At 68.1% G+C, this 228963-nt stretch carries 195 protein-coding genes (2 of these 195 only partly in view); 77 read left to right on the top strand and 118 right to left on the bottom strand.

The window, feature by feature from the left end; all coding sequences use genetic code 11:
- The 6 genes from METFAM1_RS0118920 to METFAM1_RS20290 form a co-directional block, all read right to left on the bottom strand.
- On the bottom strand, window positions 1–1553 hold the 5' portion of the coding sequence (locus METFAM1_RS0118920) for a formate dehydrogenase subunit alpha (RefSeq protein WP_024300851.1). 1354 nt of this gene lie to the left of the window's left edge; 1553 of the gene's 2907 nt are visible here — the first part of the coding sequence; it begins with the start codon at window positions 1551–1553; its stop codon lies beyond the left edge, outside the window.
- 20 nt (window positions 1554–1573) lie between these two features.
- Window positions 1574–1774 (bottom strand): hypothetical protein, encoded by a 201-nt coding sequence (locus METFAM1_RS0118915; protein ID WP_019917118.1) that lies wholly within the window; start codon window positions 1772–1774, stop codon window positions 1574–1576.
- Between the two features lie 63 nt (window positions 1775–1837).
- Window positions 1838–2494 (bottom strand): TorD/DmsD family molecular chaperone, encoded by a 657-nt coding sequence (locus tag METFAM1_RS0118910; protein ID WP_019917117.1) that lies wholly within the window; start codon window positions 2492–2494, stop codon window positions 1838–1840.
- Window positions 2491–4596, bottom strand: coding sequence for a 4Fe-4S binding protein (locus METFAM1_RS0118905; protein WP_019917116.1), 2106 nt, complete (start codon window positions 4594–4596; stop codon window positions 2491–2493). The genes METFAM1_RS0118910 and METFAM1_RS0118905 overlap by 4 nt, the downstream gene beginning before the upstream one ends.
- A 65-nt stretch (window positions 4597–4661) precedes the next feature.
- Window positions 4662–5273, bottom strand: coding sequence for a DUF3306 domain-containing protein (locus tag METFAM1_RS0118900; protein ID WP_020647607.1), 612 nt, complete (start codon window positions 5271–5273; stop codon window positions 4662–4664).
- Complete coding sequence (locus tag METFAM1_RS20290; protein WP_232419823.1) at window positions 5257–5841, bottom strand: DUF3305 domain-containing protein; 585 nt, start codon at window positions 5839–5841, stop codon at window positions 5257–5259. Before METFAM1_RS20290 ends, METFAM1_RS0118900 begins: the two co-directional genes overlap by 17 nt.
- A 12-nt stretch (window positions 5842–5853) precedes the next feature.
- Here METFAM1_RS20290 and moaA point away from each other — a divergent pair, with 12 nt between their 5' ends.
- Genes moaA through METFAM1_RS0118870 form a run of 5 tightly spaced genes read left to right on the top strand, consistent with a single transcriptional unit; the run spans window position 5854 to window position 10498 of the window.
- Window positions 5854–6942, top strand: a complete 1089-nt coding sequence (gene moaA / locus METFAM1_RS0118890) for a GTP 3',8-cyclase MoaA (protein WP_019917099.1) — start codon at window positions 5854–5856, stop codon at window positions 6940–6942.
- Between the two features lies 1 nt (window position 6943).
- Window positions 6944–7762 (top strand): formate dehydrogenase accessory sulfurtransferase FdhD, encoded by an 819-nt coding sequence (locus METFAM1_RS0118885; RefSeq protein WP_019917098.1) that lies wholly within the window; start codon window positions 6944–6946, stop codon window positions 7760–7762.
- On the top strand, window positions 7759–8352 hold the full coding sequence (gene mobA, locus METFAM1_RS0118880) for a molybdenum cofactor guanylyltransferase MobA (protein ID WP_019917097.1): 594 nt from the start codon (window positions 7759–7761) through the stop codon (window positions 8350–8352). The genes METFAM1_RS0118885 and mobA overlap by 4 nt, the downstream gene beginning before the upstream one ends.
- A complete protein-coding gene (moeA, locus tag METFAM1_RS0118875; protein WP_019917096.1) occupies window positions 8349–9584 on the top strand; it encodes a molybdopterin molybdotransferase MoeA in 1236 nt (411 codons plus the stop codon). The genes mobA and moeA overlap by 4 nt, the downstream gene beginning before the upstream one ends.
- A gap of 2 nt (window positions 9585–9586) precedes the next feature.
- Entirely contained in the window at window positions 9587–10498 is a 912-nt protein-coding gene (locus METFAM1_RS0118870) for a substrate-binding domain-containing protein (protein WP_019917095.1), read from the top strand.
- A gap of 42 nt (window positions 10499–10540) precedes the next feature.
- Here the strand turns inward: METFAM1_RS0118870 and METFAM1_RS0118865 are convergent, their stop codons facing one another.
- From METFAM1_RS0118865 to METFAM1_RS0118815, 11 genes are all read right to left on the bottom strand, one after another.
- Window positions 10541–21130, bottom strand: coding sequence for a filamentous hemagglutinin family protein (locus METFAM1_RS0118865; RefSeq protein WP_024300848.1), 10590 nt, complete (start codon window positions 21128–21130; stop codon window positions 10541–10543).
- A 147-nt stretch (window positions 21131–21277) separates the two neighbouring features.
- The gene (locus METFAM1_RS0118860; protein ID WP_019917094.1) at window positions 21278–22897 is read right to left on the bottom strand and encodes a ShlB/FhaC/HecB family hemolysin secretion/activation protein; all 1620 of its coding nucleotides are present in this window, start codon (window positions 22895–22897) and stop codon (window positions 21278–21280) included.
- A 129-nt stretch (window positions 22898–23026) separates the two neighbouring features.
- Complete coding sequence (locus METFAM1_RS0118855) at window positions 23027–24580, bottom strand: hypothetical protein (RefSeq protein WP_019917093.1); 1554 nt, start codon at window positions 24578–24580, stop codon at window positions 23027–23029.
- Between the two features lie 90 nt (window positions 24581–24670).
- The gene (locus tag METFAM1_RS0118850) at window positions 24671–25504 is read right to left on the bottom strand and encodes an FxDxF family PEP-CTERM protein (RefSeq protein WP_019917092.1); all 834 of its coding nucleotides are present in this window, start codon (window positions 25502–25504) and stop codon (window positions 24671–24673) included.
- A gap of 366 nt (window positions 25505–25870) precedes the next feature.
- Window positions 25871–26521: a hypothetical protein gene (locus METFAM1_RS0118845; RefSeq protein ID WP_019917091.1), complete on the bottom strand. Its 651-nt coding sequence runs from the start codon at window positions 26519–26521 to the stop codon at window positions 25871–25873.
- 8 nt (window positions 26522–26529) lie between these two features.
- The gene (locus METFAM1_RS0118840; protein WP_019917090.1) at window positions 26530–28182 is read right to left on the bottom strand and encodes a putative porin; all 1653 of its coding nucleotides are present in this window, start codon (window positions 28180–28182) and stop codon (window positions 26530–26532) included.
- A 34-nt stretch (window positions 28183–28216) separates the two neighbouring features.
- Window positions 28217–28921 carry a TonB family protein gene (locus METFAM1_RS0118835; RefSeq protein ID WP_019917088.1) on the bottom strand — a complete coding sequence of 235 codons (705 nt, stop codon included), beginning with the start codon at window positions 28919–28921 and terminating at the stop codon, window positions 28217–28219.
- A complete protein-coding gene (locus tag METFAM1_RS0118830) occupies window positions 28921–29325 on the bottom strand; it encodes an ExbD/TolR family protein (RefSeq protein WP_019917087.1) in 405 nt (134 codons plus the stop codon). The genes METFAM1_RS0118835 and METFAM1_RS0118830 overlap by 1 nt, the downstream gene beginning before the upstream one ends.
- A gap of 10 nt (window positions 29326–29335) precedes the next feature.
- The gene (locus METFAM1_RS0118825) at window positions 29336–29746 is read right to left on the bottom strand and encodes an ExbD/TolR family protein (protein WP_019917086.1); all 411 of its coding nucleotides are present in this window, start codon (window positions 29744–29746) and stop codon (window positions 29336–29338) included.
- Between the two features lie 14 nt (window positions 29747–29760).
- On the bottom strand, window positions 29761–31437 hold the full coding sequence (locus tag METFAM1_RS0118820) for a DUF2341 domain-containing protein (RefSeq protein ID WP_019917085.1): 1677 nt from the start codon (window positions 31435–31437) through the stop codon (window positions 29761–29763).
- Window positions 31438–31836: 399 nt separating this feature from the next.
- Complete coding sequence (locus tag METFAM1_RS0118815; protein ID WP_024300846.1) at window positions 31837–32607, bottom strand: pseudouridine synthase; 771 nt, start codon at window positions 32605–32607, stop codon at window positions 31837–31839.
- A gap of 260 nt (window positions 32608–32867) precedes the next feature.
- Here METFAM1_RS0118815 and METFAM1_RS0118810 point away from each other — a divergent pair, with 260 nt between their 5' ends.
- Window positions 32868–34199: a sensor histidine kinase gene (locus METFAM1_RS0118810; RefSeq protein ID WP_019917083.1), complete on the top strand. Its 1332-nt coding sequence runs from the start codon at window positions 32868–32870 to the stop codon at window positions 34197–34199.
- A gap of 54 nt (window positions 34200–34253) precedes the next feature.
- The gene (locus METFAM1_RS0118805; protein WP_019917082.1) at window positions 34254–34526 is read left to right on the top strand and encodes a hypothetical protein; all 273 of its coding nucleotides are present in this window, start codon (window positions 34254–34256) and stop codon (window positions 34524–34526) included.
- A gap of 5 nt (window positions 34527–34531) precedes the next feature.
- Here METFAM1_RS0118805 and METFAM1_RS0118800 read toward each other — a convergent pair whose 3' ends face one another.
- Genes METFAM1_RS0118800 through METFAM1_RS0118790 form a run of 3 tightly spaced genes read right to left on the bottom strand, consistent with a single transcriptional unit; the run spans window position 34532 to window position 38381 of the window.
- Window positions 34532–35089: a DUF1415 domain-containing protein gene (locus METFAM1_RS0118800; protein ID WP_019917081.1), complete on the bottom strand. Its 558-nt coding sequence runs from the start codon at window positions 35087–35089 to the stop codon at window positions 34532–34534.
- Window positions 35086–36000 (bottom strand): alpha/beta fold hydrolase, encoded by a 915-nt coding sequence (locus tag METFAM1_RS0118795; RefSeq protein WP_019917080.1) that lies wholly within the window; start codon window positions 35998–36000, stop codon window positions 35086–35088. Before METFAM1_RS0118795 ends, METFAM1_RS0118800 begins: the two co-directional genes overlap by 4 nt.
- A 29-nt stretch (window positions 36001–36029) precedes the next feature.
- Window positions 36030–38381 carry a DNA internalization-related competence protein ComEC/Rec2 gene (locus tag METFAM1_RS0118790; protein WP_019917077.1) on the bottom strand — a complete coding sequence of 784 codons (2352 nt, stop codon included), beginning with the start codon at window positions 38379–38381 and terminating at the stop codon, window positions 36030–36032.
- Between the two features lie 171 nt (window positions 38382–38552).
- On the opposite strand from METFAM1_RS0118790, the gene METFAM1_RS0118785 reads away from it, so the two are divergent.
- Together METFAM1_RS0118785 and METFAM1_RS0118780 are read left to right on the top strand one after the other, a co-directional pair.
- Window positions 38553–39122 (top strand): DUF2062 domain-containing protein, encoded by a 570-nt coding sequence (locus METFAM1_RS0118785; protein WP_019917074.1) that lies wholly within the window; start codon window positions 38553–38555, stop codon window positions 39120–39122.
- Window positions 39116–39370: a hypothetical protein gene (locus METFAM1_RS0118780; RefSeq protein ID WP_019917073.1), complete on the top strand. Its 255-nt coding sequence runs from the start codon at window positions 39116–39118 to the stop codon at window positions 39368–39370. Before METFAM1_RS0118785 ends, METFAM1_RS0118780 begins: the two co-directional genes overlap by 7 nt.
- A gap of 223 nt (window positions 39371–39593) precedes the next feature.
- Here METFAM1_RS0118780 and lolD read toward each other — a convergent pair whose 3' ends face one another.
- Both lolD and METFAM1_RS0118770 read right to left on the bottom strand, forming a co-directional pair.
- Complete coding sequence (gene lolD, locus METFAM1_RS0118775; protein ID WP_019917072.1) at window positions 39594–40280, bottom strand: lipoprotein-releasing ABC transporter ATP-binding protein LolD; 687 nt, start codon at window positions 40278–40280, stop codon at window positions 39594–39596.
- Window positions 40273–41517 (bottom strand): lipoprotein-releasing ABC transporter permease subunit, encoded by a 1245-nt coding sequence (locus METFAM1_RS0118770; RefSeq protein ID WP_019917071.1) that lies wholly within the window; start codon window positions 41515–41517, stop codon window positions 40273–40275. The genes lolD and METFAM1_RS0118770 overlap by 8 nt, the downstream gene beginning before the upstream one ends.
- 132 nt (window positions 41518–41649) lie before the next feature.
- On the opposite strand from METFAM1_RS0118770, the gene METFAM1_RS0118765 reads away from it, so the two are divergent.
- From METFAM1_RS0118765 to METFAM1_RS0118730, 8 genes are all read left to right on the top strand, one after another.
- Window positions 41650–42642: a hypothetical protein gene (locus METFAM1_RS0118765; RefSeq protein WP_019917070.1), complete on the top strand. Its 993-nt coding sequence runs from the start codon at window positions 41650–41652 to the stop codon at window positions 42640–42642.
- 14 nt (window positions 42643–42656) lie between these two features.
- Window positions 42657–44348, top strand: coding sequence for a single-stranded-DNA-specific exonuclease RecJ (gene recJ, locus METFAM1_RS0118760; protein WP_019917069.1), 1692 nt, complete (start codon window positions 42657–42659; stop codon window positions 44346–44348).
- Window positions 44349–44437: 89 nt separating this feature from the next.
- Window positions 44438–45781, top strand: a complete 1344-nt coding sequence (locus METFAM1_RS0118755) for a M48 family metalloprotease (RefSeq protein WP_019917068.1) — start codon at window positions 44438–44440, stop codon at window positions 45779–45781.
- A 245-nt stretch (window positions 45782–46026) separates the two neighbouring features.
- Window positions 46027–47154, top strand: coding sequence for a TRAP transporter substrate-binding protein (locus METFAM1_RS0118750; protein WP_019917066.1), 1128 nt, complete (start codon window positions 46027–46029; stop codon window positions 47152–47154).
- Between the two features lie 100 nt (window positions 47155–47254).
- Window positions 47255–47854: a TRAP transporter small permease subunit gene (locus METFAM1_RS0118745; RefSeq protein ID WP_019917064.1), complete on the top strand. Its 600-nt coding sequence runs from the start codon at window positions 47255–47257 to the stop codon at window positions 47852–47854.
- Window positions 47851–49821: a TRAP transporter large permease gene (locus METFAM1_RS0118740; protein ID WP_019917063.1), complete on the top strand. Its 1971-nt coding sequence runs from the start codon at window positions 47851–47853 to the stop codon at window positions 49819–49821. The genes METFAM1_RS0118745 and METFAM1_RS0118740 overlap by 4 nt, the downstream gene beginning before the upstream one ends.
- Before the next feature lie 84 nt (window positions 49822–49905).
- On the top strand, window positions 49906–51207 hold the full coding sequence (locus METFAM1_RS0118735) for an MFS transporter (protein WP_019917062.1): 1302 nt from the start codon (window positions 49906–49908) through the stop codon (window positions 51205–51207).
- Complete coding sequence (locus tag METFAM1_RS0118730) at window positions 51204–52157, top strand: AEC family transporter (RefSeq protein ID WP_019917061.1); 954 nt, start codon at window positions 51204–51206, stop codon at window positions 52155–52157. The genes METFAM1_RS0118735 and METFAM1_RS0118730 overlap by 4 nt, the downstream gene beginning before the upstream one ends.
- A 17-nt stretch (window positions 52158–52174) precedes the next feature.
- Here METFAM1_RS0118730 and METFAM1_RS0118725 read toward each other — a convergent pair whose 3' ends face one another.
- The 5 genes from METFAM1_RS0118725 to METFAM1_RS21095 form a co-directional block, all read right to left on the bottom strand.
- Window positions 52175–54154, bottom strand: a complete 1980-nt coding sequence (locus METFAM1_RS0118725; protein WP_024300845.1) for an AsmA family protein — start codon at window positions 54152–54154, stop codon at window positions 52175–52177.
- Window positions 54155–54189: 35 nt separating this feature from the next.
- On the bottom strand, window positions 54190–54516 hold the full coding sequence (locus METFAM1_RS0118720) for a BON domain-containing protein (RefSeq protein WP_019917059.1): 327 nt from the start codon (window positions 54514–54516) through the stop codon (window positions 54190–54192).
- Window positions 54517–54705: 189 nt separating this feature from the next.
- On the bottom strand, window positions 54706–55335 hold the full coding sequence (locus tag METFAM1_RS21105) for a phospholipase D-like domain-containing protein (protein WP_019917058.1): 630 nt from the start codon (window positions 55333–55335) through the stop codon (window positions 54706–54708).
- Between the two features lie 63 nt (window positions 55336–55398).
- Window positions 55399–56118, bottom strand: a complete 720-nt coding sequence (locus METFAM1_RS21100) for a phospholipase D-like domain-containing protein (protein WP_019917057.1) — start codon at window positions 56116–56118, stop codon at window positions 55399–55401.
- Window positions 56119–56126: 8 nt separating this feature from the next.
- Entirely contained in the window at window positions 56127–56279 is a 153-nt protein-coding gene (locus tag METFAM1_RS21095; protein ID WP_019917056.1) for a hypothetical protein, read from the bottom strand.
- Between the two features lie 192 nt (window positions 56280–56471).
- Between METFAM1_RS21095 and METFAM1_RS0118705 the strand changes: the two genes are divergently transcribed.
- Window positions 56472–57926 (top strand): NAD-dependent succinate-semialdehyde dehydrogenase, encoded by a 1455-nt coding sequence (locus METFAM1_RS0118705; protein ID WP_019917055.1) that lies wholly within the window; start codon window positions 56472–56474, stop codon window positions 57924–57926.
- 7 nt (window positions 57927–57933) lie between these two features.
- On the opposite strand, the gene METFAM1_RS20705 is transcribed toward METFAM1_RS0118705, so the two are convergent.
- The 13 genes from METFAM1_RS20705 to METFAM1_RS0118640 all read right to left on the bottom strand — a co-directional run bounded on the left by METFAM1_RS20705 (window position 57934) and on the right by METFAM1_RS0118640 (window position 71184).
- Window positions 57934–58122, bottom strand: a complete 189-nt coding sequence (locus tag METFAM1_RS20705) for a heavy-metal-associated domain-containing protein (RefSeq protein WP_027490961.1) — start codon at window positions 58120–58122, stop codon at window positions 57934–57936.
- A gap of 19 nt (window positions 58123–58141) precedes the next feature.
- Window positions 58142–58843 (bottom strand): queuosine precursor transporter, encoded by a 702-nt coding sequence (locus tag METFAM1_RS0118695; protein ID WP_019917053.1) that lies wholly within the window; start codon window positions 58841–58843, stop codon window positions 58142–58144.
- A 74-nt stretch (window positions 58844–58917) separates the two neighbouring features.
- Window positions 58918–59265 carry a GvpU-like protein gene (locus METFAM1_RS0118690; RefSeq protein ID WP_019917051.1) on the bottom strand — a complete coding sequence of 116 codons (348 nt, stop codon included), beginning with the start codon at window positions 59263–59265 and terminating at the stop codon, window positions 58918–58920.
- A 90-nt stretch (window positions 59266–59355) separates the two neighbouring features.
- Window positions 59356–59880, bottom strand: a complete 525-nt coding sequence (locus METFAM1_RS0118685) for a hypothetical protein (protein ID WP_019917050.1) — start codon at window positions 59878–59880, stop codon at window positions 59356–59358.
- Window positions 59881–60017: 137 nt separating this feature from the next.
- Window positions 60018–60251 (bottom strand): NAD(P)(+) transhydrogenase (Re/Si-specific) subunit beta, encoded by a 234-nt coding sequence (locus METFAM1_RS0118680; protein WP_019917049.1) that lies wholly within the window; start codon window positions 60249–60251, stop codon window positions 60018–60020.
- 52 nt (window positions 60252–60303) lie between these two features.
- Window positions 60304–61722, bottom strand: coding sequence for a Re/Si-specific NAD(P)(+) transhydrogenase subunit beta (gene pntB / locus METFAM1_RS0118675; RefSeq protein ID WP_019917048.1), 1419 nt, complete (start codon window positions 61720–61722; stop codon window positions 60304–60306).
- A gap of 66 nt (window positions 61723–61788) precedes the next feature.
- Complete coding sequence (locus METFAM1_RS0118670) at window positions 61789–63423, bottom strand: Re/Si-specific NAD(P)(+) transhydrogenase subunit alpha (protein WP_019917047.1); 1635 nt, start codon at window positions 63421–63423, stop codon at window positions 61789–61791.
- A gap of 469 nt (window positions 63424–63892) precedes the next feature.
- Window positions 63893–64708: a PP2C family protein-serine/threonine phosphatase gene (locus METFAM1_RS0118665; protein WP_019917046.1), complete on the bottom strand. Its 816-nt coding sequence runs from the start codon at window positions 64706–64708 to the stop codon at window positions 63893–63895.
- A gap of 102 nt (window positions 64709–64810) precedes the next feature.
- A complete protein-coding gene (locus METFAM1_RS0118660; protein ID WP_019917045.1) occupies window positions 64811–65665 on the bottom strand; it encodes an HDOD domain-containing protein in 855 nt (284 codons plus the stop codon).
- Window positions 65666–65804: 139 nt separating this feature from the next.
- A complete protein-coding gene (gene glcF, locus METFAM1_RS0118655; RefSeq protein ID WP_019917044.1) occupies window positions 65805–67037 on the bottom strand; it encodes a glycolate oxidase subunit GlcF in 1233 nt (410 codons plus the stop codon).
- A 10-nt stretch (window positions 67038–67047) separates the two neighbouring features.
- On the bottom strand, window positions 67048–68124 hold the full coding sequence (glcE, locus tag METFAM1_RS0118650) for a glycolate oxidase subunit GlcE (RefSeq protein ID WP_019917043.1): 1077 nt from the start codon (window positions 68122–68124) through the stop codon (window positions 67048–67050).
- A gap of 2 nt (window positions 68125–68126) precedes the next feature.
- A complete protein-coding gene (locus METFAM1_RS0118645) occupies window positions 68127–69635 on the bottom strand; it encodes an FAD-linked oxidase C-terminal domain-containing protein (RefSeq protein WP_019917042.1) in 1509 nt (502 codons plus the stop codon).
- 259 nt (window positions 69636–69894) lie between these two features.
- Window positions 69895–71184 (bottom strand): glycerate kinase type-2 family protein, encoded by a 1290-nt coding sequence (locus tag METFAM1_RS0118640; protein WP_019917040.1) that lies wholly within the window; start codon window positions 71182–71184, stop codon window positions 69895–69897.
- A 210-nt stretch (window positions 71185–71394) separates the two neighbouring features.
- On the opposite strand from METFAM1_RS0118640, the gene METFAM1_RS0118635 reads away from it, so the two are divergent.
- On the top strand, window positions 71395–71961 hold the full coding sequence (locus METFAM1_RS0118635) for a cob(I)yrinic acid a,c-diamide adenosyltransferase (RefSeq protein ID WP_019917039.1): 567 nt from the start codon (window positions 71395–71397) through the stop codon (window positions 71959–71961).
- Between the two features lie 39 nt (window positions 71962–72000).
- A complete protein-coding gene (murI, locus tag METFAM1_RS0118630) occupies window positions 72001–72804 on the top strand; it encodes a glutamate racemase (protein ID WP_019917038.1) in 804 nt (267 codons plus the stop codon).
- On the opposite strand, the gene METFAM1_RS0118625 is transcribed toward murI, so the two are convergent.
- The 8 genes from METFAM1_RS0118625 to METFAM1_RS0118590 all read right to left on the bottom strand — a co-directional run bounded on the left by METFAM1_RS0118625 (window position 72805) and on the right by METFAM1_RS0118590 (window position 83973).
- A complete protein-coding gene (locus METFAM1_RS0118625; protein ID WP_019917037.1) occupies window positions 72805–73671 on the bottom strand; it encodes a decaprenyl-phosphate phosphoribosyltransferase in 867 nt (288 codons plus the stop codon). It lies immediately after the preceding gene.
- Between the two features lie 7 nt (window positions 73672–73678).
- Window positions 73679–75184: an ArnT family glycosyltransferase gene (locus METFAM1_RS0118620; RefSeq protein ID WP_019917036.1), complete on the bottom strand. Its 1506-nt coding sequence runs from the start codon at window positions 75182–75184 to the stop codon at window positions 73679–73681.
- A gap of 3 nt (window positions 75185–75187) precedes the next feature.
- The gene (gene aroG / locus METFAM1_RS0118615; protein ID WP_019917035.1) at window positions 75188–76258 is read right to left on the bottom strand and encodes a 3-deoxy-7-phosphoheptulonate synthase AroG; all 1071 of its coding nucleotides are present in this window, start codon (window positions 76256–76258) and stop codon (window positions 75188–75190) included.
- Window positions 76259–76370: 112 nt separating this feature from the next.
- Window positions 76371–76892: a DUF2062 domain-containing protein gene (locus tag METFAM1_RS0118610; RefSeq protein WP_019917034.1), complete on the bottom strand. Its 522-nt coding sequence runs from the start codon at window positions 76890–76892 to the stop codon at window positions 76371–76373.
- 17 nt (window positions 76893–76909) lie between these two features.
- The gene (tldD, locus tag METFAM1_RS0118605; protein WP_019917033.1) at window positions 76910–78394 is read right to left on the bottom strand and encodes a metalloprotease TldD; all 1485 of its coding nucleotides are present in this window, start codon (window positions 78392–78394) and stop codon (window positions 76910–76912) included.
- A gap of 18 nt (window positions 78395–78412) precedes the next feature.
- On the bottom strand, window positions 78413–79195 hold the full coding sequence (locus tag METFAM1_RS0118600) for a GNAT family N-acetyltransferase (RefSeq protein WP_019917032.1): 783 nt from the start codon (window positions 79193–79195) through the stop codon (window positions 78413–78415).
- 11 nt (window positions 79196–79206) lie between these two features.
- The gene (locus METFAM1_RS0118595; protein ID WP_019917031.1) at window positions 79207–80025 is read right to left on the bottom strand and encodes a carbon-nitrogen hydrolase family protein; all 819 of its coding nucleotides are present in this window, start codon (window positions 80023–80025) and stop codon (window positions 79207–79209) included.
- Window positions 80026–80052: 27 nt separating this feature from the next.
- A complete protein-coding gene (locus METFAM1_RS0118590) occupies window positions 80053–83973 on the bottom strand; it encodes a YhdP family protein (RefSeq protein ID WP_019917030.1) in 3921 nt (1306 codons plus the stop codon).
- Between the two features lie 159 nt (window positions 83974–84132).
- On the opposite strand from METFAM1_RS0118590, the gene glnE reads away from it, so the two are divergent.
- From glnE to trhO, 4 genes are all read left to right on the top strand, one after another.
- Entirely contained in the window at window positions 84133–86874 is a 2742-nt protein-coding gene (gene glnE, locus METFAM1_RS0118585; RefSeq protein WP_019917029.1) for a bifunctional [glutamate--ammonia ligase]-adenylyl-L-tyrosine phosphorylase/[glutamate--ammonia-ligase] adenylyltransferase, read from the top strand.
- A gap of 26 nt (window positions 86875–86900) precedes the next feature.
- The gene (locus tag METFAM1_RS0118580) at window positions 86901–87278 is read left to right on the top strand and encodes a hypothetical protein (RefSeq protein WP_019917028.1); all 378 of its coding nucleotides are present in this window, start codon (window positions 86901–86903) and stop codon (window positions 87276–87278) included.
- Window positions 87279–87407: 129 nt separating this feature from the next.
- Window positions 87408–88382, top strand: a complete 975-nt coding sequence (locus METFAM1_RS0118575) for a sulfite exporter TauE/SafE family protein (RefSeq protein ID WP_019917027.1) — start codon at window positions 87408–87410, stop codon at window positions 88380–88382.
- A 61-nt stretch (window positions 88383–88443) separates the two neighbouring features.
- Window positions 88444–89160: an oxygen-dependent tRNA uridine(34) hydroxylase TrhO gene (gene trhO, locus METFAM1_RS0118570; RefSeq protein ID WP_019917025.1), complete on the top strand. Its 717-nt coding sequence runs from the start codon at window positions 88444–88446 to the stop codon at window positions 89158–89160.
- A gap of 69 nt (window positions 89161–89229) precedes the next feature.
- Here trhO and METFAM1_RS0118565 read toward each other — a convergent pair whose 3' ends face one another.
- Both METFAM1_RS0118565 and METFAM1_RS0118560 read right to left on the bottom strand, forming a co-directional pair.
- A complete protein-coding gene (locus METFAM1_RS0118565) occupies window positions 89230–90147 on the bottom strand; it encodes a DUF808 domain-containing protein (protein WP_019917024.1) in 918 nt (305 codons plus the stop codon).
- Window positions 90148–90239: 92 nt separating this feature from the next.
- On the bottom strand, window positions 90240–90512 hold the full coding sequence (locus METFAM1_RS0118560) for a hypothetical protein (RefSeq protein ID WP_019917023.1): 273 nt from the start codon (window positions 90510–90512) through the stop codon (window positions 90240–90242).
- A gap of 82 nt (window positions 90513–90594) precedes the next feature.
- Between METFAM1_RS0118560 and METFAM1_RS0118555 the strand changes: the two genes are divergently transcribed.
- Window positions 90595–91263: a biliverdin-producing heme oxygenase gene (locus METFAM1_RS0118555; RefSeq protein ID WP_019917022.1), complete on the top strand. Its 669-nt coding sequence runs from the start codon at window positions 90595–90597 to the stop codon at window positions 91261–91263.
- Here the strand turns inward: METFAM1_RS0118555 and METFAM1_RS0118550 are convergent.
- The 8 genes from METFAM1_RS0118550 to METFAM1_RS0118515 form a co-directional block, all read right to left on the bottom strand.
- Window positions 91247–93406: a GAF domain-containing protein gene (locus METFAM1_RS0118550; protein WP_019917021.1), complete on the bottom strand. Its 2160-nt coding sequence runs from the start codon at window positions 93404–93406 to the stop codon at window positions 91247–91249. The genes METFAM1_RS0118555 and METFAM1_RS0118550 overlap by 17 nt on opposite strands.
- Window positions 93407–93419: 13 nt before the next feature.
- Window positions 93420–94607 (bottom strand): transcriptional regulator PpsR, encoded by a 1188-nt coding sequence (gene ppsR / locus METFAM1_RS0118545; RefSeq protein WP_232419821.1) that lies wholly within the window; start codon window positions 94605–94607, stop codon window positions 93420–93422.
- A gap of 258 nt (window positions 94608–94865) precedes the next feature.
- A complete protein-coding gene (locus tag METFAM1_RS0118540; protein WP_019917018.1) occupies window positions 94866–95357 on the bottom strand; it encodes a TspO/MBR family protein in 492 nt (163 codons plus the stop codon).
- Window positions 95354–96523: a geranylgeranyl diphosphate reductase gene (locus METFAM1_RS0118535; protein WP_019917016.1), complete on the bottom strand. Its 1170-nt coding sequence runs from the start codon at window positions 96521–96523 to the stop codon at window positions 95354–95356. The genes METFAM1_RS0118540 and METFAM1_RS0118535 overlap by 4 nt, the downstream gene beginning before the upstream one ends.
- Before the next feature lie 2 nt (window positions 96524–96525).
- Window positions 96526–97890, bottom strand: a complete 1365-nt coding sequence (locus METFAM1_RS0118530) for a BCD family MFS transporter (RefSeq protein WP_019917014.1) — start codon at window positions 97888–97890, stop codon at window positions 96526–96528.
- 1 nt (window position 97891) lies between these two features.
- The gene (gene chlG / locus METFAM1_RS0118525; RefSeq protein ID WP_081627170.1) at window positions 97892–98773 is read right to left on the bottom strand and encodes a chlorophyll synthase ChlG; all 882 of its coding nucleotides are present in this window, start codon (window positions 98771–98773) and stop codon (window positions 97892–97894) included.
- Window positions 98774–98979: 206 nt separating this feature from the next.
- Window positions 98980–100392: a transcriptional regulator PpsR gene (gene ppsR, locus METFAM1_RS0118520; RefSeq protein WP_036271763.1), complete on the bottom strand. Its 1413-nt coding sequence runs from the start codon at window positions 100390–100392 to the stop codon at window positions 98980–98982.
- A gap of 105 nt (window positions 100393–100497) precedes the next feature.
- Complete coding sequence (locus METFAM1_RS0118515; RefSeq protein ID WP_232419819.1) at window positions 100498–101325, bottom strand: cobalamin B12-binding domain-containing protein; 828 nt, start codon at window positions 101323–101325, stop codon at window positions 100498–100500.
- Between the two features lie 471 nt (window positions 101326–101796).
- Here METFAM1_RS0118515 and bchF point away from each other — a divergent pair, with 471 nt between their 5' ends.
- The 12 genes from bchF to puhE are packed head-to-tail and all read left to right on the top strand — an operon-like array spanning window position 101797 to window position 115911.
- Window positions 101797–102318, top strand: a complete 522-nt coding sequence (gene bchF, locus METFAM1_RS0118510) for a 2-vinyl bacteriochlorophyllide hydratase (RefSeq protein ID WP_019917011.1) — start codon at window positions 101797–101799, stop codon at window positions 102316–102318.
- The gene (locus METFAM1_RS0118505) at window positions 102315–103595 is read left to right on the top strand and encodes a ferredoxin:protochlorophyllide reductase (ATP-dependent) subunit N (protein ID WP_019917010.1); all 1281 of its coding nucleotides are present in this window, start codon (window positions 102315–102317) and stop codon (window positions 103593–103595) included. The genes bchF and METFAM1_RS0118505 overlap by 4 nt, the downstream gene beginning before the upstream one ends.
- Before the next feature lie 11 nt (window positions 103596–103606).
- Window positions 103607–105196: a ferredoxin:protochlorophyllide reductase (ATP-dependent) subunit B gene (gene bchB / locus METFAM1_RS0118500; protein ID WP_019917009.1), complete on the top strand. Its 1590-nt coding sequence runs from the start codon at window positions 103607–103609 to the stop codon at window positions 105194–105196.
- Window positions 105171–108947: a magnesium chelatase subunit H gene (locus METFAM1_RS0118495; RefSeq protein ID WP_024300840.1), complete on the top strand. Its 3777-nt coding sequence runs from the start codon at window positions 105171–105173 to the stop codon at window positions 108945–108947. Before bchB ends, METFAM1_RS0118495 begins: the two co-directional genes overlap by 26 nt.
- Before the next feature lie 31 nt (window positions 108948–108978).
- Window positions 108979–109905: a ferredoxin:protochlorophyllide reductase (ATP-dependent) iron-sulfur ATP-binding protein gene (gene bchL / locus METFAM1_RS0118490; RefSeq protein ID WP_019917006.1), complete on the top strand. Its 927-nt coding sequence runs from the start codon at window positions 108979–108981 to the stop codon at window positions 109903–109905.
- 2 nt (window positions 109906–109907) lie between these two features.
- Window positions 109908–110603: a magnesium protoporphyrin IX methyltransferase gene (gene bchM / locus METFAM1_RS0118485; RefSeq protein WP_019917004.1), complete on the top strand. Its 696-nt coding sequence runs from the start codon at window positions 109908–109910 to the stop codon at window positions 110601–110603.
- Window positions 110600–112054 carry a BCD family MFS transporter gene (locus METFAM1_RS0118480; RefSeq protein WP_019917002.1) on the top strand — a complete coding sequence of 485 codons (1455 nt, stop codon included), beginning with the start codon at window positions 110600–110602 and terminating at the stop codon, window positions 112052–112054. The genes bchM and METFAM1_RS0118480 overlap by 4 nt, the downstream gene beginning before the upstream one ends.
- Window positions 112055–112079: 25 nt before the next feature.
- Window positions 112080–112850, top strand: coding sequence for a photosynthetic reaction center subunit H (gene puhA, locus METFAM1_RS0118475; RefSeq protein WP_024300838.1), 771 nt, complete (start codon window positions 112080–112082; stop codon window positions 112848–112850).
- Window positions 112847–113557, top strand: a complete 711-nt coding sequence (puhB, locus tag METFAM1_RS0118470) for a photosynthetic complex putative assembly protein PuhB (RefSeq protein ID WP_019916998.1) — start codon at window positions 112847–112849, stop codon at window positions 113555–113557. The genes puhA and puhB overlap by 4 nt, the downstream gene beginning before the upstream one ends.
- A 10-nt stretch (window positions 113558–113567) precedes the next feature.
- Entirely contained in the window at window positions 113568–114038 is a 471-nt protein-coding gene (gene puhC, locus METFAM1_RS0118465; protein ID WP_024300837.1) for a photosynthetic complex assembly protein PuhC, read from the top strand.
- Window positions 114035–115111 carry a magnesium-protoporphyrin IX monomethyl ester (oxidative) cyclase gene (gene acsF / locus METFAM1_RS0118460; RefSeq protein ID WP_019916996.1) on the top strand — a complete coding sequence of 359 codons (1077 nt, stop codon included), beginning with the start codon at window positions 114035–114037 and terminating at the stop codon, window positions 115109–115111. The genes puhC and acsF overlap by 4 nt, the downstream gene beginning before the upstream one ends.
- Window positions 115112–115116: 5 nt before the next feature.
- Complete coding sequence (gene puhE, locus METFAM1_RS0118455) at window positions 115117–115911, top strand: putative photosynthetic complex assembly protein PuhE (RefSeq protein ID WP_019916995.1); 795 nt, start codon at window positions 115117–115119, stop codon at window positions 115909–115911.
- Between the two features lie 421 nt (window positions 115912–116332).
- Here the strand turns inward: puhE and METFAM1_RS0118450 are convergent, their stop codons facing one another.
- The 12 genes from METFAM1_RS0118450 to METFAM1_RS0118395 all read right to left on the bottom strand — a co-directional run bounded on the left by METFAM1_RS0118450 (window position 116333) and on the right by METFAM1_RS0118395 (window position 127784).
- On the bottom strand, window positions 116333–116782 hold the full coding sequence (locus METFAM1_RS0118450) for a CBS domain-containing protein (protein WP_019916993.1): 450 nt from the start codon (window positions 116780–116782) through the stop codon (window positions 116333–116335).
- A 199-nt stretch (window positions 116783–116981) separates the two neighbouring features.
- Entirely contained in the window at window positions 116982–118067 is a 1086-nt protein-coding gene (pufC, locus tag METFAM1_RS0118445; RefSeq protein WP_019916991.1) for a photosynthetic reaction center cytochrome PufC, read from the bottom strand.
- Complete coding sequence (pufM, locus tag METFAM1_RS0118440) at window positions 118064–119041, bottom strand: photosynthetic reaction center subunit M (protein ID WP_024300836.1); 978 nt, start codon at window positions 119039–119041, stop codon at window positions 118064–118066. The genes pufC and pufM overlap by 4 nt, the downstream gene beginning before the upstream one ends.
- Before the next feature lie 23 nt (window positions 119042–119064).
- Complete coding sequence (pufL, locus tag METFAM1_RS0118435; RefSeq protein ID WP_019916987.1) at window positions 119065–119889, bottom strand: photosynthetic reaction center subunit L; 825 nt, start codon at window positions 119887–119889, stop codon at window positions 119065–119067.
- 106 nt (window positions 119890–119995) lie between these two features.
- On the bottom strand, window positions 119996–120196 hold the full coding sequence (pufA, locus tag METFAM1_RS0118430) for a light-harvesting antenna LH1, alpha subunit (protein WP_019916985.1): 201 nt from the start codon (window positions 120194–120196) through the stop codon (window positions 119996–119998).
- Window positions 120197–120206: 10 nt separating this feature from the next.
- Window positions 120207–120440: a light-harvesting antenna LH1, beta subunit gene (gene pufB, locus METFAM1_RS0118425; protein ID WP_024300835.1), complete on the bottom strand. Its 234-nt coding sequence runs from the start codon at window positions 120438–120440 to the stop codon at window positions 120207–120209.
- Between the two features lie 138 nt (window positions 120441–120578).
- Window positions 120579–122018, bottom strand: a complete 1440-nt coding sequence (gene bchZ / locus METFAM1_RS0118420) for a chlorophyllide a reductase subunit Z (protein WP_019916980.1) — start codon at window positions 122016–122018, stop codon at window positions 120579–120581.
- A gap of 70 nt (window positions 122019–122088) precedes the next feature.
- The gene (gene bchY / locus METFAM1_RS0118415; RefSeq protein ID WP_019916979.1) at window positions 122089–123636 is read right to left on the bottom strand and encodes a chlorophyllide a reductase subunit Y; all 1548 of its coding nucleotides are present in this window, start codon (window positions 123634–123636) and stop codon (window positions 122089–122091) included.
- 10 nt (window positions 123637–123646) lie between these two features.
- On the bottom strand, window positions 123647–124666 hold the full coding sequence (locus METFAM1_RS0118410) for a chlorophyllide a reductase iron protein subunit X (RefSeq protein WP_019916977.1): 1020 nt from the start codon (window positions 124664–124666) through the stop codon (window positions 123647–123649).
- On the bottom strand, window positions 124663–125598 hold the full coding sequence (bchC, locus tag METFAM1_RS0118405) for a chlorophyll synthesis pathway protein BchC (RefSeq protein ID WP_019916975.1): 936 nt from the start codon (window positions 125596–125598) through the stop codon (window positions 124663–124665). Before bchC ends, METFAM1_RS0118410 begins: the two co-directional genes overlap by 4 nt.
- Before the next feature lie 85 nt (window positions 125599–125683).
- Window positions 125684–126880 carry a methyltransferase gene (locus METFAM1_RS0118400; RefSeq protein WP_019916974.1) on the bottom strand — a complete coding sequence of 399 codons (1197 nt, stop codon included), beginning with the start codon at window positions 126878–126880 and terminating at the stop codon, window positions 125684–125686.
- A gap of 10 nt (window positions 126881–126890) precedes the next feature.
- The gene (locus METFAM1_RS0118395; RefSeq protein WP_019916972.1) at window positions 126891–127784 is read right to left on the bottom strand and encodes a polyprenyl synthetase family protein; all 894 of its coding nucleotides are present in this window, start codon (window positions 127782–127784) and stop codon (window positions 126891–126893) included.
- A 142-nt stretch (window positions 127785–127926) separates the two neighbouring features.
- Between METFAM1_RS0118395 and crtD the strand changes: the two genes are divergently transcribed.
- Entirely contained in the window at window positions 127927–129417 is a 1491-nt protein-coding gene (gene crtD, locus METFAM1_RS0118390; protein ID WP_019916971.1) for a 1-hydroxycarotenoid 3,4-desaturase CrtD, read from the top strand.
- The gene (locus METFAM1_RS0118385; RefSeq protein ID WP_019916969.1) at window positions 129414–130361 is read left to right on the top strand and encodes a carotenoid 1,2-hydratase; all 948 of its coding nucleotides are present in this window, start codon (window positions 129414–129416) and stop codon (window positions 130359–130361) included. The genes crtD and METFAM1_RS0118385 overlap by 4 nt, the downstream gene beginning before the upstream one ends.
- Window positions 130362–130371: 10 nt before the next feature.
- On the opposite strand, the gene METFAM1_RS21090 is transcribed toward METFAM1_RS0118385, so the two are convergent.
- Window positions 130372–130512 carry a hypothetical protein gene (locus METFAM1_RS21090; protein ID WP_019916967.1) on the bottom strand — a complete coding sequence of 47 codons (141 nt, stop codon included), beginning with the start codon at window positions 130510–130512 and terminating at the stop codon, window positions 130372–130374.
- Between the two features lie 51 nt (window positions 130513–130563).
- Here METFAM1_RS21090 and bchO point away from each other — a divergent pair, with 51 nt between their 5' ends.
- Window positions 130564–131436, top strand: coding sequence for an alpha/beta fold hydrolase BchO (gene bchO, locus METFAM1_RS0118375; RefSeq protein WP_019916965.1), 873 nt, complete (start codon window positions 130564–130566; stop codon window positions 131434–131436).
- Window positions 131437–131446: 10 nt separating this feature from the next.
- On the opposite strand, the gene METFAM1_RS0118370 is transcribed toward bchO, so the two are convergent.
- The 6 genes from METFAM1_RS0118370 to METFAM1_RS0118345 form a co-directional block, all read right to left on the bottom strand.
- Complete coding sequence (locus METFAM1_RS0118370) at window positions 131447–132496, bottom strand: phytoene/squalene synthase family protein (RefSeq protein ID WP_019916963.1); 1050 nt, start codon at window positions 132494–132496, stop codon at window positions 131447–131449.
- Window positions 132489–134009 (bottom strand): phytoene desaturase, encoded by a 1521-nt coding sequence (locus METFAM1_RS0118365; protein WP_232419815.1) that lies wholly within the window; start codon window positions 134007–134009, stop codon window positions 132489–132491. The genes METFAM1_RS0118370 and METFAM1_RS0118365 overlap by 8 nt, the downstream gene beginning before the upstream one ends.
- 28 nt (window positions 134010–134037) lie before the next feature.
- Window positions 134038–135888, bottom strand: a complete 1851-nt coding sequence (locus METFAM1_RS0118360) for a magnesium chelatase subunit D (protein WP_027490955.1) — start codon at window positions 135886–135888, stop codon at window positions 134038–134040.
- Entirely contained in the window at window positions 135885–136904 is a 1020-nt protein-coding gene (bchI, locus tag METFAM1_RS0118355) for a magnesium chelatase ATPase subunit I (protein ID WP_019916960.1), read from the bottom strand. The genes METFAM1_RS0118360 and bchI overlap by 4 nt, the downstream gene beginning before the upstream one ends.
- A 118-nt stretch (window positions 136905–137022) precedes the next feature.
- Entirely contained in the window at window positions 137023–137658 is a 636-nt protein-coding gene (locus METFAM1_RS0118350) for a trimeric intracellular cation channel family protein (RefSeq protein ID WP_019916959.1), read from the bottom strand.
- A gap of 28 nt (window positions 137659–137686) precedes the next feature.
- On the bottom strand, window positions 137687–138178 hold the full coding sequence (locus METFAM1_RS0118345; protein WP_019916958.1) for a hypothetical protein: 492 nt from the start codon (window positions 138176–138178) through the stop codon (window positions 137687–137689).
- A 231-nt stretch (window positions 138179–138409) separates the two neighbouring features.
- On the opposite strand from METFAM1_RS0118345, the gene METFAM1_RS0118340 reads away from it, so the two are divergent.
- Window positions 138410–139546, top strand: a complete 1137-nt coding sequence (locus METFAM1_RS0118340; protein ID WP_019916957.1) for a M48 family metallopeptidase — start codon at window positions 138410–138412, stop codon at window positions 139544–139546.
- Between the two features lie 16 nt (window positions 139547–139562).
- On the opposite strand, the gene METFAM1_RS0118335 is transcribed toward METFAM1_RS0118340, so the two are convergent.
- Entirely contained in the window at window positions 139563–139985 is a 423-nt protein-coding gene (locus METFAM1_RS0118335) for a CBS domain-containing protein (RefSeq protein WP_019916956.1), read from the bottom strand.
- A 190-nt stretch (window positions 139986–140175) separates the two neighbouring features.
- Between METFAM1_RS0118335 and METFAM1_RS0118330 the strand changes: the two genes are divergently transcribed.
- The gene (locus tag METFAM1_RS0118330) at window positions 140176–141078 is read left to right on the top strand and encodes a DMT family transporter (RefSeq protein WP_019916955.1); all 903 of its coding nucleotides are present in this window, start codon (window positions 140176–140178) and stop codon (window positions 141076–141078) included.
- 55 nt (window positions 141079–141133) lie between these two features.
- On the opposite strand, the gene ssb is transcribed toward METFAM1_RS0118330, so the two are convergent.
- The 3 genes from ssb to METFAM1_RS0118315 form a co-directional block, all read right to left on the bottom strand.
- Window positions 141134–141667: a single-stranded DNA-binding protein gene (gene ssb, locus METFAM1_RS0118325; protein WP_019916954.1), complete on the bottom strand. Its 534-nt coding sequence runs from the start codon at window positions 141665–141667 to the stop codon at window positions 141134–141136.
- Between the two features lie 88 nt (window positions 141668–141755).
- A complete protein-coding gene (locus tag METFAM1_RS0118320; RefSeq protein ID WP_019916953.1) occupies window positions 141756–143102 on the bottom strand; it encodes an MFS transporter in 1347 nt (448 codons plus the stop codon).
- Between the two features lie 102 nt (window positions 143103–143204).
- The gene (locus tag METFAM1_RS0118315; RefSeq protein WP_024300833.1) at window positions 143205–144434 is read right to left on the bottom strand and encodes a M48 family metalloprotease; all 1230 of its coding nucleotides are present in this window, start codon (window positions 144432–144434) and stop codon (window positions 143205–143207) included.
- 154 nt (window positions 144435–144588) lie between these two features.
- On the opposite strand from METFAM1_RS0118315, the gene uvrA reads away from it, so the two are divergent.
- Both uvrA and METFAM1_RS0118305 read left to right on the top strand, forming a co-directional pair.
- Window positions 144589–147429: an excinuclease ABC subunit UvrA gene (gene uvrA, locus METFAM1_RS0118310; protein ID WP_019916951.1), complete on the top strand. Its 2841-nt coding sequence runs from the start codon at window positions 144589–144591 to the stop codon at window positions 147427–147429.
- Window positions 147430–147754: 325 nt separating this feature from the next.
- A complete protein-coding gene (locus tag METFAM1_RS0118305; RefSeq protein ID WP_232419813.1) occupies window positions 147755–148219 on the top strand; it encodes an REP-associated tyrosine transposase in 465 nt (154 codons plus the stop codon).
- Window positions 148220–148536: 317 nt separating this feature from the next.
- On the opposite strand, the gene METFAM1_RS0118300 is transcribed toward METFAM1_RS0118305, so the two are convergent.
- On the bottom strand, window positions 148537–149184 hold the full coding sequence (locus tag METFAM1_RS0118300; RefSeq protein ID WP_019916949.1) for a response regulator: 648 nt from the start codon (window positions 149182–149184) through the stop codon (window positions 148537–148539).
- A complete protein-coding gene (locus METFAM1_RS0118295) occupies window positions 149181–150677 on the bottom strand; it encodes a sensor histidine kinase (RefSeq protein WP_019916948.1) in 1497 nt (498 codons plus the stop codon). The genes METFAM1_RS0118300 and METFAM1_RS0118295 overlap by 4 nt, the downstream gene beginning before the upstream one ends.
- 174 nt (window positions 150678–150851) lie before the next feature.
- Between METFAM1_RS0118295 and METFAM1_RS20425 the strand changes: the two genes are divergently transcribed.
- Window positions 150852–151049, top strand: a complete 198-nt coding sequence (locus METFAM1_RS20425) for a DUF2970 domain-containing protein (RefSeq protein ID WP_024300831.1) — start codon at window positions 150852–150854, stop codon at window positions 151047–151049.
- 15 nt (window positions 151050–151064) lie between these two features.
- On the opposite strand, the gene METFAM1_RS0118285 is transcribed toward METFAM1_RS20425, so the two are convergent.
- A complete protein-coding gene (locus METFAM1_RS0118285; RefSeq protein ID WP_019916946.1) occupies window positions 151065–151880 on the bottom strand; it encodes an IclR family transcriptional regulator in 816 nt (271 codons plus the stop codon).
- Between the two features lie 178 nt (window positions 151881–152058).
- Here METFAM1_RS0118285 and METFAM1_RS0118280 point away from each other — a divergent pair, with 178 nt between their 5' ends.
- The 9 genes from METFAM1_RS0118280 (at window position 152059) to METFAM1_RS0118240 (ending at window position 160366) form a co-directional block, all read left to right on the top strand.
- Window positions 152059–152724 carry a pyridoxamine 5'-phosphate oxidase family protein gene (locus tag METFAM1_RS0118280; RefSeq protein ID WP_019916945.1) on the top strand — a complete coding sequence of 222 codons (666 nt, stop codon included), beginning with the start codon at window positions 152059–152061 and terminating at the stop codon, window positions 152722–152724.
- Window positions 152725–152825: 101 nt separating this feature from the next.
- A complete protein-coding gene (locus tag METFAM1_RS0118275; protein WP_019916944.1) occupies window positions 152826–153371 on the top strand; it encodes a DUF1097 domain-containing protein in 546 nt (181 codons plus the stop codon).
- Between the two features lie 115 nt (window positions 153372–153486).
- Entirely contained in the window at window positions 153487–154509 is a 1023-nt protein-coding gene (locus METFAM1_RS0118270; protein WP_019916943.1) for an AAA family ATPase, read from the top strand.
- A complete protein-coding gene (locus METFAM1_RS0118265; RefSeq protein WP_019916941.1) occupies window positions 154506–155369 on the top strand; it encodes a DUF58 domain-containing protein in 864 nt (287 codons plus the stop codon). The genes METFAM1_RS0118270 and METFAM1_RS0118265 overlap by 4 nt, the downstream gene beginning before the upstream one ends.
- Window positions 155366–156400, top strand: a complete 1035-nt coding sequence (locus METFAM1_RS0118260; protein WP_019916940.1) for a hypothetical protein — start codon at window positions 155366–155368, stop codon at window positions 156398–156400. The genes METFAM1_RS0118265 and METFAM1_RS0118260 overlap by 4 nt, the downstream gene beginning before the upstream one ends.
- Window positions 156397–157479 (top strand): vWA domain-containing protein, encoded by a 1083-nt coding sequence (locus METFAM1_RS0118255; RefSeq protein WP_019916939.1) that lies wholly within the window; start codon window positions 156397–156399, stop codon window positions 157477–157479. Before METFAM1_RS0118260 ends, METFAM1_RS0118255 begins: the two co-directional genes overlap by 4 nt.
- Complete coding sequence (locus METFAM1_RS0118250; protein ID WP_019916938.1) at window positions 157476–158012, top strand: hypothetical protein; 537 nt, start codon at window positions 157476–157478, stop codon at window positions 158010–158012. Before METFAM1_RS0118255 ends, METFAM1_RS0118250 begins: the two co-directional genes overlap by 4 nt.
- Before the next feature lie 10 nt (window positions 158013–158022).
- Window positions 158023–158943, top strand: a complete 921-nt coding sequence (locus tag METFAM1_RS0118245; RefSeq protein ID WP_019916937.1) for a vWA domain-containing protein — start codon at window positions 158023–158025, stop codon at window positions 158941–158943.
- A 229-nt stretch (window positions 158944–159172) separates the two neighbouring features.
- Window positions 159173–160366, top strand: a complete 1194-nt coding sequence (locus METFAM1_RS0118240) for an OpgC family protein (RefSeq protein ID WP_019916936.1) — start codon at window positions 159173–159175, stop codon at window positions 160364–160366.
- Window positions 160367–160884: 518 nt separating this feature from the next.
- Here METFAM1_RS0118240 and METFAM1_RS0118235 read toward each other — a convergent pair.
- Window positions 160885–161664 carry an SDR family NAD(P)-dependent oxidoreductase gene (locus METFAM1_RS0118235; RefSeq protein ID WP_019916934.1) on the bottom strand — a complete coding sequence of 260 codons (780 nt, stop codon included), beginning with the start codon at window positions 161662–161664 and terminating at the stop codon, window positions 160885–160887.
- Between the two features lie 33 nt (window positions 161665–161697).
- Window positions 161698–162030: a YnfA family protein gene (locus METFAM1_RS0118230; protein WP_019916933.1), complete on the bottom strand. Its 333-nt coding sequence runs from the start codon at window positions 162028–162030 to the stop codon at window positions 161698–161700.
- Between the two features lie 134 nt (window positions 162031–162164).
- Between METFAM1_RS0118230 and METFAM1_RS0118225 the strand changes: the two genes are divergently transcribed.
- Window positions 162165–163364 (top strand): MFS transporter, encoded by a 1200-nt coding sequence (locus METFAM1_RS0118225; protein WP_019916931.1) that lies wholly within the window; start codon window positions 162165–162167, stop codon window positions 163362–163364.
- A 69-nt stretch (window positions 163365–163433) separates the two neighbouring features.
- Window positions 163434–163889 (top strand): hypothetical protein, encoded by a 456-nt coding sequence (locus METFAM1_RS0118220; protein ID WP_019916929.1) that lies wholly within the window; start codon window positions 163434–163436, stop codon window positions 163887–163889.
- A 20-nt stretch (window positions 163890–163909) separates the two neighbouring features.
- Here the strand turns inward: METFAM1_RS0118220 and METFAM1_RS0118215 are convergent, their stop codons facing one another.
- The 13 genes from METFAM1_RS0118215 to msrA all read right to left on the bottom strand — a co-directional run bounded on the left by METFAM1_RS0118215 (window position 163910) and on the right by msrA (window position 178460).
- Window positions 163910–164356 (bottom strand): SRPBCC family protein, encoded by a 447-nt coding sequence (locus METFAM1_RS0118215; protein ID WP_019916927.1) that lies wholly within the window; start codon window positions 164354–164356, stop codon window positions 163910–163912.
- 80 nt (window positions 164357–164436) lie between these two features.
- Window positions 164437–165009 (bottom strand): dihydrofolate reductase family protein, encoded by a 573-nt coding sequence (locus METFAM1_RS0118210; protein WP_019916925.1) that lies wholly within the window; start codon window positions 165007–165009, stop codon window positions 164437–164439.
- A gap of 157 nt (window positions 165010–165166) precedes the next feature.
- Window positions 165167–165553: a VOC family protein gene (locus tag METFAM1_RS0118205; protein WP_019916924.1), complete on the bottom strand. Its 387-nt coding sequence runs from the start codon at window positions 165551–165553 to the stop codon at window positions 165167–165169.
- A gap of 134 nt (window positions 165554–165687) precedes the next feature.
- Complete coding sequence (locus METFAM1_RS0118200) at window positions 165688–166515, bottom strand: DUF817 domain-containing protein (RefSeq protein ID WP_024300830.1); 828 nt, start codon at window positions 166513–166515, stop codon at window positions 165688–165690.
- A gap of 110 nt (window positions 166516–166625) precedes the next feature.
- On the bottom strand, window positions 166626–166994 hold the full coding sequence (locus tag METFAM1_RS20975; RefSeq protein WP_019916922.1) for a hypothetical protein: 369 nt from the start codon (window positions 166992–166994) through the stop codon (window positions 166626–166628).
- Window positions 166995–167108: 114 nt separating this feature from the next.
- A complete protein-coding gene (locus METFAM1_RS21435; protein ID WP_368492602.1) occupies window positions 167109–167447 on the bottom strand; it encodes a zinc-ribbon domain-containing protein in 339 nt (112 codons plus the stop codon).
- Window positions 167448–167652: 205 nt separating this feature from the next.
- Window positions 167653–168048: a hypothetical protein gene (locus tag METFAM1_RS20970; protein ID WP_157256644.1), complete on the bottom strand. Its 396-nt coding sequence runs from the start codon at window positions 168046–168048 to the stop codon at window positions 167653–167655.
- Window positions 168049–168325: 277 nt separating this feature from the next.
- Window positions 168326–172285 carry a translocation/assembly module TamB domain-containing protein gene (locus METFAM1_RS0118190; protein ID WP_019916921.1) on the bottom strand — a complete coding sequence of 1320 codons (3960 nt, stop codon included), beginning with the start codon at window positions 172283–172285 and terminating at the stop codon, window positions 168326–168328.
- Between the two features lie 59 nt (window positions 172286–172344).
- Window positions 172345–173643, bottom strand: a complete 1299-nt coding sequence (locus METFAM1_RS0118185; RefSeq protein ID WP_019916920.1) for an HlyD family type I secretion periplasmic adaptor subunit — start codon at window positions 173641–173643, stop codon at window positions 172345–172347.
- Window positions 173627–175342 (bottom strand): type I secretion system permease/ATPase, encoded by a 1716-nt coding sequence (locus METFAM1_RS0118180; protein ID WP_019916919.1) that lies wholly within the window; start codon window positions 175340–175342, stop codon window positions 173627–173629. The genes METFAM1_RS0118185 and METFAM1_RS0118180 overlap by 17 nt, the downstream gene beginning before the upstream one ends.
- A gap of 76 nt (window positions 175343–175418) precedes the next feature.
- Window positions 175419–177191, bottom strand: coding sequence for an autotransporter assembly complex protein TamA (locus tag METFAM1_RS0118175; protein WP_019916918.1), 1773 nt, complete (start codon window positions 177189–177191; stop codon window positions 175419–175421).
- Entirely contained in the window at window positions 177192–177866 is a 675-nt protein-coding gene (locus tag METFAM1_RS0118170) for an FKBP-type peptidyl-prolyl cis-trans isomerase (protein ID WP_019916917.1), read from the bottom strand.
- A 39-nt stretch (window positions 177867–177905) separates the two neighbouring features.
- On the bottom strand, window positions 177906–178460 hold the full coding sequence (gene msrA, locus METFAM1_RS0118165; RefSeq protein ID WP_024300828.1) for a peptide-methionine (S)-S-oxide reductase MsrA: 555 nt from the start codon (window positions 178458–178460) through the stop codon (window positions 177906–177908).
- 164 nt (window positions 178461–178624) lie between these two features.
- Between msrA and METFAM1_RS0118160 the strand changes: the two genes are divergently transcribed.
- From METFAM1_RS0118160 to METFAM1_RS0118110, 11 genes are all read left to right on the top strand, one after another.
- Window positions 178625–179644 carry an AAA family ATPase gene (locus METFAM1_RS0118160; RefSeq protein ID WP_019916915.1) on the top strand — a complete coding sequence of 340 codons (1020 nt, stop codon included), beginning with the start codon at window positions 178625–178627 and terminating at the stop codon, window positions 179642–179644.
- Window positions 179645–179658: 14 nt separating this feature from the next.
- Window positions 179659–180510: a DUF58 domain-containing protein gene (locus tag METFAM1_RS0118155; protein WP_019916914.1), complete on the top strand. Its 852-nt coding sequence runs from the start codon at window positions 179659–179661 to the stop codon at window positions 180508–180510.
- Window position 180511: 1 nt separating this feature from the next.
- The gene (locus METFAM1_RS0118150) at window positions 180512–181579 is read left to right on the top strand and encodes a hypothetical protein (protein ID WP_019916912.1); all 1068 of its coding nucleotides are present in this window, start codon (window positions 180512–180514) and stop codon (window positions 181577–181579) included.
- Window positions 181576–182604, top strand: a complete 1029-nt coding sequence (locus tag METFAM1_RS0118145; protein ID WP_019916911.1) for a vWA domain-containing protein — start codon at window positions 181576–181578, stop codon at window positions 182602–182604. Before METFAM1_RS0118150 ends, METFAM1_RS0118145 begins: the two co-directional genes overlap by 4 nt.
- Window positions 182601–183140, top strand: a complete 540-nt coding sequence (locus METFAM1_RS0118140) for a hypothetical protein (protein WP_019916910.1) — start codon at window positions 182601–182603, stop codon at window positions 183138–183140. The genes METFAM1_RS0118145 and METFAM1_RS0118140 overlap by 4 nt, the downstream gene beginning before the upstream one ends.
- Window positions 183137–184114 (top strand): VWA domain-containing protein, encoded by a 978-nt coding sequence (locus tag METFAM1_RS0118135; RefSeq protein ID WP_019916909.1) that lies wholly within the window; start codon window positions 183137–183139, stop codon window positions 184112–184114. Before METFAM1_RS0118140 ends, METFAM1_RS0118135 begins: the two co-directional genes overlap by 4 nt.
- Window positions 184115–184437: 323 nt before the next feature.
- Window positions 184438–186240, top strand: a complete 1803-nt coding sequence (locus METFAM1_RS0118130) for a methanol/ethanol family PQQ-dependent dehydrogenase (RefSeq protein ID WP_019916908.1) — start codon at window positions 184438–184440, stop codon at window positions 186238–186240.
- Between the two features lie 450 nt (window positions 186241–186690).
- A complete protein-coding gene (locus tag METFAM1_RS0118125; protein ID WP_024300827.1) occupies window positions 186691–188493 on the top strand; it encodes a methanol/ethanol family PQQ-dependent dehydrogenase in 1803 nt (600 codons plus the stop codon).
- 297 nt (window positions 188494–188790) lie between these two features.
- Entirely contained in the window at window positions 188791–189660 is an 870-nt protein-coding gene (locus METFAM1_RS0118120) for a quinoprotein dehydrogenase-associated putative ABC transporter substrate-binding protein (RefSeq protein ID WP_019916906.1), read from the top strand.
- 16 nt (window positions 189661–189676) lie between these two features.
- Window positions 189677–190708, top strand: coding sequence for a S1 family peptidase (locus METFAM1_RS0118115; RefSeq protein WP_019916905.1), 1032 nt, complete (start codon window positions 189677–189679; stop codon window positions 190706–190708).
- Between the two features lie 47 nt (window positions 190709–190755).
- Entirely contained in the window at window positions 190756–191418 is a 663-nt protein-coding gene (locus METFAM1_RS0118110) for a hypothetical protein (RefSeq protein ID WP_019916904.1), read from the top strand.
- Between the two features lie 16 nt (window positions 191419–191434).
- Here the strand turns inward: METFAM1_RS0118110 and METFAM1_RS0118105 are convergent, their stop codons facing one another.
- The 4 genes from METFAM1_RS0118105 to METFAM1_RS0118090 are packed head-to-tail and all read right to left on the bottom strand — an operon-like array spanning window position 191435 to window position 198905.
- Window positions 191435–193528: a putative bifunctional diguanylate cyclase/phosphodiesterase gene (locus tag METFAM1_RS0118105; RefSeq protein ID WP_027490953.1), complete on the bottom strand. Its 2094-nt coding sequence runs from the start codon at window positions 193526–193528 to the stop codon at window positions 191435–191437.
- Window positions 193509–196298, bottom strand: a complete 2790-nt coding sequence (locus METFAM1_RS0118100; protein ID WP_019916902.1) for a response regulator — start codon at window positions 196296–196298, stop codon at window positions 193509–193511. The genes METFAM1_RS0118105 and METFAM1_RS0118100 overlap by 20 nt, the downstream gene beginning before the upstream one ends.
- Window positions 196295–196846, bottom strand: coding sequence for a YfiR family protein (locus METFAM1_RS0118095; protein ID WP_232419811.1), 552 nt, complete (start codon window positions 196844–196846; stop codon window positions 196295–196297). The genes METFAM1_RS0118100 and METFAM1_RS0118095 overlap by 4 nt, the downstream gene beginning before the upstream one ends.
- A gap of 13 nt (window positions 196847–196859) precedes the next feature.
- Window positions 196860–198905, bottom strand: a complete 2046-nt coding sequence (locus METFAM1_RS0118090; RefSeq protein ID WP_232419809.1) for a TonB-dependent receptor plug domain-containing protein — start codon at window positions 198903–198905, stop codon at window positions 196860–196862.
- Window positions 198906–199077: 172 nt separating this feature from the next.
- Between METFAM1_RS0118090 and METFAM1_RS0118085 the strand changes: the two genes are divergently transcribed.
- From METFAM1_RS0118085 to METFAM1_RS0118065, 5 genes are all read left to right on the top strand, one after another.
- Window positions 199078–201132: a M3 family metallopeptidase gene (locus tag METFAM1_RS0118085; RefSeq protein WP_024300826.1), complete on the top strand. Its 2055-nt coding sequence runs from the start codon at window positions 199078–199080 to the stop codon at window positions 201130–201132.
- Window positions 201133–201142: 10 nt separating this feature from the next.
- Window positions 201143–201721: a DUF4124 domain-containing protein gene (locus METFAM1_RS0118080; protein WP_024300825.1), complete on the top strand. Its 579-nt coding sequence runs from the start codon at window positions 201143–201145 to the stop codon at window positions 201719–201721.
- Between the two features lie 103 nt (window positions 201722–201824).
- Entirely contained in the window at window positions 201825–202583 is a 759-nt protein-coding gene (gene xth, locus METFAM1_RS0118075; protein ID WP_019916896.1) for an exodeoxyribonuclease III, read from the top strand.
- Window positions 202580–203242 (top strand): Crp/Fnr family transcriptional regulator, encoded by a 663-nt coding sequence (locus tag METFAM1_RS0118070; protein WP_019916894.1) that lies wholly within the window; start codon window positions 202580–202582, stop codon window positions 203240–203242. The genes xth and METFAM1_RS0118070 overlap by 4 nt, the downstream gene beginning before the upstream one ends.
- Before the next feature lie 13 nt (window positions 203243–203255).
- Window positions 203256–204023, top strand: coding sequence for an amidohydrolase family protein (locus METFAM1_RS0118065; RefSeq protein ID WP_019916893.1), 768 nt, complete (start codon window positions 203256–203258; stop codon window positions 204021–204023).
- A gap of 59 nt (window positions 204024–204082) precedes the next feature.
- Here the strand turns inward: METFAM1_RS0118065 and METFAM1_RS0118060 are convergent, their stop codons facing one another.
- The 4 genes from METFAM1_RS0118060 to METFAM1_RS0118045 are packed head-to-tail and all read right to left on the bottom strand — an operon-like array spanning window position 204083 to window position 211861.
- Window positions 204083–204373, bottom strand: coding sequence for a hypothetical protein (locus tag METFAM1_RS0118060; protein ID WP_019916892.1), 291 nt, complete (start codon window positions 204371–204373; stop codon window positions 204083–204085).
- A gap of 7 nt (window positions 204374–204380) precedes the next feature.
- On the bottom strand, window positions 204381–209474 hold the full coding sequence (locus tag METFAM1_RS0118055) for a filamentous hemagglutinin N-terminal domain-containing protein (protein WP_019916891.1): 5094 nt from the start codon (window positions 209472–209474) through the stop codon (window positions 204381–204383).
- A 14-nt stretch (window positions 209475–209488) separates the two neighbouring features.
- Entirely contained in the window at window positions 209489–210217 is a 729-nt protein-coding gene (locus METFAM1_RS0118050) for a peptidylprolyl isomerase (RefSeq protein WP_019916890.1), read from the bottom strand.
- A 21-nt stretch (window positions 210218–210238) separates the two neighbouring features.
- On the bottom strand, window positions 210239–211861 hold the full coding sequence (locus tag METFAM1_RS0118045) for a ShlB/FhaC/HecB family hemolysin secretion/activation protein (protein WP_019916889.1): 1623 nt from the start codon (window positions 211859–211861) through the stop codon (window positions 210239–210241).
- A gap of 179 nt (window positions 211862–212040) precedes the next feature.
- Between METFAM1_RS0118045 and METFAM1_RS0118040 the strand changes: the two genes are divergently transcribed.
- The gene (locus tag METFAM1_RS0118040; protein WP_019916887.1) at window positions 212041–212238 is read left to right on the top strand and encodes a YgaP family membrane protein; all 198 of its coding nucleotides are present in this window, start codon (window positions 212041–212043) and stop codon (window positions 212236–212238) included.
- A gap of 5 nt (window positions 212239–212243) precedes the next feature.
- On the opposite strand, the gene rsmA is transcribed toward METFAM1_RS0118040, so the two are convergent.
- The 4 genes from rsmA to METFAM1_RS0118020 are packed head-to-tail and all read right to left on the bottom strand — an operon-like array spanning window position 212244 to window position 218255.
- Complete coding sequence (gene rsmA / locus METFAM1_RS0118035; protein WP_019916885.1) at window positions 212244–213020, bottom strand: 16S rRNA (adenine(1518)-N(6)/adenine(1519)-N(6))-dimethyltransferase RsmA; 777 nt, start codon at window positions 213018–213020, stop codon at window positions 212244–212246.
- The gene (gene pdxA / locus METFAM1_RS0118030; RefSeq protein WP_019916884.1) at window positions 213020–214015 is read right to left on the bottom strand and encodes a 4-hydroxythreonine-4-phosphate dehydrogenase PdxA; all 996 of its coding nucleotides are present in this window, start codon (window positions 214013–214015) and stop codon (window positions 213020–213022) included. The genes rsmA and pdxA overlap by 1 nt, the downstream gene beginning before the upstream one ends.
- Window positions 214016–214022: 7 nt before the next feature.
- A complete protein-coding gene (locus METFAM1_RS0118025) occupies window positions 214023–215357 on the bottom strand; it encodes a peptidylprolyl isomerase (protein WP_019916883.1) in 1335 nt (444 codons plus the stop codon).
- Window positions 215358–215369: 12 nt separating this feature from the next.
- Window positions 215370–218255, bottom strand: a complete 2886-nt coding sequence (locus METFAM1_RS0118020; protein ID WP_232419807.1) for an LPS-assembly protein LptD — start codon at window positions 218253–218255, stop codon at window positions 215370–215372.
- Window positions 218256–218453: 198 nt separating this feature from the next.
- Here METFAM1_RS0118020 and METFAM1_RS0118015 point away from each other — a divergent pair, with 198 nt between their 5' ends.
- Window positions 218454–219458: an aminoglycoside phosphotransferase family protein gene (locus METFAM1_RS0118015; protein WP_024300824.1), complete on the top strand. Its 1005-nt coding sequence runs from the start codon at window positions 218454–218456 to the stop codon at window positions 219456–219458.
- On the top strand, window positions 219458–220147 hold the full coding sequence (gene murU / locus METFAM1_RS0118010) for an N-acetylmuramate alpha-1-phosphate uridylyltransferase MurU (RefSeq protein WP_019916880.1): 690 nt from the start codon (window positions 219458–219460) through the stop codon (window positions 220145–220147). The genes METFAM1_RS0118015 and murU overlap by 1 nt, the downstream gene beginning before the upstream one ends.
- Before the next feature lie 6 nt (window positions 220148–220153).
- Here murU and METFAM1_RS0118005 read toward each other — a convergent pair whose 3' ends face one another.
- The 7 genes from METFAM1_RS0118005 to METFAM1_RS0117975 form a co-directional block, all read right to left on the bottom strand.
- Window positions 220154–221632, bottom strand: coding sequence for a sensor histidine kinase (locus tag METFAM1_RS0118005; RefSeq protein WP_019916879.1), 1479 nt, complete (start codon window positions 221630–221632; stop codon window positions 220154–220156).
- Entirely contained in the window at window positions 221632–222312 is a 681-nt protein-coding gene (locus METFAM1_RS0118000; RefSeq protein WP_019916878.1) for a response regulator, read from the bottom strand. The genes METFAM1_RS0118005 and METFAM1_RS0118000 overlap by 1 nt, the downstream gene beginning before the upstream one ends.
- Window positions 222313–222381: 69 nt before the next feature.
- Window positions 222382–223026: a tetratricopeptide repeat protein gene (locus METFAM1_RS0117995; RefSeq protein WP_024300822.1), complete on the bottom strand. Its 645-nt coding sequence runs from the start codon at window positions 223024–223026 to the stop codon at window positions 222382–222384.
- Window positions 223023–223835 (bottom strand): SDR family oxidoreductase, encoded by an 813-nt coding sequence (locus tag METFAM1_RS0117990; RefSeq protein WP_024300821.1) that lies wholly within the window; start codon window positions 223833–223835, stop codon window positions 223023–223025. The genes METFAM1_RS0117995 and METFAM1_RS0117990 overlap by 4 nt, the downstream gene beginning before the upstream one ends.
- Window positions 223832–224500: an iron-containing redox enzyme family protein gene (locus METFAM1_RS0117985; RefSeq protein WP_019916873.1), complete on the bottom strand. Its 669-nt coding sequence runs from the start codon at window positions 224498–224500 to the stop codon at window positions 223832–223834. Before METFAM1_RS0117985 ends, METFAM1_RS0117990 begins: the two co-directional genes overlap by 4 nt.
- Window positions 224487–225956: an AMP-binding protein gene (locus METFAM1_RS0117980; RefSeq protein WP_019916871.1), complete on the bottom strand. Its 1470-nt coding sequence runs from the start codon at window positions 225954–225956 to the stop codon at window positions 224487–224489. Before METFAM1_RS0117980 ends, METFAM1_RS0117985 begins: the two co-directional genes overlap by 14 nt.
- Window positions 225953–226633, bottom strand: coding sequence for a thermostable hemolysin (locus METFAM1_RS0117975; protein WP_019916870.1), 681 nt, complete (start codon window positions 226631–226633; stop codon window positions 225953–225955). The genes METFAM1_RS0117980 and METFAM1_RS0117975 overlap by 4 nt, the downstream gene beginning before the upstream one ends.
- 138 nt (window positions 226634–226771) lie before the next feature.
- Here METFAM1_RS0117975 and pepP point away from each other — a divergent pair, with 138 nt between their 5' ends.
- A complete protein-coding gene (gene pepP / locus METFAM1_RS0117970; RefSeq protein ID WP_019916869.1) occupies window positions 226772–228085 on the top strand; it encodes a Xaa-Pro aminopeptidase in 1314 nt (437 codons plus the stop codon).
- Window positions 228082–228963, top strand: the 5' portion of a protein-coding gene (locus METFAM1_RS0117965) for an FAD-dependent monooxygenase (protein WP_019916868.1). 294 nt of this gene lie beyond the right edge of the window; 882 of the gene's 1176 nt are visible here — the first part of the coding sequence; the start codon lies at window positions 228082–228084; its stop codon lies off the right edge, out of view. The genes pepP and METFAM1_RS0117965 overlap by 4 nt, the downstream gene beginning before the upstream one ends.

Genomic DNA, 228963 nt, shown 5'->3' with positions numbered 1-228963 from the left:
ATCGCGGCGGTGGCCGACGGATAGGGATCGATCACCACCAGCGTGTCGAGCGCCTTCATCGCCTCCAGCATGTCCTTGCCGCGCGTCTGCGAGTTCGGCGCGTGGCCCCAGAACACGACTGCGCGCAGGTTCGGGTCCTGGTCGATCAGTTCGTTCTTCTCGGTCACGCCGTCGATCCAGCGCGACACCGTGATGCCCGACTTCTCCATCAGCGCCTGCGACGCGAAGCGACCTTTCAGCCACTCGTAATCGACGCCCCACACATTCGCCCAGTGCTTCCACGAACCGGTCGCGATGCCGTAATAGCCGGGCAGCGAATCCGGATTCGGGCCGACGTCGGTCGCGCCCTGCACGTTGTCATGGCCGCGGAAGATGTTGGTGCCGCCGCCCGCCACGCCGACATTGCCGAGGGCGAGTTGCAGATTGCACATCATGCGCACGATGGCGTTGCCGGTCGTGTGCTGGGTCTGACCCATGCACCACACCACGGTGGACGGCTTGTTCTTGGCCATCGTTTCGGCGATCAGCTTTACCTGATCATCCGGCACGCCGCTGACTTCCTCCACCTTGTCGGCGGTCCACTTCACCGCCTCGTCGCGGATCTTGTCCATGCCGAACACGCGATCCTCGATGTACTGCTTGTCCTCCCATCCATTCTCGAAGATGTGGCGGAGCACGCCGTACAGGATGGCAATGTCAGAGCCGGAGCGGATGCGCACGAAGTGGTCGGCCTTGGCCGCGGTACGCGTGAAGCGCGGATCGGCGACGATGATCTTCGCCCCGTTCTCCTTCGCGTGCAGGATGTGCAGCAGCGACACCGGATGCGCCTCGGCGGCGTTCGATCCCATGAAGAAGATCGCTTTCGAGTTCTGCATGTCGTTGTAGGAGTTGGTCATCGCACCATACCCCCACGTGTTGGCCACGCCGGCCACCGTGGTCGAGTGGCAGATGCGCGCCTGGTGGTCGCAGTTGTTGGTGCCCCACATCGACACGAACTTGCGCATCATGTAGGCCTGCTCGTTGTTGTGCTTCGACGAGCCTATCCAGTACACGCTGTCCGGGCCGCTTTCCTCGCGCAGCTTCAGCAGGCGCGCCGACAGTTCGTTCAGCGCGTCGTCCCAGGACATGCGCACCCACTTGCCGTCGACCAGCTTCATCGGGTAGCGCAGCCGGTGCTCACCGTGGCCGTGCTCGCGGATCGACGCGCCCTTGGCGCAGTGCGCGCCCATATTGATCGGGCTGTCGAACACCGGCTCCTGGCCGACCCAGACGCCGTTGACGACTTCGGCGTCGATGGCACAGCCGACCGAACAGTGGGTACAGATCGTGCGCTTCACTTCCACCTTGCCGCCGGCTGCCGACGGGTTGGCGGCCTGCGCACGCTCGACCATCGAGAAAGGCAGTGCCGATGCGAAGGCGCCTGCGCCGGCGGTCATGCCGGAACGCTTGAGGAAGGTTCGGCGGTCCATCGTGCGCGGCGAAGCCGCCGATGCCGGGCGCGCCAGACGCGATTGCGCGCGGGCGCCGCTCGCCGTTTTACGGGTCAGTGTCATGTTGGCTCTCCTCCTCGGGGTCAGACGCGCGCGCTGCGGTAGTAGGCCGCGATGTGCTCGGTCATGCGGTATCCGCTCCTGTCCGTCTGCGCGGTGGTGGCGGTCGCGCCGGCATCACTGCCGGTCGACCGCACGGCCACCACGGCCGCCGCGGCGCTCATGCCGCCGACGCCCGCGGTCAGCAGGAACTGACGGCGTTTCAGGTTGGCTTTTTCGGTCATTGCTCTGTCCTCCTCGTGATGACTGCCCGGTTCCGGGTGTTGGCTCTTCAGTTGTAGGTCACTTCATGGATCTATGGTCAGCGCCGCCGCCTCGACGTCGAGAAAGCTGCGCGCGTACTGCGAAACACGGCGGTAGAAATTGGCCCCCGCTGCGGCATCGAGCGCGTCGCACAGCGCGCCGTACCAGGGCTGGATGTGGGTGGCGAAGAAGCGGTCCTGCGCGCGTGCGCGCTCGGCAGCGCTGCGCGTGGCGTCGGTCAGCAGCAGACGCATCACGTCGCACACCGCGGCAATGTGGTCCTCGGGCAGCGACTCCCCCTGCGTGCGCGCCAGGCCCAGCGCCGCCAGGTCGTCGCGCAGCTTCACCAGCGGTTTCTCGTTGACGAAGCCGGCAAGGTAGAAAGAGCCGAACACGACGATTTCCGGCCGGCCGACGCCGCCGAACAGCGCGTCGAACTCGTCCAGCGCGGCAGCCGGGTCCATCGCCGCCGACGCCGCACACAGTCCGTTCCAGGCCTGCGCCATCAGCACCGCCTCGGCCGACGGCGCGTCGTCGTCGATCTGCCAGTCGCCGGAGGCGGCGAGCATGCCGAGCAGAGCGGCATCGGGTGCGGCGTGCAGCAGCCGCGACAGCAGCGCGTAGTGATTGGCGCGTGCCGTGTCCTCGTCGCTGACCGGGTCGCGCACGAAAGCGAGCGTTTGCGGAGTGGGTGCGTTCATGTGTCGAACACCGTGGTTTCGCCGCCATTCGCCTTCATCATGTCGATGACGCGACAGTCGGCGCACATCTGCAATCGGCGCAACGCGTCGCCACCAGCAAACATCGAGTGCGCCGACAGCTTGCCGGTCATCGCATCGATCATCTGCCTGGTGCCGAAGGGCGTACCGCAGCTGATGCAGTGGAAAGGTTCGGTCTCGTTCAGCACGCGCTCGCGTCGCACCGCATCGCCGATCAGCAGACGCGGTTCGAGCGACAGTGCGTTCTCCGGGCAGGTGTTCACGCACAGGCCGCATTGCACGCAGTTGCGTTCGAGGAAACGCAGTGCCGGCCGCTCGCCGCCATCCATCAGCGCAGAGGCCGGACAGGCGCCGACGCAGCTCATGCATAGGGTGCAGGCCGCCTTGTCGATGTTCACCGCGCCGAAGGGCGCGCCGGCTGGCAGCGCGATGGACTCGACCTTCTGCGCCGCGTGGCGGGCCAGGTGATCGATGCAGAACTCGAGCGCGCCGCGCTTCTCGACCGGCAGCGCGAAGCTGGCCGGCGGACAGGACCAGGCCGGCGCCTCCGCCGCGCCGAGGGCGTGGATCAGCGTCGCCGCGTCATCGGCCACCACGGCCGCCAGCGCAGCGGACGGGTAGCCGAGCGCGGACAGGAGGGTGCGACCGAGCGCGATCTGCCCCGCCGTCGCCTCGCGGTAGGCATCCGGCTGGTCGTCGTGCGACAGAATGACGCATTGTGCAGCGCCGTAGCACAGCGTCGCGAGCATCAGTTCCAGCCCGACCGCGGCGACGTCATGCACGGCCACCGGCAGCAGGTCAGCGGGCAGTCCGCGACGGCGGCCGGCCAGCGCCAGCATGTCCTCACCCTGCGTTTCGTTGTGGAACACGACGCGCGGTGCGCGGCCGCCAGCGGCGCGCCAGGCCTGCAGCGCCGTCTTGATACGCAGCGCAACATCGGACGCCGATGGGTAGGCGTAGCGCATCGCCCCGGTGGGACAAACTGTCGCACAGGCGCCGCAACCCATGCACAGGTGCGGCTCGACGAACACGCCGTCGCCGTTGGCGCGGATGGCCGAGGTCGAACAGGCGTCGATGCAGCGGTTACAGCCCTGCTTGCTGTTGCGGCTGTGCGCGCAGACCGACTGCTTGTAATTGAAGAACTTCGGCTTTTCGAATTCGCCCACCATGCCGGCAAGCTTCTGCAGCGCCAGCGACTGTTCGAGCGGATCGCGGCCCGGTGCGGCGTAGCCCTGCGGCGGATGCGGAATGCGGATCAGCGCCGGTTCGGACAGATCGAGCACCAGATCGTAGCGCTCGCTGCGCACGGTACCGACGGCGGCGAAATCGATGGCGCCGATGTCGGCACAGGCTTTGACGCAGGCGCGATGGCCAGTACAACGGGCGGCATCGACCTGATAGTCGTAGCCGATGGCGCCCTCCGGACAGGCGTCGATGCAGGCATTGCAGCGCACGCAGGCGTCGAGGTCGATCGCGTTGGCGCGCGCCCAGCTCACGTCGAATGCGCCGAGCCAGCCGCTCACCGTCACGTCGCGGCCGGTCATGACCGGCCAGTCGCGGCGTACCGGCAGCTCGCTGCCGTCGTGGCCGGTGATCAGTACACTGAGTGCAAGGCGGTCGCCGTATTGCCGCTGCGCCTCCTGCGCCCAGCCGAGCGCTGCGCCGGCCGGCCCGATGATGAGCAGCTGACCGGACGACGCGTAGCTGACGGCCGGCACCGGCGCGGGCTCGGCCATGCGCGCCATCGCCAGTTGTGCGGCGACTGACGGCGTCGAGTCGCTGCCGCGCGGGCTGCGTCCGCCGATGTCGCGCAGATTGATGAAGGTGAGACCCGCCGTCGCGCCGGCCTCGTCGGCCACCTCGCGCAGCAGCGCAGCTTCCTGCGTGCAGCCGACGATGGCGTCGGCCGCCCCGCCGAGTGCGGTGGCGAAGGCGGCGGCATCGCGGCCGCACAGCTGCCGGGCGGGCTCAAGGACCGGTAGATCGGTGGCGTCCAGCGCCAGCGCGTCACCCAGTCTTCTGATGTCGATCTCCACCGTGCCATTGCAGCTGCACAGCTGGATCGCCTTGTGGGCGTTGTTCATGTAGTCAGGCTCCTCCAGCAAGGCTTTTGCAGCCTTCGTGCCAGATCACCTGAGAACAGAACGGACTATTCCGACCTGGAATTACTTTCGGCGTTGTCGGACGACACGGGCAACTCGCTCGGCAAGCGCTCGATTTCGTCCGGCTCCGTCGCGACGCCCTCGTTTTCGTCCGCCGGACTGTCAAGCGCAGGCGCGGCCGCCTGTTCCGGGGAGGCCTCGGTCAGCTCCGGCACGGCGGGCGGCGCCTCGTCCGGCACCGAAGTGAGCCAGTTGTCAGGCAGCGTCGGGTTCAACGTTTCCTTCGCGTGCGCGAGCTGCGACACCATGGACGCCGGCAGCGCCTCGTACAGGTTGAAGTCTTCGATATAGACATCCAGCCCGTCCATCGTGTTGAAGTGAGGCGTGTGGAACAGCTTCTTCAGCGCCGCGCGCTTCAGGCCCTCGTCCACCTTCTGGCCGAGGAAGGCGCGGTAATCGGAATCGAAGCCCAGCGATTCGAGCGGCGGCGGTTCGTCCGGCGCAACGGTGTCAGGCTCTGCCTGTGCGGCATCCGGCACCTGCTGCGCCACCGGGGCAACCGGCGCCTCGACCGGCGGCGTCTCGGCCGCTGCCGCCTCGCGTTTCAGCCGCGACCAGCGGCCGAGGAAACCCTTGACCGGATCATCGTTCACGTTCATCTCCATTGGCGCCTGCGCGCACGCCGCCGTAGTGCGTGTTGCCGTCGCCTGTCTTCGCGAAGCGCTTCGGCTTGCGCGGCTCAGGGGGCTTCTGGAAACGGCGTGCGAAGTGCTCGACCCAGTCGCGCATGTCGGCCGGCATGGTCAGACCATCGACCTTCTCGCCCGAATCCATCCAGCGCGCGGCCTCGCCGTAGCTGGCACTGATCTGCATCGGTCGCACCGGCGGATCGGCCTCGTCGTCCGGTCGCCACATGACGAAGATGCGCGGCTCGGCGGCGGTCACGTTGAGCAGGTAGTTGTCGGCCTCGTCGGTGTAGAGCGTCAGCTCCAGCGGTGGGAACAGCCACTGGGTCGCTTCATCGGTCTGCGCAAAAACCCTTGGCGCATCAGGGCTTTCCGGACCTTCGGGCAAAAGCGCTCGCGCTTCCCAGGCATGGTCTGTCCACTTGTTGTGCAGTACCCTGCGCTCCATAATCACGGCCAACCTGAGGGTGACGGGGCTGGTTTCCACGAAATCTTCCTCTGCCTTTCTGTCAAACGGAGCCGGAGCAAGGAAACGGCTCACGCCGCACCGCCCATGAGCGAAAAGATCATACATCTGCTGGACATCCGCACCGCCGGACGCGCAACGGCACGGGTGCCGGAGACGCCGATCCCGGCGACCGGCACGCTGCTCGACACGCGTGGCCGCGCCGTGCGCGACCTGCGCATCTCGGTCACCGACCGCTGCAACTTCCGCTGCATCTACTGCATGCCGAAAGAGGTGTTCGACAAGGACTACCCCTATCTGGCGCGCAGCGATCTGTTGAGCTTCGAAGAGATCGAGCGCATCGCACGTCTGTTTGTCGCGCACGGCGTCAACAAGTTGCGCATCACCGGCGGCGAGCCGCTGCTGCGCAAGGACGTCGAGAAGCTGATCGAGCGACTGGCGAAGCTGCCGGTCGAACTGACGCTGACCACCAATGGCGCGCTGCTGAAACAGAAGGCACGCGCGCTGCGCGACGCCGGCCTCACCCGCGTCACCGTCAGCCTGGATGCGATCGACGACGCCACCTTCCGCATGATGAACGACGTCGACTTTCCGGTCGCGCGCGTGCTCGAAGGCATAGAGGCCGCGCATGCCGTCGGGCTGGCGCCGGTCAAGGTGAACATGGTGGTCAAGCGCGGCACCAACGACCACGCCATCGTACCGATGGCACGCCACTTCAAGGGCAGCAGCCACATCGTGCGCTTCATCGAGTTCATGGACGTGGGCTCGAGCAACGGCTGGAAGATGGACGAAGTGCTGCCCAGTGCCGACGTCATCGCGCGCATCCATGCCGAAATGCCGCTGGAGCCGGTAGATCCGAACTACCCGGGCGAAGTCGCGCAGCGCTGGCGCTACACCGACGGCAGCGGCGAAGTGGGCGTCATCTCGTCGGTGACCCAGGCTTTCTGCTCCTCCTGCACGCGCGCCCGGCTGTCGACCGAGGGCAAGATATTCACCTGTCTTTTCGCGACCGAAGGGCACGACCTGCGCGCGTTGCTGCGCGAAGGCCGCAGCGACGAAGAAATGCTGTCGGCCATCGGCGCCATCTGGCAGCAGCGCGGCGACCGTTACTCCGAAATCCGCACCGCGGAGACCGCCGCCGCAAGAAAAATCGAGATGTCCTACATCGGTGGATAGTGTGCACAGACCCGAACTGACCGACGCCGCACGACCCGCCACGATAGAGATTCCCGCCATCAACGAACGTGGCGAAACGGTGCCGACCGCGATTGCCGGCGAGCACCCGCTGACCGTCTATCTCGACAAGCGCGAACTGGTGACGCTGATGACGCTGGGCGGCGCGCCGGAAGCGCTGGTGATCGGCTATCTGCGCAACCAGCGTCTGCTGTCGGCGATCGACGACATCCTGTCGGTGCAGGTGGACTGGGACGTGAACGCCGCCGCGGTCACCACGCGCGCCGGCGTAGCCGACCTCGACGCGCGCATGGCGACCAAGACCGTCACCACCGGCTGCGGCCAGGGCACGGTGTTCGGCGACCTGATGGACGACATCGAACGCATCCGCCTGCCTGAAGATGCGCGCCTGACCGAAACGACGCTGTACGCGATGCTCGACGTGGTGCGCAAGCACGAAACCATCTACAAGCAGGCGGGCGCCGTACATGGCTGCGCGCTGTTCCGCGGCGACGAGTTGCTGTACTTCGTCGAGGACGTCGGCCGCCACAACGCGGTGGACGCCATCGCCGGCCACATGTGGCTGGATGGCGTCGAGGGCGGCGACAAGATTTTCTACACCACCGGCCGCCTCACCTCGGAAATGGTGATCAAGGCCGCACAGATGGGCATCCCCTTCCTGGTGTCGCGCTCGGGGCTCACGCAGATGGGTTACGACATCGCGCAACAGGTGGGCATCACGATGATCGGTCGCTCGCAGGGCAAGCACTACCTGCTGCTGACCGGCATGCAGCGCTTCGTGCGCGATGGAGAAGGTGCATGAGCGAGGCGATCACCGGACTGGTGCTGGCCGGCGGCCTCGGCCGCCGCATGGGCGGCGTGGACAAGGGCCTGCAGGACTTCCGCGACGAACCCATGGTGGCGCACGTGATCCGCCGCCTGGCGCCGCAGGTCGATGCACTCATCATCAACGCCAACCAGAACATCGAACGCTACGCCGCCTTCGGTCACCCGGTCGTGGCGGACGCGATCGGCGGCTTCGCCGGTCCGCTGGCCGGGCTGCACGCGGGCCTGAGCGCCTGCACGACGCCGCTGCTGGTGACCAGCCCCTGCGATTCGCCCTTCCTGCCACTCGACCTCGTCGCGCGACTGCGCGCGGCGCTGGAGCGCGAAGGCGCGGACCTCGCGGTGGCCATCACCGGCGACCAGCCGCATCCGGTATTCAGCCTGGTGCGCGCGCACGTGCTGCCCGGTCTGACACAATTCCTCGAAAGCGGTGGTCGCAAGGTCGACCTCTGGTACTCGGCGCTCAAGGTGGTCGAGGTGCCCTTCGACGACGACGCCGACGCCTTCGCCAACATCAACACGCTCAATGAACTGGCCACGCTCGCTGCGCGGCCCGACGCCTCATGACTGATCGCTTCACTCCGGTCGCGGACGCCCGCGCCCACATCCTCGCCGCCTGCGCGCGAGTCACCGGCACCCAGCGCGTGCCGGTGCGCGACGCGCTCGGCCGCGTGCTCGCCACCGACGTGATTTCGCCGGTCAGCGTGCCGCCGCACGACAATTCGGCGATGGACGGCTACGCCGTGCGCCACGCCGACCTGTCGACCGATGCCGAGACGCGGCTGACCGTGGTCGGCACCGCCTACGCCGGCCACGCCTGGGACGGTGAGGTCGGCCCGGGGCAGGCGGTGCGCATCATGACCGGTGCCGTCATGCCGCGCGGCGCTGACACCGTCGCCATTCAGGAGACGGCGAAGGTGGATGGCGACACCGTCACCATCCCGCCCGGCCAGAAGGCCGGTCAGAACCGTCGCCGCGCCGGCGAAGACCTGAAGGCAGGAGAAGCCGCGCTGCGCGCCGGCCGCCTGCTGCGTCCGTCCGACATCGGTCTCGCCGCCTCGCTCGGCGTGCCGGAACTGACGGTGGTGCGCCGCGTGCGCGTCGGCGTGCTATCGACCGGCGACGAGGTGATGTCCATCGGCGAGGCGCCGCGCGAAGGCGGCATCTACGACAGCAACCGCTACACGCTGACCGCCATGCTGACGCGGCTGGGCTGCGAGGTGGTGGATCTCGGCGTCGCGCGCGACACGCGCGAAGCGCTTTCGGCCGCGCTCGAATCGGCGGTCGGCGAGGTGGACGCCATCATCACCAGCGGCGGCGTGTCGGTGGGCGAAGCGGACTTCGTTCGCGAAATCCTCGCCAGTCTGGGCGAAGTCACCTTCTGGAAGATCGCGATGAAGCCGGGCCGGCCGATGGCCTTCGGCCGGCTCACCAAGGGTGGGCGCGACACCTTGCTGTTCGGCCTGCCGGGCAATCCGGTCGCGACGATGATCACCTTCTACTTCTTCGCACGCGAGGCGCTGCTGACGCTGATGGGTGCGTCGCCGGTGCCGGCGCCGATCCGCTTCGACGCGATCAGCGGCAGCGCAATGAAGAAACAGCCGGGCCGCACCGAGTACCAGCGCGGCGTCCTCGAACTGCGCGACGGCCGCTGGCATGCCACGGTCACCGGCGCCCAGGGTTCGGGCATCCTGCGCTCGATGTGCGACGCCAACTGCATCATCGTGCTCGACGACCACGTCGGCAACGTCGCGGTCGGCGACCCGGTGGGTGTCATCCCGTTCGAAGGCCTGATCTGAACGTGAGCGCCGACGGCGACGACACGACGCCCTCGCCCTACCTGACGGCGCGCGAAGCGGCTGCCTACCTGCACCTGAACGAGAAGACGCTGTACGCGATGATCCAGGACAGCGGCATTCCGGCCACCAAGGTGACCGGCAAGTGGCTGTTCCCGCGCAAGCTGCTCGACGACTGGCTGCTCGAATCGACGCACGGCGGCGTGCTGGCCGATCGCCTGCTGATCGCCGGCAGCGACGACCCCTGGCTGGCACACAGCATCGCCCGGCTGGCGCAGCGCGCCGACGACGGCACGCTGATCGCCTACAGCCCCTGCGGCACGCGCAAAGGCCTGGCGCTGCTGGCCCAGCGGCGCGCCAATGCCTGCCCCATCCACTGGGGCGAGGCGCACCACGCGACGCGCCGGCACGCGCTGCTGCTGCGCGAATACACCGGCAGCTCGAACTGGGTGATGGTGCAGCTGGCACTGCGCGAACAGGGCGTCATGCTGTCGCGCACGCTCCCCGCCGTCGGCGGCCTGCGCGAACTGTTCGAGCGCCGCCCGCGGCTCATTCAGCGCGGCGAAGGCGCCGGCTCGCAGCATTTCTTCGCCCAGGCCTGCGCCGCCGCCGGCATCACCGCGCCGGAGGCGATACAGGTCGCCGCCACCGAACGCGAAGCCGCCTTCATGGTCGCCAGCGGCGCCGGCGACTGCGCGCCGGGCACCCGCGCCGCGGCCGGCGAGTTCAACCTTCACTTCCTGCCGCTGGGCAGCGAAGCGCTCGACCTCGTGATGCCGCGCACCCTCTACTTCCGCGCCCTGCTGCAACAGTTGCTGGCCGAACTGGCCAGCGACGACAGCCGCGACCTCGCGGCGCGATTGGGCGGCTACGACCTGGCGCCGCTGGGGCGGCTGCGCGAGGGCGAAGCCGGATAGCATCACCCGCCGTACTGCTCGCCCTTCGGTCGTCGGTCCCGCTCAGAGTCGATCGCCGCCGCGACGGCATTCATCGTCGTCCTCCGGGCATCCTGCCGCGGTCGTTGTGTCGCCCAGCCCCACCAGTTCCACGGTAAGTATGGAGTTGCGCTCGCGCTCGCCCTGTTCGCCGGCTGCGGTCGCCGTCTGCCCGGCATCCACGGCCTTGTTCGCCTCGGTCGGCGGCGGCGCGCTCGGCGCTGCCGGTGCGGCCGCAACGACCGTCGCCGATCCGCCGACCGAACCACCGGCGCGAATGTTGTCGCCGACCACGCGTGCCGCACCGATGCGCACGTCGCCCGACGAGCGGATGCCCGCGTCTGCCGCGATGACGGCGCCGGCTGGTGCGAACAGCCGGATGTCGGCATCCGGCACGTCGTCCGAACGCTTGAGCGTGCCGATGCCCGACCCCGATACCGACGCGCTCAGATCCAGCACCACCTGATCGCCACGGATCACCACCTGCGGCGGCGGCGTGGCGGATGCGGTGTTCGACCCCTTGCCGGCATCGATGTCGCCCCGTGACGCCCAGATCTGGATGTCGCCGCCGCCCAGCGTGAACACGCGCGACGGACCGAGCTGGAAGTCCTCGCCGGCGAGGGCATTGATCTCTCCGGTACCGATGGCGAACAGGCCTTGGCGTGACGGCGACTGCGAACTGGCGCCCGCGCCCGCCACGCCGACGGTGATCGAACCACCCGGTGCATAGAGCGTCACGTCCCCACCCTGTTCCGACTTCACCTGGCTGTAGAACACATTGATGTCGCCCTCGCCCGGAGTGCCGAAGGCCCCGTCGATCAGCGCGTAGCCCGCGGCATAGCCGTCTTCGCCCGACCCGAGCAGATCGCCCAGCTGGCCGGCATAGCGCAGGCCGGCGTTCAAAGCCCGTTCGATCTGCGGGCGATGCGCGGCAAAGAAGCCGTCACGAGTGGCCGTCGGCAGAAGATCGAAGTCCGCCCGCAACGCCGCATCGCTGCGGCCGTCCGAGCCCGGCCGGGTCCGCATCCAGGTCACGATGGCCTGGTCCATGTCGTCCAGCACGGCACGCAGTCGCGCGCGCTCTTCGGCGCGCAGCGTGCGGATGGCGCTGTTGGCATCCTGCGCCAGCACGGCGTCGAGATCCTGGCTGCCCGCCAGTTCCAGTATCGATGCATCGAACACATTGCCGGCACGGCCATCCGCCACCGCATCGAGCAACGCGATCAGCGCTGCGCCGTCCAGCGTCGTCCCACCCGCCGCCACCGAGATCGATGCGCCGCGCTCGGCCAGTGCCGGATTGTCGTAATTGCCGCGGCTGACGATGCCTATCGAATTCGCCAGATCGATGCTGCCGCCGGCCAGCACCTCCACCTTGCCCTGACCGCCCACCTGTATGCCTTCGCGCACGCCATTGATCGGCTGGCCGCTGCTGTCGACGATGGCATCGAAAGTGATGTCGCCGCCGGCGCGCAGGCGCGTCACGTCGTCGCTGCCGAAATGCTGGCTGCGCAGCGACAGGTTGCGGATGTCGCCGCCCGCCTCGGCGAGCACCGGTTGCGGCGAATACAGCGCAAGCTTCAGGTCGGCCGCATTGAAGGGCACGACGATATCGCCGCTTTCTGCCACCAGCCTGACCGGAACGACCTCGCGCGCGGTGTTCAGTGCTTCATCATGGGCTGCTCGGCCGCTCACCAGCGAAAAGTTCACCAGCGCAGCGTAGTCCACGTCGTTGTCGTTGGGTGCGGGTTCCAGCGCCGAAGGCACGCGCGCCGGGTCGCTGTCGGCGATCTTGATCTGCACGCCGCTGCCGCCATCGACCTGACGCAGGTTCAGATTGCCGGCCGCGGCGAGCAGCACGTCATTGCGGGTGGACGGTGCCAGCACGGTGTTGCCACCCAGATTCACGTCACCACCCATGGCAACAAGGCTGAGTGAGGCCGGCAGCACCGCCGTTCCCAACAGTATGTTCTGTGTGCCCCACGGCCGCACGGTGTTGTCCAGCGTGACCGAGCCGCCGAAGCTGGTCACGGCCACCGCATTGTCGGCGCCATAGCTCACGAAATAGGTTTCGCGGTTGGACGTACGCGCGGCCGCCAGTTGCTGCACCAGCGTCGCCGAGGTGATGGTTTCGAGGTCGACGTTACCCGTCGCCTGCAGGCTTGCCGACGCATCGCCAAGCGCAAGCACGGAGCCGGCGCCGTCACCGCGTGCGCTGTCGAAAGCGCCTCCAGCCACCGCCGTGAGCTGCCCGCGGTCGACATACAGGTTGGCGCTGCCGATATTGCCGCCCGCCGCCATGACGATGTCGCCGCCGCCCTGAACCTTCACGTTGTTCAGGTCGGGGCGCGTGCCGGCTTCACCGAACACCCGCCCGTTGCTGGCAGTCGCCACGGTCAGGTTGTCGATGTCGCCACCGGCGCGGATGTTCACGTTGCCGCCACCGAAGGTGGCGATGCCACTGCCGAACTGGTCGATACGGGCATACCAGGTCGGATTGCGCAGCGCGGATGCACTGCCGCCGGACAGCGTGCCGTCGTTCTCGATGCGGCCCTGCCGGAACAGCCAGCCGCCGAGCGTCTGGTTGTTCTGCACGGCCGACAGATTGCGCTGCGCGACCACGGTGACGTCGCCGCCATCGTGCGCGTACTCGGCACGTCGGTTGCCGGAACCGTTGATGTTCAGCTGCGTTGACGTGTCGAACGCGCTCCCACGATTGTCCTGCAGACCCGCGGTATAGATGGCGGAGTTCGCACCGGACAGCACGAGATCGCGACCCGCCGTCACTTCAATTTCGCCGACACCGGTGCGGATCTGGCTGGACGCGCCCAGCACGAGATCGCCGCTGCCGGCCGCCTCGAGCGCCGCCAGCGATTGCACCGACAGCGCACGCGCGCCGCCGAGATCGGCGCCGGAAGCCATCTGTATCGACCACGCGTTGTCACGCTCGCCCAGTCCGAAGTAGCTGGTGTTGGCCAGATCGCTCGAATTGAGCGCACCGAGCAGATTGCTCACCGATCCTGAGCGCGCGCGCCCGAAACCATCGCTGATCGCGCCGGTAATGTTGAGCGTACCGGCCGCCCGCACGGTGAGCGTGCCGGCTTCGGTACCGCCCGCGTACGTGAATGCGGACAGATCGGTTGCCGCCATGGTGAGATCACCGGCGCCGCGTACCTCGACGTGCGGCCGTACGTGCCAGTTGCCGCTGCCATCGCCCGGCAGCCCCAGCGCGGCACGCATCGCGGCAACGTTGGCGTCGCTCATGAAGGCGGCCGCCGACGTATTCGCCGTCGCAAGATTCACCGTTGCCCCGGCCGCGAACTCATGCACCGCCGTGCCTTCAATGAAGGCATCGCGCGCGCCGCTGACGGCCTGCGCCACATTGCCTTCGATGGCGACCGACGCGTTACCGACACGCGCCGCGCGCACCGTGACCAGACCATCGCGCGCAACGCTGCCTTCGGCTGCGCCGACGTCGATGCGCGCGCCGTCGGCGATGCGCACGCTGCCCGCCGTCCCCGACGCATCGCGCACCGCTGCAGTCACCACCACGCTGCCGCCTTCGCCCTGCGTGCCCTCAGCCACTGTCACCGCGGTGCGGGCGCGCGCGTCCAGCACGGCATTTGACGTGAGCACCACGTCACCGGCGCCGCTCGCGTCGCTGGCCGTGTAACCGGCGGCGCGCTGGGCGCTCAGTTCTATCTTGCCGCCGCGCGTGCTACCCGAGGCGTCCAGCGTGCCACCGACGACCAGACTGCCGGCGTCGGCGGACAGCACGATTTCCGCTGCCTTGAGGTCGGCGTCCAGACGCGTGTCGCCTTCGCGCACACGTGCTTCCCAGCGTCGCGTGAAATCGCCGCTCGCCGTCACCATCGCATCGAGTGAAGCGAGTGCGCCGACATCGAGTTGCAGTGCACCGCCCTGTTCGGACGACGAAGACTTCGCTTTCAGCGCGCCTACCGCCACCTGCACCTGCCCCTCGGGCGCCGCCAGTGTGACCGAACCGGCCTGCGCATCCTTCGCCGCCGACACGTCGATACGCGCGCCCTGCGCGACGACGATGTCGCCGTGGGCCGACGACAGGGTGACCGCCCCGCCCGGAGTTTCCACCGTCTTGCCGAGATAGTCCTTCGCGCGACCGACCGCCTCGATGCGCCCGTGCGTACCGACGGTTACCGATCCACCGGCCGCATCCGCGCCGGTCGCCGCCAGCGTGACCGTGCCCGAGGGCAGGTCGATCAGCGTATCGAGCGTGACCGACTGGGCCCGTGCGACGAAGCGCCCGCCGACGGCCGAGCTGCCGGCCGACGCGGCGGCGGGTGTGCCGGTCATGGCCAGCACGCCGCCGGCCGTCAGTTCCACGTTGGCGCCGGCCGCTGCCGAAATGCGCGGCGTGCTGACGCTGAGGTCGCGATCGACCTGCACGCGCCCCGCTCCGCCCAGCACCAGGCCTTCGGACGCCACCACGTTCACCGCATTGTGTCCGGCAATGGCGAAATCGCCGCCGCCGTCGATGCGCACCGTGTCGGCCGTCAGGGTGAGCTGTCCGCCCTGACCGGCAGCCGTCAGCGTGCCGCCACCCGGGGCCGAATTGGCCAGCTGGATTTCGCCGGCAACGATGTGCTGCGCACCGCCTGCGTTGTCGTGACCGGTAATGCCCGCAGTATCGATGCGCAGCAGCGACAGGTCGGCACTGCCCAGCGTGACCTCGCCATACAGGTCGAGACTGCCGTAGGACTTGAGGGTCAGGCGATCCGGGTTGCCCAGTTCGGCCAGCGACGCCATGTCGAACACCAGACCGCCGGTGCCGGCCGGCACCTCACCTACGCTGATGCGCGAGCCGGTCAGCGCCAACGCACCGCCGCTTTCGGGCAGGCGGATATCGGCGCCCCGGTTGTCCGTGTTGAGCGTACTGTCGAGCACCACGGCACGTCCGTCGATGCGTGCGCCGCTTTCCAGCGTGAGCGTACCGCGCGTACCCGCCGGGGCGTCGCGCAGCAGCGCCGATGCATCGCCCGATGCCGACACGCGCAGCGCAGCACCATCCGCGTCGGCGCCGCTGCCGGCCACCTGCAGCAGTTCCGGTGTCGACGTCCCGCTCGCCGCGATCTGGCTGCCGGATTCCAGCGTTACGGCATCGCGCGCCACCAGCACGACGTCGGGCGCGCTGAGCGCCGGCCCGTTCGCGTTGTCCAGGCGTACGGTCTCCGCACCATAGATCGGCAGACCGCTGTCGCTGGCGTCCCCGGTCTGCACCAGGGTGGCGCCCGTACCGTCGGCCACGCCGCTGCGCGTACCGCCCAGCAGCACGCTTTCCGCATTCAGCGCGTTCAGCGCGGCGACCGATACGCCCACCTCGCCGGCACGCGCTTCGGCCCCCTCGCCCAACAGCGCCAGCGCGCGCGCGGTCAGATCGAGCTGCGCTCCGCGGGCGCCTGCCACGCGCGTGGTATCGAGCGCGCCCGCCAGTTCGAGCGACTTGCCGACCTGTATCGACAGGCGGCCTGCGTCGCCCGTGCTGCGTCCGTCGTCGAATACGTCGCCGCTGGTCGACAGCAGGTACTCGGCGCGTTGCTGCACCTGTTCCTGCGTCAGTACCGTCGCCACCAGGCTCTTGCCACCGCTGACCACGCCGTCCGCCGTCACACGCGCGTCGCGCACCGACACGCGTGAGGTGCCATCGTTCAGCGTGACCGCGCGCCCCGCCGCCACCGACTGATCGTCGCGCGACACGCGCACCAGATAGGCGCCCGGCAGCAGCGCGTAGCGCGCCGGCAGCAGCGTGTAGGTGCCGGCCTTCAGTCCGTTGGCATCGGCCAGCAGCGTGATCGCCTGCCCCGCCTGCAGGCCGTTCGGATCATCGGCGGCCATCGCGGTGTCGTACGGCGCCCAGGCCGTGCCCAGCGCGGGCACGATGGCGTAGGCATCCTTGGCCGCTTCACCCCCGAGGATGTCGGTGTTGCCACCGCTGCCCGGAATCCACTCCCAGCCCTGGATGTCACCACCGCCCGACAGGTCGATGCGCGCCTTGTCCTTGCCGTCCTCGGCGTCGGCGATGATCACGTTCGCGCCATTCACCACCACCGCCTTCTGCGGTGTGCCGTCGATGTTCAGGAACTCGCCGGTGCCGGTCTGATAGATCCACTCGGCACCACTGAGCGTGGTCTGGCCAAAAGGCAGCAGAAGGCCGTCGGCGGACACCGAGGTGACACTGCCAGCCGCCAGTTCGACGCGGCCGTCCGCCGCTTCGCTGCGCGTCGCCGACGAAATGATGCCGCTGCTGCGCGTGATCGTCTGGGACACGATGTTCACGGTACCGAGCGGCGCCACCACGCGACCGTCCTGCACCACGTTCGGTGCCGCCAGCGTCAGCTCGCCGAGCGCCGAATACACCGGGCCGGCCGCGGCGCCCGAGTGCTTTACGGTGAGCGTGCCGGTGGCATTGTTCTGCACTTCGAAGGCGTACTTCGATCCGCTGGTCGGATAGACCTGCGCCGCGGTCAACGTCAGATCGCCGCTGGTGGCCAGCGTCGATCCTTCGTTGAAGTAGGCGGCCGCAGCGCTGGCGCGCAGATCGCCGCGCGCCTGCAGGTTCACCGCCGCGAAGCGGTCGGCCGCGAGATTGCCGCGCACATTGATCAGATCCGCGGACAGCGTCAGCACGCCGTCACCCGCCGCCACGGACGTCGCCTGCGCGTGGTTCTTCTGTGCGCTGCCGACATTCATCCAGTCGAGTACCGACGCCGACAGGTGCACGTCGGCGCCATTGCGACCGACCAGATTGGCGGCGTCGAGAACCAGATTGCCCGCCACGGCAGCGTCGATGTCTTCGGCGAAGGCGATCGAACCATGGCGGTTCAGATCGGTGGCGCGCACGGTCAGGTCCACGATGCCGCTACCGTCGAGGCGATCGAGCGCGAAACGCCCGCCACCGGCCAGCGCCGCTGCATCCGGCGCGAGGCCCGGCGTCAGGGACGCCGCTCCGCTGGCATCGTCCTGCGACAGTACGAGCGTACGCGGATTGCTGACCCCGGGCAGCGTCGCCTGGTCCTGCCAGCCGTTGGCCCCCTGCACCAGTTCCACCGTCAGCGCACCGCCGACCGCCGTGCTGCCACCGGCTTTTGCCGACAGCACCGGATCGACGTAAAGGCCTTCGCGCGCATTGAGCACGATGTCGCCGCCGCCACTGTCCACCCGCACGGTACTGCGGCCGTTGCCCACCGGTTGCGAGAGCAGCGCGCTGCTGCCATCGGCCTTGAGCTGCGCGCCCTCCTGGACGACCAGGAAGCCGCGCCGTGCCGCCAGCGTGATGTCGCCACCGTCGAACACCGTGCCATCGACGTAAGGCAGATCCGGTGCGCGCAGGAAGGTGCCAGATACGTCGAGCACCGCGGTCGGTGCCAGGAACACGGTCGCGCCGTGATAGATGTCGCCGAACTCGGTCGAGTCCTTGTTGGTGCCTGCGCCCACCTCCTCCTGGTCCAGCGTGATCGTGCCGCCCGGTGCGCGCAGCGTGCCCGCGACCGTGATCGCCCGGTTGCCGGTCAGCGTGACGGCGCCGCCTGCGTCCGTTTCGACGGTGGCTCCCTTGAACACCTCGACCCGGCCGTCGAAGTTGGACAGCGCGGCGAACTTCAGGGTCGTGGCCTGTTCGCGACGTTCGCGCCCGACCGCAACGGTGGCACCGACGCCATCGAGCGTAGCCTGCCCAGCCGCCGGCAGACCCAGCAACTGGCGCATGCGCACTTCCGGGCGCAACAGCATGGGCGCACCATCGCTGCGACCGATGCTTACGCCGCTGCCACCCTCGATGGAGAAATCTGCGAAGCCGTAATCGGTGAACAGGTCCTGACCGAGCAGCAGCGTGCCGTCATCGGTCACGCCCGTATCGCGGCCGTCGATGACGACCTTCGAACTGCGCAGCGTCAGCGAGCCGGCCCCGCCGGCCTCGCGCCCGCGTGTCACGCCCCAGGCGCTCAGACTGCCGTCCAGCGTGAGCGTGCCGTAATAGGCGCCGATCGCACCGGGCACGCCAGAGCCGCTGTTGATGGCGGCGCCGGCGAGCAGCGAAATGCTTCCGGCGTCGCCCAGCTTCACGCCGCCGTCCGCAGTGCGCCAGGCGCCGGCCGACGCATCGATGGAGGCGCCCTCCGCCAGCACCACATTGCCCGCGGTTTCGGCGCGCACGCTGCCGGCGTCCATCGCCACCCAGTTGCCGACGGCGCCGCGCGCATCCTTCACCCAGCGTCCGGCGACCGAAACGCGGGCGTTGTTGCCGAAGCGTATCGCGCGGTCGGCTGCGCTCAGGTTCGGATCGCTGGCCGAGGCGTCGAATACCACGTCGCCACCATAGGCCGTGATGGTGCCGTCGATGTCGAAGGAGGTCGCACGGATGGACAGCAGACTGCCGTCGGACCAGTTGCCATCGGCGTCGACCCGCGCAGTCGGCGTGACGGTCAGCTTGACATCCTCGGGCAGCACCACCGCGCCGGCACCATCGACGGTGAAGCTACCGATGCCGTTGTCGAACAGATCGCTGCGGATGAGCAGTTCGTCCGGTACGGCGCCCGCCGCGCTCACGCTGCGCGTCGGCGCGCCATTCACGAAGGTGAGCGACTGGCGGTCGGTCGCCTGTGTGAGCGTGAGCGAGAAGCGCCCGGCCTGCGGTGCGGCCAGCGTTTCCTTCACGCCGGGGCCGACCCAGCGGGTCTGCAAGGTGCGCTGCGTGACACCGACCGTGCGACCGGCGTCGATGCGGCCGTCGAGTGCGGCGGCGTTCGCCGTGATGGTGATCGACCCGGCATCGCGTCCCTCCACCACCTGACCCACGGTGCGCGTGCGATCAGTGGTGCCGGTGTAGACGCGGTCCGCCAGCGCGTCCTCGACCGCCACGGAACGTCCGTCCGCCGACGTGAGCACGCTGTAGCCGACTTCGCCGGCGCGATAGGTGACCGTGCCGCCCGACAGGTCGATATGGCTGTCGGCGTGGGTGAGCACCGAGCCGGCGGAGCTGATCACCAGTTCACCGCCAGCGGCACTCTTTTCCGAAACGGTGCGTTCGATGCTGCCCAGATAGCCCGACACGTCGGCCAGCTGCGTGCCCTTGCGCGTATCGACCCAGATTTCCTCACCGAACAACGCGCGGCCAAACGCTTCATCCTGCAGCAGCGGCGAACCGGCGGTTTCGGTGCCGCGCAGTTCCACGCGCACGATTTCGCGGTCGGCGTCGGCAAAGGCGTCCACGCCGGACAGGTCGATGTTCGCGTGACGGCCGATGTAGGTGCGGGCGGCCGCGCCGCCGCCGATGACACCGCTGGCACCGTAGCCGCTGGTGATCCGCAGCACGCCTCCCGGCGCGGTGATCGAGGCGCCGGATGCGGCATTCGCACCGTCCTCGATGATGATTTCACGACCGTACAGGTTCACCTCGGAACGACGGAACAGCACGTCGTCGCGCAAGGTCTGTTTCTCCGTGTCGGTATCCGGTGCGATGTCGATCTTCGAACCGGCGGCCAGCTCGATGCGGCCGGTGTTGCTGCCGACCATCACGGTTTCGCCTTCGCCCAGTTCGTCGGCGTCCGGGAACATGTCGTCCGCACCGAGTGCGGTCACCCCGTCGCGCGCCTTCAGGAACACCGTGCCGTTCAGCGTGACCGAGGTGGTCGCTTTCGCCGCGCCGCCGTGGCGGATGTTCAAGGCCACCAGCGTGATGTTGCCGCGTTCGGTCAGCAACTCGCTGGCCGCTTCGGTGGTCACCTTGCCGCCGTTGTCCACCTCGACCAGGAAGCCGCGCAGGCGGCTGTCCAGCGGATCGGCGACATACACCTTCTGGCCGGCGGCCAGCACGATCTGGCCTTCTTCGGCTTCGATATGCGCCTTGCCAAGTGCAGCCTTCTGTTCAGCAGTAATGTCCGGGTCCAGCGTAACTTCGGTGCCGACGTTCACGTTGGGGCCGGCCAGCAGTACGCGTCCATTCTTCGCGGCGATGATGCGCGCACCACGCGCCACGGTGACGTCACCGGTCGCCCGTCCGGCATAGTCGCCGTCGGAAAAGGCGGAGAAGGCCGCTTCGGTCGCACCGAGCGAGTTCAGCGCGCTCTCGATCAGCTTGTCATTGAGCTTGAGCGAGGACGCCACCAGACCGCCGACATCGACGCGCGCGGATTCGCCGAACAGGATGCCGGCCTGGTTGAACAGGAACACCTGACCCTTGGCCGTCAGGTTGCCGTTGATGTCGCTGCGCGGACCACCCGGCATGACCACATTCACGGCGCGCATCGAACTGCTCGCCTGGTCGAAATGGACGGTGTAGCCCTTGCCGATGTCGAAGCTGTTCCACTGCAGCAGCACCGGCGACGACGACGACTGCGTGATGGTCATCGTGTTGCCCTGGGTCGCCATCGCGGCCACGCCCTGGGCGATAAACTGTTCCGCCGCTACCGGCAGATTGCGCTGCGCGTGTACCGCCGGCGCGAGACCCAGCGCGATCGACGCTGCAAGCACCGTGCGGGTGAGCGCGGAGCGCCCCTGCTTGCCGCGCGCGCGCATGCATTCGGCCACCGGCACCCAGAGGCCGGTGTCGCAGTTGAACTTCAGACGGTAAAGATCACGGTTCATGTCTTGCTCCTTGCTCGCCGGACAGGTGTCATGCCTTCATGGTCGGCGGCTTGTGTGTAGTGCGTATGTCGGTGACCCGCACTGCCGGGGCATACCGTGACGCAGTCGATCGCCGGCATGCCCTCGTGGCCCGATCAGGCCGGTCGATCAGAATTCGTAGCCCAGCCGGACCAGTAGCCTGCTGTCGCCCTTTTCGGTGCGGCCGGCCGCACCATCGCGCAAGGCCAGCGCCCAGTCGGCATCCAGCCTGAATCCACGTGGCGCCTGCATGCGGATGCCCAGTCCGGTCGCTTCCAGCGCAGCGCGGCCGTCCTGGCCGACGAAGGGCTGGCGGATGCGCAGCCCCGCCCAGTCGTAGAACATCAACCCGCGCATGGCGTAGCCGTCGAAGGGCTGCCATTGCGGCGTCAGCAGTTCGGCGCGCACACGTTCGCCCTCGTCGCCCAAACGCTCCGATTCGAGGTAACCGCGCACCGAATCGAAGCCACCGGCAGAGAACTGCTCACTGTTGATGAGCAGGTCGTTGCTGCGCTGGATGTCGGCCCGTGCGCCCAGCCCCCAGCCGGCGCCGAGTGGCAACGCCGCCTCGAGCTCGAAACGCGCGACGAAGAAATCCGCCGTGGCGCCCGGACGACGGCAGTCGAACTGGTCGACACGGATGCCGTTGCAGTCGATGGTCCGCTCGTTCATGCCCGCCGCACCGGCGTTCACCGTGCCGCTGAAGCGCAGCCGCGCGCCGGACGCATAAGGCACGGTCAGACCGTACTGGGCACTCATGAGCCAGTACTTCACCGGCTGGCTCAAGGTCAGCGTGGTGCCGGCGATGCCCACCGTGTCCTGTTCGTTGTCCTTCCAGTCCAGCCCGAGGCTCAAGGTGTGGTTGATGTCGAAGGTGCGCGTCGGCAAAGGTCGTATCCAGCGCAGGCCGATCACGTCGCCGCGGCCGAGCGAGGTGGTGTCGAACAGGGTCGGGATATTGCTATTCGACCGCGCGAAGAAACCGGCGACAAAGCTGTTCTCCAGCGGCACGGCGTAGTTCAGGCCCCACACCTCGATCTGGTCGCGCTCGGTGGGCACGACGAAGTAGGACAGGCCGATCGAATGCCGGCGCTGCCAGAGGTTGTCGTAGCGGATGGACGCCTCGAGACGCCCGGTGTCGGTGTCGGCGCTGCGCTTGTTGCTCAGTTCGATCGATCCATGCAGCGGAAAGCTGTCTTCGAGCTGCAGTTCGACCACCACCGATCCCGGCGTGCGCCCGGCCTGCAGCAGCGGTGTCACACGCAGGTCGGCGTTGCGGCCGACACGACCGAGGTCCGCCTGCACCTCGGAGAAATTCGGTACCTCACCCTCGGCCAGCGCCGGCGTCTGCTCGCGGACGCGACTGGGCAGCGTGTACTCGGCGCCGGTCACGCGCAGCCGTTCGACCCGGCCCTCGGTCACCTGCAGCGTCACCACCCCGGTGGTCACCGCCTGTTCGGGAATGCCTACCGCCACCGTCAGGTAGCCGGCGTCCTGATAGGCCTTTTCGAGCGCCTGCGCCGCCTTGTTCACGTCGTCGGCGTTGCGTCGCTCGCCCAGATAGGGATAGACCGCACGCTCGATCGCTTCGTCCGGCAATACCGAGTTGCCCTCGACCACGTACTCGAAGATGTCGAAGCGGGCGGACGCCGGTTCCTGCGAGCCGGTCGCCGGTTGCGCGCGGGCTGCGCCACACAGCGCAAGCATCAGGCACAGGAATGAGATGTGGCGGAAGAGGAGGTGCGACATGCCTGCCTTGAAGGAGTTCGTTTCGCTACTGCAATCATGCAAACGGCCCGCCGGATGGCGGGCCGTCTGTTCATCCGCGCGCCGGAACGCGCTCAAACCGTTTCCGGGCGCGGCTTTCCTGCGTACTGCTTAGTTACCGACGTACTTCAGCGGCGAGCAGGTGTTGGCGGTGCGGGTGAACTTCGACACGTACAGGTCGGCGAAGCGGACGCCGCTGCCGTTGACGTCGCTGCCCGAGCCGTTGGTCAGGCCTGCCCAGAACTGCGGCAGCGACGCGAACGCTTCCGGCGTGCTGACCTGGGTGCCGGTGTTCTCGAAGTTGCCGGTGAATTGCGGCGAGCCGGCACGCTTGGCGAACTCGGTGGCGAAGGCGGACTGCACGCCAGCGATGGCCGGCACGTTGTCGCCCTGCTCGTTGCTCACGGCCACGTTGCGGTTCTGCATCGACAGTTCGACCACGAAGTCGTACTTGCCGGCGATCAGGTTGGCCTTGGACGGAGCGATGCCGGTGGCGCCTGCCGACGACGACAGCGTCTTGGTGGCGGCGTCGTACAGGTACTCGCCCGCGCCATCCAGATGACGGAAGCTGAAGTCACCGGTCGCGGTCGAGCTGGTGTAGGAATCCAGCGACAGCACGCCGATGGCCTTGACCGGGCCCGATTCCGAGAAGGTCACCTTGAAGGTGTTGTTCTTCTGCTCTTCCGGATCCCACGACGTGAAGGTGTAGTCGGTGCCGTTGTCCGCAGCCTGCAGGCACGAACGCACGTTACCCGACGACGAGTTCTCGATCACGGTGTAGCCAGCGGCCGGGTTGATGATGTACGGATCGGCGGCGGTGCCCGAACCGGATTCCTTCCAGCCGTAGCTGTCGGTCATGCGGGCCGGCTCGGTCGAACCCGTAGCGGAGCACGGGAAGTTGTTGAAGAACCAGTTGTACGAGGTCTGGGTGCCCGAACCTTCGACACGGCGGCACACGACGACGTCGCCGGACAGCGACGGATCGACCTGGTCCCAGGTCTGGATCTGGTTCGACAGCATGGCACCGTAGGTCGAGCGCGACAGATAGGTCGACGCCGGCACGGTCTTGGTGGCAACCAGGCCCATCATCAGCTGGTTGATCGGGGTAGCGCTCAGGCGTGCGGTCTCGGCCGAGCTCAGCGCAGCGGTGTCGTTCTCGGTGTTGTACGGCTCCTGGAACAAGGCCGGCTCGACGTCCGACACGCCCAGATCCGGCACCAGACCGGCGTTGGTGGTCAGTTCGTGACCCACTTCACCCGGATCGGTACCGACGATGGCGCAGCTGAAGGGGCTGGCCTTGGTGCCGGCGCCCGAGGTGCAGTTGTTCACGTCGATGGTCTTGACGCGCTGGGCACGGGCGACCGGGCCCACGCCGAAGGCCGAACCGCCGGCAGAACGCTTGATGAACAGCACCTTGGTGCCGTTGGCGATACCCGGAATGCCGTTGGCCGAACCGGCGAAGGCCTTGTAGTTGCTGGCGGTGTAGTGGGTGACGCCGGTCATCATGCCTTCGGCGATGTCAGCCAGGAAGTTGTCCGGTGCCGAGGCACCCGACAAGTAGACCACGTTGTGGGCGACACCACCGATGTTAACGGTGCCGGCAGCCTGGGCAGCGAAGCCGGCCGACATGGCGGCAACGGCGAAAGCGAGATGCTTCAGTTTCATTCTTTCTCTCCAGATGAGGTCGGGACGGGCAAAGCCCGCCCGGCGCAGGCGCGCTCAGGTGGCGCGCCCTGCGGAAACAGTCAGGATGGATCAGCCGCGAGCGCGGCGGGCGGCGAAACCGAGCAGACCCAGACCGGCCAGCAGCATGGCGTAGGTCGAGGGCTCGGGCACGGCGGTGATCTGCAGGTGGTACATGCCGTCCTGGCCCATGTAGACCTTGGCAAGCACGTCCATGCCGTTGGCGTCCTGCATCTGGCCCATCAACGAGGCAGCCGAGCTGGAGCTCGAGCTCGACGTACCGCCGAACACGAACATGTTCAGCGACGCATCCAGGCTGCCGAAGCTGTCATAGCCTTGGCCGCCAAAGTTGCGGCCATTGAAACCGGCGTAGGCACTCGAGTCGGCTTCAACCGTCAGGGCATAGCCGTCGTCTGCACCCTCGATCTTGCCGTTCACGGCACCGAAGTACTCGTTAAGCTTGGCAGCCGACGCATTGAGGGCTGCGTTGGTGTAAGGAGTGGCCGCCGGAACCGCATTGACGGTCTGTACCAGGCGACGCAGACCGGAGGTATCGATCGACGTGATGTTCCACACCACGTTGGCCGGCACGGCGCCAGACAGGAAGTCGGTGAAGGACGGGAGCGCGTAATCGAAGATGACGCCGCCAGCGGCGTTCTGCGTTACGGTGAAGCCGACCGCCGAGGTCGTGTTGGTGCTGCCGATAAGGCTGTTCATGCGTACATCGCTGCCGAACAGCGAATTGAAGCCGGCATCGTCCAGCTCGTAGGTGTAGCCCACGCCGGAATCACGGTCGAAGGCGGAGAACACGAACTCGCCGTTCGCGGTGCTGCCGCCGATATCGGCGCTGGCCACGGCCGACATGCCGAGCGCGGCGATCGCGAGCATCAGTTTGGTCTTGAACATATAAATCTCCTGGGTAGTTTCGTGGGTGGATTCCGGCGACAAGCCCGACCTCCCTGCTCCACGAGGAAGCGGGGTCATGGTGATGAGCGCGCGTTACACGCTTCGCGTCGGGCGGCAATCGATGCGTAAGCCGAACGGACTATGGGGTGTAAGAAATTCCGTCCGTTGACCTGGGGCGAAGGTAGTCAGACAAGGTGACATTCGTGTTTCAGGCGTGGCCGTCGAAACATGATCCGTTTGGCTCATCTCGACTGATCCCTGCCCGAAAACCCTTTGCAGAAGCCCGTTGCGACGTAGTCCGCACACAAGGGGAAAAGCATCAATCGGGGTGGCGGACGACGCACGCCTGCAGGTTGCAGCGACCTGTCATCGCCTTTCCGCGTCCGACACCCGGTGTTCGTCCATGCGGTCCCGCCAGGCTTCGGCGAGGTTCTCCAGCTTGACCCGGCCGATCTGCGCGAAGGGTTCGCCCTGACCCACGCGTTCACCCAGCGTGCGTGCGTTCCAGCGGTCCAGCACTTCGACGCCGGTGCGGTAGAGCTCGGCGTTGTCCTGCGTGCACTGGTCGAGGCGGCTGCCGAGCTGGCCGGCGCGGGCCTGTGTCTGTTCGAGTTCGCGCGCCGTCGTCGCGAGCGTGTTGCGTGTGTCGCCCAGATCGCGCTCGCGCTCGGCCAGGCGGCTGGCCGTCTGTTCGTGGCGGGCGGTCAGTGCGCTGTGCGCGGCGCGCAGTTCTTCCAGCTCCCGCTGCGTCTGGTCGAGCTGCTTCTGCATGCTGCCGGCGCGGCGCCGCGCCGACTGCGCCTCTTCGCCCAGCTTTTCCAGCTCGGCGCCCTGGGTCTGCTTCAGCGACTGCAGTTCCGCTGCAGCCGCCTGGCGCTGCTGCTGTTCGGCCGACAGCGCCTGCTGCAGTTGCTGCGCCTGCGCACGCAGCCGGCGCAGCTGTTCCTGTTCACGCGAGGCGTTCTGCGCCAGCGCCGGGCCGGCTGCGAACAGCAGCGCACATGCGATCAGCGACATCCTCATCGTCAGAACCTCACGTTCATGTCGACCATGACGGTGTCGACCTCGTAGCGCTGGCCGGCGACGACCGCGGGGTCGTAGGTCATGCCCTGGATGTTGCGCGCCGAGTACCAGCGCAGGCCGACCGCGGTGTCGCGGTAGAGGCCGTAGCTGCCGCCGAGCACAAAGCCCTTCAGGTTGGTGCCGCCGAGACCGAAGTCGGAGTCGGTGAAGCCGTCAATCAGCGCATCCGACCCGATGTACTTGTACGAGGCGAACACCTGCCAGTCGTCGGCCAGACGCACCGACGGCATGCCCACCATCAGGCGCAGGTGGTACGCGGTGTCCTTGCCGTCGGTGAGGTTCAGACCGGTGCGGCGCAGGATGTCGCCGCGGTCGAAGCCGGTGTTCTTGACGTACTCGGCGGACAGCAGCACATGGACCGGATCGAAGTGGGCAAGGTCGGCCGTTGCGGTCAGCACCCAGGGTTCGAACTTCGATGCCAGACCGTAGATGGGTGCTTCGGTGCTGTCGATCGGGCTGTTGGTCAGCACCAGCGTGTTGCCCTTTGCGCGCAGCGCCGACGAGTAGGCGTAGCGGCCGTATCCCTGGAGCGGTCCATCGACTGCGTCATAGGCCGTGTCGGTCTGCGCCTCGACGCGGCCGTAACGGTATTTCGCGAGACCGACGCGCAGGCGCGTGTTGCTGCTCAGGTCGTACTCGGCACCGATCTGGCCGCCGGCCAGCCACTGCTTGTCAGCACCCGGCGGGTTGTCCGCGCGCAGCGGGAACCAGCCGGCGGTGACGAATGGCCGCAGTGACTGCGTCGGTGTCACGTTACGCAGACTGACGGCCACGCCGTCGAAATTGAGGTCTTCGTCCCACACCAGATCGGTCGAGAACCAGGGGTTGGGAATGCGACCACCACTGACCGACGCCCACTCCACCGGATCGAACTTGATGTAGGCGCGATCGACCAGGAAGCTGTACTTGTTGAAATTGTTGCCCAGCGTCTGATTGGTCGATACGCGGTCGGTCACGTTGCCGGTGGTGAAGCGCAGTCCGGCGCTTACGCTGTCGTTGATCTTGGCCAGCACACCGAGACGTGCACGCAAGCGCATGCGATTGACGCTGTCGGCGACGTTGCCGGTGGGAAAGCCGTTGCCGTCGAGATCGGTCGCGCCCGGAAAGCGCGTGGCGAGCGGAAAGTCATCGTTGGTGGCGGCCGGATTGCCGATCGCATTCGGTGCATAACCGGCGATCGGCGTATTGCCGTCGGACAAGCGGTCATTCTGGTAACGCACCCGCAGATCGCCTTCGATCTTGATCCGCTCAGTCCACTCCGGAATCGCATTCGGCGCCGCCCAGCCTTCGGTGCGTGCCTGGGCCAGCACTTCCTGCTTCAGCTGCTCGCGTATTTCCGCCTTGACCGACTCCGGCACGTACTGCACGCGCACGGTGCTGTCTTTCTTCGCCTTCGCCGCAGTTTTCGCCGCCTTGGCTTCGGCGGCCTTGATCAGTTCGTCGGCTTTCTCGCGGGTGAGCACGCCGGTATCGACCAGGGCGTCGATCAGGTTCATCGTGGTCTGGCGCAGGGTGTCGATCGATGCGCCTTCGTTCGCCTGCGCGGGCAGTGCGAACAGCGCGGCAAGCGCGAGCGTGGGCAGGGCTTTCTTCATCACTTCGGTTCCGGAGTGTCGTGTATCGGGTGCGTCAACCGGTCATCCGGTTGGTGATGCGCAGGCGTATCGGCTGCGGCATGTCAGAGGGGGGCGCGTCGCGGAAGGCGCGCATCTGGGCCAGCGCGGCAGACAGGGCGGCGTCGGCCTTGTCGTCGCCGGTGCTGTCCACCAGTTCGGCGCGCCGCACGCTGCCGTCGCGGCCCAGCCAGATGGCGACGGTGACGCGGTAGTCGAGCAGCTTCACTTCGCGGTTGCGCGCCAGCTCTTCCTGGATGTGACGCTGCAGCGCGTTGGTGAAGAAGGCGTACTGCATGCGGTTGGGCTTGGCCGGGCCGCCGCCTATCGTGGTGCCGACGTCGCCGCCCTTGTACTCGTTGGTGACGCTGCCGGCGGCAAACGGACTCGGACCGTCGCCGGCCGCGCCTTCCATCTTCAGCTGCTCGGCCTGCTGTGGCGGTGCCTCGACCGGCTTGGGCTGCTCGACCTTCACCTCCTTCATGTCCTTCGGCGGCTCGGGTCGCTTCTCTTCCTTCGGCGGCGGAGGAGGCGGCGGCGGCGTGTCCGGAATGATGGAAATCTTCGTCACCTGGCGCGTCGGCGCCGACGGCTTCGAGAACAGGTCCTTCAGCCACATGCCGGCCGCCACCAGCAAGGCGACGCCCAGCACCAGCGCGACGAAGCGCAGCGCGCGCGCGCCGCGCGACAGCTCGACGGAATCTTCGGCCAGCGCGCTCATCAGGTGCCGATCCGCGAGGTGATGAGGCCGACGTTCGCTATGCCCATGCGGTTCACCAGATCGACCACCTGGATGACACCGTTGTAGGGCGCACGCGCTTCGCCACGGATCATCACGCTGAATTTCGGGTCGCGTGCGCGCGCCGCATTGAGCTGACCTTCGAGCTGGTCCAGCGTGACGCCGACGCCATTGACCATCAGCGCCCCGCTTTCCATCACCTGCACGATCTTCACTTCGTGCTGTTCGGTGCTCGGCTTGTTCGACGGCTTGGGCAGCGTCATCGTCAGGCCCTGCACGCCGGCGGTCGTCATCAGGATGAACACGACCAGCAGCACGTAGGCCAGATCCAGCATCGGCGTGACGTTGATCGAGTCGTAGGGCTTCGCCTCTGTATTGATTTGCATGAGCGCGACCTCAGCCCGCGACCTTCTTGGTCACCAGCCCGACTTCGGTGATGTCCAGCCGCTTGCAGATTTCCAGCACCGCCGACACCTTCTCGTAGTGCGCGGCAGCGTCGCCCTTGAGCACCACCGGCAGTGCCGGGTTGGCGCTCTTGTACTGGCCGAGCCGCGCTTCGAGCGTGGCCATGTCGACCGGGTAGGCATCGAGGAACACGTCGCCGGCGGCGGTGATGGTGATGGCCTTGGTCTGCGGCTTGGCGAGCGACGACACGGTCTGCGTCTGCGGCGCCTCGACCTTGATGCCCTGCACCGAAGCGGTGGTCATGATGATGAACACCACGAGCAGCACATAGGCCAGGTCCAGCATCGGCGTGACGTTGATTTCGTCGTAGGGCTGGTTGTCGTCCTTGACGTCGGCGGACATGGGCGGGCCTGTGCCTATCGGCCGTGAACTTCGGCGACGCGGGTGATGAACTCGTCGACGAAGATCTGCATGTCGGCGCTGATGTTCTTGATGCGCGACGCGAGGTAGTTGTAGCCGAACAGCGCCGGAATGGCGACGGCGAGGCCGGCCACCGTGGCCAGCAGCGCGGCGGCAATGCCCGGCGCGATGGCGTTCACGTTCACGTCACCCGCAGCGGCGATCGCCGCGAAGGTGATCATGACGCCGACCACCGTGCCGAGCAGGCCGAGGAAAGGACCGCCGGAGATGGCGATGGTCAGCAGCACCATCTGCGAATTGAGCTTGTGCGACTCGCGCACCAGGTCGGCGTCGATCGACGCCTTGATCGCGTCCATCGACGCACCGGTCAGGCCGGCCGCCTCGCCCTGGGCGTCGAAACGCTTGCGGATTTCGCGCAGGCCGGCGCCGTACAGGCGGAACAGCGACGAGCTCTTGTGCGTGGCGCCCTGATCGAGCTTCAGAAAGTCCGTGCTGGCGCCGCGGAAGCGCTGCAGGAAGGCGCGGTTGTCGCCGTCGATGCGGCCGACCAGCATGGCCTTGGCGATCATCACCCAGCAACTGATGACGAACATGACGGCGAGGATGACGATGACCACCCAGGCGTCGACCGTTAGGTTGTCAATCAGGATGCCGAAGTAGTTGTGGCCGCCCTCTTCGCCCTCGGCCGCGTCTTCGCGCACCGTCACGAAGGTGGCGTCGGCGCCCTGCCCGGCGGCGGCCAGCTTGATCCAGTCGGCGCTGCGCGCCGTGTTTGCCAGTTGCAGTTCGTCGAGCTCGCCGCTGTATGCGTCGCCGATCACCACCTCGGCCTGTTCGGCCGGCAGCGCGGCGTCGGCCGAAGCGACCGGTTGTCCGTCGACATAGAGCGTCGCCTTGCCACCGCCGACCGTCGCCGCGACGTGCTGCCAGGCGCCCGGCTTCAGTGCGCCGCCGGCCACGCGGGTGGCGCCCACGTTCAGCACATAGGCGCTGTCCTCGATCTTCACCGTCAGCGTGCCCTGCGCGTACAGCGTGGCCTGCTGCGCGGCGACCGGCTTGATCCAGGCCGACATCGTCCATGCGCCGCCGGCGCTGGTCGCCAGTTGCGGCGCGGCCGGCACGCGCAGCGCGCTGCCGTTGAAGATAGCCGCGTCGCCCAGCAGCGCAGCCTTCTGCAGTGTGACGTTGCCAGTCGCGGTCAGCGCGCTGGCCGAGGCGTCGGCCAGAGGTGCCGCTTCGGCGAACTGCCAGGCACCGACGGTCGAGCCGTCCCAGGTCGCCTTGCTGTCCTGAGCACCACCGACCGCGACATTGCCGAAGTAGGCATACAGTGTCGTGCTCTGGCCCGGCGCGATCAGCGGCACCTGTACCCACACGACCGCCAGCTCGTTCAGGCTGTCGTAGCGCTCGACGTGGTGCTTCAGCACCGTCTTGTCATCGCCGGCGACGAAACGCAGGTCGGAGCCGTCTTCCTTCGCTGCGGTGAAATCGAAATTGCCGCTGTGCAGGCGCACTGCGACAGGCACCGACGACTGCGGCGCAGTGATCGCCACGCCGGTGGCGGAGGTGTCGAGCGTGATGGTGCGGCGGGCAGTCCACGCCTCGTCCCACCAGGCGTTGGCAAAAGAAGGGGCGAGCGCCAGCAGGGCGCCGAGGGCAATGATGTTTTTCATGGCAGGCAGGGAAAATTTCAGGCCGGATTCTCGCGGCCCAAGGTGTCCTTGCCATGACATGAAATATGGGGATGGATAGTCCGAACGGACTATCGCGGCTTGTGCATCGATACTGGAGGCCGCACCGAACCGATCAGCCCCCCCTGTAGGAGCGGTCCTCTGACCGCGACACGGCGGCTGCAGTCCCCAGGCTCCGATACAGGCTCATGTCGGGGTCAGAAGACCCCTCCCACAGAATCACGGCTTCGGTGGCGGATCGTGCGCGCACCTACTGTAGGAGCGGTCTTCTGACCGCGACGCAGCGGTTGCGGGTCCGCCAGCTTCGATCCAGGCTGCAGTCGGGGTCAGAAGACCCCTCCCACAGAGCGCGCAAGCGTATGCGGGTGGGTGCAGTGCAGCCTACTGACTGCCACGCAGCGGATGCACAGCCTCAGGCCGCAGCACCGCCGCATCCCACCCGAATACCTCTGCCAGCCGCTCGAAAGCCGTGCCCGGCCCGCAGCGCAGTTCGATGTCAGCGCCGCTGATCGGGTGGCGGATATGCATATGTATACAGGCGAGCAGCAGCCGCGACTGGCCGCACAGCGTGGCGACGTAGCGGTTGTGCGCACCCTTGCCGTAGCTGGCGTCGCCGATGACCGGATGGGCAATGTGCTTGAGGTGACGGCGGATCTGGTGCGTGCGGCCGGTCAGCGGCATCGCCTCGACCAGCGCGTAGCGGCTGCTCGGGTAGCGGTCTATCGCCACCGGCATTTCGGCCACGGCCAGACGCCGGTAGCGGGTGACGGCAGGCTGCGCAGCCACCGGTTCGGCACCCTCGCGCGCGCCGCGCGGGTCGATCGCGTCGTCGATGCGGCGCAACGGGTGATCGATCTCGCCCGCCTCCGGCGGGTGACCGCGCACCACGGCGAGATAGCGCTTGGCCGGCAGGTGCTGCGCGAACTGCTGTGCCAGCGCGTGCGCCGAGGTGGCGTCGAGCGCGAACACCAGCACGCCCGAAGTGCCGCGGTCCAGCCGGTGTACCGGCCACACGCGCTGGCCGATCTGGTCGCGCAGCTGCTGCACCGCGAATTCGGTTTCGTGGCGATCGAGCGCCGTCCGATGCACCAGCAGGCCGGACGGCTTGTCGATGGCGATCATGGCCTCGTCGCGGTACAGGATGTCGAGCATGTGGACGTCCGCTTCCATGAGAGCCGCGGATCATGCACCACCCGTCCGAGGAATGGCACGGGGAATCGGTGTAAACCAAAGTGATATGCCAAAGATATGCCCGGCATGAACCTTGTCCATGATCAACATGAACATGCGCGTGCCGCGGCACCATGCGGCCGTCCGGTCCCCGCTGGCCTGCCCAGGCTGGCTGCGCTGCCGCAGCGTGCGGCGCGTATGCCACTGACCGGCCACACCACCCATCCGAGGTCGCCCAGACAATGCACTTCACGCCCGCCCCTGCCCTGCCCGACGAGGCAGAACGACTCGCCGCGCTGGCCGAGTACGCCATCCTCGACACCGACGCCGATCCGCTCTACGACGACTTCGTGCTGCTGGCCACCCGGCTGTGCGGGACACCGATGGCCTATATCAGCCTGATCGACCACGACCGCCAGTGGTTCAAGGCACGTACCGGCGGCGGGCCGGACGAGACGCCGCGCAGCGTTGCGCTGTGCAGCCACGCGATCGCGCAGCGCGAAGTGTTCGTGGTCGAAGACACGCACGCCGACGTGCGCTTCGCCGGCAATCCGCTGGTGACCGGCGCGCCGCACATCCGCTTCTACGCCGGCGCGCCGCTGGTGACGCCGGAAGGTCATGCGGTCGGCGCGCTGTGCGTGGCCGATCACGTGGCACGCCAGCTCAGCGCAGGACAGGTCGAATCGCTGGCCGCACTGGCGCGTCACGTCATTTCGCAACTCGAACTGCGCCGCGCCACGCTGCGCCAGGCGCGCACCCGGCGCGCACTCGAAACGTCGGAGCGCCGCCTGCGCGACATGAACGAACACCTCGAAGAGCGCGTCGCCGCGCGCACGCTGGAACTGCGCCAGCTCAACGACGATCTGGCCGCCTTCGGCTACTCGTGCGCGCACGATCTGCGCACGCCGCTGCGCGCCATCGACGGCTTCTCGCGCATCCTGCTGGAAGAGGCGGCGGCCAGCCTGAATGACGAACAACGGCTGTATCTGGACCGCATCGTCGCCAACACGGTGCGCATGGGCGAGCTGATCGACGCCATCCTCGATTTCTCGCGCATCGGCAGCAAGTCGCCGCAGGTACAGCGCATCAATCCGGCCGCGCTGGTGCGCGAGGTGGTCGCATCGCACCCCGGCTACCGCGACGACAAGCGCGTCAGCGTAGACATTGGCGCGCTGCCCGACACGCTGGCCGACCCGGTGCTGTTCCGGCAGGTGTGGCAGAACCTGATCGACAACGCGCTGAAGTTCTCGCGCGCGCAACCGCTCAGCGAAGTGACGGTGGAAGGCTGGATGGAAGCGGGCCGCGCCTGCTACGCGGTCAGCGACAACGGCCCCGGCTTCGACCCGTCGCAAGCGCACCGGCTGTTCCGCGTGTTCGAACGCCTGCATCCGGCGTCCGAACATCCGGGCGTGGGTGCGGGTCTGGCCATCGTGTCGCGCATCGTGTCGCGCCACGGCGGGCGCATCCGCGCCGAGTCACCGCCGGGCGGCGGTGCGCGTTTCATCGTCGAAATGCCCCTTGCACGCGCCAGCGTGGCCACCCGGGTGGCGGAGCCGGAAACGGTCGCGGCCTGACATGGATGCACTGACGGTGCTAGATTGAGGACACCATCCAGCGGGAGGTGAGTCATGACTGATGCACACGCATGTGAATACGTCGTCGACCTGACGAATCATTCCAACCGCCTGCGGCTCGAATCCGCCGTGCCCGGGCGTCCGATGAAGGTGGTGGTGCGCGACCCGGCGCACCCGGACGGGCCGGCGATCCACGGCACCGGCCTGCTCAGCGCCGACGGTCGCAGCTTCGCCATCGACATCCCGACGCCGTCGGGGCTGCACCATCAGGCCTGTGACTGGGCGAAGCTGAGCGCCGAACTGAACACCTATTCCGAGTTCGATTGAGCGCGTCAGCGCTGGCGTCGCCCGTCCGGCAGACCGAGCGCGCGCCAGCCCTCGATGCCCAGCTTCTGCAGCGTTTCGATATTGCGCTCGTAGATGCTTTCCGCCTCCGGGAAAGCATCTACCGCACGCGTGACGCTGGCCTCGCGCAGCAGATGTATAGTCGGGAAGGGTGCGCGGTTGGTGTAGTTGCCGATGTCGTCCGGCTCGGTTTCGGCGAACTGCCACTGCGGGTGGAAGGCGGCGACCTGGATCACGCCTTCGTGGCCCTGCTCGCTGACGGCTTCGTCAACGATGTCGAGGAAGTCGTTGAAATCGAGAAAGTCCTCAAGCAGCGAGGCGTGCATGATCAGCGTGGTATCGACCTGCTGCGGATCGGCCGCGGCAAGAAAGCTGATCTCGCGATCAATGTCTTCGAGCAGACCGTCGAGGTGCTTCGCCTCGCTGACCACGTAACGCACCTGCTCCTTCACATACACCGCCTTGGCGAACGGGCACAGATTGAGCCCGATGACCGCCTTCTCTATCCAGTGGCGGGTGGCGGCGATGATGTCGTCCTTGTTCATGAAACCGTGTCTTCAGTGAGGAATTGTTCGACCGGTGCGGTCTGCGCGATGTCCATGAACATCGGCGCGTGACCGACACCGGGTATTTCGAGCGTGCGCGCCCTCGGGCCGCGCGCGCTCATCTGCGTCAGCGTGTCGTGCGTCAGCAGGTCGGATTCTGCACCGCGCACGCACAGCGTCGGGCAGCGTATCGCGTCGTACAGGTTCCACAGCTCGATGTCGCCGAGGAACTGCATGGCGGCGAGCGGCTTGCCGATGTCCGGGTCGTAACCCATTTCGAAACCGCCCTCAGCCGTCGGCCGCGTCACGTGCACGGTCAGGTGGCGCCACTGCGCGTCGGTCAGCGGGCCGAAAGGCGCGCTGACCACGCGGATATAGCGCTCGGCCTCGTCCAGCGATGCGAACTTCGGCGCCTTGCCGACGTACTCGGCGATACGGCGCAGGCTGACTGCGGTCACCACCGGACCGACGTCGTTCAGCACCATGCGCGTGATCGGCGTCTGCGGCAGCGCGGCCAGCGCCATGCCGATCAGCCCGCCCATCGAGGTGCCGAACCAGTGCACGTGCTCGACGCCGAGGCGGGCAATCAGCGTGACCATGTCGCCGACGTACTGCGGCACACCGTAACCGGCCGCATCCGGCAGCCAGTCGCTGCGACCGCGCCCGACCACGTCCGGGCAGACGACGCGGTAATGCTGGGACAGTCGCTGCGCGAGAAAATCAAAATCGCGGCCGACCCGGGTCAGGCCGTGCACGCACACCAGCACGCGCGGATTGTCCGGATCGCCCCACTCGGCGTAGGCCATCCGGTGCAGTCCTTTCGGATTGGCGCACTGCACGTGCAGCAGCCGCGGCTGTTCGCTCACCCGCGCCCGCCCGAACCACCCCGCCACCTTGTCGATCACGCCCATGTCGCCCCCTAGCCCCTAGCCCCTAGCCCCTAGAACTCATTGTGCCAGTAGCGCGCGTCCTGCTCCCGGCTGCGTTCGATCGCAACACCCTGCGCAGTGAAGCGGTAGCGCACCGCGCCATCGCGATCGCTGCGCCGCTGCGTCGCACCGGCGGCCGCGTAACGCGCCGCGACGGCCGGATGCGGGTGATTGAAGCGGTTGCGGTAGCCGACCGCATGCACCACCTCGCGCGCCGCGACCGTATCGACAAAGGCCTGAGTGGACGAGGTGCGGCTGCCGTGGTGCGGGCTGACCAGCAGGTATGCAGCAAGCGGCGCGCCTGCCGCCAGCAGCGCGCTTTCGCCGTCGGCCAGCAGGTCGCCGGTGATCAGCGCGACGCCGTGCGCCGACTGCACCCGCAGTACGCAGGACAGCGCGTTGCTCGAACGCGCACCGCGCGCCACCGCGCCGGGCGGCGGGTACATCAGTTCGAAGCGCACGCCGTCGACGGACCACCTTTGCCCGGCGGTGCAGTCCTCGGTGTCGGGCCGCAGCAGCCGCAACCCGTCGTGCGCCGGTACCGACGACAGCACACGGTCAACCGGCATGCCGTCGAGCAGCGAAGCGGCGCCGCCCGAATGGTCGCTGTCGGCGTGGCTGACCAGCAGCAGGTCGAGCCGGCGCACGCCGCCGGCGCGCAGATAGGGCAGCAGCAGGCGTTCGCCGGCATCGGCTTCCGCGCCATAGCGCGGGCCGGTGTCGAACACCAGATCGTGCGCCGCCGTCTGCACGTGCACCGCCAGCCCCTGCCCGACGTCGAGCACGGTGACCGTCATGTCGCCGGGCGCAGGTCGCGGCGGCGTGAAGAGCAGCAAGGGCAGCATCAGCGGCAGAGCGAGAACGCGCCCGCTCCACCCGGCGGGCGCCAGCGCACAGCCAGCGCCGACGACACCGGCCAGCACCGCCCACGGCGGCGGCGCAGCGCCGTGCCACAGCGCCCAGTCCGGCGTCGTCAGCGTTGCCGCAATGCTCATCAGCACCGACGTCAGCGCATGCGCACAGATGAGCAGCAGGTCGACGGGCAGCAGCACCGCCAGCAGGGCGAGCGGCGTGATCAGCCCGCTGACCAGCGGTATCGCGAACAGATTGACCAGCGGTGCCAGCAGCGACATGCGGCCGAACAGCGCAAGCGTCAGCGGCGCCAGCCCGATGGTGATCGCCGCCTGCGCGCGCAACCAGCGACGCAGCGGATGACGCGCGCCCAGTTCGCTCGTGGCCGCATAGAACAGCACCGCCACTGCACCGAAGGACAGCCAGAAACCAGCGTCGATCACCGCCAGCGGATGCAGCGGCAGCACGACAGCGACCGCCAGCGCCAGCGCGTGCGATGGCGACGAGAAGCGCCCGGCGAGCAGCGCAAGTCCGGCCACGGCGAGCATGATCAGCGTGCGCTGGGCCGGGATGCCGAAGCCGGCCAGCGCGCAGTAGGCAGCGGCGGCCAGCAGCCCGGCCAGTACCCCCGCCCGCTGTGCTGGACAGCGCAGCGCCAGTATCGGAACGCGACGCCAGACGGCCGCACACAGCCAGCCGGCCAGCGCCGCCACCATGGTCACGTGCAGGCCGGAAATCGACACCAGATGGGTCAGGCCGGCTCGCTCGAACAGGTCCCACTGTGCTGGCGAAATGGCGCGCTGGTCGCCGATCGCCAGCGCGATCAGTACGCCCGCCCACGGATGGGTGACGGACACACCGTCGACGACGCCGAGCACGCGTTCGAAGCGCGCGCGTACCGCCTGCCGCGCGCGCTGCACCGCGTTGCCGACGCCGGCCGCCTCGGCTTCCAGCATCTTCGGCGCCGCATCGCCAGAAGTGCGCACATGACCGGTGGCGCCGATGCCGCGTGCGAACAGCCAGCCTTCGTAATCGAAGCCGTGCGGATTCATATTGCCGTGCGGCCGTTTCAGTCGCACGCGCAGCTGCCAGCGACTGCCGGCCGGCAGCGCGGGGCGCGCCCACGACGCCTGCTCGCCGCGCGCGTCGTACCAGTTCAGCACGATGCGCGGCGGCACGCCGGGCGGCGCCCGCTCGACCTCGAAATCGAAGCGCAGGCCGCGCTCGGTGCGCATGGGCAGGCCGGCGACAACGCCGACGATGTCGATGTCACGTCCTTCGAGCGCGCCGTCCAGACGCCGGTCGAGCTGTGTCAGCCCCCAGCCGGCCGCCCAGCAGAACGACGCCAGCAGCACGCCGAAACAGGACAGCCCACGCCAGTGACGGCCGGCGAGCATGCACACCAGCGCCAGCACCGCCAGCGCGCCGATCTGCGGCCAATCAGGCAGCCGTGCGAGCCGCGACGCCAGGAAGGCGCCGACTACCAGTGACGATGCGAGGCGGATGGACATTCATCGATTATCGCCTATCAACCCATATGGCATATACGAATGACACTCTCTGCCGCGCACGGCCGGAACCTCCGCTCGCGGCGCCGATCCAGAGCAGGCAGGATGCGACGTCGGCCACGCCCCGTCGGCTCGTCTTGACGCTACGCTGTGCGCGACGACCCGCCCCCACCCATGAAAAAGATCATCCGCAGTTACCTGCCCGACACCGAAAGCCTGCGCCGCAACCGCTGGCTGGCGCCTTTTGCCGATACGCTGGGCCACCCGCGCCTGTGGCGGCTGAACCGACACAGCTGCGCCGGCGGCGTCGCGGTCGGCCTGTTCGCCGGACTGATCCCCGGTCCGCTGCAGATCCTGAGCGCCGCCCTGCTGTCGGTGCTGTTGCGGGTGAACCTGCCGCTGGCGATGGTGGTCACCTTCTACAGCAACCCGCTCACCATCGTGCCGCTGTACGCGGTCGCCTGGGCCTACGGCCGGCTGGTGATGCCGCTGCTCGGTCTGCAGATGCCGGAGGGCGCGCAGTTTCACGCGCCGGTCATTCCGGACGACGCCGGTTTCAGCGGATGGATGCACGCGCTGGCCGACTGGTTCTTCGCGCTCGGCGAGCCGCTGCTGATCGGACTGCCGCTGCTGGCGCTGACGCTGGCCGGACTCGGCTATGTCGCCGTGCTCGGCAGCTGGCGCTGGCACCTGGTGCGCAACTGGCGCCGCCGGGCCGAAAGACGGAAGACATCCGGATGCTGACGCCAGAGCAGTTCGCGCTCTACCAGCGCTTCGGCGGTGACCTCGACGCCCGCACGCGGATGGCACCGGACACGCGCGCGCTGCTGCCGGACGCGGAGTGGGCGCTGATCGACGAACTGCGCGTGCAGATCGCCGTGCTCAGGTCGGGTCGCGCGTCGGAAGCGTTCGCGATGACGGTGCGGCTGCGGCTGGACGAGATCGCCGACGCCGATCTGCGCGCGGCCTTGTGGGGCAGCGCGCAGCCGTAGCGCCGCGCACCTTCGCCCGCCGTGTCGCGGTCAGAAGACCGCTCCCACAGGGGTGATGCGCCTAGTCCACGACCCGAGCCTGCGCAGGGTTTTGTGGGAGGGGTCTTCTGACCCCGACAGCCGCCTTTATCGAAGCCCGCGGAGGCGGAGGCCGTGTCGCGGCCAAGGCCGCTGCCACAGAAGGCGCGTCTGCGGCCTTCCCGCAAGGCCGCCGCAGAACCGCTCAGAACCGGCCGTCCACCAGCCGCACCGTGCGGTCGGTGCGCGCCGCCAGCCGCTCGTCGTGGGTGACGATGACGAAGCTGGTGCCGCGCGTGCGGCTCAGCGTCAGCATCAGGTCGAACACGCCATCGGCCGTCCTGCTGTCGAGATTGCCGGTCGGTTCGTCGGCCAGCACGCAGGCCGGCTGCGTCACCAGCGCGCGCGCGATGGCGACGCGCTGGCGCTCGCCGCCCGACAGTTCACCCGGCTGGTGCTCGACCCGATGCGCCAGCCCGACTTCGGCCAGCATGGCCGCCGCGGCTTCGCGCGCCTGGGCGCGCGTCTGCCGGCGGATCATCAGCGGCATCGCCACGTTGTCCAGCGCCGAAAACTCGGCCAGCAGGTGGTGGAACTGGTAGACGAAACCCAGCGCGCGGTTGCGCAAACTGCCGCGCGCCGCCTCGCCGAGCGAGGAATAGTCCTGACCGAGCAGCGTCACGCTGCCCGCGGTCGGCACGTCGAGCCCGCCCAGCAGATGCAGCAGCGTGCTCTTGCCGGAGCCGCTGGCGCCGACGATGGCCACGCGCTCGCCGCGCATCACGTCCAGATCGACGCCGGACAGCACCGGCACCTCGACCTTGCCCTGGTGGAAAACCTTGGTCAGCCCACGGCAGCTCATCACGATGTCACTGAGCACGATGTCACTCATAGCGCAGCGCCTCCGCCGGTTGCACGCGCGACGCGCGCCAGCTCGGGTACAGCGTGGCGACCAGGGTCAGCACGCCGCCGATCAGCGTCACCGTCACCACGTCGCTCATCAGGATTTCCGACGGCAGTTCGGGAATGAAATACACCTCGGACGACCACAGCGACACGCCGACGATCTTCTCGATGGCCGGCACCACGACGTCGAGATTGGCCGCCAGCAGCACGCCGCCGGCGACGCCGAGCAGCAGGCCGAAGCCGCCGATGATGGCGCCCTGCACGACGAATACCGCCATCATGCTGGCCGGGCTGGCGCCCAGCGTGCGCAGGATGGCGATGTCGGCCTGCTTGTCGGTCACCACCATGATGAGCATGGACACGATGTTGAAGGCCGCCACCGCGACGATGAGCGACAGGATGATGAACATCATGTTCTTCTCGATCGCGATGGCGCGGAAGAAGTTGGCGTGCTGGCGGGTCCAGTCGCCGACCAGCAGCTCCTGACCGGACAGCTGGGCGTGCAGTTCGCGCGCCACGCGCGGCGCGTCGAACAGGTCGCCCAGCTTGAGCCGCACGCCGGACACGCGGTCTTCCATCCGGTACAGCGTCTGCGCGTCCTGCATGTGGATCAGCGCGAGGCTGGCGTCGTACTCGAAATGGCCCGCCTCGAACACGCCGACCACGGTGAACTGCTTGAGCCGCGGCAGCACGGCGGCCGGCGTCACCAGCCCCTGCGGCGCGATCAGCGTCACCTTGTCGCCCAACTGCACCTGCAGCGCGCGCGCCAGTTCGATGCCCAGCACCACGCCATAGCCGCCGGGCTGCAGATCGGTGAGCTTGCCGGCGCGCATGTGCTGGCTGAAGTCGGCCACGCCGTCCTCGGCCGCCGGCAGCACGCCGCGCACCATGGCACCGCGCACTGTCTGGTCGAAGGACAGCATGGCCTGTTCGCTGACATAGGGCGCGGCTGCCTTGACCTCGGGATTCTTCAACACGGCGTCGGCCACCTGCTGCCAGTCGGCCAGCTCATTGTCGTAGCCGGTCACCTGGATGTGCGAGGCGACGCCGAGGATGCGGGTGCGCAACTCCTTCTGGAAGCCGTTCATCACCGACAGCACGGTGATCAGCGCTGCCACCCCGAGCGCCAGCCCGAAGGTGGAGATCAGGGAAATGAAGGAAATGAAGCCGTTGCGCCGTTTCGCCCGCACATAGCGCAGGCCGAGCAGGATTTCGTAGTTCATGGGGTCGGCATGGTACCGGATGGCGGCCGCGCGCCCGCCAGGGATGATGCGGCAGCGCCGTGTCGGATTGCGCCGACCGGGCACCGGCCAGTCCCCCGCGCGGCGTGCCGCAAGCCGGGTAAACTCCCGGCCATGTCCCTGCATCTCGTCCTCCCCGGCCTGCTCTGGCCGTCGACTTCACCGCTGCCGCCCCCCCGCACCCCGGCGCTGTCGCTGCTGCTGGGCCGAGGTCGCCGGACCTCACGGGCCGCGCGGGCGCCCGAACACCTGCTGGCCGAGCTGTTCGGCCTCGACGAGCGGGCGCCGCTCGGCGCGCTGCGCTGGGCCGGCACCGGCGAGCCGGCCGACACCCGCTGCTGGCTGGCGGCCGACGCTACCCATCTGCGCTTCGCGCGCGACGCACTGATGCTGACCGACCGCCCGGACGTCGCCCCGGACGCGCAGGAGGCCGCCGCGCTGGCCGCGTCGTGGAACGCCCACTTCGCCAATGTCGGCTGGCTGCACCTGCCGGCCGGCGGCCACGGCCACCTGTCGCTGCTGGAGCCGCTGGACGTCGACACGGTGCCGCCGGGCGCCGCGCTCGGGCGCAAGATCGACGCCTCGATGCCAGCCGGCCGCGACGGCGCGAAGCTGCGCCAGTGGATGAACGAGACACAGATGCTGTTCCACGCCCACCCGGTCAACGTCGCACGCGAAGAAGCGGGCCGGCCGGCCATCAACAGTCTGTGGTTCTGGGGCGCCGGCAGCCTGCCGGTACGGGCCGACATTCCCTGCATGCAGCTGTGGGCGGACGACGCGCTGGCGCACGGCCTGGCGCACGCCGCCGGCGTGCGCGCCGCGCCGCTGCCGGACAAGACCGGCGTCGCGCTGCAGGAAGGCAATCTCGTGCTGCTGCAGCACGCGCTTGCACCGGCCCTTTACCTGGACGCCGCAGCGTGGACTGAGGCGGTCGAAGCACTCGACCGCGACTGGATCGCGCCGGCGCTCGACGCGCTGCGCCGCGGCGACGTGCAGTCGGTCACCGTGCGCCTCAGCGGCGACGAAGCCGCCGTCGCCGTAACCACCGAACGCCGCGACCTGTGGAAATTCTGGCGCCGCCCGCTCCCCCTGACCCCTAGCCCCTAGCCCCTAGAAAACCAGTGACCCTCATCCTCAACCGCCCCATCCCGGCGCGCAGTTCTGCGCTGCTCGAACAGCAGGGCATCCATCCGCTGCTGGCCCGGCTCTACGCCGCGCGCGGCGTGCAGGACCGCAGCCAGATCGACTATTCGCTGAAGGCGCTGCTGCCGCCGGACGCGCTGACCGGCACCGCCGAAGCGGCGCAGATGCTGGCCGACGCGATCGAGGCCGACGCGCGCCTGCTCATCGTCGCCGACTACGACTGCGACGGCGCCACCGCCTGCGCCCTCGGCATCCGCGCGCTGCGGGCGATGGGCGCCAACGTGAGCTATCTGGTGCCTAACCGCTTCGAGTACGGCTACGGGCTGACGCCGGAAATCGTCGATCTCGCCGCGCACGCGGAGCCGGACATCATCATCACGGTGGACAACGGCATCGCCAGCGTCGAGGGCGTGGCGCGTGCCAACGAACTGGGCGTATCGGTGCTGGTGACTGACCATCACCTGCCGGGCGACGAACTGCCGCTGGCCGACGTCATCGTCAACCCGAACCAGCCGGGCTGCGCCTTCCCGAGCAAGGCCATTGCCGGCTGCGGCGTCATGTTCTACGTCATGCTGGCGCTGCGCGCCGAACTGCGCCGGCGCGGCGCCTTCGCCGGCCGCGAGGAGCCCAACCTCGGCAATCTGCTCGACCTGGTCGCGCTCGGCACGGTGGCCGACGTGGTGAAGCTGGACCACAACAACCGCGTGCTGGTGACCCAGGGCATGCAGCGCATCCGCGGCGGCAAGCTCACGCCGGGCCTGCGCGCACTGTTCGCCGCCGCCGGCCGCGAGCCGGAGCGCGCCACCTCCTTCGATCTCGGCTTCGCCATCGGCCCGCGCCTGAATGCGGCCGGCCGGCTGTCCGACATGTCGCTCGGCATCGAATGCCTGATCACCGACGACTTCGCGCGCGCGCTGTCGCTGGCGCAGCAGCTGGACGCGATGAACCGAGAGCGGCGCGAGATCGAACAGGGCATGCAGGAAGAGGCGGAAGCGCAGCTGGCCGGCATCGACATCGGCGAATCGAAATCGCTGGCGCTGTTCCACCCGGACTGGCACCAGGGCGTGATCGGCATCGTCGCCTCGCGCGTCAAGGAGCGCGCGCACCGGCCGACCATCGCCTTCGCGCGCGGCAACGAGGGCGAAATCAAGGGCTCCGGCCGCTCGATACCCGGCCTGCACCTGCGCGACGCGCTCGATCTGGTGTCCAAGCGCGAACCGGGCCTGCTCATCCGCTTCGGCGGCCACGCGATGGCGGCCGGCCTGACCGTGCACGAGCACGATTTCGAGCGCTTCCGTGACGCCTTCGAACAGGCAGTCGCCGACATGGTGGAACCTTCGGCGCTCACCCGCACCATAGAGACCGACGGCGCGCTCGAAGCGTCGCTGATGAACCTGCACGCGGCGACACTGATGGAAGCCGAAACCTGGGGCCAGGGCTTCCCGCCGCCGGTATTCAGCGACCATTTCGAAGTGCGCAACCAGCGCCTGCTGAAGGACAAGCACCTGAAGCTGTCGCTGGCGAAGGACGGTAACGTGTTCGACGCAATATGGTTCAACCGCGCCGAACCGCTGCCGGCGCGGGTGACCGCAGCCTACCGGCTGGACATCAACGAGTACCAGGGCGTGCGCCGGGTGCAGCTGATGGTGGAACACGCCGAACCGGCCTGATCAGGACAAAGCGCCGGCGCGACCTTGCCCTGTCAGCGGCGGCGATCTTCCGGCGTTATCGCTGAAGACCTCAACGAAGGACGACGACCATGTCTCACGACCGCTTTTTCCGCCGCGAAATGAGCCGCCGCGACTTCCTGTGGCTGTCCGGCATCGCCGGCGCCGCAGTGACGCTGCCGCAGCTTTCCGGCTGTGCCACCGACCCGATCACCGGCCAGCAGGTGCTGGTCGGCCTGTCCGAGCAGGACGAGATCGGCATCGACCGCAAGCACTCGCCGCAGCAGTTCTCGTCCGACTACGGCGCAGTTCAGGACGCCGAACTGAACCGCTACGTGAACGACATCGAACTGTCACTGGCCAAGAACACGCATCGGCCCGATGTGCCCTACAGCGCGCGCGTCGTGAACGCCAATTACATCAACGCCTACACCTTCCCCGGCGGCAGCATGGCGTGCACGCGCGGCATCATGCTGGACATGGACAGTGAGGACGAGCTGGCGGCCCTGCTCGGCCACGAGACCGGACACGTGAACGCGCGCCACAGCGCCAAGCAGGCCGGGCGCACGATGATGGCCCAGGTCGGCGCGACGGCGGTCAATGTCGCGGTGGCGATGTCTGACTACCGCGGCGCAGCACCGCTCGCCAACATCGCCACCCAGGTCGGTGCCAGCGCGCTGCTGGCCGGCTATTCGCGCGCCGACGAACGACAGGCCGACGCACTGGGGATGGAGTACATGACGCGCGCCGGCTACAACCCGGACGGCATGGTGAACCTGATGGACATGCTGCGCAGCCAGCACAAGGAAAAGCCCAGCCTGCTGCAGACCATGTTCTCGTCGCACCCGATGTCGGACGAGCGCTACGCCACCGCCGAGCGGGAAGCGCTGGACACCTACGGCAGCCTGCGCAACAAGAAGCTGTCGCGCGAGCGCTATATGGACCACACGGCAGGCCTGCGCAAGCTCGCCCCGGCGATCAAGTCGCAGCAGGAAGGCGAGTCGCTGATGGCGAAGAAGTCACTGGACGACGCCGAAACGCGCTTCGCGCAGTCGCTCAAGGTCGCGCCGGACGACTACTGCGGCAATGTGCTGATGGGCAAGTGCCTGCTGGCGCAGAAGCAATACGCCGACGCCGACCGCCACTTCGCGCGCGCCGCCGAGGTGTATCCGGGCGAGGGTCAGGCCATGTACCAGCGCGGCGTGTCCAAGCTGGCGCTGGGCCGGGCGCCGGAAGCGCTGGCCGCCTTCAACGCCTACGACCGCGTGCTGCCGGGCAACCCGACCACGCTGTTCCTGAAGGGCGTGGCCTACGAAACGATGCAGGACAAGCGCGCCGCCAGCCAGCACTACGCGGCCTACATCCGCAGCGGCAGCAAGGACGCGCAGGCCCAGTTCGCCTTCCAGCGGCTGCAGGCCTGGGGCGTCGTCAAGTAGTCCGACGCAGGCAGCGACGAGGATCTGCATACATTTGTGTCGGACACCGGATGCGCGCGGCCATGCGGTCGCACGCCGCCGCGCCGCAGCGCGGGAAACGGTCATTCCGGCGTCACGCTGCAGTGCGCCTTGTGACGGATTCCCGGCAGGGTTAGCATCGCGCGGCATCGTTTTTTGTCCGTTGCGGGCAACCCCCTGTAGCGGACAGTACGAAGCACCCACCACCACGAGGAGGAGCATCAACCATGTCTGAACAGAACAAGACGCAGTCGGGCCGTCGTAACTTCCTGGCCAAGGCTGCAGGCACCGCCGCCGGTACCGCCGCCATCGCCTTCCCCAGCATTTCCGTCGCCCAGTCCCCGGTCACCCTGCGTTTCCAGTCGACCTGGCCGGCGAAGGACATCTTCCACGAATTCGCACAGGACTACGCCAAGCTGGTCAATGACATGTCCGGCGGCCGCCTCAAGATCGACGTGCTGCCCGCCGGCTCGGTGGTGAAGGCCTTCGATCTGCTGGACGCGGTCAACAAGGGCACGCTGGACGGCGGCCATGGCGTGATCGCCTACTGGTACGGCAAGAATTCGGCGCTCGCGCTGTGGGGCTCCGGTCCGGCCTTCGGCATGGACGCCAACATGCTGCTGGCCTGGCACGAGTTCGGCGGCGGCAAGGCGCTGCTGGACGAGATCTACAAGAGCCTGAACATGGACGTCGTGTCCTACATGTACGGCCCGATGCCGACCCAGCCGCTGGGCTGGTTCAAGAAGCCGGTCACCAAGGCCGAGGACATGAAGGGCCTGAAGTTCCGCACCGTCGGCCTGTCGATCGACGTATTCACCGACATGGGTGTGTCGGTCAATGCGCTGCCGGGCGGTGAAATCGTGCCGGCGATGGACCGCGGCCTTCTCGACGCTGCCGAGTTCAACAACGCCGCCTCCGACCAGGTGCTCGGCTTCCCCGACGTGTCCAAGGTGTGCATGCTGCAGAGCTTCCACCAGGCCTCGGAACAGTTCGAAATCCTGTTCAACAAGAAGCGTCTGGAGTCGCTGCCGGCCGACCTGCGCGCCATCATCGCCAACGCGGTGCCGGCCGCTTCGGCCGAAATGTCGTGGAAGGCGATCGACCGCTACTCCACCGCCTACCAGGAAATGCAGGAAAAGCAGGGCGTCAAGTTCTACAAGACGCCGGACCCCATCCTGAAGGCGCAGCTCGCCGCCTGGGACAAGGTGACCGAGAAGAAGGCGGCCGAGAACCCGATGTTCAAGAAGGTGCTGGAATCGCAGCGCGCCTTCGCCCGTCGCACCGCGAAGTGGCAGAACGACACGACGGTGAATTTCAAAATGGCCTACGACCACTTCTTCTCGAAGAAGGGCTGAGGCCGCACCGCTGCAAACGAGCCGGCGTCTCCAAAAGGGGCGCCGGCTTTTTTGACTCCAAAAGAAAAGGACGGGCACCCACAGGTGTCCGCTTGATGCCATGCAGAAACTTCTCCTGCGCGTAGACCAGTTCAACACGCTGGTCGGTCACGCCTTCGCGTGGACCATAGTCGGGCTCACGCTGCTCATCACCTGGGAGGTGTTTTCGCGCTACGTGCTGAATTCGCCTCACGCCTGGGTGTTCGACGCCACCTACATGCTCTACGGCACGCTGTTCATGATGGCCGGTGCCTACACGCTCGCCACTGGCGGCCACGTGCGCGGCGACGTGCTGTACGGCTTCTTCCGGCCGCGCACGCAGGCCACGCTGGACCTCATTCTCTATTTCTTGTTCTTCATCCCCGGCGTGCTCGCGCTGTGCTGGGCGGGCTGGGACTTCTTCAGCGAGTCGATGGCGATCAACGAACATTCGTCGGTCACCTCCGATGGCCCGCCGATCTATCCGTTCAAGGCCATCATCCCGCTGGCCGGTGCGGTGCTGATGCTGCAGGGCGTGGTCGAAATCCTGCGCTGCATCGTCTGCATCCAGCAGGGCGAATGGCCGTCGCGCACGCACGACGTCGAGGAGGTCGATGTCGAGAAACTGCGCCACATGGTGCATGCCGATCTGCCTGAAGGCAGCGAAGGAGCGTCCAAATGAGAAAGGAACTCCGTTTCGGCTTCGGCCTGATGGCGATCATCATCGCCGCCACGGCCATCCTGATGCCGGCGCCGTCCGAATGGACCGGCGGCCACCTCGGCCTGCTGATGCTGGCGCTGGTGGTGGTGGCCATCATGCTCGGCTTCCCGACCGCCTTCACGCTGATGGGCATGGGGGTGCTGTTCTCCTGGCTGGCCTACCGGATGCAGAACCCGGACATCGCCACCCAGCAGACGCTGGACCTGATGGTGCAGCGCGCCTTCTCGGTCATGACCAACGACGTGCTGATCTCGATCCCGCTGTTCGTGTTCATGGGCTATCTGGTCGAACGCGCCAATCTGATCGAGAAGCTGTTCAAGAGTCTGCACCTGGCGATGGCCCGGCTGCCCGGTTCGCTGGCGGTCGCCACGCTGGTGACCTGCGCCATCTTCGCCACCGCCACCGGCATCGTCGGTGCGGTGGTGACGCTGATGGGTCTGCTGGCGCTGCCCGCCATGCTGCGCGCCGGCTATGACGTGCGCCTGTCGGCCGGCGTGATCACCGCCGGCGGCTGCCTGGGCATCCTGATCCCGCCTTCGGTCATGCTCATCGTCTATGGCGCGACCGCCGGCGTGTCGGTGGTGAAGCTGTATGCAGGCGCCTTCTTCCCGGGCCTGATGCTGGCCGCCCTCTATATGCTGTACGTGATCCTGGTGGCCAAGCTGCGCCCGGACATGGCGCCGCCGTTGCCGGACGCGGAGCGTCACGTCGAACTGCCGCCGTCGACGGCAGGGGTGGCGAAGCAGTATGGCCAGCGTGCACTGCCGGCGCTGCTGGCTGCGCTCAAGGGCCCGCGCAACGCCGGCGTGGCCACCGGCACGATCATGCGCCAACTGCTCGTGACGCTGCTGCCGCTGATCGCGGTCGCGGTGGCGCTGGTGTCCATACACGGCAACCTCACGAAGGCCGACGCGGTGGCCGACGCGCTGCCCGACAGCCTGCAGTCCTTCGACAGCGACTACTCGGGCGGCGATCTGGCCGAACCGCCGGCCGACGACGGCGGACTGCAGGAACCGCCTGCAGCCGACGGCCTCGCGGAACCGCCGACGACCGGCGGAGATCTGGCGGAACCGCCGGGTGTCGAGCCGACCGTCGCCGAGCCCGCTGCGCCGTCGCTGGCTGAGCCGGCGGCCGCCGAGGCCAAGGCCGCGCCGGCAGAGGTGGCCGAGGCGAAGTCTGCGCCACGCAGCTTCTGGATCGCGGTTGCGGTGTGTGCGGTGCTGATGTTCGCCTACTACGCGATGCTGAGCTTCGAGCGGCTGGAAATCTTCAAGATGCTGCTGTCGTCCTTCTTCCCGCTGGCCATCCTGATCCTGGCGGTGCTCGGCACCATCGTGTTCGGCCTGGCGACGCCGACCGAGGCCGCGGCGATCGGCGCCTTCGGTGGCGCACTGCTGGCGGCGGCCTACGGCCAGCTCAACTTCGGCGTGGTGAAGGAATCGGTGTTCCTGACCGCCAAGACCTCGGCCATGGTGTGCTGGCTGTTCGTCGGCAGCGCGATCTTCTCGGCCGCGTTCGCGCTGCTGGGCGGACAGGAGCTGGTAGAGAAGTTCGTGCTGGCGCTGGACCTGACGCCGATCCAGTTCATGATCCTGGCCCAGTTCATCATCTTCGTGCTGGGCTGGCCGCTGGAATGGACCGAAATCATCGTCATCTTCATGCCGATCTTCATCCCGCTGCTGGCGCACTTCAACATCGATCCGCTGTTCTTCGGCCTGCTGGTAGCGATCAACCTGCAGACGGCCTTCCTGTCACCGCCGGTGGCGATGTCGGCCTTCTACCTGAAGGGCGTGGCGCCGCCGCACGTGACGCTGAACCAGATCTTTGCCGGGATGCTGCCCTTCATGGGCATACAGGTGATTGCACTGATCCTGCTCTACCTGTTCCCGGGCATCGGCCTCTGGCTGCCCAACTATCTGTACAACTGATCGCAACGGTACAGATCAGGGTGTTCTGACGACGACGGCGCTGCGGCGCCGTCGTTTTTTTGGCCGCAACGTAGAATCGGACCGATGCTTTCCGCCGAACACACCCGCCTGCTGATCCGCCTGCGCTGGACAGCCTTCTTCCTGCTCGCCGGCGCCTATGTGCTGGTGTTCTTCCACCGAACGGCACCTGCCGCCATCGCCAGCGAACTGGCGCGCGACTTCAACGTCGGCCCGGCCTCGCTCGGCGCGCTGGCATCCAGCTATTTCTGGATCTACATGGTGATGCAGATCCCGACCGGGGTGCTCGCCGACACGCTCGGCCCGCGGCGCATCGTTGCGCTCGGCGGCGTCATCGCCGGCATCGGCTCGATCACCTTCGCACTGGCCGACACGCTGTGGGTCGCAGTGATCGGCCGCACGCTGGTCGGCCTCGGCGTGTCCTTCCCCTTCATCGCCCTGCTCAAGATCAACGCCGCCTGGTTTCCCGAGAGCCGCTTCGCCACGCTGAATGGCGTCACCATGTTCATCGGCAATCTGGGCGCCGCGAGCGCGGCGCTGCCGCTGGCCTGGGTGGTGACCCTGGTGTCGTGGCGCACGGTGTTCGTGGCGCTGGGCCTGCTGTCCATGCTGCTCGCACTGGTCACCTGGCTGCGCGTACGCGACCGGCCGGAGGACGCCGGGCTGCCCACCATGCGCGAGCTGGACGGCAAGCCGGCGCATGCGCCGCTGCCGGTCGGTGACTGGCGGGCCGGGCTGCGCCAGGTCGCACGCAACCGCGCCAGCTGGCCGGGGCTGTTCGTCAACGCCGGCATCGCCGGCAGCCTGTTCTCCTTCGCCGGCCTGTGGGGCGTGCCCTATCTGATGGCGGCGCACGGCATGGAACGCGCGGTCGCCGCGCAGCACACCACGCTGCTGCTGGTCGTGTTCGCCTGCAGCTGCCTGTTGATCGGCCGGCTGTCCGACCACCTGCGCCGACGCAAGCCGGTCATGCTGAGCTATGCCGCGCTCTATGTCGCCGGCTGGCTGCCCTTCGCGCTGGCCGACGGCGCGCTGCCGCCGCTGGCGACCTATGCCGCGTGCGCGCTGATCGGCGCCTCGGCTGCCGCCTTCTCGCTGACCTGGGCCTGTGCCAAGGAAGTGAATCCACCGGCGCTGTCCGGCATGGCGACCAGCCTGGTCAATGTCGGCTGCTTTCTGGGCGCCGCCTTGCTGCAGCCGCTGGTCGGCTGGGTGATCGAACTGTATTCGCCGTCCATCGCCGAAGCGACGCACGAGGCGGTGACCATGGGCATACGCGTGCTCGCGCTGGCTGCGCTGGGCGGCTTCGTCGCTGCCTGCTTCGTCCGCGAAACCGGCGGCCGCAACCTGACGGAATCGCACGGATGAACGCGCTGATCGGCCTGATGGTGCAGGTGATGCTGCCGCTGTCGCTGCTGGTGGCGGCCGGCGGCTGGTGGGCGGCGCGCATGGGCGAAGGACGCGATGCCGACGTGCTGCGCGCGCAGCTGAACCGGCTGGTGCTCTACGTTTTCTACCCGGCCATCCTGTTCGCCGTGGCGGCCAGCACGCCAATCAGCCTCGACCTGTTGACCGTGCCCTTCCTGGTCGGCCTCGGCACGCTGGCCAACGGCGCCCTGCTCTACCTGCTGCTGTGGAAGACGCGGCTGGGTGCGGGCCTGCACGACACCACGCGGGCCGCCATCATGCTGGGCGGCATGTTCGGCAACACCTTCAACGTCGGTGCGCCGGTACTCGAGTTCTTCTTCGGCAACGGCGCGATGCGCTACGCCATCTTCAACGACATGTTCATGACCATGCCCTTCGTGTGGACGCTGGGCGTGTGGATCGCCACCCGCCTCGGTTCGCACGCCGAAGGCGAGCGGCCGGACGTGTTGCGCACCGTGCTGATGATGCCGCCGATCTGGGCTTTCGTGCTCGGCCTCGGCGCCCAGTACACCGGGCTGGCCTACCCGCCGCTGGTGCAGGCGGCACGCTTCATCGGCCAGGCCGCGATTCCGGTCATCATCTTCGTGCTCGGCATGACCATTCCGTGGCGCCGCCTGGTGCCGCGCACCGAAATCCTGGTCGCCTCCGGCGTCAAGCTGCTGGTCGCGCCGCTGCTGATCTGGGGGCTGGTGCTGCTGGTGTCGGACACCCCGAACGAGGCGCAGCGTGCCTCGCTGGTCGAGTGTGCCACGCCCACCTTCATGACCTCGCTGCTGCTGGCCGAGCGCTTCAAGATCGACGCCGCCGCGTCGGCGCTGCTGATCGGCTGGAGCACGCTGCTGTTCTGGCTGTCGCTGCCCTTGCTGATGGGGCTGGGCCTGTTCGGTTGACACTCGCCGTCGGCGTTTTACCGTCGGGACGGCGTGCTGCAGCGGGTCAGGGCAGACTTTGCGTCGTCGTCGCCTGGATCGATCAGCGGCAGCAGCGCGGCCAGCGGGTTCACCAGTGCCAGCGCCGCCGCCGGCAGCAGACGGGCCAGCAGAGGGCCTTTTTCGAGCGACACCTCAGGCTGGGCGAAACGGCCGGTGATCCGCACCGGCGTGCGCAGGCTGAGCGGCGAGACGTCCTTCGGCGCAGCGCGCGCCACCAGGTCCAGTCTTTCGTCGACCAGCGACAGCGAACCGTCGACGCCGAGCGTCGAATCGGCCGTGTCGACGCGCGCGCTCGCGACCGTCACACGACCCTTGCGCGCCTGCAGATCAGCGACACCACAGGTCACCGGCAGCGCGGCGTCGCCGCTCAGCATGACGCCCAGCGCCTGGGCGACGTCGATGCCGGCCGCTTCGACCGCCAGGTGCGACACGCGGCCCTGCGTCCACACCAGCGCCGCATGACCGTCGGACGACGCCAGCAATTCGGCGGTTGACCGCCCCTGACCGCGCAGCTCGATACGTCCGCCGACGCGTCCGGCGACGTACGGTGGCGCGTCTGCGGTGCGCGGCTGACGTATCCACTCCTCCAGCCGCAGCCCGCCGCCGCGCAACTGCACGTCCCACTGCGCAATGTCGGCACGTCCGTCGAGACCGATGCGACCGGTGAGCCAGCCGTGCGCCAGTCGTGCTTCGATGTCGCGGATGTCGAGCACGCCATCGGCAAGACGCAGGCTGCCGCGCAACGGTGCGATCGCCTGCAGCGCGTCGCTGCCCGATTCGAAGCGCTCGATGTCGATGCGTACGTCGGCGTTCATGGCGCGCAAGGACGGCAGATCGAAGCGGCGGTCCGGCAACACGCGTCCGTTGCGTCGCGCGGGGGCTTGCTCGCCCGCCGGTACGCCCACCGCCGGGCCGAGATCGGCCAGCCAGAGTACGCTGCCATTCAGTGTGCCGCCCAACCAGGGCACCCGGTCGCGCCCCGTTTCATAGCGGAACTGGCCGGCCAGCCGGCTGCGGCCGATCCTTGCGGTGTCGATCGCCGTCTGCCAGGCATCGGGCTTGCGCTGCAGTCTGCCCTGCAGCGAGAACGCGGGGGTCGATGGCAAGGTCATTGCGAGGGCGTCGCCCAGCGCCGCGAGCGAAGGGCCGCTCACCGAGTAGCGCCCGTCCAGTCCGCGCTGCGTCAGCAGATCCTGCACACGACCGTCGAATGACAGTGCGGCACGACCAAGCTTCAGCGCCAGCGTGACCGGCACTGCCGGCACGTCGTCTTCGCCGGACAACCAGGGCAGCGTGGATCCGGTGCTCAGGGTCGCCGTCAGCAGCGACTGGCGATAGCGGCCGTCGACGCTCGCCCGGATGCCACGGTCGTCCCGCGCATCTCCGGCCCGCTCGCTGCCGTCGCGCATCGAGAAGTTCGCCGTCACGGCCAGCGCGAGCGGCGCGTCGTCGACCACGAGTCGCCCCCGCGCCACCTCGACACGTGCGGGCTGCACCCAATCCAGCAGTGGTCGGGCCGGTTCATTGTCCGTTCGCTCGAACTGCCAGCTGGCGCGGCCGTCATCGCCGCGGACGAGGTGAAGGTCCAGACCTTCGGCAACCAGGCTTTCGATGCGCAGCGGCGCACCGCGCAACATGCGGAACACGTCCGTGTAACGCAGCTTCAGACGGGCTTCGCGGGCATCCATCAGCGCCGGCTGCGGCGCCCATTCCGGACCGCCGATGCGCAGACGGTCGACGCGAAGGTCGATGCCACCGAGAAGTCGAAGCGCGAAGGTGTCGCGTCCGCCAAGGTCCACCGGACGCGCGGTTGCAGCCGTCAGCCAGCGCTCGGCCGGCTCCGCCAGAAAAAACCAGCCACGCCATTCGCTCCATGCGAACAGCGTGGCCAGCAGACAGCAGGCGGCGAGGATGAGGCGGCAGGCCAGGCCTGCCGCGGTGGAACGCGCACTCATCTGCCTCTCCGGCTCGCCGCGTTCCCGCTCAAGCATCAGCCGTGCTTGGCGCGAATCTGGATCGCGTTCTTGACCGATTTGGCGCCCTTGACGCCGCGCGCGATGCGCTCGGCCTCGGCCTTCTCGGTAGCGTCCTTGGCGAAGCCGGACAGCATGACCTCGCCATTCAGCGTTTCGACGCTGATGGCCGACGCGTCGACGGCCTTGGATTCAACGAACTTGGCCTTCACCGACGCGGTGACGGTCGCGTCGTCGATGTACTCGCCGACCGAGGACTGGTCGCGCGTGACGGCGCAGCCCGGCAGCACGGTCAGGGCAGCCAGGGCGGAGAAGGCGGTGGCGAGCATGAGATTGGAACGCATGATGGGGACTCCCTTGTGATGAACGCTGGTCGCCGGCTGCGACCGCTGCGCAATGAACGGAATCGATCCTGGCGGTGCCCGGTGCGGACAGGCACGCATGCATCCGTCAAGTCGATGACTGCAGTCTAGGGGGGACGCATCGGCCGGCCCGTCGGACAAGCGCCGTCCGCCGTGTAGGACAGCGCCGGCCTACCACCAGCGTTCGAACAACCGCGCCGCCCGCTCCTGCAGACGCGGCCACAGCGGTCGTCTGCGCCAGGTCTGCGCGTCGATGGTCTGCGACGCGGCGACGTCGCGCTCGAACATGCGCGTCATCGCGTCGCCGAAGTCCTCGCCGAACACCACCGCATTGACCTCGTTGTTGGCGACGAAACTGCGCCAGTCCATATTGCTGGAGCCGACCGTCGACAGCACGCCGTCGATGACCGCCGTCTTCGAGTGCAGCACCGCGTCCTGCAGTTCGTGGATGCGCACGCCGGCGTCGAGCAGTTCCTGGTAGTAGCTGCGGCCGGCATGCAGCACCGGCGAGAAATCGCTGACCGACGGCAGCACCAGCTGCACATCGACGCCGCGTCGTGCCGCGTCGGCCAGCGCATCGACCATGTCCTGTCCGGGTGAGAAGTAGGCCATGGTCAGATGCACGCTGCGGCTTGCGGCGTCGATCGCGGTCAGCAGCATGGTGTAGATGCGGTTCTGCCCGTCGTCCGGCGACGACGGCACGATGCGCACGGCGTGCGGGCCGGCGGCCTTTGCTGCCACCGGCGCGATGGGCGAATGCAGCGCCGGCTCGCAGTGCTGGCTGCGCCAGGTGTCGCGCACCAGATCGTCGAGCGCCGCGGCGGCCGGGCCGCGCAGTTCGATCTGCGTGTCGCGCCAGCCGTTCTATTCCGGAGTGCGCGCCTGTCGGCCGAAGGAACCGGAAGCGTAGACGGCGCTGATGTTGATGCCGCCGGTGTAGGCCACGTCCCGATCGACCACCAGAATCTTGCGATGATCGCGGTGGGTGATGTCCTGGTAACGGCGCTTGCGCAGCGGCGACAGCGGATTGAATTCGCACACGGCGACGCCCGCCGCGCGCAGCACTTCGAAATAGTCGCCACGGGTACCGATGGAGCCGACCGCATCATGGATCAGCGCGACCGACACGCCCTCGGCACGTTTGCGCACCAGCAGCGCGGCGAGATCCTGCGCAATCTTCGCGTCGTCGATGATGTAGCTTTCGAGCAGGATGGAAGTGCGCGCACGCGCGATCGCGCTGAACATCGCATCGAAGGTGGCCGGCCCGTCGATCAGCAGACGGGCGGCATTGCCTGCGTACAGGTCCACGTCACCGAATTCCGCCATCGCGGCGAGCTGGCGCTTCAGCGGCGACGCACCACCCTCGCGCCCGATGCGCTCGATCAGCCGCGCGCGCTGATCGTGGTCAAGGCGTCCGCGCGGTCCGGTCACGTCCATCTTCGCAACCACCTGGTGCGCTGCCGGAGCCGGGCCTTCTGCCTTCGTCTGCAGCGTGCGCTCAGACGGCAGCGACGCCACGCATCCGGCCGCGCAGATCGCCAGCGCCGCAAGCAGCGGCCGGCCGCGACGCTTCGACGCGCACATGACCGTGGTCAGCGCTGCAGCGGGCAGGCAGCTGCAGGCAGCTGCAAGGACGGGATGAGGAAGGGCAGCGCGCATTCGCAGCCCCACAGCGCCTGCACGTCGTCGTTGTCGGCAGGGGGGCGGAGCATCGGCTGTTCGAGTTCTGTCGTCATGCTGTTCATCGGCGATCTCCTCTGGAAGCGATTCGACGGTGGCCGCGTTGCCGCGTCGTGCAGCCACTGTACGGAGCACGGACGCCGCATCGTGTCGGCGGAGACCGGGCCGCGTGTAGGAATTCATCCCAGCGTGCGTGCGCGACCGTCGTTCGCTGGGACAATCAAGGTACTTCCCTGCGCAACGCCCGACCCGATGCCATGCTGCTGAACGATTCATCGCTGCTGCACACCCACTGCCTGATCGCTGGCCTCTGGACGCACGCCGACGACGAAGGCGTGATCGAAGTACGCAATCCGGCCAGCGGTGCGCTGCTGGCGACCGTGCCGCGCTGCGGTGTCGCGGAAACACGGCGCGCCATCGACGCCGCCCACGGCGCACAGCCCGCCTGGCGCGCGCTCGGCGCACACGAGCGCGCGCACCGGCTGCGTGCGTGGTTCGCGCTGATCAACCAGCACGCCGACGATCTGGCACGGCTGATCACCGCCGAAGGTGGCAAGCCGCTGAGCGAGGCGCGCGGCGAGGTGCGCTACGGCGCCTCCTTCGTCGAATGGTTCGCCGAGGAGGCGAAACGCACTTACGGTGAAACCATCCCGTCGCCGGATCCCGGCCAGCGTCTGCTGGTGATCAAACAGCCGGTCGGCGTCTGCGCAGCGATCACGCCGTGGAACTTCCCGCTCGCGATGATCACGCGCAAGGCGGCGCCGGCGCTGGCTGCCGGGTGCACCGTCGTGCTCAAGCCGGCCGAGGCGACACCGCTGACTGCGCTGGCGCTGGCCGATCTGGCCCAGCGCGCCGGCGTTCCGCCCGGCGTGCTTAATGTCGTCACCGGCGAGCCGGCCGACATCGGCGGCGAGCTGTGCGCGCATCCGTGGGTGCGCAAGCTGTCCTTCACCGGATCGACCGCGGTCGGGCGTCTGTTGATGACGCAGTGCGCGCCGACGCTGAAAAGACTGTCGCTCGAACTGGGCGGCAATGCGCCCTTCATCGTGTTCGACGACGCCGACCTGGAACTCGCGGTCGACGCGGCCATCGCCGCCAAGTACCGCAACAGCGGCCAGACCTGCGTCTGCGTGAACCGCTTCATCGTGCAGTCGGGCATACACGACGCGTTCGCCGCGCAACTGGCCGCGCGGACAGCGCAGCTCAAGGTCGGCGACGGCATCGAGGACGGCGTACAGCAGGGCCCGCTGATCAGCGCCGCGGCGGTCGTGCGAGTCGAGGAGCAGGTGGCCGACGCCATCGCGCGCGGTGCCACCGCACTGTGCGGCGGGCGCCGTCATGCGCTCGGCGGCAACTTCTTCGAACCGACGGTACTGGTCGGTGCCCGGCCGGACATGTCGCTGGCGCGCGAGGAAACCTTCGGGCCGCTCGCGCCGGTGTTCCGTTTCGACCGCGAGGACGAAGCGATCGCACTCGCCAACGACACGGAAGCCGGTCTCGCCGGCTACTTCTTCACGCGCGACATCGACCGGGCGTGGCGCGTCGCCGAAGCACTGGAGTGCGGCATGGTGGGCATCAACACCGGCCGGCTGTCGAACGAGGCGGCGCCGTTCGGCGGCATCAAGCAGTCAGGCTTCGGTCGCGAAGGTTCTCGCTACGGCATCGAGGAGTATCTCGACATCAAGTACCTGTGCTTCGGCGGCGGCCGTTGAGCGCGGATCAGACCGCGTCGTAACCGGCTGCCTCGACCGTCTCCAGCAGCCGCTCCCGCGCGAGCGCCGCGTCGTGCTCGATCTCGGCGTCGCCGTGTTCGAAATGCACGGTCACACGGTGGACGCCCGGCAGCGCAGCAAGAGCGCCTTCGAGGCCCGCCACGCATTTCCGGCAACTCATGCCGACGATGCGGATGCGTGTGCGCGAGCTTGCCTCAGGCGCGCAGCGAGAAGGGGTTGAAGTCGGTGTCGCGGTCATAGTAGTCCTCGTTCTCGGCCCGCTTCAGCCAGGCGACGATGCGATAGGTGAGCGGCGTGAACGCGACTTCGACCCCGACCTTGGCGACGAACTGGGCAAGCATGACGGCCGGCAGCTGTTCGTCCGGAATGATGCCGGTTCCCCAGAAGGCGAGCGGGTAGAACAGCAGCGAATCGACGCCTTCGCCGAAGATCGTCGAGCCGATGGTGCGCATCCACAGCCAGCGCCCGGCCATCCACAGCTTCATTTTCGCCAGCACGAAGGAATTGACGAATTCGCCGCAGCAGAAGGCGACCAGCGACGCGATGGATACGCGCCACGCTGAACCGAAGGCGACTTCGTAAGCCTGCTGGTTGTGCCAGAACGGCGCTGGCGGCAGCGCCACCACCACGGCGGCCATCGCCGAAGCGAAGGCCAGCGCGGCGAAACCGGTCCAGATCACGCGACGCGAACGCGCGTAACCATAGACCTCGGTCAGGATGTCGCCGAACACATAGCTGATCGGAAAGAACAGCACGCCGGCGCCGAAGGTGAGCGTGCCGAGCAGCGGCGCGTCGAACTGCGCGATCTTGGCTGGGCCGATCAGGTTGGAACAGACCAGCACGGTCACGAAGGCGACCATGACCCAGTCGTAGTAGCGGTACTGACGTGCAGCCATGTGCGCGGCCCGATGAATGCAGACCGCGATTGTGCATTGCCACAAGCGGTCCGTCAGCCTGGACCGCGCAGGACTCAGACGCTTTCGAGGAAGCCCAGGTGGAAAGCCGACACGCGGTCCAGACCGATGCGGCAGACGACCGATTCGTTGGCCGGCACCGGGTCCTGTCCCGGCGTGAAGTACATCGCGTCACGCAGATGGATGAAGGCACGCGCACCGTCGTCCGCCGGCGTGCCCGCCGCCAGCGCGTCCTTGATGCCCTGTTCGATCGAGGTGGTCAGGATGTGGTGCTGCATGTACTGCGCCCGGCTGATGACGAAACCGGAAATCAGGAAGCCATCGACCACCAGCGTGACCGCCGTTTCCATCTTGGTTTCGGATTCAGCGAACTTGACGATGAGTTCGAGTATCGGGTCTTGCATGGCGCCTCCTTGATGAGGGGGTTGTGATCTGCTTCTGCTGCATCCCAAGAGTACTCCGCAGCAGCACGCAGAACCATCAGCCCGGAAAGCTCAGGCTGACTGGCTCTCGTCGGCGTCGGCTTCAGGCGGTGGCGGCAGGATGAAGGCGGCTAAGCGACGGGCCTGCGTCACCATGATCACACCGACAGCCAGCTGTGCCAGTGCCGCGATTCCACTTGCGTGTGCATCGGCGGTCAGGTTGCTCAACTGATAGCCATTCCTCACAAAGTGCGCTGCGCTGATTGCATAGGTCAGGGCGGGCTCGAGCGCCTTGAGCCCGATTACCGCCAGTCCGACCGTCACGCAGGCAACGACGATCACCTGTTGCCCGTTCAGCGTGAGCCGATTGTCGTGCAGGGTACGCGGCACGAGGCGATGCGCAAGCGCCATTGGGAACAACCACATGAACACGGCAATGACCGAAAAGAGCGCGGCGGACATCAGGTACAGCTCGTTCATGTCGGCATTGCTGCTGTCGCGCAAGGCATACGCGATGCCGAACATCTGGATCACCCAGACGCCCAGCCAGACGGCGAAGAGTCTGACCGCGAGACCGACGATCTGTTGTGGGGTCATCGAAAAGGACCGGGGCGGAAGAATAGCGCTGATTGTCATATGACGGACGCGCACCCACAAGCAGTTTTCCGGCAGCCAGGATGAAAAAAACGCGTACCGCTCTCGCGGACACGCGGTTTTTCCGGAGCGACGACGGGTCAGCTGAGGGCCTTGATATGGTCGATCATTTCCGCCACCCCGCCCTGTGCCGAGCCGTAGCAGAGGCAGCAGTTGTCCTCGAAGAACAGCGCGTTCTCGATGCCGGAACAACCGGCGCCCTTGCCGCGCTTGATCACGATGACGTACTGCGCCTTGTCGGCATTGAGAATCGGCATGCCGTAGATCGGGCTGGTCTTGTCGGTGCGGGCGACCGGGTTCACCACGTCGTTCACCGATCACCAGCGCCACGTCGGGCCAGGCCTTCCGGCCCGACACTGTGTCCGATCAACCCTTGAGCGCCACCAGGATCTCGTCGAGCATCTTCTTGGCGTCGCCGAACAGCATGCGGTTGTTGTCCTTGTAGAACAGCGGGTTGTCCACGCCCGCGTAGCCGCTGGCCATGGAGCGCTTCATGACGATGCTGGTGCGGGCCTTCCAGACTTCGAGCACCGGCATGCCGGCGATCGGGCTGGTCGGGTCGTCCTGCGCGGCCGGGTTGACGATGTCGTTGGCGCCGATGACCATGGCCACGTCGGTGTCCGGAAAGTCCTCGTTGAGTTCGTCCATTTCGAAGACGATGTCGTAGGGCACCTTGGCTTCGGCCAGCAGCACGTTCATGTGGCCTGGCATGCGGCCGGCCACGGGGTGAATGCCGAAGCGCACGTTCACGCCCTTCTCGCGCAGGGTGCGGGTGATCTCGAACACCGTGTGCTGGGCCTGGGCGACGGCCATGCCGTAGCCGGGAACGATGATCACGTTCTTGGCCTCGCGCAGCATCTCGGCGGTCTCGGTGGCGCTGACGGGCGTCACCTCGCCCTGGGGCTCGGCGGCCGCGCCGTCGGCCTTGGCGGCCGGCGCGCCTGCGCCACTGCCGAAGCCACCGGCGATCACGCTGATGAAGTTGCGGTTCATCGCGTTGCACATGATGTAGGACAGGATGGCGCCCGATGAACCGACCAGCGCACCGGTGACGATCAGCAGGTCGTTGCTGAGCATGAAGCCGGTGGCGGCTGCCGCCCAGCCGGAGTAGCTGTTGAGCATGGACACGACCACCGGCATGTCGGCTCCCCCGATGGCCATCACCATGTGGATGCCGAACAGCAGCGCCAGCACCGTCATGATGATCAGCGGGGTCATGCCGTCGGCGACGCTTTCGGCACGGATGAACTCGCGGCCGTACCAGATCACCACAAGCAGCGCGATCAGGTTGAGCCAGTGGCGCGCCGGCAGCAGCAGGGGCTTGCCGCCGATCTTTCCGTTGAGCTTGCCGAAGGCAATCAGCGAACCTGAGAAGGTGACCGCACCGATGAGGATGCCCAAGTAGATTTCGACTTCGTGGATGGCTTTCTCGGCACCTTCGAGTTGAAGCGACGTGTCGACATAGCTGGCGAAGCCGACCAGGCAAGCGGCCAGACCGACCAGGCTGTGCATCAGCGCGACCAGCTCGGGCATCTGGGTCATCTTGACCGCTTTCGCGGCGTAAAGGCCGACGCTGCCGCCCACCACCAGCGCGCCGACGATCCAGGGAATGCCGGCGGGTGAAACGCGCGGCCCGAAGACCGTGGCGAGCACGGCCAGCGCCATGCCGACCATGCCGTACAGATTGCCGCGGCGCGACGATTCCGGGTTGGACAGGCCGCCCAGACTGAGGATGAACAGGATGGCGGCTCCGAGGTAGGCCACCGTGGCAAGGCTTTGGGACATGGGTGTCTCGTCTCTTTCTTGTCTTGATCGGTCGGGGACGGAGCCGAAGGTCCGTCCCCAGGGTCCTTACTTCTGGAACATCGCCAGCATGCGGCGCGTCACGGCAAAGCCGCCGAACATGTTGATCGCGGTCAGCACGATGCCGGCGAAGGCGAGCCAGAGGATGAGCTGGTCTGGTCGACCGTTCGCACCGGCATCAGGTGGCGCGATCTGGATCAGCGCACCTATGACGATGATGCTGGAAATGGCGTTGGTCACGCTCATCAGCGGCGTGTGCAGCGCGGGCGTGACGTTCCAGACCACCATGTAGCCGATGAAGCAGGCCAGCACAAACACCGTGAAGTGGCCCAGGAACGCGGCCGGCGCGAACGAACCGATGGCCCAGAACGCCAGAGCCCCCAAGGCGAAGATGATGGCCAGCGTCTTGGCGGGCATCGGGCCGCCGGGACCGTGCCCATGACCGCTCTTCTTCTCAACCGCTGCGGCGGCCGGCTTGGGCGCAGGCTTCGGAGCGGCGGCGATGGGCGGGGCCGGCCAGGTGATCTCGCCGTCCTTGATCACGGTCAGGCCACGGATGGCATCGTCGTCCATGTTGACGTTGATGACGCCGTCCTTGGTCTTGCACAGCTCTTCGGTCAGGCGGAACAGGTTGGTGCCATAAAGCGTGGACGACTGGCGTGCCATGCGTGAGGCCAGGTCGGTGAAGCCGACGATGGTCACGCCATGCTTGACCACGGCCTTGCCCGGTTCGGTGAGTTCGCAGTTGCCGCCCTGTTCGGCCGCCATGTCGACGATCACGCTGCCGGGCTTCATGCTGCGCACCATCTCGGCCGTGATCAGACGGGGTGCAGGCTTGCCCGGAATCAGCGCGGTGGTGATGATGATGTCCACCTCGCGTGCCTGCTGCGCGTACATCTCGCGCTGCGCGGCCTGGAAGCCTTCGCTCATGACCTTGGCGTAGCCGCCGCCGCCCGAGCCCTCTTCCTCGTAGTCGACCTTGACGAACTCGCCACCCAGCGAGACGACCTGGTCGGCCACCTCGGCGCGGGTGTCGTTGGCGCGCACGATGGCGCCCAGGCTGGCCGCCGCACCAATGGCGGCCAGGCCGGCCACACCGGCACCGGCAATGAACACCTTGGCCGGCGGCACCTTGCCCGCGGCGGTGATCTGGCCATTGAAGAAGCGCCCGAAGGCGTTGGCCGCCTCGACCACCGCGCGGTAGCCGCTGACGCCGGCCATGGAGGTCAGCGCGTCCATCTTCTGCGCGCGGCTGAGGGTGCGCGGCAGCGCGTCGATGGCCAGCACGGTGACCTTTTTCGCCGCCAGCTGCTGCATCAACTCCGGGTTCTGCGCCGGCCAGACGAAGCCGATCAGGGTCTGCCCTTCGTGCATCAGCGCCACCTCGTCGGCGGTCGGCGGACGCACCTTGAACACGATGTCGGCGCTGCTCCACAGCTCGGTCGCAGAGCCGGCGATGCTGGCGCCCGCTTCGCGGTAGGCGGCATCGGACAGGTCGGCCAGATCACCCGCGCCGGTCTCCACGACCACGCCAAAACCCAGCTTTGTCAGTTTGGCCACCACGTCTGGCACGGTGGCCACGCGCTTTTCACCCGGGAAGATCTCTCGGGGGACGCCGATGCGCTGCGGCGTGGGGGCTGCCGCGCTGGCCGCGGCGTTGTCGTTCGATGCGCCAGTAGTCATGGGTAGGTCCTCGCTCGATTTGTTGGAATTCGGTCAGTTGCTGCGCGATGGCGCATCAGGGGGCAGAAGCAGTGGCGGAACCGTCAACCTGCCCCGAACACTGCAGACGCTGTCCGTCGCGGCCTTGTGCAGTTGACGCCCCCAGCGCACGCTGGCGGCGGACACGCCCGTCGGCAGCGGCTCTGTCCGCACATGACCGGTCCGGCGACAGGCGCATGACTGCCCGCTCGGAGCACCTGCCGGTGCGCCTTCTCCCGCCTTCCGGATCGCGCAGTCTAGCGTGTCGGGCTTCACGGCGCAGCACTTTGTGCCAAAAAAGATGCACGTTGCGCCGCAACACGCCATAGCCGCTCAGTGTTCTTGACAAAGGGCGAGCGCATGTGCTGCACCGCAACACGCGTGGGTGCGCATGCAATGGCGGTCAACGGGAGATGAAGGCAAGGCGCACGCGGCGGAACGCCGCGGCGGGTCAGGCGGGAAGTTTGCCGAGCTTGCGCCGGGCAGCGTCGAGGCGTTCTTTTTCGGCTTTCTGGCGGGCTTCGACGTCCACCAGCTTGATGATGATCAGCGACACGTTGTCGCCGGTCGGGCGGCCACGTTCGCGTGCGCGCTTGATGAACACCTCGGCCGCCTCGCGCGCCGAGTATACCGACAGCACGCCGCCCATTTCCTCGTCGGAGAAGTAGGCCCACAGCCCGTCGGAGCAGATGACAAAGGTGTCACCATCGGACAGCGTGTCGGTGCCGCCGAAGTCGATCAACGGCTCCTTCTGCGCACCGAGGCAATGCAGCAGCAGGTTGCGCTGCGGGTGCGTCTTGGCGCCCTCTTCGTCGAGGCGGCCCTGACGCATCAGTTCGCCGACCAGCGAATGATCCTTGCTGCAGCTGACCAGCTTGTCGTCACGGAAATGATAGATGCGCGAATCGCCGCAATGCGCCCAGTCGGCACGGCCACCGTTCATCAGCAGCACGCAGGCAGTGGAATGCGGATCCTGTTCGGACGTGAAGCGGGTGAGCTTGATGACGACGTGCGATTCCTCGACCACGCTGCGCAGCAGCTCGTGCGGCGATTCGATCGCCGGGGCAAAGCTCTCGAAGTTCTCGCGCGCCTTGTGCACGACCTGCTCGGCCGCCATCGCGCCGCCGCTGTGGCCGCCCATGCCGTCGGCGAGCACGGCCATCAGCATGCCCTTGTGACGGGAATGCGGAAAAACCGCTGCGCGATCCTGCTGTTCCTTGCGATCGCCGATGTGCTGCGCGACGCAGCTGTCTAGTTTGAGCGCCATGAAGCTTCCCGGATGCCTGTAGCCGATTCTAGCTTCTCAACAGCACACGCTCGTGTAACGGGCTGTTCATGTCTGCAAGCACAGGTGCAATTTCACGATTCTTCACATCGAGAAGCTCACGTGGTGTTCGTTGATCTCGTCGATGTACTCGTCGAGCGCGCTCGCGTGTATGCCCAGTTCCTGCAGCACTTCGCCCGAACGCATGCTCCAGATCGGATCCGGCAGGCCCTTGTTGCGCAGATAGATGTGCGTCGCCAGCGCGACGATGCCTATCGTGCTGCGCAGGCCGTAGGTGTCGTCCTCCGGCATTTCGTGGTGATAGCGGATGGCCTGCACGATCAGCTCAGGCAGCCCCCAGTTGCGGGCGACCCAGTAGCCGACCGTCGCGTGATCGAGACGGAAGCGGACGTTCTCCAGCCCGGTGTCGACCCAGTAGGACTCCTCGTCCAGGTTCAGCGTCGTCCAGTAGTCGGCGAAGCGCTGCGTCAGCAGCGGCACGCCGCAGTCGTGGAACATGGCGGCCAGATAGGCCTGATCGGGAAACACATTGCACACGGCGACGCGTTCGCCGGCGATCTGCGAGGCCAGGCTGGCAATCGTTTCGCAGCGTTGCCAGAAGCGCTCCATCTGCGGCCCCGGACCGCCTGCCGCCTGCCGGATCGAAATGCCGCGCACGAGATTGATGGTCTGGTCGAGGCCGACCACCATCAGCACCTGTTCCGCATTGGCGGGCGCCCGTCCGCGCCGGTAGGCGGGCGAGCGGCACACCTTGAACAGCGCGGCCAGCACACCCGGGTCGCGCGAAATGCTCTCGGCCAGGAAGGCAACCTCGAAATCCGGGTTGCGCATCAGGTTTTCGATGTCCTGCAGCAGTCGGGGCTTGGGTGGAAGGAGGACGGCGGATGACTCGAGGACTGCGTCGATCACCTCGGGCGCGTGTACGGCAGCTTGCTGCATGATGGGCTCACTCGGAACTGTATTGCGGGCTGCGAGCTTTAACGGCAGCCATCGACAGGACTTGAGCGGCGGAACGCACCCGGATCCGCAGGCCGCGGATCCGGGTCGGGCGCGGCCCGCGATTCAATGCCAACGGACCCTAGGTGAGCGCCTGGTCGAGCCACTCTATCCAGTGGCGCACCGGCGTCGCGGTGCCGGTCTGCAAGTGGGCGATGCAGCCAACGTTGGCACTGGCGATGCCGGCCGGCTGTTCGGTCTGCAGCGCGCGCAGCTTGTTGTCGCGCAAGGTCGTCGCCAGCGCCGGCTGCAGCAGCGAATAGCTGCCGGCCGAGCCACAGCAGAGATGGCTGTCACTGACCGGCTTCAGGTCGTAGCCGGCAGCGCGCAACAACGCCTCGGCGTGACCGCGCACCTGCTGGCCGTGCTGCAGCGAACAGGGCGGGTGGTAGGCGAGCGGCCGGCGCACGGCAGCGCCGGCGGCGAACAACCCTTCGATCTGTACGCGCTCGGCCGCCAGGATTTCCGACAGATCGCGGGTCATCGCCGCCACCTTCGCCGCGCGCTCCGCGTACTGCGGATCGTCGGCCAGCAGATGGCCGTACTCGCGCACTGTGCTGCCGCAGCCGGAAGCCGTCATCACGATGGCCTCGACGTCGCCGCGCTCGATCGCCGGCCACCAGGCGTCGATCAGCGCACGCATATCCTGGCGGCCGCCGTCCTGGTCGTTCAGGTGGAAACGCAGCGCGCCACAGCAGCCGGCGCGCGCGATCTCGACCAGCGAAATGCCGAGCAGGTCGAGCACGCGCGCCGCCGCGGCATTCACATCCGGCATCAGCGTCGGCTGCACGCAGCCGGCCAGCACCAGCATGCGGCGCTGATGGCGCACCGGCGGCCAGGCGCCGGCGCTGCGCGCGTCGGCCACCTTGGCCGCCAGCGACGCCGGCAGCAGCGGCTTGGCGAGCCGACCGAGCGCCAGTGCGGTGTTGAACACCGCCGGACGCGACAGCCCCTCGCGCAACAGCCAGCGCTTCGCGCGCTGCGCCAGCGGGCGCTTCGCCCGTCGCTCCGCCACCGCGCGACCGATATCGACCAGTTCGCTGTAGCGCACGCCGGACGGACAGGTCGATTCACAGTTGCGGCAGGTGAGGCAGCGGTCGAGGTGAGGCAGCACGGTGTCGGCCGGCACCTCGCCTTCGAGCATCTGCTTCATCAGGTAGATGCGGCCGCGCGGGCCGTCGAGTTCGTCGCCCAGCAGCTGGTAGGTGGGACAGGTGGCGTTGCAGAAACCACAGTGCACACACTTGCGCAACAGGGTGTCGGCAGCGTCGCCTTCGGGGGTGTTGCGGATGAAATCGGCCAGTCCGGTCTGCATCAGTCGGCGCTCACAGTTCAGCGTACAGGCGTCCGGGGCTGAACACGCCGGACGGGTCGAAAGCCTGCTTCAGGCGGCGGTGCACCGCCATCACCTCAGGCGCCAGCGGCTCGAACACGCCACGCGCCCGATCGACGGCACGGCCGCCGCGGAACAGCGTTGCGTGACCGCCGACCGCTTTCACCGCGTGACGCAGCGTGTCGGCATCGAGCTCGCTACGCAGCCAGAGCTGCATGCCGCTCCACTCGATCAGGCGGGCGCCGTCGAGCGGCAGCACCGGCGTCAGCGGCGGCAGCGACAGGCGCCACAGAGGCGTATCGCCGGCGAAGAAGTCGTGCGTCTGTTCGCGCATCGACTGCCACAGCGCAGCCGCCTCCGCCGCATCGATCAGATCGCCGCCGACGTTGCGTACGGCCGCGTCGAGCGCGGTCTGCGCGCCGGACAGTCGAACCGCCAGCCGACCGTCCAGCCAGGCCGTCGCCGACACCGGAAGCGGCTGGGCGCCCCACTCGCGCATGCGGGTCAGCGCCTGCGCCTCGTCGAGCGCGAGCATGCGCGTCTGTTCCGCCTGCGGGCGCGGCAGCACCTTCAGCGTCACCTCCAGCAGAAGGCCCAGGGTGCCGAAGCTGCCGGCGATCAGGCGCGATACGTCGAAGCCGGCGACGTTCTTCATCACCTGGCCACCGAAGCGCAGCACCCGGCCCTGGCCGTCCATCAAGGTCACTCCGAGCACGAAGTCGCGCAGGCTGCCGGCACTGATGCGGCGCGGCCCGGACAGTCCGCTGGCGACGGCGCCGCCCAACGTGGCGTGGGCACCGAAGTGCGGCGCCTCGAACGCCAGCATCTGGCTATGCTCGGCCAGCAGGCTTTCGATGGCCGACAGACGGGTACCGGCGTGTGCCGTGATGTAGAGCTCGGACGGTTCGTAGGCGATCACACCCTGGGCGCCGCGCATGTCCAGCGGCACGCCGGCGAGAGACTGGGCGAGAAAGTCCTTGGAGCCACTGCCGTGCGGGCGCAGCGCGCGACCGTGCGCGGCCGCCTCCAGCACCTGCTCGCGCAGCACTGCATGAAAAGTGTGGGTCATGGTCAGAAACGCGGCAGTTCGGGATGCGGCAGTTCGCCGTGATGCACGTGCATGCGGCCCATTTCGGCACAGCGGTGCAGCGTCGGCACCGCCTTGCCCGGATTCATCAGGCCGGCCGGGTCGAAGGCCGCCTTCACGCGATGGAACATGTCGAGTTCGTCGGCGGCGAACTGGCTGCACATCTGGTTGATCTTCTCCAGCCCCACGCCGTGTTCGCCGGTGATGGTGCCGCCCAGCGCCACCGACAGTTCCAGGATTTCGACGCCGAAAGCTTCGGCGCGGTGCACCGAATCCGGGTCGTTCGAATCGAACAGGATGAGCGGATGCAGGTTGCCGTCGCCGGCGTGGAACACGTTGAGCAGGCCCAGGCCGTACTTCTTCGCCATGACCTCCATCGCCTCCAGCATTTCGGCCAGCCGCTTGCGCGGGATGGTGCCGTCCATGCAGTAGTAGTCGGGCGCGATGCGCCCCGCCGCCGGGAAGGCCGCCTTGCGGCCGGCCCAGAAGCGCAGGCGCTCGGCCTCGTCGCTGGAGATGCGGATTTCGGTTGCACCCGCGGTGTCGAGCAGCGCACGTACGCGGGCGATCTCGTCCTGCACCTCCTCTTCGGTGCCGTCCGATTCGCACAGCAGGATGGCCGCCGCGTCGAGCGGGTAGCCGGCGTGCACGAACTGCTCGACCGCTGCCGCCGTGGCCTGGTCCATCATTTCGAGGCCGGCCGGGATGATGCCGGCGGCGATGATGTCGGCCACCGCCTGACCGGCGCGGCGAATGTCGTCGAAAGCAGCCAGCACGCAGCGCGCCACGCGCGGCTTGGGCACCAGCTTCACCGTCACTTCGGTCACCACGCCGAGCAGGCCTTCGGAGCCGATGGTCACGGCCAGCAGGTCGTAGCCCGGGCTGTCCGGCGCGGCGCTGCCGATTTCCATCACCTCGCCCGCCATCGTCACCATGCGCACGCGCAGCACGTTGTGCACGGTCAGTCCGTACTTCAGGCAGTGCACGCCGCCCGAGTTCTCGGCCACGTTGCCGCCGATGCTGCAGGCGATCTGCGACGACGGGTCGGGCGCGTAGTAGAGACCGTAAGGCGCCGCCGCCTCCGACACCGCAAGATTGCGCACGCCCGGCTGCACGACCGCCTGCTGGGCGAGGCGGTCGACCGACACGATGCGGTTCAGGCGCGCGGTCGACAGCACCACGCCCAGCTTGTGCGGCGTCGCCCCGCCTGACAGGCCGGTGCCGGCGCCGCGCGGCACCACCGGCACGCCAAGGCGGTGACAGGTGCGCAGCACCGCGACCACCTGCGCTTCGGTGGTCGGCAGCGCGACCGCCAGCGGCATCTCCCGCATCAGCATCAGGCCGTCGCACTCGTAGGCGCGCAAACGGCCGAGGTCGGAGATCAGGCAGTCGTCCGGCAGCACACGCGCCAGTTCGGCGATCAGGGCCGGGCGGTCGGTACTTCCGGGGGGCGGAACAGCAGTGGCTTCGTGGGCCTGTGGCAGAGCGCTCATGGCGGCTTCCGGTGGGGCAGAGACAGGCGGCAGATGATACCCGCAGTGCCCCGGCGGCGCCTCCTGCAGCGCGGGATCGCTGTCCGTGGAAGTCACCTCTGCTTGTGATGCAGCGTCGGAAACCCCGCCGGCTCCGGATACAGGCTGCTTTCGGGGTCAGAAGACCCCTCCCACAAGACCCCGGCTCGCGACTGCGCTTTCGGAGGCGGCAAAAGAAACGGCGCCCGCAGGCGCCGTTTCCGGGGAGAGCCGAGGTCGTTCAGACCTTCTTTTCGACGTAGATGGCGCGGAAGTCGTTAACGTTGGTCAGCGTCGGGCCGGTCACGATGAGGTCGTCGATGCCGAGGAAGAAACCGTAGGCGTCGTGCAGGTCCAGCATCGCGCGGGCGTCGATGCCGGCGGCGCGGGCGCGGGCCAGCGTGTCGTCGGTGACGATGGCACCGGCGTTGTCCTCGCTGCCGTCGATGCCGTCGGTGTCGCCCGACACCGCGTGGATGCCCTTCATGCCGTCCAGCGCGATGGCCAGCGACAGCAGGAATTCGGAGTTGCGGCCGCCGCGCGGCTTCTGACCCGGTTTGATCTGGCCCAGCGTGACCGTGGTTTCACCGCCCGACAGCAGCACGCAGGGCGGCTGCACCGGCGTACCGTTGATCGCGCAGGCCTTGGCGATGCCGGCCAGCACCTTGCCGGCGTCGCTCGATTCGCCTTCGATCATGTCGCCCAGCACCAGCGGCGTCACGCCGTGCGCGCGCGCCACTTCGGCCGCCGCCAGCAGCGAAGCCTGGGCGGTCGAGATCACGCGGGTTTCGCAGCGCGCCAGTCGCTGATCGTCGGCCTTCGGCGTTTCCGATTCCGGCTTCGCCAGCCAGGCCATCACGGCCGCCGGCACTTCGATGTTGTAGCGGCGGATGATGGCCAGCGCGTCCTCGCGCGTGGTGGTGTCCGGCACCGTCGGGCCGGAGGCGACCACCGCCGGGTCGTCGCCCGGCACGTCGGAAATGACCAGCGTGAACACGCGCGCCGGATAGGCGGCCTGCGCCAGCCGGCCGCCCTTCATCGACGACAGGTGCTTGCGCACGCAATTCATTTCCTGGATCGCCGCGCCGCTGGCCAGCAGCGCGCGGTTGACTGCCTGCTTGTCTTCCAGCGTCAGGCCTTCGGCCGGCGCCGACAGCAGCGCCGAGCCGCCACCGGAAATCAGGGCGATCACCAGATCGTCCTCGCTCAGGCCCTGCACCTTGTCGAGAATGCGCTTCGCCGCCTGCTGACCGGCCGCATCGGGCACCGGGTGCGACGCCTCGACCACCTCGATGCGCTGGCACGGCGCGCCGTGGCCGTAGCGGGTTACCACCAGGCCGGACAGATCGCCCGACCAGTTCTTCTCGACCGCCAGTGCCATCGACGCCGCGGCCTTGCCGGCGCCGACGACGATGGTGCGGCCCTTGGGCGGCGGCGGCAGGTTGGCCGGCACGCAGAGGTCGGGGTTGGCAGCGTCGAACGCCGCCTGGAACAGCTTGTTCAGGAAATCTTTCGGTTCGGGGGTACTCACGGCAACTCCGTCTGGTCTGTTCGTTTGCGGGGGATGTGTGGTCTGCGTGTATGTGCATGAACCGCGCAGCGCTGCCGGGTGATGGCCGCCCGCATATCCGGCTGTCGCGGGGTGGGCGCCAGCATGGGATGATGTGCAATTCTAGCGTGCGCCGGCCTTATATTTACGCGCACTTATAATCAATACCTCTTATCCAAGTCATCACACGCCATGGGTCATCGACTATCCAAGATTGCCACCCGCACCGGCGACGGCGGCGAAACCGGCCTCGGCGACGGCACCCGGGTTTCCAAATCCAGTGCGCGGATACACGCGCTGGGCGACGTTGACGAACTGAACAGCGCGATCGGCGTGCTGCTGTGCGAGGACATGCCGGCTGATCTGTCGGCGCTGCTGACCGAAATCCAGCACGATCTGTTCGACCTCGGCGGCGAGCTGGCCATCCCCGGCTACCACCTGATCAAGACCGAACAGGTGGCCCGCCTCGATGCCGAACTGGAACGCCTGAACGCCGAGCTGACGCCGCTGAAGGAATTCATCCTGCCCGGCGGCACCCGCGCCGCGGCGCACGCTCACCTCGCGCGCACCATCTGCCGTCGCGCCGAACGCGCGGTGATCGCCGCGGCCGCCGAAGGCAAGGTGTCGGAGGCGAGCCGGCAGTATCTGAACCGTCTGTCCGACCTGCTGTTCGTGCTCGGCCGCACTTACAACCGGCTGGTCGGCTGCGGCGACGTGCTGTGGCAGCGCGGCCGCGCCCACGACGGCGGAACGGACTGAAGGGATGGCCGCGGACACGTCCGCGGCCGAGCACTGCCCGTGACCCGCACACCCGACGCGCCGATAGGCGTATTCGACTCCGGCCTCGGCGGACTGTCGGTGCTGCGCCACGCGCGCGCGGCGCTGCCGGCCGAGGATTTCCTGTACGTCGCCGATTCCGGCTTCGCCCCCTATGGCGAGCGCAGCGCCGACTGGATACGCGCACGCAGCGCCGAACTGGGCGAATTCCTGATCGCGCGCGGCGCCAAGGCGCTGCTGATCGCCTGCAATACGGCCACCGCGGCGGCCGCGCAGGCGCTGCGCGAGCGCTGGCCCGCGCTCCCCATCATCGGCATGGAACCGGCGGTCAAACCGGCGGTGGCGGCGACGAAGACCGGCACGGTCGGCGTGCTGGCCACCACCGGCACACTGGCCAGCAGTCGCTTCGCAGCACTGCTCGACACCTTCGGCCGCGACATCCACGTGGTCACCCGCCCGGGCAGCGGTCTGGTCGAGGCGGTCGAACGCGGCGATTTCGACAGCCCCGACACGCGGGCGCTGGTGGCCTCGCACGTCGAACCGCTGATCGCCGAGGGGGCCGACGTGATCGTGCTCGGCTGCACCCATTACCCCTTCCTGCGCCCGCTGATCGAACAGGCGGCCGGCCCCTCGGTACGCGTGATCGACACCGGAGATGCGGTCGCCCGCCAGCTCGCGCGCGCGCTCGGCCGAGCCGGTCTGCTGCGCAGCGGCCACCACGGCGGCGAACGTTTCTGGAGCAGCGCGCCGCCGGCGCAACGCAGCACGGCGCTGCAGCGGCTGTGGGGGCAGGACGCGACGGTCGAGCCGCTGACCGGCGGTTGATCAGCGCAGGATGAGGACGGTGACGATCACCCAGCCCGCCATGGCGACGATCAGGTGAGGGTCGCGGAACAGGTCGTGCGACGGGTCGCCGCCCGCGCCCTGGCGATGCAGCAGATAGAGATAGCGGAACAGCCCGTACAGCACGAAGGGCAGCGTGTAGATCAGGTCGCCGGTGCCGTGGATGCGCACCGTGTCCTCATCCACCGTGTACAGCGCGTAGGCCACCACGGCGCAGGCGCCGGTGATGGTGGTGAACTGGTCGAGCAGCGCCGCCGAGTACTGGTCCAGCACGGTGCGGTGGGCGCCGCCGCCCTCCTCCATCAGCATCATTTCGGCCCGCCGCTTGGCGAAACCGAGGAAAAGCGTCAGCAGCAGGCCGCACATCAGCAGCCAGTTCGACGGCGGGATGCCGAGGCCGGTGGTGCCGGCCAGCAGGCGCAGCATGAAACCGGCGCTGATCAGGAAGACGTCGAGCACAACCACGCGCTTGAGGCCGTAGCTGTAGCCGAGGTTGATCAGGCCGTAGATGCACAGCAGCCACACCAGCATTTCGCCAACCTGCCAGGCCAGCGCGAGCGAACTGGCTGATAGCGCGCCCATCAGCAGCACCGCCACCGACGGCGACAGCGCGCCGGACGCCAGCGGGCGCAGCCGCTTGACCGGGTGCAGCCTGTCCTGCGCGACATCGCGGAAGTCGTTCAGCGCATAGACGGCGCTCGACATCAGGCAGAAGGCGGCGAAAGCCAGCAGCGCCGACTGCACCATGGCGGCCTGGTGCCAGGCGTGGCCGAACAGCAGGCCGAAGAACACGAAGCCGTTCTTCACCCACTGCTTCGGACGCATCAGCTGCAGGGCGGCGACGATCATCGCGGTCTCAGTTGAAGTAGCGTTCCTCGAAATAGCAGCCGCAGTCCGGCAGCCACTTCGGTATTGCGTACCAGAGACGGCGTGCCGGCTCCAGCACACCTGCATGGTAGGCCGCGTAGTCGAAACCGTGGCCGCGGATGCGCCAGAAAGTGGCACCGCGCACCTGCAGCGTGTCCTCGCTCACTTCGCGGAAATACGGCGTGTAGTCGGCGAGGTCCGGCTTTTCCTTGCTCAGGATCAGGATGTCGCGACCGGCCAGCGCGCGGAAGTCGGTCAGCACGTCATCGTGCCGCGCGTGGCTGGACGCCGGGCCGAACACCGGCCAGTAGCGGCCGTGGTTGTAGCCCATCGTGACCGAGGGCGAATAGCCGTCGGTCATCAGCACGTAGCGGTCGACGTCGTCGCCCAGCGCGGCGATCACCTCGTCCGCCTTCACCGTCTGCACGACGCCGGCGTACTTGCGCGGCCCCAGTCGCTGCGCCCAGCTGTCAACCGGCTGCGTCGCCACCGCGATCACGCCGGCCACGTGCAGCAGTGCGAGCACCGCGGTGATATTGCGGGTACGACGCAGCACGCCGTCGGGCACCGCACGCGCATACATCAGGAAGGCCAGCGGCACGAAAGAGAACACCCAGTGCAGGCCTATGGTCTTGACCAGCGACAGCAGACCGAACACCGCCAGCGGCACGACCACCAGCGCCGGCAGCGCGGCCTGGCGCATCCACGCGCCGGGCGCACGCAGCAGTCGCCACGCCACCATCGGCGTCAGCAGCCACAGCATCATGCCGGCGTACATCAGTGGCGTCTGCCACGACAGCCCGGCACCGCCGTGACGGTTGAACACGTTGAACATCACGTTGGCCCAGCAGTGCTGGCTGTTCCACCAGGCGTTGTACAGGCCGGCCGGCAGCGCGCACAGCACGAGCAGCGCCAGGCCCTTCCACTTCCACGCCGCCGGGCGCCACAGCGCCCACACGATGTAGGCGAGGCCGAGCAGCACGGCGAAGTACTTGGACAGGAAGGCGCCCCCGAGCAGCAGGCCGGCCAGCGCGAAAGCCGGCATCGACCGCGTACGCTGCGCGTGCAGGAACAGCAGCGCCGACGCCACGCTGAAATACACCAGCGGGATGTCGGTCGTGATCAGCACGTCGAGCACGCTGGCCGGCGCCAACAGCGCCAGCGTGGCCGCGCCCCAGCGTGTGGCGGCGGCATCGTCGCGCAGAAAGGCAAGCAGCATGAAGGACAGCAACGCCGGCTGCAGGATGGCCGGCAGACGCAGCCACCACTCGGCTTCCGACACCGATATCAGCGCCGCCAGCCACCAGCCCACCATGGGCGGATGGTCGTAGAAGCCGCCGGCCGGGATCTTGCCCCACCAGTAGAAGTAGGCTTCGTCGCCGGTGAAGGGCAGCACGGCGCCCAGCCAGCCGCGGAAAACCAGCGTCAGCAGCAGGCTGATGAAATAGAAACGGCGCCAGCTGGAAGCCGGCGCCGCAGAGAACAGCGCATTCACCGATCAGTCGCGGTCGGCCAGCGCACGGCGACGTGCACGCACTGCTTCGGCGAGGACGTCGAGCAGTTCGACGCTCTTGTCCCAGCCCAGGCAGGCGTCGGTGATGCTCATGCCGTACTCCGGTTCCTTGCCGGCGACCAGATCCTGACGGCCTTCCTTCAGGTGCGATTCGACCATGACGCCGAAGATGCGGTCCTCGCCGCAGGCCATCTGCGCCGCGACGTCGCGCGCGACATCCATCTGCAGCGCGCACTGCTTGCGGCTGTTGGCGTGCGAGAAGTCGATCATCACCTTCGCCGGCACGCCGGCGGCGGCCAGTTCGCGGCACACCTTCTCGACCGCGTCGGCGTCGTAGTTCGGCTCCTTGCCACCACGGAGGATGACGTGGCAGTCCTCGTTGCCGGCGGTCGACACGATGGCCGAGTGGCCGGCCTTGGTGACCGACAGGAACACGTGCGGCGACTGTGCCGACTTGATCGCGTCAGAGGCGATGCGCACATTGCCGTCGGTGCCGTTCTTGAAGCCGACCGGGCAGGACAGGCCGGACGCCAGTTCGCGGTGCACCTGACTTTCCGTCGTGCGCGCGCCGATGGCGCCCCAGGCCACGAGGTCGGCCGTGTACTGCGGCGTGATGGTGTCGAGGAACTCGGTGCCGGCCGGCAGGCCCTGCTCGTTCACTTCCAGCAGGATGCGGCGCGCCAGGCGGAGGCCGTCGTTGATCTTGAAGCTGTTGTCCAGATAGGGATCGTTGATCAGCCCCTTCCAGCCCACCGTGGTGCGCGGCTTCTCGAAATAGACGCGCATGACGATTTCGAGGTCGGCCGAAAGACGCTCGCGCTGCGCTTTCAGCAGCTTCGCGTATTCCATGCCGGCCTTGTAGTCGTGGATCGAGCAGGGACCGATCACCACCAGCAGGCGGTCGTCGGCGCCGCGCAGGATGCGATGGATGGCCTGGCGCGCGGCAAACGTCGTTTCGGACGCCACATCGCTGGCCGGCAGTTCGCGCAGCACGTGCGCGGGCGGCAGAAGTTCGCGGATTTCCTTGATGCGGACGTCGTCGGTGATCTTGTGCATGGGAGCGTTCATGGCTACGTTGTTCGGTACCGCGCCGGCAGGTGTGCCGTTGCAAAGCGGTGGATTCTAACCCGGCGCGGGGTTTCCTTCGTTCAAGCGGATCCTGGCCTGCTCAGTTGCGGCGCTCGCGCCACAACAGGTGGACCGCAAAATAGCCGATCACAGAGGCGCTGCAGGCCATGATGAACAGCCCGGTCACCAGCGGCAGGCCGGCGGCACTGAGCCAGATCCAGAAACCTTCGAACCAGCCGGTCGCCAGTTCGCCGATCTTTTCCGCACTCTGTTCGATCTGCGTCGATTCGCTGACCGATGCCGGCTTGGCCAGCACGAAGCTGCCCAGTTCGTAGGCCGCCCAGTAGATTGGCGGGAAGGTGACGGGGTTGGTGATCAGCGTGCAGCCGGCGCTGATCGCGACGTGCGCACGCAGGAAGAGTGCGGTGGCGATCGCGAACAGGAACTGGGCGAACGGGATCATCAGCCCGAAGAACAGGCCGATCGACACCGCTTTCGCGACGCTGTGGCGATTGGCGTGCCACAGGCTGTCGTCGCGCAGGTGATGGGCGAACGGTGCGACGACGCGCGAGGCGAGGATCTGCTCGCGCGTCGGGAACCAGCGTCTCAACCAGTTGGGCATGCTGCTGCGACTGACCGTCAGGCCGTGCCTCCGACGGTGAGGCCGTCGATGCGCAGCGTCGGCTGGCCGACGCCGACCGGCACGCTCTGCCCTTCCTTGCCGCAGGTGCCGACGCCGCTGTCCAGCGCCATGTCGTTGCCTATCATCGACACGCGGGTCAGCGCGTCCGGACCGTTGCCGATCAGCGTCGCCCCCTTGACCGGGTAGGTCACGCGGCCGTTCTCGATCATGTACACCTCGGCGCCCGAGAACACGAACTTGCCGCTGGTGATGTCGACCTGGCCGCCGCCGAAATTGACCGCGTACAGGCCCTTCTTGACCGAGCGGATGATTTCTTCCGGCTCGCGGTCGCCGTTCAGCATGTAGGTATTGGTCATGCGTGGCATCGGCAGGTGGGCGAAGCTTTCGCGGCGGCCGTTGCCGGTCGGCGCCACGCCCATCAGGCGGGCATTCAGGCTGTCCTGCATGTAGCCGACCAGGATGCCGTCCTCGATCAGCGTGGTGCAGCGGGTCGGGTTGCCTTCGTCGTCCACGGTCAGCGAGCCGCGGCGGTTCGGCAGCGTGCCGTCGTCGACCACGGTGACGCCGCGCGACGCGACCTGCTGGCCGATGCGGCCAGCAAAGGCGGAACTGCCCTTGCGGTTGAAGTCGCCTTCCAGCCCGTGACCGATCGCCTCGTGCAACAGGATGCCGGGCCAGCCCGGGCCGAGCACCACGCTCATCGTGCCGGCCGGCGCCGGGCGTGCATCGAGGTTGACGCGCGCCTGATGCACCGCCTTTGCCGCGTAGTCGCGCAGCACCGCATCAGTGAAATAGCCGTAGTCGAAGCGGCCACCACCGCCGCTGGAGCCCTGCTCGCGGCGGTCGCCGTCCTGCATGATGACGGTGACCGACACCCGCACCAGCGGGCGCACGTCGGCCGCCATGTGGCCGTCGCTGCGCATCACCATCACCACCTCGTGCGTGCCGGCGATGTGCGCCATCACCTGGGTGACGCGACTGTCCTCGGCGCGGGCGTAGCTTTCGAGCCGTTCGAGCAGTTTCACCTTGTCGGTGTCGCTGAGCGAGGCGTGCGGGTTGCGCGACGAATACAGCGGCACCGGCGACGCCGAGGTGACCGTGCGCGCAGTCAGGCTCTGCCCCTGCGAGGCGATCGCGCGTGTCGCACGGGCCGCCGCTTCGAGCGCCGGCAGGCTGATTTCGTCGGAATAGGCGAAGGCGGTCTTCTCGCCCTGGATCGCGCGTACGCCGACACCCTGTTCGATGTTGAAGCTGCCGGACTTGACGATGCCCTCTTCCAGGCTCCAGGCCTCGCTGCACTGGTGCTGGAAGTAGAGATCGGCGTAGTCGATGCGGTGGCCGCCGAGCAGACCGAACACGCGGTCGAGTTCGCCGCGGTCGAGATCGAAGGGGGCGAGCAGCGTGGCACGCGCGGTGCCCATCAGGTCGGCGCCGGTGAGCGCAATCGGTTCGCGGGTCGTGACGGTGGAGCCGGTGGTCATGAATGCATCAGTCCTGGTTCAGTTGCGCGCCGGACGCCCGAGACGTTCGGCGATGGCGTCCTCTTCCTGGCGCGGGAAGAAGTACTTGTACATCGATTTCTCTTCCTTCAGATCGCGCCAGCGGCCACCCAGTTCATCGACGCGGCTGCGATACAGCTCGCGCGTCAGCCGCAGCAGGATGGCCGGCGCGCCGACGCGCTTGCACATGCGCTCCTCGGCGGCCGGAACGAAGTCGAGATATTTCTCGTAGAAGGCGCGGTGGCGCGGGTTCACCTCGATCAGCACGTCGTCGCAGTCCTGGATGCGGAAGGCGTAGATGCACATCAGGTGGAACAGCGTGCCCATCAGCCGCTTCGAGCGCACCGACTGCTCGACCGCGAACTTGCCGAACTCGCACACCTTGCGACCTTCGTCGCGCAGCCCGTGCATCACGTCCGGATAGGTTTCGTCGGCCGACAGGCCGGTGTCGGAGTCGAGGTTGACGGTGATGGTGCCGTAGATGTGGCCGTCGAACTCGGCGACAAGGGTGATGCGGTTGGGCGCCTCGTCGATCTGCTTTTTCGTGTGATAGCCGCGCCACGAGTACATCTTCTCGATCAGCAGGCTGGTGCCCTCGCGTTTCTCGTTGTCGCTGCTCAGCAGGCGCACGCGGAACTTGTCCTTCTGCTGCGCCATTTCGCGCGTACCCGGAATGTCCTCCTGCTCGATGCACATCGAGCGCAGGCGTTCGACGTCCATGACCGTCACTTCCGCCAGTGTGTGCGGAAATTTCGACGGATTCCGAGTGGTCTGGTCATTCATGCGGGGAGACCTCAACAAGCGATGCGCCGGTGGCCCAAAGCAGGAAGATTCTGCCTTATTTCAACAAGATAGTCCGAATCAAGATCACCTACGACCACGCCCGGACCACGCGCCAGGCGATTGATCACATTTCCCCACGGATCGATCAGCATCGAGTCACCCCAGGTACGTCGTCCGGACGGGTGCACGCCGCCCTGCGCCGCCGCCAGCACGTAGCACTGGTTCTCCACCGCGCGGGCGCGCAGCAGCAGTTCCCAGTGCGCCCGACCGGTGGTCTCGGTGAAGGCGGCACCGAGCACCAGCAGCTTAATGTCGCCCAGCGCGCGGAAATACTCCGGAAAGCGCAGGTCGTAGCAGATCGACAGCCCGACCCGGCCGAAAGGGGTCTCGATCGATACCGGCTGATGGCCGGCCTCGATCGTCCGCGCCTCGTCGTAATTCTCGGCGCCGCGGGTGAAGGCAAACAGGTGGACCTTGTCGTAACGGGCCACCTGGCTGCCGTCCGGGCCGTAAGCGAGGCAGGTGTTGCGGACCTTGTTCGCGGCATCCGCCACCAGCGGCACCGAACCACCGATCAGCCAGATGCCGTGCCGGCGCGCGCAGTCGGCAAGGAAGCGCTGGATCGGACCATTCCCCTCTTCCTCGCGGATGCCGATCTTGTCGGCCTCGTCGCCGGAAATCAGCGGAAAGTACTCAGGCAGCGCCACCAGCTGCGCACCCTGGCGCGCCGCCTCGGCAATCCAGTGCCCGGCTTCCTGCAGGTTGTCCGCCACCACCGGGCCGGACACCATCTGCACGGCAGCAACGCGGGTCTTGGTCGTAGTGTTCATGACGCACCTTTCAATCGGATGACAAGCTCATTCAGCGGCCGGCGCCGTCGACAGCTTGGCCACCAGCGGATCCTCCCACGAGCCGGTAACGGCGTAGCGGAACGAGAATATCTGGCCGAGCGGATCCTTCAGCACCTTCTGCGCCAGATAGGTCGCCACGCCGACCGCCGGATTGGCGATCAGCGCGCCGACCGACACGCTGTCGCTCAGCGCCGGCTGTACGTTCACCGTCAGGTTCTGGGTTTCGGCGGCGATGTTGGCACTGCCGCTGATCTGCACGCGCGCCGCCGGGCCGGCCAGTTCGAGATTGTCGGTGTTCATGATGCCACGCTCGACCGCCACCGTTCCTTCGATGCGGTCGAAAGCGAAGCCTTCGCTGAACACGTCGCGGAAATCGAGCGTGATGCGGCGCGGCAGCGACTGCAGACTGAGGATGCCGAGCAGCCGTCCGGCGCCCGGATTGATCTTGCTGAACTGGCCGTTGTTCGCCTTCAGCTCGAACGATCCTGACAGCGACGGGTAGTCGATCGACAGCGGGCTGCCCTGCCAGCGCAGCATGCCCTTCATGCCGGCGGTACCGCGGCGCAGCGCGCCGGCGTGGCCGAGGCGTTCGAGCAGCTTGCCGGCGTCCTCGGTGTCGATGGCGAAATCGAAACGCGTCTCGCGCGTGCCGCGCAGGCCGGCCAGCGCGCGGCCCCAGGCGCCGCTGGCGACGAAACTGCCCTCTGGCATGGTCAGTGCGAGGCGGTTGATCAGCCAGGCGCGGCGCTCATTACTGGCCTGCAGTTCGAGCCGGCCGAGGTTGCGGCCGTCGAGCACGAAGCGTTCGGCCTCGATGTCCAGCGCCGGCAGTTCGTCCAGTTCCTCGTCCGGCTCGACGCTGCTGACCTGGGCGCCCGCCTCGTCCGCCGTGTCGATGCGCAACTGGTCGAAACGCGCCTTGACCTGACCCTTGCCCTGCGCGTTCCAGCTCACGCGACCGCGCGCCTGAGCGCTGGCAAGATCGATGTCCCACACCTCGCCGCGGCGCGTTGCGTCGATCTTCACCGCCTCCAGCCAATGCCCGGACAGGCGCAGATTCTTCGCGTCGAGCTTCACCTTCGACACCGGCAGGGGCTCGCCTGCGGCACCGCCCGCTGACGTCGGCGAGGCAAAGGCGCGGCGCAGCGCGTCGAGATCGACCGTTTCGGTGCTCAGCGCCAGCGCCAGCCCCTGATCGGGCAGAGCCGGCATCTGCGGCAGGCCGACCGCGCCGCGCTCCAGCACCCAGCCACCCGGGGTCGAACGGCGGACGATGTCGGCGCTGCCCAGTCGGCCGGCGTCGATGTGCAGCAGTTCGCGCTCGGCGCCGAGCGCCGGCAGGCCGCGCCGTGCCGCTTCGCGCGCGTCGAGGGCGCCGATGCGCTCGACCTTGAGCGCCAGCGCTTCGCCGACCGACTTGCCGAAGGGCGCCGGCAGCGTCGAGGCCACCTGCGACAGGTCGGCGTCGAGCGTCATGTCGGTGCCACTGCGGCGCACCCCCAGCCGCGCCTGCCAGCCGGCGACGCCGGACAGCGCCGTCATCCACGGCTGGCCGAACTGGGCACGCAGCGCGTCCATCGAGGCGCGGCCGCGCACGTCTACATTGACCGTGCCGCCGCCACCGGTACCGACATCCAGCGTCATCGGAAAGCCGAGCACGCTGGCCTGGGCACCACGTATCGACAGCGAACTGTCAGTGAAGGCGACCTTGCCCGAGGCGTCGGTCAGCGGCGGCAGCGTGCTGTCGAGCACGAGCTTGTTGGCGGTGAAGCTGTACTCGCCCTCGACCTTGGTGTCCTTCGAGTGGCGCAACGGGATGGTGAGCGCGATCGCCAGCTTGCCGTTGCCTTCGGCGCGCATGTCCGAGGTGAAGCCGTCGATGCGTTCGGCCACCGGGCTGGCGTCGATATAGCGCAGGAAATCGGCGGTCGCTCCGCTGGTCGAGCCTTTCACCAGCAGCAGTTCCTCGGCCGCGTCGAGATCGGGAATCTCGGCCGTGGTCGGACCGAGCTTCGTGTTCATGATGCGACCGTCACGCGAAGTGATGAGCATGCGCGGCCCCTCGAACAGCACGTCGGCGCGCAGGCCGGTCAGCGGCGGCCAGCTCGGGCCGAAATCGACGGTCACGTCCTCGGCCTTCACCTTGACCTGGAAAATGCCGGGCTGGCCGCGGTCGAAAGGGAAGTCGTCGAGCCGGCCGCGCAGCTTCAGCGTCGCCTCCGGCGCGCGCCCCGCGGTCAGCGCCGTACGCAGCCAGTCGCGCGTGTCCGGTCCGATCTCAAGCGGCAGGTAGCGCCACACCGCCCGTGCGTCGCCGTCGAGCAGTTTGGCTTCGATATCGATCTCGCCGGCCGTGCTGCCCGCCGTGCGGTAACGCCCGCGCGCCTGACCCTGCACATCGTCGTTGCGGAAGGCGAGCGACTCGATCACCACCTCGGTTTCGCCGTCGCTGCGCGCCCAGCCGGCGCGTGCCTTGAACTGCGAGAACGGGATTTCCGGCTGCGGGAACACCGCCGGCAGGTCGAGCACCAGATCCGGCGCATCGATCTGCACGCTGCCGCGTACATCGCTGCCTTCGATGCGGCCGCTCAGCCCGCTGACGCCGGGCAGTGCGCCGTCGGCGCGCAGACCGACTCGGTCCAGCCGCGCACTGACGCGGAAGGCGGTCGGCGCCGACAGCGGACCGGTCCAGCCGCCGTCGAGTTCATGCACGACGCCCTGGGCCGCGTGGCGCTGCAGTCGGTCGCGCACCGGGTCGGGCAGCGGCAGATAGGCGGACAGTCGGGTCAGCGCGTCAAGATCGAGCGCACTGGCCGACAGCTCGCCACGCTCCACCTCGTTGCCGGCCGCCGCCTGCCAGCGCAGATCGATGCTGGTCGGCTGCACGCGCAGCCCGCCGCGGGTCGCCAGCTGCAACTGACGGGCCGAGGCGACGACGCGCTCCTGGCTCAGTTGTTCGGCGCTGACGCGGCCGGACAGGCTGACCAGGTCGAGCAGCGGCAGTTCGGGCGCCAGGCGCAGCCGCACGTCCGCCAGCGCCAGTTCGCCGGTCACCTCGGCCAGCCGGGCGCCGTCGAAACGCGTCCAGGCACGCGCCGCACCGCGCCCCTGCGACAGTTCGAGCGGGTAATCGACCCAGGTCTGCCAGACCGCCATGTCGGCGCCTTCGAGCGACACGAACAGTTCGCCCGACGCGCTGCGCCAGTCGTCGCGGTCCGGCAAGGTCACGTCACCGCGGATGTCCAGCCGCTGCGCCAGCTCGCTCGGCGGCCGCGCCGACAGGCCGAAGCGATGGTCGCGGCCGGAATTGTCGAGGCGGAAATCGACCTGGGTCAGCTGCAGCGGTGGCGCGGTTTCGCGCAAGGCGTCGTCCCACTCCAGCCGCGCACCGCGGATATTGATCTGGCCCTGCGACAGCAGCCAGCGCATGAAGCCGCCCCGCTCGCCGTCCTGCCTTATTTCCAGACCGGCGACGAAGAAGCGGCCGTCGGCCTCGCGGCGTATCCAGAGGTCGGGGCCGTTGATGTCGAGCCGGTGCAGATGCAGTTCGCCGCGCACCAGCGACGAAAAGCCGAGGGCGGCTTCGACCTGTTCCAGCCGCAGCGCCGGCTGGCCGGATTCGTCGAGCAGGGTCAGACCGCGCAGCGACAGCTGCGGGTGCAGGCCGCTCCAGTCGGCGCTCAGGCTGTCGATGCGCACCTGGCGCTGCAGCGCATCACCGAGCGCCTGTTCGATGCGCGCGCGATGCTGATCCACCTCGGGCAACACCCAGTGGCGCGCGACCAGCACGACGCAGGCGACGACGACGTAGGCGATCAGCGCCGCGTCGAACAGCCGCCCGGCGATGCGGCGCCACAAGGGGCGGGCCGCAGCCGCGCGGACGGTGGCGACCGCGGCGGCGAGTTCAGCGTGGGCGGAGTCGGACAAGATTTGCGGGCAGTCAAACCGGCGATGACTGCATTTATGGAACGATGCGGGAGTTTACCCGCAACGCAGGCGCTGTCGCGCTTTGTAAGGCCATGCTTACATGCCGGCCCGCACCACGGTTTTTTGCATAATCGCCATCTTCATACGAGAAAGCCTGACATGGACGCCCCCGCCGCCATCGCCCACGCCCGCCGCCACAGCCGCTACCTCGCCCGCCTGCTCGACGCGCGGCCAGCGCTGGAAGACGCGCTGGGCAGCACGCTGCAGGCCCAGATCAGCGCCGCCCTGCTCGGCGAATGGCTCACGCAGACGCCGTTCGCGCACGGCGACGAGGCGGCATTGAAGGCGGCGCTGCGCCGGCTGCGCGCCCGCACCATGGCCCACCTGATCGTGCGCGATCTGGCCGGCCTGGCCGATCTGGACGAAGTGACCGAGGGCATGACGCTGCTGGCCGAGCAGACGGTGCGGGTGGCGGTCGATCAGGCGCGCGCCGCGCTGGTCGAGCGTTTCGGCGAGCCGCGCGGCGAGACCGACAACGCGGTCCAGCCCTTCATCTGCATCGGCATGGGTAAGCTGGGCGGGCGCGAGCTGAACGTCAGTTCCGACGTCGACTTCATCTTCGTCTACCCGGAATCGGGCGAAACCGACGGTGAAACGCCGACCGGAGCGGGCAAGCGCATCGACAACTTCGACTTCTTCACCCGCCTCGGCCGCAAAGTGATCGAACTGCTGGCCGACGTGACCGCCGACGGCTTCGTGTTCCGCGTCGACATGCGGCTGCGCCCGAACGGCGACTCCGGCCCGCTGGCCTGCAGCTTCGACATGCTGGAGAACTACTTCGTCACCCAGGGCCGCGAGTGGGAGCGCTACGCCTGGATCAAGGCGCGCGCGCTGACCGGTGGCGTCAATGACGAGCTGGAATCGCTGCGCAAGCCCTTCGTCTTCCGCAAATACCTCGATTTCGGTGCCATCAACGCGATGCGCGACCTGCACGCGCAGATCCGCCGCGAGGTGGCGCGCCGCGACATGGCGGACAACATCAAGCTCGGCCCGGGCGGTATCCGCGAGATCGAATTCATCGCCCAGGTGTTCCAGCTGATACGCGGCGGCCGCGAGAGTGCGCTGCAGATCCGGCCGACGCAGAAGGTGCTCGACCGACTGGCGATGCGCGGCGTGCTGGGCGAGGACGCGGTCGAACAGCTGCAGTCGGCCTACGTCTTCCTGCGCCGGCTCGAACACCGCCTGCAGTACGTCGAAGACGCGCAGACGCACAAACTGCCGGCCAGCGCCGAAGACCAGGCGCTGGTCGCCTCGGCCATGGGCTTTGGCGATTACGCCGCGCTGCTGGACGAACTGGACCACCACCGCGGCCACGTAAGCCGCCATTTCGACGCCGTATTCGGCGCGCAGGAAAGCTCGACCCCGACGCCGCGTGCCGTCTGGCAGGACATCGGTCAGGACAGCGCCCCGTGCGACGACTGCCACAGCGCACTCGACGGCATGGGCTTCGACGACACCGAACAGCTGGCGCGCCGCCTGTCCGCCTTCAAGTCGGGCAGCCGCTACCGCCAGTTGCCCGACAGCTCGCGCACCCGCGTCGACGCGCTGGTACCCAAGCTGCTCGAAGCCTGCCGCGATACGCCGCAACCCACGGCCACCGCGCTGCGCGGCCTCGACCTGCTGGAAACCATCAGCCGGCGCGCTGCCTATCTGGCGCTGCTGGCAGAATTCCCGCAGGCGCTGAGCCAGGTGGCGCGACTGATCGGCGCATCGAGCTGGGCGGCGAACTACCTGGTGCGCCACCCGATCCTGCTCGACGAACTACTGGACGCCCGCCTGCTCACCGCCGAGCCCGACTGGCCGGCCTTCGAACAGGCGCTGCGTCAGCAACTGGACGAGCTGGGCGACGATACCGAGCGGCAGATGGACACCATGCGCGATGCCCACCATGCGCAGGTGTTCCGGCTGCTGGCACGCGACCTGGCCGGCGAGCTGTCGGTCGAACGCCTGTCCGACCACCTGTCGGCGCTCGCCGACGCCATGCTGCGCATCACGCTGGACATGTGCTGGCGCAAGCTCACCCGTCGCCATTGCGACACGCCGCGCTTCGCGGTCATCGCCTACGGCAAGCTGGGCGGCAAGGAGCTGGGCTACGCCTCCGACCTCGACGTCATCTTCCTGTTCGACGACCCGCACGAGTCGGCGCCGGAAACCTATGCGCGACTGGCGCAGCGCATGCTCACCTGGCTGTCCAGCCATACCAGCGCCGGCATCCTGTTCGAAACCGACACCCGGCTGCGGCCCAATGGCGAATCCGGCCTGCTGGTCAGTTCGATCGAGGCCTTCCGCGACTACCAGCAGAAGTCGGCCTGGGTATGGGAACACCAGGCGCTGACGCGCGCCCGTTTCTGCGCCGGCGATGCCGCCGTCGGCGAGCAGTTCGAGGCGATCCGCCGCGAACTGCTGACCCAGCCGCGCGACGTCGCCGCGCTGCGCCGCGAGGTGCTGGACATGCGGCAGAAGATGATGGACAGCTACGCCAACAAGTCCGAACTGTTCGACATCAAGCACGACGCCGGCGGTCTGATCGATCTCGAATTCGCCGTGCAGTACATGGTGCTGGCCCATTCGGGCGCGCATCCGGAACTGACCGGCAACCTCGGCAACATCGCGCTGCTGCGAATCGCCTCGGAAGTCGGCCTGCTGCCGGCGCTCGACGCGGTCGCCGCCGGCAATGCCTACCGCCGGCTGCGCCACCTGCAGCACGGCCTGCGGCTGAACGATGCGCCGAAAGCCCGGGTGCCGAAGGACGAGGTGGTGGCCGAGCGCACTGCCATCCGTGCCATATGGTCGCGCCTGTTCGACGACGCGTCGAACTCCGACGCAGTCGAACGACTCTGACACACAGACCTGTCATGGAGCTTCGCATGCACACGCTTACCCTGCGCCGCAGCCTGCTGCTCGCCGGCCTCGCCCTGACGCTCGGCGGCTGCGTCACCTCGCCGCCGCTACCACCGGCGCCGACCACCGACGAAATCGTGCAGATGTCGAAGGACGGCATCCCGCCGGCGGAAATCATCCAGCGCCTGGAGGAAAGCCGCGCCCTCTACCCGCTCAAGGCTTCGCAACTGGCCAAGCTGCGCGAGGAAGGCGTGTCGGACGAAGTGATCGACTACATGCAGCAGACGCTGATCGAAACCGAACGCATGCGCGAAGCGATGCGCGAACGCGACCGCATGTGGATGTACGGCTACCCCTACTACCCGGCCTACCCCTGGGGCTACTGGCGACGGCCTTACCGGTAGTACGGCGCCGACCCGGGCGACACCTGCCGACAAATACCACCCAGTGATATACATAGAACTAAATATCACTTTTTTGGATAAGCATTGCTGACTAGACTGCGCGCTCCCTGAGATATCGAGCGACGCGCAGTGAAGATCCGCCACATCGACACCCGGCCCACCGAGGTCGGACAAGCCCACGAAGCACTCGGCCTGCCGCCGGTCGAGCAGGTGATCGACCGCGCGCAGGCGCACCCGCTCGCCACCGTCGCCAGCTGGTTCATGGGCTTCACGCTGTTCGGCCTGGCCGCCATCCTGCTCGCGCGCGGCCTGCCACTGGGCGACCCGTCGGCGGCGCTGGACATCGTGATCGGCGTCGTCACCTCGGACGAATTCCTGAAGGCCGCCGCCGTCGGCTTCATCGCGCAGAGCATAGACGGCGCGCTCGGCATGGCTTACGGCATTTCCGCCACCACCTTCCTGCTCGGTACCGGCGCCTCGCCCGCGGTGGCGAGCGCCAGCGTGCATATCGCCGAAATCTTCACCACCGGCCTGTCCGGCCTGTCACATCTGCGACTGGGCAACGTCGACCGCAAGCTGATGCTCAAGCTGCTGATACCGGGCGTGATCGGCGGCGTGCTCGGTGCGCTGGTGGTGACGAAGTTCGACGGCGCCGCGCTGAAACCGTGGATTTCCGGCTACCTGCTGGTGATGGGCACCTACGTGCTGGCCAAGGCCTGGCGCCATCGGCGCAAGCCGGCGCAGGAGCCGAAGCACGTCGCCAAGCTGGCGCTGTTTGGCGGCTTCGTCGACGCCGCCGGCGGCGGCGGCTGGGGGCCGGTGGTCACCACCAGCCTGGTCGGCGCCGGTCAGGACCCGCGTCGCACCATCGGCTCGGTCAATTTCGCTGAATTCTTCATCGCCATCGCCAGCGCCGGCGCCTTCGTCCTCTTCATCGACGCGGCGCCCTGGGCAACCGTCGCCGGTCTGGTCGCCGGCGGCATGTTCGCCGCGCCGCTGGCCGCCTTCCTGTGCCGCGCGCTGCCGGCGCGTGCGCTGCTGGTGCTGGTGGGCACGCTGATCAGCGGCCTCAGTGCCTACAACCTGATGAAAGCACTAGGCTGAGCACCGCCGGAGGCGCGTGAGGCGACAGGTATACTTGGCGACTGATCTCCGGATACCGAGCATGACCCGTTACGCCAACACCGCCGCCTACCGCTTCGTGAAGCTCGCCGATCGCGAGGCACTGCGGCCGCACATCCAGGAACTGGCGCAGTCACGCAGCCTGCTCGGCACCGTGCTGCTCGCCAGCGAAGGCATCAACATCTTCCTCGCCGGCCGCGAAGCCGATCTGCGCAGCTTCTTCGACGCACTGGCCGAGGACCCGCGTTTTGCCGCCATGGACGTGAAGTGGAGCCTGTCGGACACGCTGCCCTTCAAGCGGCTGCGGGTGCGGCTGAAGAAGGAAATCGTCACCGTCGGTCAGCCGGATTTCGACCTCGACGAGACGCCGGCGCCCTATCTGCCGGCGGCCGAACTGAAGCGCTGGTACGACGAAGGACGCAAGTTCGTCATCATCGACACGCGCAACCGCTGGGAGATCGAGCAGGGCAGTTTCGACAACGCGCTCGATCCGGGCGTGGACAGCTTCGGCCAGTTTCCGGCCGCGCTCGAACAGTACGCCGACCTGAAGGACACGCCCATCGTCACCTTCTGCACCGGTGGCATCCGCTGCGAAAAGGCGGCGCCCATCATGAAAAAGGCCGGTTTCAGCCAAGTGTGGCAGCTGGAAGGCGGCATCCTGCGCTATTTCGAGGAAGTGGGCGGCGCTCACTGGCACGGCAACTGCGTCGTGTTCGACGACCGCGGCGCGCTGAAGCCGGACCTCAGTCCGGCCGGCTGATTCCGCGTCGCTGCCTTACAACTGCCGGCCCGCGGTCAGCGCAGCGTGCCTGCCGCAGGCCGCGCCGGATCAGGCCGCCGCGCTACCGCGCAGCTTCTTGACGCCCAGCACCACCGCCAGCGTGATCGCGCCGGCCACGATGCCGGTCAGCGCATCCGCCAGAAAGGGCAGCAGCACGCCGGCCACGCCGCCGACCGCTTCGACCTGATGGGCGATGGCGTGGTGCAGCGCCGGAACGCCGTGCGTCAGGATGCCGCCGCCGACCAGGAACATGGCGGCGGTGCCGGCCACCGACAGTGCCTTCATCAACCACGGCGCCAGCGCGAGGATGCCGCGACCCAGCGCACGCGCTGCGCCCGAGGTGGTGCGGCTCAGGTAGAGACCGGCGTCGTCCAGCTTGACGATGCCCGCCACCAGTCCGTACACGCCGACCGTCATGATGGCGGCGATGCCCGCCAGCACCGCGACCTGGGTGCCGAAAGGCGCGTCAGCGACGGTACCCAGCGTGATGGCGATGATTTCGGCGGACAGGATGAAATCGGTGCGGATGGCGCCCTTCACCTTTTCCTTCTCCAGCGCCACCAGGTCGACCTGTTCGTCGGCCAGTGCCTTCATGTGCTCGGCGTGGTGCGCCGCGTCTTCGTCGGCGCTGTGCAGGAATTTGTGCGCCAGCTTTTCCACGCCTTCGTAACAGAGGAAGAGCCCGCCTATCATCAGCAGCGGCGTCACCGCCGCCGGCAGGAAGGCGCTGATGGCCAGCGCCGCCGGCACCAGGATGAGCTTGTTGCGCACCGACCCCATCGCCACCGCCCACACCACCGGCAGTTCGCGGTCGGCCTTGACGCCGGCCACCTGCTGCGCGTTCAGTGCCAGATCATCGCCGAGTACGCCGGCGGTCTTCTTGGCGGCGACCTTGGTCAGGACGGACACGTCGTCGAGTACGCTGGCGATGTCGTCTATCAGTGCGAGAAGGCTGGCTCCGGCCATGGCGAAATCCTGTGTGTGTTGTCGGGGTCGATCCGTACGGCATGGATCGCGCGGCGCATGCTACCGGAAGTCGGCGACGAGACTGCAGTCGATCACGGCGCCCGCGGCCGGCGCAGGTACAGATCGCATCCGTGCGCCACGCCGGACGCCGCCAGCCAGAACAGCACCAGGGTCGCACCGCCGCCGGTGAGGGCTGCGCGCAGCGCCAGCATCAGGCACAGGCCGGCGGCCAGCGTCGGCAGCCAGCGGCCCGGCGCGAAGCCCAGACCGAACCGGCGGTGCAGCAGCGCCAGTGCCGCCGCTTCGAACAAAACCCCTATCATGATCAGGTCGATCAACACACCATTCGCCAACAGGTCGGACATGCGAGCGCTCCACGCAGAGATCGGCAGCAGGCTGCCGCATCCGCACACCGTACACGACTGACAGGCAGACGCGCCCTTCCCCATGCACGCCACCGAACAGCCCCCGCTGTCGCAGCGCCTCAGACAGGTGACGGCAGCACATCACACGCGGGTCGAGCGCAGCGGCCCGATGCCGGCGCTGCTGCGCGGCGAACTCGGACTGACCGCCTACTGCACGCTGCTGCGCAATCTGCACCCGATCTACCGCGATCTCGAAGCCGCGCTGGCGCGGCATGCGGCTCACCCCGGCCTGACCGGGCTGGACATCGACGGGCTGGCGCGCCGTGCCGCGCTGGAAGCCGACCTGACCACACTGCACGGCGACGGCTGGGCGGACGCACTGCCGCTGGTCGACGCGGCGGCGCACTACGCGGCGCGCCTGCGCGAACTGTCGGCAAGCCGGCCGGAACTGCTGCTCGCGCACGTGTATGTGCGCTACCTCGGCGATCTGCAGGGCGGACAGATCCTGCAGCGCATCGTCGCCCGCTGCTTCGCGCTGGACGGCGAAACCGGCACGCGCTTCTACCGCTTCGGCGCCCACGCGCCAGCCGAACTCAGCGCACGACTGCGCGCAACACTCGACGGGCCGTCGCGCGACGACGCCACGCAGGCGGACATCGCCGGCGAAGCCGAAGCCGCCTTCCTGCGTCACGTGGACATTTTCGAGGCGCTGCCGGTCGGCGACGCCGCCGCGCTCAGAGCGGTCGATTGAATTCGCGCAGGCGGGCGTAAACCGCGGCGGCGCGCGTCGCCGACGCTTCCAGTTCCTCGATCAGCGTGGCCACCGGAATCGACGCCGTGGTGTCGGTCAGTTCCATCGCCGCCACGCTCGCATTGGCCAGGATGGCGCCCATCACTTCGTCGGGCAGGCCGTGCGCCTCGCGCGTGGTCAGCTGCGCGTCGGCCTGGCCGGTCATCGTCAGCGACTGTTCGAGATGGCGACGCGCCGCCTCGGTGCGCTTGGCATCGGTGAGGTCAGTGAACATCAGGATGCAACCGAGCACGGCATCGCGCGGGCCCGGCACGACGTCGGCGCGCACGCCCAGCGCAATGCCGCCGTTCATCCGCCACTCGCCGCGCCACGACACCCGTCCTTCGCGCAGCGACCGCAAAACCTCGCGCACAGAGGCCTGATCTTCGAACAGCGCCGCCAGTTCGTCGAAATTCGCCGGCTGCCGGCAGCCGCCCGGCAGGATGCAGGCGAGTGCCGGACTGGGAAACAGGATGCGACCGTCCGCATCGGCAACCAGCAGCGGCTCCGGCGACTCGTCGACCGCGGTGCGGAATTTCTCAAGCTGGTGCTGGGCGATGAGCAGGCGCACCGCCTGCGTCTGCATGATCACGTCGCGCAGCGAGGCGCCGATCGCGCGCGCCAGCGCCAGATCGGCGCGCGACCACGGTGCCGCGGTGCCACGCACGATTTCCGACCACGCCTCGAACGAGCGTCGTGGCGACAAGGTCAGCGGATCGTTGTCGACCATGGGCTTGGCGGGGTCGCCGGCCCAGGTCAGCTTGGCACGCTGCTCGCGGCGGAACCACATCAGCAGATTGCGGCCGCGCGTCGACAGATCGATCGCCAGCACGCCGCACACCACCGGCGTCAGGTAGGCCAGCGCCGGATTGGCGCGCTCGACCGAGACGCAGCTGAACAGCATCTGCTTCATCTCGCCGGACACCCAGCCGGCCAGCGCGCGCACTGCCTCGGTGGACGGCACCTCGCCGGCGGTCAGCAGTTCGCCGTCGTGCAACAGCGCGACACCGCTGGCGTCCATCGGCAGCAGCAAGGTGCGCGCGTTGCGCATCAGCGCCGAACGCCAGTCGCCCTCGGTCGACGTCGCCTCGATCAGCCGCAGTTCCATGCGCCGCACCAGCACGTCGACCTGGGTGCGCACGTAGTTCTCGATCGCCGCGATGCGCGTCGACATCACCTCGGCCAGCACGTCGACGGCGGCGCGCTGCGCGTAATGGATGCGCCGCGGCGAGTAGTGATGACAGGCGATCAGCCCCCACAACCGCCCCTCGCGCACCAGCGACACCACCAGCGTGGCGGTCACGCCCATATTGCGCAGGTACTGGATGTGCAGCGGCGACATGCTGCGCAGGTGGCACATCGACATGTCCAGCTCTTCGCCGCTGTGCGGCAGCCGGCGCGGCTCGACGGCGACCGGCAGGTAGCGGGCATCGACCAGCACGCGCACGCGGTTGCGCAGATAGAGGTCGCGCGCGCGCTGCGGAATGTCGGTTGCCGGATAGCGGTGACCGAGCAGGGTGTCGAGCCGGTCGTCGCGCGCCTCGGCGACGATCTCGCCATGGCCGTCCGCATCGAAGCGATACACCATCACGCGGTCGTAATGGGTCAGTTCGCGTATCGACTGCACCGCCGTGTCCGCCAGCGCATCGACGCTCATCGCCTCGCTGAATCGTCGCACCGCCGTCGCCAGCAGGGCCTGCGCCGCGACATCCTCGGCCGGCGGCCCGGCGGTTTCGAGCTCGACGATCAGCGTGCCGGACTGCCCGCGATGCGCCATGCCCTCGAAATGCCGCAGCAGCCCGCCATGGCCGGTGCTGCAGTGGAAGGGCGTCAGTTCGACTTCGGTCAGCGCCCGGCCCAGTTCGCGCACACGCGCCGCCAGGTCGCCGCCGAGCGCCGGCAGCGGCGCCTCGACCACCTCGACGTGCGGCACGCCCAGCCACTGTTCGGTATTCAGGCTGGCCTGCAGCACCTGCAGGTCGGATTCACGCACGACCAGCAGTACGCCGTGCGGCTGTATCGAGCCGGCAAGGTGGATGAGCTCGCGCTCGCAGTTGGTCAGGTCGGCCTGACCGAAAGGCGGACTGTAGAGAGGTTCGTTCACTTTGCGTGGCCGCTCAGTGCATCTGACCCCTGTCCCTCGCGCCGGGGCCGCGCGGCTGCACTGCGCGGATGATGAGACCGATGGTGTTCGAGTCTCCGTTATGGATCAGCACGGCCGACAGTTCAACATCGACGTCGTGACCCCGCTGGTTGCGCAGACGCGTCGCCAGACGCAGCGTGCCGCTCTGCCGCACCGCGGCGAGCAGGCCGCCCAGTCCGTCGCTCTCGCCCGACAGCCACTCCGCCATCGAGCGGCCACGCAGCGACGCCATGTCGACGCCCTGCACCAGCTCGACGAAAGCCGGGTTGGCACTCAGCAGCACCCCCTGTTCGTCGGTGAAGGCGACCGCATCGGGTGTCAGGCGCACCAGTTCCGGCAGCATCGCATCGTCGACCGCCGGCGGCATCTGGCCGCCTTCCGGCCAGGCGCGCATCAACAGCAGCGTACTGCCTTCGTCGCGGAACAGCGATACCCAGGCATGGATGCGACCGCCCGACGCCAGGTCGAGCATCGCGTCGCCCGGGCGCTCGGACACCCGCACCGTGCCCAGCAATTCCTCCAGTGCGGGCAGCGAGGACGGCGCCAGCGCGTAGCCGGCCTGACGGCCCGGCATGTCCTGCACGGTGCCGCCAAACAGTCGGCCGGCGGCGCGGTTGGCATCGACGATGCGCAAGGTGTCGGCGTCCACCACCAGCACGGCATCGGTGGCGATCTGGAACAGCAGGCGATAGCGGGTTTCCGCCTGCCGCATGCGCCAGTAGTCGCGCTCCATCGATTGCTGGGCGTCGACCAGCCGCTGCTGCATCGCCGAGACGGCGCGCAGGTCACGTCCGACCACCAGCAGCGGACCGCCGTGGCCGAGGCGCACCGCGGTGTAGGCCACCGGCAGATCGCTGCCGGCCAGCGACGGGTGATTGATGTGGCGGGTGCGTGAAACGCCGGACTCGGCCGCCTCGCTCAGCAGGTCCTCGACCTTACGGCGGGTGTCCGGCGTCACCGTGTCTATCCACTGGCGGCCCAGCCATTCGCCGGCGGCGGCGCTGACCGGCTCGGTGCCGCCCAGCGCGACGCTGCGGATGACGCCCTTGTCGTCGATCACCAGCGCAATGTCGCTGGCGACCGACACCAGCATGTCGGCCAACTCCGGGGCCACATCGGAGAAGGCGCTCAGGTCTCCTGGATCGTTCGGTAGCTTGTTCACGGCATGGGCCTGGTTAGCAGGACGGAGAGATACGGGACCGACCTGCTGCAAATTTCGGGCCCGGCCTGGACCGGGACATGCGCTGCCGCGTGGTTCGGAAAAGCCCGGTACGCGCAATTCAACGGAAGCACCCCCGCTGATCACCGGACTGCCGACGGCGCAATCGCGACAACGCCTTCAATTGCTTGAGTTTAACGCCTGCATGCTACGGCAAGTCGCCGGCCGGCACACGTGACTGGTGTCAAAAAGTAGGTCGCGTCAGCCGAAGGGTGCGTTCAGGCGGACGATGGACAGGTTCAGTGCCGCAGCGAAAGCCACCCACAACGCATACGGCAGCAGCAGCGCGGCCGCGCGTGCGGACCATGGTCGCAGGCGGACCATCAGGAACACCACCGACAGCCACAGCAGCACGACTTCGGCCAGCGCCCAGTCCGGGCGGCGCAGATGGAAGAACAGCGCACTCCACAACACGTTCAGGCCGCCGTTGGCGGCGAACATGGCCAGCAGCTGGCGCCGCCCGCGCGCGTCCGGCGCATGACGCCAGCCGAGCACGCCGGCGGCGGCGGCCAGACCGAAGATGAGGGTCCACGCCGGCCCGAAAGCCCAGTCCGGCGGCTGCCAGGAAGGTTTCATGAGCGCGCGGTACCAGTCGCTCAGATCGGTCATCGCGCCGCCCAGGCCGGCCACCGCAAGCGCGGCAAGTGCAGCGACGGCCACCGGCTTCCAGCGCGTGGCCGTCGACGCCTTCATGGCGACACGATGCCGCAGAGGTGCGCCAGGTCCTTGAAGAAGATGCGCATATGCGCCAGCGGCCGCGCACGGACCAGTCGCTTGTGCATATAGGCCTGCCAGGTGAGCTGCTGCACGTCGGGATCGCGGCAGATGCTGACGAAGCGCTCGCGCCGCTTGTCGCTGGCGTACCAGAAGCGCTGCATGATGCCGAGCACCATGAACACGCGGCCGTGCGCCTTCATGAAGCGCTTGCGCGCCAGTCTCAGCGCGCGCGCGTCACCGGTGACCAGATAGGCGTCGACCGCCTCGGCCGCCAGCCGGCCGCCACTCAGCGCGTAGTAGATGCCTTCGCCGGACGCCGGCGCGACGACGCCCGCCGCATCGCCGGCCAGCACGACGTCGCGTCCGTTGTCCCAGCGGCGCAGCGGGCGCATCGGAATCGGCGCGCCTTCCCGGCGAACGGTGCCGGCAGCACTCAGGCCGGCGCTGTCGCGCAGCGCGCTGACGCCGCCGCGTATCGAGAAGCCCTTGCGCGCCGAGCCGACGCCGACACTGACCGTGTCGCCGTGCGGGAACACCCATCCGTAGAAGTCCGGCGACAGCCGGCCCTGGTAATAGACATCGCAGCGGCTGCCGTCGAAACCGGTCTGCGGCGCGCGCACGATCTCGTGGTAGGCGAACACGCAGGGCACCTGGTCGGCGCCCGGCACACACTGCCGGCCGACCGCCGACAGCGCACCGTCGGCGCCGATGATGGCGCGGGCGCGCACGCAGCGCTCGCCCTGCTCGCCGACCCGGTAATGCACGACGGCCGAGCCGGCACCGTCGCGGCTCACGCGCAGGAAACTGCCGGTGCGCCGGTGTGCGCCGGCGAGTTCGGCGCGTTCGCGCAGGTATTCGTCGAACTGCTCGCGATCGACCATGCCGACGAAACCGCCGTCGATCGGCATGTCGACCTCGCGCCCGCTGGGCGCCACCATGCGCGCCGAACGGGCACGGGCGACCAGCAGTTCATCCGGAATGCGGAACTCCTCGATCGCCTTCGGCGGTATCGCGCCGCCGCAGGGCTTGATCCGCCCGCCGCGATCGAGCATCAGCACCGCGTAGCCGCGTCGCGCCAGATCGGTCGCCGCGGTGGCCCCGGCGGGCCCGCCGCCGACCACCACCACATCGTAGCTTTCCATGATCAGGCCTCTCTTTCCACGCGCGGCATCAGCGGCAACGGCGCGGCAGGCGCAGACGCCGCCACGGTCGCCGGCTGCAGGCCGGAAATCCGCGTCGCCATGACGGCCGACACGATGAACAGCAGCGCCTCGCCGCCGAACACCAGCGCATAGGCGATGCCCGGTTCGGCGATCAGGGCGCGCGTCAGGTCGACCGCGACAGTGCCGGCGAAGCCGCCCAGCGCGAAGGCGATCGCCTGCGCCGCCCCCCACAGTCCCATGCGCACGCCTTCGCGACCGGCGCCGCCCTGGCCGGCCAGGCGCATCATCGACGCGATCGCCGCCACCGCGAACGCGCCATTGGATACGCCGAGCAGGAACACGGTTTCGCGCAAGGGCCAGCCCTGGCCGCCGAAGCCTGCGGCCGTGAGACCGAACAGCGCACAGGCCGACGCGATGCAACCGCCGATGATCCACAGCCGCAGCGAGCCGATCTGCCGGCCGCCAAATACGGTGCCGGTCAGCGCCACCAGCAGCATGCCGGCGAACACGCCGCCGTGCTGCAGGCCGGACAGCTGCGTCGACTGTCCCGGCGAATAGCCGAACACGGTGCCGGCAAAGGGTTCGAGTATCAAATCCTGCGCGCTGTAGGCGAGCATGGACACGAAAACGAACAGTGTAAAAAGCCGCGCATGCGACTCGCCCCAGACCTGGGCAAGTGCAGCGCGGAATGGGGTGCACTGTGGAGGAGAGTCCGGCAGCCCCGTCGAAAACGGTTTCACTGCTGGGCCCGCGCCCTCGACACCGCGCACCGCGAAAAGCGCCAGCATGAAGGCGCAGAACGAGGTGCCGGCAACGACCTGCAGCAGACGTTCGCCGGAGAAGGGATCGAGCAGCTTGCCGGTGATGCCGGCGGTCAGCGCGAAGCCGAGGATCATCATCATCCAGACGATGGTGGCGGCCGCGGCGCGACGGCCGTCGTCCACCCGCTTGGCGAGCAGCACCAGCAGTGAAGTGCCGGCGGCGCCGACACCGACGCCGATCAGAACGAAGGCAAGCACCGCCAGGGCGACACCGGCGACGAAGTGATCGGCCATCAGCACGGTGGCGAGGGCGGCCAGCGTGCCGCCGGCGGCCAGTACCGCCATGCCGCCGATGATCCACGGCGTGCGCCGCCCACCCAGATCCGACCCGTGACCGAGGCGCGGCCGCAGCATCTGCACCGCGTAATGCAGCGCGACCAGAATGCCGGGCAGCATGGCCGGCAAGGCCAGTTCGACCACCATGACCCTGTTCAGCGTCGACGTGGTGAGCACGACGATGGCGCCAAGCGCGGTCTGCACCAGACCGAGGCGGAAGATGCCGAGCCAGCCGAGGGCGTTGTTCATGTCAGTCGCCTCCGAGCGCGCGCAGCGCGAAGGCGCTCACCAGCATGCCGAGCACGTAGAGCGTGATGCCGGTGCCGTTGTACCAGGGCGCTCGACCGCGCGGATCGTCGAGCAGACGGGACATCAGCATCAGCTGCGCGCCGAGCAGCAGGCCCACCAGCGCGGCGTGCGCCGGCGCGCCCCAGTAGGCGAGCAGCGCGACGACCACGACCTGCGGCACCGCCATCACCCAGCAGGCGACGCGGCCGGCGCGCGCAACGCCCAGTTGCACCGGCAGCGAAGCGATGCCCATGCGGCGGTCGCCATCGACCGACTTGAAATCGTTCAAGGTCATGATGCCGTGCGCGCCGGCACTGTACAGACCGGCCAGCAGCAGGCTGCGCAGGTCGGGCATGGCGCCGCCGGCCATCACGGCGGCTCCGGTGACCCAGGCCAGCCCCTCGTAACAGAGGGCGCAGGCGCTGTTGCCCCACCAGCCGTTGGCCTTCAGCCGCAGCGGCGGCGCGCTGTAGGCCCAGGCCAGCAGCAGGCCGACAGCGGCGGCGGCAAAGCCCCAGGGACCGAGCGCGGTCGCCACCGCGAGCGACAGCGCGGTCCAGATGACCGCGATATAGAGACCCCAGTGACCGGGCATGCGACCCGATGGAATCGGACGCTGCGGCTCGTTGATCGCATCGACGTGACGGTCGAACCAGTCGTTCACCGCCTGGCTGGTCGCACAGACCAGCGGCCCCGCCAGCAGCACGCCGAGCAGCACGACCTGCCAGCGCTCACCGGCCGGCAGGCCGGAGGCGACGACGCCACAACCGAAAGCCCACATCGGCGGAAACCAGGTGATGGGCTTGAGCAGTTCGGCAACGGCAGAGAGGGCTGGACGTGTCATGAGCTAACAGTAGGCTTGACACACGAGAGCGTCAAGACAAACTTACACTCATTCAGTCCATTGAAATTTACACTCGTTGCGGCACCCCGCCAGACCGCGACGATCGGCGCCTGGTCCGGGCCGACGAGGCGTCGGCGACGGCAGGAAAAAGATGATCGCAGGCGCGCGACGGCGGGCGAACCGAGCCCGCCACGCACCGCTTCGGATCACTCCTCGCCCGGCTCCTGCCCGCCCTCGTCGCCCTGATCGGGGTTGAGGTCGCCGATGCCATAGCGGCGCAGCTTCACGTACAGGCTCTGCCGGCTCAGGCCGAGCATTTCGGCGGCCGACGCGCGGTTGTCGTGTGTCATGTCGAGCGCCGCCTCGATGCACAGCTTCTCGATCAGATCGGTCGATTCGCGCACCAGATCTTTCAGCGACACGCGACCGACCAGACCGGTCAGCTGCTCGACCGAACGCGGCATCTCGCGGCTGATCCGCGGTTCCGGTTCGATGCGGCGACTGACGCCGCGCACGGTGAAGCCGATGCACGGGTGATCGCCGCGGTCCACCGCCACCGCCGATACCTCGACGTCGACGTCCGAACCGTGCTCGCCACGCAGCACGGTTGAAAAGAGACGGATGGACCCGTGCTGGCGCACATTCACCATCAGCACCTTGAAATCGACACCCGGGCGGCCGAGCCAGCGCTCCAGCGACTGCGTACGGGCCTGTTCGATGCTCGCCAGCTGGGCGAGATCGACGAAGGCCTGGTTGGCGGTCAGGATGACGCCGTCCTCGCCAGTCAGTACGAAAGCGTCCGGCACCATTTCGACCGCATCGACCACCGACATCCGCTCGCCCGATTCGGTGCCGGTGGCACCGACCTGCGACAGCCGCACCAGATACAGCGATGCGGCGTCCTGTCGTACCAGCGAGGCGGCCACCAGCCAGTCGCCACCACCCGGCCCGCGCACGCGCACGTCGTCGGAACGACCGTTGGCACGCACCGCCGCGAACAGTCCCTGCACCGCCTGATTGCCGGCGTCATCCAGCCCTTCGGGGAAGTTGCGCCCGACCACGCTGCGCGCATCCTCGCCCAGCATCCGGTTGGCGGCTGCATTCGCCTCGACGATGCGCTGGCTGACGGTATCGACCACCAGCACCGCTTCAGACGTCATCTGGAACAGCAGGCGGTAGCGCGCCTCGAGCTGGCGCAGGCGGGCATAGTCGCGCTCGATCGACTGCTGCGCGTCGACCAGCCGCTGCTGCAGCATGGACAGCGCCGTCAGGTCGCGGCCGAGCGCGACGACCGTGCCGTCGTGACCGATGCGCACGGTCGAATAGAGCAGCGGCAGATCGCTGCCGCCTTGCACCGGATGATTGACGTGCCGCGCACGGCGGCTTTCGCCGCTCGCTGCGTCCTGCAGCAGCGCTTCGACCTTCGGACGGCTCTCGACCGTCACCACCTCGGTCCAGCGGCGCCCCAGCCAGCGCGCGCCTGCCTCGGGCAGCAGCGCGCCGTCGTTGAATGCAAGGTCGCGGATGACGCCCTTGTCGTCAAGCAACAGCGCTACGTCGGAGGCAGCGGCAATGAGTCGAGCAGCCGACTCGGCGTCCACGCCATGAAGCAAACCCATCGGCGAATCAAAAGGCTTCACCGTCAACCTTCCCGCATCGGCGTCCATTTTCGCGATCTGATCGCGCCCCTGCTCCGAACCCAATCGATACCCTCCAGAAACTGATCACCCATGCGCAAATCGCACAGGCAGCAATGCTTCGGCCACATCGACCGCGGCGCTGGCGTCGCGCGCCGTCGCGTCGGCGCCGACCAGCGGCACCCACTCCGGCCGGCTGGCGAAAATCGGGCCGCCGACCATCACCACGATGTCGCGTTGCAGCGACACCCGGCGAGCCGCGGTGATCCATTCCGCCAGTTCGTCGAAGCGCGTTTCGCTACCGAGTGATACGCCCACCAGATCGAAGCGCTCGGCGCGCAGCAGGCGCAGCGCTTCGCCGCGCGGACCCGGTGTGTCGAGTCGCACGTCCCAGCGGCGCTGGCGGAAGAAGTCGGCCACCATGGACATGCCGAAGGTGTGCTGCTCCCCCGGCAAGGTGGCGAGCAGCACGCGGCGGCCTGTCTCGCCCGAATGCAGATCGCTGCGGAAACTCGGGCTGACGTCGTGCAGCACCTGCTGGATCCGCCACAGGCCGAGCGTGACCTGCGTGAAATCGCACAGATCGGCTTCCCACAGTTCGCCGAGCCGGCGCGCTGCAGGCGCCAGCAAGTCGAGACAGATGACCCGTGGCTCGACGCCGCGGGCGCGGATCGCCTGTACGCAGCTGCGTACGACGCCGGCATCCTGTGCCAGCACGAGGTTGGCGAATTCGTGGGTTTCGCGCGCCGAGATGGTGGTTGCGCCCGCCCCGGCCGGCGGCAGATCGACCAGGTCGCCGTGCGCCAGCATCAGCCGCGGAATTATTTCCGCTTCGATCGTCTGCGCCAGATCCCCCAGCCAGTCGGGGGCGGCAAATACGGGCGGTCCGATCGGCGGCCCACCGAAGTGGCTCACGCCGCCCTGCTCCTGCACGGACAAGCTCTCTACCGACACCTGCGCCCTGCGGGCGCCTCGCTGCGTCATCCCGGCCATCTTCCTGCCTCCTTGGGTCTTCTTGTCGTGCCCCGGCCGTGTCGGATGCGCCCCCGGTGGACGCCCCATGGATGCGGACGGGCTGTACGGCTGCTGCGGGTGGTGAACCCAGTGTCCGTGGTGGCACTGACGACGAGGGTGAGCAAGTCTCTGGGCAGGAAGGCGTGGGTTCGAAGATGTCTGCAGAACTGGACGCCAACAGTGTAGGAATAGAGCGCGCCACCCTGCACTGTCAAGTTAACTTGTCAATTTCGATGACGTGCCGGCCCGAATGGCCAGCTGCACCGCGCGCATTGTCATTCGGCCGATGTAATTTCGTCGTGACGTCAATTTACATTGACACTTTGTCCTCCGCCGTCTAGATTCGATTACGAGGACAGAGGAGACGCGACGATGCGCAACAGAGAGGCCTCACCGGCGATGCGGCACACACCGCTCTACACGCCGGAAGAACGCCGCCGGCGGGACGAATCACCCTGGACCCTGGTGCAGGGGGTGCTTGCGCCGGTGCAGTTCGTCGCCTTCGCGATCAGCCTCGTCCTCGTGCTGCGCTATCTGTGGTCCGGCGAAGGCTTGCAGGCGGCGACCTGGTCGGTGGTGATCAAGACCTTGCTGCTGTACGCCATCATGGTCACCGGCTCGATCTGGGAAAAGGCGGTGTTCGGCGTCTGGCTGTTCGCCCGCCCCTTCTTCTGGGAAGACGTATTCAGCTTCGCCGTGCTGGCACTGCACAGCGCCTATCTGGTCGCGCTGGCAACCGGCACGCTGGACGCGACCGGCCTGATGTGGCTGGCGCTGGCCGCCTACTTCACCTACGTCATCAACGCCGGACAGTTCCTGCTCAAGCTGCGCGCCGCGCGGCTCGACACGGCGACTCCGACGGCCCGCAACCACGGCGCGGTGGTGCAGGCATGAGCAATCTGCACGACATTCCGGTCGCCACCCGCAGCGGCTGCGACGAGCGCCCTGTGCTGCGCGAACGCGGCCAGCGCGAAGTGTTCTGCGGCCTCACCGGCATCGTCTGGCTGCACCGCAAGCTGCAGGACGCCTTCTTCCTGGTGGTCGGCTCGCGTACCTGCGCCCACCTGATCCAGTCCGCCGCCGGCGTCATGATCTTCGCCGAACCGCGCTTCGGCACCGCCATCCTGACCGACCGCGACCTGGCCGGCATGGCCGACGCCAACGACGAACTCGACCGCCTGTGCGTCACGCTGCTGGAGCGCCGGCCGGAAATCCGCACGCTCTTCCTGGTCGGCTCCTGCCCGTCGGAAGTGATCAAGCTCGACCTCGCACGCGCCGCCGAAAGGCTCAACGCCCGGCTGCTGCCGCAGGTGCGCGTGCTCAGCTATTCCGGTTCCGGCATCGAAACGACCTTCACCCAGGGCGAGGACGCCGCGCTGCGCACCTTCGTACCGCTGATGCCGCACACCGACGCGCGCCAGCTGATGGTGGTCGGCTGTCTGCCGGACATCGTCGAGGACCAGTTCCGCCGCCAGTTCGAACAGCTGGGCATCGCCGACGTGGTGTTCCTGCCGGGCCGCCGCGCCGCCGACGTGCCGGCGATCGGACCGAACACCGACCTGCTGCCGGCCCAGCCTTTCAATGGCGACACCGTGCGCGCGCTGGTCGCCCGCGGCGCCCGGCTGCTGCGCGCGCCCTACCCGTTCGGCGCCGAAGGCACGACCGCCTGGCTGCAAGCGGCCGCCCGCGCCTGGGGCGTAAGCCCGGCCGCATTCGACGCGGTGACCGGCCCGGCACGTGCGCGTGCCGAAACGGCGCTGGCGCGGCAACGCCCGCTGCTGGCCGGGCGCAGCCTGTTCATGCTGCCGGACTCGCAGCTCGAACCTTCGCTCGCCCGCTTCCTGCATCGCGAACTGGGCATGCGGCTGATCGAGGTCGGCACACCCTTCCTCGACCGCCAGATGGTGAGCGAAGAACTGGCGCTGCTGCCCGACGACATCGTGCTCAGCGAAGGCCAGCACCTGGACCGCCAGCTCGACCGCGTCCGTGCCGCCCGGCCCGACCTCACCGTATGCGGCCTCGGCCTGGCCAATCCGCTGGAAGCCGAAGGGCTGGCGACCAAGTGGTCGATCGAACTGGTGTTCTCGCCGATACACGGCTACGACCAGGCGGGCGACCTGGCCGAACTGTTCGCCCGCCCGTTCGCGCGCCGCGCACGGCTGGCCGTCTGAAGGGGCACGCGATGCAGCTCACGCTCTGGACCTACGAAGGACCGCCGCACATCGGTGCCATGCGCATCGCCACCTCGATGCGCGACCTGCACTACGTGCTGCACGCACCGCAGGGCGATACCTATGCCGACCTGCTGTTCACGATGATCGAACGGCAGGACCGTCGTCCGCCGGTCACCTACACCACCTTCCAGGCGCGCGACCTCGGTGGCAGCACCGCCGAACTGGTGAAGGCGGCGGTCGCCGAAGCCTTCGAGCGCTTCCGCCCGGCCGCACTGCTGGTCGGCGATTCCTGCACCGCCGAACTGATACAGGACCAGTCCGGCGCGCTGGCCGCCGGCATGCAGTTGCCGATACCGGTGGTGGCACTGGAACTGCCCGCCTATTCCAAGAAGGAAAACTGGGGCGCCGCCGAAACCTTCTATCACCTGGTGCGCGCCCTGCTCGCCGACCAGGTGCCCGCGCCCGGAAGCAAGCGCCCGCCGCGCGACCCGGCACGGCGTCCGCGCGCCAACCTGCTCGGCCCGACCGTGCTCGGCTTCCGCTGCCGCGACGACGTGACCGAAATCCGCCGCCTGCTCGACGCGCTCGGCATAGACGTGAACGTGGTGGCGCCGCTCGGCGCGTCGGTCGACGATCTGCGCCGGCTGCCGGATGCCGACTTCAACATCGATCTCTACCCGGAGGTGTCGCGCACGCTGACCGGCTGGCTGAACCGCAGCTTCGGCATGCCGGCGACACGGACGATACCGATGGGCGTCGGCGCCACGCGCGACTTCATCGCCGAAGTCGCCGCACTGGCCGGCGTCGATCCGTCGCCGCTGCTGGGCGGCGAAACGCCGGGCGCCGCCGGCCGCAGCAGTTCGGCCTCGCGCCAGCCCTGGTATGCGCGCTCGGTCGATTCGACCTATCTGACCGGCAAGCGGGTATTCATCTTCGCCGACGCCACGCACGCGATCGCCGCGGCACGCATCGCGGCGGAAGAGATGGGCTTCACCGTGGTCGGCCTCGGCTGCTACGCCCGCGACTTCGCCCGCGACGTGCGCGAGGCGGCTGCGCGCTACGGGGTCGAGGCGCTGATCAGCGACGACTACCTCGAAGTCGAGAAGGCCATCGCCGCCGCCGCGCCCGAACTGGTGCTCGGCACGCAGATGGAGCGCCACATCGCCAAGCGGCTGGGCATCGCCTGCGCCGTCATCTCGAGCCCGATCCACGTGCAGGACGTGCCGGCCCGCTACAGCCCGGTGTACGGCTTCGAAGGCGCCAACGTGCTGTTCGACAGCTGGGTGCATCCGCTGGTGATGGGGCTGGAAGAACACCTGCTGCAGATGTTCCGCGACGACTTCGAATTCAACGACGCCGCCCCCGCCTCGCACCTGCCTGCCGTCGCCGCACAGACGATGGCGGTGGCCGAACTGGGCATGAGCGACGCGGACGACGGTCCGGCCTGGACCGCAGACGGCGAGCGCGAACTGAAGAAGATTCCGTTCTTCGTCCGCGGCAAGGCGCGCCGCAATACCGAAAGCTACGCCCGCAGCCGCGGACTGAGCACCATCACGGTGGAGACGCTCTACGATGCCAAAGCTCACTTCGCGCGCTGAGCCCTCGACCGCTGATGCCACGCCGGTACGCGTGGTCATCGTCACGATGGACACCCATCTGGCCAGTGCCACCGAGCGCGCACGCAGCGCGCTGCGGCGCGAACTGCCCGGTCTGGAACTGGAGGTGCACGCTGCCTCGGAATGGAGCGACCGGCCGGAGGCACTGGCGCGCTGCGAAGCCGCCATCGGCGGCGCCGACATCGTCATCGCCACCATGCTGTTCATGGAGGATCACTTCCGCCCGGTGCTGCCGGCGCTGACCGCGCGTCGCGAACACTGCGATGCCATGGTGTGCGCCATGTCGGCCGGCGAAGTGGCGCGGCTCACCCGCATCGGCCGCTTCGACATGAGCGCGCCGCCGAGCGGCCCGATGGCGCTGCTGAAGCGACTGCGCGGCAACGCCGGCAAGGGCGGCAGCAGTTCCGGCGAACGGCAGATGCGCATGCTGCGCCGCCTGCCCAAGCTGCTGCGCTTCATACCCGGCACCGCACAGGACGTGCGCGCCTACTTCCTGACGCTGCAGTACTGGCTGGCCGGCTCGCAGGACAACGTCGCCAACATGGTGCGCTTCCTGATCGACCGCTACGCCGACGGCCCGCGCGCCCATCTGCGCGGACGCATGAAACCGGGCGCGCCGTTCGACTACCCGGAAGTTGGCGTCTATCACCCGCGCATCGCCCAGCGCATCGCCGAACAGGTCGCCGCGCTGCCGACTGCACCCGAGGCGCGCGGCACGGTCGGCGTGCTGCTGATGCGCTCCTACCTGCTCGCCGGCAACGCCGCCCACTACGACGGCGTGATCGCCGCACTCGAAGCGCGCGGCCTGTCGGTCATTCCCGCCTTCGCCACCGGCCTCGACGCGCGGCCGGCGGTCGAGCGCTTCTTCATCCGTGACGGCCGCGCCGTGGTCGATGCGGTGGTGTCGCTGACCGGCTTCTCGCTGGTCGGCGGACCGGCCTACAACGACGCGAAAGCGGCCGAGGACCTGCTGGCGAAACTGGACGTGCCCTACCTGGCCGCCCACCCGGTGGAGTTCCAGACGCTGGAACAGTGGGGCGCTTCCGAGCGCGGCCTGCTGCCGGTCGAGAACACTATCATGGTGGCCATTCCGGAACTCGACGGCGCCACCAGCCCGATGGTGTTCGGCGGCCGTTCGGCCGGTGCCGGCGGCACCTGCGAAGGCTGTGCGCGCCGCTGCAGCTTCCCGCCCAGCGAAGGCGGACGCGACATGCACGTGTGCGCCGAACGCGCCGACATGCTGTCGGACAAGGTGGCGCGGCTGATCGCGCTGCGCCGCGCCGAACGGGCGCAGCGGCGGGTCGCCGTCGTGCTGTTCAACTTCCCGCCCAATGGCGGCGCGGTCGGCACCGCCGCCCACCTGTCGGTGTTCGCCTCGCTCTACCGCACGCTGGGCGCGCTGAAGCGCGAGGGTTACCAGATCGACATGCCGGCCAGCGAGGCGGCACTGCGCGACGCGCTCCTGACCGGCAATGCCGAGCGCTTCGGTGCGCCGGCCAATGTGCATCACCGGATACCGGCGGACGAACACGTGCGACGCGAAACCTGGCTCGGCGAGATCGAGGCGCACTGGGGTCCGGCGCCCGGCCGCGATCTGAGCGACGGTCGCCACCTGTTCGTGCTCGGCGCGCGCTTTGGCAACGTGTTCGTCGGCGTGCAGCCGTCCTTCGGTTACGAAGGCGATCCGATGCGTCTGCTGTTCGAACAGGGCTTCACGCCGACGCATGCTTTCTCCGCCTTCTACCGCTGGCTGCGCGAGGACTTCGCCGCCCATGCCGTGCTGCACTTCGGCACCCACGGCGCGCTCGAATTCATGCCGGGCAAACAGGCCGGCCTGTCCGGCGCCTGCTGGCCCGACCGCCTGATCGGCGCGCTGCCCAACCTCTACCTGTACGCCTCGAACAACCCGTCCGAGGGCGCGCTGGCCAAGCGCCGCTCCGGCGCCACGCTGATCAGCTACATGACGCCGCCGGTCACCCAGGCCGGTCTGTACGCCGGGTTGGCCGAACTGAAGGTATCGGTCGAGCGCTGGCGCGCACGCGAGCCGGGCAGCGAGCGCGAAGCACCGGCACTGGCCGCGCTGATCCAGGCGCAGGCGGCGGCGCTCGAACTGTGTGCGGCGACGCCGCCGTGGGCCGACGCTGAAACCGCCATCACGACGCTGGGCCTGCAGATGCACGAACTGGAGCGCACCCTCATCCCCTGCGGTCTGCATGTGGTGGGCGAAGCGCCGACAGAAACCGAGCGCGCCGACCTGCTGCACGCGGTCGCCCAGGCCGGTCACGGCATCGAACTGCCGCGCGCGATGATTGCCGCCGTCATGCGCGGCGACAGCCCGGAGCGCATCCGCGCCGCTGGCGGCCTGGCCGATGACGACGGCACGCGCGCACTGATTGCCGAACTGACGAAGACGAACGGCCTGCTGGCCAAGGACCACGAGGTCGATGCGCTGGTGCACGCGCTGGACGGCCGCTTCGTGCGCCCGGCCCCCGGCGGCGATCTGCTGCGCACGCCGGCGGTGCTGCCGACCGGCCGCAACCTGCACGGCTTCGACCCCTTCCGCATCCCGAGCGCCTTCGCCGTGATCGATGGCGCGAAGCAGGCGGCCCGGCTGCTCGCCCGCCACACCGACGACGGCCACCCCTTCCCGGAATCCATCGCCATGGTGCTGTGGGGCACCGACAACCTGAAGAGCGAGGGCGGGCCGATCGCGCAGGCGCTGGCGCTGATGGGCGCGCAGCCGCGCTTCGACAGCTACGGCCGGCTGGTCGGTGCGCAGCTCGTACCGCTGGAAGAACTGGGCCGGCCGCGGGTCGACGTCGTGATCACGCTGTCCGGCATCTTCCGCGACCTGATGCCGCTGCAGATCCGCATGCTGGCCGAAGCCGCCTTCCTCGCCGCCAGCGCCGACGAGCCGCTGGCGCACAACTTCGTCCGCAAGCACGCGCTGGCCTTCCAGGCCGCCAACGCCTGCGACCTCGAAACCGCCGCGCTGCGCGTGTTCGGCAATGCCGAAGGCGCTTACGGCTCGAACGTGAATCACCTGATCGAGAACAGCCGCTGGGACGACGAGGACGAACTGGCGGAGACCTATACCCGCCGCAAGGGCCACGCCTACGGCCGCAGCGGCCGTCCGGTCGCCCGCAGCGCACTGCTCGCCAGCGTGCTGGCCGACGTCGAACTGGCCTACCAGAACCTCGAGTCGGTCGAACTGGGCGTGACCACGGTCGACACCTACTTCGACACGCTGGGCGGCATCTCCCGCGCGGTGCGCCGGGCGCGCGGTGCCGACGCCGCGGCGGCCCCGGTCTACATCGGCGACCAGACCCTGGGCGAAGGATCGGTGCGCACGCTGGACGAACAGGTGGCGCTGGAAACGCGCACCCGCATGCTGAACCCGAAGTGGTACGAGGGCATGCTGGCGCACGGCTACGAAGGCGTGCGCCAGATCGAAGCCCACATCACCAACACCATGGGCTGGTCGGCCACCACCGGCCAGGTATCGCCCTGGGTGTACCAGCAGCTGACGCAGACCTTCGTGCTCGACGAAAAGATGCGCACCCGGCTGGCCGAACTGAATCCCACCGCCGCCGCCAAGCTCGCCAACCGGCTGATCGAGGCGCACGACCGACGTTACTGGCAGCCGGACGACAGCGTGCTCGCACGCCTGCGCGAAGCCGGCGACGAACTGGAAGACCGCCTCGAAGGCGTGTTCCAGCGGGCCAGCGCATGACGCACCTCACCCACTTTTCCAGGGCCGCACCGTGAATACAGTCACCACCACCCATGTCCCGCTGTCGTCGCTGAAGACGCGGCGCGGCCCTGCGCATCCGGACGGCGAAGGCAGCGTGCAGGTGCACCTCGACCCCGAGCTGCGCATCGGCACCGCCAAGGTGTTCGCCGTCTATGGCAAGGGCGGCATCGGCAAGAGCACGACATCGTCCAATCTGTCGGTCGCCTTTTCCAAGCTCGGCAAACGCGTGCTGCAGATCGGCTGCGACCCCAAGCACGACTCGACCTTCACGCTCACCAAGTCGCTGGTGCCGACGGTGATCGACATTCTCGAAACTGTCGATTTCCATTCCGAAGAACTGCGGCCGGAGGACTTCGTGTTCCCCGGCTACAACGGCGTCATGTGCGTCGAGGCGGGCGGGCCGCCGGCCGGCACCGGCTGCGGCGGCTACGTGGTCGGACAGACGGTGAAGCTGCTGAAGGAACACCACCTGCTCGACGAAACCGACGTGGTCATCTTCGACGTGCTCGGCGACGTGGTGTGCGGCGGCTTCGCCGCGCCGTTGCAGCACGCCGACCGCGCGCTGGTGGTGACCGCCAACGACTTCGATTCCATCTTCGCGATGAACCGCATCGTCGCCGCCATCCAGGCCAAGTCGAAGAACTACAAGGTAAGGCTGGGCGGCGTGATCGCCAACCGCAGCAATGCCACCGACCAGATCGACCGCTTCAACGAGCGGGTCGGCCTGAAGACCATGGCGCAGTTTCCCGACCTCGACGTGATCCGCCGCAGCCGGCTGAAGAAGGCCACGCTGTTCGAGATGGATCCGACGGTCGAGGTCGAGGCGGTGCAGCACGAATACCTGCGCCTGGCTGCCTCGCTGTGGGCCGGCGCCGATCCGCTGGAATGCGCGCCGATGAAGGACCGCGACATTTTCGACCTGCTGGGATTCGACTGATCATGGACAGCTCCTACCTCGAACGCCGTGGCGAGATCGCCACCTATTTCGACCGCACCGCGGTCGATGCCTGGAAGCGGCTCACCTCTGACGCACCGGTCGGCCGCATCCGCGCCACCGTACGCGCCGGCCGCGACCGCATGCGCGCCACGCTGCTCGACTGGCTGCCGGACGATCTGAGCGGCTGCCGGCTGCTCGACGCCGGCTGCGGCACCGGCGCGCTGGCGGTCGAGGCGGCACGCCGTGGCGCCCATGTGGTGGCGATCGACCTGTCGCCGACCCTGGTCGGGCTGGCGCGCGAGCGCATGCCGCACGGCCTGGCCGGTCACATCGACTTCCGTTCCGGTGACATGCTGGACCCGGCGCTCGGCCACTTCGACCACGTGGTGGCGATGGATTCGCTGATCCACTACCGTCCGCGCGACGCCGTGCGGGTGCTGTCCGGCCTCGCGGCACGCACCGCCGCCTCGCTGATGTTCACCTTTCCGCCCAGCACGCGCGCGCTCGACGTCATGCATTTCGTCGGTCGCTTCTTCCCGCGCGGCAACCGCGCGCCGGCGATCGAACCGGTGCGCGAAGCGGTGCTCGGCCGGCTGATCGCCGAGGAGGACGGCCTGCGTGCGATGGCGGCGCTGCGCAGCGAACGCGTGGCCAGCGGCTTCTACACCTCGCAGGCGATGGAACTGGTGCGCACATGAACGCACCGCGCAGAGGGCTCGGCCTGCCCGCACTGAACGCCCGCGCCGCACGGCTGTGGACCGGTGTCGGCACGCGCTTCCTGCCCTTTGCCGACGCCGCCAGCGAGGCGCTGCCGCTCGGCCGCCTGCTGCGCCTGTCGCTGTTCCAGGTGTCGGTCGGCATGGCCACCGTGCTGCTGATCGGCACGCTGAACCGGGTGATGATCGTCGAGATGGGCATGGCCGCCTGGCTGGTCGCCGCGATGGTGGCGCTGCCGCTGCTGTTCTCGCCCTTCCGCGCCCTGCTCGGCTACCGTTCCGACACCCACCGCTCGGCGCTCGGCTGGCGCCGCGTGCCCTATCTGTGGATGGGCACGCTGGTGCAGTTCGGCGGACTGGCCATCATGCCCTTCTCGCTCATCCTGCTGTCCGGCGACACGCGCGGTCCGGAGTGGGTGGGTCAGGCCGGCGCCGCGCTGGCCTTCCTGATGGTGGGCGCCGGCATGCAGACGGTACAGACCGCCGGCCTCGCACTCGCCACCGACCTCGCACCGCCCGCTGCGCGGCCGCGCGTGGTGGCGCTGATGTATCTGATGCTGCTGGCCGGCATGGTGGGCAGTGGTGTCGTGTTCGGCCTGCTGCTGGCGGACTTCTCGCAGCTGCGGCTGATCCAGGTGATCCAGGGCTCGGCCATGGTGACGATGGCGCTGAACATCGCCGCGCTGTGGAAGCAGGAAGCGCGCGGCGCACGCAGCACCGACGCGCCGCGCCAGCCCTTCCGCACGATATGGCAGCAGTTCTCGACGCACGCGCGCGCCACCCGCTACCTGCTGGCGCTCGGCCTCGGCAGCGCCGCCTTCAGCATGCAGGACATCATTCTCGAACCTTACGGCGCCGAGGTACTGGGTATGGGCGTCGGCGCCACCACCGCACTGACCGCGCTGATGGCCTGCGGCGCGCTGGCCGCCTTCGCCTTCGCGGCGCGCACGCTGGCGCGCGGCGTCGATGCCTGCCGCGTCGCCGCCTTCGGCGCGCTGATCGGCATCGTCGCCTTCTCCACCGTGGTGTTCGCCGAGCCGCTGCAGTCGACCGCGCTGTTCCGCGGCGGCGTCGGCCTGATCGGCTTCGGCGGCGGACTGTTTTCGGTCGGCATGCTGACCGCCGCGATGGGGCTGGACAGCGGCGGCATGAACGGGCTGGCGCTCGGCGCCTGGGGCGCGGTGCACGCCTGCAGCACCGGTCTGGCGATCGCCCTCGGCGGTGCGCTGCGCGACCTCATATCGACGCTGGCCGTCGCCGGCGCGCTCGGCCCGGCCCTCGCCTCGCCGGCCACCGGCTACAGCTTCGTCTATCACTGCGAAATCTATCTGCTGTTCGCCAGCCTGGTCGCACTCGGGCCGCTGGTGCGCAGCGCCCCGCGCGCACCGGTCCCGGCCAGCGCGAAGTTCGGACTGGCCGATTTCCCCGGCTGAACATCCATCACACAGGAGAATGACCATGGAAACCGGCGCCATCACCCAGTACTTCGACGTCGCACAGATCGTGCTGTACGTCTTCTGGATCTTCTTCGCGGGGCTGATCTACCACCTGCACCAGGAGAGCAAGCGCGAGGGCTATCCGCTGGAATCGGACCGCTCGGGCAACATCACGGTGCAGGGCTTTCCGCCCATCCCCGACCCGAAGACCTTCCGCCTGCAGGACGGTCGCACGGTGACCGTGCCCAATGACTTCAAGTCACCGCAGACGCTGAAAGCCACGCCCAGCGGCAACTGGCCGGGCGCACCGCTGGACCCGACCGGCAATCCGATGCTCGACGGCGTCGGCCCCGGCGCCTGGGCCGACCGCGCCGACCTGCCCGACCTCACCTTCGACGGCGCGCTGCGCATCGTGCCGCTGCGCGATGCCCCCGACTACGACGTCGCGCACCAGGACACCGATCCGCGCGGCCTGCCGGTGATCGGCGCCGACGGCGCACCGGGCGGCGTCGTGCGCGACCTGTGGGTGGACCGTTCGGAAGCGATCTTCCGCTACCTCGAACTCGACGTGCCGGCGGGCGGCGGGACGCGTCGCGTGCTGCTGCCGATGAATTTCTGCCGCGTCGGCGAACGCGCGGTCAAGGTGGCGTCCATCCTCGGCCACCAGTTCGCCAGCGTGCCGCAGCCCAAGGCGACCGATCGCATCACGCTGCTGGAAGAGGAAAAGGTGATGGCCTACTACGGCGGCGGCACGCTGTACGCCGAAGCATCGCGCAAGGAACCCCTGCTGTGAGCGGCCTGCGCGCGGTCCGTCACGACGGCCACGAACACGAGTTCGAAGCCGCGCCCGGCCTGCCGGAACGGCTGCCGTCCGACGAGACGCTGCTCTGGCAGGGTGGCCCGGACTGGAAGCACCTGGCGCGCGAGCGCTTCCACGTGCGCGCGCTGGCGCTCTACTTCGCGGTCATCCTGGCGCTGCGCGCCGGCTTCGTCATCGCCGACGGCGGCAGCGCAGGCGACGCCGCCAGCGCCGTGATCATGCTGCTGCCGCTGGTGCTGGCCGCGCTCGGCATGATGACGCTGCTCGCCTGGCTGAGCGCGCGCACCACGGTCTATACGATCACCGACCGGCGCGTCGTCATGCGCGTCGGCATCGTGCTCAGCCTCACCTTCAACCTGCCGCTGCGCCGGATCGAATCGGCCGGGCTGAAGCTCACGCGCGACGGGCACGGCAACATTCCGCTGCTGCTGGCCGCGCCCGATCGCATCGCGCTGCTGCACCTGTGGCCGCACGCACGTCCGTGGCGGGCCGCCCGGCCGGAGCCGATGCTGTGCTGCATCGCCGACGCCGCCCGTGTCGCCGGCCTGCTGACCGAAGCCTGGCAGGCCGCGCGCAGCGACGCGCCGCAGACGACCCCGGCAGCGATCGCGCAACAGGCCGATACGCCCGCGCCGCGTGCGCGCCGCACCGGTCGCGCACCGCAACTGGTCACCCACTGAGGAAGGCAGCATGAGCGCACACACCGCACCCGCACTGCCACGCTGGCCACTGCTCGCCATCGGCCTGATGCTGGCCGGCGTGCTCGCCGCGGTCGCGCTGGTCCGCCTGTCCGGCACCTCGATCGCGACGCCGGACGCCGCTGCGGTCGCGGTGCGCGAACTGCGCTTCGAGGACAGGCCGGACGGCAGCATCGCCGTCATCGATGCGCGGACCGGTGCGCAGATCGAATCCTTCGTCGGCGAACAGGGCTTCGTGCGCGGCACGCTGCGCGGCCTGGTGCGCGAACGCCGCCGTCAGCAGATCGGGCCGGAACAGCCGTTCGCACTGATCGCCCGCGCCGACGGCCGGCTCACGCTGGTCGACCGGAGCACCGCGCGCCGCGTCGACCTCGAATCCTTCGGGCCGGTGAACGCCGGCGCCTTCGGCCGGCTGCTCGACGCCGGCCGCCCCACCCTGCATGCATCGGGAGCACAGCCATGAGCACTGCCACACAGCCTGCGCCGCAGGTCGCCGTTTCCGCCGAGGCCACCGACAAGGCGCGCGTCAGCACCATGCTGAGCCCGCGCTTCTACACCACCGATTTCGCCGCGATGAACCGCCTTGACGTCGGCCCGGTGCGCGCCGAGTGGGACGCGATGATGCTGGAGTACGAAGGCGACAACAATCACGATCACTTCCAGCGCAGCGCCGATTTCGGCGAACAGATCCGCGCGCTGCCGCCGGCGCTGCACCAGGAGTTCATGGACTTCCTGATCAGCTCGATCACCTCCGAGTTCTCCGGCTGCGTGCTGTACAACGAGATCAAGAAGAACGTCGACAACCCGGACATCAAGGCACTGATGGCCTACATGGCACGCGACGAGGCGCGCCACGCCAACTTCCTGAACATGTCGCTGAAGGACTACGGACTGGGCGTCGATCTGGGCAGCCTGAAGCGCACCAAGCGCTATACCTTCTTCAAACCGAAATACATCTTCTACGCCACCTATCTGTCGGAAAAGATCGGCTACGCGCGTTACATCACCATCTACCGTCAGCTCGAACGTCACCCCGAACTGCGCTTCCATCCGATCTTTCGCTGGTTCGAGCGCTGGTGCAACGACGAATTCCGGCACGGCGAATCGTTCGCCCTCATCCTGCGCGCCCAGCCTCACCTGCTGCGCGGCGCCAATCTGCTGTGGGTGCGCTTCTTCCTGCTCGCGGTGTACGCCACGATGTACGTGCGCGACCACATGCGGCCGCAGCTGCACCAGGCCATGGGGCTGGAAGCCGACAGCTACGACTACGCGGTATTCCGCATCACCTCGGACATCTCGAAACAGGTGTTCCCGCTGACGCTGGACACCGACAGCCCGTCCTTCCGCGCCGGCCTCGAACGGCTGTTCGCGCTGGCCCAGGCGAACGAGGCGGCGAAGCAGCAGGGCGGCATCACCGGTCTGCTCAAGCGCGGCGTCTGCGCGGTCGCCGCCTTCGGCACCTTCGCCCGTCTCTACCTGCACCCGGTCAAGCCGAACGCGGTGCCGGACGACGTGCGCATGTCGCCGGCCTGGTGAGCGCGATGGACGGCGCCCTGCCCGGCTGGGCGCTGCCCCTGCTCTACGCGCTGGCGCTGTGGTGGGCGGCGACCGGCGTCATCCTCTATCTGGACGGCCTGCCGCGACGCACCTTCCGCCTCAGCATGACGGTGGCCAGCGTGCTGGCGATCGCCGCGCTGGCCGGCCTGCAGCACAGCGCACGGCTCGACAGCGCACTCGGCAGCTACTGCGGCTTCACCAGCGCGCTGGTCGTGTGGGGCTGGATGGAAATGAGCTTCCTGATGGGCTGGGTGACCGGTCCGCGCAAGCACGCCTGCGCCGCGGGTTGCGACGGCCTCACGCATTTCCGGCACGCGACCGAAGCCATCATCCATCACGAGCTGGCCATCGCCGGCGGCGCGCTGCTGATCTGGCTGCTCACCCTGGACGCCGCCAACACCACCGCCCTGCACAGCTATCTGCTGCTCTGGGGCATGCGGCTGTCGGCCAAGCTGAACCTGCATTTCGGCGTGCGCAACTTCAGCGAGGAGTTCCTGCCGCCGCACCTGCTCTACCTGAAAAGTTTCTTCCGCCGGCGTCGCATGAATGCGCTGTGGCCGCTGTCCATCGTCGCCGGCAGCGCGCTCACCGGCGAACTGATCGGCCACGCCGCCGCGGCCGTACCCGGCAGCGCCGACGCCGTAGCCCTTACCTTGCTCGCCACGATGGCTGGCCTGGCCGTGGTCGAGCACCTCTTCATGGTGCTGCCGCTGCCGTTCAACGCGATCTGGAACTGGGGACTGAAATCACGCGGTCGGGAAGAGGTGAAGCCGCTCTGAGCGTGGGAGCGACTTCTGGTCGCGATGCGGCGATTGCGGGCCGCGGACTTGGATCAAGGCCGTTATCGCGAGCAAGCTCGCTCCCACAGGAGCCTTGCCCGTGCCACCGACATGGCATGTTCGTGTGGGAGCGGCCTTGGCCGCGACAGGGCTTTCGCTCTCCGCAGGCTTCGATCCCGGCCGATGTCGGGGTCAGAAGACCCCTCCCACAGAAGCCCGGTCCCGGCGCCGGCCGCAGGTCAGACTCACTCTTGTGGGAGCGGCCTTGGCCGCGACGGGGCTTTCGCTGTCCGCGGGCTTCGATCCAGGGTGATATCCGGGTAAGAAGACCTCTTCCACACAAGCCCGGTCCCGGCGCCGACCGCGCCAGGGCAGGCCATCACCGCGCCAGCCGATCGACCGGCGCGCTGGGCCGGTCCGCCTAGCCGCCGATGCGCGCGAAGAACAGGCCGCGGTTGATGTCGCCGATGCTCACCATGCCGACCAGCTTGCCGTCGCGCGCGACCGGCATGCGGCGAAAGTTCTTCACACCCATCCATGACGCGGCCTCGAGCACCGGCGTCTCCGGCGACAGCACCAGCGGGTTGCGTGTCATCACCTGATCGACCCGCATCGTCAGCACGCGGTCATAGCCCTCCTCCATCGCGAGGAAGTCGCGCGTACCCACGTTATCGTGGATGTACTCGCCCAGCTTGGGATACATCGGCAGCATGATGTCGCGCACCGACACGATGCCGACGATGCGGGCATCCGGTTCGATCACCGGGATGGCGCCGCAGTGACGGCTGAGCATGTGGATGACGACGGATCTGACGCTGTCGCCGGGCGCGGCGCTGAGCACGCCGGACGACATGACTTCACTGACCTGCATGACTGTCTCCTCTGCGCGGAGTGCGGGAGGGGCCAGCCGACCCGGGCGCTGCGCGATCCGGGCGCACCGGGTGGCGCGCCCTGTCTGCGTGGTGTCCGGATCCGCTCCCGCAGAGGCGCTGTCTGGCCCAGCGCGGAGGAGAACTGCAGGAGCGGCCGAACGGGGTCAGGTCGGCGCACTGCGGCGCGCCGACCGTGGATCAGGGCTTCGCCGCTTCCGCCTCGGCGGCCGGTGCCGGCGCTTCGGCTGCGGCAGCGGGCGGCAGTGCGGCCTGTGCGCCGGGGGCGCTGAGCGCCACGTAGTCCTTCAGCATCGGCGTGCCGTAGAGCGGCTTGTAAGCACCCTGGTGGCAGGTCGCGCAATTCAGCTTGGCGACGTCGCCGGTCGGCCCGAGCCGATGCGCCGGAAAGGTCGCGGTCAGCGGCACCATGTATTCGTTGTTCAGGTCGCGCGCCATCCGTATGCCGTGCCAAGCGGTCTGCCGCTGCGGCGTGCTTTCGGTCCATGGCGCGAAGGCGCGACTGTTGTGGCAGTAGGTGCAGTTGACGCCGAGCGCATCCGACATGTGCATCATCAGTCCGTAAGTACCCTCGGTATCGGCCAGCGAGCCAGGCGCCGCGGTCGGCAGCGCGGTCACCGCATTGACGCGGATTTCCTGCCCCTTCTGCAGATAGCGGGTGAAGGCGTCGTAGGGCAGCGAGGCGTAGGCGACGGCGGCGTCCGGCGTGTTCTGCTGCATCTTCGACCCGGCCATGCGCGTCGCGTGCTTCTGCGGCGGCGGCTGGAACCACACCTCGGCCGGCACCGGCATGCCGCGATGACAGGTGTAGCAGGTGACGCCGGTGTCGGCGACGTGCGGCTTCCAGTCGGCGTTGATGTGCTGCGTCATCTGGATCATCCGCCGCGCCACCACCTTGGTGTACATCGAGTCGTCGGCCATGTTCTCCAGCTTGTGGCAGTAGGCGCAGCCCTGTTCCGGCGACACCCAGGCGGTCATCGCCACCATCAGCCGGGTGAACTCGGCGACGCTGACGTCGCCCAGCACCTTCACGTTCTGGAACACCTCGGACGCCTTCTGCCCTTCGCGCGGTGCCGCCGGTATCGGCTCCGGCACCACGTTCTTCTGCTGTTCGCCCTCGACGATGCGCGGGTTGTAGACCTGGACCATGCCGGTGCCGCGCACGCCGCGCTGCACCGTGTCGATCGGCGGTTTCTCGCAGGCGGCGAGCAGCAGCCCCGCCCCCAGCATGGCGACGACACGCAGTGTTGCCTTCAGGGTGTTCATGGCTGCACTCCTTGCACGGTGGCGGGATCGACGACGGTGCCGAACACCGCCGGATACATCGGTGCAACGTGATGCTTGACGGCCCACAGGTACCAGTTGTCGACCACCGTGCCGGTCAGCAGGATGCCGATGCCGCCGGTCAGCGGGCACAGCACGGCGAACCACCAGGCCCAGCGGTGGATGGATTCCATCGATGCGTTGAAGCCCATGGTCCAGCGCCAGAACAGCGCGGCGCGCTCCGATGCGGTTCCGCGATCGACGATCTGTTCGATCTCGCGCTCGCCGCCGAAGCGGCTGACCGCCAGGATGGTCGCGCCGTGCATCGCGAACAGCAGGGTCGAGCCGTAGAGGAAGGCGATCGACAGCATGTGGAAGGGGTTGTAGAACAGGTTGCCGTAGCGGATCGAGAACGCGGCGGTCCAGTCCAGGTGCGGGAAGATGCCGAAGGGCACCGCCTCCGACCACGAGCCCATCAGCACCGGCCGGATGAAGCCGAGCACCAGGTAGAGCCAGATCGCGGCCGCGAAGGCCCAGGCCACGTGGGTGCCCATGCCGAGTGCCCGTGCCCTGCGGTACATGCGCACCCACCAGAGCAGGATGGACGTGGTGAGGAAGAAGCCCGCCATCAGCCACCATCCGCCCTCGTTCAGTGGCGGTATCGACAGCCCGTAATGCGGCGCCGGTGGCTCCAGCGCGAGCCAGAACAGCTGGCGCACGAACTCGATCGGATCCCAGTTCACCGAAGCCATCATGTTCAGGCCGATGATTTCGAAGGCGATGAAGCCGCAGATCAGCGACGCCAGCCCGAACCAGCCGAGGTAGATGGGCCCGATCTGCGCGTCGCCGAGGCGACCGAACAGATGTACGTGGGTCGGTGTGCCGGTGCGTTCGCGGTCGTCACGACCGACCGAAACACCGGGGAAGGACGGTGCGTGCACCTGCACCTGCGTGAATAGATTCTGGTACTCGGCCATGATGGCACCCTCGCTTTCGTCTGTTATCGCCACACGGGAAGGTTGAGCCACCAGCTCCACCATTCCGGCCACCCGCGTGTCCAGAACGGACCGCTGATGACGATGCACACCGCGCTCCAGAAGCCGGCCGACAGCGCGAGGAAAAGACCCAGTCGATGCACGCCCAGCGTGCCGATCGAGTAGCCGATGGCGTCGCGGAAGAAGGTGTTTTCGTGGTCCGGCGTCTTGACCACGCCATCACCCGGCGGATTGGTCGCCGACAGGATGAGCGCACCGTGCAGCGACAGCGCCAGCGTGGTGGCGAAGAAGCAGCTCACCGCCAGCATGTGCGCCGGGTTGTAGTGAAAGTGCAGGTACTGGTAGCCGGTGTTCGACACCCAGTCGAGATGGCTCATGATGCCGTACGGAAAACCGTGGCCCCAGGCGCCGAGCAGCAGGGGCCGGAACACCACCAGCGTGACGTAGGCGAAGATGGCGACCGAGAACGCCACCGGCACGTGATAACCCATGCCGAGCTTGCGGCAGATCTCCACCTCGCGCAGCGCCCACGACACGAAGGCGCCGATGGCGCACACCGTGATCAGCTGCCACAGCCCGCCCTCCATCAGCGGTGCCATGCCCAGGCCGTACTTCAGGTCGGGCGGAGCGATGTTGATCTGCCAGAGATTCCAGGTGGTGCCCTGCGAGGCGCCCCAGATGATGAGCAGTGTGCCCAGCAGCGCGAAGAAGATGCTGGTGACACCGAAGAAACCGACGTAGAAGGGGCCGACCCAGAAGTCGAACAGGTCTCCGCCGAGCAGCGTCCCGCCACGGATGCGGTATTTTTTTTCGAAACTGAGCATGGACATGCCAACCCCCTTATCCGGAAGCGCGATGCCTCCGCGGTAGAGACGCGCTGCAGCGCTCATGCGAGGCCGGGCAGGCCCGGTCCCCGCACTCCTGCCGTCAGTGCATTTACTGCGTTGTCCGCATCGCGACCGGAGCCGGCATTGCGCTCTGGGCCGTTGCTGCGGGTTTCTTGCTCGGGCCTTCGATCCAGTTGAAGCGATCGGTGCTGAGCAGGATGAAATGGATCAGGAGCGCCAGCACCATGAGGAAGGTGAAGAGCGCGACCAGTGATCTGCGCGGATCGAAAAGCAACCAAATACGCCACATATCTGCGCTCCTATGCCTGGTAGATGTAAGGAATGACCGAGTAGGTCGCCGCCTTGACGCCTTCGATCAGCGACGCATAACCCTCGGAGCCCGGCAGCCAGGGGCGCCAGTTCCAGACGAGGATGTGAGCGATGATCGCGACGACCAGAAAGACGATGAAACTGGTCATGAAAATGGCGTGGAATTCCCGCGCCTCGGAATCTGTCAGTCCTGACAGGGATCCGCTTCTAGTGCCATCAGCCATACCGATTACCTCCTGACGGGCCTTTCGGCCATTGCCGCGCAACGCCCGCGCGGCGGGGACTTCCGGGGCTGACTGCGCCCCGCAAGAGGGTGGGCGGACGCGTGCTGCGCCCGCTCCGGACGGTGGCCAGACCGGTCCTCATGTCGTTTCCAGCGCACGCTGCACGCGCGCTGCGGTGATGCGTTGTTCGTCGGCGCCGCGCGCCGCTTCTTCCGCCTTGTCGCGCAGCCGCTTGGCGGCCGAGATGCGCACCAGGAAGGGTTGCTTGTCGAGGTACTGATCGAGCAGGCGCTGGGCGTCGTCGTCCCATGGCCGTGCGTCGGCACGGGCCAGCCGCGACGGTGTGGCGTCGACGCGATCCATGTCGCTGCCCAGCGGCAGGATGTGGAACAGCGCGTCGAACAGCGCGTTGCACACCTCCTGCACCAGATAGGTGGCGCCGGCGTAACCCATGAAGGGCGTGCCGGTGTGGCGGCGGATGATGGCGCCGGGGAAGGAGGCGGGGATGTAGCTGCCGCGTGCACCGCACTCGGCCATGTACATGCGCTCGTTGTAGCTGCCGAACATGACCAGCGGCGCCTTGTCGCGCACCAGCGCGCGCACCGCGTCGTTGTCGGTCTTGGCACCGGCGCGCCGCGACACCGCGAACGCACAGGGCAGACCCATGTCCTCTTCGAGGAAGTGACGAATGCCGCGTGCGTAGGTGTCGTTGGCGACCACGGCGAAACTGGCGGTGCCGAAGAAATCCTGGGTCACCGAACGCCACAGATCCCACAGCGGCTTGATCGTCGTGTGCTTCTCGCGCTCGATGAAGGGCTCCGGATCGAGACCGGTCAGTTCGCCCAGCGCGCGCAGGAAGCGGGTGGTCGAGTGCAGGCCGATCGGCGCCTGCAGATAGGGCCGCTCCAGCGTTTCGCACAGCAGCCGGCCGTACTCGCGGTACATGCAGATATTGACGTCGGCATCGACCAGTTTCGGCACGTCGGCCAGATGACTGCCGAGCGGGAAGCTGAGGTTCACCTCGCAGCCGATGCCTTCGACCAGGCGACGGATTTCCGCCAGGTCGCTCGGCGTGTTGAAGCAGCCGTAGATCGGCCCGATGATGTTCACCCGCGGCTTCGCGCCATCGGCGCGCGGCTTGCGTTCCGGGATGCGCTTGGCGCCGTACTGCGTCCACAGCCAGTTGATGGCGCGGTTGGCGCACTGCCACTGATCCTCGTCTATCGTGCGTGGCAGGAAGCGCTGGATGTTGGTGCCTTCGGGCGTCACGCCGCCGCCTATCATTTCGGCGATCGATCCGGTCACCACGACAGCCGGCTGGTCCGGGTCCAGCACCTGGTGGGCGCGGCGCATGCTGCCTTCGGTGCCTTCGCGGCCGAGCTGTTCCTCGGCCAGGCCGGTCACGACGATGGGCAGTTCGTGCGGCGGCAGGCCGTCGGTGTAGTGCAGCACCGAGGTGACCGGCAGGTTTTCGCAGCCGACCGGACCGTCGATCACCACCTGCAGGCCCTTGATCGCGGTGAAGGTGTACACCGCACCCCAGTAGCCGCCCGCGCGGTCGTGGTCGAGGATCAGCATGTCGTCACCCGCTCGTAGCCGGATTGCTGCGTGCTCCGCTGGGTGCTCCGCTGGGTACTCCGCCGCGTACTCATATCGCCTCCTCGACGCTGCGCGCGCGGGCCAGCTTGGCCATCTTCGCGCGGTAGGCGGCGCGGTATTCCGGCCTGTCCTTCGGCACGTCCTGCCACACGCCGCCGGCGTGACCGCTGCCGACGCCGTCGAAGAATTCGCTCATCGTGTCGAAGCGCGCCTTGTTGCCGATGGCGCCATTGATCACCTGTGCCAGCGAGCCGGCACCGGCCGGCCCCATCAGCGGTCGCGCCGAAATCAGGTTGGTGAAGTACAGCGCCGGGATGCGCGCCTCCTTCGCCGCTTGCACCACCGGTGTCGTGCCGATCGCCAGGTCCGGACGGAATTCGCGCATCGCGGCGAGATCCTGTTCGAGCGAGGCGCGGTACTGCACATGCACGCCGTGCGCGCTCAGCCATTCGCGGTCGGCCGCGCTGTGCGGCGTCTGCGGGCAGGCGGTGCCGACATAGCGCAGGTCGGCGCCGCTCTCGACCAGCAGCCGCGCCACCAGAAGTTCCGAACCTTCGTAGCCGGACAGCGTGATGCGGCCCCTGATCGGGTTGGCGGCAAGCGCGCCGCGTATCGCCGGCAGGAAGCGGTTCTTCGCCGCGTCGATCTGCGCCTGACCGACGTTGGCCGCCTGGCCGACGGACTGCAGCCAGGCTTCCGTGCCGTCGTGACCGATAGGCGCGGAGCCGACGATGGGCCGACCCGCCGCTTCGAACTCGCGGAAGCTGGCGGTATAGAAAGGATGGATGGCGCCGACCACCGCGCAGTCGAGCGCGGCGTACAGCTCGCGCCATTCGCGTGTCGGCACCACCGGGCCGGCGCCCAGTCCCATCGGTTCGAGCAGCGAGCCGATGATGACCGGATCGACCGGGAACATTTCGCCCACCAGCGCCACCGTCGGCCGGTCGGCCACGCCGTTGCGCGGCGCCTGCACCGGCCCCTGCTCCGCCTCCTGGCGGGCGTAGCGCAGCATGGCGCCGGCCAGCACGTCCTTCGCCTCGGCGTGCGTCGGTACGCCGAAGCCCGGCACGTCGATGCCGATGATGCGTACGCCGTCGATCTCTTTCGGCAGCAGCTGCAGCGGCACGCCGCTGGCGGTCGGCACGCACAGATTGATGATGACGATGGCGTCGTACTGGGCCGGGTCGGCCAGCTTGTACACCGCCTCGCGGATGTCCTCGAACAGCTTGCCGGTCACCAGCGTTTCGCTGTTGAAGGGCACGTAGCCGACGCTGCGGCGGGCGCCGTAGAAATGCGAGGTGAAGGTAAGGCCATAGACGCAGCAGGCGGAACCGGACAGCACGGTCGCGGTGCGGCGCATGCGCAGGCCGACGCGCAGCGAACCGAAAGCCGGGCACATGCTCTGCGGCTGGTCGTGCGGGCCCTTCGGATAGTCGGCGGCGTAGCGGTCCAGCGTTTCGCTCTTGCCGGCAGCGCGCGCCGCGCCGTCCAGCTGTTCGCGCCCGGCGTGACAGCCGATGCCGTCGCCGCCGGCCGGCTCGCGCTGCGCCTTCAGCGCGTCGGTGTTGATGACCTGTGTATGGGTTGTGTCGGTCATGGTGGCCACCTCAGACGGTGTCGTACACCACTTCGAGCGAGGGCCGGACGACGTCTTCGCGACCCAGCATGTCGGCCACGGTGGCCGGCGTCATCACGTAGTCGCGACCGGTCACGTCGGCGGCAAACAGGCCGAGCAGTCCGTCCTGGGTCATCGGCTTCGGTCGCACCGGTGGCGCCTCCGCCACATTGGTGGCGAGTTCCTCGAACAGCGGCGCCCATTGCGAACCGGGACGGCCGATGATTTCGTAGCTGGCGCTCTTGCGCCGGATGTCGTCGTTGGCCGGGATGGTGGCCAGCACCGGAATGCCGGCCGCATCGGCGAACCGCGCCGCCTCGCCGGTGCCGTCGTCGCGGTTGATCACCACGCCCGCCACGCCGACGTTGCCGCCCAGCTTGCGGAAATACTCGACCGCGCTGCACACGTTGTTGGCGACGTACAGGCTCTGCAGGTCGTTGCTGGCGACCACGATCACCTTCTGGCACATGTCGCGGGCGATCGGCAGGCCGAAACCGCCGCACACCACGTCGCCGAGGAAATCGAGCAGCACGTAGTCGAAACCCCAGTCGTGGAAACCGAGCTTCTCCAGCGTTTCGAAGCCGTGGATGATGCCGCGGCCGCCGCAGCCGCGGCCGACCTCGGGGCCGCCCAGCTCCATCGCGAACACGCCGTCGCGGATGAAGCAGACGTCGCCGATGCCCACGTCCTCGCCGGCCAGCTTCTTCTTCGAACTGGTTTCGATGATGGTCGGGCAGGCCTTGCCGCCGAACAGCAGCGAGGTGGTGTCACTCTTCGGGTCGCAGCCGATCAGCAGCACCTTCTTGCCCTGCTGCGCCATCATGTAGCTCAGGTTGGCCAGCGTGAAACTCTTGCCGATGCCGCCCTTGCCGTAGATGGCGATGATCTGCGTCTGCTTGGTCACTTCGCCATCCGCGACGGGATCGGGATCGATCGCTGCCTCGGCGCGCAGCACCTTGGTCAGGTCGAACTTGATGGTGCTGACGGCGCCGCCGCCACAGGCTTCGGTCATGACAGCTGTCTCCAGTCGAGGATCATCTTCAGGCAGCCGGGGTCACCGAATGCCGTGCGGTAGGCGAGGTCGGCGCGGCTGGCCACCTCGCGATGCGTGATCAGGCCATCGAGCGACAGCCGGCCGTCGGCGGCCATGTCGCGCACGGTGGCCAGATCGGCGTCCTGCCACTGGGCGGCGACGCGCAGTCGCGCCTCGCGCATGAAGGCCGGTGCGAAATGGAAGGACAGTGCGTCCTCGTAGAAGCCGGCCAGCACGATTTCGCCCTGCGGTGCCAGCCGTGCGATCAGCGTGTCGAGCAGCGTCGCGTCGCCGCTGACGTCGCAGATGCAGCGGTAGTCGCGGCGGCTGTCCAGCGCGGCCGGGATGACCGCGTAGCCGGTGCTGCCGGCGGCGCGCATCGGATTCGTTTCCCACACCACCGGCTCGCCGCCGGCGGCCACGGTCAGCCGGGCGACCAGCCGGCCGAGCACGCCGTGACCGATGATGAGATCAGGCAGCCTGGCGCCGCCCATGACCGCGTGCTGTGCGGTGGCGGCCAGCGCCAGCAGGATGCCGCGTTCGGCCAGGGCTTCGTCTATCGGCAGCGCCCGCGCCGCCGGTACCACCAGCCGTGAGGCGGCTCCGCCGAACAGGCCGCGCACCTCGCCGAAACAGCGCGCACCCGGCACGAACACCCGCTCGCCGATGCGCAGACCGGCAGCACGCCCGGCGGCGCTGACGCGGCCCACCGATTCGTAACCCGGCACCAGCGGATAACCCATGCCCGGAAAGGGCGGCATGCGACCGGACCACAGCAGGCGTTCGGTGCCGGTGCTGATGCCGCTCCACTCGACATCGACGACGACGTCGGCGTCTCCTGCAGGCGCCAGATCCAGCCGTGTCACGACCAGCTGTTCCGGTTGCTGCAGCACTACGGCCATGCTGTCCATCGCGCCTCCTCGTTGAGGACGGTCGGCTGACGGTGTCAGCACGGCCTGTCGCATAAGTGTCATTCTATGTTTACTCTGACGTGTGTCAACGTTTAATTACACTTTCTGCTTCATCGTGTGTCAGCGGTCGTGGACGCGCGACCAGCACGCAGGTCTGCAGCGGAATCCGCGTCGGCAGACGGCCGATCTGGCAGAAGCCGGCCGCGCGCAGCATGTCGGTCAGCCGCGCTTCGCTGCGCGGGCGGCCCCGCCCCATCGCCATCAGGTAGAAGCCGAAATAGGCGTCGCCGACCGGCTCGGCACCGGCCACGCCGGACATCGGTTCGGCGATCAGCAGCGTGCCGTCGGGTGGCAGCAGCGCGCGGATGGCGCGCAGCAGCTGCATCACGTCGTCGTCGTCGTGGTCGTGCAGCACGCGCACCACCGACACCAGGTCGGCGCCGCGCGGCAAGGCGTCAGTCTGGAAGGCGCCGCCGAACACCTCGGCACGCGCCGTCAGGCCCGCCTCGGCAAAGCGCCGGCGCGCCTGATTCGCCACCGCCGGCAGGTCGAACAGCTGCAGCCGCAGGTCCGGCGCGCGGCGCGCGGCGGCGCGCAGAAAGCTGCCGTCGCCGCCGCCGACATCGAGCAGGCAGCGGTGCATGGCGACCGGATAGGTATCGAGCACTTCGTCGGCCACCAGCGGCTGCGACGCCGCCATCAGCGCCGTGTAGTCGGCGATGCGACCGTCGTCGAGCGCGGCGGCGTCGGCATTGCCGGCATAGGGCCAGTAGCCGGACAGCGCGGTGGCGCCGGACAGGCCGCGCAGCAGCGCCACCGGATCCTCGAAATCGCGATAGACGCGCCCGTGGTGCTCGACCATGTCGGCGATGCCCGGATTGGCCCGCACGGCCGCCCCCAGCATGCCCAGGCCGTAGCGGCCACCGGCACGGCGCGACGCCAGGCGCAACGCCACCGCCGCGTCCAGCAGTCGCTCGGCGGCGTCGCGGCTGAGCCCGGTGCGCAAAGCCACCTGCTGCGCGCTCTGCGCGCCGTCGGCCAGCAGCTCGAACAATTTCAGCCGCACGCAGGCGAGCAGCACCTGCGAATAGACGAAGCCGGCGCACAGGTCGAACAGCGCACGCGCCTCGCGCCGCGCCTTGTGGCGCGTCAGCGGAAAGGCGGCCGCCCAGCGATGGAAACGCGGGCTGCTGAGCAGGCGCTCCGCCGCCTGGCGGATGCGCTCGACCAGGCTTTCGCTCGCCGTCACCGCTGGCGGCCGGAATGTGTCGGGCAGGTCCATGGCGCGATCTTCAGGCGGCGCAGTCGGCGATCTCTGCCGGCAGGAAGCGCTGCGCCTCCATCGCGATCACCGCGCGCAATCCGTCGGCGCCGGAACAGGCGGGCACCGCGTCCATCGCGTCGCTGACCAGCTGCTGCAGCCGTTTCACTGCACCCGGTATGCCCAGTTCGCGAGCGGCGCTCGGCCGACCCAGTGCGACGTCGCGGCCGATCGGCTTGCCGATGCGCTCCTGCGTCGATGCCACGTCGAGGATGTCGTCGGCCACCTGGAAGGCTTCGCCCATGCAGTCGCCGAGCGCGCGCCACGGACCGGGATCGGCCCCCGCCGCCGCCGCACCGGCCATGGTCGCCGCGGCAAACAGCGCGCCGGTCTTGGCCTGCTGGTACTGGCGCAGGTTCACGTCGGTTTCACATTCGAGCGCCTGGCCGGCGACGATGCCCGACGGCACGCCGACACCGCGACCGATGATGGACAGCAGCGGCAGCAGACGGTACGGCGCCTGCGCGCCGCCGCGTGCCATCGTCTGAAAGGCGAGCACGATCAGCGCATCGCCGGTGAGCACGGCGATGCGCTCGCCGAAGGCGCTGTGCACCGAAGGCTTGCCCCGGCGCAGCGGCGCATCGTCGAAGCAGGGCAGATCGTCATGCACCAGCGACGCGCAGTGCAGCAGTTCGATTGCCGCGGCGGCGTGGTCGGCGATCGACGTGTCGTCCTCGCCGCAGGCGCAGGCCGCAGCCAGACAGAGCCGCGGCCGGATGCGCGCGCCGCCCGGAAACACCGCGTGACGGATGGCCGCCGCCAGCAGCGGCGGGCAGCCGGGGCCGTCGGCATGCGACAGCGCAGCCACCAGCGATTGTTCGACCGCCATCCCCAGGGCCTGCTCGATGCGCTTCATTCCGTCCATGGCCTGTTCCCCCGCATTTGTCGGCGCGCAGCTGCGTCCGACGAGTTATCGCGCCAACTGTCAATCTTGATTGTCAGGCGCTGGTGTAATGTAATGTAGACATGACAGGTCGTAACGTCAATGAAGGTTTACAGGAGCCGACATGAGCGGACAGGACGTGGTGGTGATCGGTGCCGGCGTGGCGGGCCTGGTGGCCGCGCTCGAACTGGCCCGCCGCGGCCTGGCGGTAACGCTGACCGAGCGCGCAGGCACGCCCGGCGGCAAGCTGCGCGAGGTGCACGTCGCCGGTCTGCGGCTCGACGCCGGCCCGACGGTGTTCACGCTGCGCGAGGTGTTCGAGGACATCTTCGACGCCGCCGGCAGCGACTTCGCCACCCACGTCGGCACGCGCAAGGTCGAGGTGCTGGCGCGCCACGCCTGGTCGGCTGGCGAGCAGCTGGACCTGCACGCCGACGTCGAGCGCAGCGCCCAGGCCATCGGCGACTTCGCCGGCGCCGCCGAGGCGCGGCGCTTCGTCCGTTTCACGCGCGAGGCGCAGACCATCTACCGCACGCTCGACGACAGCTTCATGCGCGCCCAGCGCCCGGGGCCGCTCGAACTGGCGCGCCGCGCCGGCGTCGACATCCTGCGCATCCGCCCGTTTGCGACGATGTGGCAGGCACTCGGCAGCCACTTCCGCGACCCGCGGCTGCGCCAGCTGTTCGGCCGCTACGCCACCTATTGCGGCTCGTCGCCCTTCGATGCACCGGCCACCCTGATGCTGGTGGCCCATGTCGAACAGCGCGGCGTCTGGCTGATCGAGGGCGGTATGCACCGGCTGGCCGAAGCGCTGGCTGCGCTGTGCGTGCGCCACGGCGTGCAGTTCCGCTACGGCGAGCATGTCAGCGAGATCACGCTGCAAGGCGATCACGTGTCCGGCGTGCGGCTGGCCTCGGGCGAGTGGCTGGCAGCGCACACCGTGGTCGCCAACGCCGATGTCGCCGCGCTGCCTGCCGGCCACTTCGGCGACGGCGTGCGCCGCGCGACGGCGGCAGTCGAGCCCGCCGCCCGTTCGCTGTCGGCGGTGACCTGGAATCTGGTCGCTGCCACACGGGGCTTTCCGCTGCTGCGCCACAACGTGTTCTTTTCCGCCGACTACCGCGCCGAGTTCGATGACCTGCGGCGCCACAACCGGCTGCCGCGCGCACCGACCGTCTATGTCTGCGCGCAGGATCGCGGCGACGAGGCGCCACCCTCTCCACTGCCGGCCGAGCGCCTGCTCTGCCTGATCAATGCCCCGGCCGACGGCGACCGCCGGCTCGCACGTCCTGGCGAGATCGAGCGCTGTGCACATCTCGCCTTCCGCCAGATGGAACAGTGCGGCCTGCACGTCGAACGCCGCGCCAGTGCCTGCGTCACCACCACGCCGGAAGACTTCAACCGCCTGTTTCCCGCCACCGGCGGCGCGCTGTACGGCGAGGCCTCGCACGGCTGGCGGGCCGCCTTCCGTCGCCCCGGCGCGCGCAGCCGCGTGCCCGGACTCTATCTGGCCGGCGGCAGCGCGCACCCCGGCCCCGGCCTGCCGATGGCCGCGCTGTCCGGCCGGCTGGCCGCCGACTGCATCCTGCGCGACCGCACAGAGGCCCGCTCATGACTGCACGCGACTTCAACGCTCCGGTGCCGGCCGGCGGCTACCGCTGGTGGTATGTCGACGCCACCAGCGACGACGGCCGCTGCGGCCTGACGGTGATCGCCTTCATCGGCAGCGTGTTCTCGCCCTACTACGCGCTGGCCCGCCGCCGTCGCCCGGGTGCCGCCGACCCGCACGCGCACTGCGCGGTGAATGTCGCGCTGTATGGCGACAAGCGCCGCTGGACCATGACCGAGCGCGGCGCATCGGCGCTGCAGCGCGACGCGCACAGTCTGCGCATCGGCCCGAGCCGGCTGCACTGGAACGGCGCGGCGCTCACCATAGACCTCGACGAGATCGGCGCACCGCTGCCGATGCGCGTGCGCGGCAGCGTGCGTCTGCATGCGCCGACGCTGGTGCAGGACACCTTCGCCCTCGATGCCGACGGGCGCCATCTGTGGCTGCCGATCGCACCCTGCGCCCGGGTCGAGGTCAGGCTGAGCGAACCGGCGCTGCACTGGCACGGTGACGCCTATGCCGACAGCAATGCCGGCAGTCGCGCGCTGGAGGAGGACTTCACCCGCTGGCACTGGTCGCGCAGCAACCTGCGCGGCGGCGACACCGCGGTGCTGTACGACGTAGAGCGACGCGACGGCACGCCGCATTCGCTGGCACTGCATTTCGACGCCGACGGCGGCTGCCGCAGCTTTGCCGCGCCGGCAGCGCACGAACTGCCGGGCACGCGCTGGGGCATCGCCCGCGCGACGCGCAGCGAGGGCGGCACAACACCGCAGGCGCGCACGCTTGAAGACACGCCCTTCTATGCGCGCTCGCTGCTCGACACCTGCCTGCTCGGCGAGCCGGTGCATGGCGTGCACGAAAGCCTGGACCTCGAACGCTTCCGCAGCGGCTGGGTACAGATGCTGCTGCCCTTCCGCATGCCGCGGCGCAGCGCATGGGCCGCCTGAGGGGCCCTGGTCAGCGCTCCGGCGCTTCGTCCTTGCGGTCGCCCTCGCGCTTCTGCAGGCGGCGCACCGATACCAGCTGGTACACGGCGAACACCAGCACGCCGCCAAATATCAGCACCGCCTCGACAATGACCAGCGTGGTCGGACTCATTGCACGCCCTCCTGTATGGTTGCATCGACCGCCGTGAAACGAGCTGCCACCATGCCCGCAACCGAAAGCCTCGACTGGTCGCGCGATGGCGCCGACTGGCCCCATCGCGACGCCAGCCGCTTCGTCGACGCGGGCGGCGTGCGCTGGCACGTGCAGATCACGGGCAGCGGCCCGCCGCTGCTGCTGCTGCACGGCAGTGGCGCGTCGACCCACTCCTGGCGCGAGCTGCTGCCGCTGCTGGCACGCGAACACACCGTCATTGCGCCCGATCTGCCCGGCCACGCCTTCAGTTCGACCCCGACGGCCCATACGCTGTCGCTGCCCGGCATGGCGCGCGCCACATCCGCGCTGATGCGCGCACTGCAGATCGCACCGGCGGCGGTGGCCGGACACTCGGCCGGTGCGGCGATCGCACTGCGCATGCGGCTCGACGGCCTGCTGCCCGGACGCCACCTGGTCAGCCTCAATGGCGCGCTGCTGCCGCTGCCCGGCCTGGCCGGCCTGCTGTTCCCGCCGGCCGCCCGCCTGCTGTCTCTGACTCCCTTTGCCGCCGCCCTGTTCGCGCGCAGCGCGTCGCGCAGCGGGGCGGTCGAACGGTTGATCGCCAGTACCGGTTCGCACATCGACGAACGCGGCATCGCGCTGTACGCGCGGCTGGTGCGCTGTCGCGCGCACGTGGCCGGGGTGCTCGGCATGATGGCGAACTGGGACATCGCACCGCTGGCGCGCGACCTGCCGCGGCTCGACGCCGCGCTGACGCTGATCGCCGCGCGCGGCGACCGCACGGTGCCGCCCGACTGTTCGCGCCGGGTACAGCGCATCGTCACCGGCGCGCGCCTGATCGAGCTCGACGGACTGGGGCATCTGGCGCACGAAGAAGCACCCCAGCGACTGGCCGCGCTGATCGCCGAGGCGGTGCGGTAGTCCATTGGCATCAGCCGCCCTGCGTGCGTGCCCTGTCCTGCCGCTCCAGCCGCTCGAACAGGTCGATCAGCCATTCCAGTCGCTGGCGCGGCGTGCGCGACGGCAGGCGGTCGAGCCGCCCCTGCACGGCCAGCGGCAGCGGTGCCGCGCTGACCGCGTCGACCAGCATCGACACCTCCTCCAGTTCGGCGTAGCGCGCATCCGCCTGCCGCGCCGCCGCGCTCAGCGAGCCGGCCAGCAGCATCGTCTTGCGCCACGACGACACGACCGAGCGCTGCGACACCGAATCGTGGCCATTGGCCACCACGCCGCGGCCGATGTCGCGATAGATGGCGCGGGCCGCACGGATGCCCGGCCGGCAGGCCGGCGGCAGCTGTTCGATGCCGGCGGCGGCGCGCTCGTACAGCAGGTCGGCACAGCCGAGCAGGCGATCGAGCACCGGCACTAGCCGCGCATCGAACACCGGCTGCGCCAGCCAGGCGTCCGGATCGATGCCGGCCACGCGCAGCCAGCCGCGCGGCAGGTAGAGCCGGCCGCGCCGCGCGTCCTCGCCGATGTCGCGGGCGATATTGGTGAGCTGCATCGCCAGCCCGAGGTCGCAGGCGCGCGCCGCCTGTTCGCGGTCACGCACGCCCATCAGCATGGCCATCATGGCGCCGACGGTGGCCGCCACGCGGGCGCAGTATTCATACAGTTCGGACAGCGTTTCGTACTGCCGGCCGCGCGCATCCCAGGCGAAGCCCTCGATCAGCGCGTGCAGCAGTGCCGGCGGTATCGCGAACTGCACCACCACCCGCGACAGCATGCGATCAACCGGATCGTTGCGCGGCCGGCCGGCGCAGGCGGCGTCGACCCGCCGGCGCAAGGCCTCGACGGTCGCTTCGTCGGCCGCACTGTCATCGACCAGATCGTCGGCGATGCGGCAGAAGGCGTACAGCGCGCACGCCGGTTCGCGCACCGCACGCGGCAGCAGCAGCGAGGCGGCGAAGAAGGAACGCGAGCCGTCGCGCAGCAGACGGCGGCAGGCCGCCATGTCCTGGGCGGCGTCGTGGTCAGACATGAGACGGATCCGGCACCAGCCGGTCGAGTACGCGCGCCGATGACAGCACGCCGGGCAGACCGGCACCGGGGTGCGTGCCGGCGCCGACCAGATAGAGCCGCTCCAGTTCTTCGCTGCGGTTGTGCGGACGGAACCAGGCGCTCTGCGTCAGCACCGGCTCCAGCCCGAAGGCCGCGCCTTTCAGCGACAGCAGGCGGTCGCGGAAATCGATCGGCGTGGTGACGCGCGAGGTGACGATGCGTTCGGCCAGCCCCGGCAGCAGGGTTTCCGACAGACGGTCCGCTATCGCCTGGCGGTAGCGCTCCGCCTCGACCGTCCAGTCGGTGCCACTGTCCAGGTGGGGCACCGGCGACAGCACGTAGAAAGCGTCGCAGCCGTCCGGCGCCAGCGACGGATCGGTCGCCGTCGGCCGGTGCAGGTAGAGGCTGAAATCGTCGGCCAGCACCTGGCGCTCGAAGATGTCGTGCAGCAGCGCCCGGTAGCGTGGGCCGAGCAGTATCGTGTGGTGCGGCACCGCGTCGTAGCGGCCGCGCGTGCCGAAGTACCAGACGAACAGGCTCATCGAATAGCGCGCGTCGTCGAGGCGGCGGTCGGTCCAGCGCTTGCGCCGGGTGGTCGGCAGCAGATGCTTGTAGGTGTAGGCGGCGTCGGCATTCGACACCACGACGTCGGCCGTAACCGTTTCGCCGTTGCGCAGCCGCACGCCGGTGGCGCGGCCGTTGTGCGCGGTGATCTCGACCACCTCGGCATCGCAGCGCACGCAGTTGCCCTGACCCTCGATCAGCTTCACCAGCCCGCTGACCAGACTGCCGGTGCCGCCCATCGCGAAGTGCACGCCCCACTGCCGCTCCAGATGCGCGATCAGACCGTAGATCGAGGTGACGGTGAACGGGTTGCCGCCGACGAACAGCGGATGAAAGCTCAGCACGAAGCGCAGCCGTTCGTCGCGCACATGGCTGGACACCAGGCTGTACAGGCTGCGGTAGCTCTGCAGCTTCACCATCGCCGGCAGCACGCGTGCCATGTCTATCCAGCTGTCGAAAGGCACGTGGCCCAGCTGTTCGAAACCGACGCGGAAGGTGGCTTCGCTGGCCTGCATGAAGCGTTCGTAGCCGGCGACGTCGTCCGGCGCCAGCCGCGCCACTTCGCGCCGCATCGCCTCGGGGTCGCCGGAGCAGTCGAAGGTTTCGCCGTCGTCGAAGCGGATGCGGTAGAAGGGCGACAGCGGTCGCAGATCGACGTCGTCGGCCATGCGCCGGCCGCACAGCTGCCACAGTTCCTCGAACAGGAAGGGCGCGGTGACGATGGTCGGGCCGGCGTCGAAGGTGAAGCCGTCCTGCCGGTGCACGTAGGCGCGCCCGCCCGGCGCGTCGAGCCGCTCGAGCACGGTGACGCGGTAGCCGCGTGCACCGAGCCGGACCGCTGCCGCCAGCCCGCCGAAGCCGCTGCCTATCACCACCGCGTGCGGTGCGCTGCGGCGCACGCCGGTGACGGCCGGCGGCAGATCGTTCATCGAAGTCATCGCCGCGTACCGGTCGTGTTCATCGGTTCTGGCCGGCGGACTGCGCACCCGCCTGCTTCACCAGCTGCGAAATGCCCTGTGCATCGGCGGCGGACAGTGGCGCGTACAGCGCGCCCATGCCGGCCGCCAGCGACTGCGCCGACGGATGCGGCCGCGGCGAGGTGTCGATGAACAGCGTGCGCAGCGCCGATGCGCGCACCCGCCGCGCCGCCGCCTGCGCGTCCTGCTCGGCCTGGGCGCGACCGCCCTGGCCGTCGCGCGCGACATTGCCGCGGCCGTCGGTGAGCAGCACCAGGGTCGGCGTGTCGCCCTGCCGGCGCAGCGCGTCGGCCAGGCTCCAGCCGGCCTCGATGCCGGCCGCCAGCGGCGTGCCGCCGCCACCGGGCAGACCGGCCAGGCTGCGTTTGGCACGCACCAGCGAGCGGGTCGGCGGCAGCAGCAGTTCAGCCCGCGTGCCGCGGAAGGCGATCACCGCCACCCGGTCGCGCCGGACATAGCAGTCGGCCAGCAGCAGTTCGACCGCACCCTTGGCTTCGCCGAGCCGGTGCAGCGCCGACGAGCCGGAGGCGTCGACGACGAAGATGGTGGTGGTCTGCGTGCGCTGCCGGTAGCGGACGACGCGGAAATCTTCCGGTCGCACTGCCACCTGCGTCACCGGCATGCCCTGACGCCGGCGCAGCACCTGCCACGGCGCCGCGGCACGCAGCGTGTCGATGACGCTGAGCCGCAGCCCGCCGCCCGGTCGCCCCTTGCGTACGCCGACCGGCCGGCCGCGCTGGCCGTTGCCGCGCAGCGCGCCGGAGCGCCCGGCGCTGCGCGCCCGCGGCAGGCGACCACCGGCGAGCCTGATGTGCGCCAGCAGGTCGGGGCTGAGCACCGCGCGCACCGCGTCGAGCACCCGGTCTTCGAGCGGCTGTTGCAGATCGGCGGGGCTGTCGTCCTTCCGCTCGTCCCTCTGCTCGCCGCCCGCATCGCCCGGCGGCGGCGCGGCCTCGGCCGGCGTGTTGTCGGGCGTCTGGTCGGGCGCGGCGGACTCGGGTGGCACATCGGTCGGCGCTTCGGCGGCACTCGCCGGACACTGCGTCGCGCGCGGCGCCAGCACCAGCTGGGCGGCCAGCGTCACGTCCGGCTCGCCGACCTGGTCGCGCCCGTCGAGCGCGGCCGCGGCACGGGCGGCGCGCACTGCGAGCATGAAGGCGCGCAGCGAATCGACGCCGAAGGCCTGTGCCGCTGCACCGAGCGACTGGATCACCACCGGCGACACGCTGACCGTCGGCAGGCGCGCACGCGCGGCGGCGATGTGTCCGGCATCGAACGGCAGTTGCGGGCAGTCGCCGGCACGCAGGCCTTCGAGCTCGACGATGCAGGCGAGGCGATCGCACAGCGCGGCCGGCAGGTTCTCGTCGTCGCCTTGCGCCTCGTCCAGCGCGATGACGCCGAATTCGGCCGCCTCGCGCGTCTCCAGCCCGTCGCGCAGCATGACCACGACGCCCTCGTCCATCACCGCGGTCAGCCGTGCCGCCGCGGCGGAACTGATGCGCTCGGCCATCGCCAGCAGCACGACGCCGCCATGCGCCTCGACCAGCAGGCCGCGCTCGGCCACCGGTCGGCCGGCGCGCAGCGTGGCGGCGAGATCGAGCCCGCCGAGCAGGCGGGCATCGGGTGCGTCGAGCGGAATGCGGCGCAGCGGCGTGCCGGGCGGCAGCAGCGCGCGCAGTTGCGCCAGCCAGGCGTCGCGCGCCGGACCGGCCTGGGCGCGCAGCCGCACGCCGCCGCATCCGGCCGGGTCGAGCGCACACAGCGCGGCCGGCAACAGTGCGCGCAACCAGCGCGCCATCGTGTCCTCAGTCTGCATCGGTACCCCGCTCATGCCGGCAGCAGCTCATCGACCGCGCGCGCCACGCGCACGCCGGAGCCGGATTCGTCCAGTGGATCGCGGCGCAGCCGGTGGCGCAGCGCCGACGGCGCGATGCGCCGCAGGTGCGCGTCGCCGACCTCGTCGTCGCCGTCGTAGGCGGCCAGTGCGCGCGCCGCGCGCACCAGCGTCAGTTCTCCGCGCAGGCCGTCGGTGCCGAGCTGCATGCACAGCCGGGCCGCCTGTTCGAGCGCCGCATCCGGCACCCGCACCGTGGGCAGACGATCGCGCGCGCCGACGATGCGACGGCGCAGGCGGGCGTCGCGTCCGGCCCACTGCGCACAGAAGCCGGCGCGGTCACGCTCGAAGGCGTCGCGCCGTTTCACGACATCGACGCGGGTCGGCAGATCGGTCGGCGTGCTCACCTCGACCGACAGGCCGAAGCGGTCGAGCAGCTGCGGCCGCAGTTCGCCCTCTTCCGGGTTGCCGCTGCCGACGAGCACGAAGCGCGCCGGGTGACGCACGCTGAGGCCTTCGCGCTCGACCACGTTCTCGCCGGAAGCGGCCACGTCGATCAGCAGATCGACCAGGTGGTCCTCCAGCAGATTGACCTCGTCGACATAGAGAAAGCCGCGGTGGGCGCGCGCCAGCAGTCCGGGCTCGAAGGCCTTCTCACCGCGGGTCAGTGCGCGTTCGAGATCGAGGGCGCCGACCACGCGGTCCTCGGTGGCGCCCAGCGGGAGATCGACCACCGGCACCGGCACCAGCCGCGCACGTCGCGATGCGGCGGCGGCGGAACAGACCGGGCAGACCGAAGCCACTTCGTCCGGGTCGCACTGATAGGCGCAGCCCTCGACCGCGCGCATCTTCGGCAGCAGCGCCGCCAGCGCGCGTACGGCGGTCGACTTGCCGGTGCCGCGGTCGCCGAACACCAGCACGCCGCCGATGGACGGATCGACCGCCGACAGCAGGATGGCCTGCTTCATTTCGTCCTGGCCGACGATGGCCGAAAACGGGAAGGCTTGCGACATGGCGCACCTCGCGCGGAAGTCGGGCGCCATGGAAGATCGATGGCACAGCCGATAGTGTCACTTTATGCTGACACTTCAGATGTGTCTACAGATTGACGCTATACGGCGTGCGGCGCGCTCAGTTCTCGTCGCGTGGCCAGCGCGGTACCGACCAGCCGGTCATCACCGCCAGCAGCCGCAGGCCGGCGATCAGCGCGACCGAGACGGCCAGCGACACCAGAGGTGTCACCGCCAGCGCGTCCATGCCGAGGTAGAGCCAGGCACCGGCGAAGGCGCACAGGGCATAGGGCCGGTGGTCATGGAACACGTTCGGCACCTCGTTGCAGATGACGTCGCGCATGACGCCGCCGAGCACGCCGGTGACGACGCCCATCATGACCGACACGAAGAGCGGCATGCCCATCTGGTGCGCCAGACTGACGCCGGTGACCGAGAACAGACCTAGACCGAGCGCGTCGGGAATCAGCATCGCGCGTTCGGTAACGATGTCGCGGTGCTTGTGCAGCCAGGGCGCCGCCACCAGGGTGAGCACGAAGATGAGCCACACATAGCCCTGGTGCTCGACCCAGAAGAAGGGCCGACGGTCGAGCAGCACGTCGCGTACGGTGCCGCCGCCGAAGGCGGTGATGAAGGCCACGGCGAACACGCCGACCACGTCCATGCGGCGGCGCGCGGCTTCGATCAGACCGGATACGGCAAAGGCGAGCGTGGCGGCGAACTCGATCGCCGAAATGATCAGCTGGAATCTGGGCATGCGCCGATTGTAGGCGGCGCCGGCGTTTTCAGCGTTGTCGCGCCTCGAACACGTTGGCACCGGCCGGCGTCACGAAGGATTCGAGAAAGCGGGTGCGCTGGAAGTCGGCGACAGTCGGCGGATGAGCACGACAGGGCGCCTGCAGGAAGGGTGTATACATATAGACGGACATTTCGGGCGATTCGAAATGTACCCGGATCGACGGCGTGCGCGCCGCATCGAACTCCGGCGGCAGACCGACCTGCGCCACCAGCGTGTAGGCGATCAGCCTGTCCTTCCACGCCATCGCCACCAGCCTGTCGTGCAGTATTTCGTACTGCATGTAGTGCGGCAGCGCGTAGTTTGCGGGGTCGGACTCCAGCGGATGGACAAAACCGGCGGGACAGACGTAGCTGCCGAAGGGCCACACCGTGCCGAAGCGCCGCAGGCGTTCGCGCGCCTGGCGGTTGCTGCGGTCCAGCAGTTCAAGCAGTTCGAACTCGGCGAGCGGGGAATCGGGCTTGAACAGGGGAAGCGCCATGGTGAAACGGAGGCCGATGAAAATGACTGTTCCAGTCTATGCCGACCGTGCGCGCCGACATGCCCAACGCATCACGCTGATACAAATCGGCGCGAGCAGACGCCACATCGTTGTTTTGAACGGGGAAATTGCCTGATCGGGCTCAGATATTCGGCTGATTGCCGCGGCGCTGGCGCGCTGCGTATAAGTCGGCCCAATCCCCTCGCGTTTGCCCTGCCCGGAGCCGTCATCGTGAATGCGCACAGCCGACAACGCCAGCTTCGCCGCCTGCTCACGCTGCGCGCCACCCTCTGCATCGGGCTGCTCACCGCAGCGCTGGCCGGCTGCCTGCTGTCCGGGCTGACGCTGCTGCATGCGCTGGAAGGCGCCTCGACCGGAGCGGCTGCCGTGGCGCTGGTCGTGCTGCTGACCGTAGTCTGGGTCAGCGTGCGACTTTCCCGCTGGCTCTGGGTACCGACGCCGGACTGCGCGGGCATCGTGCTGCCGGACGCGCTGGCGCCCGGCTTCCGCCGGCGCATCGACCGCCTGTGCGCGCGGCTCGGCGCGCGCCGCATCGACCGCGTGCTGGCCACACCGGAGGTGAACGCCGCCGTCGTGTGCCGCCCGGCCTTCGGTCTGTTCGGCCCGATGCGCACGACGCTGCTGCTCGGCATACCGCTGACCCACTGCCTGACGCCGCAACAACTGTCGGCGGTGCTGGCGCACGAACTGGCGCATCTGTCGGCGCAGCGCGGCCGCCGCGGCGCCTGGGCCGCCCATCTGCGCACCTGGTGGCTGCGCTGTTTCGACCGCATCGACGAGGATGAAGGTCGTCTTGCACATTTCGCCCGTCGGCTGTTCGCGCGCACCGCGCAGACCGACCTCGAACAGTCCATACAGTTGTCGCGACTGGACGAATTCGAGGCCGACGCACTCGCTGCCCGCGCAGTCGGCGCGCCGGCGCTGGCCGGCGCGCTGATCGATCTGGCGCTGAAGGACCGCTTCCTGACCGAAAGCTACTGGACCAAGGTGATGGAACAGGCGCGCAGCAAACGCCGGCCGCGCATCCGCCCCTTCCGCGAAATGGGACTCGGTATGCAGGTGGGCTTCGTGCGCGACGAGGCGCTGGCCGATCTGCACGACCTGCTCGACGCACGCGCCGACACCGCCGCTTTCGACACCCACCCGGCGCTGGCCGAACGCCTGGCGGCGCTGGACATCGACCACGCCGACGGCCTGCCCGAGGCGCCCGACGGCCCGAGCGCGGCCGAGCACTACTTCGCCGACCTGCTGCCTGCGCTGTCGCTGGCCTTCGACCGCATGTGGTGGCTGGCCTCGTCGCGCGACTGGCGGCAGCAGTACCGCAGCGCGCGCGCCGATCGCCGCTGAATCGGCGGATCCCGAATCAACAGATCCTTTCCCACAGGCTGGTTTCGTCGCCCAGCCGTTCCAGTTCGGCGCCCTTGAAGTCACCGCGCGACACGATGCCGACGATCACGCCGTTGTCGACCACCGGCAGATGGCGAAAGCCGCGATCGTTCATTTCGCGCAGCGCGTCGATCGAGGTCTGGTCCGGCGCAATCGTGTGCGGATCCGGCGTCATCGCTTCGGCCAGCGTCATGGCCGGCGCGTGATGTCCTTCAGCAAGTATCCGCACCGCGTCGCGGCCGGTGAAGATGCCGACCAGCTTCTGCCTGTCGTCGACCACCAGTACCGCTCCGGTCCCCTTCTCGTGCATCAGCCGGCAGGCATGACTGACGGTGTCCTTCCGCTGCAGCAATAGCGGTTCCCTGTTCTTGATGATGAAGGCGATGTAGCGCTTTTCCATGATGTCTCCTGAAATGCCCGGGGCGAGTCCCCTTTGAATCTAGCCGCCGGCCGCTCGGCCGTCTTGAGCAGGATCAGGCGAGCGCGCCTTGACTGTGCCGCCGCACCGACCGGAACAGCCGGCAACACGACAGGGAGGCGGACCACGACACGCTCTACACTGAGGCCCCATCGCATCGATCGACATCGCAATGCCCCGCTTCGCCCCGTCCCCGCGTACCACCGGCTATCTCGCCGCTGCCGGTACCGTCGCCATCTGGACCGGCTTCATCCTGGTATCCCGCTACGGCGGCAAAAGTCCGCTGACCGCCTGGGACACGCTGGCGCTGCGCCTGGGCACGGCCGCACTGTTGCTGCTGCCCTTCGCCGGCAGTCTGCCGCGCGGCGCCTGGCGCGACGCGCAGCTATGGACGCTGACCCTGCTCGGCGGCCTCATCTACGGCCTGTTCGTGTTCGCCGCCTTCAAGTACGCGCCGGCCGCGCATGGCGCCATCCTGCTGCCCGGCATGCAGCCCTTCCTGGTCGCCGCGGCCGCCTGGTGGGTGCTCGGCTCGCGGCCGGGTGCGGGGCGCATGGTCGGCCTGGCCGGCATTGCGCTGGGCATCGCCTGCGTCGCCGTGCACTACACGGCGGGCGGTCACGCCTGGACACACGACATGCTGCTCGGCGACCTGCTGCTGCTCGGCGGCTCGGCCGCCTGGGCGCTGTACAGCGTGCTGGCGAAGAAATGGAGGCGCGACGCGTGGACGCTGACGCGCTTCGTCGCGCTCGGCTCGACCGCGCTCTACCTGCCGGTCTATCTGCTGTGGCTGCCGAAGGCGCTCGACCAGGTGCCGACCGGCATGCTGGTGCTGCAGGGTCTGTACCAGGGCGCGGGCGTCACCATCGTGGCGATGATGCTGTTCCTGAAGGCGGTGCATGAGCTGGGCGCCGAACGCACCGGCGCGCTGGTGGCGCTGGTGCCGGTGCTGGCCGGCGTCGCCGCCGCGCCGCTGCTCGACGAGCCGCTGTCCGGCTGGCTGGTCGCCGGCCTGATCTGCGTGTCGGCCGGCGCCTTCGTCGCCGCGCGGCCAGGGCGCGCGACGCCGCACTGAAAAAAAACGGCGCACCCGCAGGCGCGCCGTTTTCTGTCCGGACTGACGGTTCGCGTCAGAACGGGATGTCGTCGTCCATGCCACCGAAACCGCCGGACGAGGACGGCGGTGCCGACTGCGGCGCCGGCGCCGGGCGGCTGGGCGCCTGACGGGGCGCGGACTGGCGCGGTGCCTGATCGAAATCATCGCCACCGCCATAACCACCACCACCGCCGCCGCCGTAGCTTTCACCGCCACCGCCGCCGCCCGAACCCTGACGGCCGCCCAGCATCTGCATCTGCTCGGCGCGGATTTCGGTGGTGTAGCGGTCCTGACCTTCCTTGTCCTGCCACTTGCGGGTGCGCAGGCTGCCCTCTACATAGACGGCCGAGCCCTTGCGCAGGTACTGGCCGGCGATCTCGGCCAGGCGGCCGTAGAAGGACACGCGGTGCCACTCGGTCTGTTCCTTCTTCTCGCCGGTCTGCTTGTCCTTCCAGCTGTCGGTGGTCGCCACCGTGATGTTGCAGATCGCGTCGCCGTTCGGCGCGTAGCGGGTTTCCGGATCGCGGCCCAGGTTGCCGACGATGATGACCTTGTTTACTGAAGCCATGATTTTCCTCCCGCGAGATTCGTGTATTTCGTTTCTGACAGCGGCGCTGCGCACCGGACCGGCGCCGCGCCATTATTCCATATGAATTTCAGGCAACCACCGGCGCATCGAGCAGCCGGCGTACGTCCTCTTCGTCCCACAGCTCCAGATTCACCTTCAGATACGCCATCCGGCGCTCCCGTTCGACGCTGGCTTCCCTGACGCCCGGCAGCTCCAGCAGCCGCTCGCGCAGCCACTCGATGTCGACATGATCGCCGATCGCGTACTCGCGCAGTGCAACCACCGGCGGCGGCTGCATGCTGCGCGCCCACAGCCACCAGGCGACGGCCAGCGCGAGACAGAAGCCGAACACGCCGGCGGCGCCAAATCGCAGCGCAATCGCGCCGCCGATGGCACTGCCGGTCGCGGCACCGATGGACTGCGCGGTATTGAATACGCCAAGCGCCGCACCCTTGGCCGCCGGCGGCGCAATGCGCGACACCAGCGAGGGCAGCAGCGCCTCCAGCAGGTTGAAGGCGATGAAGAACACGAACAGCCCGCCCACCAGCACCCACATCAGATCGACCTGCGCCAGGAAAATGAATTGCGAGGCGATCAGCGTGACGATGGACGCCAGGAACACCGACTTCACGCGCGCCCGCTTTTCCGCCCACACGATGGCCGGCACCATGACGACGAAACTGGCCAGCACGATGGGCAGGTAGAGCGTCCAGTGTTCGGCCACCGGCACGCCCATCACCTCGACCAGCGCCAGCGGCACCATCAGGAACATGGCCATCTGCACCATGTGCACGGTGAACATGCCGAAATTGAGGCGCATCAGCTGGCGGTCGGCAATCACCCGCGCAAACGGTGTCGGCAGCACCACCGGCGCGTGGTCGGGGTCGGGCACCACTTTGAGCAGCACCGGAATCGCGGTCAGCGCCAGCACGGCGATGAACAGGAACATGCCGTCCATGCCCACCCAGCCGTACATCGCCGGCGACAGCACCAGCGAACCGGCGAACACGAGGCCGATGGTCGAACCGATCATCGCCATCACCTTGGTGCGGTGCTGGTCGCGCACCAGATCGGCGGCAAGCGCGGTCACCGCGGCGGAAATGGCGCCGGTGCCCTGCAGGATGCGCGCCGCGATCATCCAGTGGATGTCCGGCGCCCACATCGCCATCAGGCTGCCCGCCGCGTACAGCAGCAGACCGACGACGATGACCGGCTTGCGACCGAAGCGGTCGGAGGCGATGCCGAACGGAATCTGCATGAAGGCCTGGGCCAGCCCGAACACGCCGAAGGCCAGCCCGGCCATGAAGATGTTGTCGCCGCCCGGCAGCGTCCGCGCGAACACCGAAAACACCGGCAGCACGAGGAACAGGCCGAGCATGCGCAAGGCGAGAATGAATGCGAGCGCCACGCCCGCACGCCATTCGGTGCGGGTCATGCGGTCTGAAATAGGGGAAGTCATGGCGGGACGGCGAAGGAACCGCCGAATTCTAGCAAAGCCGCGGCCACTGCCACGGCCTCTCCGTCATCGCCCCCGGTTTCAGCGGCACCAGGACGGTCGGCGGGGTTCAGGTCGCTCGGTCTGGCACTGCCACTGGACCGCGCCGCTGACGTCATCCAGCGAGGGCACGAAGGCCAGCGCGTCGTCCTGGCCACCGGGCCGGCCCAGCGGCGTCACGACCACCGTACCGCCTTCGCGCATGTCCACGCTTGCCACCGTCTGCAGCGCCTGTACCGCCGGCACGCGGTCGAGCGCGGACAACAGGGTGTTGGCCTGTTCCAGCGTGGCCGCCTCGGTCTGCAGGTGCTGCAGCAGCGTGCCGGCTGCCGCATCGACCTGTGCCAGACGGGCGCGCTTCACGTAGTCGTCGTACTGCGGAATGGCGATGGCGGCCAACACGCCGATGATCGCGACCAGCATGATCAGGCCGCCGCCGCCGCCAATCCCGGGAAAGCGCGGCACGAACAACGCCAGCAGCTTGGCGCGCAGACTGCGTCGCGGCACCCGCAGTTCGCGACCGGACGACAGCGCGCGGAGCGCCAGCATGCGCTTGGACAGCCAGGGGTAGTCCGAAGTCAGCTCATTGAAAGACATCCAGAAGCCGCCGCTTTCAGCGCTCTGTCCGATGAAAGTGTCGCTGTTCAGCGTCATCCACCGTCGCGATCCACCCACCACGACCGCCAGAGCGCGTTCGGCATCCTCCGGCTTCGGGCACAGCGCAAGACCATAGCGGTCGCAGGTGTATTCCTGGGCGCGGCGGTAGGCGGCACCGATCAAGGGCAGGAAGGCCGACGGCCAGAGAAAGACCGAACGCAGCAGCCCGGTGTGCTTGCGGTGAATGTGCGCCAGTTCGTGTCCGATGTAGAAATCCAGCGAATCCGGACGCTCCTCCAGCGCATCGACGATGGGCGAGAACAGCACGACGTAGTGGCGGCCCAGGAACTTCGCCGCCAGCGCGTTCAGGATACCGTCGGACTGGATCAGGTAGCACTCGGGCAGTTCGCGTATGCCCAGCCGGTCGCAGGCGCTGACGATGCGCGCGTGCAGGTCCGGGAACTGGTCCGGTCCGATACGTGCCCCGTTGCCCTTCAGGTGGGTGATGAACCAGGAAAAGCCGAACAGGTAGAACAATCCGCCGAACAGCAGGTACACCAGCACCAGGCCGAAGGTGGCGACCAGGATGAGCACCCACAGCACTGCGGACAGCACGGCGTGAATTCGGAACAGCGTGTTCTCGCGCGGATAGGGCGCAACGGTCAGTATCTGCATGTCTGTTGTCATCGTTGTTGGAGGGAGACGGCGAGCGGCACGCTAATCAATACGCATGTGCGACGCAAGTGCGTGCAGCCCGACCTGTGCAGCCGCTCGCAATTCGACGGGAAATGGGGTCTCATACCCGGTTTGCCCTGCCCCCGGCCGGACCATGGACTGGATACGCATTCGCGGTGCGCGCACCCACAATCTGAAGAACATCAACATCGACATTCCGCGCGACCGGCTGACGGTGATCACCGGCCTGTCCGGCTCGGGCAAGAGCTCGCTCGCCTTCGACACGCTGTACGCCGAAGGCCAGCGCCGCTACGTCGAGTCGCTGTCGGCCTACGCGCGCCAGTTCCTGCAGCTGATGGAAAAGCCGGACGTGGACCTGATCGAGGGCCTGTCGCCGGCGATCTCGATCGAACAGAAGGCGACCAGCCACAACCCGCGCTCCACCGTCGGCACGGTGACCGAAATCCACGACTACCTGCGCCTGCTGTTCGCCCGTGTCGGCACGCCGCACTGCCCGGAGCACGGCGCACCGCTGGCCGCGCAGAGCGTGTCGCAGATGGTCGATGCGGTGCTGGCGATGCCGGAAGAGAGCAAGGTGGCCATCCTTGCGCCGGTGGTGAGCGAGCGCAAGGGCGAACAGGTCGAGCTCATTTCCGACCTGCGCTCGCGCGGCTTCGTGCGCGTGCGGCTGGACGGCGAACTGATGGACATCGACAAGCTGCCCAAGCTGGACAAGAACATCAAGCACTCGATAGACGTCGTCGTCGACCGCCTGAAGGTGCGCGCCGACGCCCGCCAGCGGCTGGCCGAATCGATCGAGACCGCGCTGCAGCAGGCCGAGGGCCGCGCCATCGCACTGGACATGGACAGCGGCGCCGAACAGCTCTTTTCCGCCCGCTTCGCCTGCCCGGTGTGCGGCCACAGCGTGGCCGAGCTGGAGCCGCGCCTGTTCTCGTTCAACAACCCGGCCGGCGCCTGCACCAGCTGTGACGGTCTGGGCATGGTCACCTTCTTCGACCCGGCGCGCATCGTCGCCCACCCTCACCTGTCGCTGGCTTCCGGCGCGATCCGCGGCTGGGACCGGCGCAACCAGTTCTACTTCCAGCTGCTGTCCAGCCTCGCCACCTTCTACAAGTTCGACGTCGATACGCCGTGGGACCAGCTCGACGCGAAGCTGCAGGACATCGTGCTGAGCGGCTCGGGCCGCGACCGCATTCCGTTCCGCTACCTGTCGGAATCCGGCCGCACCACGGTGCGCGAGCACACCTTCGAGGGCGTGGTGCCCAATCTGGAGCGGCGCTACCGCGAAACCGATTCGGTCGTCGTGCGCGAAGAGCTGGGCAAGTACCGCAACACCAAGGTGTGCCCGGACTGCCAGGGCACGCGGCTGCGCTCGGACGCGCGCCACGTCCGGGTCGGCGACCACACGCTGCCGCAGCTCGCCTCACTGCCGCTGCGCGCCTGCCAACAGGTGTTCGAAGGGCTGGAACTGGATGGCGCGCGTGCCGCGATCGCCGCCCGCATCATGCGCGAGATCGCCGCCCGCCTCGGCTTCCTGATCGACGTCGGCCTCGATTACCTGAGCCTCGACCGCTCGGCCGAAACCCTGTCCGGCGGCGAGGCGCAGCGCATCCGGCTGGCCAGCCAGATCGGTTCCGGCCTGACCGGCGTAATGTACGTGCTGGACGAGCCGTCGATCGGCCTGCACCAGCGCGACAACGCGCGCCTGCTCGGCACGCTGAACAAGCTGCGCGACCTCGGCAACACGGTGGTGGTGGTCGAGCACGACCAGGAAGCGATCGAAATGGCCGACCACGTGGTCGACATGGGCCCCGGCGCCGGCCAGCACGGCGGCCAGGTGATCGCCCAGGGGCGGCCGGCCGACATCGAAGCCTCCGAGGACAGTCTGACCGGCGCCTACTTGTCCGGCCGCAAGCAGATCGAAGTACCGAAGAAGCGCACCCAGCCGACCGACGCCTGGCTGCACGTGCGCGGCGCCCGCGGCAACAACCTGCGCGGCGCCGACGCATCGATTCCGCTCGGGCTGATCACCTGCGTGACCGGCGTGTCAGGCTCCGGCAAATCGACGCTGATCAACGACACGCTGTACACCGCGGCCGCCCACCACCTGTACGGCTCGGCCGCGCTGCCGGCGGCACACGACGCGATCGAGGGGCTGGAGCAGTTCGACAAGGTGATCAATGTCGACCAGTCGCCGATCGGCCGCACGCCGCGCTCCAACCCGGCCACCTACACCGGCCTGCTGACGCCGATCCGCGAGCTGTTCGCCGGCACGCCGGAAGCGCGCTCGCGCGGCTACGGCCCCGGCCGCTTCTCGTTCAACGTGAAGGGCGGCCGCTGCGAAGCCTGCCAGGGCGACGGTCTGGTGCGCGTCGAAATGCACTTCCTGCCCGACGTGTTCGTGCCCTGCGACGTGTGCAACGGCAAGCGCTACAACCGCGAAACGCTGGACATCCGCTACAAGGGCAAGACCATTCACGAAGTGCTGGGCATGACGGTGAACGAGGCACGCGGCTTCTTCGACGCGGTGCCCACCGTCGCCCGCAAGCTGGAAACGCTGGTCGAAGTCGGCCTCGGCTACATCGGCCTGGGCCAGAGTGCGACCACGCTGTCCGGCGGCGAGGCGCAGCGGGTGAAGCTGGCGCTGGAGCTGAGCAAGCGCGACACCGGCCGCACGCTCTACATCCTCGACGAACCGACTACCGGCCTGCACTTCCACGACGTGGACATGCTGCTCGGCGTGCTCTACCGGCTGCGTGACGCCGGCAACACCATCGTCGTCATCGAGCACAACCTGGACGTGATCAAGACCGCCGACTGGATCATCGACCTCGGCCCCGAAGGCGGCGCGGGCGGTGGCGAAATCATCGCCACCGGCACGCCGGAACAGGTGGCGGCGGAAGAGCGCTCGTACACCGGGCACTACCTCGCGCCACTGCTGAAGCCGCGCAAGGCGGCGGGGCGCAGGAAGTAGTGGCTTTCGTGGGAGCGAGCTTGCTCGCGATTACAGCCTGAATCGAAGCCGGCGGCCCGCAATCGCTGCATCGCGACCAGAGGTCGCTCCCACAAGAATACGTGCCCACGTCATCATCGGAGCCGGGTTTCCGGTGGGAGCGAGCTTGCTCGCGATTACAGCCTGAATCGAAGACGGCGGTCCGCGATCGCCGCATCGCGACCAGAGGTCGCTCCCACAAAAATGCGTGTCCGCACCATTATCGGAGCCGGGCTTCCTGTGGGAGCGAGCTTGCTCGCGATCTCGACCGCAAATCATGCGCATAGGCTCTGCGATATACATTTCGTTGAACCAAAATCTCAACGTCATGATCAATGCACCCTCCTCGCACCGGCTTCGTCGCGGCCGGGTCTCAGAACCCGGGCGCGCCTATCTGGTGACGACGGTGACCCGAACGCGTGAACCGGTGTTCGAGAATCTGTGGTCAGCGAGAACTCTGATAGGCGTATTGATGGAGGCCGACCGCGTCGGAATGAGCCGAACCCTCGCGTTCGTCGTGATGCCTGACCACCTGCACTGGCTGCTCAGGCTCGACACAGCGGCCACGCTGTCGCAGGTCGTGCAGCGGGTGAAGTCGGTGAGTGCGCACAGGATCGGGCGAGCAATCTGGCAGTCCGGATTTCATGACCGCGGCGCTCGCGAAGGCGAGGACGTACGCGATCAAGCGCGCTACATCGTTGCAAACCCACTGCGTGCGGGTCTGGTTGAACGGGTTGGCGACTATCCGCATTGGGATGCAATCTGGATCTGAAGGGATTGCGATGGTCACAGGAAAGCGGTTGAGCCAATGCAGCATCGCGACCAGAGGTCGCTCCCACCAGAAGCACGCCCACCTCGTCGTCGGAGCCCGGATTCCCGTGGGAGCGAGCTTGCTCACGATAGCGGCCTGAATCGAAGCCGGCGGTCCGCAATCGCCGCATCGCGACCAAAGGTCGCTCCCACGAAAAGCAGGCCCGCGCCTCCGTCCGAGGGGGGTCCCGTGGGAGCGAGCTTGCTCGCGATTGCAGCCTGAATCGAAGCCGGCGATCCGCAAAGGCCGCATCGCGACCAGAGGTCGCTCCCGCAAACTCAGTCGATCAAGCCAAGCTGTCGCGCCGCGTGCATCAGTTCGATGTCGGTCGACACGCCGAGCTTCGATTTGATCTGGTAGTGGATGTTGAACACCGTCTTCACGCTGATGTGCAGCGTGTCGGCGATGTCCTCGCGCGACTTCGCGGCGACCAGCATGCGCAGGATTTCGAATTCGCGCGCGCTCAGCGCGGCCAGCGGGTTCTTCGCCGCACTGCCCGAGCGGCGCAGCGCCGCCAGTTCGGTCTGCACGTCGGGGCTCAGCGTCTGCCGCCGGTGATACACCGCGCAGATGGCCTCGACCAGCAGATCCGGCGACGAACTCTTGGTGACGTAGCCGAGCGCACCCGACTCCAGCGCCTTCTCGACGAAGGTGGCGTCGCGGTGCATGGTGAAAATGAGCACGCGCGCGTCGCGGTCGCGCTGCAGGATGTGCTGCAGCGTCTGGATGCCGCTGGCGCCGGGCAGCGTGATGTCCATCACCACCACGTCCGGTGCCAGTTCGACGTAGCGCAGGTAAGCCTCCTCGCCCGAGCCCGCCTCGGCGGCGATGGTCAGCGGCGGGTGCCGCTCGATCAGCCGCCGGTAGCCCTCGCGCACCACCGCGTGGTCGTCGACCAGTAGCACGCTGACCGGTGTATCCGTCATGCCGGTGTTCCTCCGTCCGTCAGTTGCCAGGGCACGACGATATCGACCGCCAGTCCCTGCGGATCGCGCGCCGACAGCTGCACGCGGCCGCCGAGCGCGATCACCCTTTCCTTCACGCCGATCAGGCCGAAGCCGCCGGACTTGCCGCGTGGCGTCGGCAGATCGGGCCCGCGCACGACGCCGTCGTCGCTGACGCGCAGCCGGATGTCGTCACTCGCCGTGCGCCGCTCCAGTTGCACGTCGACCGTCGTCGCACCGGAATGCTTGGCCGCATTGGTCAGGCACTCCTGCACGATGCGATAGAGATTGATCGCGATGTCGTCCGGCACGTCGGCGAAATCACCGCTGACCTCCAGGCGATAGAGGCAGCGGCCGCGTGCCTGGGCGTCCCACATGCGCACCAGCTTGTCGAGGCCGGCGATGAGCCCGTACTCGTCCAGCCCGACTGGTCGCAGCTGGCGCAGGATGCCGTGCAGCGATTCCATCATGCCGCTGACCGTGCGCAGCACCGTCCGACCGCTGGCGCGCAGCGCCTCCGGCTGCGGCTCCGGCCGCCCCGCCTCGTTCACGACGCAGGCCGCCTCGGCGCTGATCGACGCCAGGCTCTGCCCGAACTCGTCGTGCAGTTCGCGCGCCAGCCGCCGGCGCTCGCCCTCCTGCACGGTGAGCAGCATCTGCGCCAGCCGCTGCTGTTCCTGAGTCTTCTGTTTCAGATTGCCGGCCATCGCGTTGAACACCGAGCCGATGCGGTCGAACTCGATCAGCTCGAAGGCCGGCAGACGCGCGTCCAGGTCGCCGCGTTCGAGCTTGCCAAGACCGTCAAGTACCGCCTCCGCCGGGCGCAGCGCGCGGCTGATGCTGAAGTAGATCAGCACGTTGAACGCCAGCAGCGCCAGGACCGCCCACATCAGCAGCCGGGTGATCTCGTTCCACACGGCCGCACTTTCGCGGTCGGCGTCGACGCGTATCAGCACCTCGCCCATCTTCAGGCCGGGTGCGCGCCCGACGTCGAGGCCGACGCCGTAGGGCTGATACCACAGCACGCGCCGCCCCACCTTCACGCCCGGCGATTCGCCGCTGTCAGCGGCCGACTCGGCGCCACGGTCGATGCGCCGGTTCAGCGTGTAGCGGATCAGTTCGCGGAACCACGCCGGCGCCTCGGCGGTCGCCTGCGGCGGCGGCGCCTGCTGGCAGCTGTTGGCCGACAGCGTGCCTTCGAGGTCGAAGTACTGCACGCACAGCCGGGTCACTTCGGAAAATTCGGCAAAGCGCGCGAGGTCGGGCTTGCCGATGTTCAGTTCGAGCCCGCTCAGCTGGCGCGACATCTGGTCGGTGATCAGCCGCGACACCAGGTCAGCGTTGCGCACCGCCTCCGCCTGCAGCCGTGTCGTCGTGCGCCAGATCAGGCCAGCCGACGCGAGCACGCCAATGGCCACGGCGAGCAGCGTGATGCGCAGCATCAGCGTCAGTTTCAGGTTGGTGCCGCGCTTCATCGGCCGGATTCTAGCCGGCTGGCGCGCGGGCATCTTGCCCGCGGCAGCGAGGGCTGCCGGCTGTGCCGGTCCGGTTTCGGCGTGACTGGATCTGTTCCGTGCGCGCGACGGGCTCTAGTGTGGCGACACGGTGCGCCCGCGCGCGCACGCCTTTATCGCTGCTGGAGATCCGTAATGTCCTCGTCTCATGCCCCGTCCGTGCTGCGCATCGCCACCACCGTGTTCTGGAGCTTCTTCGGCGTGCGCAAGCGCAGCCGGCACGACGTCGACACGGTGACGCTGAAGCCGCTGCATCTGATCGCCGGCGCCGTGCTCGGCGCCGCGCTGTTCGTCGGCACGCTGCTGACCGCGGTGCATTTCATCACCCGCTGAGCGGGCGATCTTCGATCAGGCCTCTCCCTCGGGCAGCGCGAACAGGCGCTGTGCAATACGTGCGGCCGCCGATTCCAGCCGCGCCCGACAGGCGGCGCGCCCCGCCTCGTCCAGCCAGGCGCTGATGAAGGTGGTGCCGATGCCCGCCACCGGGTAGCCGCCGGCGTCGCAGATCGGCACGCCCATGCCGCTGGTGCTGCGGTCCAGCACCATGCCGTCGAAGCAGCAGTAGCCGTGCGCCAGCGCGAACTCGACGGCGTCGCGATGGCGGGTTTCGTCGTAGCGCTCGACGCGGTGGAAGCGCGACAGATTGATGCGCATGAGCTCCCACACCTCGTCCGCCGGCAGTCGCGACATCATCGCGATGCAGCTCTGCGTGATGCCGAAGGCGGTACGCAGGCCGACGTCGCCGCGCCCGACCTGTATCTGCGAGCGCGTGTCATAGCGGCCAATGCACACGCTGTCTAGACCGCTGCGGATGTTCAGGAACACCACCTGGTCCAGTTCCTCGGCCAGCGCGCTCAATTCGGTCGCCGCCGCGCGTTCGACCGGCTGGCGGCTGATCGCCGAATAGCCGAGCGCGGCCAGGTCGCGTCCGAGGTTGAAGCGCAGCGTGACCGGGTCGCGCTCGACCCAGCCCATGTCGATCAGCATGTCGAGCACGCGGTGTATGGTCGGTCGCGGCAGTCCGGTGCGCGCGACCAGTTCGGTCAGCAGGCTGCCGCGGCGCGAGCCGCGCGCGATCGTCGTCACCAGCAGCCGCGCGCGGTGCAGGCTGCCGGCCGGCGCCTCGTCCGCCTCGCCGCATTGCGCTGAAGATCGCCCCTTCATCGGCCCGTCTGCCTCCGCTCCGTCCGCCCGCAGGAACGGTGTCCGATATGCGGACACCTATGTCGCGCATGCTTATTGCCGCATGCAGATGCGAACACTAGCATCGGCCTCACACAACAAAACCTCGAACAACCGGTTTGTCCGTTCATCGGACAGCTTTCTTGATTCAGGAGGAGACATGGCCACGCTCTACGGCGCGCAGCACCGCGCGCTGCAGGAAGAGTTCGACATGCGGCCGCTGGCCGACCGCGTGCAGCAGTTCATCGTGCATCCGGACATCCAGCCCGAACACCAGGGCTTCATCGAGTCGCGCGACTTCTTCTTTCTCACCACGATCGACCATCGCGGCTACCCGACGGTGTCGCACAAGGGCGGCAGCCCCGGCTTCGTCAAAGTGGTCGATGGGACGACGCTGGCGTTCCCGAGCTTCGACGGCAACGGCATGTTCCTGTCGATGGGCAATATCGGCGCCAACCCGAAGGTGGGGCTGCTGTTCATCGACTTCGAAACGCCGCACCGCGTGCGTGTGCACGGCGATGCCACGGTGAGCCGCGACGATCCGCTGCTGCATGAAGGCCTGCCCGCCTTCCACGGTGCGGAGTTCGTCGTGCGCGTGAAGCTGGCGGAAATCTTCATCAACTGCCCGCGCTACATCCACCGCTACCAGCGCGTCGCCGGTGCGCCGCACGTGCCGCAGCCCGGCTGCGAAACGCCGCCCGCGACCTGGAAGCGCATCGACGGGCTGCAGGACGTACTGCCCGCGCGCGACAGCGAGGTTGCCGAAGCGCAGGGGCTGCTGACGCCGGACGAATACGCCGAACTGGTGCAGCAGGGCCGCACCTGACGCCGCGGCTGCGGCCGCTCCCCTCCTCGCCGCCCGAACGCATGCAGCCCCACCGGGGCCGCAGGGGCGGCTGCACGCCCACGCCTCGAAAGGACACTGCCATGCACGCACTGAAGCCCTTCTCCGCCCTGGTCTGCGCCAACGTCATCCTGGCGGTGACGATGACCTTCACGATGCAGACCTTCCCGCTGCCGATGTGGCCCATGGTGATCGCCTGGGCCTGCTTCTTCCATCTCGGCGGCGGCGACCGGCCGCCGGCCGCACTGGCGGCTGTGCTGGCGCACGCAGTGTTCGGCGTAGTCGCCGGCTGGCTGGCGGCGCTGGCCATCCTGTTCAACCCGACCGCGCTGCCGGGCACCGTGTGGGTACCGCTGGTGGTCGGCGCCGCGGTCGGTGTCATGAGTCTGGCCTCCGGCTGGCCGCGGCTGGCGGTGCTGCCGGTGTGCGTCTACGGCTTCGCCGCGAACTGGGCCTACCTCGACGTACCCGGTCGCTTCGACGCTACGGTGCTCACCGCGCTGCGTGCCGACAACGTCATCGTCGCGCTGCCGCTGGCGCTGCTGATTGGCTGCCTGTTCGGCTGGGCCAACGCGCGGCTGATCGCGCAGCTGAGCGCGCCCGACACGCGGACGCGCGGCGCCGGCTGAGCCCTCGTCCACGCACACAGGGCAACTTGCCCGTCGCCTCCTGCCTAGACTCCGGCGCTGTCGGTACATGGGCAGCGCCCCGCCTCAACGATCGATTCCGCATCAGGGAGACAGCATGAACAGGGAAGAACATCTGCAGGACTGGCGCGACGCCGCGCTGCGTGTCGAAACCGAAGTACGCAAGGCGGTGATCGGCCAGGACAGCGTGGTGCGACTGATCAACGTGGCGCTGTTCGCGCGCGGCCACGTACTGCTCGAAGGTGACGTCGGCGTCGGCAAGACCACCGTGCTGCGCGCCTTCGCCCGCGCCATCGGCGGCGACTTCGAGCGCGTCGAAGGCACGGTCGACCTGATGCCGAACGACCTCGTCTATCACACCTATGTCGATGCCGAGGGCAAGCCACGCATCGAACCCGGCCCGCTGCTGCGTCACGGCGAACGCCTCACCACCTTCTTCTTCAACGAAATCAACCGTGCCCGCCCGCAGGTGCAGTCGCTGCTGCTGCGCGCGATGGCCGAACGCACGGTGTCGGCCTTCAACCGCGAGTACAGCTTCCCGCACATGACGGTGTTCGCCGACCGCAACAAGGTCGAAAAGGAAGAAACCTTCGAACTCGCGTCGGCCGCGCGCGACCGCTTCATGTTCGAACTGCGCATGGAAACGCCGCGGGATCCGGCGGTGCGCCGCGCCCTGGTGTTCGACACCGCCTTCCACGACGTGGACGCGCTGATCGACCAGGTCGCGCCGGGCATTCTCGACTGGCAGTCGCTGAACTCGATGGCGGCCGCGATCCAGCGCAGCGTGGTGGCGAGCGAAGCGCTCGAACGCTACGTGATGGACCTGTGGGACGCCAGCCAGAACCCGGCCGCCTTCGACGTACGCATCGACGGCGTCGACATGAAGAAGCTCATCCTCGCCGGCGCCAGCCCGCGCGGCATGAGCGCCATGCTGCGCGCCGCGCGCGTGGTTGCCTGGATGGCCGGCCGCACCCACCTGGTACCGGACGACGTGCAAGCCATCCTGCCGTCGACGCTGGGCCACCGCGTGTTCTTCACCCCTGTCTACGAAATGCGCCGCGCGCAGATCGCCGACGCGCTGGTGGCGCAGATCATCGAGAAGGTCGCCACGCCGCGATGAGTGCCGCCGACGAGCTGCACGAGTTCCACTATCGGCTGCCGCAGCGCGCGGCCGGCCAGCGCCCGGGTTCGCACCCGGGCAGCAGCCTGGGCGCCGGGCAGGAATTCGTGTCGCACATGAGTCTGTACGACCGGCCCGACCCACGCCGGCTGGATCTGCGCGCCAGCGTGCGCAGCACCACCGGCGACTGGCTGGTGCGCGTCAATCGCCAGCGCGTCGGCGTCACCGTGCAGCTGCTGGTGGATGTGTCCGCCTCGATGGGCTTCGGCGCCCGCAGGCGCAAGATCGACGTCGCCGCCGACTTCGTCGAGTCGCTGGCGCGCAGCGCCTTCCGCGTCGGCGACGCGCTGGGCATGCTGGCTTTCGACCAGCGCGAGCGCGCCGACCTGTGCGTACCGGCCACACTCAGCCGCGGTCTGGGCAGCGTGATGGCGGACAGCCTGCGTCAATGCACGCCTGCGCCCGGCGGCATCGAGGGGCTGGAAGACGCACTGCAGCAGCTGATCGGCCGTGAGGCGCTGGTCTTCCTGGTCAGCGACTTCCACTGGCCGCTCGACCGGCTCGGCGCCGCACTCGATCTGCTGTCGCACGCCTTCGTCGTGCCGGTCATCGTGTGGGATCCGGCCGAAACCGAGCCACCGCCGCATGACGCCATCGCACCGCTGCGCGACGCCGAGAGCAGTGTCCGCCGCACGCTGTTCATGCGGCCCAAGCTGCGTACGCAGTGGCGCGACGCGGTGGCGGCACGGCGCGCTGAGCTGGATGCCTTCCTGTCCGCGCGCGACCTGCGCCCCTTCTTCATCCACGGCGCCTTCGACGCCGAGGCGATGTCCGACTACTTCTTCGAGGCCACCGCATGACGCCCTTGATCCGAGCGTCCCTGATCGCCAGTCTGCTGCTCGCGCAGGGCGCTCATGGTGCATTCGCACAGACCCCTGCCGCTGCGCCGGAGGCGCCGGCTGCAAGCACGGAGGGCAGTCCTGCCCCGCAGGAAACGGCGGCCGACGACGCGCCCGAAAACGGCGCCGCTGCCACGCCCGCCGTGGAGACGACCGCCCCGCCAGCCGCCGCGGCACCGCAGCCGCAGGGTGCACCCGCCCGCGTCGAACAGCCGCGCGCCTTCGGCCACACGCTGGGCGATGTGCTGACGCAGCGCGTGCTGCTCGCCATCGACGGCAAGCCGGTCGAACTCACCAAGCCGCCTGCACCCGGCCGCGTCGGCGTCTGGCTGGAACGCCGGCCGACCCGTATCGAACGCGACGCCGACGGACAGCGCTGGCTGGTGATCGAGCACCAGCTGATCAACGCGCCGCAGGCGCTGGTCGCGCTGACGCTGCCGGCGCTCGACCTGCAGACCTCGGGCGGCCTGCTCGGCGTCGCTGCCTGGCCCTTCAGCGCCGCACCGCTGACACCGCGCAACGCCTTCGGCGAAGGCGCGCTGGACGCGCTGCAGCCGGACCGCGCCGCACCGGCTGTCGACACCACCTCGATCCGCCAGCAGATCGCGCTGTGGGGCGGCCTGTGCATCGCCACGCTGCTCGCCTGGGGCGGGTGGCTGGCCTGGCGCAGCTGGCGCGCCGGACGCAGTCAGCCCTTCGCCCGCGCGCTGCACGAACTGAAGGGCCTGCGCGGTCGCGGCGACGACGCACCGGAAGCCTGGCAGGCGCTGCACCGCGCCTTCGACCGCACCGCCGGCCGCAGCCTGCAGCCGGCTTCGCTGCCGCGCCTGTTCGAGCGCGCACCGCAGTACGCACCGCTGCGCGCCGACATCGAGCGCTTCTACGCGCAGTCGGCCGCACTGTTCTTCGGCGCCGAGCGGCCGGCCGATGCGCTGCCGCTGCGCAGCTTCGCGCGGCGCCTGCGCGACATCGAAAGGCGGCACGAAGCATGATCTTCGGCGCCATCGACTTCGCCCAGCCCTGGGTGCTGCTGCTGTTGCCGCTGGCCGCGCTGCCGCTGCTGCGCCGACGCCGCGACACGCTGCTGTTCCCGACCCTGGACTGGCTGCCGCGCGACCGCGCTGGCCGCGTCGCCGGCTTCGCCTGGCGCGCGCTGGCGGTGCTGGCACTGGCCGGCATCGTCATCGCGCTGGCCGGCCCCGGCTCGCCCGAAACGACGGTGACGCGCACCGGCCGCGGTGCGGAGATCATGATCCTGATGGACCGCAGCCGCAGCATGGACGCCAAGATGAAGCCCAGCGACTGGCGCACCATCGATCCGCACTCGATGCTCTACCAGGTCGAATCGCGCGGCGAACCGAAGTCGGCAGTGGCGCGCGACCTGCTGTCGAAATTCGTCGAGCAGCGGCCGGACGACCGCTTCGCGCTGATGTTCTTCAGCGCCGGGCCGATGAACGTCGTGCCCTTCACCCAGCACGACGCCGTCGTGCAGGCCGGCATCACCGCGGGCGGGCTGGGCCGCGGGCTGTCCGACACCAACGTCGGCCGCGCGCTGACCGCCGCCATCGACACCTTCACCGAGCGTGCCTACACCGGCAGCCGCATCATCCTGCTGGTGACCGACGGCGGCGCCCATCTCGACGAACCGACGCGCAAGCGCATCCGTGAGGGTCTGCAGGCCAACCGCATCGCGCTGCACTGGCTCTATCTGCGCACGCTGAACGCACCAGAACTCGACGCCGAAGCGAGCGCACCGCCGCCGGCCGCTGACGGCGACAGCATGGAAGCGATCGAGGTCCGCAACGCCTACTACGCGCAGGAGTCGATCGCCGAAGTGTCGCTGCACCGCTTCTTCCAGTCGCTGCCGGTGACCTATCGGCTCTACCAGGCGGACAGCCCGGAAGACCTTGCGAAGGCGGTGGCCGAAGTCGGCCGCCAGCAGAACTTCCCGCTCGACTTCGAAGAGCGCGTTCCGCGGCAGGACCACAGCCGCCTCTTCTTCTCGCTGGCGGCGCTGTGCTGCGCGCTGCTGCTGGTCTATCGATCCCTTCTTCTGCGGAGCTGGCTGTGAAACGACGCACCGTCCATCTGATCTTCGGCGCCACCGCGCTGGTCACCGGCATCGTTGCCGGCTGGCAGACGACGCAGCTGTGGCAGGCCGAGCGTGTGAATGCCGCCATCGCCGCCGCCGGCAGCATCGACGCCGATCTGCCGGAAGCGCAGTTCGCGCAGGCGCTGGCGCTGAGCCGCGGCAGCGACAGCGAAGCCGCCACCCGTGCCTGGAAGGCGCTGATCGCCGGCGAACGCGCCGACCTGCGCGAGGGCGCGCGCTACAACCTCGGCAACCTGCACCTGCGCGAAGCGCTGGCGCGCGGCGAGGCCGACGTCGCCAACGCGCTGCCGCTGGTCGAGCTGGCCAAGCAGCGCTACCGCGACGCGCTGCGCGAGCGACCGGACGACTGGGAGGCGCGCTACAACCTCGAACGCGCGCTGTGGCTCGCGCCCGAGATCGAGCAGGCAGTCGCCGCCGAGGACGAAGGTCCGGAGCCACCGCGGGAACGCGTGGTGACGACGCTGCAGGGCGTGCGGCTGGACCTGCCGTGAGGACGTGCGCATGAGAACACGCGTCTTCCTGCGCAACCTGCTCGCCAGCCTGCGCGAACGCGACGCGCGCTCGCTGCTCGCCGCATTCGCGCTGCTGGTGATCGCCGCCGTGCTGCCGCCGGTAAACCTGCCGCGCGACAGCTGGGACACCATCGTCGTGTTCGACCTGACGCAGAGCATGAATGTCGAGGACTACGAGCTGGACGGCGCGCCGGTCAGTCGCTTGACCTACGCCCGCGAGTCGGCCAAGCGGGCGCTGCGCGAACTGCCCTGCGGCTCGCGCGTCGGCTGGGCCGGTTTCGCCGAGTACCGCACGTTGCTGCTGCTGGCGCCGATCGAGGTGTGTGCGCACTACAGTGACCTGATCGCCTCACTCGACCAGATCGATGGCCGCATGCGCTGGGGTAATTCGAGCGAGGTGGCGAAGGGCGTGTTCTGGTCGGTGCGCACCGCCAAGACGCTGGAGGAGGCCCCAGCCGTCGTCTTCGTCAGCGACGGCCAGGAGGCGCCGCCGCTGCGCGATGGCGACAAGCCGGGCTTCGACGACATCAAGCCGGGCGAGGTACGCGGCTGGATCGTCGGCGCCGGCGGCGAGGCGGCGCGACCGATACCGAAGAGCGACGACGACGGTCGCCCGGTCGGCTTCTGGAAGGCCGGCGAAGTGATACAGCGCGAATTGCGCACCGCCGACGGCCGCAAGGTACCCGGCACCGAACACCTGTCGGCTCTGCGCGAAACCCATTTGCGCGAGATCGCGCAGCAGGTCGGCTTCGACTATGCGACGCTGACCGACACCGGTACGCTGGTCCGCGCCATGAAACACGACGGCGCCGCAGTGTCGCGTCCGGTACCGACCGCACTGAACTGGTTGCCGGCGCTTCTTGCGCTGGTCGTGCTCGCGTTGCGCTTCCGCCCGGAGTCGCGCCGCTGAGAACCCGGCAGGCCGCCTGGCCGGCCGCGCAGCCTGTCAGCATCCGCTGACAGACGCCTACCTGCACGCCCATCTGGTCTACCCTTGCGCGGCGCTAGCATTCGCGGGCGCATCAAGGACACTTCATGGGCCACGCCGCCGTGGCTCCATGCCTCCCTAAAGCATCGGGTAACGGACACCGGCCGACGGCACGGCGCGTCCGCGACCCGCCCGCACGGAGCCGTTGACGATGAATTACGCACCTCCACCTGCGGCGCGCGACCTGCGCGTCGACCTCTTCCGCGGCGTCGCACTGATCTGCATGTTCTGGGACCACCTTCCCGGCAACCCACTGGGCTACGCCACGCTGCGCAACTTCGGTCTCAGCGATGCGGCCGAACTGTTCGTGTTCCTCGCCGGCTATGGCGCCATGCTGGCCTACGGCCGCCGCTACGAGCGCGAAGGATTTTTCCCGGCGGCAGTGCACGTGCTGCGCCGCGCCTGGATCCTGTACGTCGCCCACGTGTTCCTGCTGGCACAGTTGATGGTGGTCGTGTTCGTCGCCAACGACAATGTCGAGACGCGCGACTTCATCGCCGAGATGGGCCTGGGCTATTTCCTCGAACAGCCGCAGTCGGCGCTGCTGGCAGGCATCCTGATGCAGTTCAAGCCGGTGCTGATGGACCCGCTGCCGCTGTATGTCGTGCTGATGACGCTGATGGCCGGCCTGCTGCCGCTGCTGGTGCGCCGGCCGATGTGGGTGCTGCTGCCCTCCGGCCTGCTGTGGCTGCTGGAGAAGCAGACGGGGCTGAATCTGCCCGCAGCACCCGAGGGAGTGTGGTTCTTCAATCCGCTGGCCTGGCAGTTCCTGTTCTTCATCGGTGCCTGCTGCGCACGACCGCGATCCCTGCTGCGCATGCGTCCGCTGGAACGGCGCATCGGCCGCAACATCATGATGCCCGCGGCGCTGGCCTTCCTCGCGGCCTCGCTGCTGCTCAGCCTGTCCTGGCGCTGGCCGGAGGTTCATGACGCACTGATGCCGCAGTCCATCGCCACGCTGATCTACCCGATCAGCAAGACCGACCTCGACCTGCTGCGCGTTGCTCACTTCCTGGTATTGGCCTGGGTCGCCACCACGCTGCTGCGTCCGGGGGCATGGCTGCACAGCGCGCCTGCATCAGCGCTGCGCTGCATGGGTCGTCATTCACTGGAAGTGTTCTGCCTGAGCGTGCTGCTGGCCCCGCTGGCCGACGCGGTCGGTGCGCAGGCCGCGGACCATCCGGCGATACAGGTCGCCGCCGGCTTGCTCGGCGTGCTGCTGATGTGGGCGCTGGCCGCGTGGCTCGACGTCGTGCGCAGACCGCAACGCTCGCCCGCCCCGCACCCTCGTGCGGACGGCGAATACGTCGGTGCCGTGGCGGCACCTATCCGCAAGGGCGGCTGAAGCGACCCGCCTAGTCGCGGCCAAGGCCGCTCACAAGGATCGCGCCCTGTTCGCCGCCAGAGCCTGGTTTTGTGGGAGCGAGCTTGCTCGCGATAGCGACCTGAACCGAAGCCAGCGGCCCGCGAAGGCTGCATCGCGACCAGAGGTCGCTCCCACGAAAAGCACGCCCGCCCCATCGTCGGAGACTGGTTTCCTGTGGGAGCGGGCTTGCTCGCGATAGCAGCCTGAACCGAAGCCAGCGGCCCGCGAAGGCTGCATCGCGACCAGAGGTCGCTCCCACGAAAAGCACGCCCGCCCCATCGTCGGAGCCTGGTTTCCTGTGGGAGCGAGCTTGCTCGCGATAGCGACCTGAACCGAAGCCAGCGGCCCGCGAAGGCAGCATCGCGACCAGAGGTCGCTCCCACAAAAAGCACGCCCGCCCGGGGGCCGGGGTTCTGTGGTAGGGGTCTTCTGACCCCGACAAAGCTTCAGATCACCGCAGGCTGCAACCTGCCGCGCGCCCATCCATCCGGTCACCGTCAGAACGCGCTCTTCACCGTGCCGCCATCGACGCGCAGCGCCGCACCGGTGGTGGCGGAGGCGAGCGGGCTGCACAGATAGGTCACCATCGCCGCCACTTCCTCGGTCGTCGCGAAACGCTTGATCAGCGAGGTCGGGCGCACCTTCTCGAAGAATTCCTTCTCGAACTCGTCGAAGCTCTGGCCGCTGTCGCCGGCCAATGCCTGCACGAAGTCCTCGACGCCGCGCGAGCGGGTCGGGCCGGGCAGTACGCTGTTCACGGTGATGCCGCTGCCGGCCACCGATTCGGCGATGCCGCGCGCGATGGCGATCTGTGCCGACTTGGTCATGCCGTAATGCACCATCTCGGCCGGAATCTGTACGCCGCTCTCACTCGATATGAACAGGATGCGCCCCCAGTTGCGGCGCTTCATGCCGGGCAGCACCAGTCGCGCCAGACGCGCGCCACTCAGCACATTCACCTCGAAGAAACGCAGCCAGTCCTCGTCCGGAATGTCCTCGAAGGCCTTGGGCTCGAAAATGCCGAGGTTATTCACCAGGATGTCGATATCCGGGTGGGCATGTACGACGGCCTCGGCCGCCTGCGCCGTCGCCAGGTCACCGGCGAAGCCGATGGCGCCCGCGCCCAGTTTCGCGACCGCGGCATCGACCGCCGCCTGCGAACGACCATTGACGATGACGCGCGCGCCTTCGCGCAGCAGCGCCTCGGCGATCGAATAGCCGATGCCGGCGGTGCTGCCGGACACCAACGCGAGACGGTTGTTCAGTTGCAGATCCATGCGGGAACTCCTTTCAATGACAGCGCCGCGGCGTCAGCCACGCGGCGCGAACATGATGATGGCCATGCCGGCCAGCGCGACCCCCACACCGGTGACATCCCACAGATGCGGACGTTCGCCGTCGACCAGCCACAGCCACAGCACGGCGACGCAGACATAGACGCCGCCATAGGCTGCATAGACCCGCCCCGCCGCGGTCGGATGCAAGGTGAGCAGCCAGACGAAGGCGACCAGCGAGGCCGCGGCCGGCAGCAGCACCCAGGCGGGCGCGCGGTCCTTCATCCACAGCCAGGGCAGGTAGCAGCCGATGATTTCGGCGAGCGCGGTGGCGACGAACAGTGCAGTGGTCTGGAGCAGCGAAGACATGTGAGCGAAGCGGCAGGACGACAACGCGTCAGTGTGCCGCGATTCGCGCCCGGCGCGTAGCGTCGCTGTGCGGCACAGATCGCAGCGGGGCCTGTGCTAGCGTCGACGCCTCCAGATTCCGCGCCTCCGTCACCATGCCCACCGCCCTGTCGGCCGTGCTGTGCGCCGCCCTGCTGCTGATGGTGAGCATGGGCGTGCGGCAGTCCACCGGTCTGTTCATATCGCCGATCAATACCAGCACCGGTCTGGGCGTGGTCACGCTCAGCTTCGCGCTGGCGATCGGCCAGTTCATGTGGGGCGCGATCCAGCCGGTGGCCGGCGCAGTGGCCGACCGCTACGGTCCGGGCCGCGTGCTGGCCGCCGGGCTGATCGTGCTGGCACTCGGCTGCGTGCTCACCACCTTCGTGGACAGCGCCTTCGGCATGACGATGACGCTGGGCGTGCTGGCCGCCGCCGGCTCAGGCGCCGGCAGCTTTTCGGTGCTGATCGGCGCCGCTTCGCGCCGGCTCGATTCGGCGCAGCGCGGTCAGGCCGCAGGCATCATCAACGCCGGCGGCTCGCTCGGCCAGTTCGTGTTCGCGCCGCTGGCGCAGAAGCTCATCGCCACGGTCGGCTGGATGGGTGCGATGTACGCGATGGCCGCGGCGGCGCTGGCCGCGCTGCCGCTGGCGCGCGCGCTGCGCGCACGCGAGCCGCATCCGCAGCACGCCGCCGGCACCGACGGCGGGCTGCGCCGCGCGGTCGGCGACGCGATGCGCGACCGCAGCTATCTGCTGCTGCACGCAGGCTTCTTCACCTGCGGCTTCCACATTGCCTTCCTGATCACCCACCTGCCGGGCGAAGTCGGCCTGTGCGGCCTGCCGGCCGAAGTGGCGAGCGGCGCACTGGCGCTGATCGGGCTGGCCAACATCTTCGGCAGCCTGCTTGCCGGCTGGGCGGTCGGCCGCTGGCGCAGCAAGATGATCCTGTTCTGGATGTACGCCTCGCGCGCCGTGCTGGTGCTGATCTACCTCGCGTCGCCGCGCACCGAATGGACCTTCTACCTGTTCGCCATCGGACTCGGCGTGACCTGGCTGGCCACCGTGCCGCCGACCGCCGGAGTGGTCGGAAAGCTGTTCGGCACCCGTTATCTCGCCACACTGTTCGGTCTGACCTTGCTGTCGCACCAGACCGGCGGCTTCTTCGGCGCCTGGCTGGGCGGGCTGGCGCTGGAACACACGGGCGACTACCAGTGGATGTGGTACGCCGACGCCGCACTGGCCGCCGCCGCCGCGCTGGTGAACCTGCCGATCCGCGAGGCGCGGGTCGTGCGCGCCACCGCCGCAGCCACGTAGGCGCCCACCGATGGCGTTGCGCGCGCAGCGGCGCGACAATGCGGTGATCACAACAAGAGGAGACACCGCATGAGACTGCTCGGCGCACTTGGCATACTGGTACTCGGCCTGCTGGCCGCCTTCGTCATCGCCAACTGGCACGTGCTGGCCGCGCCAGTCGAAGTGTCGCTGCTGGTGGCAACGATCAACGCGCCCGCAGGCGTCATCCTGCTCGGCGGCACCGCGCTGCTGCTCGTACTGCTCGGCGCCTACACGCTGAGCCTGCACACCTCCACCCTGCTCGAAGCCCGCCGCCACGCGAAGGAACTGCGCGAACAGCGCCTGCTGGCCGACCAGGCCGAAGCCTCGCGCTTCACCGAACTGAACGCCGCCATGCAGAAGGAATTCGCTGACCTCCGGCTGGAACTGCAGAAGGTGTCGACCGAGTCATCGAACTCGCTGGCCGCCGCCATCGGCGAGGTGGAAGACAAGCTGGATCGGGTGATGGGGACGACGACGGGGGCCAGTTCCACCGCGCTGCGTTAGGACAGCCCGGCCCGAAGTCTTCATTCGCTGAGGTCCGGCTCCACCAGCAGGGTCAGCAACTGCAGCGACTGCTGCCAGCCCAGGTAGCAGCCTTCGGCCGGAATCACGTCGGGAATGCCCTCCTGCACGATGTTCATATCGACGCCGCAGGACACGGTTTTCAGCGTCACCGTCGTCTGCATGCTGCCCGGCAGGTTCGGATCGTCGAACACTGCGGTGTAGCGCAGCGTCTCGCCGGGTATCAGCTCCAGGTACTCGCCGCCGAAGGAGTGGCTGTGACCGGTCGTCAGGTTGGTGAAGGACATCCGATACCGGCCACCGACGCGCGGCTCCATCAGATGGACCTTGGCGGTATAGCCGTGCGGCGGCAGCCATTTGGCCCACGCGTCGGGATCGAGGAAGGCGCGATAGATGCGGTCGGCGGTGGCAGGGATGACGCGGTGAAGCCGGACAGTATTCGCAGGCATGGTTAACTCCGTTGCCGAGGACGACCCTCTGTTCGCACGACGGATGGAAGGCGCAGGTTTCGACAGGGCGCCATGCCCCGTCATGCCGCGGTGACGATTGCGCTTGAAGGCACCTGATAGCGCAGTTCGGCGAAGCCGGTGCCCACCTGCCGGACCGACACGAGCACCAGCGGCGGGCTGGTGAGCTGACGGGGAAACAGCGGCTTGCCCCGGCCCAGCGTGACCGACCCCACCTGCACGATGATCTCGTCCAGCAGCCCGGCGTCATGGAACTGCCCGGCCAGATCGCCTCCGCCGACGATCCAGATATTCCTGTCGCCCGCTGCCGCGCGCATGGCGCCATGCACGGGTCGCACATCGCCCCGGACGAAGCGGATGTCGGCGCCGGGAACGGTCGGCAAGGTCCTGTTCGAAAACACCCATGTCGGCTGGCTGTAGGGCCAGGCTGCGCCGGTCTCCGCGGCCACCGTGTCCGCGTGACGCAGCATCCATTCATAGGTGGACGACCCCATCGCCAGCGCACCGATCTCGGTAATGAAGGCCGGGTAGCTCGTGTCGCCGACGTCGCCCAGTGGAAACAGCCAGTCCAGCGAGTCGTCCTCGGTGGCGATGAAGCCGTCGAGGCTGGTGGCGGTGTAGTACTGGGTCTTCATGAGCGGTCCTCGGGGAAAGTGCGGATGAACGTTCCGGCGTGGGGTTGCCGTGCTGCGTCAGCCACGGACAGACCTGTTCCACGACCTCGTGTAGCGAAATGACCGGTGACCCGCGACGGGCAGAACGGCGAAGCCGCGGTACCGAGCCGGTTGTCCGCTAGGCTACGCTCTCACGCAGATGCACGATATTGCCCTCAGGGTCGCAGACATTGCGAACCTGCATGCCGGGGCCCGGCCACACCGGCCCCCAGACGCGACCGCCACGTTGCTCCGCAATGCGCTCCGCCGTCGCCAGGCTCGGAACGGTGAAGAAAGGCTTGATGGCCTGCTCCTCGCGCGCCACTGGCGGCACCTGAATGACGATGGAACGGCTGTACTGCTCGGGTATCGCGTGGATGATGAGCTGTGCGTCGGACGACTGCAGGACGCGGTGCTCGTCGTCCGCGTGCAGCACCCTGGCATCAAGGACCTGTTCGTAGAAGGTGGAAACCGACAGCAGGTTCTTCGAGTAAATGAGCACACCGGTTCGTGCGGGGGCGGACATTTGGAACTCCGTGTCAAAGACTATCGAAAGTGGTGATCACCGACGCGCGATGCAGCAGACCCATCCGCAATGGTCGGGGGTTCTGAGAACCACGACTCCCTTCGGTTGGTGAGTGCAGCGCCACACCAGCGCGGTCACGCCGGCACGTGCACGGTGGCCTTGATGTGCTTCAGGTTCGTCACGATGGTGAAGCTCATGAGCACCAGCAGTGACCAGGCACTCCACTTGGTCACATGAACGGCCGCCCACGCGCCGAGCTGATGCGGATATGCCCACAGGCCGAAGAAGGTGCCGATGTTCTCGGCGAGCCAGATGAAGAACCCGATCAGCACCAGCGCCAGTGACAGCGGCATGCGTCGATCGACGCGGTGCGGCCGGAAAACCACCTGCGCCCGTGCGTACAGTCCCAGCGCGGCAGCCGCCAGGTACCACCGGTAATCGCCGATGAAGTGGTGAGTGAAGAAGTTCAGGTACAGCGTCGTCGCCACCAGCCCGGCCATCCAGTATGGCGGGTGATGCTCGACCCGCAGCTGCAGCAGCCGCCACGCCTGGATGATGTAGCTGCCCACCGCCGCGTACATGAAGCCGGAAAACAGCGGAACGCCCAGAAACTTCGTGTACGCGAAGTCCGGGTAGGACCACGAACGGATGCCGCTGGATGTCTTGAACACCTCGAGTGCGAAGCCAAGCAGATGGAACAGACAGATGGCCTTCAGTTCATCGACCGTCTCGCGACCGCTCCACAGCATCCACCCCTGAATCACCAGCGCGATCAGCAGCAGCACGTCGTAACGCGGCAGCCCCAGCACGCCGGTCCGCGGAACGCAAAAAACCGTGACAAAGAACAGCCCGGCGAACAGGCATGCCTGCGCCTCTTTCCATGTGAACTGCAGGAACTCGACGGATATCCCGGTGATCCGCGCTCGCGCATCCGTTGGGGGTGAGAATGAGGCTTCAGGCATCAGTGCGTGTCGACTGAGAGGTTAAATGGCATTCAGTCTCCGCAAAATCCGGGGCGGTTCAGAGGGGACCTGCAAGCGCAGCTTGCAGGCGGTCCACGTTGACCAAGAGGTTAAGCATAATCGCTCCGTGCGTCTCGAATGCCTTCTTCGATGTCTTTAAAGAACGCCTCTTGATCTTCCTCGACGCCTTGGTTGGGACAAGCGAGCTCGATCAATACATCCAACATTGACTCAAAGGCTTCAACGTTGCCTTCCAAAGGCGGAATTGCATGCTTGTGCGCAATATATCGAACAGCACGAACAATGATGTTGGGATCGCGCCCCTGACCGACAAGAAAATCTTCATGTTGGATTGCAGCGTTGAAATAGATCTCCACCGCAGCTTTCGCGAGAACCTCATCAACCGGATTGTCCCGCCAGCGGATTAAGCGCGCTACTTCGAGGCAAGCGGCGAGAAGGGCGTCGTTGTCGAGTGGCATGAGATGCCTAACGTTTGAAATGAACGGCCGGAGAACGGCGGAGCCGTTCGGAGATCCGCTCGATTGAAGGGTTGGGCGTCGCCGGAATACGCGAGAAGGGGCTGGGCGGGCGCCTCACTTCGGACCTTTACCTTCAGAAGTGAGAGACGACCTGAGCTCCTTGCGGGCGATGAACCAACACAAAGGTACTAGGACCACAAAGAAGGGCCAATGCCAGGGCAGCCAGGGCAGCAAGCCAGCATAGAGAAATAAGCAAAGAGCTCCCATTAACCATGTAGATGCAAAGACGAGAACGAAGCCCAAGGTAAGGCGGTTCTGAGGGTCAGTGTCCTGCACTGAGACTAGCAGTGCGTCTTCGGTTGCTAAACGCTCCTTCTCAACAACGTCAGCACCGCAGCGAATACACCGCAGCGCTGACTCAAGATTCTCTACGCCGCAATGAGAGCAGATCATGTTTTGATGCCGAACGCCCAGGTTAACCGGCGCCGGAGCGCGAAGCGCGTAGGGCACCAACACTGGCCATCAAAATCGCGAAGCGATGGCCAGTGTTGGCGTCCGCGTTGAACCGACAGTTAGGCTGGGGCGCGTAGGCATCGTTTGGCAAGTTCACTCCGACTGTGTTCGGTTCGAGTGTCCACGAACGTTGAACAAGCGTTATTCATGGCTGAGTATGCAATAAAGGTGATTCAGGGCTCTTTGGCCCTGGCCCCATCGCGTTAAGCATTGATATGTACGCATGTGCTTTGGTGCGAGAGAGGGGCCCATCAGTGACCGGTGACGAAATGGCTTGAAGGATGTTCCACATTGGCTCGTAGTAATCAGCGAGATCGTCGTTTTGCCACCCAAGGATGCATAGCTCTTCTTGAAAAAGGATCCATGAAGCCCACTCCTGCATCTCCTGTGCAGTTTTCTCGCCATCGAAGTACCGTTTGAGCATTGGAATCAAGTCTGGTGGGGCAATGTGCACCTCCCTTGATTTCGGATTAGCTGGAGGTTCGCTTGGCGGTTGAGCCTCTCCCCGTACTGCGGCAAGCAATTGTGCTGATCTATCCATTTGGGCTCCTTACGTCTACGGCGCGACTTTATCGATGATGAGGCCTAACGTGAGGTGGACGACACTTTCGTCCGATAAGATGGACGCTGTCGGGATAAGCAAATAAACCGGACACCGGATTTTCTTTTCATTTCAAAACCCTCCGTCTGCCTCCCCGTTTACTCACGGTACGAAAAAACCCTGAAACCGGACTCGCCGCCAACCCGCGTCCGCGGCCTTCGGAATTCCATTCAATTATGCACGGAACAGACAGTCGCGCGGTCGTGGCGGATACGCCCTACTTGAACGAAAAAACGTACCTCACATCCACCGCCTGTTCCGTGCCCGTGCTGCCGATCAGCGCAAGGTGGCGGGTGAGGTTCCAGGTGAGCTTGACGACGCTGGTGGCGCCGGCCACACCTTGCTCGTAGGTGAGCAGCGCGTTCGATGACAAGCGCTTGCCGACGCTGACGACCTGGCCGCCGACGGTGGTCGTGTTGTTCGACGAGGTGACGACCTGGCTGCGCGGGCCGGTGGTCGTGCTGCTCTGGGTCAGCGCGATCTGGTCGAGGCCGAGGGCCTGCGCGAGCGAGCCGGTGATGCCTTCGCCTTCGCCGCCGAGCAGCGCGCTGGCGGCGGTGGCGAGCAGCGAGAGGTCGGAGCCGCCGGCGCGGTCCTGACCGCGGCCGAGCACGATCCATGACAGCTTTTCGCTGTCCGGCATGGCCGAGTCGGACACCAGCCGCACGCGCGGCTTCAGTACCGTGCCGCTGACTTCGACGCCGGCCTGCACCGGCAGGTTGGGCCGGATGGCGCGCACGTTGAGACCAGGGTTGGACACCGAACCCTGGAAGCTGATGACGCCGCGCTCGATCACCAGGTCCTGACCGTAGGCGCGGTAGCGGCCGTCGACGGTGCGGATGTTGCCGGTGGCGCGCAGGCCGCGCCCTTCGTCGCGCAGCGCGAGCTGGCCGGTAAGTCGCGTATCGAGCCCGCGACCCTTGAAATAGACGCGATCGCCGAGGTCAACGTCGATGGCCAGACCGAGCGGCGGGCCGGCGGCTTCTTCCGGCGTACGGCCCTTGATGACCACATCGTCGCCGAGCGCGGGCGCCGACTGCTCCGGCACGGTGAACAGGCCGGCGTCGGCTTTCAGCGCGAGCTGCAGCTTCATGCCCTCCTTCGCCGAGCCGCGCACCGTGCCGTCGCCCGACAGCATGAGCCACTGCTCGCCGCCCTGCAGCGGCACGAAGCGGCGGATGGCGACCTCGATGTCGGCGCGCGTGGTGGCGATGTCGACCGTGCCGCGCGCCGACAGCCGGCCCGGCTCGCGCGTCAGGCCGGCGGCGCCGAGCCGCGCGTCCGGCGGCGGGCGGCGGTTGTCGCTTTCGAAGCTGAGCGACTGCAGCGTCAGGTGATCGCCGTCGAACTGCGCGCGCAGTTCGCCGCGCTCGAGTTTCACGCCGGCATCGACCAGCGCGAAGGCCAGCGCGTCGCCGTCGATGCGGCCGGAAAGTTCCGGCGCGCGCAGCGTGCCCGCCAGCTTCACGTCGCCGCGCAATCGCCCGGCGGTGCTCATGTCGAGGCGCAACGTGCGGCCTATCCAGGCGAGCGAGGGCACGTCGAGCGTCGCGCTGCCGAGGGTCGGCGCGTCGAGGTCGGGCTGCCACAGGCCGCCGTCGCGGCGCAGCGGCAGCGCCACCTCGGCGCGCGCTTCGCCGATGTCCGGCCCGGCCAGCAACGCCTTCGCCAGTGCTTCGCGGCCAGCGAAGGTCACGTCGGCGCGCGCCGCCGACAACGCCAGTTCGTTGCGCGTTTCGCCCGACACCACGACATTGCCCGCCTCGCGGAACAGCGACAGCGTGCCGTCGACGCGTTCGTCGCCGGCCAGCAGCGCGGCGATCGACCAGTCGGCACCGAGCTTCAGCGGCGCGCGCACGGCAATGCCGGCCGCGCGGTCGCGCCACACCAGGCGCAGCGGCACGCCGCGGGCGCGGCCCCGCGCGTCGAGCCGTTCCGGGGTCCAGCCGGTGTGCGCCAGCACCAGTTCGCCACCGCCGGTCAGCGTGAAGCGCGCGTCGTCGAGCGTGGCCTGTTGCGGCGACGCGCTGAGCCGTGCCGGTGCGCTCAGCGTGGCACTCAGTTCGGACGAGATGACGAGCGCCAGCCGATCGATGCTGCCCGACCATGACGGACCATCGCCCAGCGCGCCGTGCGCGGCCAGCTTCAGCGACGGCTTGGCCGGCGCGTCACCCCGCTCGGCCGGCAGCGCGCCAGCGACGACATCGGCATCCAGCGTGTGTGCGCCGCGCGTGCCGGCGATGTCGACGCGCAACTGCTCGACCGGCACCGGTGCCTGCGGGCTGCGCAGGTCGGCGGCGTCGAGCGCGAGGCGCAGGCGGCCATCGGCGCCCGGTGCGAGTTCGGCGTCGATGTCGGCGCGCGCGACGCTGCCCAGTTCGCCCAGCGCCAGCGCGCGCGCCTGCAACTGCAGGCGACCGTGCGGCGCCGCCACGCTGCCGGCGAGACGCCCGCTGCCGGACACCCGACCGGCCAGCGTCTGCCCGGTCAGGGTGCGCAGGGCCGCCAGATTGCGTGCGTCGAGGGTCCAGTCCAGCGCGTCCTGCGCGCCGCCGAAGCCGCCCTGCGCGGCCAGGCTGTTGCCGGACCAGTCGAGCGCGACATCCACTTCAGACAGGCGCTGCCCCTGCAGGCGCAGCTTCGCACGGCCGGCCAGCGGCTCGCCGATCAGCGTGCTCGGCTCGATGTCCAGCGCGGCGCGCAGATCGGGCTGCGGGCCGAGGCGGCCGGCGGCGTCGAAGCGGGCCGACAGCGAAGCGGCCGGCGCCTTCACGAAAGCCGACGGGTCGAACTTCTGCAGTCGCCCGTCGACCGTGAAGGCCAGCGTGTCATCGAGCTTGAGCGTGCCGCGCACGCCGGCCTGTGCGCCGCGCGCAGACAGCTCGGCCTGCGCCAGCGTGAGCAGCGCGTCGGCGACATGGCCGTTCGCCTTCAGCGCGAGACGACTGGGGCCGCGGTCGTTCAGGTCGACGACAAACTGCTGGCGCGCGCCCGAGGCCTGGATGTCGATGCGCCCGCCGAGTTTCGTGCGCACGCCCTGGGCGTGCAGTTGCGCGCTGTCGATGTCGCGCAGCGTCAGTGCGGCGGTGATCGGCAGGTCGCCGCTGCTGCGCCAGCCGGCCTCGCCGCTGACCTCGCCGCCGCCGGCCAGCGCGATGCGCAGATCGCGCAGATCGACGGCGGCGACGTCCGCCTCGATGCGCGCCGTCAGCGCGGTAACCGGTGCTCGCCCCTGATCGATGCGGCCCGGTGCGGCGTTGGCCGCGCTGACGGTGCCAGTCAGCGCCAGCGCGTCGCCATCGCGCGGTGACAGGTCGGCGTGCAGCGTCCATCGGCCGGACGGCGCAGACGGGTGCAGGCTGTGCGGATCGAATTCGTCGAGCGCCAGTTTCAGCGTCGCCAGCGGCTGCACGGCGAACGGCCGCACGCCGGCGCGGGCGCTGCCCGACACGCCGTAACCACTGGCGCGCAGATCAATGTCGGCCGCCTCGGCCAGCGCACCGCCCAGCGTCGCCTGCGCCGCGTAGTCGGCCGCCTTGAAATTCAGCTCGCCATTCAGCGCGAAGGGCGCGGCGCCGTCGAGCTGCAACCGGCCGTCGAGCGCCCCCCAGGGCGTGCCCAGCGACAGTGCGTCGACAACGTGCGCGCGGCCGTCGGATTCGAGTTGCGCCTGCAGCGCTTCGAGCACCACCTTGTCGACCGCAGGCGTCGCGTAGTCGGCGAGCACCAGCCGCTTGATCTCGACCTGCGCGGCGAGCGACAGCGGCAGTTCGAGGCTGGCTGGCACCACTGGCGCCTCGTCGCTGGGCGAGGTGGCGATGCGCAATTCGTCGACCGACAGCCGGGCGATGTCGAGCCGGCCGCGCAGCAGGGCCGACGCGGTCCAGTCCAGCGCCACTGCGCGCGCGTCGATGCGCAAGCTGCCGTCGTCATGCACCAGCCGCGCCAGGCGCGGCGCGTCGACCAGGCTGCCGCCGGCGACTTCGATCTGCAGCGCCGGCAGCGCCCACTGCGCAGCCGCGGCCACTGAGCGCAAGCCGCTCTGCGTCGCCAGCGCCCAGTGCACAAGGAGCACGGGCAAGGCGAGCAGCGCGAGGTCGGTGAAGGCCAGTCCGAATCGCCGGCGCCGGCGGCGCGGCGGCGGCGCGGAATTGTCTGCAGGTTCGCTTTCTGTCATTGCTCAGTCAGGCATGCGTGTCCGGACCTGACAGCGTCCGGACACCGGCGTTCGCGGCATCAGCTTTCGCGCATCGAGCGCCGGGTCACGTTGATCACCGGATCGAGCAGGTAGTCGAGCATGCTGCGCTCGCGCGTGCGCAGGAAGGCCTCGACCGGCATGCCCGGCTCGATGCGCTCGGCCGGCCGGGCGTCTAGCGTCACGTGCACGGTGTAGTAAGGCGTGCCGTGCGCAGCATCGATCAGACGGTCTGCCGACACATAGCTCACCTTGCCGCTGACCAGCGGCGTGGTGCGCGCGTTGTAGGCGGCCAGCCTGACTTCCGCCGGCATGCCGGTGTGCACCTCCTCGACATCCTGCGGCTGCACCCTGACCTCGACCACCAGCGCGGTTTCGTCCGGCACGATGTCGACGATGGGGTCGCCGGGGCGCACGACGCCGCCCACGGTATGCACCTGCAGATTCACCGCGCGGCCGGCCACCGGCGCAATCACCTCCTTGCGCAGGCTGCTGTCCTTCGCCGGGCTCAGCCGCGCCTGCAGGTCGAGCAGCTTGCGCCCGGTCAGTTGCGCCTCGTCGACCGCGCGCTGCACGAAGTCGGCGCGCAGCTGCGCCTTGCGCAGGCGGAAGTCGCCGATGTTCTGCCGTGTGCGCGACAGCATGGCCTGGTGCTCGGCCATTTCGGCCTCGCGTATCGCCAGCCCGCTGCGCAGTTCGAGCAGCCGTGTGTGCTGGATGAATTTCTGCTCGGCCAGCTTCTCCGACGCCTGCAGTTGCTCGCGCAGGGCCGCCACCGCCCGCTGGTCGGCCTCGACCTGCATCTGCACGTCGGACGCTTCGCGCTGCGCCTCGACCGCCTGCGCTTCGAGCAGCGCGAGCTGCTCCCGCAGATTGTCACGGCGCGTGCGGAACAGGCGCTGTTCGCCGTCGATCAGGCTGCGGTAGCGCGGCGACGATGCGAGCTCCGCGAGGTCATGGGGCAGCGCCAGTGCCGGCAGTTCGCGTTTTTCCGATTCGAGCCGGGCCAGCGTCAGCCGCTCGCCGATGATTTCGTTCTCGATCGCGTCGAGCGAGGCGTCGACGCGTGCGTCGCCGAGCACCAGCAGCACCTGGCCGGCCTGCACCACGTCGCCGTCGCGCACCCGCAGCTCGGCGACGATGCCGCCCTCCAGGTGCTGCACCGTCTTGCGTTCGCCGGACACGCGCACTTCACCGCCGGCCACCACGGCGCCCGAAACCGGCGCCAGTTCGGCCCAGGCCAGCATGGCGGCCAGCGTGCCGCCGATCACCCACAGCCCGGCGCGGACCACGCGGTCGCGCGCCAGTGACGGCAGGCCGGCATCAAGCTCGATGGCCATGCTGCGCACCTCCCTGCTGTGCCGCTCTGTCATTCAATGCAGTCACGCGCGGGCTGCGCGTGACGCGAGCGGCGATCTCGGCGTAATCACCGTACTGCTCGATTGCGCCGTCACGCAGCACCAGCAGCTTGTCCATGCCCTGCAGCATGCGTGGCCGGTGCGCCACCACGACGGCGGTGATGCCGCGTTCGCGCAGCCGCGCGAGCATGTCGAGCAATGCGTCCTCGCCCTCGGCATCGAGGTTGGCGTTCGGTTCGTCCAGCAGCACCAGCGCGGGCGAACCGTAGAGCGCGCGGGCGATGCCGACGCGTGCGCGCTGGCCGGCCGACAGCTGGGCACCGCCCTCGCCCACCTCGGTGTCGTAGCCCTGCGGCAGCCGCAGGATGAGTTCGTGCGCGCCGCACAGCTTCGCCGCATCAATCACCGCGTCGGCATCCGGCGAGGGCTGCATGCGGGCGATGTTCTCGGCCACCGTGCCCGGAAACAGCTCGACGTTCTGCGGCAGATAGCCGATGGCCGCGCCCAGCGTGTCCGGCGGGTAGTCCTGCAGCCGCGCACCGTCGAGGCGCACGGCACCGGAGGCCGGCGTCCAGATGCCCGCCAGCAGGCGCAGTAAGGCGGTCTTGCCGGCACCGCTCGGGCCGATCACGGCCAGTTGCTGACCAGCCTGCAGCGAAAAGCCGACGTTGCGCAGCAGCACCCTCTGGCCGGCCATCATGGTGAGCGCTTCGACGTCGACACGCCCGGTCGGCTGCGGCAGCGGATGCGGTTCGCGCGCCTGCTGGCTGCCTTCGAGCAGCGTCGACAGCCGGCCCACCGACTCGCGGAAGTCGAACAGGCTGCGCCAGCTCGACACGATGGCTTCGACCGGCGACAGCGCGCGCGCCAGGATCAGCGTGCCGGCCATCATGGCGCCGGAGCCGAGGTCGCCGCGCACTACCAGCCAGGCGCCGCAGCCGAGCATCAGCACCTGCAGGTAGAGGCGGACGAAGCGCGTGAGACCGGTCCAGGGTGCGCCGACCGCCTGCGACGCGGCGCCGGCGCGGATCACCTCGTCGTTGAGCGCGCCCCAGCGACGGCCCAGATCGGGCGCCATGCCCATCGCGCGCACGGCGTCGGCGTTGCGCACCGAGGCGTCGATGAACTGCGACGAGGCGCGCGACGCACGGGCCGACATTTCGTTGTAGTGACGGGTGACGCGGCTGTTGACCCAGGCGCAGACCAGCAGCACCAGCGCGCCGACGGTCGCCACAATGCCGAGCAGCGGATGGAAGACGAAAATAAGCAGTAGGAAGAGCGGCGCCCACGGCGCGTCGAACAGCGCAATCACGCCGGGCCCGGTCAGGAAGCCGCGCACGTTGGCGATGTCGCGGATGTACTGGGTCTGCGCCGGATGGCCGGGCGAGCCGGCCTCGGCGAACAGTCGCGTCACCACCTGCGGCCCGAGCGCGCGGTCCAGCCCGAAGGCGCAGGACATGAGCAGGCGCGCGCGCACCTGGTCGAGCAGCATCATGCCGACCAGCGCGATCGTCGTGACCATCGTCAGCATGACCAGGGTCGGCACGCTGCGGCTGGCGAACACGCGGTCGAACACCTCCAGCGTGTAGAAGGGCAAGGCCAGCGCGAGCAGGTTCAGCACCAGGCTGAACAGCGCAGCCCAGAACAGATGCCGGCGACAGGCCTGGATGAAGGCGTTCAAGCGGAATCCTCGTGTTCTTATGTCTTATCCGGACGCCATCTTGGCATCGGCGGGCCGCTTGTCAAACCACCTTGCCTCAGAACGCGATGGCCAGCGAAAAATGCGGCCGCCACTGACGCTCGCGTTCGCCGTAGGCGAGGTCGAAGGCGATCGGGCCGGCCGGTGAGCGCCAGCGCACGCCAGCACCCGCGCCGAAGGCCGGCTTGAAGTCCTCGCGGGTGTCGGCGGCGTCGCCGGCATCGACGAAGAAGGCGGCGCCCCAAGTGTCGGACGTCCAGTGCACGTACTCGACGCTGGCCACGCCCAGCGCGCGGCCGCCGACGATGGCGCTGCCCTGGCGCACGCCCAGTTCGAGGTAGTCATAGCCGCGCACGGTGGTCGAGCCACCGGTGCGGAACAGGAAGTCCTGCGGCAGCGATTCGGTCACACCGCCGGTCAGGCCAAGCTCGCCGCGCAGGATGAGCTGGTCGCGCTTGCCGACCGGGATGAACCACTGGCCTTTCAGATAGCCGCGCAGGAAGTTGGCGTCGGACAGCAGGCCTTTCACGCCGCCGCCGATCTGCGCGTTCAGCACCCAGCCGTCGCGCGGATTGAACAGGTCATCGACGCGGCGCCAGGTCCACGAAGTGTTCAGCGCCAGCGACTGCTGCGTGCTCTGCACGAAGCCGTCGATCTCGCGCTGTTCGCGCTGCAGGCTCAGCGAGTGGCGGATTTCGACGTCGCCCTTCACGCGCGCCCGCACGATGCCGGCGCCGACGCGGCGGGTGATCAGGTCCTGGATGTCGGCGTTCTCGGCCAGCACGCCGAAGCTGTCGCGGTAGCCGTCCTCGCGCGGCGGCAGCATCACGTCGGCAAAGGCGATCTGGCGCAGTTGCTCCAACCGAACCGCGCTGTTGAGCAGCCAGGAGCGCTTGAACAGATTGTTGTCCGACCAGCCGACCTCGCCGCGATAGCCGGTGTTGCTGCTCAGACCGGCGCCGAAGGACAGGCGGCGCGAACTGGCTTCGGTCACGGCAACGCGCACCGGTGTGGCGTCGGCACGCGCCGGATCGACGTCGGCAAGGATCTGCACCGAACTGAAATAGGGTGACGACAGCAGCGCACGCTCGAAGGCGAGCACGGCATCGGTCGAGTACGGGTCGCCCGGCTTGATCGTGGAATAGCGGCGCACCAGATCGAGGTCGTGCAGCGCCAGCCCGGTCGCTTCGATGTCGCCGAAGCGGAAGGCGGGACCGCTGTCGACACGCACGCTGAGGTCGACCTTCGCGCTGTCGGGGTCGACCTCGGCGCGGCTGTCGCCCAGCACGGCGGCGGCATAGTCGCGCGCGGTCAGGTCTTCGAGCAGCGTCTGCTTGGCGGCCGACCAGTCCGCCTGACGGAAGGGCTGACCCTCGGCCAGGCGCCAGCCGGCACGCAGCGCGGCACGGCGGGCGGCGCGCTCGTCGCCGTCGCCGGCCAGATCGCCGTCGAACACGATGGATACCGAGGACACGCGCGTCCGCTCGCCCGGCTCGATGCGCAGCACCGGCGGATCGCCGGCGATGTCGAAGGTGGGGCTGAACCAGCCTTCGGTGGCCAGCAGCTCGGTCATTTCGCGGCGCACCCGACGCAGCGTGCGCCGCTCCGCACGCTCGCCGTCGAGTGGCTCGCGCAACTTCAGCGAGCGGGCGTGCGTGTTCAGCATGTCGAGCACCGGCTCGGGCAGCGCCGGCGCCTCGATTGTCAGGCGGCCGAGGTCGACCTCGGCCGGCGTCGCCTGCCCGTCAGGCGGATCGACCGCCTCGTCCGCCGCCTGCGCCGTTGCGCCGGCCAGCAGCGCAAGGCCGGCGCAGAGGATGAAACGGCGCAATCAGCTCGCGCTCAGCAGCTCGACCTCGAACACCAGCGTGGCGTTCGGCGGAATGACGCCACCGGCACCGCGGGCGCCGTAGCCCAGGTGCGGCGGAATCGTCAGCTTGCGCACGCCGCCTTCCTTCATGCCGGCCACACCCTGGTCCCAGCCGCGGATGACCTGACCGCCGCCCAGATTGAAGCTGAAGGGCTGGCCACGGTCCTTGCTGGAATCGAACTTGCGGCCGTTGGTGAGCCAGCCGGTGTAATGCACGCTGACGCGCTGACCGGGCACCGCTTCGCGGCCGGAGCCTTCGGTGATGTCCTCGATCACCAGTTCGCCCGAATTGCGGATGACCGACAGCAGCTCGACCTCGAACACCAGCGTGGCGTTCGGCGGAATCACACCGCCGGCGCCGCGCTCGCCATAGCCCAGGTGCGGCGGGATGGTGAGCTTGCGCACGCCGCCTTCTTTCATGCCGGTGACGCCCTCGTCCCAGCCACGGATGACCTGACCGGCGCCCAGCTGGAAGCTGAACGGGTCGTTGCGGTCCTTGCTCGAATCGAACTTGCGGCCGTCGGTGAGCCAGCCGGTGTAGTGCACGCTTACCTCGTGACCCGATGCCGCTTCATGGCCAGTGCCCGGCGTGGTGTCCTCGATGACAAGGCCGCTTTCGGTGGTGCTTGAAGTCATTGTGTCCGTCCCGCGAAGTTGGAAAAGAACGAAGTGTACTCAGCGCAGCTGGGTTTTGACGCGCCCGGCGAACAGTTTGCGCAACTTCGCGACCTTGGGCGCGACCACCGCCATGCAGTAGGGCTGCAGCGGATTGTGTTCGTAATAGGCGACGTGATGATCCTCGGCCGGCCAGAACTGCACCGCGCCTTCGATCTGCGTCAGCACCGGTGCGGAATAGGTGCCGGCCGCCGTCAGACGCTCGATGGCGGCGCGCACCGCCTGGCGCTGCGCGTCGTCGTGGCAGAACACGACCGAGCGGTACTGGGTGCCGACGTCGTTGCCCTGGCGGTTCTCGGTGGTCGGGTCGTGCAGCGCGAAGAACACGTCGAGCAGCGCCTCGAAAGTGGTCAGCGAGGCGTCGAAGGTAACGCGCAGCACTTCGGCGTGCCCGGTCTGGCCGGCGCAGACCTGGTCGTAGGTCGGGTTGTCCACGTGGCCGCCGGCATAACCCGGCTCGACCCGCATCACCCCCTCAACCCGGTTGAACACGGCTTCGAGGCACCAGAAGCAACCTCCTCCAAGAATCGCGGTCTGCGTCGGCACGGCACTCATCGCTCCCCCCTGTTGTTGGTGTCTGGATCATGATCGACCGGGCACTTTCCACGAGGTTCATCCGATGAGACAGGTGCCTCGCGCTGCAGCATGCAGCCGGGACGCAAACCTTGTATCGTGCGTCGCGTTTCCCGTACCCATAAATCGAGCAGGAATCTTCGCTAATGCTCTCTCAGGAAGCCTTGCAGGACTGGCGTGGCCTCGCGCTGCGCGTGGAAGAGGAAGTGCGTCGCGCAGTGGTCGGGCAGGACGACACGCTCCGGTTGATCAACGTTGCGCTGTTCGCCCGCGGTCACGTGCTGCTCGAAGGTGACGTCGGCGTCGGCAAGACCACCGTTCTGCGCGCCTTCGCCCGCGCCATCGGCGGCGACTTCGAGCGCGTCGAAGGCACCGTCGACCTGATGCCGAACGACCTCGTCTATCACACCTATGTAGACAGCGAGGGCAAGCCGCGCATCGAACCCGGCCCGCTGCTGCGTCACGGCGAGCGCCTGACCACCTTCTTCTTCAATGAAATCAACCGCGCCCGCCCGCAGGTGCAGTCGCTGCTGCTGCGCGCGATGGCCGAGCGCACGCTGTCCGCCTTCAACCGCGAGTACAGCTTCCCGCACATGACGGTGTTCGCCGACCGCAACCGCGTCGAGAAGGAAGAAACCTTCGAACTGGCCTCGGCTGCGCGCGACCGCTTCATGTTCGAACTGCGCATGCTGACGCCGTCGGACGACGACACCCGGCGCGCGCTGGTGTTCGATCCGCGCTTCCACGACACCGACGCGCTGATCGACACGGTGACGCCAGGCGTGGTCGACTGGATGCAGATGAACACGATAGGCGCCGCCATCCAGCGCGCCGTGACCGCCTCCGACGCGCTGCAGCGCTACGCGATGGACATCTGGGCGGCGACCAGCGACCCGGTGAAGTACGGCCTGCAGATTGAAGGCGTGGATATGTCGCGGCTGATCCTGGCCGGCGCCAGCCCGCGCGGCATGGGCATGCTGATGCGCGCCGCGCGCGTGGTCGCCTGGTTCAGCGGCCGCGACTATCTGACGCCGGAAGACATCCGCGCCGTGCTGCCGTCGACGCTGGTGCATCGCGTCTTCTTCACCCCGGTGTACGAACTGCGCCGCGCCGAACTGGCCGATGCGCTGATCGCGCAGATGCTGGAGCGGGTCGCCACGCCCTGAGTCACGCCGCCGCCATGAGTTTCCAGCGCGACTTTCACTACCGCATGCCGATGCGGGTCGGCGGCCAGCGCCCCGGCGCGCACCGCAGCTCGACCACCGGCAGCGGCCAGGAATTCATCGCCCACCAGACACTGTTCGACCGGCCGGACCCGCGCCGGCTCGACCTGCGCGCCAGCATCCGCGACCCGGAAGGGCGCTGGCTGGTGCGGGTGAACCGTCAGCGCGCCGGCATCCCGGTCTATCTGGTGGCCGACGTGTCGGCGTCGATGGCCTTCGGCTCGGCGGCGAGCAAGATTCAGCGGATGTCGGAATTCGCGCTGTCGCTCGGCGATTCGGTGTTCCGTACCGGCGACGCGCTGGGCATGCTGGCCTACGATGCGAGCGAGCGCACCGACCTGATGCTGGCGCCAATGCACTCGCGCGGCGCCGGCGTCATGATGGCCGAATCGCTGGCCCGCGCCCGCGCCGACCAGCCGTCGACCGCCGGCATCTTCCAGGCCTGTTCGCGCATCGCCGGCAAGCAGGCGCTGGTCTTCCTCGCCTCCGATTTCCACGCGCCGCTGGAACAGACCTCGGCCGCGCTCGACCTGCTGTCGCACGCCTACGTCGTACCGATGGTGATCTGGGACGAGGTCGAGCCCAAGGCGCCGGAAGGCGAAGGCCTGCTCGCGCTGCGCGACATCGAAAGCGGCCGCCGACGCGGCCTGTGGCTGCGGCCGCAGATCCGCCGCCGTTGGGAGGACGCCTTCGCCGAGCGGCGCGAGGCGCTGGAAACGCTGTTCTCGTCGCGCGGTGTACGCCCTTTCTACATGACCGGCCGCTTCGACGCGGACGCGCTGTCACGCTATTTCTTCGAGGCCGTCTGACATGCCTTCCTTCTGGAGACTGCGCCTGCTGAGCGCCTGTGCGGCGCTAGCCCTGATCTGCTGTGGCGCCACCCAGGCGCAGGACACCAACGCTGCGGCGCCTGCCGCCGGCGCCGATTCCAATTCAGCGGCTGCGCCGAGCACACCGCCGCAGCCCACCGGCTACGTCATTCCGCCGCCGCCGGACCCGGCTGCGGCCCCCGCCGAAGCCGCTGCAGCGCCGGCCGAGCCGGCGACCGATGTGGCGGCACCGCCGGCGCCGGTGATCTCGGCAGTCAATCCCGAGGTCGATCCGCTGCGCCCCTTCGGCTACGTCATCGGCGACATCGTGACCCAGCGGGTCGTGCTGGAGTACGACGGCAAGCCGCTGGAACTTGCCAAGCTGCCGCCGCTGGAGCGCACCGGCAACTGGTTCGAGCGCCGCGATGCGCGTATCGAGCGCGACGCGGCCGGCCGCCGCTGGCTGGTGATGGACTACCAGATCATCAACGTGCCGGAAGAACTGCGCGCGATCGAACTGCCGGCGCTGGACATCGAAACCGCGGTGTCCGGCAGCCGCCTGCAGACCACGCCGATGCCGCTGACGGTGGCGCCGCTTACGCCCAGCGTGGTGCTGGCGCGCGCCGGACTGGAAGAGATGCGGCCGGACGCGCCGGCGCCGCACATCGATACCGCACCGTACGAGCGTGCATTGCACGCCGCGCTGTACGCCGGTGCGGTGCTGGTCGCGCTGTGGGCGGCGCTGGCCCTGCTGCGCCAGTTCAACGCGCGGCGCCGCCTGCCCTTCTCACGCGCCCAGCGTGACATTGCCCGGCTGGAATCGGGCTCGATCGAAGCCTGGCGCCGGCTGCACCGCGCGCTCGATGACACCGCCGGCCAGGTGGTACGCGATCACAACCTGCCGCTGCTGCTCGCCCGCGCTCCGTGGCTGGCCCCGCTGGAAGCCGACCTGCGCCGCTTTTTCGAAGCTTCGCAGACCCGTTTCTTCGCCGACCGTGCGGTCGACGGCGTGGAGCCGCGCACGCTGTGCGCGCAGGCGGCGAAACTGGAACGCAGCGCGCTGGCATGAACGATCTGGTCCTGAACCTGTGGCCCGGTGCGCTCGAACTGACCGCACCGCTGTGGCTGCTCGCGCTGCCGCTGGCGCTGCTGCCGCTGTGGCCGCGCCGGCGCCACTCGCTCGACTACGGCTGCATCGACTGGCTGCCGCGCGATCCGCTGGGTAACGCGGTGCTGCGCGGCGGTCGCATCGCCGCTGCGCTCGCCATCGTGGCGGCGGTGCTCGGTCTGGCGGGACTGGCGCAGCCGGCAACCGAACAGCAGCGCACCGGTCGCGGTGCCGAAATCGTCATCGTGCTCGACCGCAGCCGCAGCATGGACGAGCCGCTGCTGCCCAAGGGCCGGCAGCCGTCGATCGACACCACGGCGGAAGCCAAGGGCAAGGTGGCGCGCCGCCTGCTCGCCGAGTTCGCGGCACGACGTCCCGAAGATCGCTACTCGCTGCTGCTGTTCAGCTCGTCGCCGATGCTGGTCGTGCCCTTCACCCAGCACGGCGACGTGGTGCAGGCTGGCATCGAGGCCGGCGGCATCGGCCGCGGGCTGTCGGAGACCGACATCGGTCGCGCCCTGCTGGCCGGCGCCGAACAGTTCGACCGCCGCGCCTATTCCGGCAGCCGCATCCTGCTGCTGGTGTCGGATGGCGCGGCGCAGATCGACGACGAGATGCGCGGCAAGATCCGCCGCGCCTTCGAACGCAACCGCGTCGCCGTCTACTGGGTGTTCATCCGCTCGGCGCTGAGCCTGGGCCTGAACGCCGACGAGAACGACGGCAACGTGCCGGAGGCGGCGCTGCACAAATTCCTGAAATCGACCGGCGTGCCTTACGAGGCGTTCGAAGCCGAGGACCCGGAGGCGGTGCAGCAGGCGGTGGCCGAAGTCGATCGCCAGCAGAATCTGCCGCTCGACTACGTCGAACGCATTCCGCGGCGCGATTTTTCGGGCTGGTGCTTCGCGCTGGCCCTGCTCGCCGGCGCGATCGCACTGGCCTGTCGCCTGATCACGCGGCCGGCATGGAAAGAGGAGTTGCAGTCATGAAGTTGCGCAGTGTCGCGTCCCTGCTCGCCGCGGGCATCGCGGTCAGCATCGCGGTGGCGGCGTGGGAGGGCTACCGCCTGTCCAAGGCCCGCGATTTCAATCGCCTGGTTGACAGCGGCATCGACGCCGCGGCGACCCAGGACACCCCGCAGGCCGAGTTCGCGCGTGCGCTGTCGCTGGCCGCGCGCAACGACTACGAGGGCGCGGTGCGCGCCTACAAGGACCTGTCGCGCAGCAGCGACGGCGATCTGCTGCAGTCGGTGCTGTACAACCTCGGCAATCTGCACCTGCGCGAAGCGCTGCAGTTCGGTCCGGAAAGCATCGGCAAGTCGCTGCCGCTGGCCGAACTGGCCAAGTCGAGCTATCGCGAGCTGCTGCGTCTGAACCCGCAGCACTGGGACGCCAAGTACAACCTCGAACGGGCACTGCGCCTGGCGCCGGAGCGCGAAAGCGCGATCGAGGAAGGGCCGCCGCTGCCGCAGAACAGCGAGCGCGCGGTCACCACGATGAAGGCCTTCACGCTGGGTCTGCCATGATCGCGACGACGCGACAGCTGCTGGCGCGCGCGAACAGCCCGCAGACGCGGCCGCTGACGGTGGCCCTGCTGCTGTTCGCGCTCGCCGCGGTGCTGCCGCCGGTGTCGCTGCCGGGTCGCAGCTACACGCACATGGTGGTGCTGGACATCACGCAGAGCATGAACACGCGTGACTATGAACTGGACGGCAAGCCGGTCGACCGCCTGACCTATGCCAAGCACAGTCTGGCCGAGTCGCTGCGCGCCCTGCCCTGCGGTTCGCGCATCGGCTGGGGCGTGTTCTCAGAGTACCGGCTGCTGGCGCTGATGACGCCGGTCGAGGTGTGCAGCAACTATCACGAACTGCTGGCGACGCTGTCCAGCATCGACGGCCAGATGTCCTGGGCCGGCGCCAGCGAGGTGTCGAAAGGCCTGTTCTCGTCGATCCGTGCATTGAAGGATCTGGAGCAGAAGCCGTCGCTGGTGTTCGTCACCGACGGCCACGAGGCACCACCGCTGCACCCGAAGATACGCCCGTCCTTCGATGGCGAACCGGGCGCGGTGAAGGGGCTGATCGTCGGTACCGGCGGCAGCGCGCTGAGCCCGATCCCGAAATTCGACCCGGACGGCCGACCGCTCGGTTACTGGCGTGCCGACGAGGTATCGCAGACCGACACCGCGACGCGCGGGCGCACCGGTTCGAGCGCCAACGGCGAAGCGATGGTGGATGAGTCAGGCCAATCGGTGGCGCAGCAGGCGGTGGTCGCCGGCACCGAACACCTGTCCAGCCTGAAGTCGCCGCACCTGCGCGAACTGGCGTCGCAGACCGGCATGGCCTATCACACGCTGACCGACGCCGACGGGCTTGCAGCGGCGCTGACCGATCCCGAACTCGGTCGCACGCAGTCGGTGCCGACCCGGCTGGGCTGGCTGCCGGCACTGCTCGGCGTGCTCAGCCTCGCCTGGGGTTTCCGCCCGGATCGTTTCCGGCGCTGAGCCAGCGCCCCGGCCGGCGCCTGCCGGCAGTCGTTGCATATCGCCACACCCCGGATTCCGGCCGGCACCCCGCTCGAATGACAGCGGCACACACGCCCCCGGCAAATCCTTGAATCCGGGATATATCCCCGTTTTGACCGTGAATTCATCCCGACATCGGGGCATCCAGGCTCTTGGTCGGGGGATTCCATCCCGTCGTTGCATTCTGCGATGTATAAGTCCATAACCCGTCAACAGAGAGCTACTTATGGGCTCCGGCGGGGGCCGCCGGTCCGGGCCGTTCAGGCGTGGGCCATTGGGAAAGCAACGAGGAGAAACACCCCATGTCCGTGAAGATGAAACAACTGCCCCTGTGGCTCGCCGCGCTCGCCGTTCCGGGCGCCGCGATGGCCAACGCCGATCTGGCGAAACTGATCAAGGATCCGAAGAACTGGGCCATGCAGGCCGGCAACTTCGAGAACCAGCGCTACAGCACGCTGAACCAGATCAACAAGAAGAACGTCAAGGATCTGAAGGTGGCGTGGACCTTCTCGACCGGCGTGCTGCGCGGTCACGAGGGCGGCCCGCTGGTGATCGGCGGCATGCTGTTCGTGCACTCGCCCTTCCCCAACAAGGTGTTCGCGATCGATCTGGAAACCCAGAAGATCGTCTGGAAGTACGAGCCCAAGCAGGACCCGTCGGTGATTCCGGTGATGTGTTGCGACACGGTGAACCGTGGTCTCGCTTACGCCGAAGGCAAGATCCTGCTGCAGCAGGCCGACACCGTGCTGGTCGCGCTCGACGCCAAGACCGGCAAGAAGCTGTGGGACGTGAAGAACGGCGATCCGAAGATCGGCGAAACCAACACGCAGGCACCGCACGTATTCAAGGACAAGGTGATCACCGGCATTTCCGGCGGCGAATTCGGGGTGCGTGGTCGTGTGACCGCCTACGACCTGAACACCGGCAAGATGGTGTGGAAAGGCTACTCGACCGGCCCCGACGCAGAAATGCTGATGGACCCGGAAAAGTCGATGACCTGGACCAACGGCAAGATGGCGCCGGTGGGCAAGGATTCGTCGCTGAAGACTTGGCAGGGCGACCAGTGGAAGATCGGTGGCGGTTCGACCTGGGGCTGGTACTCGTACGACCCGCAGGAAAACCTGATGTATTACGGTACCGGCAACCCGTCGACGTGGAACCCGTCGCAGCGTCCGGGCGACAACAAGTGGTCGATGACCCTGTGGGCGCGTGACGTCGATACCGGCAAGGTACGCTGGGTCTATCAGATGACCCCGCACGACGAGTGGGACTTCGACGGTGTGAACGAAGTCATCCTGGCCGACATCGACGTCAAGGGCAAGAGGCGCAAGGTCGCCGTTCACTTCGACCGCAACGGCTTCGCCTACACGCTGGACCGCGTGACCGGCGAACTGCTGGTGGCCGAGAAGTTCGACCCGAAGGTTAACTGGGCCACTCACGTCGACATGGTGACGGGTCGCCCGCAGGTGGTCGCCAAGTACTCGACCCGCCTGAACGGCGAGGACGTGAACAGCAAGGGCATCTGCCCGGCCGCGCTCGGCACGAAGGACCAGCAGCCGGCGTCGTTCAACCCGAAGAACGGCCTGTTCTACGTGCCGACCAACCACGTCTGCATGGACTACGAGCCGTTCCGCGTCGAATACACCGCTGGCCAGCCCTATGTCGGCGCGACGCTGTCGATGTACCCGGCCCCGGGCAGCCACGGCGGCATGGGCAACTTCATCACCTGGGACGCCGGCAAGGGCAAGATCGTCCAGTCCAAGCCGGAGAAGTTCTCGGTGTGGTCGGGCACCCTGGTCACGGCCGGCGGCATCGCCTGCTACGGCACGCTCGAGGGCTACCTCAAGTGCGTCGACGCCGACGACATCACGAAGGAACTGTACAAGTTCAAGACCCCGTCCGGCATCATCGGCAACGTGACGACCTGGGAATTCAAGGGCAAGCAGTTCATCGGCATCCTGTCGGGTATCGGTGGCTGGGCCGGTATCGGTCTGGCAGCCGGTCTAGAGAAGTCCACCGACGGTCTGGGCGCAGTCGGCGGCTACGCCGAACTGGCCCAATACACCGAACTGGGTGGCGTCATGACGGTGTTCGCCCTGCCCTGATCCGCTGTCTGTCCTGGACAACCCGCCTCCCCCGGCGGGTCCCTGAACGGCACTTCGCGCAAGCGTGAAGTGCCGTTTTTTTTCGTCCTTTCTGCCTCATTTTTAAGCAACACCAAGTGTTCCATTCCGGAACGTTCCGGCGTCACACAGTGTCGGCGGCGCTGTTGCGCGCTGCAACATCCAGCGATTTTTTCCATGTTGCAGCGCGCCACAAGCAAGGGAGATCATCCCGATCAAACCGCATTCCGACGCGGAAGAGCACTTTCCTAAAATCTCGTCAAGTTTAAAATTTTAAGATCTTGCGGGGAAAACTTCCCGCTGTTCAAAAATCGTGTGCTATATCTTCATTACCTCGACGCCCGGGGGCACTTATGGGCGTCGCAGGGCAACAGCGGCCGGAGCCTTCGACATGGGGTCCGGTCACATTTTGGTAGCAATGAGGAGGAGCCTATGTCTAGCAAGATGAAACAACTGCCCCTGTGGGTCGCCGCACTGGCCATCCCGGGCACTGCGCTCGCTAACGCTGACGTCGCCAAGCTGATCAAAGACCCGAAAAACTGGGCAATGCAAGCTGGCAACTTTGAGAACCAGCGCTACAGCACGCTGAACCAGATCAATAAGAGCAACGTCAAGAACATGAAGGTGGCCTGGACCTTCTCGACCGGCGTTCTGCGCGGTCACGAAGGCGGCCCGCTGGTGATCGGCGACACCCTGTTCGTGCACTCCCCCTTCCCCAACAAGGTTTTCGCAATCGATCTGGAAACCCAGAAGATCAAGTGGAAGTATGAGCCGAAGCAGGATCCGTCCGTGATCCCGGTGATGTGCTGCGACACGGTGAACCGTGGTCTCGCCTACGCCGAAGGCAAGGTGTTCCTGCAGCAGGCAGACACCATGCTGGTCGCACTCGATGCCAAGTCGGGCAAGAAGCTGTGGGAAGTCAAGAACGGCGACCCGAAGGTCGGCGGCACCAACACCAACGCCCCGCACGTGTTCAAGGATAAGGTCATCACCGGTATCTCCGGCGGTGAATTCGGTATCCGCGGCTACGTCGCTGCCTACGACATCAACACCGGCAAGCAGGTGTGGAAGGGCTACAGCACGGGCCCCGACGCAGAAATGCTGATGGATCCGGAAAAGACCATGACCTGGACCAACGGCAAGATGGCGCCGGTGGGCAAGGATTCGTCGCTGAAGACCTGGCAGGGCGACCAGTGGAAGATCGGTGGCGGCACGACCTGGGGCTGGTACTCGTACGACCCGCAAGAGAACCTGATGTACTACGGTTCGGGCAACCCCTCGACCTGGAACCCGTCGCAGCGTCCGGGCGACAACAAGTGGTCGATGACCCTGTGGGCGCGTGATGTCGATACCGGCAAGGCTCGCTGGGTTTACCAGATGACCCCGCACGACGAGTGGGACTTCGACGGCATCAACGAAGTCATCCTGGCTGACGTGGATGTGAAGGGCAAGAAGCGCAAGGTTGCGGTGCACTTCGACCGTAACGGCTTCGCCTACACGATGGACCGCGTGTCCGGCGAACTGCTGGTGGCCGAGAAGTACGATCCGAAGGTGAACTGGGCGACCCACGTCGACATGAACACCGGCCGTCCGCAAGTCGTGGCCAAGTACTCCACCCGTCAGAACGGTGAAGACGTGAACACGAAGGGCGTCTGCCCGGCCGCTCTGGGTACCAAGGACCAGCAACCCGCTGCGTTCAGCCCGAAGAATGGCCTGTTCTACGTGCCGACCAACCACGTCTGCATGGACTACGAGCCGTTCCGCGTTGAGTACACCGCTGGCCAGCCGTACGTCGGCGCCACCCTGTCGATGTTCCCGGCCCCGGGCAGCCACGGCGGCATGGGCAACTTCATCACCTGGGACGCCGGCAAGGGCAAGATCGTCCAGTCCAAGCCGGAGAAGTTCTCGGTGTGGTCGGGTGCTCTGGTCACGGCCGGTGGCATCGCCTGCTACGGCACGCTCGAGGGCTACCTCAAGTGCGTCGATGCTGACGACATCAACAAGGAACTGTTCAAGTTCAAGACGCCGTCCGGCATCATCGGCAACGTCAACACCTGGGAATACAAGGGCAAGCAGTACATCGGCATCCTGTCGGGTATTGGTGGCTGGGCCGGTATCGGTCTGGCAGCCGGTCTCGAGAAGCCGACCGATGGTCTGGGCGCCGTGGGTGGCTACGCCGAACTGGCGAGCTACACCGAACTGGGTGGCACGATGACGGTGTTCGCACTGCCGTAATCTGGCACAGCACAAGGAGGGCGTCTGAGGCGCTCTCCCGTCTGACCCTGAACTGGCACCTCGCGGTAACGCAGGTGCCAGTTTTTTTGCCCGGATGGCACATGAACCGGGCGAACCGGCCTGCCGCCGCCGCTCGTGAGTGCGCCCCGCGCATCGCGCGCGTGGAACAAATCACCGGAATTCACAAAACAAAATCCCCTCGGTCGATGTCAGACTGTCACCTTGAAGGATTGGCGTCAGCCACCCCTTCGATAAAAAAGACATCACGCCATATAGACACGGAGGAGAGACCCCAAGATGAAGTATCGACTGTCCGCTGCCCTCGCCCTGGCCGCCGCCACCGCACTCGCCGCGCCGCTCGCTTCTGCCGAAACTGGCGACGACAAGGTGCTGCGCGTCTGCGCCGACCCGAACAACCTGCCCCTGTCGAACGACAAGGGCGAAGGTTACGAGAACAAGATTGCCGAGCTCCTAGCCAAGGATCTCGGCTACAGCCTCGAGTACGCCTACTTCCCGCACCGCATGGGCTTCGTGCGCATGACGCTGCGCGCCAAGCACGAGAAGATTCCGGGCAAGTACAAGTGCGACCTCATCGTCGGCGTCCCGGTCGGTTTCGACATGGGCGCCACGATCAAGCCCTACTACCGCTCGACCTACGCGATGGTGTTCAAGAAGGGGCGCGGTCTGGACGACGTGAAGGTGCCGGACGACCTGCTCAAGCTGCCGCCTGAAAAACTGTCCAAGCTGAAGTTCGGCGTGTTCTCGCAGACGCCGCCGGTGGACTGGCTGCTGCGCAACAAGCTGTTCGACCAGGCCATCTCCTACCAGCGCCAGTCCGGCGACCCGGGCGCCTACCCGGGCGAAATCGTCGAGAAGGATCTGGTCGCCGACAAGCTGGACGTCGCGATGGCCTGGGGTCCGATCGCCGGCTACTTCGCGAAGAATTCCGGCGCGACTGATCTGGTCACTGTCGGCTTTCCGCCGGAGAACAACGTCAAGTTCGACTACGCGATCACGATGGCGGTGCGTTACGGCGAGAAGGACTGGAAGAACAAGATCGACGAAGCCGTCCAGCGCAACCTGCCGGGCATCCAGGCCATCCTGACCTCCTACGGTGTGCCGCTGATCGACGAATCGCAGGCCAGCCACACCGCGGCGGATCGCTGAGACCCGCCTCGTGTCGATGCACGTCCGGCTGACCGCGACCCTGCTGCTCACCGCCTTGCCGTCGCTGGCCAGCGCGCTGGACCAGCGGGACATCGCGGCGCTGATCAGCCTGCGCCCCAGCGTACTGAAGGTGGAAGCGTCCGATGCCCGCGGTAACGTGGGTGTCGGCACCGGCGTGGCGGTGGCGCCGGGCGTCATCGCCACCGCTTGTCACGTCACCGCCCGGGCAAGCACGCTGCGCGTGGTGTCCAACGGTGAACGCATGCAGGTGAGCAGCCAGCGGGCGATGGTCGCGCGCGACCTGTGCCTGCTCGACGTGCCCGGTGCTGCGCAGGTACCGCCGGTACCGCTGCGTGAAACGCCGCTCAAGCCGGGCGAGGAACTGGTGGCGCTGGGCTACATCCTCGGCGCGGCACCGCGCGTCAGCAACGGAACGGTATTGCGTCTGCATGCGCACGACGGTGCGCAGGTCATTCAGAGCACCACTCCGTTCACGTCGGGCGCCAGCGGCGGTGGCATGTTCGACCGCGACGGCCGCCTGGTAGGCCTGATGACGTTCAAGTTCCGCGCCGGCACCGACAATCAGTTTTCCGTGCCGGTTGCATGGATCGCCGAGGCGCTGAAGCTGCCGCCCGGACCTGAGGTCGCGCCACTCGACGGCCGCCCGTTCTGGGATGCCCCGGAACCGGCACTGCCGCCCTTCCTGCAGACGCTGCGCCTGGAGGCGGAAGGCCGTTGGGCCGACCTGGAACGCCTGGCGCGCGACCTGATCGCCGTCGATCAGCGCAATGCCTCGGCCTGGCACGCGCTCGGCCGGGCACAGGCCGGGCGCGGCATCGACGCGACGGCCGCGTTCGCGCGCGCCGACGCACTCGAAAGCAACAATCCCGTTTTCATCAGCGACCTCGCACTGGCGCAGTACCGGACGAATGATCAGGCCGCCTATGCCAGTGCGCGTGCCCGCCTCGAGCGCATCGCGCCGACCGCCGTCGAGGCGCTCGACGCGCGTGTCAACGCCTGCGCCGGCGGCGCGTCAACAGCTTGCTGAATTCACCCCCAGAACGGGCACAGACCCGGCAATCACGAGGAGTCACCATGAAGTTCCGCCCCACCCTTCCCGCCCTGCTGTTCGCGCTGTTCGCATCGATCGGCATCGCTCACGCAGAGCCGAGCCAGGAAATCACCGAAGCCGAGAAGCAGTTGTTCATGAACGACCAGATGTCGGCGGTGAAAGCTCCGGCCACGCTCAGCTATTCGTTCAAGCGCAGCGGCAGCCAGGAGGCCGCATTCCAGGACACCGTCGAAGTACGCGTCAGCGAGGAAAAAGGCGCCCGCAAGGTAAGCACCAGCTGTCTGAGCGGCGTACGCAAGACCGAAATCCCGGAAATCGACGCAGCCCAGAGCAATCCGGCCCTGATGTGCTTCCTCGAACGCGACATCCGCGAAATGGAACGCCTGACCGGCGGCAAGTCGAACTACTTCCGCAAGCGCATCCGCCTGGCACTGGCCGAAGGACCGAAGGCCACGCCGGTCAAGGTGAGCTTCGGCGGCAAGACGGTGGACGCGAAGGAATATCGCATCACGCCTTACCGCGACGATCCGAACAAGCAGAAGTTTCCGAAATACCTCGGCAAGACCTATATCTTCGTGCTGTCCGACGCCGTACCGGGCGGCATCTACCGCGTGGACACCGTGGTGCCGGATGGCAACAACGTCCTGATCGAGGAAGACATGGTGCTGGCCGGCAGCAAGGGCTGAGCCTGACAGGTGCCGCTCAGGCGTAGCGCGGCACCGCCCCGAGCAGCTGGGCAAACCCGTCGGCCGGCAGCGGCTTCGAGAACAGGTAGCCCTGCATCAGGCCGCAGCGCCGGCTGCACAGGAAGTCGCGCTGTGCAGCCGTTTCCACCCCCTCGGCCACAACGCCCAGACCGAGCGCATTCGCCAGCGCAAGAATGGCTTCGACGATGGACGCGCTGCTGCCGTCTTCCGGCAGATCGCGGACGAAGCTGCGGTCGATCTTCAGCAGGTCGATCGGAAACTGCTTCAGCGTGGACAGCGACGAGTAGCCGGTACCGAAGTCGTCGATCGACAGCTTCAGACCGATCGCCTTCAGCGCGCCCAGCGTCTTCATCGCCGCAGCGGGCTCCTGCATCACGGCGCTCTCGGTCAGCTCGACGTGCAGATAGCTCGACGGCAGGCCGGTCGATTCCAGCGCGTGCGCGATCGACGTGAGCAGCGAATCCGAACGGAAGTTGTGCGCCGACAGATTCACCGCGACGGGCACCACCGGCAAGCCGGCCTGACGCCACTCCGCCATCTGGCGGCAGGCGGTCAGCACCACCCACTCGCCGAGCGGCACGATGAGGCCGGTTTCCTCGGCCACCGGAATGAACTGCACCGGCGACACCATGCCGCGTTGCGGATGTTCCCAACGCAGCAGTGCCTCGGCCGACACGATGCGGCCGCTGCCGGCGTCGACCTGCGGCTGATAATGCAGCGAGAACTGGCCGCTTTCCAGTGCGCGCGCAAGATCCTGCTCCAGCGAAAGCCGCTCGACCGCCTGCTGCTGCATCGCCTCGGTGAAGAATTCGTAGGTGTTGCGCCCGCGCTGCTTGGCCGCGTACATCGCCATGTCGGCGTGACGCAGCAGCGTTTCCGGGTCGGCACCGTTGTCCGGGAAGATGGCGATGCCGATCGACGCGGTCACCACCAGTTCGACGTGGGCCACCTGCAGTGGCCGCCCCAGTTCGGCACAGATGCGCGCCGCCACGCGCGCCGCGTCCTCGGCGCGCGACAGGTCGGTCAGCAGCACGGTGAATTCGTCGCCGCCCAGCCGCGCCACCACCTCTTCGTGCAGCGAATCGTCGTGCGCCACCAGATCGGCGGAGCGGATGGACGCGAGCAGCCGGCTCGCCACCTCGCGCAGTATCTGGTCGCCCAGCGTGTGACCGTAGCTGTCGTTGATGCGCTTCAGACGATCGAGATCGAGGTAGAGCAGCGCGCAGCGCGAGCCGGTGCGCTGCGAGCGCGCCAGCGTGTGGTCCAGCATTTCGCGGAACATCTGGCGGTTGGCCAGCCCGGTCAGGCTGTCGTGATAGGCGAGGAAGCGGATGCGCCGCTGCGCCTGTTCGCGCTCGGTCACGTCCTGCGTGACGCCCTCGATGCGCACCACGCGGCCGAACTCGTCGCGCACCGGCAGCGCCTGCTCGTACAGCGTCACCACGGTGCCCTCGTCGCGCTGCACGCGGAAACTCATCTGGTAGGGCTCGCCCTCGCGGGCGCGTTCCATCGCTTCCCGCAGATGCTGACGGTCCGGGCTGAGCACGCGCGACAGCAGACCGAAGGGCACCTCGTGCAGCGAACTGGGCGTGTCGCCCCACAGGTCGAGGCAGATCCGGCTGCGCTCGCAGCGATCCTGGTCGACATGCCACAGCCAGCCGCCCAGTCTGGCGACGCGCTGCGCGACTGCCAGCCGGCGCTCCGACGTTTCGAGGTCGGCCACGGTGTGGGCCGCACGCAAGGCGTAGCGCACGCGATAGACGAGCAGGGTCCAGTTCAGGGGCTTGGTGACGAAATCGGTGGCGCCCAGCGAGTAGGCGCTGTCGATCGAGTGCGTGTCGTCCATGCCGGTGAGCATGATGATGGGCAGCGAGCGCCCGTGCGGCCGCTCGCGCATCTGTCGGCACACCTCGAAACCGTCGATGCCGCCCAGACTCACGTCGAGCAGCACCAGCGAAAACTCGTGGCGGTCGAACAGTTCGAGCGCCTGTTCACCGTCCGCCGCTTCCATCACCTCGAATCCCGAGGCAATCAGCGCCTCGGCCGCCATCAGGCGGACCATCACATCGTCATCGACCAGCAATATCACTGTCGGCTCCCGTCGAATCCGGCGCGCATGCAGCGCCCTGCGTCGTCATCAAATATTCCAGAGCGCTGCAAGTCTGCAGCAGAATCTGCTCGAATGTGCGCTGTGCCACATCGTCGAACTCGACGCGGCCGGTGCGCGCCGCGTTCTCGATCTCGCGCGCCCTCTCATAGACCAGGCGCGCCCCGAGCGCGCCGCTCGAGCTCTTGAGCCGATGTGCCGCCGCCCGCAGCGCCGGTGCGTCGCCGCTCGCCGCGGCCGTCTGCATCGCCGCCAGGCTGATCGACGACTCACGACGGAACAACGCAGTCATGCGTGTCATCAGCCCCGAACCATTGCTGCGCATGCCGGGCACACTGAATAACTGTACTTCGTCGATCAGGGTCGCCGCCATCGCGCCGGCCATCGGCGTCGCATCGGCCACGCCCTCCTTGCGAACATAGCGCTCCACCATCCTGTTCAGTTCGCGCAGCGGCAGCGGCTTGGGCAGATAATCGTTCATGCCAGCCTCGATACAGCGCTCGCGGTCGCCGCGCAAGGCATTGGCCGTCAGCGCGACGATGGGCACCGGGGTGCGTCCGGCGTCCTGTTCGAATTCGCGGATACGCCGCGTCGCCTGGAAGCCGTCCATGACCGGCATCTGGCAATCCATCAGCACCAGGTCGAACGCGGTCCGCTCGACCGCTTCGCACGCCTCGACGCCGTTGTCCGCGGTGCTTACGCGGTAGCCAAGTTCGCGCAGCATCTCGACCGATATCTCGCGATTGACCGGATGGTCATCCACCAGCAATACGGAAACCGGCCGTGCATCCGGCGCGGCGACCGCTGGGGCGAGATCGGCCGAAACATGGCGCGGCGGCGTGTCGCCGCCCAGGACGGACTGCAGCTCACCGCGCAGCACCGGCTTGCGCAGCGTGGCCATCGGCGGTTCAACGACCTCGGGATCGGCGAAGCCCTGCACGCAGACGAACAGCGGCGGCTCGGCCAGGCGCTGCGCAAGTACGCTGGCCAGCGCGGACGCATCGCCGTCCGGAAGCTTCTGCGCACACAGCACCGCGTCGAACGGCAGGCCGCAGAAGTACGCGTGCATCAGCGCCGCCATCGCACCCTGTGCATCGGAACAGCGCGCGTGCTCGACACCCAGTTCGTCGAGCATGTCCGCCAGCGTCCGCGCAGCGCGCGGCACCGGATCGACGACGAGCACCCGGCGCACCGTGCTCGGCGGCAGCGGCGACGACGAGCGCACGCTGGCGATGTCGAACGGCAGCACGAACCAGAATCGCGTGCCGTAGCGCGGCACGCTGCAGAAGCCGATGGCCCCCTTCTGCAGCAGGATCAGTTCGCGCGTGATCGCCAGCCCGAGACCGGTGCCCCCGTACTGGCGGGTGGTCGAACTGTCGCCCTGCGAGAAGGCCTCGAAGATGTCCGCTTCGGCCACCGCCGGAATGCCAGCGCCGGTATCGATCACATCGACATGAAGCACGGCACGACCGGGCCGTGCCTGCTGGTCGGCGCCGGTGGTCGATACATCGACCAGCACCTCGCCGCTGGCGGTGAACTTCACCGCGTTCGACACCAGGTTCACCAGCACCTGACGCAGCCGGTGCGGATCGCCGATCAGCGCCCGCGGCAGCGTCGGATCGATGCGCAGCGACAGCTCGATGCCACGTGTCCGTGCGCTGTCGGCGAACAGCATGACGACATCCTCGACCACCTGGCGCGGAAAGAACACGACCTTTTCCAGCGTCAGCTTGCCCGCCTCGATCTTGGAGAAGTCGAGCACGTCGTTGATCACGCGCAGCAGTGATTCGGCCGAGCCGGCGATACCTTCGACATAGCGCCGCTGACGGTCGTCGAGCCGGGTGCGTTCGAGCAGACCGGCCATGCCGATGACACCGTTCATCGGCGTGCGGATTTCGTGGCTCATGTTGGCGAGGAAGCGGCTCTTCGCCTCGTTCGCCGCCTCGGCCTGTTCCTTCGCCACCCGCAGCTCGCTGGTGCGCGCTTCGACCTCGCTTTCCAGACGGTCGCGATGGCCACGCAGTTCGGCGTCGCGCAGCGCGATCTCGTGCAGCATTTCGTTGAAGCGATCGGTCAGCTGGCCGATCTCGTCATTGGCCAGGCGCGGCACCGCCACGTCGTAGCGACGCTCGTCGACCACTCGACGCGCCGACGCGATCAAAGCCTGCACCGGGTCGGTCACCCGCCGCTGCATGCCGGCCGACAGCCGGTAGGCGAGCAGGAAGGACAGCGCCGTGGCGATGCCATTGATCAGCATGGTGGTGGCGACCCGGCTCCACAGCGGCAGCAGATCGGCCTCAAGCACGATGACGCCCAGACGCTGATCGTCATCGACCAGCGGCCGCGCGAACAGCAGCCGGGGCGACCACAGCGCACCGATCACCGTCATCTCTTCGATCTGCTGCCCCGGCAGCGGCGGCGGTGCGGAGGGCGGGAAGGCGGCGAAAGGCACGCCGTCGTTCAGCTGTATCCAGGCGCGCGTCACGGCAGTCACGCTGGACACCGCGGACAGCGTGCCGCGCGCCGCGTCCGGGTCGCTGAAGGCGAGTGCCGACGCGCTGTTCGCACCAATGATGCGCGCGGTCGCATCGAGCTGATCGACCAGTCGCTCGCGTTCGCCGATCAGGCCGTTGAGCGAGGTCAGCACGAAATTGATCACCAGCCCGGTCGCCAGCGACAGCAGCAGCACGCGGCGCAACCGGGCGCGCAGCGGCAGGTCGGGCGGCTCGGCGAACAGGCGCAGCCGCTTCATCGGGGCCGTCCTCCGAGATTGCGCGCCAGCTTGAGCAACTGCGAACTGGCTTTCAGATTGGCCCTTTGCAACGCTGCCTGATTGATGTCGAACTGCAGGCGGTCGCCGCTGCGCACGATGCCTATCATGCCGCCGCCATCGACGAAACCGTCGGCGTCGCTGACCGTGAGCACCGCCTGCGCCGGCACCTGTTTCAGCACGGCCACCACCCGTCGATCGCTGCTGTCGCTCAGCACCGCGATGTGGCAACGATCGACCTCCTCGGGCTGCACATGGCGTCTCACCTGGAAGGTGCGGCCGGCGACGGCCCGTCCGTGGAAGGCGCTCAGCGCGTCGCCGATCGCGCCGGCATCGCCGATCACGCAGGCAACGATCTGCGCCAGCGTGCCTTCCTCGGCCGGCCATTCGATGTACTTGGCGAAGTTGAATACGAAGGCGGCCTTCAGCTGCTCCTCCGGCATATGCGGTTGCGCCTGGCCGGACAGCGCACACAGCAGTGCCCCGACGGCACTCACCGAACGCAGGCAGCGCAGAGCCCGGGTGCGCACGCGAGGCGTCATGTCAGAAGGACCAGACCGCCTTCACGTAGGCGCCGCGTTCGATCGCCAGTGAAGAGGACGGCAGCGTGTCCGCCGCGTAGTGCACGCGGCGCGCGTGCAGCAGGTTCTGTCCGACCAGCGACAGTTCGAGGCCGCTTCGCGGCGTCCACGCCAGACGCAGGTCAAGACCGGTGAGCGAAGGAATGTCTGCCGGCTCGACCCGGCTGGTGTGGCGCAGCCAGGCGTCGAACTTCAGGCGCGGCGTCAGGTTCCACAGCGAACGCAGCGAAAGGCGGTGTCGCGCATCGGCGGAGTAGATGAAGAAGTTGGTCAGCGGAATGTCGGCGCGAAAGGTGCGGTCCAGCGCCGTCGAGTCGGTGTAGGTGTAGGCGCCGTGCAGCGACCAGTCGGTGCGCGGGCGATAGTCCGCAGCCAGTTCGAGACCGTGCGCGCGACTGTCGTCGCTGGCGCGCACTTCGAACTCGGCGAGCAGGGTCGGGGCCGGCAACGCGACCACGCCATTGAACACATTGACGTACTCGGCCTGATGGCGGTAACGCGTCGCGAAGGCGGCGACATCCACGGTCAGCGGACCGCTGCGGTAGCGGTAACCGAGCTCCAGCGAAGTGGCGGTTTCGCTGCGCATGTCGCGGCCCCCGCCAGCGCTGCGGATGCGGAAGCCGCCGGCCAGCGGCGGCTGCGGGAAGGGGCCGAGGTCGGCGTTGAAGTCGCGCAGCGCACGCGACGGCTGGCGCGTGGTGCGCGACGCCGCCGCCCAGACGCTGTGCGAGCCGTCCGGCGTGAATATCAGGCGTGCGGTCGGCTGCACTTCCGGTTTGTCCAGATTGCTCTCCTCGACGCGGGCGCCGAGCACCAGGTGCAAACGCTCCGGCAACAGCGTGATGTCGTCCTGCACGAACACGCTGGTCCAGGTGGTGCTGCGGCTCGGCGGCCGGATGAAACCGCCGATCAGCTGCACGTTCAGCTGGTCCGAGGTATGGCGATAGCTGGCGCCCCAGATCACGTCATGACGACCGCCCCGCGGCTCGCGTCGCTGGAAGTCGATGTCCAGCGTATTCCGCGCGTCGTCGATCGGGCCGACCGCGTTGTCGACGGCAAAGCTCGAGTGCGCGTAGGACACCTGCAACGAGTAGTCGGCACCGCTGTCGGCGATGCCGGCGTAACGCATCAGCAGATGGTTTTCCTGCGAATCGAGACGGCCCGGTATCGGCGCACCGCCGAAGGTGTAACGCGTCAGATCGAGTTCCTCGCCATGCCGCGTGCTGCTCGCCCCGGCCTGCAGCGTGAAGATGTGCCCGCCACCAAGCCGGCTTTCCCAGAGCAGGCCGCCGGCGGTGTTGCGTCCGTCGTCGTAGCCGGCCGCGCCATCCGGTCGGTCGCTGGCATCGCTCAGGCGGCGCTTGGCCCAGATGCGTCCGCTGTGGCTGTCGCCGACGCTGAAGCCGTGACGCACGGCGAGCCAGCCGCGCTGTTCCGTGCCCGCCGCGGCGCTGACCAGCGTGCCCTGCGTGTCCTGCGCGCGGCGGGTGATGATGTTGATGACGCCATTCATCGCATTGCTGCCCCACAGCGCGCCGCCCGGCCCACGCACCACTTCGATGCGTTCGACGTCCTCCAGCATCAGTTCGCGGTCTTCCCACACGGTGCCTGAGAACAGCGGCGTATAGACGCTGCGGCCATCGACCAGCACCTGCAGCTTGTCGGCGAAACGGCTGTTGGCACCGCGCAGCGAAATCGCCCAGCTACCGGAGGAAATGCGCCCGACCTGCACGCCCGGCGCCATCTGCAGCGCCTCCGGCACCGATGCTGCACCGGAGCGCTCGATGTCCTCGCGGGAGATGACGAATACGGCCGCTGGCGTGCTGCGCAAGGACTGCGGCTTGCGGGCGGCGGTGGTGACCTTGATCTGCAGCAGGTCTTCCAGCGCCAGCCCGGCCAGGTCGGCGCTCTCGTCATCCGCGGCAGCCACCGACGACGCGCAGCACAGCACGAGCACGCAGGCGCGCACGCGCAGGGAATCAACTCGCGTCGGACGGTGTCTTTTCATGGCTAGGGCTTCTGTTTGCGGCCCCGTCTCCGGACGCGGCTTTATTCTTCATCTGCTTTCGGCATGGAAATGCCCAACTTGAGTGAGCGGCGCGCAGAGCGGGCTAGAATCCCCATTGAAATCCGCGCGCGACCGCCGCACGTGTCAACCCGTACCGAACCGTCCGCACACCATGACCACGAATCCATTGCTCGATTTTTCCGCCCTGCCCCGCTTCGATGCGGTGCAGCCCGAACACGTGGCGCCGGCCATCAGCGAACTGCTCAAGCGCTATCAGGCGCTGATCGACGACCTGACCGCGCGCCCTGAGCAGCCGACCTGGGACAGCTTCGCGGCGCCGATCACCGACATGGGCGAACAGGTGAACCGCGCCTGGGGCGTCGTCGGTCACCTGCACGGCGTCAATGACGTGCCGGCGTGGCGCGAGGCCTACAACGCGACACTGCCCGACATCACCCGCTTCTACAGCGCGCTCGGCCAGAACCTCGCGCTGTTCGCCAAGTACAAGGCGCTGCGCGAATCCGCTGAGTACGCGAAGCTGTCGCCGGCGCGCCAGCGCATCCTCGACAACGAGGTGCGCGATTTCCGCCTGTCCGGCGCCGAGCTCGCCGAAGATCAAAAGCCGCGCTTCAAGGAAATCCAGGAAGAGCTGGCCGCGCTGTCGGCCAAGTTCAGCGAGAACCTGCTCGACGCCACCAACGCCTTCGCCGAATACATCACCGACGAAGCGCTGCTGGCCGGCCTGCCCGAGGACAGCATCGAGGCGGCCCGCGAAGCGGCCCAGCGCGACGAGCGCGATGGCTGGAAGTTCACGCTGCACATGCCGTCCTACCTGCCGGTCATGCAGTACGCCGACAACCGCGAACTGCGCGCCCGCATGTACCGCGCCTACGCCACCCGCGCCTCCGAGTTCGGCGAGGCGGAGCGCGACAACACGCCGCTGATCGCGCGCATCCTCACGCTGCGCGCCGAGGAATCGAAGATGCTGGGCTTCGCCAGCTTCGCCGAACTGTCGCTGGTGCCGAAGATGGCCGACACGCCGGAACAGGTAATGGACTTCCTGCGCGACCTCGCCGGCCGCGCCCGTCCGCACGCGCAACGTGACCTGGATGAGTTGCGCGCCTTCGCCCGCAACGAATTCGGTCTCGACGAGCTGCAACCCTGGGACATGACCTGGGTGTCGGAAAAGCTGCGCGTTCAGCGCTACGACTTCTCCGAACAGGAGGTGAAACAGTACTTCCCCGAGCACAAGGTGCTGGAGGGCCTGTTCCGCGTGGTCGAGGGGCTCTATGGCGTCACCATCAAGTCGGACAGCGCGCCGGTGTGGCACCCGGACGTGCGCTTCTTCCGCATCGAGCGTGCCGGCGGTGAACTGGTCGGCCAGTTCTACCTCGACCTCTATGCACGCGACACCAAGCGCGGCGGCGCCTGGATGGACGAGGCAATCACCCGTCGCACGGTCAGCGGCGGCGTGCAGACGCCGGTCGCATACCTGAACTGCAACTTCCCGTCGCCGGTCGGTGGCAAGCCCGCCACCTTCACTCATGACGACGTGATCACGCTGTTCCACGAAAGCGGCCACGGCCTGCACCACCTGCTCACCCGCGTCGACGACCTGCCGGTGTCCGGCATTCACGGCGTCGAGTGGGATGCGGTCGAGCTGCCCAGCCAGTTCATGGAGAACTTCTGCTGGGAATGGGACGTGCTCTCGGGCATGACCGCCCACGTCGACAGCGGCGAGCCGCTGCCGCGCGCGCTGTACGACAAGATGATCGCCGCCAAGAATTTCCAGAGCGGCATGCAGACGCTGCGCCAGATCGAGTTCTCGCTGTTCGACCTGCGCCTGCACCACGACTTCGTGCCCGGCGGCGACAAGACCCTGCTGCAGCTGCTCGCCGAAGTGCGCGACGAGGTGGCCGTGGTGCGCCCGCCCGAGTGGAACCGCTTCGCCAACAGCTTCAGCCACATCTTCGCCGGCGGCTATGCGGCCGGCTACTACAGCTACAAGTGGGCCGAAGTGCTGTCGGCCGACGCCTTCGAAGCGTTCGAGGAGGCGCGCAGCGTCGCCGGCACCGTGCTCGACACCGCCACCGGCCGCCGCTTCTGGGACGAGATCCTCGCCGTCGGCGGTTCGCGCCCGGCGCTGGAATCGTTCAAGGCCTTCCGCGGCCGCGAACCCAAACCCGACGCGCTGCTGCGTCACAGCGGCATGGTGGCCGCGGCCTGAGGAGAAGATGATGACGCTGCGCAGACTGATCTGCGTGACCATCGCCGGCGCCTTATGCGCCGCGCCGGCCCTGGCCCAGACCTACAAGTGGAAGGACGCCCAGGGCCGCACCCACTACTCGGACACCCCGCCGCCGGCCGACGCGCGCGCAGCGACCGAGAAGAAGCTGCAGCCCAGCGTGGTCGAACAGGGGCTGAGCTATGCCGAACGCGAGGCGATGAAAAATGCGCCGGTCACCGTCTGGCTCGGCAACGAGTGCGACACGCTGTGCGAATCGGCGCAGGCGCTGCTGAAGAACCGCGGCATCGCCTACAGCGAACAGCGCATCACCACCGAAGAGCAGAAGCAAGCCTTCGCCGCCCGCTTCAAGGTGAAGGAAGCCCGCGTGCCCGCCATCGCCGCCGGCGCCGACCAGCTGATGGGCTTCAGCGCCGACGCCTGGACGCGCCTGCTCGACCGCGCCGGCTACCCGGCAAAAGGCAGTGCCAAGCCGCAGGCACCGAAGCCGGCCGCCGCGGCGCCCGAAGCGCCGGAGGGTGCTGCCGCCGAGGGCAACGGCCAGACCGTGGAGCCGCCCGCGCCGCGTTGAAGCGCCCGCCTGGCGCAACTGTTCAGTGCCCGGCGCAGATGGGACAATGCGGCGGCCCTGCGAGGCCTCGCCCGCTCACCGTCTGCCCGCGACACCGATACCGATGAAGATTGCCTGCTGGAACGTCAATTCGCTGAAAGTCCGCCTGCCTCACCTGATCGACTGGCTCGCCGCCGAGCAGCCCGACGTGGTCTGTCTGCAGGAAACCAAGACCGAAGACGCGAACTACCCACGCGCCGAACTCGAGGCGGCCGGTTACCACAGCGCGATCAGCGGCCAGAAAACCTATAACGGTGTGGCCATCCTGTCCAAGCAGCCGGCCGAGGACGTGCAGATCGGCATCCCCGGCTTCGACGACGAACAGAAGCGCGTCATCGCCGCCACGGTCGATGGCGTACGCATCGTGTGCACCTATTTTCCGAACGGCCAGGCGGTCGGCTCGGAAAAGTTCGAATACAAGATGCGCTGGCTGGTCGCGCTGACCGACTGGCTGCGCGACGAACTCGCCCGCCACCCGCAGCTGGCGCTGCTCGGCGACTACAACATCGCGCCCGAGCCGCGCGACGCGCACCCGGACTGGAAGGACGAAATCCATGTATCGCCGCCGGAACGCGCCGCCTTCGCCGGCCTGGTCGCACTCGGTCTGACCGACGCCTTCCGGCTGTTCGAGCAGCCGGAGAAGACCTGGTCATGGTGGGACTACCGCGCCGGCGCCTTCCGCCGCAATTTCGGCCTGCGCATCGACCACATCCTGCTGTCGGCGCCGCTGGCCGCACGCTGCACTGCCTGCGTCGTCGACAAGGCACCGCGCAAGCTGGAACGCCCGTCCGATCACGCACCGGTCATCGCCACGCTGTCATGAACGGACACACCGACGCCCTCACCGCGATCTATCCGCTGCTCGCCGGTCTGTCGCCCGAGGCGCGCACGTTGATCGAGAAGGAAGGCCGCGCGATGGAGGTGCCGGCCGGCACCCGCATCTTCGACGAGCACCAGCCCTGCGGCGGCTTTCCCTTCGTGCTAGAAGGCCAGGTGAAGGTGGCGAAATCGTCGGCCAACGGCCGCGAACTTCCGCTCTACCGCGTGCATGCCGGCGAAACCTGCGTCATATCGAGCGCCTGCCTGCTCGGCCACATCGACTACAACGCGCACGCCGTCGCCGAAAGCGCAGTCAAGCTGCTGGTGCTGCCGACCTCGCTGTTCGACCGCCTGCTGTCGGAGCCTGCTTTCCGGCAGTTCGTGTTCGGCCTGTTCGCCGAGCGCGTGGCCGAACTGATGCAACTGGTCGAAGCCATCGCCTTCCAGCGCCTCGACCAGCGTCTGGCCGCGCTGCTGCTCGGCCACGGTCAGACCCTGCACACGACGCACCAGCAACTGGCCGACGAACTGGGCAGCGTGCGCGAAATCGTCAGTCGTCTGCTGAAGAGCTTCGCCGAACAGGGCCTGGTCGCGCTCGGCCGCAACCAGATCGACATCCTCGACCCGGCCGGCCTGCGCGCGCTGGCCGCCGAGCGCAAATAGGACGGCACCGCACATGAACAGTACCGCTCTGCCCGACGTGGAGGGCGGCATTTTCGACGCCCACCTGCACATCATCGCCCCCGGTTTTCCGCTCATTCCGAACCAGGGCTATACGCCGGATTTCTTCACCGTCGACGACTACCTCGCCCGCGCAAAACCGCTGGGCATCACCGGCGGCGCCGTCGTATCCGGCAGCTTCCAGGGCTTCGACCAGACCTACCTGCTAGCCGCCCTCGCCCGCCTCGGCCCCGGCTTTGTCGGCGTGACGCAACTGCCGGCCGACACACCGGACGACGTCATCCTCGACCTCGATTCAAAGGGCGTGCGCGCCGTGCGCTTCAACCTGCAGCGCGGCGGCTCCGAAGACGTATCGCACCTCGAACGCATGGCGTTGCGCGTTCATGAACTGTGCGGCTGGCACGTCGAACTCTATGTCGCCAACCGCCACCTCGCCGGCCTGCGCGACCTGCTCGCGCGTCTGCCGAAAGTGTCGATCGATCACCTCGGACTCACCGCCGAAGGCTTCGACGATCTGCTGTGGCTGGTCGAGCGCGGCGTCAAGGTGAAGGCGACGGGCTTCGGGCGCTGTGACTTCGACGTTGCTGAGGCGCTGCGCCGGATCGATACGGTGAATCCGGACGCGTTGATGTTCGGGACGGATTTGCCGTGTACGCGGGCGCCGAGGGTGTTTGAGGAATCGGACATCGCGATGACAAACCGGGCTGTCCAGACGGATGGGATATTCCGGCGGAACGCGATTCGCTGTTATACCTCGGTCTAACTCAAACCCGCGGCGATGAAATCAGCGCGCACCGCGGCAGCGGTTCAGCTCAAGGCCATCTAAAGCCCTTTCAACGGCTCCCATAAGATTCTCAGAGCATAGGACCTCGCCTCATCCTCCGTTTCAGCATCGAACACCTCATAGTCTTCATTCGACAGTAGGCTTCGCCACGAGACCGCGGGATCGCCGAAGCCATGGCGAAGCTCCTCTCTCAGCCTCTCCAACTTCCCGCTGGACTGGGCCGTACGCCGATATATCTTGATCGCAGCGTCCTCGGACAGGCCACTGTCGACGTTGAACACTGTCCTGAGCATATGCACAACGTTTTCGAAGCTATTCATGTCCTTCATTTTGACGTCAGTGCGGAGCAGGGTAGACCGTAATCGTCTCCCATACTTGTTTGCTTGGGTTGAACTCATAGATGCCTTGCGCGCTGCGCAGGTTATCAACTCTCTGGACAGGGCCCATGACTGAGGCGTTAGATCCTTTGTTTGCGGTCGCTCCGATGCGCACATAACCACGCCCGAGGTTACTTCCGAGGTCGCCAACATCGGCTGCGTCGACTCGCACGACCGTCTGGCCTGGCTGCCTGGCAATCGCCCGCTGCAACGCGCCCCCTTCCCGTATGGCTTGATCCGCGAAGATCAACAGATCATCACTGTGAAAGGCCGATGACAGAGGTGGGATTGGTCCCACCGCCGTATTTGGCTTTACTCCCGTTCGTGCGCGAATGGCCAACTGACCATCGGTTACAGAGCCCCCATGAACAGAGAACGCGTGCCCCTCGGGATGTGACGTCAGCGCATCGAGATATTTGTTCTCCCTGCCCGCTACAGCGCTCAACACCTGTCCCGACTTGCTCACCGGAACAGTTGATCCACTGACTAGCCGCAGCAGCTTCTGCCCACCCACCTCAATCACCCGCGCAACGAACTGCCCTGCCTGGGTCGTCAGCACCGCGCCGACGGCCAAGTCCTCCGGGCCCGGCAGCACCAGCGATGCGCCGGCGGCGGACAGCACGACCACCTTGTCGATGTTCTGGGCGGTGTTTGCGCCGACGTAGTGGCTGCTGCCCTGCGGTGAGAACTGGTAGGCCTCGGGGTCGGGGCCGAAGTCCTGGCGCACGACTTCGGCCGACAGGGGGCGCGCCATCAGGCGGTCGTAGAGGGCCAGGTTGTAGGCGATGGCTTCGGCGTTCTGCTGGGCGCCGAGCCAGGGGTTCTCGGGGTCGATGCCGCCCGGAAGCTGCGCGCCCAGGCCGAGAGGCATGGCTTCGGTCATCAGGCGGTAGTAGTCGGTGCAGTAGCCGGTCGTTTCGCACGCGACGCGCGCTTCGGCCAGCGCCTGCTTGTTCGCCTGCGACAGCTGGCCGAAGTCGGCGTCGACCGCTTGCAGGCAGGCGGCATCGCCGCCGCAGGCATTCTTCGCGCTGGCGTAGCGGTCCTGTTCCGGGTGTTTCAGGAAATTGAACAGGGTCACGTTCTGCGCGGCGAAGGCGCCGGCCAGCGGATCGCCGCCGGCGGCATCGGCAACCGCTCCGCCCGCCATCATGCTGAGCGCGGTCAGCAGCGCATGGCCTTGCGCCGTTCCGCTCAGGCCCAGCGCGTCATCGAGCGGACGTTCGATCAGCGTGGCGGTCATTGCGCCCAGTGCGCCCGCCATCGGGTCGCCGCCGCGCGCGGCTTCGGCGAGCGCGCCCAGTGCGCCATGCGCGAGCAGGTGGCCGACGCTGCCGTGCTCGCCGAACACGCCGTCGCCGATCAGGCCTGCACCCAGGGCTGAGGCCTGATTGACGGCCGAGTAGAGCAGCGCGGCTTCAAAGCTGCTGCCGGTCACCTCGCCGATCAGACCGGAGGTCAGCGCTCGTGCGGCGTAGCGCTGCAGGGGATCGTTGAAGGTCGTTCCGGTCCATTGTGCCGATCCGGCACTGAGGCCGGCAGCCAGGCCGCTGTTCAGCGCGTTGCCGATGTCGAGACGACCGCTGGCCACCATCTGGCCAACCGACGACGAGATCGTCTGTGTCACGAAGGCGCTGGCCATGGTGTTGCCGAAACCGGCCGCCCCCGCCGAGGAGGCCGCCGCAAAGGCCGAGCCGGGTGAGGCGAAACTGCCGATGAAGGTGGACACGTCCATGCCTATCATCGAGGCGACCAGGAAGCTGGTCGCCAGCCCCATCACGTCGCTGAAGCCGAAGTCCTTCTCGAAGCGGTAGTGCAGGTCGTCGCGCGCCACATCACGTACGAAGCGACTGCCCAGTTCTTCGGCCAGTTGTGCCTCGAAAGCCGCACTGCGCTGCACGGTGTCTTCCGCGCCGTCGCCGAGCAGACGGAACTCGCCCGACAGCGACTGGATGCGGTCGACGTCGAGCGCCCACTGCGCAGCCTGCATGAAGCCGCCGGCCTGCACCTGGCTGCCTTCGACGATCAGCGTGCCGCCGTCGACCTTGAATTCTTCGTAGTAATAGGCCGAGCGCTTGCGGTTCAGCAGTTCGTCGGCGGTGATCGACAGCGTTCCGTCCGACAGCACGAAGCCGGTGTTGTCGACGGTATTGCCGACGATGACGATGCCGACATCGGCATCGAGCAGGCCGCCTGGAATCACCGCAAGCCGGGATTGCCAGTCCTCCGGCAGATAGATCCACGGGCGAAGTGCGCCATCGCGCTCGACGTACCAGAGGATGGGCGACTTCAGCAGCGTCTGCTGCGCCTCGCCGAGCGCCGACCCCATCGGAATGCCGTGCTCGACGGCGAACGCAAAGCCGTTCGCCGCCAGCAGCGTGCGCTGCTGGGCCTCGGGCGATTGACCGGTCAGCGGGTCCCAGCTCAGCCCGGGCAGTATCCAGCCGCGATGCGTGGTCGCGAGCAGCGCGTTGCGCAGCGCCGCGGCCTCCTCTTCGGGCGTCAGCGCGAACGGCGCGCTGCTGGCGAGGTTCGCCAGCAGCAGACGCATCAGTGCAGCACCGCTGTAATCGCCCGGTGGCACGGCAAGGCTGCCGTGGGCGCCGTAGGCGGCGACATCGATGGCGGCCGGCGGCAGCGACAGCTCGGCGGTACGGTGGTAGTAGTCCGCGACGAGGTCGAAGCCGTTGCGGATGTGGTCGGCGCGGACCGCCATGCTGCCGGCGTGGATGCTGCCGGTATTGACGAAGGAGGACAGCGCTGCCGGAACGTTGTCGTGGCTGCCCGCCCCCTGGTCGATCAGCCGGGCGAGCGAAGCCAGCAAGAGTACTGAGCCATCCACCGACGGCGCCGGGGTAGTCGGCGGGAGCGTTCCTCCACCCGGCGTTCCGCCGGCCCCGCCATCCGGAGGCTGGCCGACGGAAAAGTCCGCCCCCGCCTGGATGATGCCCGGCAGCACGCCCAGTTCGACGCTGCCGGATGCGCTGCGCATCCAGTCGATCGGGTCGAGACAGACGTCGGTACTGGCATCGCCGCAGCTGCCGTCGTCGCCGAACTGAGTGTCCGGATCGATCAGCGAATAGCGGGATGACCAGATCGCGCCGTAGCGCCTGTCTTCGTTCAGGAAGTCGGGCGCGGTGATGTCGATGCGTCCGCCAGCGAGCACGCGCGCGCCGCGATTGACGAAACGCTGCGTGCTGACCGTCAGATCGCGCCCGGCCACCATGGTCGCCGGCGCCGCCGGCTGTTCGATATCGGCGCTGCAGACGCCGGCATACTCGGTGCGGCAGCCGTCGAAGTACTCGTAGGCGACCTCGACACGACGCGTGTCGACCCGCGTTTCGTTGCGCACCTCTTTCGCTACGATGGTCAGATCGCGGCCCGCTTCGATCACCGACGCATTGGCGAAACGCGCGTCGAGCAGCACGTGCAGATCCCGGCCGGCCGCCAGCGTGTCGCGATTGACATAGTCCTCCGTGCCCGACCCGCTCCTGTCTGCGGTGCCGGCGAGCAATTGCGCGCGCAGCGTTTCGTGATCGCTCAGGATGTCCGGCGCGTCGAGCAGGTACAGGTCACTCGCCGCGCGGAACAGCCGTCCGCTCACCTGCGGCGGCTCATGTTCGTCAGGCACCGGCGCGAACAGGAAGAGGTCGCGCCCGGCCGATGCGTTACCGGACGCGGCGGACCGCTGCGGTTCCTGCCACAGGAACAGGTCACGCGCTGCGACCAGCGAGCCGCCCTCGTTGTCGGCCGCATTCACGAACAGATCGAGTCCGGCCGACATCGTGCCGGCGTTCAGCATCTGCACCGGCGCCCGCTCATCATCAATCGCGCGACTGGAATGAGCGCCGGTCAGATGGCGCTGATGGTCGGGCACGCGAACGGATGCTGCGGCGGCGTTCATCGTGCCGCCCGAGCGGATGACGCCCGTGTTCAAGCCCATCCTGAGACCTGACATCGACAGCGCGCCGCCGGCCTCGATGCGCCCGGCGTTGCGCAGCGCCGCCCAGCCGTCCGAGTTGTCGCCAACGAAGCCCAGACCGATGTCGCCCTCTGCGATCAGGCTCGCGGCCGCCGTGAGATCGAGACTGGTGCCGACAAAGCGCAGATGGCGACCTGCCTCGACCGATGCGGACAGTGCCGAGTCCATCGCGCCGATGTTGTAGAACTCGACGTCCCGCCCGGCGTTCACCGCGCCGTCGAGCAGCACGGTCTGGCGCGACGCAATCAGGATGTCGGCGGCTGCGAGCAGCGGCGCGGAGGTACGCACGCCGATGTTCTCGCCCATCGCGATCAGCTGGATGCTGCCGGCGCTGACGGTCTGGCCGATGTCGATGGCGATGAAATCATCGCTGCCCTGCGGATACGCCGCGAGGTCGTCCGGCACCAGCGACATGCTGTCGACCACGGCCCGGCCGGCGAACAGCTTTGCGTCGCCGGTCGTGCGCAGCTCGCCGCGCGTGCGCACGGTCTGCGCGATCAAGTCGATGCGCGCCGCCAGTGCGGCCAATCCGTTGCTGCCGATGTCGATGCGGCCCCCGGTCACGTCGAAGCGCAGAGCCTCGTCCGCCCAGACCGGCCGACCGGTCGTCAGCTGCACATGCGGCGTGCCGATGAATCCGCAGCCGTCACAGGTGATGCCGTTCGGATTGGCAATGATCAGGCGCGCCGGCTGCCCCGCCACCTCGACCTGCCCCAGCAGCGCGCTCGGGCGATTGCCGGTCACCTCGTTGAGGATCAGGCTAGCCGGCACCCCGCCGAGGTTCGTGTTGCCCGGCAACGCACCGGCCAGCGCCGACGTCGCGCCGGTCGGTGCATTGTTCAGCACCAGGCCACGCGCCGGCACATCGAAGGCCGACCAGCGGTTGTGCGATGTGCCGCGCGCATCGGCGGCCACGATGTCGACGACTGACACGCCTCCGACCGTCCCGACGCGCGCCTGCTGATGCGCGGCCGCCGTCGCGTCCGGCGTCAGGTCGGCACGCACAGGCAGCGACGCCACCAGCATGACGACGGACATCCATGCCGACAGGCTGCGACGGATCGAACGCATGTGGGCCTCCTGTCTCACGGTCGCGAGCTCATGGCTTCGCGGACGATTTCCTCACCCAGTGCGCGCGCCTGCGCCAGCGCCGATTCGCGCAGGAAGAGCGCGCGCAGCGTTTCGCGCACGCTTTCGAAAGACGGCCGCTGCGTATCGCGCACCGCTTCGAGCAGCACGAGAGCCCAGCTGTCGGCCAGCGCCAGTGGCTCGCTCAATTCTCCGGGCGCGAGATGCGGCAGCACACGGGCAATCTCCAGCGGCAGACCGTTCGTCTGCCCCAATGTCGGCGGCAAGGCAAAGCCGACCCAACCCAGATCTCCCCCACGCGCAGCCGACGGCACGCGGGACAGTTCGCTGGCAAGGTGCGCGAACGGAACGCCGGCCTGCGCGCGCTCATGCGCCCGCCTCACGGCCGCGGCGTCGTCGCTCTGCAGCAGCCTGATGCGGTACTCCTGCGGTCCCGTCCTCCCGATCAGGTCGCGATAGCGCGCCTGCAGCGCCTGTTCGCTCGGTTCGACGGGCCGGATGCGGCTGCCGACGTAGGCGTCGATCGCCGCCTGCCTCCGGTCGGGGTCGGAAGCGCCGGCGCCATCATCGAAACCGGCTGCCAGCGCGCGCCGCCACAGCAGGTCGTGCGCAAGGGTCTGCGTCGCGGCGGCCGCGGCCGTGCGTTGGTCCGGCGGACTGGCGGCGGACACCGCTACCGCGAATGCCAGCAGCGTGACGCAGATCGAGGTTCGAAGCGGGGTCATCGTGTGCTCCGTGCGCGTCCGTCAGATGGCATAGCCAAGGGCAAAGCGGAAGGTCCATCCGCTGTCGGGAAGCGTTTCGGGGCGGCGCAGTGGTGTGCTGATGACGGCTTCCCAGACGAAGTCCGGTGTGCTGCCACGCACACCGGCTCCGACGCCCGCGAGTGTCATGCGCGGCCCGTCGATCAGCCGCGTCGCCCCTTGATCGAAATGGACGAACGGCGCGCCCACATGCGTGTCGCGGCCGAAAGCGGTCGGGAAGCGCACTTCGCAGCGCAGCAGGTAGCCGGTATCGCCGGCCACCGCCGCCTCGTCAAAGCCGCGCACCGTGTTCAATCCTCCGAGCAGCAACTGTTCTGCGCCGGGCAGGCTGACGCCGGTGCGCTGTACCGTCAGTTGCGACGCGAATTCGACGCGCCCGCGGTCGTCCCGCGCCACGGCCGCAGCGGCCAGCGACCACTTGGCAAACTGGTAGTGGGTGTGACTGGCCGGCAGTCGCTCTGCATCGACCTCGGCGCCGAAGGACCGCAGCCCGACCGACAGCGAAGGTTCTACGAAGTACTGGGCCTGGCCGAAGCGCCCGGTGCGGCTCCAGGCAAGGCGCGCCACGGTGCTGCGCCGGGTGTCGAGTTCGATCGGTCCGAGCGTGCGTGCGATGCGCGTGCGCTGGACGCTCAGATCGAGCGCATCGCGTCGCTCTGCGTCGAGCGCGAGCACCAGGTTCCAGCCGATAACGGCAGTCCGTGCCGAGCTGTCGAAGGACAGCCCGGCGAGCGTGCTGTCCGAACTGGAGCCGGACAGCGTCGCCGACCAGGTGTTGAAGCCATCGGGCACCGACAGCGACGCCAGCAGGGCCTCACTGTGGGCGCTGCGCAGATGCATGAGCTGGATGTCCTCGAACAGTCCGAGGCGATTGCCGAAACGCAGGCCTACGCGGGCGCGGCCGGTTCCGGTCGACCGCGTACCCAGGTTGTCGGCGCCGATGGAGACCGAGGTGCTCCGTACGCGCGGCAGCGCGAGGTCGATCACGCTTCCGCCGTCCTGCGCTCCCGGCAGCACACGCACCTGAGCCTGCATCATGCGGAGCCGGTTGATCTGCTGTATGCCCTGTTCGAGCGCCTCCTGCGTCAATACGTCACCGGCAGCCAGCGGAAAGGCCCGGGCCACTGCCGACGGTGGCGCGTCGTTCGAGCGGATGGCCTCGACACGGCCGGGTACCACCCCGATACGGAGCAGGCTTCGCGCGGGGTCGAGGGTGACCAGACGGGACCGGCTGGTGATCCAGCCCGCCTCGACCAGCCGGGCGTCCACGCGGCGAAGCAGCAGCGCGATGCGCCGTACGCCGAGCGACACGGAGGAGAACTCGTCGGTGAGCGAGGCCAGCGCATGCGCCGGCAGCAGGCCTGCGGCGTCGATCTCTATCGATGGCCGCTCGATTACGACGCCGTCCTCGGCGACCGAATCGGGCCGCACGTTCAGCGCCGGAGCGGGTGCGTCTGCAGGGGGCAGTGCGTCGCGTTCCAGTCGCGAGCGCTCCGCAGCCTGCCGCTGTTCGTCGAGCAGGCGCTCGGCCGGCTCGCGCGCCAGCACCGGGAGCGTGCCGAGCAGGGCAAGGGCGCAGCAGACGATGCGGTGGGCGAGCGACATGTCCGGCGGCGACCTCGTTCACGATGATCGCGCAACTATCCCTATGTCATTTTCCGATGTCAACAGCCCTGTGCGGACAACCGCCGGGGCCCTGCGCGCGCTGTGTAACCTGGGTCACTGAAGGCCGATGGCTCCGCGCGGACCATGACGTCACACCTTACTTACTCGGGAGAACGATCATGAAAAGCAATGTGGGCGGCATCGACAAGATCCTGCGCATCGTCGTCGGCGTCGCGCTGATCGCGCTGGCGGCCATGGGCCAGATCGGCGTGTGGGGCTATATCGGCGTGGTACCGCTGCTGACCGGGCTGTTCAATTTCTGCCCGGTCTATCCGCTACTGGGCATCAGCACCTGCGGCATCCGCAAGGACGCCTGAGGATCTCAGCGGCGTTCGCTGCAGTAGTTGGCGATACGCACGTAGTCGGCGACTTCGAGGGTTTCGCCGCGGCGTGACGGGTCGATGCCCAGTGCGTCCCAGTCCGCCGTATCGAGGTGCTCGCGCAGCGTGTTGCGCAGCGTCTTGCGGCGCTGGCCGAAGGCGGCCTTGACGATGGCCGACATCAGCAGCGGATCGCGCGCGGTCAGCTGTTCGACCGGGCGCGGGCGCAGATGCACGATGGCCGACATCACCTTAGGCGCCGGCCTGAAGGCGCCCGGCGGCACGTCGAACAGGTGGGCGCATTCGAAGCGGTACTGCAGCATGACCGACAGCCGGCCGTACTCGTCGGTGTCCGGAGCAGCGACGATGCGATCCACCACCTCCTTCTGCAGCATGAAGGTCATGTCGCGCACATGCTCGGCGTGCTCGGCGAGGTGGAACAGCAACGGGCTGGAAATGTTGTACGGCAGGTTGCCGATCACCCGCACGTCGTCACCCAGCGCGCCGAAATCGAATTTCAGCGCGTCGGTTTCGTGTATTTCCAGCTTGGGCGCCAGATCGCCCTCGCGCAGGCGCTGCGCGAGGTCACGGTCGATCTCGACCACGTGCAGGCGGTCGATCCGCTCGGTCACCGGCCGCGTCATCGCGCCGAGGCCGGGGCCGATCTCCACCATCACCTGATCGGGCTTCGGATCGATGGCCGCGACGATCTTGCGGATGATGTTGCCGTCGACCAGGAAGTTCTGACCGAAGCGCTTGCGGGCGCGGTGCTGTTCCATCAGTGCCGGCTCATCGCAATGGCGGCATCCACCGCCTCGATCAGACTGCCGGGGTCGGCGCGGCCGCTGCCGGCCAGGTCGAGTGCGGTGCCGTGATCGACCGAGGTACGGACGATGGGCAGCCCCAGCGTGATGTTGATGCCGTGACCGAAGGTGGCGTACTTCAGCACCGGCAGGCCCTGGTCGTGGAACATCGCCAGCACCGCGTCGGCGCCATCGAGATGGCGCGGCACGAACAGCGTGTCGGCCGGTAGCGGGCCTTCGAGGTCCAGCCCCTCGGCGCGCAGCGCGTCGAGCACCGGCGCAATCACGTCGATCTCCTCGCGCCCCATGTGGCCGCCCTCCCCGGCGTGCGGATTGAGGCCGGCGACGACGATGTGCGGGCGGGCGATGCCGAAGCGGGTGCGCAGGTCGGCATCGAGGATGCGCAGCGTCTGCGTCAGCGATTCACGGGTGATGGCGGCCGGCACGGCCGTCAGCGGCAGATGCGTGGTGGCCAGCGCAACGCGCAGCCAGGGGCCGTCGGCGTTCGCGCCGGTACGGCCGGCCAGCATCATGACGACGCGCGGCGTGCCGGTGCTGTCGGCCAGGTATTCGGTGTGACCGGAAAAGGGCACGCCGGCGTCGTTGATGACGCCCTTGTGCAGCGGTGCCGTGACCATGGCGGCGAACTCGCCGCTGACGCAGCCGTCGCGCGCGCGGTCGAGCAGCGACAGTACGTAGCGGGCGTTGGCGACGTCGAGTCGCCCGGCGACCGACGGCACGGCCAGCGGCAGGTGCAGCACTTCGAGCGCACCGTCGTCGGCGTCGCTTGCCGGGTCATACGCGCGCAGTCGCACCTGCAGGCCGGCCGCCCGCGCGCGCTCGGCGATCAGGCCGGCGTCGCCAAGCACCACCAGTCGGGCGGCGAAGCGTCGGCCGCTCAGGGCCGCGCACAGTTCGGGCCCGACCCCGGCCGGTTCGCCGCTGGTGACTGCGATGCGGGGCCGGTTCACCGCGCTCTCATCGCTCGTCGTTCAGACGGATTTCGACGTAAGCGCGATCGCGCAGCTGACGCACCCAGTCCTGATAGACCTCTTCCGCCTTGCGCTCGCGCAGCGCGAGGCGGGCGGCGGCACGCTGACGTTCGGTCGACACGTCCTCCACCCGGCGCTCGACCACCTGGATCAGATGCCAGCCGAAGGGCGACTGCACCGGTTCGCTCGTCTTGCCCGGTTCAAGCGCGTTCATCACCTTCTCGAACTCGGGCACCGTGTCGCCCGGGTAGAGCCAGCCGAGATCGCCGCCCTTGGCGGCCGACAGATCCTGCGAGTTGGAACGTGCCAGTTCCTCGAAATCGCCACCGTTGTCCAGGCGCTCCTTGATGCTGATCAGGCGGCGACGCGCCTCGGCGTCATTCACCACTTCCGAGGTCTTGATCAGGATGTGGCGGGCGCGCGTCTGACTGACGCGCGCATCGCCGGCGCCCTCGCCGCCGCGCTTGTCGACCAGCTTCATGATGTGAAAACCGGCCGGGCTGCGCATCACCTCGCTCACCTGCCCCGGCTTCAGATTGGGCAGCATGTCGGCGAACAGCTGCGGCAGGCGGTCGAGCGGGCGCCAGCCCAGGCTGCCGCCGGACAGCGCGTCCGGCGCATCGGAATACGAAGCCGCAACGCGGGCGAAATCCTCGCCCTTGGCCAGCTGCTCCATTGCCGCGTCGGCGCGTGCCTTCAAGCGCAGCAGCGTCTCCGGGCTCGCCCCTTCGGGTACGCGCAGCAGGATGTGCGACACATTGAATTCTTCGCGCTGGTCGGCCTTGCGCTCCGGGTTGGCGAGATAGTTGTCGATCTCGCCCTCGGTCACCACAACGCGGCTTTCGACCTCGCGGTCACGCAGGCGGCTGAGGATGATTTCCTTACGGATGTCTTCGCGGAAGCGCGGCCACGGTATGCCGTCGCGCTCGACCGCCGAACGCAGCTGGGTCGCATTCATGTTGTTGCTCTCGGCGATGCGTCCGAGCGCCGCTTCGAGCATGCGGTCGTCGATGCGCATCTGCGTCTCTTCCGCATGCTGCAGCTGCACCTTCTCGTAAATCATCCGCTCCAGCACCTGGCGCTCGAAGTCCTCGCGCGGTGGCGGCGTCACGTTGCGACCGCGCAGCTGGGCGATGGCCTGGTCGGTACGCGAGCGCAGTTCGAACAGGGTGATCGCGTCGCTATTGACCACGGCAACGATTCGATCGACCTCGACCACGTCGGAGGGCTCTGCCTGGCCGTTCGGCTGGGCCTGCGCCACTGCCGCGCCGAGAAAGCCCAGAACGGCCAGCAGGCAGGCCGGAATCAGTTTGTTCAGCATTGGATAAGTCCGTCAGAAATCGTCGCCGAAAATCGGGTCGGCGGCACTCTGGTTGATCTGGCCGTAGCCGGGAATGCTGCGCTTGAGTGCATCGAGCGGGTTGGAACCGATGCGCGAAAAGTCGTTGAGTTCGAGCTGGAAGAACAGCGCGGTGCGGGTACGTTGCACATTAGTGGCGATACGCTGGAACACGAAGCGGCCGACCCAGCAGCCGCCGTTGTACTCGAAACCGGCCAGCCCTTCGACCAGTCGCCGCTCGGCGATCGAATAGTTGTGGCGCGCCACAGCGTACCAGCGGTTGGTCAGCGGCCACTGCGCCGACAGGTCGAGATCACGCACGTCTCCAATCGTGGTCGAGGCGCGGCGGAAACGGTAGGACGCGTTCAGCACCTGCGCCTCACGCGGATTCCAGCGCATGGTCAGGTTGTAGCGCTCGGTCTGTGAAAGGTCGGTGTTGTACTGCACGGCCGCATCGACCCAGGTCTTCGGCAGCAACTCGCCGGACACCGCGGCCAGCGTGCTGGCGACGCGCTCGGTACGGGGCGTGCCGCCGGGCAGGGTGACCAGCTGGTCGCTGAAGTAGAAGCGCTGCCCCAGCGCGAGTCGGGCACGCTCAGCGCCATTGACCGGATCAATGAAACGCGAGATCGCGGCCGTCGTGACCTGATTGCTGTCGGCGATGCGGTCCTGACCGACGAACACGTTCTCCGAGAAGATCTGCGCGAAGTTGAAGTCGGCCAGCGCACTGTCGAACACCGGATACTTCGACTGGTCCTTGTAGGTCGACAGCACGTAGTACATGCGCGGTTCGAAGGTTTGTATGAAGCCCTGACCGAACAGGTCGGAATCGCGCTCGAAGACAGTGCCGGCATCGAGACTGAAGATCGGGATCGAGCGCGACAACGAGGTCGACTGCGCTGCGTTCGCGGTTCCGCGATCGAGATCGTAATTGCTCAGATGCACGCCGACCTTCGGCGTGATGAACATGTAGGAGTTGCGCATCGGCAGCGACAGCTGCGGATAGACGACGGCGCGGCGCCCCTGGTCGCGCGTCACATCGTCGATGCGGAAATCGGTGTAGTTGGCCAGCGTGCTGAACACCAGCCCGCCCGGCAGGTCGGAACGCAGCGCATTGAACGTGACCGAGGGCATCTGGCGGTAGATGTCGGGCCGGTTGGCCAGCGACTGGTACTCGGACGCCTTGGCACTCAGCGTCCACCAGTCCCCGGCATACGACAGCGATCCCTCGCGCGGCAGATAGCTGATCGACGTGATGGCGAGGCGCGAGCCCAAGTCCGTGTAGTAATCGCGGTCCGATACCGAGTTGATGTTCAGCGAGCCCGTCATGCGCTCATTGAACTGTTGCGCGTGCTGGAAGCTGAAGGCATACCGGTCGCGCTCGGCGATACGATCGCTCGGCAGGTAATCGAGCCGCATCTTGCCGGCGTAGTCTTCCTGCAGATAGCGGAACTCGTTGCTGAACATCAGGCCACGCGTACCGAGCACGCGCAGGCCTATCGTGGCGTCCATGTTCGGCGCGATATTCCAGTAGTACGGCATCAGCAGGTCGATACCGGTACGGTTGGTCACGCCGAAGGTGGGCGTCAGGAAACCCGACTTGCGGCGATTGTTCAGCGAGAAATCAAGCCAGGGCGAATACAGCACCGGTACGCCCTTGAAGATGATCTTGCCATTGCGGCCCTCGCCCTCTTCCGACTCGAAGTCGAGATTGAGGGTATCGACCTGGGCATACCAGTCCGGCGTGTCCGGGCCGCAGGTCGAGTAGGTCGCGTTCTCCATCCGGATGCGGTTCTCGCCGAGAAACTCCATCACATCGGCTTCACCGCGGCCGGTGGTGGTGCGCAGGTTCTCGCCGGTCTGCAGATTTCGCCGCACGGTGTAGCGCGGCTTGTCGAACACGCCCTCACTGCGCGTCAACTGGTAACGGAGGGACGGGCCCTCGACCACGTCCTCGCCGCGCACCAGGCGCACATTGCCCTGCGCCCGCAGTTCGTCGGTCGGCGGCTCATAGACGATGGAATCGGCGGTCAGCGAAGTGGTCGCGCGCCGCAGTTCGGCCGCACCTTCGGCACGCATCACGGCGTCGGTGGTGCCGTCCAGCTGGTCGGCGGCGATCAGCGTCGCGCGCGACTCGGGGTGGCGCTCGACGTATTCCGACAGCGTGATCGCGCCCTTGAGCATGCGCGTCTCGTCGTCCTCCGGAACCTGCGGCGGCAGCGCGCCGGTGACGTCCGCTTCCTGCGCGGCCGGCGCACCGGCGATGACGGTCTCGCCGGTCTGACCGGCCGGCACACGCCGACGCGCCACCGGTGGCGTGCCCATCAGCGATCTGTCAACCTTGAGCGGCGGCATGTTGCGCGCCGTCGTCACGTTGCGGTAGGGCGGCGCCTCGTCAAGCGCGGCCTGGCCGGTCGCCGGCGCTGCACGCCCTCCGGGGGGCGCCTTGACCAGCGAACGGTCCACCTTCAGCGGCGGCAGATTGCGGGCATTCGACGTCGTCGCCGGTGCGACAGGCGCAGCGGCCGGTGCAGCCTGCTTGACGGGAGCCGGCGCCGCCTTCAGGGCTGGTGCCGGAGTCGGGACGGGCGCTGGCGCCGCTTCGACGGCAACAGGTGCCTCAGCCGCCGGCTGTCCCGGCGTCGCCACCGGAAACACTTCCACGCCCGGTGCAGCGGCCGGCGTCTCGGCCGTCGCCGCAGCGCCGCCGGTCGCGGCCGGCTGCGTCGGCGCAGCGGCCGGCTTGGCGGCGCCCGTCTTGGCCGGCCGCTGCGACGGCGGCACCAGGGACGGATCGACCTTCAGCGACGGAAGTGCATCGGCCGCCTGCGCGCCGCAGGCCATCCAGGCCAGATAGAGAATGACGGAACGCCTGAGCACGAATGAGAGGGCTGGAAGCGGGCTGATCGCGGGTTGAACTCCGGCTTTCGCGCCCGGGCGACGGATCGCCGGCTTGCACGCAGCCGCGTTATAGAATCGCGCATCTTATCAAACGCGACCCGGTTGCCGGCCGGCGATGGCAACAATTTGCAGATCGCGACGCCGGCCCGCCGTCCGGCCACCCCGAACCGACCGAACATGACCCAAGATCCGCGCCTCGACGCGCTCACTGCCTGGCTGCAGGCGCAGTTTCCCGGCCAGACGCTCGACATCCGCCCGGCCTCGGCCGACGCCAGCTTCCGCCGCTACTTCCGCGTCACGCTGGCCGACGGCAGCACCCACATCGCGATGGACGCGCCACCGCCGCAGGAAGACTGCCGCCCCTTCGTCGCCGTGCAGGCGCTGTTCGAGGCAGCCGGCGCCCATGTGCCTGCGCTGCGCGCGCAGGACGTTGAAAAGGGTTTCCTGCTGCTATCCGACCTCGGCAGCACCACCTATCTTGATGTGCTCGACGCGGAAAACGCCCCCGCGCTCTATTTCGACGCCACCACCGCGTTGATCGCCATGCAGAAGGCCAGCCGGCCCGGCGTGCTGCCCGAGTACGACCGCGACCGCCTGCTGGCGGAGATGGAACTGTTCCCGGTGTGGTACGTCGGTCGTCACCTGAAGACCGAACTGTCGGAGGCCGAAACGACGGCGCTGTACGAGGTGTTCGACCGCATCCTCGACGTGAATCTGGCCGAGCCGCAGGTGTTCGTGCACCGCGACTACCACAGCCGCAACCTGATGGTGACGATGCCCAACCCGGGCGTGCTCGATTTCCAGGACGCAGTCTACGGTCCGATCAGCTACGACCTGGTCAGCCTGTTCAAGGACGCCTACATCGCTTGGGAAGAGGAACAGACGCTGGACTGGCTCATCCGCTACTGGCAGGACGCGAAACGCGCCGGTCTGCCGGTGCGCGAGGACTTCGCCGACTTCCACCGCGATTACGAGTTCATGGGCGCGCAGCGCCACCTGAAGGTACTGGGCATCTTCGCCCGCCTGTACCACCGCGACGGCAAGGACGGCTATCTGAAGGATATGCCGCGCGTACTGAACCACCTGCGCGCCACCGTCCGCCGCTACCGCGATCTCGCACCGCTGGCGAAACTGCTGGACCGGCTCGAAGGCGTGACGCCGCAGGTCGGCTACACCTTCTGATGAAGGCCATCATCCTCGCCGCCGGCCGCGGCGAGCGCATGCGCCCACTGACCGATCACCTGCCGAAGCCGCTGCTCGAAGTCGGCGGCCGGCCGCTCATCGTCTGGCACATCGAAGCACTGCGGGCGGCCGGCGTCACCGACCTCGTGATCAACCACGCCCACCTCGGCCACAAGCTGGTCGAGGCACTGGGCGACGGCGGTGCGCTCGGCGTGCGCATCGCCTGGTCGGCCGAGCCCGAAGGCGCGCTGGAGACCGCCGGCGGCATCGCGCACGCGCGCCAGCTGCTCGGCGATGCGCCCTTCGTAGTCGTCAATGGCGACATCTGGTGCGACGCCGACTTCACGGCGCTCGCGCGCGCGGCATCGGCGCTGCGCGCCGACGGCGACCTCGCCCATCTGCTGCTGGTTCCGAACCCGGCGCACAACCCGGGTGGCGACTTCGTGTTGCGTGACGACCGCGTACTCGATGAGAACGACGGCCGGCTCACCTTCTCCGGCATCGGCGCCTATCACCCGTCGCTGTTCGACGGCCTCGATCCGGACGCGCCGGCCAAGCTCGCACCACTGCTGCGGGCAGCGATGCGCGAAGGCCGCGTCAGCGGCGCACTGCACCGCGGCCACTGGCACGACGTCGGTACGCCGCAGCGGCTGGCCGAGGTCGACGCGCTGGCGCGCAAGGCGGGCTGAAACCGATCAGGCGGCCAGCGGCAGACGTAGATCGATGTGCATGCCGCCACCGTCCGCATCGCGCAATTCGATGTCGCCGCCCAAGCGCTCGACCACCTCGCGCACGATGGCCAGACCCAGCCCGGTGCCGCTGCCCGCCGATCCGGGAATGCGGAAATACGGCTCGAACACGCGCTCGCGCAGTTCAGGCGGGATACCCGGCCCGGCATCGATGACGGCCAGGCGTGCCACGTCTCCGTCGCGCGCCAGGCGCACGGTGATGGTCGTCCCCGGTGGTGCGTAACGCTGCGCGTTGTCGATCAGGTTGCCCGCCATGCTGGACAGGCCTGTGGGGTCAGCCCGCATGATCAGCGGATCTTCGCAGCTTTCGAAGGCCAGCAGATGGCCGCTCGATTCGCAGGCCGGCAGCCGCTGCGCCACCGCGTCGGACACCACGTCGCGCAGAGACACTGCCATGTCGTGCGTGGCGCGGCCGGCGCGGCTGTGCGCCAGCATCTGTTCGGCCAGATGCACAGTGCGCGCCACCCCTTCGAGCAGGCTGTCGAGCGACTTGTCGCGCTGCATCGCGTCTTCCGCGCGGCGGGCGTTCTGCGCGTGGATGCGCAGCGCGGCCAGCGGCGTGCGCAACTCGTGCGCGGCGGAATCGATGAAGCGCCGCTCGCGCTCCAGCGTGCTGCGCACCCGTTCGAACAGCGCATTCAGCGCGCTGAGCACCGGCGCCATTTCCCGCGGCACGCGCGACAGCGTCAGAGGCTGATCGTCCTGCGGGCGGCGAGCGGCGATGCGCTCGGCCATTTCCGACAGCGGCGCCAGACCGTAGCCGATCAGCAGCGCGTTCAGCAGCAATACGACCAGCAGGCCGACCAGCAGCGGCGCGCCGGTGGCCCAGCCCAGCTTGGCCGTCAGTTCGGCGCGTGCATCGGTGCGCTCGGCCACCTGCACCCACACCTCGCCGGCCTGCAGTACGAACACGCGCCACATGCCGTCGTCGAGGTCGTGATCGCTGAAGCCGGCCTTCATCGGCGCGAACGGTCTTTCCGGTGCCGACGACGAGCGCGCCAACAGGCGATGGGCGGCGCCGCCGGAATCCGCACTCCAGACCTGATAGGCGATATGCGTTTCGTACTCGTGTCCGAGCGGCGTTTCCACGTCGTGATGACCGAACAGCCACTCCTGCAGTATCCACAGCAGTGCGAAACCCGGCTTTCCGGCCAGTTCGGCGTCGTGCTCGTGCGCCATGTCGGCCAGCGGCTCCGGCAGCGACATGACCAGCGGTGCATTGATGGTGGCGTGCTCGACCTGTTGCGCGAGCAGGCTTTCGAGCACCCGCGCCGAGGTGGCGAGACGGGCGTCGAACAGTTCGTCGGCCTCGTCCTGCCCGGCCATCACCGCGAGTACCGCGGTGGTGCCGATCACGCACAGCAGGATGAGGGCGCTGCCGGCCAGCAGCAGCGCCCGTATCGACATGCCGCGGAACGGCCGCATCACTTGCCCTGCCGAGTTGCCGGCAGCGGGTCGATCACGTAGCCGACACCGCGCACGGTGCGTATCAGTTCGGGGTGGAATTTCTTGCGCAGATTGTGGATGTGCACGTCCAGCGCATTGCTTTCGAGGTCGCTGTCCCAGCCGTAGATGTTCTCCACCAGTTGCTGCCGGCTCAGCACGTGGCCGATGTTCTCCAGCAGGCGACGCAGCACCATGAACTCGCGCCGCTGCAGTTCGACCGGCCGGTCGTCGATGCTCACCGTCAGGCCTGCCGTATCCAGCGTGATGCTGCCGTAGCGAATCAGGTTGACGACGGTGCCGCGGGTGCGTCGTTCGAGCACCCGCAGCCGGGCCAGCAGTTCGTCGAGGTCGAAGGGCTTGGTCAGGTAGTCGTCGGCGCCGGCGTCCAGCCCGCCGATGCGCTGCGCCGTCGTGTCACGGGCGCTGAGCACCAGCACCGGCGTCGTGACGCCCGCCTCGCGCGCGCGCCGCAGCACGTCCATGCCGTCGAGCCGTGGCAGGCCGAGATCGAGCACCGCCATGTCGACGCCGCCGCCGCGCAGCGCGGCCAGCGCCTGTGCGCCGTCGCGCACCCACTCGACCGTGTAGCGCGCGCGTTCGAGCGCATCGCGGATGCCGGCCCCCAGCAACTCGTCGTCTTCAACCAGCAGAACCTTCATCGGTCTGGACACGCCGTAACGGAAAGCCGTCATTGTCGCTCCAGGCGGACGTTCGTGCAGTACATCGACCTACTTCAGCTTCTCGCGCACCTTGACCAGCAGCGCCTCGATCTCCTTGCGCCGCCCTTCGTCAGCCAGCGGACGGTTCGGGCGGGCCGGCGCCTGCAGCGCCGCCTCGAGCGAGGTGCGTGCCTTCTCGTACTCGCCGTTGCGGTACAGGAAGTCGCCCATGAAGTAGTTGCTGTCGATGCCCTTCGGATTGATGGTCAGCGCCTTGGTCAGCAGTTCGCGCGCCTTGTCCTTGTCGCCGAAGCCGATCGGCCAGCCCGGCACCTGGTAGTAGAGCGAACCCAGGCTGGTGTAGGCCGATCCGTCGAGCGCGTTCGGGTTCTTGGCCAGCGCTTTTTCCAGCGCCGAGCGCGCGTCCTTGACCAGCGACAGCGCACCCAGCCCGCCCTTCGCGCCAGCGTGGCTGGCGACGATGATTCCGTACCAGATGTCCGCTTCGGCGCGGTCCGGATGTTCGGCGCGCACCGCCGCCGCTTCCTTGCTCAGCGCCTCGAAAGCCTGTTCCTGCTTGTCGGCCGGTTGCCGGTACTTGATCTGTTCCCACTCGGTCTGCAGCTTGGCGACCGACTCGTCCACACCGGCGAAGGCCGGTGCAATGACCAGTGCTGCGAACAACGCGCACGAGGCGCGAAAGAATGCGTTCACGATTTGACTCCCTGTTGTGCGTGACGACGGATGACGGACAGCTGCTTCGCCAGGCTGGAATCGACCAGCGAAGGCAGCAGGCGGTTGATGCGGACGAACAGCTTTTCGGGCCAGCCCAGATGGCGCTCGGCACGCGCGCCGTCGAGCAGCTTCAGCAATTCGGCGGCAACGTGTTCGGGGGTATCGCTGGCGACGCCCAGTTCGGCGTTCAGTGCCATCTGCGCCGGACTGTTCAGCGCGGTACGGGTGGCGCGCGGCGCCAGGTAGCGCAGCTGCACGCGGCTGCCCGCCAGTTCGCGGCGCAGCGCTTCGGTGAAGCCGCGCAGCGCGAACTTGCTGGCGCAGTAGGCGACGCTGCCCGGGTGACCGATGTCGCCGAGGATGGAGCCGACATTGACCACCTGCGCCCGCTGCTGCCGGTGCAGCGCCGGCAGCAGCGCGTGCGTCAGCAGCATCGGCGCGACAACATTGGTATGCACGATGCGCTCGATCTGCGCGTCCGACTGGTCCTCGAACCAGGCCAGTTCGCTGACGCCGGCATTGTTGATGAGCAGGTCGGGCCCGCCGGGCAGCGTCTCGGCGGCGATCACCACGGCAGCGCGCCCTGCGGCCGTGCCGAGATCGGCAGCAACGGTACGCACCTGCGTGCCGGGCGTCCGGCGCACCAGGTCGTCGGCCAGCGTCGCCAGCTTCGACGGGTCGCGGCCGACCAGCAGCAGCGCGGCAGCGCGCGGCGCCAGCGCGTGTGCCATCGCACTGCCGATGCCGCCGGCCGCGCCGGTCAGCACGATCTTCAGTCCCTTGGTCATGCCGCGCACGCCTCGTCGCAGGTGGGCAGCGCGCGGAAGATGTCGCCGTAAAGGCGGAACATCACGCGCGCCACGTGAATGACCGCCTGCCGGTCGTCCTCGTCGTCGAGGCCATCCATCAGCGTGGCGAAGAAGCGCACGTGGTCCTGGTCCAGGCTGCCGTGCGAATTCAGGTAGGTGAAGGCGGCCGGCGGCAGATGCAGCGTCTGCGCGATGCGCTCGGCGGCCGTGGTCGCGATCTGCACGCTGGTGCCTTCGAGCACATGCACCATGCCGAAGAAGCCGACCGGATTCTTGCGTGCGATGCAGTCGTAGGCGTAGGACACCATCAGTTCGGTCTCGACGGCCGGTTCGGACATGCGCGCCGTTTCGCGGTCGCCGCCGCAGGCCACGATGTCGTCGAGTATCCATTCCTCGTGACCGATTTCCTCGTCGATGTACTCAGCCACGGCGCGGCGCAGCGATTCGTGCCGTGCCGGCAGTCGGGCGCCGCAGGCCATCAGCAGCGGCACCGTATGGCGCACGTGGTGGAAAGCTTCGCCGAGGAAGGCGCGGTACTGGCGCAGCGTGACACGGCCGGCCAGCGCGTCCTGGATGATGGGCGCGCTCAGCAGTTGAGCGCGTTCGGCGGCAGTTTCGTGTTGCAGGCGTTCATGAAAGGACATGTCGGTTCTCTCCGCGGGCATCCCCGCATTCGTACAGGTCGGCGATACGGTCGCCGTAGCAGGACCACACCGCGTCACGGCGCACGCGGCCGTTGTCGGTCGCCAGACCGTTGGCGGGGGAAAAGGGGGAATCGGCGCGCAGGTACACGCCGATGCGTGCGTAGTCGGGCAGCCGTGCATTGGCGGCAGCGACTGCGGTATCGAGCGCAGCGTCCGGCAGATCGCCGCGCGGCACGATGACCGCAGCCAGCGTCGGCCGCGCCTCGCCGAACACCACCACCTGCGCCACCGCGGGCGAGGCGAGCAGTTCGGCTTCCGGCCACTCGGGCGATACATTGCGGCCGAAGCTGGTGATGATCTGGTGCTTCAGGCGGCCGGTCACGTGCAGCCGGCCGGCCGTGTCCAGGTGGCCGATGTCGCCAGTCGCCAGCGGGCCGTCCGGCAGCGCCGGTGCGCCGAGATAGCCGGGCAGCCGCGGCCCGTCGACCAGGATTTCGCCGCGCGCCGACAGTTCGACGCGCAGATGCGGCAGCACGCGACCGACCGCGCCCGGCGGATCGGACGGCAGGTTGAGCGCTACCACCGAGCCGGCCTCCGACAGTCCGTAGCCCTCGCAGGCTGGAATGCCGAGTGCGCGCGCACGCGTGATCAGGTCGGGCGACACGCGCGCGCCGCCGACCGCGACCAGCTTCAGGCCGCGTGGCGCCGGCAGCCCGGCATCGACCGCCGCCACCAGCGCGGTGAGCATCTGCGGCAGCAGGATGAGGCTGTCGGGCTGCCAGCGCTCGATCGCTGCCAGCGCCGCACGCGGGTCGAAACGGCTGGAGCCACTGAGGCCGACTTCGGCCAGCGGCGGCACGACGCACTGCGCACCGGCCAGCCAGGCCGCGTCGGCGCCCGCCACGTTCTCCAGCAGCACGGCGAGCGGCAGCATGCAGAGATGGCGGCGGATGCCCAGCTCGCGCGCGACGCCGGCCACCGACCGGCTGACCGCCGACAGTTGTTCCGTGCTCAGGCACACGCCCTTGGGCTGTCCGGTGGTGCCCGAGGTGAAGGTGATCTTGGCGGTACCGGGCGGCAGCGTCATCGCCGCCACCTTGCCGCGGCCGAACAACGACAGCGTTCCTGCCGCCTCCGTTGCGACACGTTCGGCGCCCAGTGCGGCGGCGCGCGCCGGGTCATCGGTGAGCAGCAGGCGCGCACCGGCGGCGTCGAGTGCGTGCCGGCACTGGGCGTCGGTGAAGAAGGTGGGCAGCGGCAGCAGCACGCGGCCGGCCATGCGCACCGTGCGGTCGGCCAGCAGCCAGTCCGGGCTGTTGTCGGCGAGCAGAGCGACGACTTCGCCGCTATGCGCACGCAGTTCGCGCGCCAGCGTATCGACACGCGCAGCCGCCGCAGCGGCGTCGAGCACGCCGTCGCAGCCGGCGAGCGAGGGCGACAGCTGTTCGCCGCTCATGCGGCCTGCTCGCCCACGGTGTGCAGGCCGCTGACGATGCGGCCGACCATGACGGTCGGGCTGTTGCGGTAGTAGCTGCCCCAGCCCTCCTCGCCGTCGTGCAGCCGTGCCGGATCGGCCGGTGCCACCGGAAAGATGGGGATGCCGAGGCGGACGAAGGAATTGGCCAGCGCGCGGGTGGCGGTGAACACCACGTAATCGAGACCGCGCGCGTACAGGTGGCGGGTGGCCAGCGCGATCAGCTGGCGCCCCATGCCGGCGGAGGTCGCCGCCATATTGCCGACCTCGGCCAGCGCGGCCCGCGCAACCGGCTCGCGCAGCACCGCCGACAGCGCCTGTTCGAGCGGCAGGTCCAGATACTGTTCGACGAACACATGCGGTCTTGCCACCGGCAGCGAATAGCCCAGCGCAGCCTGCCACTGGCCGTCGGCACCGCGCACACCGAGCAGCGTGTCGGCGAAGTGCCGGATCACCGCGCCGTAGCTGCGGAAGAAGCAGCCGGCGATGAAACGTTCGAGCGAGGCCCGCGCCGGGTGACCGTGGCCGAGCACTTCCAGAACGGGTTCGCCCTCATCGTCGGGCATGCGCAGCCCGATGACGCAGGCGCGCAATGAGGCGCTCCCTCCGGAACGGGCCTGCAGCGGGGTCAGTGCAATCAGCGCGGCGGTGTGCGGCATCGCTTGCCTCCTTTTCGATGGAGGCATGCTCGCGGCTCAAGATTAACCGGCCCTTAACTGCCCTGGCCGGCCTGCAACAGAACGTTTCCGGCGCCGGAAGCCCTAAACTCACGTCCTGAACGAACGCCGGAACCCGACATGCATCCCTATTCCGAACGCCGCGCCCGCCTGATCGAACGCATGGGGACGGGCGTGGCCGTCATTGCCACCGCCCCCGAACGCGCGCGCAACCGCGACACCCACTACGGCTACCGCCACGACAGCTATTTCTACTACCTGACCGGCTTCGCCGAACCGGAAGCGGTGCTGGTGCTGGTTGCCGGCGACAGCCCGCGCAGCATCCTGTTCTGCCGCGAAAAGAACGAGGAAAGGGAAATCTGGGACGGCTGGCGGCATGGCCCCGGCGCCGCGCGCGAGAAATTCGGCTTCGACGAGGCCTATGTATATGGCGAACTGGACGCGAAGCTGCCCGATCTGCTGGCCAACCAGCCGCGCCTGCACTACGTGATCGGCGAGGACGCGGCCTGGGATCAGCGCATGATGGCCGCGCTGAACGCGGTGCGCGCCCAGGTACGCGCCGGCCGCCAGGCACCGGCCGAACTGCTGGACATCCGCCAGCCGCTGGACGACATGCGGCTGATCAAGGATCTGCACGAACAGGCGCTGATGCGCCGCGCCGCCGACATTTCCGCCCGCGCCCACCGGCGCGCGATGCAGGCCACCCGCCCGGGCGCGATGGAATACGAGATCGAGGCGGAAATCCTGCACGAGTTCCGCCGCAGCGGTTCGGAGGCACCGGCCTACGGTTCCATCGTGGCCGGCGGCGCCAACGCCTGCGTGCTGCACTACGTATCGAACGACGCCGAACTGCGCGGCGGCGATCTGCTGCTGATCGACGCCGGCTGCGAACTGGGCGGCTACGCCTCGGACATCACCCGCACCTGGCCGGTCAGCGGCCGCTTCAACGCGGCACAGCGCGAAGTCTATCAACTGGTGCTGGATTCGCAGACCGCCGCCTTCGCCGAGGTGAAGCCGGGCGCGCGCTTCATCGACTACCACGACGCCGCGGTCAAGGTGCTGGCGCAGGGCATGCTGGACCTCGGACTGCTCCAGGGCTCGCTGGACGAAGTGATCGACAAGGGCGACTACCGCCGCTTCTACATGCACCGCACCGGCCACTGGCTGGGCATGGACGTGCATGACGCCGGCGAGTACCGTCCGCGCGGCGGCGGCCCGAACGAATGGCGCGCGCTCGAAGCGGGCATGGTGCTGACGGTCGAGCCCGGCTGCTACATCCGGCCGGCCGACGACGTGCCGGAGGCCTTCTGGAACATCGGCATCCGCATCGAGGACGACGTCATCGTCACCGCCGACGGCTGCGACATCTACACCGCGGCCGCGCCCAAGACCGTTGCCGACATCGAAGCCGTGATGGCCGAGGCGCGCGGATGAGCGAGGTCGTCGTCGCACCGCCGCTCGATGCCTTCATCGTCGGCGCCGGTCCGGTCGGGCTGGCCGCCGGCTGCGCCTTGCGCGCCGCCGGCCTGCAGGTGCTGGTCGCCGACGCTGGCACGGCCGAGCGCGCGCTGGAAGACAGCCGCGTGATCGCGCTGTCGGCCGGCTCGCGCGACATCCTGCGCACACTGCAGGCCTGGCCGGCCGCCGACGCGACGCCGATCGGCACCATCCACATTTCGCAGCGCGGCCATTTCGGCCGCACCGAACTGCGCGCCGCCGACTACGGCCTCGACGCGCTGGGCCACGTTGCCCGCGCCGGCACCGTGGTGCGTGCCTTGCGCAGCCGCGCGCAGGCGCTCGGCCTGGATGTGCGGCACGAACTCGCGGTCACCGGCGCCCGCGAGGACGGCGACGTGGTCCAGGTCGACACCGCTGCCGCCACCTTCGCCACACGGGTACTGATCTGGTGCGAAGGCCGCATCGCCGACGACGAAGCACTGGTGCGCAGCCGCGACTACGGTCAGCACGCAGTGATCGCGCTGGCCACGCCGGTGCGTCCGCACGGTCACGTCGCTTTTGAGCGCTTCACGCCGGACGGACCGGTCGCGCTGCTGCCCTGCGGCCGCGACTACGCCGTCGTATTCACCTGTGCGGCGGCCGAAGCCACCGCACTGCGCGACGAGCCGGATGCGCAGTTCCTGGCCCGCCTGTCGGCCGCGCTCGGCGGCCGCGTGCAGTTTTCCGGACTCGGCCCGCGCAGTGCCTGGCCACTGACGTTGCGCATGCGCGCCGAGGTCGTACGCGGACATCAGGTCTGGCTGGGCAATGCCGCCCAGACGCTGCATCCGGTGGCCGGCCAGGGGCTGAATCTC

It is taken from the genome of Methyloversatilis discipulorum, from assembly GCF_000527135.1.
GTDB lineage: Bacteria > Pseudomonadota > Gammaproteobacteria > Burkholderiales > Rhodocyclaceae > Methyloversatilis > Methyloversatilis discipulorum.
The sequence above is the reverse complement of the archived record's forward strand: the minus strand, read 5'-3'. Positions and strand labels throughout refer to the sequence as shown.

What these genes read in the sequence shown, in the direction of transcription:
- METFAM1_RS0118205 (WP_019916924.1), bottom strand. Translation starts at nt 165,553, where the DNA reads ATGTCCGCCCCCGCACGAACCGGTGTGCTCATTTACTCGAAGAACCTG.
- METFAM1_RS20425 (WP_024300831.1), top strand. Translation starts at nt 150,852, where the DNA reads ATGTCCTCGTCTCATGCCCCGTCCGTGCTGCGCATCGCCACCACCGTG.
- METFAM1_RS0118845 (WP_019917091.1), bottom strand. Translation starts at nt 26,521, where the DNA reads ATGTCGCTGATCGCATGTGCGCTGCTGTTCGCAGCCGGCCCGGCGCTG.
- METFAM1_RS0118745 (WP_019917064.1), top strand. Translation starts at nt 47,255, where the DNA reads ATGCAGAAACTTCTCCTGCGCGTAGACCAGTTCAACACGCTGGTCGGT.
- ppsR (WP_036271763.1), bottom strand. Translation starts at nt 100,392, where the DNA reads ATGGGTTTGCTTCATGGCGTGGACGCCGAGTCGGCTGCTCGACTCATT.
- METFAM1_RS0118730 (WP_019917061.1), top strand. Translation starts at nt 51,204, where the DNA reads ATGAACGCGCTGATCGGCCTGATGGTGCAGGTGATGCTGCCGCTGTCG.
- METFAM1_RS0118365 (WP_232419815.1), bottom strand. Translation starts at nt 134,009, where the DNA reads ATGAACGATCTGCCGCCGGCCGTCACCGGCGTGCGCCGCAGCGCACCG.
- METFAM1_RS21095 (WP_019917056.1), bottom strand. Translation starts at nt 56,279, where the DNA reads ATGAACAGCATGACGACAGAACTCGAACAGCCGATGCTCCGCCCCCCT.
- METFAM1_RS0118795 (WP_019917080.1), bottom strand. Translation starts at nt 36,000, where the DNA reads ATGGGCGTGATCGACAAGGTGGCGGGGTGGTTCGGGCGGGCGCGGGTG.
- METFAM1_RS0118210 (WP_019916925.1), bottom strand. Translation starts at nt 165,009, where the DNA reads ATGAAGACCCAGTACTACACCGCCACCAGCCTCGACGGCTTCATCGCC.
- METFAM1_RS0118395 (WP_019916972.1), bottom strand. Translation starts at nt 127,784, where the DNA reads ATGGACGGAATGAAGCGCATCGAGCAGGCCCTGGGGATGGCGGTCGAA.
- METFAM1_RS0118480 (WP_019917002.1), top strand. Translation starts at nt 110,600, where the DNA reads ATGAACGCACCGCGCAGAGGGCTCGGCCTGCCCGCACTGAACGCCCGC.
- METFAM1_RS0118050 (WP_019916890.1), bottom strand. Translation starts at nt 210,217, where the DNA reads ATGACCCCGCTTCGAACCTCGATCTGCGTCACGCTGCTGGCATTCGCG.
- METFAM1_RS0118735 (WP_019917062.1), top strand. Translation starts at nt 49,906, where the DNA reads ATGCTTTCCGCCGAACACACCCGCCTGCTGATCCGCCTGCGCTGGACA.
- pufM (WP_024300836.1), bottom strand. Translation starts at nt 119,041, where the DNA reads ATGGCCGAGTACCAGAATCTATTCACGCAGGTGCAGGTGCACGCACCG.
- METFAM1_RS0118160 (WP_019916915.1), top strand. Translation starts at nt 178,625, where the DNA reads ATGCTCTCTCAGGAAGCCTTGCAGGACTGGCGTGGCCTCGCGCTGCGC.
- METFAM1_RS21090 (WP_019916967.1), bottom strand. Translation starts at nt 130,512, where the DNA reads ATGAGTCCGACCACGCTGGTCATTGTCGAGGCGGTGCTGATATTTGGC.
- pufB (WP_024300835.1), bottom strand. Translation starts at nt 120,440, where the DNA reads ATGGCTGATGGCACTAGAAGCGGATCCCTGTCAGGACTGACAGATTCC.
- METFAM1_RS21435 (WP_368492602.1), bottom strand. Translation starts at nt 167,447, where the DNA reads ATGATCTGCTCTCATTGCGGCGTAGAGAATCTTGAGTCAGCGCTGCGG.
- METFAM1_RS0118820 (WP_019917085.1), bottom strand. Translation starts at nt 31,437, where the DNA reads ATGAAAAACATCATTGCCCTCGGCGCCCTGCTGGCGCTCGCCCCTTCT.
- METFAM1_RS0118690 (WP_019917051.1), bottom strand. Translation starts at nt 59,265, where the DNA reads ATGCAAGACCCGATACTCGAACTCATCGTCAAGTTCGCTGAATCCGAA.
- METFAM1_RS0118555 (WP_019917022.1), top strand. Translation starts at nt 90,595, where the DNA reads ATGCACGCCACCGAACAGCCCCCGCTGTCGCAGCGCCTCAGACAGGTG.
- METFAM1_RS0118580 (WP_019917028.1), top strand. Translation starts at nt 86,901, where the DNA reads ATGCACACGCTTACCCTGCGCCGCAGCCTGCTGCTCGCCGGCCTCGCC.
- METFAM1_RS0118750 (WP_019917066.1), top strand. Translation starts at nt 46,027, where the DNA reads ATGTCTGAACAGAACAAGACGCAGTCGGGCCGTCGTAACTTCCTGGCC.
- METFAM1_RS0118780 (WP_019917073.1), top strand. Translation starts at nt 39,116, where the DNA reads ATGCTGACGCCAGAGCAGTTCGCGCTCTACCAGCGCTTCGGCGGTGAC.
- METFAM1_RS0118805 (WP_019917082.1), top strand. Translation starts at nt 34,254, where the DNA reads ATGACTGATGCACACGCATGTGAATACGTCGTCGACCTGACGAATCAT.
- METFAM1_RS0118645 (WP_019917042.1), bottom strand. Translation starts at nt 69,635, where the DNA reads ATGAGCGCTCTGCCACAGGCCCACGAAGCCACTGCTGTTCCGCCCCCC.
- METFAM1_RS0118130 (WP_019916908.1), top strand. Translation starts at nt 184,438, where the DNA reads ATGTCCGTGAAGATGAAACAACTGCCCCTGTGGCTCGCCGCGCTCGCC.
- METFAM1_RS0118635 (WP_019917039.1), top strand. Translation starts at nt 71,395, where the DNA reads ATGGGTCATCGACTATCCAAGATTGCCACCCGCACCGGCGACGGCGGC.
- METFAM1_RS0118400 (WP_019916974.1), bottom strand. Translation starts at nt 126,880, where the DNA reads ATGGACCTGCCCGACACATTCCGGCCGCCAGCGGTGACGGCGAGCGAA.
- METFAM1_RS0117975 (WP_019916870.1), bottom strand. Translation starts at nt 226,633, where the DNA reads ATGCCGCACACCGCCGCGCTGATTGCACTGACCCCGCTGCAGGCCCGT.
- METFAM1_RS0118040 (WP_019916887.1), top strand. Translation starts at nt 212,041, where the DNA reads ATGAAAAGCAATGTGGGCGGCATCGACAAGATCCTGCGCATCGTCGTC.
- murU (WP_019916880.1), top strand. Translation starts at nt 219,458, where the DNA reads ATGAAGGCCATCATCCTCGCCGCCGGCCGCGGCGAGCGCATGCGCCCA.
- bchF (WP_019917011.1), top strand. Translation starts at nt 101,797, where the DNA reads ATGCGCAACAGAGAGGCCTCACCGGCGATGCGGCACACACCGCTCTAC.
- METFAM1_RS0118315 (WP_024300833.1), bottom strand. Translation starts at nt 144,434, where the DNA reads ATGCAGATACTGACCGTTGCGCCCTATCCGCGCGAGAACACGCTGTTC.
- METFAM1_RS0118865 (WP_024300848.1), bottom strand. Translation starts at nt 21,130, where the DNA reads ATGAACCGTGATCTTTACCGTCTGAAGTTCAACTGCGACACCGGCCTC.
- METFAM1_RS0118790 (WP_019917077.1), bottom strand. Translation starts at nt 38,381, where the DNA reads ATGTCCATCCGCCTCGCATCGTCACTGGTAGTCGGCGCCTTCCTGGCG.
- puhC (WP_024300837.1), top strand. Translation starts at nt 113,568, where the DNA reads ATGAGCGCACACACCGCACCCGCACTGCCACGCTGGCCACTGCTCGCC.
- METFAM1_RS0118915 (WP_019917118.1), bottom strand. Translation starts at nt 1,774, where the DNA reads ATGACCGAAAAAGCCAACCTGAAACGCCGTCAGTTCCTGCTGACCGCG.
- METFAM1_RS0117990 (WP_024300821.1), bottom strand. Translation starts at nt 223,835, where the DNA reads ATGACCAAGGGACTGAAGATCGTGCTGACCGGCGCGGCCGGCGGCATC.
- METFAM1_RS0118065 (WP_019916893.1), top strand. Translation starts at nt 203,256, where the DNA reads ATGAACAGTACCGCTCTGCCCGACGTGGAGGGCGGCATTTTCGACGCC.
- METFAM1_RS0118695 (WP_019917053.1), bottom strand. Translation starts at nt 58,843, where the DNA reads ATGGCTGCACGTCAGTACCGCTACTACGACTGGGTCATGGTCGCCTTC.
- METFAM1_RS0118595 (WP_019917031.1), bottom strand. Translation starts at nt 80,025, where the DNA reads ATGAACACTACGACCAAGACCCGCGTTGCTGCCGTGCAGATGGTGTCC.
- METFAM1_RS0118670 (WP_019917047.1), bottom strand. Translation starts at nt 63,423, where the DNA reads ATGACTACTGGCGCATCGAACGACAACGCCGCGGCCAGCGCGGCAGCC.
- METFAM1_RS0118230 (WP_019916933.1), bottom strand. Translation starts at nt 162,030, where the DNA reads ATGTCTTCGCTGCTCCAGACCACTGCACTGTTCGTCGCCACCGCGCTC.
- METFAM1_RS0118060 (WP_019916892.1), bottom strand. Translation starts at nt 204,373, where the DNA reads ATGAAGGACATGAATAGCTTCGAAAACGTTGTGCATATGCTCAGGACA.
- moeA (WP_019917096.1), top strand. Translation starts at nt 8,349, where the DNA reads ATGACTGATCGCTTCACTCCGGTCGCGGACGCCCGCGCCCACATCCTC.
- glcF (WP_019917044.1), bottom strand. Translation starts at nt 67,037, where the DNA reads ATGCAGACCGGACTGGCCGATTTCATCCGCAACACCCCCGAAGGCGAC.
- METFAM1_RS0118740 (WP_019917063.1), top strand. Translation starts at nt 47,851, where the DNA reads ATGAGAAAGGAACTCCGTTTCGGCTTCGGCCTGATGGCGATCATCATC.
- METFAM1_RS0118025 (WP_019916883.1), bottom strand. Translation starts at nt 215,357, where the DNA reads ATGCTGAACAAACTGATTCCGGCCTGCCTGCTGGCCGTTCTGGGCTTT.
- pntB (WP_019917048.1), bottom strand. Translation starts at nt 61,722, where the DNA reads ATGTCCCAAAGCCTTGCCACGGTGGCCTACCTCGGAGCCGCCATCCTG.
- rsmA (WP_019916885.1), bottom strand. Translation starts at nt 213,020, where the DNA reads ATGGAACAGCACCGCGCCCGCAAGCGCTTCGGTCAGAACTTCCTGGTC.
- METFAM1_RS0118150 (WP_019916912.1), top strand. Translation starts at nt 180,512, where the DNA reads ATGCCTTCCTTCTGGAGACTGCGCCTGCTGAGCGCCTGTGCGGCGCTA.
- METFAM1_RS0118495 (WP_024300840.1), top strand. Translation starts at nt 105,171, where the DNA reads ATGCCAAAGCTCACTTCGCGCGCTGAGCCCTCGACCGCTGATGCCACG.
- METFAM1_RS0118070 (WP_019916894.1), top strand. Translation starts at nt 202,580, where the DNA reads ATGAACGGACACACCGACGCCCTCACCGCGATCTATCCGCTGCTCGCC.
- METFAM1_RS0118530 (WP_019917014.1), bottom strand. Translation starts at nt 97,890, where the DNA reads ATGAACAACGCCCTCGGCTGGCTCGGCATCTTCCGCCTCGGTCTGGTG.
- METFAM1_RS0118170 (WP_019916917.1), bottom strand. Translation starts at nt 177,866, where the DNA reads ATGACTTCAAGCACCACCGAAAGCGGCCTTGTCATCGAGGACACCACG.
- METFAM1_RS0118280 (WP_019916945.1), top strand. Translation starts at nt 152,059, where the DNA reads ATGGCCACGCTCTACGGCGCGCAGCACCGCGCGCTGCAGGAAGAGTTC.
- METFAM1_RS0118825 (WP_019917086.1), bottom strand. Translation starts at nt 29,746, where the DNA reads ATGTCCGCCGACGTCAAGGACGACAACCAGCCCTACGACGAAATCAAC.
- METFAM1_RS0118215 (WP_019916927.1), bottom strand. Translation starts at nt 164,356, where the DNA reads ATGCCTGCGAATACTGTCCGGCTTCACCGCGTCATCCCTGCCACCGCC.
- METFAM1_RS0118125 (WP_024300827.1), top strand. Translation starts at nt 186,691, where the DNA reads ATGTCTAGCAAGATGAAACAACTGCCCCTGTGGGTCGCCGCACTGGCC.
- msrA (WP_024300828.1), bottom strand. Translation starts at nt 178,460, where the DNA reads ATGAGTGCCGTGCCGACGCAGACCGCGATTCTTGGAGGAGGTTGCTTC.
- METFAM1_RS0118335 (WP_019916956.1), bottom strand. Translation starts at nt 139,985, where the DNA reads ATGGAAAAGCGCTACATCGCCTTCATCATCAAGAACAGGGAACCGCTA.
- METFAM1_RS0118385 (WP_019916969.1), top strand. Translation starts at nt 129,414, where the DNA reads ATGACTGCACGCGACTTCAACGCTCCGGTGCCGGCCGGCGGCTACCGC.
- crtD (WP_019916971.1), top strand. Translation starts at nt 127,927, where the DNA reads ATGAGCGGACAGGACGTGGTGGTGATCGGTGCCGGCGTGGCGGGCCTG.
- METFAM1_RS0118110 (WP_019916904.1), top strand. Translation starts at nt 190,756, where the DNA reads ATGAAGTTCCGCCCCACCCTTCCCGCCCTGCTGTTCGCGCTGTTCGCA.
- METFAM1_RS0118145 (WP_019916911.1), top strand. Translation starts at nt 181,576, where the DNA reads ATGAACGATCTGGTCCTGAACCTGTGGCCCGGTGCGCTCGAACTGACC.
- METFAM1_RS0118850 (WP_019917092.1), bottom strand. Translation starts at nt 25,504, where the DNA reads ATGTTCAAGACCAAACTGATGCTCGCGATCGCCGCGCTCGGCATGTCG.
- METFAM1_RS0118245 (WP_019916937.1), top strand. Translation starts at nt 158,023, where the DNA reads ATGAGAACACGCGTCTTCCTGCGCAACCTGCTCGCCAGCCTGCGCGAA.
- METFAM1_RS0118810 (WP_019917083.1), top strand. Translation starts at nt 32,868, where the DNA reads ATGCACTTCACGCCCGCCCCTGCCCTGCCCGACGAGGCAGAACGACTC.
- bchO (WP_019916965.1), top strand. Translation starts at nt 130,564, where the DNA reads ATGCCCGCAACCGAAAGCCTCGACTGGTCGCGCGATGGCGCCGACTGG.
- METFAM1_RS0118265 (WP_019916941.1), top strand. Translation starts at nt 154,506, where the DNA reads ATGAGTGCCGCCGACGAGCTGCACGAGTTCCACTATCGGCTGCCGCAG.
- METFAM1_RS0118565 (WP_019917024.1), bottom strand. Translation starts at nt 90,147, where the DNA reads ATGGCCGGAGCCAGCCTTCTCGCACTGATAGACGACATCGCCAGCGTA.
- bchI (WP_019916960.1), bottom strand. Translation starts at nt 136,904, where the DNA reads ATGTCGCAAGCCTTCCCGTTTTCGGCCATCGTCGGCCAGGACGAAATG.
- METFAM1_RS0118200 (WP_024300830.1), bottom strand. Translation starts at nt 166,515, where the DNA reads ATGCCTGAAGCCTCATTCTCACCCCCAACGGATGCGCGAGCGCGGATC.
- METFAM1_RS0118300 (WP_019916949.1), bottom strand. Translation starts at nt 149,184, where the DNA reads ATGACGGATACACCGGTCAGCGTGCTACTGGTCGACGACCACGCGGTG.
- pufL (WP_019916987.1), bottom strand. Translation starts at nt 119,889, where the DNA reads ATGTCCATGCTCAGTTTCGAAAAAAAATACCGCATCCGTGGCGGGACG.
- glnE (WP_019917029.1), top strand. Translation starts at nt 84,133, where the DNA reads ATGGACGCCCCCGCCGCCATCGCCCACGCCCGCCGCCACAGCCGCTAC.
- moaA (WP_019917099.1), top strand. Translation starts at nt 5,854, where the DNA reads ATGAGCGAAAAGATCATACATCTGCTGGACATCCGCACCGCCGGACGC.
- METFAM1_RS0118540 (WP_019917018.1), bottom strand. Translation starts at nt 95,357, where the DNA reads ATGAAGGCGTCGACGGCCACGCGCTGGAAGCCGGTGGCCGTCGCTGCA.
- mobA (WP_019917097.1), top strand. Translation starts at nt 7,759, where the DNA reads ATGAGCGAGGCGATCACCGGACTGGTGCTGGCCGGCGGCCTCGGCCGC.
- METFAM1_RS0118330 (WP_019916955.1), top strand. Translation starts at nt 140,176, where the DNA reads ATGCCCCGCTTCGCCCCGTCCCCGCGTACCACCGGCTATCTCGCCGCT.
- METFAM1_RS0118190 (WP_019916921.1), bottom strand. Translation starts at nt 172,285, where the DNA reads ATGACAGAAAGCGAACCTGCAGACAATTCCGCGCCGCCGCCGCGCCGC.
- bchC (WP_019916975.1), bottom strand. Translation starts at nt 125,598, where the DNA reads ATGGACAGCATGGCCGTAGTGCTGCAGCAACCGGAACAGCTGGTCGTG.
- tldD (WP_019917033.1), bottom strand. Translation starts at nt 78,394, where the DNA reads ATGACCACCGGCTCCACCGTCACGACCCGCGAACCGATTGCGCTCACC.
- METFAM1_RS0118660 (WP_019917045.1), bottom strand. Translation starts at nt 65,665, where the DNA reads ATGCAGCAAGCTGCCGTACACGCGCCCGAGGTGATCGACGCAGTCCTC.
- METFAM1_RS0118220 (WP_019916929.1), top strand. Translation starts at nt 163,434, where the DNA reads ATGAGACTGCTCGGCGCACTTGGCATACTGGTACTCGGCCTGCTGGCC.
- METFAM1_RS0118535 (WP_019917016.1), bottom strand. Translation starts at nt 96,523, where the DNA reads ATGGAAAGCTACGATGTGGTGGTGGTCGGCGGCGGGCCCGCCGGGGCC.
- METFAM1_RS0118135 (WP_019916909.1), top strand. Translation starts at nt 183,137, where the DNA reads ATGATCGCGACGACGCGACAGCTGCTGGCGCGCGCGAACAGCCCGCAG.
- METFAM1_RS0118505 (WP_019917010.1), top strand. Translation starts at nt 102,315, where the DNA reads ATGAGCAATCTGCACGACATTCCGGTCGCCACCCGCAGCGGCTGCGAC.
- METFAM1_RS0118260 (WP_019916940.1), top strand. Translation starts at nt 155,366, where the DNA reads ATGACGCCCTTGATCCGAGCGTCCCTGATCGCCAGTCTGCTGCTCGCG.
- METFAM1_RS0118120 (WP_019916906.1), top strand. Translation starts at nt 188,791, where the DNA reads ATGAAGTATCGACTGTCCGCTGCCCTCGCCCTGGCCGCCGCCACCGCA.
- METFAM1_RS0118785 (WP_019917074.1), top strand. Translation starts at nt 38,553, where the DNA reads ATGAAAAAGATCATCCGCAGTTACCTGCCCGACACCGAAAGCCTGCGC.
- bchZ (WP_019916980.1), bottom strand. Translation starts at nt 122,018, where the DNA reads ATGCTGATCCTCGACCACGACCGCGCGGGCGGCTACTGGGGTGCGGTG.
- puhA (WP_024300838.1), top strand. Translation starts at nt 112,080, where the DNA reads ATGGAAACCGGCGCCATCACCCAGTACTTCGACGTCGCACAGATCGTG.
- METFAM1_RS0118450 (WP_019916993.1), bottom strand. Translation starts at nt 116,782, where the DNA reads ATGCAGGTCAGTGAAGTCATGTCGTCCGGCGTGCTCAGCGCCGCGCCC.
- METFAM1_RS0118185 (WP_019916920.1), bottom strand. Translation starts at nt 173,643, where the DNA reads ATGGCCATCGAGCTTGATGCCGGCCTGCCGTCACTGGCGCGCGACCGC.
- METFAM1_RS0118755 (WP_019917068.1), top strand. Translation starts at nt 44,438, where the DNA reads ATGTCTCACGACCGCTTTTTCCGCCGCGAAATGAGCCGCCGCGACTTC.
- METFAM1_RS0118685 (WP_019917050.1), bottom strand. Translation starts at nt 59,880, where the DNA reads ATGACCCCACAACAGATCGTCGGTCTCGCGGTCAGACTCTTCGCCGTC.
- bchM (WP_019917004.1), top strand. Translation starts at nt 109,908, where the DNA reads ATGGACAGCTCCTACCTCGAACGCCGTGGCGAGATCGCCACCTATTTC.
- METFAM1_RS0118905 (WP_019917116.1), bottom strand. Translation starts at nt 4,596, where the DNA reads ATGAACAACGCCCACAAGGCGATCCAGCTGTGCAGCTGCAATGGCACG.
- puhE (WP_019916995.1), top strand. Translation starts at nt 115,117, where the DNA reads ATGGACGGCGCCCTGCCCGGCTGGGCGCTGCCCCTGCTCTACGCGCTG.
- METFAM1_RS0118345 (WP_019916958.1), bottom strand. Translation starts at nt 138,178, where the DNA reads ATGGCGCTTCCCCTGTTCAAGCCCGATTCCCCGCTCGCCGAGTTCGAA.
- METFAM1_RS0118090 (WP_232419809.1), bottom strand. Translation starts at nt 198,905, where the DNA reads ATGAAAAGACACCGTCCGACGCGAGTTGATTCCCTGCGCGTGCGCGCC.
- bchY (WP_019916979.1), bottom strand. Translation starts at nt 123,636, where the DNA reads ATGACCGACACAACCCATACACAGGTCATCAACACCGACGCGCTGAAG.
- METFAM1_RS0118610 (WP_019917034.1), bottom strand. Translation starts at nt 76,892, where the DNA reads ATGCCCAACTGGTTGAGACGCTGGTTCCCGACGCGCGAGCAGATCCTC.
- METFAM1_RS0118840 (WP_019917090.1), bottom strand. Translation starts at nt 28,182, where the DNA reads ATGAAGAAAGCCCTGCCCACGCTCGCGCTTGCCGCGCTGTTCGCACTG.
- METFAM1_RS0118600 (WP_019917032.1), bottom strand. Translation starts at nt 79,195, where the DNA reads ATGAATGACCAGACCACTCGGAATCCGTCGAAATTTCCGCACACACTG.
- METFAM1_RS0118705 (WP_019917055.1), top strand. Translation starts at nt 56,472, where the DNA reads ATGCTGCTGAACGATTCATCGCTGCTGCACACCCACTGCCTGATCGCT.
- METFAM1_RS0118835 (WP_019917088.1), bottom strand. Translation starts at nt 28,921, where the DNA reads ATGAGCGCGCTGGCCGAAGATTCCGTCGAGCTGTCGCGCGGCGCGCGC.
- METFAM1_RS0118000 (WP_019916878.1), bottom strand. Translation starts at nt 222,312, where the DNA reads ATGAAGGTTCTGCTGGTTGAAGACGACGAGTTGCTGGGGGCCGGCATC.
- METFAM1_RS0118045 (WP_019916889.1), bottom strand. Translation starts at nt 211,861, where the DNA reads ATGTCGCTCGCCCACCGCATCGTCTGCTGCGCCCTTGCCCTGCTCGGC.
- METFAM1_RS0118085 (WP_024300826.1), top strand. Translation starts at nt 199,078, where the DNA reads ATGACCACGAATCCATTGCTCGATTTTTCCGCCCTGCCCCGCTTCGAT.
- METFAM1_RS0118235 (WP_019916934.1), bottom strand. Translation starts at nt 161,664, where the DNA reads ATGGATCTGCAACTGAACAACCGTCTCGCGTTGGTGTCCGGCAGCACC.
- METFAM1_RS20975 (WP_019916922.1), bottom strand. Translation starts at nt 166,994, where the DNA reads ATGCCACTCGACAACGACGCCCTTCTCGCCGCTTGCCTCGAAGTAGCG.
- acsF (WP_019916996.1), top strand. Translation starts at nt 114,035, where the DNA reads ATGAGCACTGCCACACAGCCTGCGCCGCAGGTCGCCGTTTCCGCCGAG.
- chlG (WP_081627170.1), bottom strand. Translation starts at nt 98,773, where the DNA reads ATGACACGTCCAGCCCTCTCTGCCGTTGCCGAACTGCTCAAGCCCATC.
- METFAM1_RS0118800 (WP_019917081.1), bottom strand. Translation starts at nt 35,089, where the DNA reads ATGAACAAGGACGACATCATCGCCGCCACCCGCCACTGGATAGAGAAG.
- METFAM1_RS0118115 (WP_019916905.1), top strand. Translation starts at nt 189,677, where the DNA reads ATGCACGTCCGGCTGACCGCGACCCTGCTGCTCACCGCCTTGCCGTCG.
- pufA (WP_019916985.1), bottom strand. Translation starts at nt 120,196, where the DNA reads ATGTGGCGTATTTGGTTGCTTTTCGATCCGCGCAGATCACTGGTCGCG.
- trhO (WP_019917025.1), top strand. Translation starts at nt 88,444, where the DNA reads ATGACCCGTTACGCCAACACCGCCGCCTACCGCTTCGTGAAGCTCGCC.
- METFAM1_RS0118100 (WP_019916902.1), bottom strand. Translation starts at nt 196,298, where the DNA reads ATGAAGCGGCTGCGCCTGTTCGCCGAGCCGCCCGACCTGCCGCTGCGC.
- METFAM1_RS0118255 (WP_019916939.1), top strand. Translation starts at nt 156,397, where the DNA reads ATGATCTTCGGCGCCATCGACTTCGCCCAGCCCTGGGTGCTGCTGCTG.
- METFAM1_RS0118270 (WP_019916943.1), top strand. Translation starts at nt 153,487, where the DNA reads ATGAACAGGGAAGAACATCTGCAGGACTGGCGCGACGCCGCGCTGCGT.
- METFAM1_RS0117980 (WP_019916871.1), bottom strand. Translation starts at nt 225,956, where the DNA reads ATGAGCGGCGAACAGCTGTCGCCCTCGCTCGCCGGCTGCGACGGCGTG.
- METFAM1_RS0118725 (WP_024300845.1), bottom strand. Translation starts at nt 54,154, where the DNA reads ATGAGTGCGCGTTCCACCGCGGCAGGCCTGGCCTGCCGCCTCATCCTC.
- METFAM1_RS0118370 (WP_019916963.1), bottom strand. Translation starts at nt 132,496, where the DNA reads ATGTCTGACCACGACGCCGCCCAGGACATGGCGGCCTGCCGCCGTCTG.
- METFAM1_RS0118350 (WP_019916959.1), bottom strand. Translation starts at nt 137,658, where the DNA reads ATGCCCAGATTCCAGCTGATCATTTCGGCGATCGAGTTCGCCGCCACG.
- ssb (WP_019916954.1), bottom strand. Translation starts at nt 141,667, where the DNA reads ATGGCTTCAGTAAACAAGGTCATCATCGTCGGCAACCTGGGCCGCGAT.
- METFAM1_RS0118015 (WP_024300824.1), top strand. Translation starts at nt 218,454, where the DNA reads ATGACCCAAGATCCGCGCCTCGACGCGCTCACTGCCTGGCTGCAGGCG.
- METFAM1_RS0118285 (WP_019916946.1), bottom strand. Translation starts at nt 151,880, where the DNA reads ATGAAGGGGCGATCTTCAGCGCAATGCGGCGAGGCGGACGAGGCGCCG.
- METFAM1_RS0118720 (WP_019917059.1), bottom strand. Translation starts at nt 54,516, where the DNA reads ATGCGTTCCAATCTCATGCTCGCCACCGCCTTCTCCGCCCTGGCTGCC.
- uvrA (WP_019916951.1), top strand. Translation starts at nt 144,589, where the DNA reads ATGGACTGGATACGCATTCGCGGTGCGCGCACCCACAATCTGAAGAAC.
- METFAM1_RS0118240 (WP_019916936.1), top strand. Translation starts at nt 159,173, where the DNA reads ATGAATTACGCACCTCCACCTGCGGCGCGCGACCTGCGCGTCGACCTC.
- METFAM1_RS0118275 (WP_019916944.1), top strand. Translation starts at nt 152,826, where the DNA reads ATGCACGCACTGAAGCCCTTCTCCGCCCTGGTCTGCGCCAACGTCATC.
- aroG (WP_019917035.1), bottom strand. Translation starts at nt 76,258, where the DNA reads ATGCACAAGATCACCGACGACGTCCGCATCAAGGAAATCCGCGAACTT.
- METFAM1_RS0118855 (WP_019917093.1), bottom strand. Translation starts at nt 24,580, where the DNA reads ATGAAACTGAAGCATCTCGCTTTCGCCGTTGCCGCCATGTCGGCCGGC.
- METFAM1_RS0118360 (WP_027490955.1), bottom strand. Translation starts at nt 135,888, where the DNA reads ATGAGCGGGGTACCGATGCAGACTGAGGACACGATGGCGCGCTGGTTG.
- lolD (WP_019917072.1), bottom strand. Translation starts at nt 40,280, where the DNA reads ATGAGTGACATCGTGCTCAGTGACATCGTGATGAGCTGCCGTGGGCTG.
- METFAM1_RS21100 (WP_019917057.1), bottom strand. Translation starts at nt 56,118, where the DNA reads ATGTGCGCGTCGAAGCGTCGCGGCCGGCCGCTGCTTGCGGCGCTGGCG.
- METFAM1_RS0118910 (WP_019917117.1), bottom strand. Translation starts at nt 2,494, where the DNA reads ATGAACGCACCCACTCCGCAAACGCTCGCTTTCGTGCGCGACCCGGTC.
- bchB (WP_019917009.1), top strand. Translation starts at nt 103,607, where the DNA reads ATGCAGCTCACGCTCTGGACCTACGAAGGACCGCCGCACATCGGTGCC.
- METFAM1_RS0118410 (WP_019916977.1), bottom strand. Translation starts at nt 124,666, where the DNA reads ATGACCGAAGCCTGTGGCGGCGGCGCCGTCAGCACCATCAAGTTCGAC.
- METFAM1_RS0118320 (WP_019916953.1), bottom strand. Translation starts at nt 143,102, where the DNA reads ATGACCCGCACCGAATGGCGTGCGGGCGTGGCGCTCGCATTCATTCTC.
- METFAM1_RS0118625 (WP_019917037.1), bottom strand. Translation starts at nt 73,671, where the DNA reads ATGATCGTCGCCGCCCTGCAGCTGATGCGTCCGAAGCAGTGGGTGAAG.
- METFAM1_RS0118005 (WP_019916879.1), bottom strand. Translation starts at nt 221,632, where the DNA reads ATGCGGCCGTTCCGCGGCATGTCGATACGGGCGCTGCTGCTGGCCGGC.
- METFAM1_RS0118665 (WP_019917046.1), bottom strand. Translation starts at nt 64,708, where the DNA reads ATGGCGCTCAAACTAGACAGCTGCGTCGCGCAGCACATCGGCGATCGC.
- METFAM1_RS0118140 (WP_019916910.1), top strand. Translation starts at nt 182,601, where the DNA reads ATGAAGTTGCGCAGTGTCGCGTCCCTGCTCGCCGCGGGCATCGCGGTC.
- METFAM1_RS0118155 (WP_019916914.1), top strand. Translation starts at nt 179,659, where the DNA reads ATGAGTTTCCAGCGCGACTTTCACTACCGCATGCCGATGCGGGTCGGC.
- METFAM1_RS0118765 (WP_019917070.1), top strand. Translation starts at nt 41,650, where the DNA reads ATGTCCCTGCATCTCGTCCTCCCCGGCCTGCTCTGGCCGTCGACTTCA.
- METFAM1_RS20970 (WP_157256644.1), bottom strand. Translation starts at nt 168,048, where the DNA reads ATGGATAGATCAGCACAATTGCTTGCCGCAGTACGGGGAGAGGCTCAA.
- pufC (WP_019916991.1), bottom strand. Translation starts at nt 118,067, where the DNA reads ATGAACACCCTGAAGGCAACACTGCGTGTCGTCGCCATGCTGGGGGCG.
- METFAM1_RS0118860 (WP_019917094.1), bottom strand. Translation starts at nt 22,897, where the DNA reads ATGTCGCACCTCCTCTTCCGCCACATCTCATTCCTGTGCCTGATGCTT.
- METFAM1_RS0118295 (WP_019916948.1), bottom strand. Translation starts at nt 150,677, where the DNA reads ATGAAGCGCGGCACCAACCTGAAACTGACGCTGATGCTGCGCATCACG.
- METFAM1_RS0117985 (WP_019916873.1), bottom strand. Translation starts at nt 224,500, where the DNA reads ATGTCCTTTCATGAACGCCTGCAACACGAAACTGCCGCCGAACGCGCT.
- xth (WP_019916896.1), top strand. Translation starts at nt 201,825, where the DNA reads ATGAAGATTGCCTGCTGGAACGTCAATTCGCTGAAAGTCCGCCTGCCT.
- METFAM1_RS0118900 (WP_020647607.1), bottom strand. Translation starts at nt 5,273, where the DNA reads ATGAACGTGAACGATGATCCGGTCAAGGGTTTCCTCGGCCGCTGGTCG.
- pepP (WP_019916869.1), top strand. Translation starts at nt 226,772, where the DNA reads ATGCATCCCTATTCCGAACGCCGCGCCCGCCTGATCGAACGCATGGGG.
- METFAM1_RS0118815 (WP_024300846.1), bottom strand. Translation starts at nt 32,607, where the DNA reads ATGCTCGACATCCTGTACCGCGACGAGGCCATGATCGCCATCGACAAG.
- METFAM1_RS0118830 (WP_019917087.1), bottom strand. Translation starts at nt 29,325, where the DNA reads ATGCAAATCAATACAGAGGCGAAGCCCTACGACTCGATCAACGTCACG.
- METFAM1_RS0118560 (WP_019917023.1), bottom strand. Translation starts at nt 90,512, where the DNA reads ATGTCCGACCTGTTGGCGAATGGTGTGTTGATCGACCTGATCATGATA.
- METFAM1_RS0118225 (WP_019916931.1), top strand. Translation starts at nt 162,165, where the DNA reads ATGCCCACCGCCCTGTCGGCCGTGCTGTGCGCCGCCCTGCTGCTGATG.
- glcE (WP_019917043.1), bottom strand. Translation starts at nt 68,124, where the DNA reads ATGACCCACACTTTTCATGCAGTGCTGCGCGAGCAGGTGCTGGAGGCG.
- METFAM1_RS0118080 (WP_024300825.1), top strand. Translation starts at nt 201,143, where the DNA reads ATGACGCTGCGCAGACTGATCTGCGTGACCATCGCCGGCGCCTTATGC.
- METFAM1_RS0118055 (WP_019916891.1), bottom strand. Translation starts at nt 209,474, where the DNA reads ATGCGTTCGATCCGTCGCAGCCTGTCGGCATGGATGTCCGTCGTCATG.
- METFAM1_RS0118770 (WP_019917071.1), bottom strand. Translation starts at nt 41,517, where the DNA reads ATGAACTACGAAATCCTGCTCGGCCTGCGCTATGTGCGGGCGAAACGG.